The organism is Tsukamurella sp. PLM1 (assembly GCF_023168325.1).
Classification (GTDB): domain Bacteria; phylum Actinomycetota; class Actinomycetes; order Mycobacteriales; family Mycobacteriaceae; genus Tsukamurella.
In genome coordinates this window covers 2,558,168-2,788,853 of record NZ_AP025688.1, presented here as the reverse complement: position 1 = coordinate 2,788,853, position 230,686 = coordinate 2,558,168, and the positions used below count along the sequence as shown (strand labels likewise).

The window sequence follows — 230,686 nt, the reverse complement described above, 5'->3', positions numbered from 1 at the left end:
ACGTGCAGGACGGCGCGGGCGGCGTCGTCGCGCGAGATCCACGACAGCCACTGGTGCCCGCTGCCGAGTCGTCCGCCCAGCCCCAGCCGGTACACCCGGCGCAGCACGGGGAGCAGTCCGCCGGCGTTCGAGAGCACGTGCGCGAACCGCAGGTGCCCGACGGTGACCCCGGCCGCGCGCGCCGGAGCGGCCGCGGCCTCCCACTCGACGCACAGGCTCGCGAGGAAGCCGGAACCGGGACGGGAGGTCTCGAGGCACTCGGCCTCGCCGGCGTCGCCGTAAACGCCGATCGCGCTCGCGCCCAGGAACACCGGCACGCCATCGCGCGCGGCCGCCTCGGCGAGCGCCGCGGTCGCCTCGATGCGGGAGTCGCGCAACTCCTGCTTGACGGCTCCCGTCCAGCGGCGGCCCGAGATGGGCGCGCCGTTCAGCGTGATCACCGCGTCGAAGCCGGCGAGATCGGGGACCTCGCCGCGCGCTGGGTCCCATGCGCGCCCGCGCGCGGAATCGCCCCGAACGAGGGGAACGACGGTGTCGCCCCGCCGCGTCAGCGCTCGCGACACCGCAGTGCCGATGAGCCCCGACGATCCGGCGAGGGCGACCCGTCGTTCCATGAGATCGGGTGGTTCCGAGAGCTACAGGCCCAGATCCGCCTCGAACGCGCCCTCCTCGAGACGGTGCTTGACCGTGGTGAGGAAGCGGCCCGCGTCGGCACCGTCGATGAGGCGGTGGTCGTAGGTGAGCGGGAGGAAGGCCATCGGGTGGATGCCGATGGACTCGGTGCCCGCCGCGTCCTTGACCACGACCGGACGCTTGACGATCGCGCCGGTGCCCAGCATCGCCGCCTGCGGCGGAACCAGGATCGGGGTGTCGAAGAGCGCGCCCTCGCTGCCGATGTTGGTGATGGTGAACGTGCCGCCGGAGATCTCGTCGGGCTTGAGGTTGTTGTTCCGCGTGCGCTCCGCGAGGTCCACGATCGCGCGGGCCAGGCCGGCCAGCGACAGGTCGTCGGCGTTCTTGATGACCGGCGAGAGCAGGCCCTGCGGGGTGTCGACGGCGATGCCCAGGTTCACCACACCGTGGTAGGTGATCTCCTTGAAGTCGTCGCTGATCGACGCGTTGACGTTCGGGTGCACCTTGAGCGCCTCGATGACCGCCTTCGCGATGAACGGCAGGTACGTGAGGTTGACGCCCTCGTTCGCCTTGAACGCGGCCTTCGCCTGCGCGCGCAGCGCCACGATCCGGCTGAAGTCGACCTCGAAGACCTGGGTGAGCTGCGCGGAACCCTGCAGCGACTCCCGGGTGACCTTCGCGGTGATCTGGCGGATGCGGTTGGTCTTCTGCGAGGTGCCGCGGAGCGCCGCCAGCTCGGGACGGGCACCCTTCGGGGCCGACGGTGCCGCGGGCGCGGCGGCCGCGGGCGCGGCGGCAGCGGCCGGAGCCGCAGCGGGGCCTTCGCGGCCTCGGCCGCGGCGAGCACGTCCTGCTTGCGGATGCGGCCGCCGACGCCGGTGCCCTTGACCGAGTTCAGGTCCACGTTGTTCTCCGCGGCCAGCTTGCGCACCAGCGGGGTGACGTACGGCGTCGACTCCGAGGACGACGCGGCCGGAGCCGCGGGGGCAGCCGGGGCCGCGGGCGTAGCCGGGGCGGCAGCGGCCGGCGCCGGGGTCGGCTCAGGGTCGGCGCGGGAGCCGGGGCGGCGGGGGCGGCCGGAGCCGGGGTGGGCTCGGGAGCCGGTGCCGGTGCGGCGGGCGCGGCGGGTGCCGCGGGGGCGCCGGAGCCGACGATCGCGAGCACGCCGCCGACGGCGATCACGTCGTCCTCGTTCGCCTTGATCTCCAGCAGCGTGCCGGCGACGGGCGACGGGATCTCCGTGTCGACCTTGTCGGTGGAGACCTCGAGCAGCGGCTCGTCGACGGCGATCTCGTCGCCGACGCTCTTGAGCCAGCGCGTGACGGTGCCCTCGGTCACGGACTCGCCCAGCTCGGGCATCGTCACCTCGGTGCCCGAGGCGGGAGCGGCGGGAGCAGCCGCGGCCGCGGGCTCCGCCGGAGCGGCCGGAGCCGCCGCCGCGGGGGTGGGTTCGGGCTCGGCGGCGGGCGCCGGCGCGGCGTCGGCGGGCGCGGACTCGCCGGCCTCACCGATGGTGGCGAGGTCGCCGCCGACCTCGACGACGTCGTCCTCCTGCGCCAGGATCTTCAGCAGCACACCCGAAGCCGGGGCCGGGATCTCGGTGTCGACCTTGTCGGTCGAGACCTCGAGCAGGGGCTCGTCGACGGTGACGGTGTCGCCCTCCTGCTTGAGCCACCGGGTGACGGTGCCTTCGGTGACGCTCTCGCCGAGTGCCGGCATCTGGACGGAGAAGGCCATTTCCTCTGACTCCTCAGGTTCGGTTATCTGCTGTGATACGAGCTGAACGCGGGTTTCGGCTGGTGGCCTCCACCGACACCTGACCCTACCCTCAGGGTCGGGTCCGTGCGGCGGTTGGGGGCTTACTAGTCGGTAACTCCCAGGGGCGGGACGTCACCCGCGCTGCGCGATGTCGCGGAGCACCGCGAGCATCGTGCGAACCGGTACGCCCGTACCACCCTTGGTGATGTAGCCGAATGGGCCGCCCGTGTGGAACGCCGGGCCCGCGACGTCGATGTGCGCCCACTGCACCCCGTCGGCCACGAACTCCTTGAGGTACACGCCGGCGGTCAGCATGCCGCCCCACCGGTTCGGGCTCACGTTCGCGAGATCCGCGACGCGCGAGTCGAGGTCGGCGCGCAGCTCTTCGGGGAAGGGCATCGCCCAGCCGTTCTCGCCGACGGAGCGGGACAGCTCCGCGACGCGGTCCCGGAAGTCGCCCGTGCCCATCACGCCGGGGGTGCGCGTGCCGAGCGCGACCATCTGCGCGCCGGTCAGGGTCGCGGTGTCGATGAGGTAGTCGGGCTCGTCCTCGCAGGCGCGGACCATCGCGTCGGCGAGGATGAGCCGGCCCTCGGCGTCGGTGTTGATGACCTCGACGGTGATGCCGCCCTTCCCGGCGCCGGGGTACTGGGTGAGCACGTCGCCGGGACGCTGCGCGGTGTGCGAGGGCATGTTCTCGGCCATCGGCACCGTGGCGGTCACGTCGACCGGCAGGCCGAGCTGCGCCGCCAGGATCACCGTGGCGATCACCGCCGCGGCGCCGCCCATGTCCGAGGTCATCTGCTCCATGCCCGCGGCGGGCTTGATGGAGATCCCGCCCGTGTCGAAGGTGATGCCCTTGCCGACCAGCGCGACGCGGCGGGCACCGTCGACGCCCGAGACGTGCCGCAGGCGCACCAGCCGCGGAGGGCGCGAGCTTCCTTACCGACCCCGACGATGCCGCCGTAGCCGTTCGCCGCCAGGTACTGCTCGTCGAAGACCTCCACCTCGAGCCCTGCGTCGGCGCCCAGGCGCTGCGCGCGATCGGCGAACTCGCCGGGGAGAGGACGTTCGGCGGGGTGTTGACGAAGTCCCGGGCCAGCGCGACCGCTGCGGCAGTCAGCCGGGCCTGCTCGACGGTGCCGCGCGCCTCCTCGGCGAGCGCCTCCGACGCGGGCGTCGCGACCACGGCGAGCGCACCGAGCGTCGCCTTCTTCGGCGCGGAGGTGGTGCGGAACTCGGCGAACCGGTACGCGCCGAGGATCGCGCCCTCGACGGTGGCCGCGAGGTCGATCGACGCGAGCGTGGTGGCGGCTGCCGCGACGCCCTCCAGCGCGCGAGCGGCGACGCCCGCGGCGCGGCGCACCGTCTCCGGGGTGACCTTCGCCTCCGCGCCGAGGCCCACGCCCAGCACCGTCGCCGCGCCCAGACCGGTCCCGGCCGGGGTGGCGATCCGGACGGCCTCGCCGGCCTTGCCCTCGGCGCCGAGGAGCGAAAGCGCCGCCGCAACCGGACCGCGCGCGGCCTCCGGGACGCCGGCGTCGAGCGTGATCGGTCCGTCGCCCTCCGCGGAGTACACGCCCACGACGAGCGCGTCGGTCGCCGCCGCGACATCGTCGATCAGCGTGATGGCGGGTCCGGTGAACGGCGTGCTCAAGGGGTTTCCTCTCGTCGGGGCGGCGGGTGTGCTTGCCTGTACGGATGTTACGCCTGGGACTGTGGGGCGCGCCGCCGCCCGGGGCGGCCGGCTACGCGGCCGCGATGCCCGCGCCCGTCGTCGCCCACCTGATGGAGGCGCTGGCACGGGAAGGGCTCCCGGTGGCGGCGTGGGCTACGCGCGCCGGGATCCGCCGGACCGATCCGGCGGTCGACCTCGAGCTCGCCCACCCACAGGTCGTGCGGTTCCTGACCGAGGTGGTGCACGCGCTGCCCGATCGCCCCTCGGGTTCGAGGCGGGCGCCCGCCCGCTGCTGCAGTCCTTCGGCATGCTCGGCGTGGCGATGCAGACCGCCGATGACTTCGAGGGCGCCGTCGCCGTCGGCCTGCAGTACCACCAGGCGGCGGGCAGCCTGGTCGACTTCGACGTGGACGCCGACGGCGGCGCCCTCCGCCTCACGGTGGTCCCGCGCTCCGCGGACCCGGACCTGTTGCCCTTTCTCTGCGAGGAGACACTGCTCAGCGTCACGACGCTGCTGCGCTCCGCACTCGGCGACGAGCACTGGTCGCCGGAGGCGATCGAGCTGCCGTACCCGGCCCCTCCGTACGGCCCGGAGTACACCGCGCATTTCGGCTGTCCGGTCCGGTTCGACGCCCCGTTCGGCCGGATGACGGTGCCGCGGCGTCTCCTGGGCACTCCGCTGCCCCGGCGCGAGCCCGCGGTGCATGCCGCCGCGCTGGCGGCCTGCCGCGCGCTCACCGGGACGAGCGCGGAGGCGCGCGACCTCGACCACGTATGGGCGGTCGAGCACCTGCTCCGCTCCGACCTGCGCCGCCCGTTCACGATGGCCGGCGTCGCCCGACAGTTGAACACCACCGAGCGGACGCTGCGCCGGAACCTCACCGAGGCGGGCGAGTCCTTCCGGTCGATCCACACCCGGGTCCGGCGCGAGCGGGCCGAGACGCTGCTGCGGACCACCGATCTGACGATGCGGGCGGTCGCCGAGGCCGTCGGTTTCGCCGATGCCCGGGACTTCCGGCGCGCCTTCGCGCAGTGGACCGGGAGCACTCCCGCCCAGGTCCGGGCCGCCGGGGAGATCCGGACGGGCGAGGGGGGATCTGCGGTCACGCCGAGCTGAGGTGGCACCCGCGCCCGTACGATCGGTGCTCATGACGGGAAACGGCACGGGTGAGACCACGACCGGAGCTGGCGCACTGGACCTGGCGGCGGCACCGTCGTCGCTCGACCGGGACTGGGAGATCGACCCGGCCACGTACTGGGCCACCATCGACGCCGCCACCCACGGTCTCGACGCGCCGATCCTCGCCGCAGACCTGGACGCCCTGCGCTACAACGTGGCAGACATGCTGCGGCGCGCGGCCGGCAAGCCGATCCGCGTGGCGTCGAAGTCGATCCGCTCACGCCCCGTGCTCGACGCGCTGCTCCGCGTCCCCGGCTACGCGGGCGTCCTGGCGTACGACGTCGCGGAGGCCCACTGGCTGGCAGCCGACGGCGTCGATCACGACGGCGCCGCCCGCCCCGGCTGCACGGACGTCCTCGTCGCGTACCCCAGCGCCGACCTCGCCGCGATCGCAGCGCTGGCAGCGGATCCCGCCGCCGCGATGCGCGTGACCCTGATGATCGACGCCGCCGACCAGCTGGACCTCATCGACGCCGCGGTGCCGCCGAGCCGCCGCCCCGAACTACGGGTCTGCATCGACGTCGACGCGTCGTACCACGCGCCCGCGCTGGGCGCGATCGGCGCGCGCCGATCGCCGGTCCGCACCCGCGGCGAGGCCTCGGTCCTCGCGGCGACGGTCGCGGGACGCAAGGGATTCCGGCTCGTCGGCGTGATGACCTACGACGCGCAGATCGCCGGGGTCGGCGACCTCAGCATCCGTCGCCCCGGCGCCGGGACGCTGTTGCGGACCATGCAGCGGGCGTCCTGGGACGAGCTGGTGACGCGCCGCCGGGAGATCCTCACCGACCTGCGCCGGATCGCCGACCTCGAGTTCGTCAACGGCGGCGGTACCGGCTCCCTCGAGCGCAACGCGGAGGATCCCAACGTCACCGACATCGCCGCGGGCAGCGGCCTGTACGGGCCGCACCTCTTCGACGGCTACTCCCACTTCCGCCCGGCGCCCGCCATGGGATTCGGGCTCGCGGTGGTGCGCCGCCCCGCGCCGGACGCCGTGACCTGCCACGGCGGCGGCTGGATCGCCTCCGGCGCTGCGGGCTCGGACCGCCTGCCGCGCCCTGTGTGGCCCGAGGGGCTGAAGCTGACCGGCCGCGAAGGGGCCGGCGAGGTGCAGACGCCGCTGACCGGCGAGCGCGCTGAGCGGATCTCGCTCGGCGACCGGATCTGGTTCCGGCACACCAAGGCCGGGGAGCCGGCCGAGCACTCCGACGACCTGGTGATCGTCTCCGACGGTGCCGTGCACACCACGGTCCCGACCTACCGCGGCGAGGGGAAGTGCTTCCTGTGAACAAGTGGATTCCGGGCCTGGACCAGCTGACCGGCAGGGTCGGCGAGTGGCGCAACTGGGGGCGCACCGCGTCCGCGTTCCCCTCGTACGTTTCGCGCCCGGCGACGATCGAGGACGTGGTCCGGACGGTCGAACGGGCGCGTGAGCGGGGCGGCACCGTCAAACCGCTCGGGGCCGGGCACTCGTTCACCCCGATCTCGGCGCCGCGCGACGTGGCGCTCGCCCCTGACCACCAGGGCGGACTGGTGACGGTGGACGTCGACCGCAAGCGGGTCACCCTGCGCGCGGGGACTCGACTGTACGACGTGCCCGCGCTGCTGGAGCCCTACGGGCTGGCGATGGCCAACCTGGGCGACATCGACGAACAGACCCTGGCGGGGGCGATCTCGACCGGGACCCACGGCACCGGCCTGGGTTTCGGCGGCATCGCGACCCAGGTGGTCGGGGCGACCCTCGTCTCCGGGACCGGGGAGGTGCTCACCGTCGGCGAGCACGACCCGCGGCTGAAGGCCGTGGCCCTCGGGCTCGGCGCGCTGGGGATCCTGGTCGAGGTCACCCTGCAATGCGTGGACCGGTTCGTGCTCGAGGCCACCGAGGCGCCGATGTCGCTGGCGGAGACGGTCGAGGGCTTCGGCGAGCGGGTGCGCGGTGTGGACCACTTCGAGTTCTTCTGGTTCCCGGGGACCGACGGCACGCTGACCAAATCGCAGATCCGCCGGCCCGGCGATCACAAGCGCAAGCCGATCGGCGGGGTGCGGCGGTTCGTCGACGACAAGGTCGTCGGCACCGGCGCGCTGATGGCCGTGTGCGAGGTGGGGCGCGTGGTCCCGGCGCTGACGCCCCGGCTGGTCACGCTCGCCACGTCGATGCTGTCCGAGCACACCGAGATCGACTACTCCACCAACGTGCTCACGACCGACCGCTCCGTGCGGTTCCGCGAGACGGAATGGGCAGTGCCCCTGGAGAACACGATGCCGGCGTTCGAAGCGCTGCGTGCCACGATCGCCGCGCGGGACTGGAATCTCACCTTCCCCGTGGAGGTGCGTGTCGCCGCCGCCGACGACCTCATGCTCTCGACCGCGTCGGGCAGGCGGTCCGGGTACATCGCCGCGCATCGCTACGTCCGGGACAAGCCGAGCGACTACTTCGCCGAGGTCGAGCGGATCATGATCGAGCACGGTGGCCGCCCGCACTGGGGCAAGATGCACACGCGCACCGCCGAGTTCTTCCACGGCGCATACCCCCGGTTCGACGAGTTCCTGGCCGTGCGCGACGAGCTCGACCCGGACCGGGTGTTCGCCAACGACCACCTGGATGCGGTGCTCGGCCGCTGATCGAGCATGATTCCGCGGCATGACGACTTCTCTGTGGACGCCGGTCGCGGACGGCGCCGGTGTGGTGGGCCCCGGTGAGCGGCTGAGCTGGCCCAAGACGCTGGGCATCGGCGTGCAGCACGTGGTGGCGATGTTCGGCTCCACGTTCCTGGTGCCGGTGCTCACCGGGTTCCCGCCCGCCACCACACTGCTGTTCTCGGGCGTGGGCACCCTGCTGTTCCTGCTGATCACCGGGAATCGGCTGCCCAGCTACCTGGGCTCGAGCTTCGCGGTGATCGCGCCGATCACCGCGGCCACCGCCTCGCACGGCGCTGGGAGCGCGCTGGGCGGGATCGTCGCGGTGGGCGTGCTGCTGATCCTGGTGGGCGGCGTGGTGCACCTCGTGGGCACCGCGTGGATCGAGAAGTTGATGCCGCCCGTCGTGACGGGCGCGATCGTCGCGCTGATCGGCCTCAACCTGGCGCCCGCGGCGAAGGCGAACTACGAGAAGGCCGCCGTGACGGCCACGATCACGCTGGTCTGCCTCATCCTGTCCCTCGCCCTGTTCAAGGGCATGCTCGGGCGGCTCGCGATCTTCACCTCGGTGCTGATCGGCTACGCGGTCGCCGCGGTGCGCGGCGAAGTCGACACCGCGGCGATCTCGGCCGCGTCCTGGGTGGGCTTACCGGAGTTCTCGGCACCGTCGTTCTCGTGGGCCGTGCTGCCGATGTTCCTGCCCGTGGTGCTCGTGCTGGTGGCCGAGAACGTGGGTCACGTGCGGTCGGTCGCCCAGATGACGGGGGAGGACTACGACCCGGTGATGGGCCGCGCGCTCGCCTCGGACGGGTTGGCGACGGTGCTGGCCGGCGCGGGCGGCGGCTCGGCCACCACGACGTACGCGGAGAACATCGGCGTGATGGCGGCGACGCGCGTGTACTCGACGGCCGCGTACTGGGTGGCCGGTATCGCGGCGATCCTGCTCGGCATGTCGCCGAAGGTGGGCGCCGCGATCGCGTCCATCCCGCCGGGCGTGTTGGGCGGGATCACGACGGCGCTGTACGGCCTCGTCGGCATCTTGGGCGTGCGGATCTGGGTGCAGGCGCGGGTGGACTTCAGCCTGCCGATCAACCAGCTGACCGCCGCTGTGCCGCTGATCATCGGCATCGCCGACTTCACCTGGTCGCTGGGGCAGGTCACGTTCACCGGCATCGCGCTCGGCTCCGTCGCCGCGATCGTGATCTACCAGGGGATGCGGCTGCTGGGCCGATCCGGCAGTGCGGCCCTGGACTAGAGTGCCGGGCATGAGTGAGACGCTGATCGAGGGCCCCCTGAATGCCGTGCACACCGAGCTGGGAGCGGCGTTCGCGCCGTTCGGCGGCTGGTCGATGCCCGTCAAGTACGCGGGCACCGTCGGCGAGCACACCGCCGTGCGCGAGGCCGTGGGGATCTTCGACGTCAGCCACCTCGGCAAGGCCACCGTCGCCGGGCCGGGCGCCAAGGACTTCGTCAATCGCGTGCTCACCGCCGACCTCGGCAAGATCCATCCCGGCAAGGCCCAGTACACCCTGTGCACCAACGAATCCGGCGGCGTGATCGACGATCTCATCGTCTACTACGTCTCCGACGACGAGCTCTTCCTCGTGCCCAACGCCGCGAACACCGCCGCGGTGGTCGCGCACCTGCGCGAGCGCGCGCCGGAGGGCATCACCGTGACCGACCAGCACCGTGACTACGCCGTGCTCGCCGTGCAGGGCCCGAAGTCGGCCGAGGTGCTGCGGGCCGTGGGGCTGCCCACCGACATGGAGTACATGGCCTACGAGGACGCGTCGCTCAACGGGACCGCCGTGCGCGTGTGCCGCACCGGCTACACCGGCGAGCACGGCTACGAGCTGATCCCCGCGTGGGGCGACGCCGAGACCGTCTTCCGGGCGCTGCTGCCCGAGATCACCTCGCGCGGCGGCCAGCCCGGGCCTCGGCGCCCGCGATACGCTGCGCACCGAGATGGGTTATCCGCTGCACGGGCACGAGCTGACCGTCGACATCACGCCCGTCCAGGCGCGGGCGGGCTGGGCCGTCGGCTGGAAGAAGCCCGAGTTCGTGGGCCGCGAGGCCCTGGTGGCGGAGAAGGAGGCCGGCCCGGCCCGGCGCCTGTGGGGCCTGCGCGCCACCGGCAAGGGCGTGCTGCGCGCCGACCTGTCGGTGCTCTCCGCCGACGGTGCCCCGATCGGCACCACCACGTCGGGCACGTTCAGCCCCACGCTGAAGGTGGGAATCGCCTTGGCGCTCATCGATTCCGCGGCGGGCGTGGAGAAGGGCACCGTCGTCAGCGTCGACGTGCGCGGCCGTGCCATCGAGTGCGAGGTGGTGCTCCCGCCGTTCGTCGAGGCGAACACCAAGTAGCAGTCGGACGGCCCCGGAAAAAATACTCGGGGTTCCTACCGATTGGTATGGCCTTCGGCGGGGCGCCGGGGTCGTAGAATCTTCTTTCATGACTACGAGCACGGCCTTCGCCCTCACCCGCAACGACCACCCACGCTCTGCGGATGCGCGCGCCGAGATCCTGGCGAACCCGGGATTCGGCAGGTTCTTCACCGACCACATGGTGTCCCTCCGCTGGAACGAGGAGAAGGGCTGGCACGACGCCGCGGTGCTGCCGTACGGCCCCATCCCGATGGAGCCGTCGGCGTCGGTGCTGCACTACGCGCAGGAGATCTTCGAGGGGCTCAAGGCCTACCGCCAGCCCGACGGTTCCGTGGCCACGTTCCGGCCGGAGGCCAACGCCGCGCGCTTCCAGCGCTCCGCCGAGCGCCTGGCGATCCCGCCGCTGCCCGAGGACGTGTTCGTCGAGGCGCTGCGCCAGCTGGTGGCCGTGGACGGCGAGTGGGTCCCCGCGGCCGGCGGTGAGGAGGCCCTGTACTTCCGGCCCTTCATCTTCGCCGACGAGGAGACCCTCGGCGTCAAGCCGTCGAACAGCTACCGGTTCCTGGTGATCGCCTCGCCCGCCGGCGCGTACTTCCCCGGCGGGGTGAAGCCCGTGTCCGTGTGGCTCTCGCGCGAGTACGTGCGCGCGGCGCCCGGCGGCACCGGCTTCGCCAAGTGCGGCGGCAACTACGCCGCGTCGCTGGTGGCGCAGGCCCAGGCCGCGCAGCAGGGCTGCGATCAGGTGGTGTGGCTCGACGCCATCGAGCACGAGGCGATCGAGGAGATGGGCGGGATGAACCTGTTCTTCGTCCTCGGTTCCGGCGCGAACGCCCGCATCGTGACGCCGGAGCTGTCGGGCTCGCTGCTCCCCGGCGTGACCCGCAGCTCGCTGCTGCAGCTCGCCCGCGACGCCGGTTTCGAGACCGAGGAGCGGCGCATCACCGTGGCCGAGCTCAAGGAGGGCGTCTCCTCCGGCGCCATCACCGAGGTCTTCGCCTGCGGCACCGCCGCCGTGATCACGCCCGTCGGCCGCGTGAAGGGCGCCGAGGAGGACTTCACCATCGGCGACGGCGAGCCCGGCGAGATCACCATGGCCCTGCGCGCCACCCTCACCGGCATCCAGCGCGGCACCGTCCCCGACACCCACGGCTGGATGACCACGCTGAGCTGACGCTCACCCCGACCCAGGCGGCCCGCACCGTTTCGGTGCGGGCCGTTCGCGTTCGGCGGGGCGTTGCGGCGCGCTGTCACACCGCCTGTCGAGGGACCACGCGGAGGTGACCCAACTGGGGTCGGACGCGCGGAGTTCCCGCATCACGGTGATCGTGTCGATGACCTCGCGCGCTGTCATCAGGTCCTGGTTGTAGATCAGGCTGCCCGCCGTGACTGGCGCGCCGGCGGGACTGGGGCCACGCCAGGCGAGGAAGTCGCGATAGAGCCGGGGGAGTGGCAGGCCGAAGATCCGCTCGAGTTCGTCGAGATCCTCCTGGGACGAGCCGGGGCCGAGGGCGGCGTGGAACTCGGGGTAGTTCGCCGCGAGTGCCGCGTCCAGCCTTTCGATCAGCGGATGCATGATGGCACTGTACTGAAGAATTGATCGTCGGCTGATCCCGGCCGCACCATCTTTCGAAGCGTTCTGCGACGGTTTCGGCCCGATCGGTCGCAGAACGCTTCGAAAGATGTCGAGAGGCTGCGGATCGGTGGACCCAGCCGCTACCGGCGCGACTTCCAGCGCGTAGAGGGCGTCGATGGCGGGCGCGACGGCGTCGTACAGCTGCCAGGTGTCGGCGGCGGCGTACGTGGAGGAGTGCCGGGCGACCTCCGGCACCCTCGCGTACGCATCCAGGTACGCGGAGTACGTCGCGTCGACGAACGCGTTCCCCTCCTCGGTGAAGGCCCCGGTGTCGAACTGGCCCACCATGTGCTGGATCAGGTACGCGCCCGGCGTGATCCGGCGGTCGTCGAGCAGGTTCAGGTGCGGGTCCGGAACCGGCTCGGCACCCCGTGCCACAGCGTGGTGCCGCTCGCGAGGCCGTGCGCTCGCATCCACGCGTAGAAGATCCCGATGTGCGTGGCCGCGTTCGCCTCGGGCAGGCCGAGTTCGTCGACGGTCTCCTGGTGCCATTCGGCATCGTCGTAGGTCATGATGTGAGGATCCCGCGCGGCGGTTGGCGGTGGCTTGCCGTCCGGTTGATCACGCGGTGACGTGCTGGGCGGAATGGCCGATGGCTGCCTCCTCGTTCAGCATGCGCATGAACTTCGCCTGGCTCCGGTCGCCGCGGCGGGCGGCGCGTTCGCGACCGCCGGGAAGCTGGTTGATCGCGGATTCGACGAGGTGGAACGGGATCCGCAGCGCCGGGTACCAGGGGATCGCCGACGGTACGCCGAGCTCCCGCATCGCCGCCCGCCCCAGGTACGCCGTGGCGATCGACAGGTGCTGGGATCGGGCGATCCGCCGGCGGATACCGGACAGGTGCGCATAGTGCCAGACCAGGGGGTCGTCGGCCATCGGCTGTGCCAGCGCCCGGCTGGTCTCGTCCGGCGTGGACAGGGCGCGTGAGGTCTGGAACAGGATCCGCAGGCTGTCGCGGAAGCTGTGCGGCAGGAAGTCGTCGTGCACGCCCATCAGCCGGCCGACGTACCGCGTGAGGTGCGCCGCGGCCTCGTACTCCCGGGGATGCGAGAGCATGCCCAGCCCGGTCCCGGTGGCGACCGGCGCGATGAGCGCGCCCACCAGCGTGGCCGCCATGTCGGTCTGGTTGATCGGCAGGCCGTACGCCGCGAAGTCCCAGTCCGGCAGCGACATCACGTGCCGGCGCACCATCGAGTGGATGAACCGGACGTGCAGCGTCGACCGGTAGCCGACACCGCCGGGGCGCAGCCCGTCGGGCACGATCACGTCCAGGGCCCACTGCGAGGTCTCCGCGAACCGCTTGTTGGACCCCTTCTCCAGCGCCCCGGTCCGCAGCAGCGTCTGGTTGAAGCCGGAGAACAGGTAGCCGCCCATCAGGGCCACGTCACGCGCCACGGAGAAGCCGTCGGCGCCGCCGCTGCGCATGAGCTGCCCGCCGACCAGGATCTTGTCCCAGTCGGCCCAGTCGGGGATGGATTCGATGTCCTCGAAGAACGTGCGCAGCTCCGACGGTGCCTCGGGCACCGTCGCGATGCCGTCCGCCAGTGCCCGGTCGAAGAGCGGCTTGCGGACGGACTTGTCCTGGCAGATCCAGTCGACCAGCTCGTCCATCGGCGGGTCGCCCACCGTGAGTAGCTCTCCGAACCGCCGGAACTCCGCCTCGGTGGGCTCGGAGAGCCGGAGGAACCGGCTGACCATCGCGATGCCGGGCGGCACGCGGCGAGGTGACTCGGGGTGTCGCGCGGGGACCTTCACGGGCGTCGTAGCAGTCATCTCCACCTCACCGATCTCTACTGACAACGTGTGTTGTCAGGTTATGCCTGTGGATGGACGCCGTCAACCACATGTCGAATTCGGCCGGCGCCGTTCGACGTGTGAGCGGACCGTGCTGTGATCGCAGGACGGCAGGACGAAGGAGACGAACAATGACCGGGGAACCGACACGGCAGCCGAAGGTCCGGGTGGACCTGCTCACCACTTCGCTCGACGGTTACAGCGCGGGCGGACACATCACCGTCGACGAGCCCATCGGCGGCGCCGGCGAGTTGTTCGGCAACTTCGACGGCCGGACCATCGCGGGCGTCCACCGCGCCGACGTGCCCGTGACCGCCGACCGCCTGCTCAACAGCATGTGGGGCCAGGGCGTGGGCGCGGAGATCATGGGCCGCGGCAAGTTCGGCCCGCAGCAGGGCCCGTGGCCCGACGACGGCTGGCGCGGCTGGTGGGGCGACGAGCCGCCGTTCCGCACGCCGGTGATCGTGCTCAGCCACCACGCGCACCCGCCGATCGAGTTCGACAACGGCACCGTCTTCCACTTCCGCGATGCGTCCCCGGCCGACGCGCTCGCGGAGGCGCTCGACCTCGCGGACGGCGCCGACGTCCGGATCGGCGGTGGCCCCTCGACGGTGCGGGACTTCCTCCGCGACGACCTGATCGACGTGCTCCACCTGTCGATCCAGCCCATCGTGCTCGGTTCGGGGGTGTCGCTATGGGACGGCCTGCCCGGCGTGCACCGCCGCTTCGACATCGAGTCCGTCACGACCCCGGACGGTGTCGTACACCAGTTCTGGAACCGCCGGCCCGGCGAGGTCAGCTGACGCAGCAGCCGATCAGCGCGACCGCGGTCGCGATCTCGATCCCGAAACCGAGGACGTCGCCGCTCATCCCGCCGAACCGCCGGACGCAGTGCCGCATCGCGAGAGTGGCGAGGCCCAACGCTACGGCCACGGCGAGCGGGCCCTGCCAGGGGTGCCGGGCACCGTCGGGGCGGCGGCCGCGAGGGCGAGGACGCACCAGAACACCTGCGCGAGGACGCCTTGGGTTCCGGCCGTCAGTGCGCCGAAGCCGTCCGGGTTCGACGGTGCCCACCCGCGCCGGCAGCCGAGCACCGCGGCCACCCGCGCCGCGCCGACGGCGACGCCGATGGCGAGCCACTGTCCGCGTCCCGCGAGCGCCCCCACGGCCGCGGCCTCACCGAGCAGCAGCAGCACCAGCGCGGCGGCGCCGAACGGCCCCACCGTGCCCTGGCGCATGATCTCGCGCGCCCGCTCGGGGGAGCCGTAGCTGCCGAGACCGTCGACGCAGTCGGCGAATCCGTCCAGGTGCATGCCCCGGGTGAACAGGGCGGCCCCGCCGATCGCCAGCGCGCCCACAAGCACCGCCGGTAGGCCCGCGGCGTGCGCCACCCACGCGAGCGCGGCGACCGCGGCGCCCACGACGGCGCCCGTGATCGGTACCAAGCGGATGATGCGGGCACCGTCGGCGCGCGTGAACTCCCGCGGGCTCCCCGGGGTGGGCAGCACCGTCATCCAGGAGAGCGCGACGAACAGCACGTCAGCCCCGGAGACCCCGGCCGCATCGAACGTGGCCATGTCGCGGAGCGCGGCCACGGCCGACCGCACGAGCGGGAGCGCCAGCGCGGCACCGCTGCCCTCGCCGAGGCGGAGCCCCAGGTCGAGCAGGGGCTCGAGATCGAGCCGGCGCAGCGCGAGCGCGTGCGCGGGCTCGGGGCTCAGATGCCCTGCCACCCACCAGTTCACGGCGCCCGGCGCGAGATCGTTCGCGACCAGCGCGGCGGCGGTGACCACCACGCCGTCGAGGATCACGGGCGTGCGCCGCACGGCGGCCTGCGCGAGGAACCCCGCCATCGCGGCGATGTCCGCACCGGCGGCGGTGCGCAGCAACGCCTTCGGGTTGCCCGTGTGCGGGCGGGCGCGGTACATGCCGTCGCGGACCGCGGCGGCCTTGCGCATCCACGCGTTGTCGTCGATGCCCGTGCCGCGGCCCACCACCAGCACGGGCTCGGTCTCGGTGAGCGCGCCGATCAGCACCGCCGCGGGAGTGGTGTTGCCGATCCCCATGTCGCCCGCGATCAGCAGGTCGGCGCCGGAATCGACCTCCTCGTCGGCGATGCGGCGGCCAGCGGCGATCGCGGCGATCGTCTCCTCATCCGTCAGGGCGTCGGTCACCGCGATGTCGCCCGACGAGCGGCGGATCTTGTTGGGGGCCGGGCCCGTATCGCCGAGGACCGCGATGTCCTCGACCCGCACCGACGCCCCGGACTGGTCTGCGAGCACGTTGATCGCGGCGCCGCCGGCGGCGAAGTTCCCGACCATCTGCGCGGTGACCTCCGGCGGGTACGCCGAGACCCCGCCGGCCGCCACGCCGTGATCGCCCGCGAACACCACGATCCGCGCGCGCTCGAACTGCGCCGGCGGACATGCGCCCTGGCAGGCCGCGATCCACTCACCCAGCTGCTCCAGCCGGCCCAGGAGCCGGCCGGCTTGGTCAGTTGCTGTTGCCTGTCCCGGGCCCGGTGCGCGGCTGCCGCATCGGGTGGGGTGAGCCGCCCGAACGCGAGCGGGTCGCTGCCCGGCTCGAACGGGGGCAGCTCGACCGGCGGCAGGTCGGGGTCCGCCGGTGCCGAACCCGTCTGCGCGGCAACGGCAGCCGCGGCGGCCGGCTTCGCGGGGGACGGGGCGGACTGCGGCAGGGGCGCACCGTCGAGCGGCACGACCAGGCCGGCGACGACGAGCTCGACCCGGTCCGCGATCGCCGCGAGCCGCGCGTTGAGTGCGCCCAGCAGGTCCTGGAAGACGCGGCCGGAATGCGTTGCGGGCACGATCGACAGGCCCACCTCGGGGCTGACCAACACCAGATCGCCGGCGTACGCGGCGGATGCGGCGACCAGCGCGTCGAGCTCGCTCCCGGCGTTCTCGGGCGTCTCCCACCCGGTCCGGTCGAGGCGCGCGGCGAGCCAGCCGCCGAGGTCGTCGACGAGGGTGGGCGCGTTGCCCTCGGCCAGCACGGCCGTCACGTCCTGGGTCTCGACGGTCGACCACGACTGCGGCCGGCGGGAGCGGTGGGCGGCCACCCGCGCGGCGAGGTCGGGGTCACCGTCGGGGCGCGGCGCCGTGGCGACGTACCGGACCGGACCGGAACCGATCAACTGCTCGGCGCGGGCGGACTTGCCCGACCGGACCCCGCCCAGGACCAGGGTGAGCGCCACGGGCTAGACCGCGTCGCCCGGGTTGACCCGGGGCCGGGGATGCGCATGCGCCGCAGCTGGGTGGTGCGCATGAACGCGTACCAGCCGAGGCGGAAGCCCGTTTCGGTGGTGTCCGGCCAGCGCTCGCGGACGCGGGTGTTGACGCGGCGTCCGGTGAGGACGCCCTCGATGGCCATGACCGCCACCATCACCAGCAGGAGCAGCATCGGGATGCCGGCGAGCTGCGGCATGTTCACCGTGACGAACATGAACACCATGACCGCGACGGCGAGCGGGATGAACAGGGTGGAGACGTGGCGCTTCGCGTCCACCAGGTCGCGCACGTACGCCTTGACGGGGCCCTTGTCGCGGACGGGCAGGTAGCGCTCGTCGCCCTGCATCATCAGCTCGCGGCGCTCGTTCGCCTGCGTGCGGCGTTCCGAGGCGGCGGCCTTGCGCTCCTCCTTGGTCATCGAGTTGCGCAGTTCCTTCTTGCGGGCGCGCGCCTCGGCCCTCGTCATCGGAGCCGGGGCGACGGGGCCGCGCTTGCGGCCCTGCGCCTCGCGCCGGCTGGGCGTGGGGCGGCCCTTGCCGGCCGTCTGCGCGGGCTTGGCGGACGGAGCCTCGGCCTCGTGGGCGTCCACGATCTCCGGCGCCGTGGAGGTCGAGTCGTCGGCCTTCTGCCAGGGGAGTTTCACACCGTCCAGACTATCGGTCGTTCTGGGAATGCAGGGAAGGGGAGTACCGTTGAACGAGACACCGACGCGTGTGTGAGGAGAACCTATGACTACTGCTGAGAGCGAAACCACCGGTGTGGTCCTGACCGAGGCTGCGGCTTCCAAGGCGAAGGCGCTGCTGGATCAGGAAGGTCGCGACGATCTCGCGCTGCGCATCGAGGTGCAGCCGGGTGGATGTGCCGGTCTTCGGTACCAGTTGTACTTCGACGACCGGACGCTCGATGGCGACGTGGTGTCGGAGTTCGGCGGCGTGAACCTGTCGGTGGACCGGATGAGCGTTCCGTTCCTGATCGGCGCGAAAATCGACTTCGTCGACACGATCGAGAAGCAGGGTTTCACCATCGATAACCCGAATGCGACCGGGTCCTGCGCCTGCGGCGACTCGTTCAACTGATCCGCGACTGACGCCCGCAAGGCGTCCGGAACCCTCTCGCGGTTAGGCTCACCGGATACGTCCGTTTGCCGACCACGGGAGGGTTCCGTCGTGTCGATCGCCGTTTCCGGCTCGATAGCCACCGATCATCTGATGCGTTTCGAGGGGAAGTTCTCCGAGCAGCTGCTCGCCGAGCATCTCGCGCACGTGTCCCTGAGTTTCCTCGTCGAGGAGCTCGTGCTGCAGCGCGGAGGGGTCGGCGCGAACATCAGCTTCGGCATGGGGCGCCTCGGCCGCCGCCCCGTGCTCGTGGGTGCCGTGGGGAAGGACTTCGACGAGGGCTACCGCAGCTGGCTCGAGGGCGCCGGCGTCGATACCCGCGCCGTCCGGGTCTCGGAGACTGCGCACACCGCCCGGTTCATGTGCACCACCGATCTGGAGATGGCGCAGGTCGCCTCGTTCTACTCGGGCGCGATGGCCGAGTCGCGCGAGATCGCGATCGCCGACGTCGCGGCCACCGTCGGGGGGCTGGACCTCGTGGTCGTCGGCGCGAACGATCCGGCGGCCATGACGCTGCATTCGGCGCAGTGCCGCGAGGCCGGGATCCCGTTCGCCGCGGACCCGTCGCAGCAACTCGCCCGCCTCAACGGCGAAGAGGCGCGCGACCTGGTGGAGGGCGCGAAGTTCCTGTTCACCAACGAGTACGAGTGGGGTCTGCTGCAGCAGAAGACGGGCCTGAGCGCGGACCGTCTGACCGCGATGGTCGAGGTGCGGGTCACGACGCTCGCCGAGAAGGGCGCCGACATCGTCGTCACCGGCGACGACGCGGCGATCATCCACGTGGACGTCGTGCCCGACCGCGGCCGCGTCGACCCGACCGGCGTCGGCGACGCCTTCCGGGCCGGCTTCCTCGTCGGCCTCGACGCGGGGCTGTCGTACGAGAGGTCGGCTCAGCTGGGCTCCTACGTGGCGGTGAAGGTGCTGGAGACGGTGGGGCCGCAGGCCTGGAACTACGACGCCGACGACGCCCGCGAGCGGTTGACCGAGGCCTACGGCGCCGACGTCGCGACGGAGATCCTCGCCGCGCTGTAGGTCACACATCCGGTTACCGCTGAGTAACCTACGGTATCGTAGGTTGCATGACGACGGCAGAGGTCCCACCGGTCAAACCGCGGCTGCGGGGGTGATCCACCAGTTCGGGGCTGCTGGCGCCGTACTGTTGGGGATCCCGCTGGTGATCGCGGGGTTCCGCGAATCGGCCGCCGCCGGTGTCGCGCTGCTCGTGTACGCGATCACCGTGTTCGGGGTGTTCGGAGTGAGCGCCGCGTACCACCGCGGGCGGTGGACCGATGCGCAGCGGATCTGGATGAAGCGTGCTGATCACTGCATGATCTTCGTGTTCATCGCCGGCAGCTACACGCCGATCGCAGCGCTTGCGCTGCCGTCCGGGGTGGCCCGCTGGGTGCTCGCGGTCGTGTGGGGCGGTGCCCTGGCCGGCGTCGCGCTCAAGCTGCTGTGGCCGCACGCGCCCCGCTGGGTGGGCGTGCCGCTGTACATCGCGCTCGGCTGGGTGGTCGTCGCGGTCGCGGGCGACCTGGTGCGCGGCGCCGGCTGGACCGCGTCGATCCTGCTCGCCGTCGGTGGGGTGCTCTACAGCGGGGGAGCAGTGCTCTACGCCACCCGCTGGCCGAACCCGTGGCCCGGCGTGTTCGGGCACCACGAGTTCTTCCACGCCGCCACCGTGATCGCGGCGATGTGCCACTACGTGGCGATGTGGATCGCGCTGCTGCGCTGATCCGCGACGCTTGACCTTGTCGCAGCGTCACGGTGTGTACTGCTTCCATCACCAGATGGAGGTCCCATGAGAATCGGAGACATCGCCCGCATCGCCGGCGTATCGACACGCGCGATCAGGCACTACCACCGCATCGGGCTCGTACCCGAGCCCGCCCGCGAGTCCAACGGCTACCGCTCGTACTCGCTCGACGAGGTCGTTCTGCTGCTGCGGATCCGGCGGCTCGTCGAACTGGGGATGTCGCTCGACGAGATCGGCGACGTGCTCGACGACGGTGAGCGGGCCCGTGACCTCGACGAGGTGCTCGCCGAGCTCGACGCCGACCTCGCGCGGCAGGAGGAGGCGATCCGCGAGCGGCGCCGACAGCTCATCGAACTGCGGAGCAGCGCCGCCGTCCGCGCGCCGGTGCCCGGCCGGGTGGGCGACATCGCCGACCGGATCGCCGAGGTGTACGCGGGCAGTGACGCCGCCGCGCGCATGGAGCTCGCCGTCATGGAGGTGCTCACCGGTGTCCTCCCCGGCGCTGTCGAGGTGTACGAGGCCGCGCTCGACGATCCGGCCGTGACCGCGCTGTCCGGCGAGATCGCCGCCGAGTTCGACGCCCTGCAGACCGCCGCGCCGGACGATCCGCGGGTCACCGCGCTCGCCGACCGGATCGTCGCCGCGGCGGGCGGGCTGGAGCTCCCCGAGACGGCGTCCGCGGGCTCACCGCGGATCGCGGTCGGCGACGTGACGGGATGGTTCGACGCGGCGGACTGGATGTCCGACGCCCAGCGACGCTGTATCGCCCTCATGGTGCAGCGGCTCACGGGGGATGCGCGATGAGCGGCGAGTTCCGGCGCACCGAGGCGTTCCTCGGCCGGGTGCTGCCGGCGCGACTGGTGACCCTGCTGCTCGCCGAACCGCGGGGCTTCGTCGCCGTCGCCCGGTGGATACGGGGCGGGCGCCCGGAGGGGCGGGTCTTCTCGCACCACCGCGAGGTGGCGATCATCCTGTGGGTCGTGGTCGTGTCATTGGTAGTCGAGGGCGTCATCGTCGATGTCCTGCTGCGGGCGATCCTGGGCCCGTCGCACTGGGTCTGGATCGCGCTGGGGCTGCACGTGTACGCCGTGTTCATGATCGTCGCGGTGTTCGCGGGAATGGTCACCCGCCCGCACTCGCTCGACGGTGCCGTGCTCCGCCTGCGCACCGGGCTCGGCTTCGAGGTGCAAGTCCCCGTCAGCGCGATCGAGGCCGCGGACACCGGCCGGTTCCCCGGGTTCGACAGGTCCGGGTGGAAGGTCGATGCCGACGGGATCGCGACGATGGCAGTGAGTGCGGCGAACATGCGGATCGTCCTGGCGTCGGGCGCCACCGTCGTCGTGAACGGTGTTGCGCGGAACGGAATCCGAGCCGTTCACGTCACCGTCGACGAACCCCGTCGCCTTGCTGCGGCGGTCGCCGACGTGCGGACGTCCGCCGCGGCGGGTCAGGGCACTGAGCCTGAGACCCTCACGGCCGCAGAGGTGGCCGACCAGGCGGGTGCTCGTCGGATGCGCGAAGACATCGGTCGGCGAGAGGTCGTCGAGGCCGAACGTCGAGCGCAGTGACTCCACCAATCGCACGACGTGGATCGACGTGCCGCCCGCTTCGAAGAACGATTCGTCGGGAGCCGGGCGCCTGCCCAGTACGGCCTCCCAGTGGCTGTCGATGGCGTCGCGGATCGCCGCGCGGTCCGGGCCCGTCGAGCGGACCTCCCGTGCGTCCGCAGCGCGGCGGGCGAGAAGGCGGCGATCGGTCTTGCCGCTCGGCCCGGTCGGAATCTCCGCGACCGCGATGATGCGGCTCGGGCGGAGGTGCGAGGGCAGGCGTTCGCCCAGCCGGTCCGCGATCGCGGCGGTGTCTCGTCCAGGGTCGTCGAGAGTGACGAAGGCGACGAGCCGGCGGTCGAGCCCGTCGCCCACCGCGACGACCGCGGCGCCTGTGACGCCGGGATCCTCGACGAGCGCGGCCTCGGCGTCGCCGGGCTCGACGCGGTGGCCGCGCACCTGGACCTGGTCGTCCGCACGGCCGGCGTACACCAGGGATCCGTCCCGGCGCTGATACACCAGGTCCCCGGTGCGGTATCCGCGATGCTCACGGCCGTCCCGGACGACCGTGACGAACCGGGACCGGTCGGCGGCGGCGTGCCCGAGGTAGCCGGCGGTCACGTGCGGCCCGTACACGAGCAGTTCGCCCGTCACTCCGGGCGGGAGCACGCGCGTCGATCGGTCGACGACCGCAGCGCCGGTGTGCGGCAGGGGTTCCCCGATCACCGAATCGTCGTCCGGATCGCCCTCAGGCCGTCCGGCGTCCGGGGCGACGCGGGCCAGAGTGGTGAGGACCGTCGCCTCCGTGGGGCCGTACAGGTTGAACACCCGCGTCCCCGGGCAGGTCCGCAGCAGCCGGTTCACGGCGCCGGGCCGGAGTCGTTCGCCGCCGAGGAACACGGTGCGCGGGGAGATCGCGCGCCAGTCGTCGTCCGTCGCCGCCGCGTCGAGCATCGTGAGGCCGCTGGGGGTGAGGCACACGACGTCGGCGCGCCGGTCGCGCAACCACGCGAGGTATCCGGCGGGGTCGCGGCGCACCTCGTGCGGCGGGATCAACACCGTGCCTCCGCCCAGCAGTGCGCCGAAGATCTCCCAGACACTGAAATCGAAGGCGGGGGAGTGGAAGAGCGGCCATCTCCCGACCGGGCCACGGACGTCGGACGTCGCGTCCAGCAAGGCCGTCACCGCGCCGTGGGTGACCGGTACCGCCTTCGGGTGGCCCGTCGAACCCGACGTGAAGATGACGTACGCGGTGTCTCCCGGCACCGGGACCGGTGCCGGGAGCTCGGACGGCGCGCCGCCGGCCGCCAGATCGGCGAGGGCGTGCGCCCGGAGCCCGGGGACATCCGGCCACGGGTCGGCGCCGTCGGTGATCACATCGAGCCCTCCCAGATCGGCGACCATCGCCGCCACCCGTGCGGACGGCGCATCGGCGTCGATCGGCACGTACGCCCGTCCCGCGAACAGGATCCCGAGGATCACGACGATCAGGTCCTCCGACGGCGCCATCGCCACGCCGACCGGCCGGCGCTCCGTGCGTCCGGCGATGCCGCGCGCTGCGGCGAGCGCCCTCCGCTCCAGTTCGCGGTGGTCGACGGTGGCGGTCGGGGACTGCACGGCCGTCGCGCCGGGATCGCGGCGAACAACGCTCCGGAACCGGTCGACGATCGTGGCCGGTTCGGGCGCGACCCGCGGCGGACGGTCCGCCGGAGGCGGTCCCGGTGCGCCGGGGTGCGACCATGCGATCGCGGCGAGCGGGACATCGGGGTCGTCTGTGGCGCACCGTAGGACGGACGCGTACAGCGCGCCGGAATCGACGTCGCCCAACGCGTCGCACTGTTCGACCAGCACCGTCAGTTCGGCGTCCGCGCGCTCGACGACGACCGACAGCGGGAACTGCACGTGCCGGCGCCGGAGCCTGTGTGTGACCCCGTCCTCTCGCCGATCCGCGGCGCGAGGGGCCGCGGATACATGGTGAACGAGGTCGGCGCGTCGGCAGCAGCGGCCGCGCCGGGGATGCGATCGGCGTGCCGGAGCAGGTCGAACGACTCGAATCCGATCAGTTCGTCGACCTGCCGGTCGACGTCCCGTGCCAGGTCGGCGAACGATCGACCCTCGGCGGCGACGTCCACGCTGACCGGTAGCGAATTCACCAGCACACCACGGTGGTTCGCCGCGTCGGGGCCGGACCGGCGGTTCGACAGGGGCACCGCCACCGTCGCCACGGGGCCGACGCCGAGGCACCCCGCGGTGACGGCGTGCGCGGCGAGGAGGAAGGAGAACGGGCGCACGCCGAGGGCGCGGCTCGCGGCGATGGCACGAGTACCGTCGACGGTGGTCGAACGTCCGCTCCCGCGGAGCGGGGCCGCGCCCGCGCGGCGAGCCCAGTGCGGGAGCGGCGCGGCCTCGGGGAGGACGGCGCGGAAGTGCGCCACCGCGGCCTCGGGGTCCGCCGCGCTCGCCGGTACGGCGTGCGGCGCGACCGACGGCGGGGGCGACCAGGCCGCCCCGTCGCGGTAGGCGGCGGCGATGTCGAGCACCGTGAGGTACCACCCGAACACGTCGGTGACCAGGTGGGACGTCACGAACACGGCGAAGGTGCGGCTCCCGCAGACCGCGACCTCGAGGTGGTATTGGGGCCACACGCCGGGCGGGAACACGCGGTCGTAGACGTCCTCGGCCGCGGCGAGAACTGCCGCAGCGTCCGGGTATTCGACCACCGGCACGTGGGGCCGCGGCGGGTGCGGACCCGCGCCAGCGCGTCGCCCACGACGGTGAGCGTGTCGTTGACGGTCGCCGTCGCGGTGGCCACCGCCGCGATCGCCGCTGCGAGTCGCTCCGGATCCAGGCCGCCGAACTCGATCACCGCGCCGATGTTCGTGCTCGGGTCGCCGGGTCGCGCGAGCTGCGTGGCGGCGAGCCGGGCCTGCGCGGGCCCCGGCGGCATCAGGTTGTCCGGCCGCTCCGCGGGGAGCGCGTCGCGCCAGGCGCGGAGCAGGCTCGCGCGGTGAGCCTCGTCCGCCAGCATCGAGTAGTGGTCACCGGGAACGTCCACGACGGTGACCGGGCTCGAGGTGTAACCGGACCAGTCGTGCACGGGGTCGACGCCGAGCATCGCGAACACCCCGGACCGCTCCGGCTCCGCGGCGCGGAGCAGGGTGACGGGCGCCGAGATCCGGCCGGCCGGCACGTACTCGGCGAGCGCACCGTGGTGCCGCCGCCAGCGCTCGGCGAAGCCCGGAACGTCGGCTTCGCCGAAGCCGGCGAAACGATCGAGGACGCGCGCCGCGGCGCGGGCGTAGTCCTCGGGATCGTCGGGCGGCGGCCCGTAGGACTCCGGTGCGAGGGCGTCCAGCAGGACGACGTGCGCGACGGTGTGCCCGGCGCGCTCCAGTTGCAGCGCCGTCTCGACCGCCGCGCTGCCGCCGAACGAGTAGCCGCCCAGCCATAGCGGCCCGCCCACGTCGGGCGGCAGCGCCGCGATCGCCGCTGCGGCGATCTCGGGAATGGTCTGCAGGCCCGCGGGCTGCAGGCCCGCGGGCGAGGTGAACACGCCGATCGGCGCGTCGCCCAGCTCCTGCGCCAGCCGCCGGTACGCGAGCGTCGTGCCGCCGGCCGGGGGATGCAGGAGCCAGCGCGGGCCCGGGCGGGTCCAGTCGCCGTAGCGCACGAGCATCACGGGCTCCGGCGCCGATGCGTTGTCGATCTGCGCGGCCAGGAGATCGATCAGCTCGCCGACACTGCCCGCTGCGTCCAGCGCGCCGAAGTCGATCGCGCAGCCGTATCGCCCTTCCAGCTCCGCGACCAGTTCGACGAGCATCACCGACTCGCCGCCCGCCTCGAAGAAATCCGCGCCCAGCAGGTCCCCGTCGTCGTCGGCGCCCAGCGCGACCACGAACGCCGCGCGGATCTCCTCCCGCGCCGGGGTCCGGGCGGGAGGCGCAGGTGAGTCCGGGGCACCGGCCAGAGGAAGGTCGACGTGCGTCTCGTCGAACGGGGTCGGTGGTAGGCGCACGAAGCGGCCGGGAGGCGGCGCCCCGGAATCGGTCGTGGCACCGTACGTGTCGCCGTGCATCTCGTCCGCGAGCTCCCGGACCAGCTCGGGGATGGTCGCCGCGCGGATCGCGACTGTGTGGTCGCCGGATTCGGCCCGCTCGGCCATTGTGCGCGCGACGTCAGCGACGACGAGGTCCCGGCGTCCTCGGATCGCGTCGGCCAAGCGCCGGCGGTAGGCGCTGAGCACGGGTGCCGACGGTGCCCGCACCACGACCGTCGCCGTACCGGGTCGCGGCGCCGGCGGGGCGGGGCGGCGATCAGCACCGCGGACGCGTTGCTGCCGCCCATGCCGAACGAGCTGACCGTGACGGCGGCACCGTCGGGCAGCGAGGTCGTGGCGTCGGCGATGCGGAACCGCGTGCGGTCGAGGCCGAGGGCCGGGTTGGGAGCACCGAAACCCGGCTGCGCCGGGACGACGCCGTGGTTGACCACCAGTGCCGCCTTGAGCAGCCCGGTGATCCCGGCCGCGGCGTCCAAGTGGCCGACGTTGGCCTTGACGCCGCCGAGGAGGCACTCGGGTCCGTCGCCGTGCGCCTGGTGCAGGCCGCGGATCTCGATCGGGTCGCCCAGCGCAGTCGCCGTGCCGTGCGCCTCGACGTACCGGACCTGCTCCGGACTGATCCCGGCGTCCGCCATCGCTGCGCGCAGCACCGTCGCCTGGCCCTCCGGATGCGGGTGGGTGAACGATCCCGCCGCTGCCCCGTCGTTGCCGGCGGCCGTGCCGGCGACGACGGCGAGGACGTCCGATCCCCGTGCGAGGGCGTCGGTCATGCGCGTCAAGACGACAGCCGCCCCGCCCTGGCCGGGAACCACCCCGTCAGCGGCGGCGTCGAACGGCGAGCAGCGCCCCGACGGCGAGAGCACGTCGCCGGCGGAGGCGATGTACCCGGACGGGTGCGGGGTCGCCAGTGAGCCGGCCACCACGATCGCTGCGTCGATCGAACCCGCGGCCAGCGCGATCGCGGCCTGGTGCACCGCCATCAGCGACGACGAACAGGCGCTCTGCACGGCCAGCGCCGGTCCGGTGAGGCCCAGCTTCCGCGCGACGCGGGCGGCGGCGAAGGCCGGATCGGTCCCGAGCAGCGCGGGATAGGGATCGCGGCCCCTCCCGGCCGCATCCGGGGCACCACGCGGTTCACGAAGTAAGAGGACATGGACACCGAGCTGAAGGTGCCGACCACGGACCGGGCCGGATCCACTCCCGAATTCTGGAGGGCTTCGGCGGCGAGCTTGAGGACCAGGCGATGCTGTGGATCGATCAGCTCGGCCTCGCCTCGGGTGAGCCGGAAGTACTCGAGATCCACCGAACCCGCATCCGCGATCCGAGATCCGACCGGCACGTACCTCGGGTCGTCGAGATCGGCGGCCGCGACGCCGCCGGCGAGCGCCTCGTGTCTCGGGATCGGCGCCGGAGCGACCCATCCCGCACCGAGCGATCGCCAGAACTCCTCGACGGTGCTGCAATCCGAAAGTCGTACTGCCGCACCGATGATCGCGAAGCTCATCGCGAGAATTCTACAGGCGCGCGGCGGAAACCAGGCGCCTACGGGTGAACCGGCCGGGTCGGACCGGGCGGGCGCGACGGCGACGGCCTAGAGGCGGACGGGGTAATCCGGCTCCTCGATGAGCGGGTGGATGCGGTCCTCGACGAAGATGCCGTGCCACACCATGAACACCAGCACGGTCCAGAGTCGGCGGGAGTGGTCGGTGCCGCCGGGCCAGCCCTCGGCGCCTTGGCCCGGTGCTCGTCGAGCATGGCTAGCACGGCACGCCGGTCGATCCACTCGTCGGTCTGCGACTGCTCGATGGTCGTGCGCGCCCAGTCGTAGAGCTCCGGGCCGGCCAGCCAGTGCCGCAGCGGCACGGGGAAGCCGAGCTTCTTCCGGTGCAGCACATGCGGCGGGATGATCTCCTCGAGCGCGCGGCGTAGCGCGTACTTCGACGTGCCGCCGGCCAGCTTGAGGTCGGCCGGCAGAGTCTCGGCGACGCGGAAGACCTCCTTGTCCAGGAAGGGCACGCGCAGCTCGAGCGAGTTGGCCATCGTCATCTTGTCGGCCTTGACCAGGATGTCGCCGCGGAGCCAGGTGAACTGGTCCAGGTGCTGCATCCGCTCGACGGGGCCCCAGCCGCGCGTCTTCGCGTAGATCGGGGCGGTCACGTCAGTGTGCGTCCAGTCCTCGCGGAAGCCGGGCAGGACGGAACGCAGCTGCGCGTCGTTGAACGAGCGCGCGTTGCCGTAGTACCGCTCCTCGAGCTCCAGCGAGCCGCGCTGCAGGAGCGATTTGCCGCGCTTGCCCTCGGGCATCCGGTCGCCGATCCGGCCCGCGGTGCGGCGCGCCCACGCCGGGAGACGGTCGAACGGCGCGAGCGAGAGCGGCTCCTTGTAGATGGTGTAGCCGCCGAACAGCTCGTCGGCGCCCTCGCCGGAGAGGACCACCTTGACGTGCTTGCGGGCCTCCTTGGCCAAGTAGTAGAGGGGCACCAGGGACGGATCGGCCACCGGATCGTCGAGGTACCAGACGATGGCCGGGATCGCGTCGCGGAACTCCTCGGGGGAGACCGTCTTGATCACGTGCCGCGCGCCGATGGCCTCGGCCGACTCGGCGGCCACGTCGACCTCGCTGTAGCCCTCGCGCTGGAAGCCCGTGGTGATGGTGATGAGGTCGGGGTTGTGCTGGATGGCCAGCGCGGCGACCGCGGTTGAGTCGATGCCACCCGAGAGGAACGACCCGACGGTCACGTCCGCGCGCATGTGCATCTTCACCGAGTCGCGCAGCGCGTCGGCGATGTCCCGGTAGATCGCCTTCGCCTCGGCGGACTGCAGGCCTCCCGTCACCGGCTTCACCGGGAAGCGGGGCTCGAAGTAGCGCTTGCCGGCGACTTCGCCGCCGGGGGAGACGGTGGCGTAGCAACCGGACTCGAGGCGCCGAATACCAAGGTGCAGGGACTCGGGCTCGGGGACGTACTGCAGCACGGTGTAGTGCTGCACGGCGCGGGCGTCGAGGCCCGGCTTCAGTCCGGCCTCGTCGGCCAGCGCGAGCACGGACTTCTTCTCCGAGGAGAAGACGGTGCCCTGCGTACCGGTGCCGACGTAGAGCGGCTTGATGCCGAACGGGTCACGCGCGAGGGTCAGCTCCCGCTTCTCCGTATCCCAGAGGGCGAAGGCGAACATCCCGCGCAGTTCGGCGAGGACACCGTTGATGCCCCAGTGGTGGAACCCGGCCACGATCGGCTCGCCGTCGCCCTCGGTCCGGAACTCGACGCCGAACTCGTCGATGAGGCGGCGCCGCAGTTCGAGGTAGTTGTAGATCTCTCCGTTGAACGTGAGCGCGTAGCGGTCGGGGTTCTCGGGCGGCCCCCAGCGCAGCGGCTGATGGGCGTGCTCGATGTCGATGAACGCCAGGCGGTTGAAGCTGAGCGCCAGGTCGGCGTCGTGCCACGACCCGCCGAACTCGTCCGGACCGCGGTGCCGCATGCACCGGCCGGCGGCGGTCACCGCGTCGACGACGTCGCCCGCGCGCTGATCGGCGGACAGGAATCCCAGGAGGCCACACACGATTGACCAGTATGCCGGAACGCCACTTTCCGCAGGAACGGCGCAGGCCACGATGGCCGGCAACGGAAACGACGCGCCATTTGCCGACCCCGCAGCGTGGACCGGCCCCCATTGGTCTACGCTGCGTAGTACAAGGGGAACGTGCAGCCCCGGCGCTGAGTTCCCACAGGGTGCTCGAGAGCCGGAACGCTCCCCTCAGCACTGACCGTGTTTCAGCAGGAAGGCGCGACATTGGCACCCGGTAGTAACGCCCACGGTGGGGCCGCGTCCTGGCGTAAGCGCCTGGTTCTGGCCGCCGGGCTGGTCGTTGGCATGTTCGCTCTGGCGGGCTGCTCGGCCGACGAGGTGATGCGTTTCGGTTGGCCCGAGGGTGTGACCCCCGAGGCCCGCTCGATGACCGAGCTCTGGAGCTGGTCCGTCGTGGCCGCTCTGATCATGGGCGTCCTGGTGTGGGCTCTGACGTTCTGGACCATCACGTTCCATCGCCGCAAGGCGGACTCGCCCGATTTCCCGCGGCAGACGGCGTACAACGTGCCGCTCGAGCTGCTGTACACGGCGGTTCCGTTCCTCATCATCGCGGTGCTCTTCTACTTCACCGTCGTCGTCCAGACCAAGGTCGAGAAGATCGAGGACAACCCGGGCGTGACGGTGGACGTGACCGCGTTCCAGTGGAACTGGCGGTTCGCGTACCGCGAGGTCACGATCGACGGCAAGAAGATCACGCTCGAGCGGGAGAACCCGTACGGCAAGCAGCCGGACATCGCCAAGCTGAACGAAGAGGCGGCGAAGCAGAAGGAACACGGCCACATCGAGGTGCAGCCGGAGCGCGGCCCGAACCACGGCCGGTTCCAGGAGATCCGCGACTACCTGAAGTTCAGTGAGGTCGAGATCCAGGGCTCCACCGCCGAGATCCCGGTCCTGGTCCTGCCGACCAACACGCGCATCCAGTTCGATCTGGCCTCGGCCGACGTGGTCCATTCGTTCTACGTGCCGCAGTTCGCCTTCAAGCGCGACGTGATGCCGAACCCCAAGCAGAACCACACGCAGAACAAGTTCCAGGTCAGCGAGATCGAGCGAACCGGCTCGTTCGTCGGGCGCTGCGCCGAGATGTGCGGTGACTACCACTCGATGATGAACTTCGAGATCCGCGCCGTGTCGCCGGAGAACTTCTCGAAGTACATCGCCGCGCGGCAGTCCGGCCAGGACAACGCGACCGCGCTGGAGGCGATCGGCGAGCCCGGCGTCTCGACCAGCACGTTCCCGTTCGATACCCGTCGCACCGGTCGCACCGCGTCGCCCGTCAACGCCGAAGGAGCGAACTGACCCATGAAGGTCGAAGCGAAACTCTTCGAGTTCCTGACCGCGTTCTTCTTCCTCGCGGGGATCATCTACACGATCGTCACCTACCTGTGGGGCCCGGGCTACGGCTACGGAGCCGTGGAGTGGGTCGGTGTGACCGCGATGTTCCTCACCGGCGGCCTGACCCTGATCATCGGTACGTACTTCCGGTTCGTGTCGAACCGCGTCGACACCCGTCCCGAGGACTACGAGGACGCCGAGGTGTCCGACGGTGCCGGCGAGCTCGGCTTCTTCAGCCCCCACTCGTGGTGGCCGATCCTGCTCTCGGCCTCGGTGGCCGTGGTGGGCATCTCGGTCGCGCTGCAGCTGTACTGGCTGTGGATCGCCGGCGGCGTGCTCGTGGTCGGCGCTGCGTGGGGCCTCGTCTTCGAGTACCACAAGGGCCCTGAGAAGCACTGATCTTCACTTCTTCAGCGGCGCCCGTCCCGGAATTCACCGGGGCGGGCGCCGCTCTTCGTGTTCGTTCACTCGGAGGTCGCCGGGCCGGACGAGCATGCAACCCATGACGCAGGCGAAGCCGGGGCTGTCCGTGCGCAAGCTCACCGCCGACGAGATGCGGGGCCGGGGCGGCGCCGTCGTCCCGAAGGCGAAACTGGACTTCGTCGCCGAAGAGCCGAACGGCTACGGCGCGGGGGAGTACGGCACCGTCGGGCACATCGGCGTGATTGAGGCGCCTGAACGCACGTACCTGGCCGTCTCGACCGTGGGCAGCCCCCGACCTCGGAGGACTACCGCGAGGCCGCAGAGGCGCTGTACGCGGCCGCATACGGCGTGAAGGTGCGCAACAAGTTCCTGGCCCGCCGTGGCACCCCGGGCGCCGACGAGGCGGAGCGCAGCGACTTCAGCATGCCACCGCTGGAGCGCCTGCGCGGCGACGTCACGGCCCACAGCACCGACGGTGCGCGGTGGACGCTCCTGCTGCGCCGTCCCGACTGGATCGACGACGCGGAGGTCGGCGACGTCCTGGACAGGCTCGAGGGCGACAAGGGACACAAGAACCTAGCCCGCGTGCGGTGCCTCGACCTGCCGGCCGCGTCGTACCTGCAGACCCGCGTCGACGGCCGCTGGTCCGTGGCTCTCACGCCCACCGCGAAGGCCTTCGACGTCCAGCTCCGCGAGCGGGGCCTGACCGCCGTCGACGGTGCCTGGCACGAGGTCTGCCTGGGGGAGCCGGGCGCACCGGTCGGGCAGAGCAGCTACCTGCTGCGTCGTCGCCTGGCCTGAATCACTCGCGGGCCCAGGTCACCTCGTCGCGTCCGCGGCGCTCCCGGGACACCCCGGCGACGGTGCCAGGAGCGTGCGCCGCCCGGAAACGACTGCGGCCCCTCCCGGGGTAGGGGAGGGGCCGCAGTGGCGTTCAGGCGGATCTAGTCGACGTCGATCTTGCCGCCGTTGTCCTGGACCTTCTGCAGGGCCTCGAGCGCCTTGAGCTCGTTCGCGTGATCGCGCTCGGCGTTCTCGCGCTGCTCGTCGGCCGGGTCGGCCCGCAGGAACGAACCCGTACCGGGCTGGCCGGCGGCGCCGAGCTGGTTGGCCTTGCTCGGCACCGTCGCACCCTGGTAGGCGAGCGGGACCGCGTGGCCGTGCTCGTCGACCGGTCCGAGCGGCTGGTGGAGCTCGATGAACTCGCCGTTCGGGCGGCGGACGATGACGCCGGTCTCGATGCCGTGCTCCAGCACCGCGCGGTCGGCGCGCTGCAGGCCGATGCAGAACCGGTAGGTCAGCCAGTACGCGATCGGGGGCAGGACCACGAGGCCGATGCGGCCGATCCAGGTCATCGCGTTGAGGGACAGATGGAACTTCAGCGCGATGATGTCGTTGATGCACGACAGAGTGAGCACGATGTAGAACGCGAGCGCCATGGCGCCGATCGCGGTGCGCACCGGCACGTCACGGGGACGCTGCAGGATGTTGTGGTGCGCGTCGTCGCCCGTGAGCTTCTTCTCGATCCAGGGGTACGCGAACATCAGGCCGACGATCACGCCGATGATGATGGCCACGAACGCGGCACCCGGAACCGTGTGGCCCCAGAAGTACAGCTCCCAGGCCGGCCACAGACGGGCCAGACCATCGGTCCACATCATGTAGATGTCGGGCTGGACGCCCGCGGACACCTTCGCCGGGTCGTACGGGCCGATGTTCCACACGGGGTTGATCGTGAAGATGCCCGCCATGAGGCCGATGATGCCGAAGGTGGCGGCGAAGTACGCGCCGGTCTTGACGGCGAAGACGGGGAGGATGCGGACACCCACCACGTTCTCCTCGGTGCGGCCGGGGCCGGCGAACTGCGTGTGCTTCTGGTACCAGACCAGGGCGAGGTGGCCCGCGATGAGGGCCAGGATGATGCCCGGGAACAGCAGGATGTGCAGCACGTACAGGCGCGGGATCAGCAGGTCGCCGGGGAAGTCCCCACCGAACAGGGCCCAGTGGACCCAGGTGCCGATGACCGGCAGGCCGACCACGATGCCCGACATGGCGGCGCGCACGCCCGTGCCCGAGAGCAGGTCGTCCGGGATCGAGTAGCCGAAGAAGCCCTCGAACATCGCCAGCAGCAGTAGGGCGCAGCCGATGACCCAGTTCGCCTCGCGCGGGCGGCGGAACGCACCGGTGAAGAAGATGCGGGCCATGTGGATGATGATCGACGCCGCGAACATCAGGGCGGCCCAGTGATGGATCTGGCGGATGAACAGGCCGCCGCGCACCTCGAACGAGATGTCCAGGGTGGTGGCGTAGGCGCGCGACATCGCGACGCCGTGCAGCGGCTCGTAGGCGCCCTCGTAGTGCACCTCGGCCATCGACGGATCGAAGAACAGGGTGAGGTAGACACCCGACAGCAGCAGGATCACGAAGCTGTACAGCGCGATCTCACCCAGCATGAAGGACCAGTGCGTGGGGAAGACCTTATTGATCTGGCGACGGATGCCGGGCGCGAAGTGATAACGCGAATCCAGATCGTTGGCCTGGTGGCCGAGGCGATCTCCGAACGTGCTCATCAGTGCGTCGCCTCCCAGAAGGCCGGTCCGACCTGTTCGATGAAGTCGCCGTTGGCGACCATGTAGCCCTGCTCGTTCACCGAGATCGGCAGCTGCGCCAGTGCACGTGCCGCCGGGCCGAAGACCGGCTTGCCGTACTCGAGGGCGTTGAACTGCGACTGGTGGCACGGGCAGAGGATGCGGTTCGTCTGCTGCTCGTACAGCGAGGTGGGGCAACCGAAGTGGCTGCAGACCTTGGTGTAGGCCCAGTAATCGCCGTAGTTGAAGTCCTCCTGGCCCACGCGCTTGATCGCCCGGGCGCTGTCCTCGGGACGGAGGCGGATCAGCATGACGGGGTTACGGATCCCCTTGAGGCCGTGGAGCAGGCGCTCGCGGGACTCCGGCGTGTCGCCGAAACCGTCGGAGGCGCGCCACGGGAACACGGTCATCATGCCGCCGGCGTCGAGATCCTCCGCCTTGACCAGCTTGACCTTGTACGGGTCGCCCACGTCGTTGCGGAGGAACACGGGCTCGTGGTTGAGATCGCTGGAGAAGTCGTTGGTCAGCGAGTTCCAGTACGGCGACCAGCCGGTGTGCCACAGCGGCGAGGCCTCGCGCTTGGCCCACGGGTTCTTGATCAGACCGCCCAGGAACCCGGCCGCCGCGGCCAGTCCGAACACGCCCACGCCGAAACCGGCGGAGGCGATGAGCATCTTGCGGCGGGGGAGGGTGGAGGTCTCGAGCGCGTCCTTGAACAGGGCGGCCGTGGTGACCTTGTCGATCTTGTCCGAGCCGCCGGCGTCGTGCCGCTGCTGGACCGCGATCTCCTCGGGGATGAACTTCTTCGTGAACTGGACGGTGCCGGCGAACAGGCTCAGCAACGACAGTCCGAAGGTGATGCCCAGCATCGGCGTGTACAGCGTGTACCACCAGTAGTGGGTGTCATCGATGCCCTGGTACTTCCACGGCCAGAACAGGAACACGCCCAGGGTGCCCAGGGCGAACAGTCCGGCGAGGACGAACCACAGGGCGACGGTCCGCTCGGCGCGCTTCTCGGCGCGGGTCCCCGGGACGGGCCAGCGGGGCTCGCGGTAGACCAGCTCGACACCGTCGAGGTTGGTACCGAGCTTCACCAGCTCGTCGTGGGACAGGTTGTCCAATTCGTCGTCCGACGGGACGTTCTTCAACGGCTTGGCGGTCAATTCCTGCTCCCAACCCACATCGCGGCGCCGACGACGGCGATCATCCCGGTGAACCACATGACCATGCCCTCGGCGGCGGGACCGAACCCACCGATGCCCGAGCCGCCGGGGACTGCGTCTCGCTGGCGTTCTTGATGAACCCGATGATGTTCTTCTTCTCCTCCGGCGAGAGCGAACGGTCCGAGAACTTGGGCATGTTCTGCGGGCCCGTCAGCATCGCCGCGTAGATCTCCTGCTCGTTCGCCGGGTCGAGCGGCGGAGCGAACTTACCGCCGGACAGTGCGCCGCCGCGGCCGGTGAAGTTGTGGCACGAGGCGCAGTTGAGGCGGAACAGCTCGGCGCCGGCGCCGAGGTTCGTGCCGCGCAGCGACGCCTGGGCGATCACGCGGTCGCCGTTCTCGTTCCGCTTGATCGAGCCGTCCGCGTTGTACTCCCACACGATCGACGGTCCGCCGCCGATCGACTGGATGTATGCGCCCATGGCGTCGATCTGCTTCGCGTCGAACTTGGCGGGCTTGCGCACGATCTGCGCCGAGTTGACGGTGGCCGGCATGCGGCCCGAGTGCACCTGGAAGTACACCGCGGCGTCGCCCACACCCACGAGGCTCGGTCCGCGGTCCTTCACGCCCTCAAGGGCGGCGCCGTGGCAGCTGATGCACGAGGTCTCGTACAGCCGCTTGCCCTCCTGGATCTGCGCGGAGTCGAAATCGTCCGCGACCGCGACCTGGGGTGGGGCTGGCGACGGTGGCGATGCCGCCGGCGGCCAGCAGACCTCCCACCAGCAACGCCGCGCTGGTCACCTTGCGGCGCAGCTTGCGTTGCTTACGGGCCTTCTGCGCCGACGAGCGATCGGGCCCGGCACTTGAAGCGACGGTGCGCTCCGCGCTGCTGGGCTCGCCTCCCTCGCCGGCGGGGTCGAACTTGGCTGAACTCATCTGCAATCCCTCTGTGATGGCGACTGAGAAATACGTCTTTAGCGAATGATGTAGATGACGGCGAACAGGCCGATCCACACCACGTCGACGAAGTGCCAGTAGTAACTGACGACGATCGCCGAGGTCGCCTGGGCGGGCGTGAACTTCGAGGCGCGGCTGCGGGCCAGGATGAAGATGAAGGCCACGAGGCCGCCCATGACGTGCAGGCCGTGGAAGCCGGTCGCCATGTAGAAGACCGAGCCGTACACCGAGGAGCTCAGCGTCATGCCCTCGCCGACCAACGTGAGGTATTCGTTCAGCTGGCCCGCGATGAACGCGGCACCCATCAGGAACGAGACGAAGTACCACACGCGGAACTTGAAGACATCGCCCTTCTCAGCGGCGAAGACGCCCAGCTGGCAGGTGACCGACGACGCGATCAGCACGATGGTCGGCGGCAGCGCCGCGGCCAGGCTGATGTTGGTGTCGGCGGGGGGCCAGCCGTTCTCCCGCGCCTGCTCGCGCCACGAAGTACATGGCGAAGAGCCCGGCGAAGAACATGAGCTCGCTCGACAGCCAGACGATGGTCCCGACGCTGACCATGTTGGGCCGGTTGAGTGAGTGCACGCGCTGGGTGATGGCTGTAGCTGAGGTGGGTGCGGCGCTAGTCACTCCGCAAGTATGACCGGTCGTAGTATCGAATGCCTACCCGGGTCGCAGATTGGGCGCGTCGAATATTGCGGGCGGTCCGTAGGCCCTCCGCTCGCTCCCTTGAAACGCCACGTCAGCGACTTTCCGTCACCGGCAGATAAGGCATACCTTGCCCTACGATCTCAACGGCAGGCCCGAGCAGCGCACCCGTCTGGGTCGCCTCCTGGGCCGGCTGTCGCAGCGCACCGTCGAAGAGCTAACGCCCGGGCACCCCGGTTTGGTTCCCGTGGCCCAGTCCGCGGACGACGCGGCGGCGTCGTCGGCGGTCCTCGACGCGTCGCCGGGTTTCGTTCCGGAGGCGCAGAGCGTGCTGCTGCACGTACTCGAGCTTCCGTCCGGGGAGGTCGACGAGGTCCTGCGGCTCGTCGCGCAGGACCGGTACGAGCGGATGGCTCCCGACGGTGCGGCCACTCCCGGCCCGGAGGGCGTGGAGACCGTGGTCGTCGCGCGGGTGCAGAAGGTGGACGCGCTGCACGTCTCCCAGGAGCGTTCGCGGATGGCGGGCGTGACCGCGCGGCACCGCGGGCGGGCCGTGCTGTGGCAGGTGCTCCAGATTCCCGCTTGACCGCCCCGATTACAGTTGCGGCCATGGATTGGCCGACGGTTCTCACCGAGCTCACCGCCCAGCGCGACCTCGACGCGGAGCAGGCCCGGTGGGCGATGTCCGAGATCATGAGCGACGGGGCCACCCCGTCGCAGATCTCCGCGTTCGGCGTTGCGATGAAGATGAAGGGCCCGTCGCCCGTCGAGGTGCGGGCGCTGGCCGACGTGATGCTCTCGCTCACGACCCCTGTGCCGTTCGCGGGACGTGCCGTCGACATCGTCGGCACGGGCGGCGACCGCTCGCACTCGGTGAACATCTCGACGATGAGCTCGATCGTGGTGGCCGCGGCGGGTGTGCCGGTGCTCAAGCACGGCAACCGGGCCGCCTCGTCGAAGTCGGGCGGCGCGGACTGCCTGGAGGCCCTCGGGGTCGCGATCGGGCTGAACGCGGAGGGCGTCGCGCGCACGACCGCCGAGTTGGGGATCGGCTTCTGTCTCGCCTCCGTGTTCCACTCGGGGCTGCGCTTCGCCGGCGCCACCCGCAAGGAGATCGGGATCCCGACGGTGTTCAACGTCCTCGGGCCGCTGACCAACCCGGGTCGGCCCTCCGCCGGGCTCATCGGATGCGCGTTCGCCGACCTCGCGCCGGTCGTGGCGCAGGCGTTCGCGGATCGCGGCGGCAAGGACCACGTGATCGTCGTCCGCGGTGACGACGGCCTGGACGAGCTGACCACCACCGCGACGTCGACGGTGTGGCGCGTGCAGGAGGACGGCGTCGGCGTCGAATCCGTCGACCCGACCGCGCTGGGCCTGCCCCGCGTGACGATGGAGGACCTGCGCGGCGGCGACGCGACGGTGAACGCGCGGATCGCGCGCGAGTTCCTGGCGGGCCGGACGGGCCCGGTGCGGGACGCTGTACTGCTCAATTCCGCCGGCGCCGTCGCTGCGCACGAGGGGCTCACCGCGGGAGAGTCCGTGCAGGACGCGCTCGCCGCACATCTGCCGCGGGTCGCGGAGGCCGTCGACTCCGGGGCCGCGGCCGCCCTGCTGGACCGCTGGGTGGCGCTGTCGCAGGAGATCGCGGGCGCATGAGTGACTCGGGACTGGACCGGATGCGCGCGGACGCCGAGGCCCGGGGTCTGACGGTGGCCGTCCGCGAGCGCCCGGCGGCGCGGAGCCTGGAGGAGGCGGCGGCCCTCATGGACCTGCCGCCCGCGCGACTGGTCAAATCGCTCGTGGTGCGCCGCGGCGAGGGCGACTACCTGTTCGCCCTCGTGCCGGGCGACCGATCCATCGCGTGGCCGAAGCTGCGTGCCGTGGTCGGCGTCAACCGCTTGGCGATGCCGCCTGCCGACGAGGCGCTCGAGGCGACCGGCTACGAGCGCGGAACCATCACGCCGATCGGGGCCCGCGGGGGCTGGCCCGTGTACGTCGACGAGCGCGTCGCCGGCCCGACGGTGGCCCTCGGTGCGGGCGCGCACGGCCACAGTGCGATCGTCGACCCCGCGGCCCTGATCGCCGCGTACGACGCGACGGTCTCGGACATCTCCGAGTGAGCGCAATGAACACAATGCGCAAAAGATTCCATTCCGTGGAATTCGGCGTTCCACGCGCCTAACCTTGGCTGCGTGACCAAGCGCACCGTTTCCCCGCAGATCGCTCGTTCCTGGCTGCTCGTCCCGGCCTCGCATCCCGAACTTTTCGCCATCGCGCAGGCCAGCGAGGCCGACGCGGTGATCATCGACATGGAGGACGCGGTCGCCGCCAAGGACAAGAAGCAGGCGCGGCTCGACACCGTCGAGTGGCTCACCACCGGCCACCGCGCGTGGGTCCGGATCAACGACGCCGCCAGCGAGTTCTGGAGTGAGGACTGCGCCGCGCTCAAGCAGTGCGAGGGCCTCGAGGGCGTCATGCTGGCCAAGTCCGAGTCGGCCAGCCACCTCGACGACACCGCCGACCGGCTCGCCGACGGGACCCGCATCCTCGCCCTGGTCGAGACGGCGCGGGGGATGCAGAACGTGGCGCAGATCGCGTCCGCCCCGTCGACCTTCCGCATCGCCTTCGGCACCGGCGACTTCAAGCGCGACACCGCGGCCGGCGACGACCCGATCGCGCTGGTCTACGCCCGCTCGCAGCTCGTGATCGCCTCGCGTGCCGCGCGGCTGCCGGCCCCGATCGACGGGCCCACGCTGAACATCGCCCACCTGCCGACGGGCACCGCGCACGCCAAGGAGATGGGCATGTCCGGCAAGCTGTGCCTCACGCACGAGCACGCCGGGATCATCAACGCGGGTCTGAGCCCGAGCGACGCGGACGTCGCGTGGGCGCACGGGTTCATCGACGCCTTCGAGAAGTCCGGCGGCAAGATCACCGACGGTTCCGACCTCCCTCGCCTCGCGCGCGCGCAGAAGATCATCCAGCAGGCGGTCGACTTCGGTATCGAAGTCGAAGCCGCCGAGGTCAGTCACAGCGGCTACTGACCTCCGCTTCGGTCAGTTCCCGATGTCGAAGCCCGCGTCGACGTCCGCCGAGGCGTACTCGCGGAAGGCGATGTGGGTGGACGTGCTGACCACGCCGTCCAATCGGTTGATCTTCTCCGTGACCACGGTCGCGATCTGATCGTGCTCGCGCACCCGCACCTTCGCGATCAGGTCGATGTCGCCGGCGCAGGAGTACACCTCGGACACCCCCTCGATGTTCGCCACGGCCTGCGCCGTCTCGGGGATGCGGTGCACGTCTGCGTTGATGAGGACGATCGCGGTGATCACGTACGAGGCCTTCCGGTTGCGCTGGTGCTGCGTCACGCGGCGTGCGTGGCCTCCTCACTGTATTGCCTCCCGGAGGCGCGCGGGCCCGCCGCCGCGGCACGTGCGTCGCGGCCGGCCTCCGCGGCGCGCGCGGCCCACTCGACCCACGGCCCCGCGCCGCGCGCCGGCTCGCCCCACGTGCCCTGCACGTCGACGATGCGGGTGCCCGGGCGCAGCGCCCACCGCCGCAGCAGCGACGCCTCCTCGGGGCTCGCGCCGTGCAGCGCGTCGGCGGGGAACAGGGTGTCGGGCACGTCGGGCGCCGCGTCCGCCTCGTAGACCGATTCCGCCCCGGTGCGCAGCCGGTCGAACACCGGCATCGGCGGGACACCCCGCGGTGCGACGCCCGCAGCGGCCAGCCGCCCGTGCCGGACGATCGACAGCTCCCAACCGCCGCTGCCGTCCGGGTGGGCGAGCGACAGCTCCGGCACGTCGGCGAAGGCGGCGAGGGCGTGGGAGCGGGCGACCACGTCCACCAGCTGCGCGGTGCGGTCGCGCAGCCGCGCCGCGGACTCGAAGAACTCCCGGTCGGCCAGGGCGGCGAGCCGCTCCTGCAATCGATCGAACACCTCGGACGACCGGCCGGTGAGCGCCGCCGCGGCCCGCTCGACCCGCGGGCGGTACAGCGCCGCCGGTTCGGGCGACGCGACGGAGGCGTGGCATCCGCCGAGGGGGCGCGCACCGTCGGGCCCCAGGGCGCACGTGTGCGCCGCGCCGGCCAGGAGACGGGTGGTGCAGGTGCGCAGGCCGCAGGTCTCGGCGAGCAGTTCGGCGAGGTCCGCCGCGTCGGTTCGGGATCGGATCGGGCCGAGGCACGGAGTGCCGACGGTGGCGGAGCGCCGGACGGCCAGGCGCGGGAACGGCTCGGCGGTGAGCTGGATCCACCAGCCGCGCCGGGGATACTTCGAGCGGCGGTTGTACTGGGGAGTGTGCGCTGCGATCAGCCGCAGCTCGCGCGCTGCGGCCTCGAGGGCGTGCGCGCACTCGACGTGATCCACGCGCTCGGCCAGCCCGACCATCTCCTTGATCCGGCCGCGCGTCTCGCCCGAGGTGAAGTAGCTGCGCACCCGGCGCCGCAGGTCGCGCGAGGTGCCCACGTAGAGCACCTCGTCCCCCGGGCCGCGGAACAGGTAGACGCCCGGGCGTTCCGGCAGGTGGTCGGCCAGCACCCGCTTGGCCCGCTGCTGCGGCGTGACCGACGGCAGGTGACCACGCAGCTCTCCCAGCGTGTGGATGCCCAGGTTGCCGACGCGGCCGATCAGTCCGTGCAGCACCTCGACGGTGGCGCGCGCATCGTCGAGCGCGCGGTGGTTGGGGGTGGTCTCGGTGCGGAACAGGCGCGCGAGCTCGCTCAACTTGACCGACGGTGCCTCGTCCCGCGTGAGCACCCGGCGCGCGAGCTGGACGGTGCACAGCGACGCGGGCTTGGGCCACGGGGTTCCGGTGGCCGCCGCCGCGGCCTTGAGGAAGCCCAGGTCGAACCGGGCGTTGTGGGCGACCAGCACGGCGCCGTGCGCGAACTCCAGGAAGGCGGGCAGCACGGATTCGATGCGCGGGGCGCCGGTGACCATGGCGGTGGTGATGCCGGTGAGATGGGTGATGTGCGGCGCGATCCCGCGGCCGGGGTCGACGAGCGTGGCGAACTCGCCCAACACTTCACCGCCGCGCACCTTGACCGCGCCGATCTCGGTGATCGCGTCCCCTGCCTTGGGGGAGCCCCCGGTGGTCTCCAGATCCACCACGACGAACGTCACGTCCCGCAAGTCGGGATCCGTGATCCCGCTCTCGCAATCGTCGAGGCTGAGCTGCATGCCCAGACCGTAGAACGCCCCACCGACAAGTTCGCCCGGCCCGAACGCACGCGCGAAACCTGTCGGTGCCGGGGTCTAGCGTCTGCCGCGAACGACGACGATGGAAGAAGGGATGCCACGATGGCACTGCACGTCGACTGCGCCACCTGCCCGGCCAAGCCCCGCGCGTGCGGGGACTGCTCGGTGGGATTCCTGTTCCGTCCGGTGGCCATGGACCCGCCACCGGTCACGACGGAACCGGGTCTGGAGGACGCGATTGTGACGTTCGCGAACGCGGGAATGTTGCCCGGGCTCCGGGTGCTCCCTGAGCAGGGAAGACGGGCCGGATAGGGGTTGCTCAGGGGTGCCCACGGGGAGTCCCCCGGCGCGTCCGGCTAGACAGGCGCGTTTCCATTTCGTAATCTTTCTGAGACCTTGCGGAGGAACCCGGGGCGAAATCCGTCTCGTCTCCCGAGGTCACCGCCTAAGAAGCCGCGCGCTTCGCCGGGGACCCACACGCGTTATCCGGGGTGAATCGCCGGAGACTCTCGAAGTCTCCGGGGTAGGGCATCTTCCTCGCCCGAACCCGTCAGCTAACTCGGTCGGCGGTCGGGAAGAGACTTGAGGAGACCCCCTTCGTGGCGAAACACCGACTTCAGCCGCAGCCCAGCCGAGGTGCCACCGCCGCGCGCGGTGCACTCGCAGCCGGCGCAGTGACCCTCGGTACGCTCGCGGCCCCCGCGGCCACCGCTTTCGCGACCCCCGCGCCCGCGCCGGCGCCGGTCGCCCCTAAGGCCAAGCCGGCTCCCGCCGCGCCGCAGGCGCAGCCCGCCGCGGTCGCGCCCCAGGCGAAGGCCAAGCCCGCCGCAAAGCCTGCGCCCAAGGCCAAGCCCGCCGCGAAGCCTGCGTCCAAGGCCAAGCCCGCCGCGAAGCCTGCGCCCAAGGCCAAGCCCGTCGCCTCGCGCAGCACCGCCGCACGCCCGAACGTGGTGTCCGGTGTCGCGATCGCCCCTAAGCCGGGCGAGACCACCGTCGCCGGCGCGCAGCCGGGTGGCGCGAAGGCCAAGGTCGTGCAGGCGGCGCTGTCGCGCACGGGCCTGCCCTATTCGTACGGTTCCGCCGGCCCCACCTCGTTCGACTGCTCCGGTCTCGTCTACTGGTCGATGAAGCAGGCCGGGATCACGGTGCCTCGCGACAGCTACGGCCAGCTCGGCGGCGGCCGGTCCGTCGCGATCAAGGACCTGCAGCCGGGCGACATCGTGATCTACAACGGCGGCAGCCATGCCGCCCTATACATCGGCGAGGGCAAGGTCGTCCACTCGGTGAACTACGGCATTCCGGTCAAGGTGAGCCCGCTCAACGAGATGTCGGTCTACTCGGCCCGTCGGTACTGACGTACCCTGATGTGGTTGCGACGGCAACCACTCCTCGTGACGTGGGCGCGACCCGCGTGACGTCAGCTTTGGAAGGACCAGCTCCGCCCGTGCCCTCGATCCCCCAGCACAGTTCCCGCGTCCGGCGCGGCATCGCCGCGTCGGCGGTCATGGTCATGATCGCCGGGCTCACCGTGGTCGGCAGCGCGACGGCCGATCCGGACACCGCGGATGCGGCCCTGAAGCAGTACAAGGAACTGTCGGAGCAGGCGTCGGCCACGAACGAGGCCGCGAAGGCTGCGCAAGAGGACGCCGCCAAGGCCACCGCCGCGAAGCGCGCCGCCGATGCCACGCTGGTTGCGGCGCAGCGCGAGGTCGGCGCCGTGAAGGCGCGACAGGCGGCGCTGCAGCCGCAGATAGACGCGGTCGTGGTCGCGAACTACAAGGGCTCGCGCACCAACCGGACGTACGCCCTGCTCGTGAGCGATTCGCCGCAGCAGATGCTCGACCAGATGTCGACCCTGGACTTCATCAACCGCGACGTGATCGCCACCGTCGACGCCTACAAGAAGTCGAAGAGCGCGGCCGAGTCGGCGGCCAAGCGCGCGGACGACGCGGCCAAGGCGGCGGAGTCCACGCGGACCGACGCCGAGAAGAAGGCCTCGGACCTGCGGGAGAAGAAGTCGAAACTCGCCCGCGAGGTGGCCCGGATCAAGGCGATCTACGATCGCCTGACGGGCGCTCAGCGCGGCTCGCTGATCGGCCCGCCCACACCGTTCGACCCGAGCAAGGTACCGGCCGGAAGCACCGCCGAACTCGCCGCGGTGCGGGCCGCGCTGACCCGCGTCGGCATGCCGTACTCGTTCGGCGCCACCGGCCCAGGCCAGTTCGACTGCTCCGGGCTCATGGTGTGGGCCTACCAGCAGTCCGGCAAGTCGCTGCCTCGCACCTCGCAGGCACAGTTGGCGGGCGGCCAGCCGGTCTCCCGTGATCAGCTGCAGCCCGGCGACATCATCGTCTACTACGCTGCCGCGACCCACGTCGGGATGTACGTCGGCGACGGCAAGGTCGTGCACGCGTCGACCTACGGCGTGCCGGTGAAGGTCGTCCCGATCGATTCCGCGGGCCCGTACAAGTCGGCGGTTCGTTACTAGCGGGTAGCCTGTGGGCCATGTCCCGCATCCTGCTGAACCCGCACACCGCCGACTACGCGCAGTTCGACCCGGAGACCCGGCGCCTGCTGCGCGCCACGGTCGACTTCTTCGAGGGCTACGGCAAGGAGCGGCTGCTGCGCGCCGATCTCGAGGCGGAGTGGGTCACGGACTTCCTCGAGTTCGAGAAGCGGGAGAAGCTGTTCGCCACCTTCCTCACGCCCGCCGCCTACGCCGACGGTGACCCGAACCGGCGGTGGGACGCCGCCCGCAATGCCGCACTGAGCGAGATCTTCGGCTTCTACGGCCTCGCCTACTGGTACGCCGAGCAGGTCACGATCCTCGGCCTGGGGCCGATCTGGATGAGCGCCAACGAGGACGCGAAACGCCGAGCGGCGCAACAACTCCTGGACGGGGGCGTGATGGCGTTCGGCCTGTCCGAGCGGGAGCACGGCGCCGACGTGTACAGCACGGACATGATCCTCACGCCCACCGGCGACGGCGGCTTCACCGCGTCCGGCACCAAGTACTACATCGGCAACGGCAACGTCGCGGGCATGGTCTCCGTGTTCGGGCGCCGGGCCGACGTGGAAGGACCGGAGGGGTACGTCTTCTTCGCCGCCGACAGCGGCCACCCCGCGTACCGGCTCATCGACAACGTGGTGCACGGCCAGATGTTCGTCTCGACCTTCGAGCTCGTCGACTACCCGGTGACCGAGGCGGACGTCCTGCACACGGGGCCCGAGGCGTTCGCGGCGGCGCTCAACACCGTCAACATCGGCAAGTTCAACCTGTGCCACGGCTCGATCGGCATGTGCGAGCACGCCTTCCACGAGGCGATCACTCACTCGAACAACCGCATCCTGTACGGCAACCCGGTCACCGACTTCAGCCACGTGCGCGGCAACTTCGTCGACGCCTACGCGCGCCTCGTCGCGATGAAGCTGTTCAGTGACCGGTCCGTGGACTACTTCCGCAGTGCGAGCCGCGACGACCGCAGGTACCTGCTGTTCAACCCGATGACCAAGTCCAAGGTCACCTCCGAGGGCGAGAAGGTGCTCACCCTGCTGCTGGACGTGGTCGCCGCCAAGGGATACGAGAAGACCACCTACTTCCACCAGGCGAACCGGTTCATCGGATGGCTTCCGCGGCTCGAGGGCACGGTGCACGTCAACGTCGCGCAGATCCTCAAGTTCATGCCCAACTACCTGTTCAACCCGAAGGAGTACCCGGAGATCGGGACGCGCACGGACGCGGCCGACGAGGCGTTCTTCTTCGACCAGGGGCCGCTCGGCGGTGCCGGCAAGGTGCAGTTCGCGGACTGGACGAAGCCGTACAAGGCCGCCGCGGACGTGCCGAACGTCGCGACCTTCTACGAGCAGGCGCAGGCGCTGCGCACCCTGCTGCAGACCGCGCCGCCCAGCGCCGAGCAGGCCGAGGATCTCGACTTCGTCCTCGACATCGGGCACCTGTTCTCGCTGGTCGTCTACGGCCAGCTGATCCTCGAGCAGGCCGCTCTGACCGGCCTCGACCGGGACGTGCTCAGCCGCATCTTCGACGTGCTCGTCCGCGACTTCTCGGGCTACGCGATCGGCGTCTACGGCAAGCCCTCCGCCACGCCGGCGCAGCAGGACTGGGCGCTCGGCGCGGTCCGCCGCCCGACCGCCGATCAGGCCGCGTTCGATCGCGTGTGGCAGCAGGTCGCCGAGTACGACGGCGCCTACGAGATGCGTCCGTAGGGCCTGTCGGCGGGGCGTGTGCCCGACGGTGCCCGCCCCGCCAGTACGGTTGACCCCATGCCGCGCACGCTGCTGGTCACCAACGACTTCCCACCCCGCCCCGGCGGGATCCAGACGTACCTCCAGGCCTTCGTCCGGCAGCTGCCTGCCGACGAACTGGTGGTGTACGCGTCGCGCTGGCGCGGTAGTGAGGAGTACGACGCGGCGCAGCCGTTCGAGGTGGTCCGGCACCCCACCTCACTGCTCGTGCCCACGCCCGACGCGTTCTCCCGCGCCCGGGATCTGGTGCGCGGCCACGACATCGAGACCGTCTGGTTCGGTGCCGCCGCGCCGCTCGCGCTGCTCGGCGCCCCGCTGAAGGACGCGGGGGCGCTGCGGACCGTCGCGTCGACGCACGGGCACGAGGTGGGCTGGTCGATGTTGCCGCCCTCGCGGGCGTGCCTGCGCCGCATCGGCGACACCACCGACGTGACGACGTACGTCAGCAAGTACACGCGCGGCCGGTTCGCCGCGGCGTTCGGCCCGCGCGCCGCGCTCGAGCACCTTCCGCCCGGCGTGGACACGGACGTCTTCCGGCCCGACGATGCCGCCCGCTCGGCTCTGCGTGCGCGGTACGGGCTGGGGGAGGACGAGCCCGTGGTGCTGTGCCTGTCGCGGCTGGTGCCGCGCAAGGGGCAGGACATGCTGATCCGCGCGCTGCCGCGGATCCGGAAGCAGGTGTCCGGTGCGAAGCTGATGATCGTGGGTGGCGGCCCGTACGCGGAGACCCTGCGCAAACTGGTGCGCGAGGTGGGCGTCGAGGACCAAGTGATCTTCACGGGCGGGGTGCCGTTCGACGAGCTCGCCGCGCACCACACGGTGGGCGACGTGTTCGCGATGCCCTGCCGCACCCGTGGCGCCGGACTCGACGTGGAGGGGCTCGGCATCGTCTTCCTCGAGGCGTCCGCGACCGGGAAGCCCGTCGTCGCCGGAGATTCCGGTGGCGCCCCGGAGACGGTGTGGGAGGGGGAGTCCGGGCACGTGGTGCCCGGCCGCGACGTCGAGGCGATCGCCGACGCCGTTGCGGGCCTGCTCGCCGATCCCGACCGCGCCGCGGCGATGGGCGCGCGCGGCCGCGAGCTGGTGGCCGAACACTTCGACTGGCGCCGTCTCGGCCACCGGCTCCAGACCTTGCTCAACCCGTTCTGATCCGCAGTGATGTCGTGGTGGTTGCAACAACTTTCCCCCGAGTGGGCTGTGCGCCGTGGGTGTGACACCAACCCGTCGCTCATGGTCCCCGTCCTCACTCCGCGTCCGTCCGCTGCCGTATCGCCCGGAGCGGCTCCGACGTCGTGATGATCATCGGTGGGCCGAGTCACGCGGGGGCGAGCCGCGCCGCGCGCCGTCGGATGGGAGAACAGAACCGCCGCACCGGGAGCCGGTGCGGCGGTTCGTGGTTCGTCTGTGATCAGGCGTAGATGTCCGCGATGTCGTCGGCGTACTTCTGCGCCACGACGTTGCGCTTGACCTTCATGGTCGGGGTCATCTCGCCGGTCTCCTCGGAGAAGTCCTCCGGGAGGATACGGACCTTCTTGATGGCCTCGGCCTTGGACACGGTGTCGTTCGCGACGGCGACGGCCTTGTCGATCTCGGCCACCAGGTCGGGGTCGTTGCGCAGCTCCGCGACGGTGGCCGCCTCGGGCTTGCCGTTGGCCGCCTTCCACTGCGGGAACGCCTCGGGATCGATGGTGACGAGCGCGGCGATGAACGGCTGCGCGTCGCCGACGACCATCGCCTGGGAGATCAGCGGGTTGCCGCGCAGCGCGTCCTCGAGCCCGGCGGGCGAGACGTTCTTGCCGCCCGCGGTCACGATCAGTTCCTTCTTGCGGCCGGTGATCGACAGGTAGCCGTCGTCGTCGATCGAGCCCAGGTCGCCGGTGTGGAACCAGCCGTCCTCGACGGCGGCCGCAGTGGCCTCCTCGTTGTGCCAGTAGCCGCGGAAGACGACGGAGCCCTTGAGCAGGATCTCGCCGTCCTCGGCGATCTTCGCGGCCTGGCCGCCCAGCGGACGCCCGACGGTGCCGATCTTCTGCGCGCCCGCGACGTTGACCGTGATGGCCGCGGTGGTCTCGGTGAGGCCGTAGCCCTCCATCACCGTGACGCCCACGCCGCGGAAGAAGTGGCCGAGCCGAGCGCCCAGGGAGCGCCGCCGGAGATCGCGACCTTGCAGTTCCCGCCGAGCGCGGCCTTGAGCTTGCCGTACACCAGCTTGTCGAACAGGGTGTGCTTCGCCTTGAGCAACAGCCCGGCGCCGCCGGCGTCCTGCGCCTGGCTGTACTCGATCGCGGTCTGCACTGCGGCGTCGAAGATCTTGCCCTTGCCGCCGTCCACGGCGCTCTGCTGCGCGGAGGCGTACACCTTCTCGAACACCCGCGGCACCGACAGGATCAGCGTGGGCTTGAAGATGGAGAACTGCGGCACCAGGTTCTTGGTGTCGTTGAAGTGGCCCACCAATGCGCCGCCCTTGAAGCACGCGATGTTGACGGCACGGGCCAGAACGTGGGCCAGCGGCAGGAACATGACGTTGGAGCCGCCCCGGATGGCGTCGCCGAACGGCGATGCGAGGATCGCCTCGGCCTCGCTCATCAGGTTCGAGTGCGTGAGCTCGCAGCCCTTCGGGCGGCCAGTGGTGCCGGAGGTGTAGATCAAGGTGGCCAGGTCGTCGGCGGTCACCCCGGCGCGGCCCGCGTGGACCTTCTCCTCGGTGATCTCGGAGCCCTCGGCGGTGAGCGCGGCGACGGCACCCTGCTCGCCCTCGGCGGGATCGATCCGCAGCACCCGCTTGACGTTGTGCAGGTCCGTCAGTTCCGCGACCTCGGCGGCCTGCTTGGAGCCCTCGATGATCATCAGCACCGCGTCGGAGTCCTGGAGGATCCAGTCGATCTGACCAGCCGAGCTGGTCTCGTACACCGGCACGGTGACCGCGCCCACGGCCCAGATCGCGAAGTCGATCACGGGCCACTCGTAGCGGGTGGACGAGACCAGCGCCACCCGGTCTCCCGGCTGCACGCCCTGCGCGATCAGGCCCTTCGCGACGCCGAGGATCTCCTGCTCGTACTGCTTCGTGGTGACCGGCTGCCACTCGCCGCCCACGAGCCGCTTGACGCGGACGCTCTGTGGGGCGGTGCGGGCCGCGTCGAAGACCACGTCGACCGTGGAGGACGCGGGGTCGATGGTGTAGTTGGCGGGGACGCTGATCTCGCGCACGGATCCTCCGGGTCGCTTTCGGTGGTTTGTGGTGAACCTTACACCGCTGCAAATCCGATGTTCCGGCGCTGAGGGAGCCCGGCACCGTCGGGCGGGAGCGGTGCGACGAGCGCTCGAACGGACCCGGCACCGTCCGCCCCGGGAGCGGATGTGTGAAGCTTAAGGGGTGAGCACCATCCAAGTGGCCGACGTCGCGTTCGTCGCCGCCCACCCGAGCGCCGTGGCCGCCGCGATGGCGGGCGCGCAGCGGTGGCGCGGTTGGTTCCCGGACCTGCGCCTGTCCGTCACCGAGGACCGGGGGGAGCTCGGCCTCCGCTGGAAGGTCGACGGTCCGCTGACCGGCACCTCCGAGTTCTGGATCGAGCCGCACCTCGACGGGAGCCTGCTGCATTACTTCCTGCACGCCGAGCCGGCGACGCCGATGACCCCCGAGCAGATCGTGGCGCAGGTGCGCGAGCGCCGGGTGCGCGGGCACGACGTGATGTTCGACGTGAAGTTCGCCGCGGAGGACGGGCGCGTGCTGGGTGGCCCGGCGGCGGGAGAGGTCGACCGTGTCTGACGCCGAACGCACCCGCGAATCGATCGTGATCGACGCGGCGCCGGAGCGGATCATGGCCGCCATCTCGGCGTTCGACCGCTATCCCGAGTGGGTTTCGGCGGCTCGTGAGGTGACCGTCCTCGAGACCACCGGCGCCGGGCGGCCGCGCCGGGTGCGATTCGTGCTCGAGGAGGGCTTCCTGCGCGACACCTACGAGCTCGAGTACACCTGGGAGCCGGGCGGCCGCTCGGTCTCGTGGGAGCTGGCGGCCAGCACGCTGCAGAGCACGCAGCACGGCCGGTACGACCTGACGCCCACGACGGACGGCGCGACCACCGTCACGTACACGCTCGAGGTGACGCTGCAGATCCCCATGCTGGGGATGTTGCGCCGTAAGGCGGAGAAGGCGATCACCGACACCGCTCTCAAGGAGCTCAAGCGCCACGTCGAGGGCGAGCAGGCGGCGCAATCCTGATGTCCGAGAACGCAGCAGCGGCCGGGCCCGGGTGCTGCTGGTGGCCGGCGCCGGGGAGCGGGTAGGACGACGGTGGCGGTCGCGTTCGCCGCGCGCGCGGCGGCGCGCGGCCGGACCCTGCTGGTCACTGTCGGGCGGGTCCCCGATCCCCTGCTCGCGGACGGGACCGGCCCGTTCGATCACGTGCACCTCAATCCCGTCGAACTGCTCGCGCAGTGGTGGGAGTCGCTGGCCGCCACGGTGAAGGCGGGGCGCGGCCTCGTCGACGACGAGAAGTCGCCGGGTGGGCAGGGATTCGACCCGTTCGCGCTGGAGCCGCCGGAGCTCACCGGTCTCGCCGACGCCGAGCACGTGCTGGTGCTGCGCGCGATCCGCGGACACGCCGAGTCGGGGCGGTACGGCACCGTCGTCGTCGATGGACCGGGCTTCGACGGGCTCGTCTCCCTCCTGACGGCGCCCGCGTCGCTGGGCGCGTACCTCGAGCGCGTGTGGCCGCGGCACGTGCGGCTCTCCGGCCCGGGCTCGGGCGCCGCGACCGGCTCGCTCGCGGCGCTGCTGCTGGCCGAGCCGGTGGCCGGGCTGGCGGATCAGCTCGCCGCGTTCGTCGCCGACCGCTCAGCTCTCGAACTGCTCTACGTGTTCACCGGCGACGGGGGCCGGCCGCAGCGCGCCCGCGACGAGCTCGCCGCGCTGGAGGTACTGGGCCTGCGGCCCGTCGCGCTCGTGCTCAACCGCCTCTTCGCCCTCGACGACCGGTTCGCGCTCGACCTCCCGCATCCCGCGGTGCGGGTGGTGCGCGCGCGGGTGGCCGCGCAGGACGACGCCCGCGAGGTCGCCTCGGAGTTGTCGACGGTGCTGAACCGTCCGGTGCTCGAGGCCGCCGAGACCGCCGATCCGGTCCGCACGCCGGCGGACGCGGCCGCGCTCGACTTCGACCCGTCGACGGTGCTCGACGCCGCGCCCGCTTTGCCGCCCGCCCCCGAGGTGCACAGGCTGGACGACGGCGAGGACCCCCGTGGCCTGGACGCGCGCTACGAGTGGGTGCTGCCGCTGCCGCTGGTCGACCCGGCGACGATCGGGCTGGGGCGGGTCGAGGAGGACCTGCTGGTCGATGCGCAGGGTGTGCGCCGCCGGATGCGGCTACCGTCTGTGTTGCGCCGCTGTGTCGTGGCGGGTGCGACCTATGTGGAAGGGGAGTTGCGCGTGAGCTTCACCCCCGATCGCGAGGTCTGGCCCGGTGGCTGACTCGAAACCCGACCCGTCCGAGGAGTTCCTCGCGGCCGCGACCCGCCTGTTCGAGACGGCGCGGCCGTGGATCGCGGCGGGCCTGGCCGAGCACGCCGCTCACCCCGACGGTGACCCCGGCGCGTGCCGCCTGTGTGCGTTGGGCGGCGCGGTCGCCCGGCACATCGAGCCGTTCGCGACCGAGGCGTCGAAGTCGTTCGGGCAGTTCGCCGATGAGGTCCTCGCCGACCTGCTCGAGCTCGCCGAGGAGTTGCTCGGCAGCGCGCGGGTCACCTTCGCCGCGGTCGCGGCGGATTACCTGAGTACGGTGGGCCGCGCACCGTCGGAGCCCGAGAACCAGACGGGCGTGCCGGAACCGGCGCCCGGGCCGGCGCAGTCCTCGCAGACCACGGGGTACGAGCGGATCGTGATCGACCTGCCCGGCGACGGTGAACACGACGGGGATGGCGCATGACGCTCACGATCGGGATCGACATCGGCGGCACCTCGGTGCGGGCCGGGGTGGTGACGGAGGACGGCACCGTCATCGACACGGCGCGCGCCGAGACGCCGCGCAGTGCTCGTGCCCTCGAGCGCTGCCTGGACCGAGTGGTGCAGGAGTTGTGTGTGGAGCACGACGTCAAGGCCGTGGGGCTCGCCGTCGCGGGCTTCCTCGACCCCTCCCGCGAGACGGTGGCGTTCGCCCCGCACCTGCCGTGGCGCGACGCGAAGGTGCCGTCGGAGATGACCGCGCGCGTGGGCATTCCCGTGGTGATGGAGCACGACGCGAACGCCGCCGCCTGGGCCGAGCACGTCTACGGGCCGGCGCGGCAATCGCGCGTGACGTGCGTCGTCGCGCTCGGCACCGGCATCGGGGCGGGGCTGCTGATCGACGGTGCGCTGTACCGCGGGGCGTTCGGCGTCGCCCCGGAGCTCGGGCACCTGCAGGTGGTGCCCGAGGGAGGCCGTGCGACTGCGGCAAGTCCGGGTGCTGGGAGCGCTACTGCAGCGGCACCGCCCTGGTGGAGACGGCGATCGACCTCATGGGCGGGTCGGGCTCGCGGGGCGTGCTCCTGGCGCGCGAGCTGTCCGACGATCCCGGTTCCCTGACGGGCCGCAAGGTGGCGGCCGCCGCCGAGGCGGGCGACCCCGTGGCGCAGGAGGCGATGGGCGAGCTGGCGCGTTGGCTGGGCGTGGGCCTGGCGATGGTGAGCGATGTGTTCGACCCGGACCTGATCGTGCTCTCCGGCGGCGTGGGCGCCTCGTCGCGGCTGTTCCTCGACGATGCCCGCGAGCACTTCGCACAGCAGCTCACGGGCGCGAAGTACCGCCGCAAGCCCCGGATCCGGGCCACGGAGCTGGGCGAACGCGCCGGCATGCTCGGCGCCGCAGCCCTGGCGCGGGATGCCGTCGCCCGCTGATCGCGGGGCGGAGCGCCGCCACCGTCGGTAGAGTGAAGCCCGACACGTCGGGTGGTCGATGGAGAGCTGGGCGACATGTGGTGGATGGTCTTCAAGTGGGTGCTGATCGGGCCGGTGCTGCGACTGCTCGGCCGGCCGCGGGTGGTGGGGCTGGAGAACCTGCCGAAGGACGGCGCCGCGATCCTCGCCAGTAACCATCTGGCGGTGATGGATTCGTTCTTCCTGCCGCTCATGGTGCCGCGGCCCATCAAGTTCCTGGCCAAGAGCGAGTACTTCACGGGCAAGGGCCTCAAGGGCGCGTTCAAGAAGTGGTTCTTCTCGTCGGTCGGCTGCATCCCCATCGTGCGCGGCAGCGCGAGCGCGGCGCAGGACGCGCTCAATGCGGGCGTCGGCGCGCTCGAGAAGGGCCAGCTGCTGGGCCTGTACCCGGAGGGCACCCGCAGCCCCGACGGCCGGCTGTTCAAGGGCAAGACCGGCATGGCCCGCATGGCGCTCGAGACGGGCGCGCCGATCATCCCGGTGGCCATGGTCGACACCGAAAAGTTCAACCCGCCGGGCTCCACCCTGCCGCACCCCACCCGCGTGCAGGTCCGCATCGGCCGGCCATTGGACTTCTCCCGGTTCGAGGGCATGTCCGGCAACCGGTTCATCGAGCGCGCCATCACCGACGAGGTCATGTACGAGCTGATGAAGCTCTCCGGCCAACCGTACGTGGACGTGTACGCCCAGGACGTCAAAGACGGTGTCGTCGTGCCGGGCGAGGAGCGCGAGGCGGGCGCCGCGTAGCGTCGACCCCGTGAAGTACTTCTACGACCTCGAATTCATCGAGGACGGCCGGGTCATCGACCTGGTCTCGATCGGCATCGTCGGCGAGGACGGGCGCGAGTTCTACGCCGTCTCCACCGAGTTCGACCCCGAGCGCGCCGGGCCGTGGGTCCGCGCCAACGTGCTGCCCAAGTTGCCGCCGCCGGCCAGTAGGTCGTGGCAGTCGCGCGCGGCGATCCGCGACGGGGTGCTCGACTTCCTCACCGCCGGCCCCGGCGACGTCGAGCTGTGGGCGTGGGTGGCGGCCTACGACCACGTCGCGCTCTGCCAGCTCTGGGGTCCGATGACGGCGCTGCCGCGGTCGATGCCGCGGTTCACGCGCGAGCTCAAGCAGCTGTGGGACGAGCGCGGCCGGCCCCACCTGCCCCCGGCACCGTCGGACGCCCACGACGCGCTCGCCGACGCCCGGCACAACCTGGCGAAGTACCGGGCGATCATGACCGCGTAATCTTGCTCACGTGGCAGTGAACTGGACCGTCGACGTCCCCATCGATACCCTCCCCAAGCTTCCGGCTCTCCCGGGTGACCTGCGCGAGCGTCTCGACGCCGCGCTGGCCAAGCCCGCGCTGCAGCAGCCGAGCTGGCCGCGGGAGCAGGCGGACGCGATGCGCACCGTGTTGGAGTCGGTGCCGCCGATCACCGTGCCGCCGGAGATCCAGGCGCTGCAGGACCAGCTGGCCGAGGTCGCGCTGGGGCGCGCCTTCCTGCTGCAGGGCGGCGACTGCGCCGAGACGTTCGTCGACAACACCGAGCCGCACATCGCCGGCAACATCCGCACCCTGCTGCAGATGGCCGTCGCGCTCACCTACGGCGCGTCGATGCCGGTGGTAAAGGTCGCGCGGATCGCCGGCCAGTACGCCAAGCCGCGGTCCTCGGACACCGACGCGCTGGGACTGACCAGCTACCGCGGCGATATGGTCAACGGCTTCCCGCCCGAGGAGGCCGTCCGCAGGCATGACCCGTCGCGCTTGATCCGCGCGTACGCCAACGCCTCGGCTGCGATGAACCTGGTGCGCGCCGTCACCGGGTCCGGCATGGCCGACCTGCACAAGGTGCACGAGTGGAACCGCGAGTTCGTCGCGAACTCGCCGGCCGGGGCGCGGTACGAGGCCCTCGCCTCCGAGATCGACGGTGGCCTGCGGTTCATGGCCGCGTGCGGCGTCGAGGACCGCAACCTCAAGTCCGCCACCATCTTCTCCAGCCACGAGGCGCTGGTGCTGGACTACGAGCGCGGGCTGCTGCGCCTCGCGGACGACCCGGACGATCCGGCGGCCCAGCAGGTGCTCTACAACCTGTCGGCGCACTTCCTGTGGATCGGGGAGCGCACCCGCCGGCTCGACGGTGCCCACATCGCCTTCATGGAGCTGATCAACAACCCGATCGGCGTGAAGATCGGCCCCACGACCACCCCCGAGCAGGCGGTGGAGTACGTCGAGCGGCTCGACCCGAAGAACAAGCCGGGACGGCTCACCCTCGTCTCCCGGATGGGCAACGGCAACGTGCGCACCGCGCTGCCGCCGATCGTGGAGGCCGTCGAGGCGACGGGCCACAAGGTGATCTGGCAGTGCGACCCCATGCACGGCAACACCCACGAGTCGTCCACGGGGTACAAGACGCGCCACTTCGACCGCATCGTCGACGAGGTGCAGGGCTTCTTCGAGGTGCACCGCGCCATCGGATCGCACCCCGGTGGCGTGCACGTCGAGCTCACGGGCGAGAACGTCACCGAGTGCCTGGGCGGCGCGCAGGACATCTCCGACGCGGATCTCGCCGGCCGCTACGAGACCGCCTGCGACCCGCGCCTGAACACCCAGCAGAGCCTCGAACTGGCCTTCCTCGTCGCGGAGATGCTCCGCGGCTGATCACACGGTGTAGCGGAGCTCCCGGGCGGCGGATCCGCCGGCCGGGAGTCCGTCCTCGCCGCAGGGTAGCAACGTCAGGGCGTCGCCCCGCGCCACGCCCATCCGGATGTCGGACAGGTCCTGCTGCGACCACGGCTCGCGGCGGAGGAACATGTCGTCCAGGCCCTTGACGAACCAGGACGCCGAGAACGCCAGGATGCCGACGACCTCGGCCACCCAGAGCGGGCCGAGGTGGAGCGGCAGCGTCGCACGCGCCCGCGCCGCGAGCAGGCACAGCGCGCCGGCGGCCACGATCGTCACCGCGCACCCGAGGTGGAACCGCCACCCGGCGCGGTTCGACAGTTGCGCGAGGAGACGCCGCACCCACCCGCTCCCCGGCGGGGCGGCCGCCGGCCGCTGGAAGGTGTTGCTGCGGTCGTGTAGCGCCGTCGTGACGCACATGAGGACGAACAGCGCGAACACCACGAGCGCGGCTACCGCGTGCACCAGGGCCGTCCGGTCGGCACCGAACGCGAGTTGGAGGGGCGTCGCGACCGGCGGCCTCGCGCCCGCGCCGCACTCGCCCGCGGGGATCGCCCCGGGGAGCCGGGTGGGGAAGGCCGCGACGGCGATCGCCGCGATGCCGGCGACGGTGCTCAGTGCGTTCGCAGCCGATCGCCGATTGAGCTTGTACGAGAACAGCAGGAATCCGACGATGCCGAGGCCGATCACGAAGATGTCCCGTGCCCCGGAGTGGTAGTAGACGCTGAGTGAGTCCCGGACCCGGACGCAGTACTCGCCCGACGTGGCGAAGTCCACGACGATGAGCGCGACGGGGAGCAGCAGCCCCACCGCGCCGCCGTAGAACCTGATGATGAGCAGCGACCGCACGGAGTTCCACTCCTCGATCGCCCGCCGATCCTGCGTGGGCATGGTGTCCAGGGCGCACCTGCGGTGCGTCCCGTCGTTCGTCTCCGTCATCGCGACTCCCTCCGCCGTGCAGGCCCGCAGGTGCGGTCGCCCGGAGGCTAACCAGGTGCGGTCGCCCGGAGGCTAACAAGGCCCCGGGTCGGTCGCCCGGCTTCCCGATGAGGTGGGCCACAGATCGCCGGAATCACCCGCCGCGCCACTGGTCTCCTGGGACCATGCCCCCATGGGTGCCCACGCCGACGAATACCGCCGCAGCATGACCGATCCGGAGGGTTTCTGGGCCGAGCAGGCCGCCGCGATCGAATGGGCCGTGCCGCCGACGCGGGTGCTCGACGATGCCGGCGCCCCGCTGTACCGGTGGTTCCCGGACGCCGAGCTGAACACGTGCGTGAACGCGGTCGATCGGCATGTCGCGGCGGGGCGGGGCGATCAGCCCGCCGTGATCCATGATTCAGCGATCACGGGTGAGGTGCACACGCTCACGTACGCGCAGCTGCTGGAACGGGTCGCGAAGTTCGCGGGCGCGCTCGCGGAGCTCGGTGTGGCCAAGGGCGATCGGGTGGTGATCTACCTGCCGATGATCACCGAGGCGGTGGTCGCGATGCTGGCGTGCGCGCGGATCGGGGCGGTGCACTCAGTGGTGTTCGGGGGCTTCGCGGCGCCGGAGCTGGCGGCGCGGCTCGACGACGCGGAGCCGAAGGTGATCGTGACCGCGTCGTGCGGACTCGAGGGCAGCAAGGTGCTGCCGTACCTGCCGATCGTGCACGCCGCGATCGACCTGGCCACAGTGAAGCCGTCCGCGGTGCTGGTGTGGCAGCGGCCCCAGCTCACGGCGGAACTCGGTGCGCTGGATCACGATTGGGCGCGGGCAGAGGCGGCGGCGCAGCCCGCCGCCGCGGTCGCGGTGCGGGCGACGGACCCGCTGTACATCCTGTACACGTCGGGCACCACCGGTAAGCCGAAGGGCGTGGTGCGCGACAACGGCGGACACGCGGTGGCGCTAGCCTATTCGATGCGGGCGATCTACGACGCGCACCCGGGACAGGTGTGGTGGACGGCCTCCGATGTGGGTTGGGTCGTGGGCCACAGCTACATCGTGTACGCGCCGTTGCTGATCGGCGCCACGACGGTGGTGTACGAGGGCAAGCCGGTCGGCACGCCCGATGCGGGCGCGTTCTGGCGGGTGATCGAGCGGCACGGCGTGAGCAATCTGTTCACCGCACCGACGGCGCTGCGCGCGATCCGCAAGGAGGACCCGGAGGCGGACTTCGTTGCGAAGTCGGACATCTCGAGCCTGAGGACGCTGTTCATGGCGGGGGAGCGGCTGGATCCGGACACCTACGAGTGGGCGTCGGCGAAGCTGGGCGTGCCGGTGATCGACCACTGGTGGCAGACCGAGACGGGCTGGCCCATCGCCGCGAATCTGCGTGGCGTGGAGCCCATGCCGATCAAGCCGGGCAGTGCGACGGTGCCCGTCCCCGGCTTCGGGGTCCGCATCGTCGACGATGCCGGACAGGATGTCGCCGCCGGAGCCGAAGGTGCCGTGGTGATCTCGCTCCCGCTGCCGCCCGGCACGCTGCCGACGCTGTGGGGCGCGGACGACCGGTACGTCGACTCGTATCTCGCCACCTACCCGGGCAACTACCTGACCGGCGACGGCGGCTACCTCGACTCCGACGGCTACCTGTTCGTCATGGGCCGCACCGACGACGTGATCAACGTGGCGGGCCACCGGCTCTCGACCGGCGCGCTGGAGGCGGCGATCGCCCGCCACCCGGCCGTAGCCGAATGCGCGGTCATCGGTGTGGCGGATCAGCTCAAGGGGCAGATTCCGCGGGCGCTGGTGGCGCTCAAGGCCGGCGGCGACTGGGACCACGACACGGTGCGCTCCGAGATCGTGCAGCAGGTCCGCGAGAGCATCGGCGCGGTCGCCGCGCTCAAGGAGGTCGCGATCGTCGCGGCCTTGCCGAAGACCCGGTCCGGGAAGATCCTGCGGCGCAGCATGCGCGCCATCGCCGAGGGCCGCGACGAGGCGGTCCCGTCGACCATCGAGAACCCGGCAGTCCTCGACGACCTGCGCGGCGTGCTCCGCGGGTGAGGCCTCAGCGCTGCAGCAGCGGCGCGCTCCGGTAGCTCCACAGGCCGATGGTGCTCAGCGCGTCGCGGTAGATGCTGCGCAGTTCGTCCGCCGACGGAGTCGTCAGCTCGGCGAGCGGCTTGTCCACGGCCGCCACGGAACTCACGGTGAACGTGGCGGGCAGGTTCTCCCGCGCGGCCAGCACCAGGTCGACGGTGCCGCGCCGCACGTGGCTCGCGGAGCTCACCACGATCGCGTGCCCGACCCGCTTCGTGGCGAGCACGTACGAGCTGTAGAGCGCGTTCTCGACGGTGGTGCGGGCGAAGTTCTCGTCGGTGATCCGCGCGGCGTCGACGCCCCGCTCCACGAGCCAGTTCTTCATGAGCGCGCCCTCGGTGTTCCCGGCCTGCTCCACGCCGCCGGTCACCACGATCGGCGCGGCGGGCACGGCGCGCGCCACCTCCAGGGTCTTCTCCAGCCGCTGCAGGAGCGGCGCGTCCATCGTGCCGTCCTTCTTCAGCGCGTATCCGAGCACGACGATGCCCGTGTCCGGCGGCGCGCTCGCCGGGGCGGCGTCGGTGATCGGGGTGCGTACGGCACCGTCGATCGCGGCGAACAGCGCCTCGACCTCCGGGACGCGGTCCGGCGCGACCCGGCGCAACTGCTCGACCTCCGCGGCCGAGCCCGCGGCGTCGCCGAGGAAGCGGTTCCACACCGCGAGGTAGGTGTGCGCATCGTCGTCGTCCGGCGCGAAGGTCAGCACCGTGCGGTACAACTCCACGGCACCCTGGACGTTCTTCTGCGCGATCCGCGCCGACGCCGCGCTGAACAGCAGGTCCGCCCGGTAGGGCGCGAGCGCGGAGGCCTCCAGTAGCTTCTGCTCGACGACCGCCATGTTGTCGACGGTCTTGTCGGTGTTGCCCGCGGTGGAGGTGCGGGTGGGATTGTCGAAGGTCTCCTTCGCCTCGGCGAGCAGCGCCGCGACCTGGCTCGCGACCCCGCGGGCGGCGGCCGAGGTGGACGCCGCGGAGGACGCCGGCGCACCGTCGGACGAGTTGGACGTGCAGCCGGCGAGGGCGATCGCGCCGACCGCAGCGAGGGCGACCGCGCGGGTGAGGACGGAGGTCCGGTTCATGATGCCCACGCTAGCGGGCGGCTCGCGTCCCTGCCGGCGTTCCCGGGGGAGGCGAAGCCGGCGCGCGGGTGGCGGCTACGGAATCGCCGTGATCGTCACGGTGGACCCGGCTTTCACGCGCGAGCCGCCGCCCGGGTCCTGCCAGATCACCTGCGAGTTGTCCGAGGCGAAGATGCCGTTCACCTTCACCTGCAGGCCCGCGTCCCGCAGCGTCGACCGGGCCTGGCCCACGTTCATCCCCGTCACCGACGGCACCGTGACCCGGGCCGCGAGGGTGACCGTCACGCGGTTGTTCGACGGGTCGACGCGCGCGCCGGCGGAGGGGCTGGTGGACGTGACGACCGAGCCGGATCCGTTGTCGCCCGTCAGTTCCGCCGACAGGCCGGCGTTCGAGAGCATCTGCTGCGCCTCCGACGCGGACTTGCCGGTCACGTCGGGCACCGTCAGCGCGTTCGAGACGAGCAGCGTGACGCTGCCGCCCTTGTTCACCTGCCCCGACGGGTCGGTGCCGAACACCTTGCCCGCCTCGGTCGACGAGTCGAACTGCTGCTTGGTCTGTTTCACCGTCAGACCCGCCGAGCGCAGGATCGACGTGGCCTCGTCCGGCGTGCGGCCGCGGACGTCGGGGATGTTCACCGGTTGATTGCCCGCTGAGGCGACCACCGTCACCGTCGAACCGACGGCCACACGTGTGCCCGGCGTGGGCGAGAGGCCGATGACCCCGCCCTGCGGGATGTCGCGGCTGAACTGCGCTGGCCCGCGCTTGGGCACCAGGCCGCTCTCGCGCAGCAGCTTCTCGACGTTCTCGGGGCTGTCGCCGGCCTGGAACTGTGGCACCACGGGGCGGCCGCGCGAGTATTCGACGGTCACGGTGCCGAACCGGCTGATCCGGCTGCCGGCGGCGGGGTCGAGGCCGGTGACGGTGTTCTCGGTGATGTCGTTGCTGTACTTGCCGTCCAGCGCGACGTCGAGGCCCGCGTCCTTGATCGCCCGCTCGGCCGCCGCGCGGTCCATGCCCGTCACGGTGGGCACCGTCGTGAACTGGCCGGACGCGAACCACCAACCGCCGAACGCCAGCAGCAGCGCGACGAGCGCGATGATCGCGACCACGATCCACGACTTCGCGCGGCCGCGGCGCGGTGCGACCCGCTGCGGCGGCGCCGTCTCGGCCGGCAACGGCTCGTGCATCGTCTCGGCCCGCGTGTGGTGGACCGGGACGGGTGGTAGGGCGGCGGTCGGCGGCCCGACGGTGCGCGGTGCCGCGACGGGTGCCACGGGCGGGGGCGTGGCATCGGGCATCAGGGCGCCGGTGGGCTCGGCGGCGGCCGGGATGAGGGGCTGGCCGCGCTGCGCGTCGTACATCGCGGCGGCGGCCCGCTGCTCCGCGCTGGACCGCGGCGCGGGGACGGTGAACGGCGGCAGGTCCAACTCGTCCGCGATCGTGGTGAGGGCGTCGGCCATCGCGAAGCCGTCGGCGTACCGGCGCGACGGGTCGCGGTCGGTGGCGCGGGCGACGAACTCGTCGAACTCCGGCGGCACCCCGGCGATCGCGGCGCTGGGCGGCGGGACGTCGTTGTGCAGGCGCTGGTAGGCGAGCGAGATCGCCGTATCGCCGGTGAACGGCACCTGCCCGGTGAGCAGCTCGTAGACCAGGATGCCGCTCGAGTACACGTCCGAACGCGCGTCGGCGTTGCCGGACTCCACCTGCTCCGGCGAGAGGTAGGCGGCGGTGCCGAGGATCACCGACGAGCTCGTGACCGAGGCGGCCGCGATCGCGCGGACGAGGCCGAAGTCGGCGACCTTGACCTCGCCGCCGTCCGAGATGAGTACGTTCTCGGGCTTGACGTCGCGGTGCACCAGGCCGGCCCGGTGCGCGGTGCCGAGGGCGGTGAGCACGGGGCCCATCACCGCGGCCACGGCGTGCGGGGCATGGGCCCGCGCTCGCCCAGCAGCTCGCGCAGCGTGCCGCCGGTGACCAGCTCCATCACCAGGAAGGCCAGGTCACCGTCGACGCCCTGGTCGTACACGGCCACCAGGCCCGGGTCCTTGAGCTTGGCGACGGCGCGGGCCTCGAACTCGAACCGCGAGACGAACTGCGTGTCCGCCGCGTACTTCGGGTCCATCACCTTGATCGCGATCGGACGGTCGAGCCGCAGGTCGAGGCCCATGTAGACGGTGGACATGCCGCCGCGCGCGATCACCGCATCGATGCGGTAGCGGCCCTCGATGCGGGCACCGATCAGCCGGTCGCGGGGAGTGTTCACCTTCTCCTAGTCCTCTCGTGTGTCACGGTGTCGACAGTTCAGCCTAGCGACCCCGGGGTGAGAAGGTCCGAATCCACACGCTCGGTACAGTGTGACGGTGAGCTCGATCCCATTCGTCAGCGACGATCTGCTGCCCGAGGGCACCGACACCTACAACACGTCCACCGTGGCCAAGGGCCTCGGCGTCTCGCAGTCCAAGGTGCTCCAGCTGCTCCGCGATCACCAGCTGATCGCCGTGAAGCGCGGCGGCGACGTGCACATCCCCCGGTTGTTCTTCGGCGAGGTCGACGGGCGTTTCGCCATCGCCAAGCACTTCACGGGTCTGCTCAGCGTGCTCCGCGACGGCGGGTTCCGCGACGACGAGATCATGCGCTGGCTGTTCGAGCAGCAGGAGGACCTGGGCGACTGCCCCGCCGAGCTGTTGCACACCGATTCCGCGCGCGAGGTCATCCGCCGCGCGCAGTCGATGGCGTTCTAGCGGCGCCCGGATCCGACCGGCGCGGCACGGCGGGGCTCTGGGTTCGCCGGGGGCGGAGATCGAGCGTGCTTTCTCGCAAGGGGCTCGACCCGCCGACCCTGTGACCGCATTCGCACAGGAACGGCCTCGAACCCCTCGAGGCGCGGCCCCGTCACCAGGGCTACGGCGAGATCGGACTCGCCGGAGCGCAGCGCCGCGACCGGGTCATCCACGATGACGTACTCGATCTGCAGCTCGTGTTCTCGATTCCACCGCGTGACCTTGCCCTCCAGATGGTCGGGCAGGCCGATCTCCGCGGTGCGGGTGATCGTGACGGACTGCTTCGGGGTACCGCTCAGCGAGTCCAGTTCATCGAGTTCCGCCACGATCCGCTCGATGACGGCGAGTGCCTGCAAGCCGGTGGGGGCCGGTGAGGCGCCGCCGGGGCCGCGCTCGAACAGCGGGAATCCCAACCGACTCTCGGTCGTGGCGACATACCGGCACCGACAAGTCGGGGAGTGCGGGGAACGTTCGGCGCCCCGGCTATGCGGACTTCGCATGGCCGATCGTCCGGGCAGCGCCGTGACCTGCGCTTTCAAGGCATGCCGAAACCGCATAACAGATTTGACGAGACGCCGTCCCCATGGCGGGAGTCCCTGCGCCGCCGACTCGCGCAGCTCGTGTCTACACCGCGGGTGCCAGGCCGAGCTTCGGCCGCACCTGCAGCGGGTCCGGGCGCAGCAGCGACCAGCCGGCCAGGGCGCCCAGCGCGGCCGCCAGGGCCACGTTCCACAGCGAGTAGAGCCCGATCGACCCCGTGGGCATGAACACCGCCATGAGCCACACCGAGAGGCCGGCGATGATCGCCAGTGTGCGCCGCGACCAGGTGAACGCCCCGGCCACGGCCAGCGGCCAGGTGTAGTACCAGGGCAGCGACGCGGGAGAGCACGCACACCGCGAGCAGCCCCAGCAGGATGCCCATCACGTTGCGCCGCTCGTCCTGCCGGAACCGCCACCACAGCGCCACCAGCGTGATCGCCAGCGCGGCGATGCCCAGCGCGCGGGTCACGATGAGGATCGGCGCCAGGTGCAGGTCCGTGAACGGTGCCGCGGCGAACGCGAACAGCTGCGCGATCGCCGTCGGCAGGGTGATGTAGTTGATGATCTTGATCGACCCGGCGAGCGCCGTGGTCCAGCCCAGACCCACGCCGGCGATCAGCGAGAACGCCGCGAACAGGCCCACGAACAGCGCGATCGACGCGCCGATCGCCGCGCCGTACGAGCGAGCCACGCCCTCGTCGGGGCGGTCCCGGCGCCGGTGGTGGTACCAGATCCACACCACGAACGGCAGCGCGATCGCGGCGGTGCCCTTGACCGCCACGGCCGTCACGATCACGGCCACGCCGATGAGGTGCCGCCGGTCGAGCACCAGTGCAATACCCGCCACCATCAGGCCCACCATGAGCGCCTCGTTGTGCACGCCGCCCACCAGGTGCACGATCACCAGCGGGTTCAGCACCGCCAGCCACAGCGACACCGCGGGCTGCGTCCCGAAGTGCCGGGCGAGCTTCGCCACGCCCCACACCGACAGCGCGATCCCCGGCAGCATCACGAGCCGCAGCGCGATCACCCCGGCGAGCACGTTGTCGCCGAGCACGCCCGTGACCACGCGGGCGATCAGGATGAACAGCGGACCGTACGGCGCGGTGGTGGTGGTCCAGATCCCGCTCACGTCGTCCAGCAGGCCGTTCGGGTTCATCACGGGGCCGTCCACGTACGGGTCGTAGCCGTCGCGCAGCAGCGCGCCCTGCGCCAGATAGCTGTATGCGTCCCGCGAGTACAGGGGCACGGCCACGAGCAGCGGAACGATCCACAGGGCGACGGTGCCGGCCACCTGCCGGGCCTCGGCGCGCCCGGCGAGCGCGGCGCGCCCGAACCGGATCCACGCGATCATCAGGAGCGCGATGCCCGCCCAGAACAGCACCGAGCTGAGCACCAGACCGTGCCCGAACCGCAGCCACGACAGATGCGTCGCCTCCAGCTGGGTGTCGTGCACGCGCACCGCACCGGCGCCGAAGCTGCCCACCGTGGCGAGCACGGCGCCGAGCAGCCCGAGCAGGGCGGGGCGGCCCTCGGCCGACCGCAGGAACGCGCTGTAGCCGCGCAGCGCGGCCTGAAGTGATCCGGACATCCCCGCCAGTCTAGGCCGCGGCACCGTCAGGCCAGACCCGCGTACACGGCCACCGGGCCGCCCTGAAGGTGGTGCACGGCCACGGGGGTCTCGAAGATCTCCGTCAGCAGATCGGCCGTCATGATCTCCGACGGTGCGCCCGACGCCGCGATCGTGCCGTTCTTCAGCGCCACGATCCGGTCGGAGTACGCGGCCGCGAAGTTCAGGTCGTGCACCACCAGGATGATCGTCTTGCCCAGTTCGTCGGCGGCGCGGCGGAGGCGGCGCATCATGCTCACCTGGTGGCGCATGTCGAGGTTGTTGAGCGGCTCGTCGAGCAGGATCACGTCCGTGTCCTGTGCGAGCGTCATCGCCACGAACGCCCGCTGGCGCTGGCCGCCGGACAGTTCGTCGAGGAACCGGTCCTCCAGGTCGGTGAGGCCGAGGAAGCCCAGGGCCTCGTCGACGTGCCGTACGTCCTCGGCGGTCATGCGGCCGCGGCTGTGCGGGAACCGGCCGAACGCGACCAGATCGCGCACCGTCAGGCGGGCGTTGACGCCGTTCTCCTGCCGGAGGATCGCGAGCTTGCGCGCTACCGCGGTGGGCTTCATCGAGCGGATCTCGACGCCGTCGAGCAGCGCGGCGCCGGCGTCCGGCGTCAGCAGGCGGCCCAGGATGGTGAGGAGCGTCGACTTGCCCGCGCCGTTGGGCCCGACCAGTGCCGTGACGCCCCCGCGGGAGAACTCGCCGGAGACCGGGCCGAGCACCACCGTCTCGGCGTACTTCTTCGTGAGGTCGGTGAACGCGATCGCGGGGAGCGTGGCGATCGCGGAGTCGGTGTCCTTCACGGTGTCTTTCACATCGTCCCCCTTCGGCGGAACAGCATGGCGAGGAACAGGATGCCGCCGGCGAACTCGATGATCACGGTGAGCATCCCGTTGGCGTAGAACACGTTGTGCAGGATGAACTGGCCGGCCGCGAGCATGATCACGCCGATCAGGAAGGCCATCGGTAGCGTGGCGCGGTGTCGCCAGTCGCCCGCGAGCTGGTAGGCGAGCGTGGCGATGATGAAGCCGAAGAACATCATCGGCCCCACGAGCGCGGTGCTGATCGACACCAGCACGGCGATGAGCACCAGCGCCAGCGTGAGCTCGCGCTGGTGGTTCACGCCGAGGCCCATCGCCGGATCGCGGCCCAGCAGCAGCACGTCCAACACGCGGCGCCGCCGCCACACGACGACGCCGACCACGAGACAGGCGATCCCCGCGATCGGCAGTAGGTCGGCGTTCACCGCGCTGAGCCGGCCGTACAGCTTGATCGAGAGCGCGTCGAATTCGGTGGGGGAGAGCAGGCGCTGCAGGAATTCCGCGAACGCGCGGAACGCCAGCCCCAGCACGACACCCGCGAGGAGCAGCAGGAACAGGCTCGCGAACCGGCCCGAGAACAGCCAGCCGTAGAGCACCGCCGCGAACATCACCATCGCCGCGGTCTGCGCCACGAACTGCGGCACGGAGTCGCCGTTGTCGACGAACCGGCCGCCCACCAGGAACACGCCCACGGTCTGGATCAGCACGTACAGCGAGTCCAGGCCGATGATCGACGGGGTGAGGATCCGGTTGTGCGTCACGGTGTGGAAGAGCACCGTCGCGACCGCTCCGCAGAAGGCCGCGATCACGATCGCCGTCGCGGTCCGCACCCGCCGCTCGAACGAGAGCCCGAACTGGAAGTCCCAGCGCAGCACGTCGTCCGCGCCGGTGCGCATCAGCAGGTACACCGTCAGCGCCACCAGCGCGAGGGTCGCGGCGATCGCCATCCGGGTGCGCCAGCCCACCCGGCTCGCGCCCGCGCTGACCGACGGTCCCGCCGTTGCCTCAGAGAGCGACACGGTTCCTCCTCGACAGCACGATCACGAGGAACGTGGCCGCGCCGATCACGCCCATGATCACGGACACGGGGATCTCCATGGGCCGAACGACGACCCGTCCGATCAGGTCGCAGCCCACGATGAGCACGGTCGCGAGTATCGCCACCCAGGGCAGCCCGCTGCGCACGTCGTCGCCGCGCAGCGCGCTGATGATGTTCGGCACCACGAGGCCGAGGAACGGGATGAAGCCGACGACCACGCTGGTGACGCCCGACGCCAGCGCGACCATCGTGACCCCGACGCCCATCGTGAGTCCGTAGCGCAGGCCGAGCGACGTCGCGACGTCCTTGCCCAGTCCGGCGATGGTGAAGTAGTTGGCCAACAGGTAGGTGGCCACCGCGATGATCGCGACGGCCCACAGTGGCTCGTAGAAGCCGCGCACGATGTGTGCGAAACCGCCGGAGCGCCAACTCACGACGGCCTGCAGCAGATTCGCTCCGATAGCGAGGTACGTGGTGATGGCGCTGACCACCGCGCCCAGCATGAGGCCGACCAGCGGGACGATGGCGGACCGTCGGGCGCGGATCCGGGAGATGAAGCCCAGGAAGATCAGCGTGCCCAGGAACGCGGTCGCGGTGGCGACGATCATGCGCACCACGGGCGTCGCGCCGGGTAGGTACAGCATGCACAGCAGCACGCCCAGGCCCGCCCATTCGGCGGTGCCGGCGGTGGTGGGCTCGACGAAGCGGTTCTGCGTGAGGCGCTGCATGATCACGCCGGAGAAGCTCATCGCGAGGCCCGCGAACACCAGTGCGGCGGTGCGCGGGACACGGGAGATGAAGAACATGCGCCACATCTCATCGTCGCCGGCGAGCAGCCCCGCGAGGGTGATGTGGTACTCGCCGGTCATCAGCGACAGTGCCAGCAGCACCACGCACGCGACGGCGAGCGCGGGGAGCGCGACGCGCCCCAGGCGGGTCCCCTTCCGGGAACCCGCCTGGGGCGGTGCGTCGGTGGCGGTCGCCGTCACTTCTTGGCGGCCATGGCCTCAGCCAATGCGGCGTAGTTCTGGCCGTAGTCCTGGATGCCCTCACGGAGGTAGAAGTCGTTGTCCAGGTAGTAGATCCGGTCCTTCTGCTGGAACTCGACTCCTGCGAACGCCTGCTGCGCCTTGAAGGTCTCGGCGGCGGTCTGCGGCGTGCTGCCGTCGGTCGGCGGCACGGCGGCGTCGCGGTCCATCACGATGACCCACTGCGGGTTCGCTTGAGCGATGGCCTCGGGGGTCAGGCCCGAGTTCTGGTGGTGATCGCCGGCCTGGCCCGCGAACACGTCCTTGAGGTTGAGCGGCGCGATGAACGGCTGCATGCGCTTGGCACCGTTGTCGATCTTGCCGCCGTTGACGATGGACAGGAACACGCTCTGGCCTGTGGCCTGTGCCTTCGCGGCGTCGAGGCTCTTGTCGAAGTCGGCCACGATCTGCTTGGCCTGCTCGTCCTTGCCGAAGATCTTGCCCAGGGTGATGGTCGAATCGCGCATGGTCTCGACGCGGCCCTTGGGCGCGCCGTCCTCGGCGGCGATGTCGATGAAGGCGGCGCCGGTCTTCTCGGCGATCTTCTTGATGTCGCCCTCGGCCTTCGCGAAGCGGTAGCCGCCGATGATGAGGTCGGGCTTGACGTCCTCGATGACATCGAGCTTCGGCTCCGCGTGGGTGCCCGTGTCCTTGATGTCCGCGTTGGAGATCCAGTCGCCCAGCACGCTCTTGGCGAACAGGCCCTTGGGGATCGCGACCGGGGTCACGCCCATCGCCTTCACGGTCTCCGCGCTCGTGTTGTCGAGGACCACGACCCGCTTCGGGTTCTTGGGGACCTGCACCTCGCCCTTGTTGGTGCTGACGGTGATCTTCTCGCCGGCGGCGGGGGCCTCGTCCTCGGCGCTCGTGGTGGAGCAGCCGGCGAACACGAGGCTCGCGGCCATCAACGCGGCCGCGAACGGGGCGGCCTTGCGGGTGCGGGTGAACATGCGGTGGCGTCTCCTTTACCAACTGTTAGGTAAACGGAACCATACCCAGTGGTGGCTAGGTTTGCCTAACTCTGGATCGGAAGGTTACGCCGCCCGGTCCACCAGGACCGCGGCGAGCCGGGCCAGGACGGGCCGCGCACCGTCGTCGATCGGGGCCCGCACGATCGCGGACGTGGCGCGCGCGGTCAGCTCCTCGACCCGCGCCTGCATGGCCGACGGTGCCCCCGTCTCCCGCAGGGCGGCGCGGGCGCGTGCGACACCGTCGTCGTCGAGGTCGGTGCCCACGAGCGAGCGCAGTTCGGTCGCGGCGGCGCCGCCCGTCGCGAGGGCGTGCGCGAGCATCGGCGTGTGCTTGCCGGATCGCAGGTCGTCGCCCGACGGCTTGCCGGTGACCTCGGGGTCGCCGAACGCGCCGAGCAGGTCGTCGCGCAGTTGGAAGGCCACGCCCAGATCGACGCCGATCGCGCGCAGCGCGGCGATCGCCTCGTCCGACGCGCCCGCCAGCGCCGCGCCCACGTGCAGCGGGCGCTCCACGGTGTAGCCGGCGGTCTTGAACCGGACCACGCGCTCCGCGGCCGCCTCCGACTCGTCGCGCGCGGCCTCGCTCACGATGTCCAGCAGCTGGCCGCCGAGGACCTCGGTGCGCATCGCGGCCCATGCGCGGGCGGCGCGCAGGTAGCGCTCGGGTTCCAGGCCGGCGCCGAGGAACATGTCGTCCGCCCAGGCCAGCGCCAGGTCGCCGAGCAGGATCGCGGTCGCCTCGCCGAACCTGTCGGACGACCCCGACCAGCCGCGCTCGGCGTGCAGCTGCGCGAACTCCCGGTGCGTGGTGGGCCGGCCGCGGCGGGTGAACGAGGCGTCGATGATGTCGTCGTGGATCAGGGCGCACGCCTGGACGAACTCCAGCGACGCGCAGGCCCGCAACGCGGCCGCGGCCACGGCGCCGTCGGCCTCCCCGCCGCCCGCCAGCCACCCCGTCCAGGCGAAGGCCGGCCGAATACGCTTACCGCCGAGCAAAACGAACCGCTCCAACCCGGCGGTGGCTTCGGCGAACACCGGACCGACGGGTTCGACCAGGTCACGGCGCTCGGCGAGGAAGGTTTCGAGGGCCGGCTGCACGGCCGCCGCGATGTCGGCGAGGGCGGTATCGGGCGGGGCGACGGGCAGCGTCATACCGGCAAACCTATTCTGAGAAGCGTGACTGACCAAAGCCGGACCGTACTCGATCGCCTCGACGCCGTGCGCGCGAGCGGGCGAATGCCGTTCTCGGTGGAGTTCATGCCCCCGCGCGACGAAGCGGGCGAGGCCCGGCTGTGGCGCGCCGTGCGCACGTTCGAGCGGATGGACCCGGCGTTCGTGTCCATGACCTATGGCGCGGGCGGGTCCACCCGCGACCGCACGGTGCGCGTGACCGGCGAGATCGCCGAGACCACCACGCTGCTCCCGGTCGCGCACCTGACGGCCGTGAACCACAGCGTCGCCGAGCTGCGCGCGCTGATGGGCGCGTACGCCGACCGCGACGTGCGCAACGTGCTCGTGCTGCGCGGCGACCCGCCGGGCGACCCGCTGGGCGACTGGGTGCGCCACCCCGAGGGCGTCGAGTACGCCAGCGAGGTCGTCGAGCTGGTGCGCGAGCTGGGCGATTTCCACGTGGGCGTCGCGGCGTTCCCGGAGGGGCACCACCGCTCGCCGGACCTGGCGCACGACGTGCGGTACTTCGCGGACAAGCTGCGCTCGGGCGCCGATTACTCGATCACGCAGATGTTCTTCGACGTGGACGACTACCTGCGGCTGCGTGACGCCGTGATCGCGGAGGACCCCGAGCAGGGGGCGAAGCCGCTGATCCCGGGCATCATGCCGATCACGTCGCTGAAGTCGGTCTCGCGCATGGCCGAGCTGTCGAACGCGAAGATCCCGGATGCGATGCGCGCCGAGCTGCGCGCCGCCGCGGGCGACGGGCCCGAGGAGGACCGCGCCGCCGTGCGCGCCGTCGGCATCGAGATCGCCTCGCGGATGGGGGAGCGGCTCATCGCCGAGGGCGCGCCGGCCCTGCACTTCTGCACGCTCAACTTCGCCAAGGCCACCTCCGAGGTGCTCGAGAACCTCGGGATGCTGCCGGTCGGCGTCTAGCGGCCCAGCTTCTCCCGCAGCCACTGCGGGAGCTCGATGAGCGACTCGGGCTCGGCGGTTTCCTGGCCGGGCTTGGGGCTGCGGTCGCGGCGCACGTACGCGATCGACGCCACGACGCCGGCGGTGAGGAACGCGACCAGCGCCGTGATCCACGCCCAGCGGGTGAACGACGCGATCGACGGGTCCGCGTAGTCGGCCTCGGCGGTGAGCGCCGCGGAGGTGCCCGCGTTCAGCGTCCACGTCACCAGGTCGTCGCTCTCCTGCTGCCCGTTGGTCGCCGTGACCGGACCGGGGAACTGCAACGACACCACGATCAGCGCCGAGTTCGGCGCCAGCGGCGCGAGATCGGCCGTGCCCGAGAGGATCACCGTGCCGCCGGTGCGCTGCACCCGCATCTTGATCGACGCCGCCGACGTGTCGAACGCCTGCGAGACGACCTCGCCGAGCTGGTTGAACTGGCCGAACGTGATGGTGGTGAACACCATCTGCGTGCCGACCTTGCCGTTCGAGTCGTACGCCCGGACCTCCGCGAGCCCGCTCAACTCGCCGGGTGCCGCGATCTGCGGCCCCTTCGGGTCGGACGTGGGCGTCTGCGCGGCCACGATCTTGCCGGACATGCGGTCGCCGGGGCCGGGGCTCGCGCACGCCGCGAGCCCCGCCGTCAGCAGCAGGACCCCGAGCATCGCGAACATCCTTCGGAGAATCACAAGCGCCATCGTGCCAGGTGTCCCAGGTCGCGGGCGAGCAGCCGCGCCGCGATCCGCCCACTCGAGCCGTTCACGCCGCCGCCCGGATGCATCGAGGCGCCCGCCAGCGCGAGCCCGGGAGCGTCCGGGACCCGGCCGCCGGCCAGCTCCGGGAGCGGCCGGAACAGCAGCATGTCGTGCAGCGCCATCTCGACGTGCATCACGTTGCCGCCGAGCAGCCCGAGCTCCGACTCCAGGGTCGCCGGCGTCTGCACGTGCCGGTGCTCGACGGTCTCCGCGAAGCCCGGCGCCCACCGCCCCGTCTCCGCGACGATCCGGTCGGCCTCCGCTTCCGCGACGGCAGCCCAGTCGCGCCGCGCGCCCGCGCCGCCGAGCGCGTACGGGTACCACTGCGCCCACAGCGTGGTGTTGTGCCTGCCCGCCGGCGCGATCGACGGGTCCAGGCCCGAGAACGTCATGGCCAGGACCGCCGGCCGACGGGGCGCGTCCCCGGCAAGCATGTCGCCCCGCGCGCGGTGCAGGTGCCCGCGGTCGGCCACGAGCAGGCCGAGGCCGGCCTGGTCGGCGAGCGGGACGCCGTCGAACCGTGGCGGCTCCGTCGTGCCGAGCCGCAGCACCATGCCGACTCCGGGCCCGATCTGGATGGTGCGGCGCCACCGGCCGATCCGCGCGCCGTCGTAGCCGCCGCGCTCCAGCAGGCCGAGGGTGGTCAGGACGTGGCAGCCCGCGAGCACGGTCCGGGCGGTGACGGTGCGCGGACCGTCGGGCCCGGCGACGGTGACCTGCCAGGCCCGTCCGGACCGGCGGAGCTCGGTGACGGTGGTTCCGAGCTCGACCGTGCCGCCGTCGGCTCCGAGGCGGCCGAGCAGGGCGGTGGTGAGCGCGCCGCTGCCGCCGACCGCGCGTCCCGGCGGCAGGGTGTGCATCAGGGCGGCGAAGCCGACCATCGGTGCGGTCCCGGGCTCGCTCATCGCGGGACCGGACTGCGCGCCGAACCAGGCGAGTGCGGCCTTGAGCCGCTCGTCGTCGAAGTACTCGTCGAGCAGCTGATCGCCCGAGGCGAGGTACGTGCGGGAGAGCTGCGCGACGCTCGCCCGGCCCTTCGTGGGCCAGAATGCGCGGCCGAGCCGGGCCGGGCTGGGGGAGCCGCCGAACGCCGCCATGGTCGCCCGGGCGCGGGGCGCCCAGTCGCCGACGAACCGACGGTACGCGGTCGCCTCCCGCGCGCCGCACGCCGCGGCGATCGACGCGGCCGTGGCGTCGAGGTCGGCCCGGAAGACGATCGGGGGCGCGGTACCGCCCGGCGGGGTGGGGGCGAACGCCCACGGATCGCAGTCGAGGTAGCGCAGCCCGTGCGCGGCCAGGTCCAGCTCCTCGGCGATACCGGTGTGCCGGAACATCAGGTGCGCGGACGATCCGCGGTCCACGCGATACCCCGGGAACCGTTCGACGGTGCTGACCGCCCCGCCGGGCACGGTGTCGGCCTCGAAGACGGTGACCGAGCGGCCCTGCCGCGCCAGGTACGCGGCGCCGACCAGGGCGTTGTGGCCCGAGCCGACGACCGCGACGTCGACCGTCACAGCGGCAGGCCGCGGCCGAGGACGGCGAACGGGCGCGGGTCGCCCGAGAAGCGGAAATCGCGCAGCACGTCCGAGAACCCGCTGCGCCGGTACAGCTTCCAGGCGCGGTTGGCCTCGGCGGGGACCTCCGGGGTGGACAGCAGCACGCGCGGCTCGGGACGGTCGCGCAGGAGTGCGCCGAGCAGGGCGTGGCCGACGCCGCGGCCCTGGACCGTGGGGTGCACGTGCAGCTCGGTGAGCTCGAAGTAGTCGCCGGCCAGGTCGTCGATGCGGTGCTGGTCCAGGCCGCGCTGCCGCAGGCCGATGCGCAGCTGGCGGTTCCACCACTGGTCGCCGGAGCCGCTGTAGCCGTAGGCGATGCCCACCAGGTGATCGCGCAGCTCCCCGGTCGGCAGCGGCAGCGGCTGCACCGCGCCGAAGGCCGAGTATCCGGGCCGATTCAGGTGCTCTCGCCACATGGGCATGCGGTGCGACTCCGTGCCCGCGGGGTAGTCCATCGCGGCGACGTAGATCTGCAGCGCGGCGGGGAGCCAGAGCGTGGCGTCCTGAGGGGACAGGCGCTGGATCCGCGGTGCTGGTGCCGACGGCATGCGATGAACCCCCTTGACGTGTCGGTGACCCACGCTATATTAGAAGTGATCGAACAGTTATTCGATCACGGGTCATCGGATTGGCGCGCATGTTCTGGCGCCGGATCGTGGTTCGCCGTCCGGCCCGGTCCGGCGGGGCTGGCGCGAAACGAGGGAAGCGTTCCGTGTCAGTCCCGTCCGGTACAACACAGCGGTAGAAGCGGGAAGTCGCGTTGCGGAGGAGGAACGTCATGGTCGAGTCGAAGGCACGGATCGGTCACGTCGGCTCGGGCCGGCGGGTCGGGGAGTCGGGCGCGGCCCGCATCCTCGATCGTGCGGATCAGTTCCTCGCCCGGGCCGGCGGGTCACCCGCCCCGGCGGATCAGTACCGGGACATCTACCACGCCGCCCTGCGCGGCGCGGCCGCGCTGCTCGCGGAGCGTGAGACGGGCGTGCGGCGGCCCACGCGCAACGCGTGGCTGCGGCTCGCCAAGGCCGCGCCCGGCTACGCCGAGTGGGTCGCGTACTTCACCTCGGTCTCGGGTGTGGTCGCCGCACTGGAGACCACGGCGCGCACCGTGACCGCGGAGGACGTGGCGGTGCTGCACTCCCGCGTGCAGACCTTCCTCAATTCGGTCGAGTCGGACCTGAGCCGAGCCGCATAAATCTCACAGTGGGGGCTAATTGTCCGGCGGATGGTGGTCGCGGCGACGCAAGCCTCGTATCATGAAAGGCAGGAGTTGGACCCCACGAGTGCTGAAGGAGGGGAACGTGCCACTCTCCGAGCACGAACAGCGCATGCTCGACCAGATCGAGAGCGCGCTCTATGCGGAGGATCCGAAGTTCGCGTCGAACGTACGCGGAGGCCGGTTCGGCGGCGCTACGGGCAAGCGCCGCGTATTCGCCGCGATCGGCTTCGCGGTCGGATTGATGCTGCTCATTGCTGGAATGTTGCTGGGCAAGGTGGAGTACACCGTCATCGTGGGCATCGCGGGTTTCCTGCTGATGTTCGGGTCGGTCGTCTACGCGCTGTGGTCCGGGCCGAGTGCGAAGGGCCCGCGCGGCACCGTCGGGGACGACGGCGCCGTCCGCGCGTCGTCGGGGAAGAAGGGGGCGCCAAGGGCGCCCGCGCCTCGGGGCAGTCCTTCGTCTCCCGCATGGAGGAGCGCTTCCGCCGCCGCTTCCCGTGAGCTGATACCGCTCGAGAACGCGCATGAGCCGCCGGCCTGATGGTCGGCGGCTTTTTCGTGTCCGCCCTGCGTGAACACGTTGCCCGACGCGGGTTTCGGTCCGGCGAATTCCCCTCGGGGGTGTCCGCTGGCCGATGGCGATCGCGATGGCGATGGCATCGGTGTTCGGCCGGTGTCGCTACCTCCCCGCAGGTTTCGTCGCTCGCGACGGTGACCGCCGCTCGCCCCGGGGATTCGCGCGGCGCCCGGGCAGATCGGCGGGGGCTGGTGATTTCTGCGGGAAGCGGGATCGGCCGGCGGTGCGGACGCTCCGACTGCGTCCCCTGCGTCCCCTGCGTCCACGCTCACTTATCTCCGCGCCGGACTCCCACTTCTCCCACGCCTACCCCCACTTCTCCCCATACTTGATCCCCACTTCTCCCCACGGTCGGCCCGCAATGCGCCGACTCATGTCTCGTACACCTCATTCGTCACGACTGTCGCTGCACTGCGCGGGGGTGACGAAGTCCGCCACGCCGTGGTCGATCGCTTCCCCCACTTCTCTCCACGATGTTGACCTGCTCATATTCTGAGAATCCGCCGCGAAACGCCGCTCGGTGTGGTTGAAAGTGGCGGATGGTGGGGTAATGTGGGGCGCACTGGAGAAAGACGCGCTACGCTGAAGTCTCGATCCAGTGACAACCCCGACGGGGAGGCGGGAGGTGGCCGTGATGTTCACGGGTACCTACACGCCGAAGCTCGACGACAAGGGACGGCTCACCCTCCCCGCGAAGTACCGCGAGGAACTGGCGGGAGGGCTGACGATCACGAAAGGACAGGATCGAAGCCTCACGGTGTACCCGAAGGCGGAGTTCGAGCGCATCGCCGAGAAGGCGGATGCGATCGAGTGGACCGACCCCGCGGGACGCGCCTTCTACCGCAACTTCTTCGCCAGCAGCGACGATCAGCGGCCCGACTCCCAGGGCAGGATCTCGCTCTCGGCCGATCATCGCCGCTACGCGGGCCTCACCAAGGAATGCGTCGTCGTCGGATCGCGGAGGTTCCTGGAGATCTGGGATGCGGAGGCGTGGGACGCCTACCAGGCACAGCACGAAGACGACTACGCGCAGCCGCAGTCCGAATCGCTCAAGGCGATCTTCTAACCGCGCATCCCGCACGGACGAGGTGAACCGAGGCCTGCGCCCGAATCGGCCCTGACGTACTTCCCCAACGCCAGGTACGGGTCGGGCGGGGACCCCGCTTCATTTCCTCCAGAACCACCCACCGCACAAGCCGCACAGCATCGTCGTCATCGAAACGTGTCCTGGAGGAGCCATGCCCGACCCCGGTGAGGACTACGGACACGTCCCGGTCCTGGCGGCCCGGGTGCGCGACCTGCTCGCCCCCGCGCTCGAGCGCGACGGTGCCGTCTACGTCGACGCGACGCTGGGCGCCGGCGGCCATTCCGAGCTGATGCTCCGCAGCTTCCCGAGTGCCCGGGTCATCGGCCTGGACCGCGACCACGACGCCCATGCGATCGCGGGCGAACGGCTGGCGCAGTACGGCGACCGCTTCGTCCCCGTCCACACCCGCTACGACGGGATGGCGGACGCGCTCGACGAACTCGGCATCAGCCGCGCCCGCGGCGGCCGCGGCGCCGACGCGATCCTGTTCGACCTCGGCGTCTCGTCGATGCAGCTGGACCGTGCGGACCGCGGCTTCGCCTACGCGGTCGACGCGCCGCTGGACATGCGGATGAACTCCGACGACTCGCTGACCGCCGCCGACATCCTCAACACCTATTCCCACGGCGACCTCGCGCGGATCCTGCAGCGCTACGGCGACGAGCGGTTCGCAGGCAAGATCGCCTCGGCGGTCGTCAAGGAGCGCGAGAAGGAGCCGTTCACCACCAGCGGGCGGCTCGTCGAACTCCTCTATGCGACCATCCCCGCCCCGGCCCGCCGCACGGGCGGCCATCCGGCCAAGCGCACCTTCCAGGCGCTGCGCATCGAGGTGAACGCCGAACTCGCCTCGCTCGAGGCCGCCGTGCCGCAGGCCCTCGACGCGCTGGCCCCGGGCGGCCGCGTGGTCTTCCTCAGCTACCAGTCGCTGGAGGACCGCATCGTCAAGGCCGCGCTCGCCGAGCGCACCCGCTCGACCACCCCGCCGGGCTCCCGGTCGACCTACCCGGAACCGGCGCGACGTTCGAGTTGCTCACCCGCGGCGCGGAGCGCGCCACCGACGACGAGATCGCCGAGAACCAGCGGGCCGCTCCCGTGCGCATGCGGGCGGCCCGCCGACTCGACACGACCACCGAACCGAGCACGAGGAGCGCGCGATGACCGCACCGAACGCGACCCAGGCACCGTCGACCCCCGACAGCCGGACCCGCCGTGCCCCCGCGCGCCGTGACGACCGCGACACGTCGCGGCCGCGGTCGAGCTCGGCCCAGCGGGCGCTCGAACGCCGCCAGAAGCGGCTGGACCAGCAGCGGGCCGTGCTCGAAGCCGGCGGCACCCTGCGCGAGACCCCCGCCGAGCGAGCGCTGCGCCGGCACCGCGACGGCGCCGTCTCGGCGGGCCTCGTGGCCCGGCTGCCCAAGCCGCGCGCCCTGGTGCGCCGCGTGCCGTTCGTCCTGACTGTGCTGGCCATGGTCGGCGCCGGCCTGGGGCTGACGCTGTGGCTGTCCACCGGCAGCGCCGAGAACTCCTACGCGCTCAGCGAGCGCGAGGCCGTGAACGATTCGCTCGCCGAGAAGAAGGCGGCGCTCGAGCGCGACGTGAAGTCGGGCGAGAGCGCGCCGGGTCTCGCCGAGCGCGCCACCGAGCTGGGGATGGTCCCGGCGGGGACTCTGCCCGTGCTCGTCGGCCACCCCAACGGCAAGGTCACCGTCGTCGGCAAGCCCGGGCCGGCCACCGGGACTCCCAAGCCCGCGCTGAACCCGCCGGCACCGTCGGGTGATCCCAGCGGGGCGACCTCGAACGGATCCGGCACGCCGGTCGCAGGGAATTCCGGGCCCGCGCCGGCCGGCGGGGAACAATTGGTCACCATGAACCCCGGCTCCCCGACAGTCGCGAACGGGCCGACGACCGCGCCCTCGGCCACCCCGTCGTCCGCCGCAGGGCTGTCGTCGTCGCCGTCGCCCGCGGCCACCCCGGCCCCCGCGGCCACCCCGGCCGGCCAGGCGCCCGCCCAGGGGACGCCCCGGTGACCCGCGCCCAGCGCCCGTCCACCCGGTCCCGCCCGGCGGCTCGCGGGGGCACCCGCCCCGTGCAGACAAAGGCCGCGCCGAAGGCCAGGACCGTGCCGAAGGCCGGTCATCAGTCCGCCCGCGCGCGGGTCAAAGGCGGCCGCGTCACCGAGACGCCGGCCATGTTCCAGGGCCGCAGCCGCGTCGGCGGCTGGGTGATCGTCGCGATCTTCGCGGTGATCGCGGTGTGGCTGGGCGTGGTCCAGTTCGTGCAGGCGCCGAGCCTGTCGGCGAAGGCCGCGAGCCAGCGCGAGGTCAAGGAGGTCCTTCCGGCGGTCCGCGGGTCGATCACCGATCGCGCCGGGCAGCCGATCGCCTTCACCATGGAGGCCAAGTCGCTGACCTTCCAGCCGAAGATCGTGCGCAAGACCATCCAGGAGAAGTACGACAAGGACGTCGAGGCGAAGGCCGAGGGCGAGGACGTGACTCCGGTCCCCGTCGACGACCGGCTGCAGGCGATCGCGAAGAAGATCGTCTCCGTCCTCGGCGACGCCGTCTCCGAGGACAAGCTGCTCGAGCAGCTGCGCGGCGACGACTCGTTCGTCTACCTGGCCCGCGGCGTGGACCCGGCCAAGGCGTCCGCGATCACCGACGAGTTCTCCGAGGTCGGAGCCGAACGCCAGTCGATCCGCAACTACCCGGGCGGCTCGCTGGCCGCCAACATCGTCGGCACCACCGGCTGGGACGGCAAAGGCCTGATCGGTCTCGAGTCCTCGCTGGACGCGATCCTCGCGGGAACGGACGGGTCGCAGACCTACGACCGCGGGTCCGACGGGGCCGTCATCCCCGGCAGCACGCGCGACATCCATCCGGCGGTCGACGGTGCCCGAGTGGCCCTGACCCTGGACAACGACGTGCAGTTCTTCGTCCAGCAGGCCGTCTCGGTGGCCAAGCAGAAGTCGAACGCCAAGAGCGTGCAGGCCGTGGTCCTGGACGCCAAGACCGGGCAGGTGCTCGCGATGGGCGCCGACAACACGTTCAACCCGTCGATCGGCGTGTCCAAGAATCCGCCCTCGGCGCGCACCGGGAACCTGCCCGTGACCACCCCGTTCGAGCCCGGCTCGGTGAACAAGCTGATCACCGCCGTCGCCGCGATCGAGAACGCCAAGACGCGTCCCGACGAGGTGCTGCAGGTCCCCGGCCAGATCCGCATGTCCGGCGTCACGGTCAAGGATGCCTGGGCGCACGGCACCGAGCCCTACACCACGACCGGCGTGTTCGGTAAGTCCTCCAACGTGGGCACCCTGATGCTCGCACAGCGCGTCGGCGAGGACGCGTTCGCGGACTACGTCGATCGGTTCGGCCTCGGCCGGGCGACGGGCGTCGGCCTGCCCGGCGAGTCCGGCGGCGAGGTCCCGGCCCGCAACCAGTGGTCGGGCGGCACGTTCGCGAACCTGCCGATCGGGCAGGGCCTGTCGATGACGGTGCTGCAGATGGCGGGCATGTACCAGGCGCTCGCCAACGACGGGGTCCGGATCCCGCCGCGCATCATCAAGGAGGTCGACGGTGCCGCCAACCCCGCGCCCGGCGGCGAGCCGGTGCGGGTGATGAGCTCGGAGACCGCGCGCACGGTACTGGACATGTTCCGCGCCGCGCTGCAGCGCGACCCGATGGGCTATCAGCAGGGCACGGGCGCCCCCGGCGCGGTCGAGGGCTATCAGATCAGCGGGAAGACCGGCACGGCGCAGCAGGTCGATCCGGTGACCCACGCGTACTCGAACTCGCTGTACAACATCACCTTCGCGGGTGTCGCGCCCACGAACGACCCGCGGTTCGTCGTGGGGCTGATGATGGACGCGCCCACGCGCAGCTCGGACGGCTCCGGCGGCCAGTCGGCGGCGCCGCTGTTCCACGACATCTCGTCGTTCCTGCTGCAGAAGTACGGCATCCCGCTCTCGCCGCCCGCCAAGCCGCTGACGCTGGTGGCCGGGAAGTAGTTAACCAACGGGTAGGATTCATCGGTGCCCGAATCGACTCTTCACCGACCCGACCATCCCCGCGGCGCCACGGCGGCCGAGGTCGCCGCGCAGGTCCCGGGCGTTTCCGTCGGCGCGGCCGACGGTGCCGTCCGGCTGACGGGGGCGACGGTGCGGGCGCAGGACGCGCGCCCCGGCGACGTGTTCGTGGCCGCGCCCGGCGCCGCGACCCACGGCGCGAAGTTCGCGGGCGACGCGGTCGCCGCGGGCGCCGTCGCGGTCCTCACCGACGGCCCGGGCGCGGCACTGCTCGCCGACGCCGGCGTCGGCGTTCCCGTCCTGCTGCACGATGACCCGCGGACGGCGGGCGGGCCGGTCGCGGCGGTGGTGTACGGCGCACCGTCGGCGGCGATGACGCTGGTCGGTATCACCGGCACTTCCGGCAAGACCACCACGAGTTTCCTCGTCGAGGCCGCGCTCGCCGCCGCGGGCGGTCCGACGGGGCTGATCGGCACCGTCGGGACGCGGATCGGCGGCGTCGACGTGCCGACCTCGCTGACCACGCCCGAGGGGACCGCGCTGCAGGGGCTGTTCGCGTCGATGGTCGAGCGCGGCGTCACGGCGGCGGTGATGGAGGTCAGCTCCCACGCGCTCGCGCAGAACCGCGTCGGCGGCACCCGGTTCGCGGTGGGCGCGTTCACCAACCTGAGCCAGGACCACCTCGACTACCACCCGACCATGGAGGACTACTTCGCCGCGAAGGCACTCCTGTTCATCGGGCGCGACGCGTGCGAGCGCGCCGTGATCTGCGTGGACGACGAGTGGGGCGTGCGGATGGCGGACCTGCGCCGCGCCGCCGGGTTGCCGCTGGTCACCGTTGCCACCACCGGCCCCGCGGACTGGACCGCCGGCCAGGTCGCCGCGCACTCCGACGGCACCCAGCGCTTCACCCTCAGCGGCCCGGAGGGCCAGAGCTTCTCGGCCGTGGTCGGACTGCCGGGCGCCTACAACGTGGCGAACGCCGCGCTGGCCCTGGTCATCGCCCACGAGGCCGGCGTCCCGCTCGCGGACGCGGTCCGCGGGATCGGCGCGGTCGCGGTGCCCGGCCGCGTGCAGCGAATCGACCGCGGCCAGGACTTCCTGGCCGTCGTGGACTACGCCCACAAGCCCGCCGCGCTGGACGCCGTGATCGCCACGCTCCGGGGCCAGACCGCCGGCCGCATCGCGGTGGTGGTCGGCGCCGGCGGCGACCGGGACCGCGGGAAGCGGCCGCTCATGGGTGAGGCGGCCGCCCGCGCCGCCGAACTGGTGATCGTGACCGACGACAACCCGCGCACCGAGGACCCGGCGGCGATCCGCGCGGCCGTGCTGGCGGGTGCGCGGGCCGTGCCCGCGGGCGGTGAGGTGCGCGAGACCGGCGACCGGCGCGCCGCGATCGTCGAGGCGGTGAACTGGGCCCGCACCGGCGACGTCGTGCTGGTCGCCGGCAAGGGCCACGAGGCCGGCCAGGAGATCCACGGCGTCAAGCACCCGTTCGACGACCGTGACGAGGTCGCCGCCGCGCTGGACGCGCGGCTCGCGGGGGAGGCGCTGGCGTGATCGAACTGACTCTGCGCGAGGTCGCCGAGATCGTCGGCGGAACCCTGCACGACGTCCCCGACCCCGAGGTGAAGGTCACGGGCACCGTCGAATTCGACTCCCGGGACGTGGGCCCCGGCGGCCTGTTCCTCGCGCTGCCCGGCGCCCGCGTGGACGGCCACGAGTTCGCCGCGACCGCGGTTCGGAAGGGAGCCGTCGCCGTGCTCGGCGCACGTCCCGTGGGCGTCCCGGCGATCGTGGTGCCCGTGTCGGGGGAGACCGACAACCGCGTGATGGCGCTGGAGAACGACGCCGACGGCGCCGGGGCCGCGGTGCTGGGCGCCCTCGGCGCCCTCGCCGCGCACTGCACGAAGGCTCTGGCCGCCGGCGGGCTGACCGTCGTGGGCGTCACCGGCTCGGCCGGCAAGACGTCCACCAAGGACCTCATCGCCGCGGTGCTGCGCCCGCTCGGCGAGACCGTCGCGCCGCCCGGCTCGTTCAACAACGAGATCGGCCACCCCTGGACCGCGCTGCGCGCCACGCCGTCCACCCGTTTCCTGGTGCTCGAGATGTCGGCCCGGGGCGAGGGGCACATCGCGGCGCTGGCGAAGGTCGCGCCGCCGCGGATCGGTGTGGAGCTCAACGTCGGTACCGCGCACCTGGGTGAATTCGGTTCGCGCGAGGCCATCGCCCGGGCGAAGGGCGAGCTGGTCGAGGCGCTGCCCGCCGACGGCGTCGCGGTGCTCAACGCGGACGACGGTGCGGTGGCCGCGATGGCCTCGCGGACCGGCGCGCGGGTCGTGTTCTACGGCACCGGGGAAGCCGACGTCGCGGCGCGGGACGTGCGCATCGACGCGCACGCCCGCGCGTCGTTCACCCTGCGTACCCCGGCCGGCGACGCGCCCGTCGCGCTCCGGTGCACGGCGAGCACCAGGTGCACAACGCGCTGGCCGCCGCGGCCGTCGGCCTCGAGTGCGGCGCGACCGTCGCGCAGGTCGCCGACGCACTCTCGTCCGCGGGCGCCGCGTCGCCGCGCCGGATGGACGTGTTCACCACGGCCGACGGGATCACCGTCGTCAACGACACCTACAACGCCAATCCCGACGCGATGCGCGCAGCCCTGCGCAGCCTCGTGCTCATGTCCGAGCACGGCACCGACGGTGCGCGGCTGTCCGGCCGGGAGCGCCGCCGCACGTTCGCAGTGCTCGGTGAGATGGGCGAGCTCGGCGACGAATCGATCGTCGAGCACGACCGGCTCGGCCGGTTCCTGGTGCGCCTCGACATCAGCTCCACGATCTGTGTGGGCACTTCCCGCGCCGTCCACGCCCTGTGGCAGGGCGCCGTGATGGAGGGCTCGTGGGGCAGCGAGGCCGTCCGGGTGGACACCCGCGCCGAGGCCGTCGCGCTGCTCCGCGCCCAGCTGCGCCCGGGCGACCTGGTTTTGGTCAAGGCGTCGAAGTCCGAGAAGATGTGGGAGGTCGCCGAGCAACTCGGTCCGGCGCCTCATGTGGTTGATGATGACGAGAACGGGGAGTCACCGAAGTGATCCAGATCCTGTTCGCGGGCGGCATTTCGCTGGCCGTGGCGATCCTGCTCACGCCCGTGCTGATCCGGGTGTTCTCCCGCCAGGGCTTCGGCCAGGAGATCCGCGTCGAGGGGCCGCAGAGCCACCAGCGCAAGCGCGGCACCCCGTCGATGGGCGGCGTCGCGATCGTCGTGGCGCTGTGGGCGGGTTACCTCGGCGCGCACCTGTTGGGCCTGAACTCGGGTCCCGGCCCCAGCGCGACGGGCCTGCTGGTGCTGGGGCTGGCCACCTCGCTCAGCCTGGTCGGCTTCCTCGACGACTTCATCAAGGTGCGCAAGCAGCGCAACCTGGGCCTGAACAAGACGGCGAAGACGGTCGGCCAGACCATCGCCGCGCTCATCTTCGGCGTGCTCGCGCTCCAGTTCGTCAACGACAACGGCCTGCGCCCGGCGAGCGATCACCTCAGCTACACCCGCGACATCAACGCGATCACCATGGGCGGCATCGTGTTCGTGCTGTTCTGCTGGTTCGTGGTGGCCGCGTGGTCGAACGCCGTGAACTTCACCGACGGGCTCGACGGTCTGGCCGCCGGCTCGATGGCCATGGTCCTGGGCAGCTACGTGCTGATCACTTTCTGGCAGTTCCGCTACGCGTGCGCCACCAAGCCCGTCGCGGGGTGCTACGACGTGCGCGACCCGCTGGACCTGGCGCTGGTCGCCGTGGCCGGCGGTGGCGCGTGCCTCGGCTTCCTGTGGTGGAACGCCGCGCCGGCGAAGATCTTCATGGGCGACACCGGCTCGCTGATGCTCGGCGGCCTCCTCGCCGGCCTGTCGATCACCACCCGCACCGAGCTGCTCGCGATCGTCCTCGGCGCGCTGTTCGTGGCCGAGATGGTCTCCGTGGTCACCCAGATCGCGGTGTTCCGCTCCACCGGCCGCCGCGTGTTCCGGATGGCCCCGTTCCATCACCACTTCGAGCTGTCCGGGTGGGCGGAGACCACGGTGATCATCCGGTTCTGGCTGCTCACGGCCATCGCCTGCGGCCTGGGGCTCGTGCTGTTCTACGCCGAGTTCCTCGGCTCGGGCGCGGTCGGCTGATGCTCCCCGGCCCCGGCACCGATGTCCTCGTCGCCGGTGGCGGCGTCACCGGCCCCGCGGTGGCCCGCGCCCTGCTGCGGCTGGGCGCCACGGTCACCGTCGCCGACGGGAAGCCCGCGGCGCGGGACCGGGTGGCCGCCGAGGTGCCGGGGGTGCGGGTGGTGGATCTCGACGGGCACGACCCGTCGGGCTACGACCTGGTCGTGGTCGCGCCGGGGTTCCGGCCCACAGCGCCGGTCGTCGCGGCCGCCGAGGCCGCGGGGATCGAGGTGATCGGCGACGTCGAGCTGGCGTGGCGGATCGACCGTGCGGGCGCGTTCGGCACGCCCCGCGACTGGCTCGTGATCACCGGCACCAACGGCAAGACCACCACCACCCAGATGCTGGAGTCGATCCTGCTGCACGCCGGCGTGCGCGCCGTGGCCTGCGGCAACATCGGCCGCCCCGTGATCGACGCGCTCGGTGACGACGCCGACCCGCGCGTGCTCGCGGTTGAGCTGTCCTCCTTCCAGCTGCACTGGGCGCCGTCGGTGCGCCCCCGCGCGGGCGTCGTGCTCAACGTGGCCGAGGACCATCTCGACTGGCACGGTTCGATGGCCGCGTACACCGCGGACAAGGCGCGCGCCCTCTCCGGCGACCTGGCGGTCGTCGGCCTCGACGATCCCGTGGCCTCCGGGCTGCAGGGCCGGGTCACCGTCGGGTTCACGACGGGGAGCCGGGCCCGGGAGAGTACGGCGTGCGGGCCGGCGTCCTGGTCGACGGTGCCGGTTCCCCGATCGTGGCCGCCGCGCGCGTGTCGCCGCCCGGGCCGGCGGGCATCGCCGACGGCCTGGCGGCGACGGCCCTCGCGCAGGCCGTGGGCGTGTCGGCCGTGCAGGCCGGCGAGGCCCTCGCCGCGTTCCGGGTGGGGCGCACCGCGCCGAGCCCGTGGCGCAGGTGCGCGGGATCACGTACATCGACGACTCGAAGGCCACGAACCCGCACGCGGCGTTGAACTCGATCGAGGCGCACGAGCGCGTGGTGTGGATCGCGGGCGGCCAGCTCAAGGGCGCCGACGTCGGGCCGTTGATCGAACGCGTGGCCGACCGGCTCACCGGCGCGGTGCTGCTGGGCCTCGACGCGGCGGAGATCGCGGCGGCAATGGCGCGACACGCGCCGGATGTCCCCGTCGTTCGGGTGACTTCGAGCGACGATAGTGCTGTGTCTCCTGTGACTGAAGTTGTTCAAGTGTCCGGCGATGCTGATGCGGTCATGGCTTCCGTCGTCGGCGAGGCCGCGCGGATCGCCGAATCCGCTGCGCGCGACGGTTCCGGGCGCCCCGCGCCGGTCGTGCTGCTCGCGCCGGCAGCCGCCTCGCTCGACATGTTCTCCTCGTACGGACACCGCGGCGACGCCTTCGCCGCGTCCGCGCGCCCCTCGGGACCGCGTCGTGAGCCGCGCCGCGAAGGCCGGCGACGCCGACGCGGACCTCGCCCCCGGCGGGGTGAACGCACCCGAGAGCGCGGAGTTCGACGCGCAGCCACGGGCGCGGGCCGGTCTCACCGGGCTGACGTCGCGCGCACCGGCGCCTCGGTGGTGCGCGACGCCGCGGTCACCGTCGCGGCCGCGCTGCGCCGCCCGCTGGCCTCATTCCACCTGATCCTGGGCCTGACCGCAGTACTCACCGTGATGGGCCTGGTGATGGTGCTCTCGGCGTCGTCGGTGGAGGACATCAGCGCCACGGGCTCGCCGTACAGCAAGTTCACCAGCCAGCTCATCTACGTGTCGCTGGGCGTGGTCGCCTTCATCCTCGCGCTCTACCTGCGCCCCGCGGTGCTGCGCCGGGTGGCGCTCGGCAGTGTGCTGGTCTCGATCGCCCTGCTCATGGCGGTGCTGGTGCCGGGCATCGGGTCGAAGGTCGGCGGCGCGCGGCGCTGGATCGACGTGGGCGGCTTCACGCTGCAGCCGTCGGAGATCGCGAAGGTCGCGCTGATCGTCTGGGGTGCGCACCTGCTCGCCGACCGCGGCCGCAAGGGCAACCTCAAGGAGCTCCTGCTCCCTCTCGGCCCGGTCGTGGTCCTGATGGCGGCACTGGTGATCGCCGAGCCGAATCAGTCGACCGCCATGATCATCGCGGCCATCGGCGCGATGCTGTTGTTCTACTCGGGCCTGTCGTCGAAGCTGATCGCCTCGCTCGGCGTGGCAGTGCTCGTCGCGGGCGTGTTCCTGGCGCTCGCCGAGGGCTACCGGTCGGCGCGCGTCGCGGCCTGGCTGGGACGCACCGACGACGCGCTCGGCGCGAACTACCAGTCCAACCAGGCGCGGTACTCGCTCGCCGACGGCGGACTGTTCGGCGTGGGGCTCGGCAACTCCACCGCGAAGTGGAGCTACCTGCCGAACGCGCACAACGACTTCATCTTCGCCATCATCGGCGAGGAGCTCGGCTACCTCGGCGCGGGACTGGTCATCGTGATGTTCGCCGCGATCACCTGGGTCGGCATGCGCATCGCGTGCCGCGTGGCCGATCCGTTCCTGCGCCTCATGGCCGCCACGATCACCACGCTCATCGCGCTGCAGGCGATCATCAACATGGGCTACGTGGTGGGGCTGTTGCCGGTGACCGGCATCCAGCTGCCGCTGCTGTCAGCGGGCGGCAACTCCGTGATCCTCGTGCTGTTCATGATGGGGCTGCTGGCCAACGCCGCGCGGCACGAGCCGGAGGCCATCGCGGCCCTGGCCGGCGGCCGCGACGGCCGCGCCGGGCGGCTGCTCCGCCTGCCCAAGCCGCTGCCGTACATCCCGCCGCGCCCGGAGGTGCCGTCGGGCCGCCGCCCCGCGCCCCGGCCGGTCCCGCGCCCCGTCCCGCGGCAGGGCCGTGCGGCGCCCGCCCGACGTGGGCCTTCGCTTCCGGCCGCGCCGTCGCCGTACGATCGACTCCCGTACGGTGACGAACGGTTCGCGCGTCAGCGTCGGGAGCTCCCCGATGCGCCGCCAGGACCGGCCGGCGGATCCCTGGCGCGGTGAGCGGGCGGGGCGGACTCGAAAGGGCAGACAGGCGTGGTGAGTTCCTCGCGACCGGTTTCGGTGGTGGTCGCCGGCGGCGGCACCGCCGGTCACATCGAACCCGCATTGGCGGTGGCCGACGCCGTCCTTGCCCAGGCGCCCGGCGCGCGGGTCACCGCCCTCGGCACGCCGAAGGGGCTCGAGGGCCGGCTGGTCCCCGAGCGTGGTTACCCGCTCGCGATGATCCCGCCGGTGCCGCTGCCGCGCAAGCCCGGCAAAGCCTTGGCGAAGCTGCCGTTCGCGCTCGCCGGCGCGGTCCGGCGCACGCGGAAGGTGTTGCGCGACACGGAGGCCGATGTCGTCGTCGGCTTCGGCGGCTACGTCGCGCTGCCCGCGTACCTCGCGGCCCGCAGCATGCGGATCCCGATTGTGATCCACGAGGCGAACGCCAGCGCGGGCGTCGCCAACAAGGTGGGCGCGCGGTTGGCCACGAAGGTGTTCGCCGCCGTGCCCGGGTCGGGCATCGCCGCGGAGGTCGTCGGGATGCCCGTCCGTGGCGCCATCACCGGTCTCGACCGCGCGGCCCTGCGCGCCGAGGCCCGGGCCCACTTCGGGCTGCCGGCCGACGGTCCCGTCGTCCTCGTGTTCGGCGGGAGCCAAGGTGCCGTGCGCCTCAACGACGGTGTCGTGGCTGCCGCCAGTGACTTCGCCGCCGCCGGAATCGGGGTGCTGCACGCCTACGGCCCGAAGAACGCCGTGTCGGTGGACGCGCCGGGTTACGTCGCGGTGCCCTACCTCTCGCGCATGGACCTGGCCTACGCCGCCGCGGACCTGGCTGTGTGCAGGTCCGGGGCGATGACGGTGGCCGAGGTCGCCGCCGTCGGGTTGCCGGCGGTCTACGTGCCGCTCGCGCACGGCAACGGCGAGCAGGCGCTCAACGCCCGTCCCGTGGTGGCGGCCGACGGCGGACTGCTGGTCGACGACGCCGCGTTCACCGCGGAACTGGTGCGGGAGACGGTGATCCCGCTCGCGTCCGACGGCGCGCGGCTGGCCCGCATGGGCGCCGCGGCCGCCGACCTCGGGCACCGCGACGCGGCCGGTACCGTCGCCGCCGCGGCGATCGATCTGGCCCAGGAGGCGCAAGTGACGAACGGGCTTCCCGAGAAGCTGCAGCGGGTGCACATGGTGGGCATCGGCGGCGCCGGCATGTCCGGCATCGCCCGCATCCTGCTGGCCCGGGGCGGCCAGGTGTCCGGCTCCGACGCCAAGGAGTCGCGCGGCGTGGTCGCACTGCGCGCCCGCGGGGCCCAGGTCCAGGTGGGGCACAGCCCCGAGGCGCTCGACCTGCTGCCCGGCGGGCCGACGGTCGTGGTGACGACCCACGCCGCGATCCCCAAGGACAACCCCGAGCTGGTGGAGGCGCGCCGTCGGGGCATCCCCGTGATCCTGCGCCCCGAGGTCCTGGCCGACCTGATGGACGGCTACCGGACGCTGCTGGTGAGCGGGACGCACGGCAAGACGTCCACCACGTCGATGGCGGTGGTGGGCCTGCAGCACTGCGGCGCGAACCCGTCGTTCGCCGTCGGCGGCGAGCTCAACGAGTCCGGCACCAACGCCTTCCACGGCACCGGAGACGTGTTCGTCGCCGAGGCCGACGAGTCCGACGGGTCGCTGCTGCAGTACACCCCGGACGTGGTGGTGGTGACCAACGTCGAGGCCGATCACCTGGACTTCTTCGGATCCGAGGAGAAGTACACCGCCGTGTTCGACGCGTTCACCGAGCGGATCCGTCCGGGTGGCACCCTGGTGGCCTGCCTGGACGATCCCGGCTCGGCGGCGCTCGCGCAGCGCACCCACGCGGCCCTGCGTTCCCGCGGCGTGCGGGTGCTGGGCTACGGCGAGGGCCGCTGCCGGGACCTCGCGCCGGACGTGACGCTGATCGCGGAACTGCTCGACTACAAGCCGCGCGCCGAGGGCGGTCTGCTGAAGGTGCGCTTCTCGGACGAGAACCGTCAGCTCACCGAGCGGGCGATCCTACTGTCGGTGCCGGGGAAGCACATGGCGCTCAACGCGATCGCCGCGACCATCGCGGTGGTCAGCACGGGGCAGCCCACCGCCCGCGTGATCGAGGGCGTCGAGGGCTTCGGCGGGGTGCACCGCCGGTTCCAGCTGCGCGGTACCGAGAACGAGGTGCGGGTGTTCGACGATTACGCGCACCACCCGACGGAGGTGCGGGCCGTGCTCACCGCGGCGGCGGAGATGGTCGCCAAGCAGCCCGCCCCGGGCCGGGTGATCGTGGCGTTCCAGCCGCACCTGTACTCCCGCACCCAACAGTTCGCGGCCGAGTTCGCCGAGGCGCTCAGCCTCGCGGACGACGTGGTCGTGCTGGACGTGTACGGCGCCCGCGAGGCGCCGCTGCCCGGCGTGACGGGGGAGCGGATCGCCGAGAAGGTCACCACTCGGGTGCACTACGTCCCGCGCCAGGCCGACGTGGCCGGTGTCGTCGCCGGCCTAGCGACCCCCGGTGATGTCGTCATCACCATGGGCGCGGGCGACGTGACGATGCAGGCACCGTCGATCCTGGCCGCGCTCGCCGAGCGCGCCGTCGGGGCGGGCGCGTGAGTGCTCCCGCGACGCGGAGGCGGGTGCCGGGGATCCGGCGGCTGCTCCTGACGGTGCTCGCGCTGGCCGTGGTGGGCGGACTCGCTGCCGCGGCGTACTTCTCGCCGGTCCTCGCCGCTCGCGACGTGTCGGTGACGGGGGCGGAGCACGCGCCGGCGGACCGGGTGGCGGAGGTCGTCGCGCCGCTCAAGGGCAGGCCGCTGCTGCAGATCACGCCGGGCCAACGGGACGCGTACGCGGCGCAGGTGATCGCGGTGAGCCCGTGGATCGACAGCGCGACCGTCACTGTGTCGTACCCGTCGACCCTGGTTGTCCAGGTCCGGGAACGCCAGGTGGTCGCGTACGCACAACGGCCCGGCGGCACGGTGCTGGTGGACGCCAAGGGAGTGCCGTTCGTCAAGGTCGACGAGCCGCCGATCCTGACGCCCCGGCTCACCGTCGACGACCCGAAGTCCGACGACCCGGACACCCGCGCGGCGATCGCGGTGCTCGAAGCGCTGCCGCGCGACCTGCAGGGGCAGGTGGTCGAGATCGGCGCGAACTCGCCGGCGAACGTCCGGTTCGTCCTGCGGGACAAGCGCGTCGTCTACTGGGGCGACGATTCCCGGACCGACGCGAAGGTCGCTGCGCTGCGGATGGTGCTGACCCGGCCCGGGCGCGAGTTCACCGTGATCAATCCGGACGTGCCGACCACCCGCTGAGTGTGGTGTTCCGCTCACCGAGAACGTTTTTCCCGACACGCCCGCGCGGTTGCGCGCCTGTGGCCGCACCGCCCTCTACCTTGGTTTCAGACCAACTACTTGACATAACTTTAAGCCTTTTGTAGAGGTTTAGGGTTGTTTCGAAGACACAGACTTCAATCCCAGGGGAGAAGGCGAAACATGACCGCCGCGCACAACTACCTCGCCGTAATCAAGGTCGTCGGCATCGGCGGCGGCGGCGTCAACGCCGTGAACCGCATGATCGAGCAGGGACTCAAAGGCGTCGAGTTCATCGCGATCAACACCGACGCCCAGGCGCTGATCATGAGCGACGCCGACGTCAAGCTCGACGTGGGTCGCGAGTCCACCCGCGGTCTCGGTGCCGGCGCCGATCCCGAGGTCGGCCGGAAGGCCGCCGAGGACGCGAAGGACGAGATCGAGGAGCTCCTCAAGGGCGCCGACATGGTGTTCGTCACCGCGGGCGAGGGCGGCGGCACCGGCACCGGCGGCGCTCCCGTCGTCGCGAGCATCGCGCGCAAGCTCGGCGCGCTCACCGTCGGCGTCGTCACGCGTCCGTTCACGTTCGAGGGTGCGCGCCGCGGCAAGCAGGCCGAGACCGGTATCACCTCGCTGCGCGAGTCCTGCGACACGCTGATCGTCATCCCCAACGACCGGTTGCTGCAGCTCGGCGACGTCAACGTCTCCGCGCTCGACGCGTTCAAGAGCGCCGACGAGGTGCTCCTCAACGGTGTGCAGGGCATCACCGACCTGATCACCACGCCGGGTCTGATCAACGTCGACTTCGCGGACGTCAAGAGCGTGATGTCCGGCGCCGGCAGCGCCCTCATGGGCATCGGCTCCTCGCGGGGCGAGGGTCGGGCCCTCAAGGCCGCCGAGGCGGCGGTGAACTCGCCGCTGCTGGAGACCTCGATGGAGGGCGCGCACGGCGTCCTGATGTCGATCGCCGGCGGCAGCGACCTGGGCCTGTTCGAGATCAACGAGGCCGCGTCGCTGGTGCAGAGCGCCTCACACGAGGACGCGAACATCATCTTCGGCACCGTGATCGACGACAACCTCGGCGACGAGGTCCGGATCACCGTCATCGCCGCGGGCTTCGACGGCGGCTCGCCCGCGCGCCGGCCGATCACCCGCATCGGTGCGGCCGCCGGCCAGCACGCGGCCCCCGAACAGGAGGCTGTGGAGCCGGAGCCCAGCCGCGGCAACGTCTTCGCCCGCCCGCCGCGGACCGACGATCCGTTCCCGGCCCGCCCGTCCGCGCGTCCCGCCGCCTCCGGGGACGACTTCGACGATCTGGACGTGCCGACCTTCCTGCAGAACCGCCGATGACGGCGCGCGTCCGGCGGGTCACGACCACCCGCGCGGGCGGCGTCTCGCGGGCACCGTACGAGTCGTTCAATCTGGGCGACCACGTCGGCGACGACCCCGCAGCGGTGGCCGCGAACCGGCTGCGCCTCGAGCGCGAGATCGGCGTCGCGCCCGGCCACGTGGTCTGGATGGAGCAGATCCACAGCCGTACGGTCACAGTCGTCGACGGTCCGCGGTCCGAGCCCGTCGAGGCCACGGACGCCGTCGTGACGACGGTGCCGGGCCTCGCGCTCGCCGTTCTCACGGCCGATTGCGTGCCGATCCTGCTGTCCGACGACGAGGCGGGCGTGCTGGCCGCGGTGCACGCCGGGCGCGTGGGCGCACGGATCGGCATCGTGCCGAAGGTGATCGAGACGATGCTGAACCTGGGGGCCCGGCCCGATCGGATCGGCGCCTTCCTCGGCCCCGCCGCGAGCGGTGCCAAGTACGAGGTCCCGGCCGCGATGGCCGCCGATGTCGAGCAGCACCTGCCGGGCAGCCGGTGCCGCACCGACAAGGGCACGGACGGGCTCGACCTGCGCGCCGGGATCCGGCGCCAACTGCAGGAACTGGGGGTCGGGGCGGTCGCGCAGGATCCGCGCTGCACGATCAGCGACCCCACGCTCTTCTCGCATCGGCGCGGCGCTCCGACGGGTCGGCTGGCCTCGGTGATCTGGTGGGACGACGCGGAATGACATCGATGTGATTTCTCGGCGTGTGTGCGCGTGTCGGAACCGCGTTTCTCCGTCGAGCACACTAATCTCACTTCCATAACGACAGTCACAACCGTCACACCAGCCCATGCAGGCGCCGAGGAAGGGCAAAGATGAGCACTCTGCACAAGGTCAAGGCGTACTTCGGCATGGTTCCGCTGGACGCGTACGACGACGGCTACGTCGACGAGGGCACCCGCAGCCGCGCGGGCGTCGCAGCCTCGATGACGAGTTCGACGACTACCGCGCGGATTACCGCGGTGACCGCGGCTACGCCTTCGACGGCCGCCGCGCCGACGACTACGACTACGCGCCGGCGTACGACGACGGCTACGCCGCGCGGCGCGGCGCGGCGTACGACGACGGCTACGACCGCGGTTACCGCGAGCCCGCGCGCGCCGAGGCCCGCCTTCCCCGTCTCGAGCCGCTGCGTGACGCGCCCCGGTCCGTCGCCCCGTCGACCCGCGGCGCGCTCGCGATGGACACCCGTGCCGACGTGCTCAGCCAGGAGAACCCGATGTCCCGCATCACCACGCTGCGTCCCACCTCCTACGAGGAGGCCCGGACGATCGGTGAGCGCTTCCGCGAGGGCATCCCGGTGATCATGGACCTGACCGCCATGGACAACGCCGACGCCAAGCGTCTGGTCGACTTCGCCGCGGGCCTGACGTTCGCCCTTCACGGCTCGTTCGACCGGATCACGACCAAGGTGTTCATGCTGGCTACGGCCGATGTCGACGTCACCGCGGAGGACCGGGCGCGGATCGCGGAGACCGGCTTCTACAACCGCTGAGGGATTCGGGCAGACTGGTACCCGTGCAAGCATTCTGGCTGGTCGTCTACGTACTGCTCTCGATCTTCTGGTTCTTCCTGATCGTGCGGCTGATCGTCGAGGTGGTGAAGTCCTTCGCCCGCGAGTGGTTCCCCTCCGGAATCGTCGCGATCCTGCTCGAAGGGGTGTTCACCGTCACGGATCCGCCGATCAAGGCGCTCCGCAAGGTGCTCCCGTCGCCCACATTGGGACCGATCCGGGTCGATCTCTCGTTCATCGTCCTGTTTCTGCTGGTCGTGGTCGCGCAGTCGATTGTCGGAAGCCTGATGCGGTAGTGACGGAATCGTCCTCTATCGCGGGGAGGATTCGGACATTTCATCGCGTGATTTCCGTGTGATGAGGAACAAACGGGTCTGGTGTGACAGGATGTGCACCAGTTACAGTGTTGGCCCGAGTGACTTGAGATCTGTCGAGCAGCCGAATTGAGGGGAAACGACCTATGAAGCTGACACCCGCCGACGTGCGGAACGTCGCGTTCAGCAAGCCGCCGATCGGTAAGCGCGGCTACAACGAGGACGAGGTGGACCAGTTCCTCGACCTGGTCGAGACCGAGCTCGCTCGGCTCATCGACGAGAACAACGACCTGCAGCAGCGCAACGCCGAGCTCGAGCGCGAGCTCGGCGAGGCGCGCGCCGGTGGCGGCGCCCAGCCGTCGGCCGACAGCACCGTCGCCTTCGCCGCGACCGCGCCGGCCACGCCGAACACCCCGGCGGTCGCCGAGCCGGCCGCCGCCGCTGCGGGGACTCCGGCCACCACCGAGGAGGCGCACGTGCGTGCCGCCAAGGTGCTGGGTCTGGCGCAGGAGACCGCGGACCGCCTCACCAACAACTCGCGGTCCGAGGCCGAGAAGCTGGTCTCGGACGCCCGCGCCCAGTCGGAGGCGATGGTCGCCGACGCGCGGCAGAAGGCCGACGCCATGGTGGCCGACGCCCGTCAGCGCTCCGACGCGCTGCTGGCCGACGCCCAGACCCGGTCGGAGAACCAGCTGCGCCAGGCGCAGGAGCGGTCCGACTCGCTGCAGGCCGAGGCCGAGCAGAAGCACACCGAGATCATGACCACGATCAACCAGCAGCGCACGGTGCTGGAGGGCCGGATCGAGCAGCTCAAGACGTACGAGCGCGAGTACCGCACCCGCCTCAAGACGTACCTCGAGGGTCAGCTCGAGGAGCTGCAGTCGCTGCGCAGCGCCGCCCCGGTCGATCACGGCCAGGGTCGCGGTGGCGACTTCAACGATCCCGGCAACGCGGCCGGCGGCAACCAGCAGTACAAGTAGGTCGTCGAACCGGTAGAGGCGGAGCATACGGATGCTGATAGCCGCTCTGGGGGCGACGGTCATCGGGTTCATCCTGCTGATCGTCGCCCTGATCACGGCCAATCTCTGGCTCGCCATCGCCTGTGTGGTGGTGTCGGTCGTCGGTGTGCTCCTGCTCCTCGGTGACGTGCTCACGTACCGTCGGGGCGACCGGGACAAGGCCGACGGTGCGCGGTGGTCGCCCGGTCGGGACCGCTCCGCGGACGACGAGGCCGAGTCCGCGCCGGACAGCGACGCCGATGCGCCCGCCGAGGAATCCGGCACCGTCGAGGCCCGGGGCGATGAGCCCGAGCCCGACGAACCGGTCGACGACGCGACGCGAGAGGCGCGCACCGTCGGACATGAAGAGTTCGGTCACCACCCGGACTCGGACCCGGACGCGCCCATCACCGAGCAGTTCGCGCGGGGCCCGCTGGGCGGGCTCAGCGGGTGGGAGCACGAATCGCCGGCCGACACCGACGACGAAGCGACCCGCGGCCTGTTCGCGCCCGGGAAGTACGACCCGGACATGACCGATCAGATCCCGCAGATCCGGATCGATCAGGCCTGGGGCGCCGAGTGGACGCCCCGGAAGAACCCGATAAGAAATAGCGTTATCCTTGACGCGCGACGATCCGGCCATCACCGGGGAGCATCCGGAAGAACCGGCCGCCGTGGGGCGGCCGCAGTAGAACCGGACGGGTGGGCCCGTCACAGCCCGTTTCAAGAGGCGCCGCCCGTCGTGGGCGGCGCAAGCGGGGTGGTACCGCGGTTCTCGGCCGAAGGCCGGGCATCGTCCCCGTGCTGGTAGTAACGGCACGAGGAGTCACCGTGAGTGAGAAGCGCCCCTATCCGCTGGTCGACATGACCCGAGACGACGACGGACCCGCCCGCACGGGCGCACCGTCGTTCCCCGACCTCGAGGAACGCGTCCTCGCGTACTGGGCCGAGCACGACACCTTCCGCAAGTCGATCGCGAACCGGGACGGCGCCGGGAGCGGAGCGAGCGGGCCGAGTGGTGACCGCGATGAGGAGTTCGTGTTCTACGACGGTCCGCCGTTCGCCAACGGCCTGCCCCACTACGGGCACCTCCTGACCGGTTACGTCAAGGACCTGGTTCCCCGCTTCCAGACCATGCGCGGCAAGAAGGTCGACCGCCGGTTCGGCTGGGACACCCACGGCCTGCCCGCCGAGCTCGAGGCCGAGCGCCAGCTGGGGATCAAGGACAAGTCCGAGATCGAGACCATGGGCGTGGAGAAGTTCAACGACTACTGCCGCACCTCGGTGCTGCGGTACACCGAGGAGTGGCGCCAGTACGTCACCCGCCAGGCCCGCTGGGTCGACTTCGACAACGACTACAAGACGCTCGACCTGGACTTCATGGAGTCCGTCATGTGGGCGTTCAAGACCCTGCACGAGAAGGGCCTGATCTACCAGGGCTACCGCGTGCTGCCCTACTCCTGGTACGAGCAGACGCCGCTGTCGAACCAGGAGTCCAAGCTCGACGACGCCTACAAGATGCGGCAGGACCCGGCGGTCACCGTCGGGATGCCGCTGCGCACCAAGGGCACGAAGCTGGAGGAACTCGACGGCGTCGAGGCCCTGATCTGGACCACCACGCCCTGGACGCTGCCGTCGAACCTCGCGATCGCGGTGCACCCGGATCTCGACTACGTCGTCGTCACCGGGCTCGACGGGAAGGATTACCTGCTCGCCGACGCGCGGCTGGGGCAGTACGCCCGCGAGCTGGGGGAGTCGCCGGAGGTCAAGGGCACGTACAAGGGCCGCGACCTGGAGTTCGTCGCCTACGAGCCGCCCTTCGACTTCTTCGCCGGCCACCCCAAGGCGCACGTCACGCTGCTCGCCGACTACGTGACCACCGATTCCGGCACCGGAGTGGTGCACCTCGCGCCGGCCTTCGGTGAGGAGGACATGGACCTCGCGACCGGCAAGTACGGCATCGAGGTCGTGCAGCCGCTGGACGCGGGCGGCAAGTTCACCTCCGCGGTGCCGCCGTACGAGGGTCTGCAGGTGTTCGATGCGAACCCGGTGATCACCAAGGACCTCAAGGCCAAGGGCCGGTTGCTGCGGCACGAGACCATCGAGCACAGCTACCCGCACTCGTGGCGTTCGGGCCAGCCGCTGATCTACATGGCCGTGCCCTCGTGGTTCGTCGAGGTCACCAAGATCATCCCGCGCATGCTGGAGCTGAACCAGGACATCACCTGGAGCCCCGCGCATTTGCGCGACGGCCAGTTCGGCAAGTGGGTCGAGGGCGCGCGCGATTGGAACATCAGCCGCAACCGGTACTGGGGTGCTCCGATCCCGGTGTGGGTCTCGGACGATCCCGCGTACCCCCGCGTCGACGTCTACGGCTCGCTCGACGAGCTGGAGCGCGATTTCGGCGTGCGCCCGACGAACCTGCACCGCCCGTACATCGACGAGCTGACCCGGCCGAATCCCGATGACCCGACCGGGAAGTCGACGATGCGCCGGGTCCCCGAGGTGCTGGACTGCTGGTTCGAGTCGGGCTCGATGCCCTTCGCGCAGGTGCACTATCCGTTCGAGAACCAGGAGTGGTTCGACACGCACTTCCCGGGCGACTTCATCGTCGAGTACAACGGGCAGACCAAGGGTTGGTTCTACAACCTGCACGTGCTGGCGACGGCGCTGTTCGACTCCGCCGCCTTCCGCACGGTGGCGGCGCACGGCATCGTGCTGGGCCACGACGGCCTGAAGATGTCCAAGTCCAAGCGGAACTACCCGGACGTCAACGAGGTCTTCAACCGCGACGGGTCCGACGCCATGCGCTGGTTCCTCATGGCCTCGCCCATCCTGCGCGGCGGCAACCTCGTGGTCACCGAGCAGGGCATCCGCGACGGCGTGCGGCAGACGCTGCTGCCGCTGTGGAACGCCTACTCGTTCCTGCAGCTGTACGCGGAGCAGCCGGCCACGTGGCGCACCGATTCGCAGGACGTGCTGGACCGGTACATCCTGGCCAAGCTCGCCCAGACCCGCGACACCATGACCGAGGCGCTCGAGACGTACAACGTCGCCGACGCCTGCGAGGAGCTGCGGCTGTTCGTGGACGCGCTCACCAACTGGTACGTGCGGCGCTCCCGTGCCCGGTTCTGGGACGGCTCCGACCAGGGGTGCTTCGACACGCTGTACACCGTGCTGGAGACCGCCTGCCGGCTCGCGGCGCCGCTGCTCCCGATGGCCACCGAGGCCATGTGGCGCGGCCTCACGGGAGGAGTCGGTGCACCTGACGGACTGGCCCTCGGCGACCGACCTCCCGGCGGATCCGGACCTGGTCGCGGCGATGGACGAGGTCCGCGACGTCTGCTCTGTGGCCTCCTCGGTGCGCAAGGCGAACAAGCTGCGCGTGCGGCTGCCGCTGCACACGCTCACCGTCGCCGGCCCCGGCGCGGAGAAACTGGCGCCGTTCGCGTCGATCATCGCCGACGAGGTGAACGTGCGCGACGTGCAGGTCTCGCCCGACGCCGATCGGTACGGCCGGGTCGAGATCGCGGTCAACGCTCGCGCCGCCGGTCCGCGCCTGGGCAAGGACGTCCAGACGGTGATCAAGGCCGTGAAGTCCGGCGACTACACCGTCGCCGACGGCGTGGTGACCGCCGCGGGCATCGAGCTCCAGGACGGCGAGTTCACCCGCAAGCTGGTGGCCGCAGCGCCCGACTCCACCGCGGAGCTGCCCGACGGTGCCGGGCTCGTCGTGCTCGACCTCACGGTGGATGCGGAACTGGAGGCCGAGGGCTGGGCCAAGGACCGCATCCGCGAGCTGCAGGAGGCGCGCCGCGCGGCGGGGCTCGACGTGAGCGACCGGATCGCGCTGGTGCTGGATGTGCCCGTCGAGCACGCCGACGCCGCGCAGACGCACCGCGAGCTCATCGCGAGCGAGGTGCTCGCGACCTCTCTCGAGTTCGGCTCGCTCGACGGAGACGCCGACGCCGTGGATCTGGGTGACGGGGTGCGCGCGAAGCTGGTGCGGGCATGAGCGAGCCCGGATCGCAGGAGCGGGTCGAGTACGTTCTCGACGACGGTGTGGCGACGATCGAACTGGTCCGGCCCGGCGGGAACGCGTTGGACCTGCGGATGGGCGAGGCGTTCGAGCGCGCCGCCCGGACGCTGGTGGATGACGTGGAGGCGGGACGCGCCCGGGTCGCGGTCGTGCGGGCCCGCGGGCGGATGTTCAGCGCCGGAGGCGACCTCGCCGACATCGCGGCAGCACCCGACCGGGGCGAGCACGTGACGGCGATCGCGAACCTGGTGCACGCGGGGATCGCGCTGATCCGCGGGCTCTCGATCCCGGTGGTGTCCGTGATCCAGGGGACGACCGCGGGCGGCGGCCTCGGTGTCGCGCTCGCCGGCGATGTCGTGATCGCGGCGGACGAGGCGAAGCTGCTCTTCGCGTACACCGCCGCCGGTCTCACGCCCGACTGCGGCGCGAGCTGGATCCTGCCCGACCGCCTGTCGTGGCCGCGCGTGATGGACCTGGCGCTCACCAACCGCGCGATCACCGGCCGCGAGGCGGCGGAGTGGGGCCTGGTGAGCCGCGCGGTGCCGGCCGCGGAGCTCGACGATGCGGTGGCGTCCGTGGTCGACGGGCTGCGCGCCGGGCCCGCGAACGCGTTCGCCACGACCAAGCGGCTGATGCGGGAGTCCCGCGACCGGGGCCTGGTCGCGTCGATGAAGGTGGAGGCGGTGGAGATCGCCGCCGCCGTCGCCGGGGCCGAGGGCTCGGAGGGCGTCGACGCGTTCCTCGCAAAACGCCGCCCCGAGTTCCGGCGCGGGTGACCGGGTAGTCGCGTGAGCAGCGCGCGCTGGGTGCTGCACTTCGATATGGACGCGTTCTTCGCGTCCTGCGAGCAGCTGACCCGGCCCACCCTGCGCGGACGCCCCGTGCTGGTGGGCGGGCTGGGCGGCCGCGGCGTGGTCGCGGGCTGCTCGTACGAGGCCCGGGTGTACGGCGCGCGGTCCGCGATGCCGATGCACCAGGCGCGCCGGCTCGTGGGCGCGCCGGCCGTGGTGCTGCCGCCGCGCGGTGCGCTGTACGGGACGGTCAGCCGGCGCGTGTTCGCCACCGTGCGGGAGCTGATCCCCGTCGTGGAGACGCTGTCGTTCGACGAGGCCTTCGGCGAACCCGCCGAGCTGGCCGGGGCGGCACCGTCGGACGTGCGGGCGTTCGCCGAGGAGCTGCGGTCGCGGATCCGGGAGGCGACGGGGCTCGTGGCCTCCGTCGGGGCGGGGGCGGAAGCAGGCCGCCAAGATCGCGTCCGGGCTCGCGAAGCCCGACGGGGTGTTCGTGGTCCCGCCGGCGGAGCAGGACGCGTTGCTGCATCCGCTGCCCGTCCGCAAGCTGTGGGGGGTCGGTCCGGTGGCGGGGGAGCGGCTGGCGCGCTTGGGGATCGACACGATCGGCCAGTTCGCGGCGATGAGCGAGGTTGAGGTCGTATCGGTGCTGGGCGCGACCGTCGGGCCGGCGCTGCACCGGTTGGCACGGGGCGAGGACGATCGGCCGGTGGCGCTGAACGGCGAGGCGAAGTCGATCAGTGCAGAGCACACGCTCGAGACCGACGTGACCACGATGAACGCGCTGCGCCGGGAGATCGACCGCAGCGCCGAGCACGCCCTGCGGCGGCTGCGCCGGACGGGCGCGGCGCGCGTACCGTCGTGCTCAAGGTGAAGCGGTCGGACATGTCGATCCTCACGCGGTCCGCGACGCTGCCCGCCGCGACCACCGACGGTGCCGTGCTCACCGCGACCGCCCAGCGCCTCGCCCTCGGACCCCGTGGAGATCGGCGGTCTGCGGCTGGTGGGGGTCGGGTTCTCGGGGCTGAGCAGCGTGGAGCAGTTCACGTTGTTCGGGGAGGAGAGTGCCGGGGCCGCAGACGTTTCGGAGGCCGACGGTGCCGCCGTCCTGGAGCCCGACGTCGATGTCGCGCAGTCCGACGGCGCCGTCGCCTGGCGGCCCGGTATGGACGTGCGGCACCCGGAGTTCGGGCACGGGTGGGTGCAGGGCGCGGGCCACGGCGTGCTGAGTGTGCGGTTCGAGACCCGCACGTCCGGCCCGGGCCGCATGCGCAGTTTCCAGGCCGACGATCCCCAGCTCCGCGAGGCCGATCCGCTGGACTCCTGGACTGGCCCGCCGAGCACCTGCGCACCGACGAGCACGAGGACGCGGACGACTGAAGGCTCACGCGGCCTCAGCCGCCGGCGGGCAGTCGCGCCAGGCGTCGTCGGCGTCGTGCTCGGCGAGGAGGGCTTCGAGGATCGGCGGGCCGTTCGGGCCGTCGAGGATCGCGGAGATCTCCTGATCGATCGGGCCCACGAAGTGCTCGTACTGCACGCGCAGTTCCTCACTGCGCCACAGGTTCACGAACTCGGCGCGGTGGCGCTGCCACCGCTTGAGGGCTTCGCGGTACAACTCCTGGGCGTGGTGCTTGTGGTTCACCTGGTGTTGTTGTGACGTGTCGGCCGTGCGGCGCCAGCCGGTGCGGCCGGCGTACTCGCCGTGGCGGACGGTGACGGTCTCCCAACCGCGCGGGAACTCCGCCGTGTCGGGTGTGACCTTGCCGTGGTGTGCATCGCAGGCGAGGGTCAGGCAGACGATGTCCGTGGCGCCGCCGTCGGCCCATTCGGTGATGTGGTGCACCTGGCAGCGGGTGGCCGGCGCGTCGCATCCGGGTGCGGTGCAGCCCTTCTCGGAGCCGTACAGCGCGATCCGCTGGTCCGCGGAGGCCAGGCGCTTCTCGCGCCCGAGGAACAGCGGCCGGCTCTGCAGGTCCAGCACCAGGACGTACTTCGGGTTGGCGCCCATCATGCGCAGCGCGTCCTCGACGGGGAGCCTTCCGCCCGTGGCGGTGGTGGCGACGCCGGTCTCGGATTCGAGCTGATCGATCCCGAGGGTGATGATCGGGAAGCACGGCAGGCCGCGGTGCTGCCCGAGCTCGCCCGACGCGATCGCCATTCGTAGCGCGGTGACGAGAGCGTCGTGATCGCGCTGTGCGGTGGTGCGGTGATCGCGCTTCGCGGCCGCCCGCACCGCGTCCTGGTCGGTGGGATCGACGGGGGCGTCCGCATCGTCCGGATTGTTCACGCCGGGGCGGGACAGCTTCTCGAGCACGACATCGAGCAGCGCGCGCCCTCGGGGGAGAGGTCGCCGTCGAACGCGGACATGAGATCGTCGTCCTGCTTGCCCAGATGCAGGCCCGCGCCTTGGCGACGACGTCGGAGTTCGGCTCGGCCCCATCGGGATCCAGGTAGGCGAGCGCGCGGGCGCCGATGACGGCGAGGTCCTCGGGAGGGACGTCCGCCGCGGCGGTGACGAGCACGTCCTCCAGTATCGCGGCCTCATCGGGTTTGATGGTCTTGCGGCACTTCGCGAACACCGTCTCGATGGCGAGCGCGTGCCGATCGGAGATCGTTCCGTCCCGCTGCGCATCGGCGACGAGCGCGTACCGCGGCTCGGGGCTCACGCCGTGGCCGTGCTGGCGAGCGCGATCCCGCGCGCCGTGGATCCGGTCACGGGCCTCGCCGCCCGCGAGCCGCAGCCGCCGCACGAGCAGCTCCTTCATGCCGGTGTACCCCAACTGCGCCGGCAGTCCCTGCTCCACGGCGACTTGGGTCAGTGCGTGCTGGGCGTACGGAACCTTCCGCGCCGCGGTCTCGAGCCGCGACATCGACGTGAGCACGTCCTGCGAATCGAGCATCACGGGATCGGCCTGCGCCAGCTGTTCGGCCGCCTGTTCGAAGGTGGCGAGAGCATTGAGATACTCGACTCGTGTGCTGGTAGAAGTGCTCATCGCCGCCCCCTCTCACTCTCGATTCTACCTTGCTGATAGAGGGGCGGCAATGAAAGTCGAGAACATGTTCGAGAAGATCCCGAGGGGGTTCCCTGGTTAGGCGCTGCCGTCGGTCAGCAGGTCCCGCAGCCGTTCGAGGTCGGCGAGGACCGCCGCGCAGTCCCGGTCGAAATCCGCGTCGGCCGCACCCAGTCGCCGCACGGTGAACAGCACCTCGGCGCCATCGGGGTGCGGCAGCACGCGCAGGGGGTTGGTGACGACGGTGCCGTCGGGCAGCGTCACGTCGTGGTCGAGGACGCCGAACGCGTTGTCCGGCGCGAACCGCACGCGCACCTCGCCCATCGGTGAGTCCGTGATCAGGTCGTCGCCGTTGCGGCGCACCCCGGTCGCGAGGCCGGCCGCCCATGCGACGAGGTTCTCGGGATCGCGGGCGAACGCGTAGACGTCCGCCGCTGGGCGCTCGATCACAACGCTGATGTGTCGGGACTCCTCGGTCATCCCGCCACGCTACCGAGGGCGCGGTCGTACGCCGCGAACACGGCGCGCAACGCACCGAGTGCGGCCTCCTCCTCGCCCGGCTCCTCGTAGTAACCGTTCGCCACCTGCTCGGCGATCAGCGCCTCGGGTGTGAACTCCTCGCCGAATCGATAGTCGCCCAGGGCGTAGTCGTACCCGACGTCGTGACTGAAGGCGCCGTCCGCGAACAGGGCGATGTCGTGGGCGGCGCAGTACTCGACGAGGCCCTGCGCCACGTGCCATCGCGCACCGTCGAACCAGAACACGCCGCTCGCGTGCGGAAGTGTCCCGCCCTCGTCGTTCTCCGAGTTGAGGAACTCGTAGCTCTCCGGGCGATCGGCGACCATGGCGACGAGTTCGTCGGGGACGCCGCCGAACACGCTCAGTTGCGAGGCGTAGTCGTCGTAGAAGTTGAGCACGCTCTCGTGCTCGTACGTCAGCAGGAGTACGCGCCCGTCGTCGGCGAAGAACCAGCCGGCGGCCTGTCCGCCCCGTCGTTCCACGCGAACCGCACGCCACCGGGGACGTCGACGGGTTCGATGTCGTTCCACGTGTCCACGATCGCCGCGCGCCGCCGTACGTCGGCGATCGGCGTGCGCTGCAGGTCTTCCTAGATGCTCATGACACCACTATGTCACAAATCAGGGAACGTGAATCTGATCTGTGGTATGGTGCAGAAATGGGGAGTCGCTTCACTCACGGACGAGTGGGGATACGTCTACTTCACCCAGCAGGACGCCAAGGCCCTCGCCTATGCGGAGCCCTCCGTCCACCTCGGGTACGGAGCCTTCGGCCCGTCACCGTCGATCGACCCCGCCGAGCTCGCGAGCGCCCGGGCGACGACGAGCGGATGTCCGCGCTGTACGAGCGCACGTTCGACGACCTCGCCGCCGCGATCACCTCGGCCCTCGACGCGCAGGGGCTCCGCTACGAATGGGACGGCGATACCGGAACCCGGATCCGGGTCGTCGGGATGGACTGGCGCCGGCCACTTCCCGAGGACGACGGGGCGCGTTAGTTCACATCCGCGAACGCCTCGACGGCCTCGTTCCGCCCGGCCACGATGAGCACGTCGCCGTCCTGGACGATCGTGTCGTAATCGGCGTGCGTGAAGTCCTCACCCGGATGCTTGATCGCGACCACCGTGATCCCGTACTTGTGTCGCACCCCGGACTCCTTCAGTGCGAGCCCGACGATGCTCCGCGGCGCGTGCGCCTTGACCATGGCGTAGTCCTGCTCGAACTCCACGTAGTCGAGCATCTTCACGCCGGTCACGAGGTGCGCCACGCGCTCGCCCATCTCGTGCTCGGGGAGCACCACGTGGTGCGCGCCGACCCGCTCCAGGATCCGGCGGTGCTGGTGGCTCGTCGCCTTCGCCCAGATGTTGGGGATGCGGAACTCCGACAGCAGCGAGGTGGTCAGGATGCCGGCCTCCAGGTCGGATCCGATCGACACCACTGCGTGCGCGAAGTCGGGGACGCCGAGTTGCTTGAGGGCCTCCTCGTCCGTGGAATCGGCGACCGCGGCGTAGGTGAGGTCGTCCGAGAGGCGCTGCACGCTCCGCTCGTCCGCGTCGATCCCCAGCACCTCTGCCCCCTGTGCGATGAGCTCGCGCGCGACCGAGGCGCCGAACCGGCCCAGGCCGATGACGACGATCCGCATCCCGCTGCGTTTGAGTGATTTAGCCAACGATCGGACGCTCCTCCGGCAACTCGTAGCGGCGTTCGCGCTCGCGCAGGGCGAGCGCGGACGCCACAGTGACGGGGCCAGGCGCCCCGCGAACATCAGGACCACCAGCAGTATCCGCCCGGCGGTGGGCAGTTCGTCGGTGATCCCGGTACTCAGGCCCACCGTGGAGAACGCCGAGATCACCTCGAACAGCACCGCGTCGAGGTCGAAGTGGGTCAGTTGCAGCAGCGTCAGCGTTCCCACCATCACGGTGCCCACGCTCATCAGCGCCACCGTGATGGCCTGCCGCTGGACGCCGGCGGAGATCCGCCGGCCGAACGCGTGGACCGTCGGCTCTCCGCGGATCTCGGCCCAGATGACGAAGGCGAGGATCGCGAACGTGGTCACCTTGATCCCGCCCGCGACGCCGCCGCTGCCGCCGCCGATGAACATCAGCACGTCGGTCGTCAGCAGAGACGTCGGGTTCATCGCGCCCACGTCGATCGTGTTGAAACCCGCAGTGCGGGGCGATATTCCGGCGAACAGCCCCGAGAGGATCTTCCCGGGAACGTCCTTCGGCCCGAACGTGTCCGGGTTCGTCCACTCGAACGCCGTGATCATCACGACCCCGATGACCATCAGCGCGAAGTACGTGATCAGGGTGAGCTTGGTGTGCAGTGACCAGCGCAGCAGCGCGGTGTCCCGACCGATCCGGCGTCGCACGGCCTTCGTCACCTCGTAGATCACGGGGAAACCCAGGCCGCCGATCACGATCGCCGCCATGACCGGCACGAGGATCGCCGGATCGCCGGCGAACCGCGTCAGGCTGTCACCGTACAGCGCGATACCGGCGTTGTTGTACGCCGTGACCGCATGGAACACGGACAGGTACGCCGCGCGGCCCACGCTCACCTCGTACCCGGTCGCGAAGCGCGCGAACAGGAACAGCGCGACGATCGTCTCCACCGTGAGGCTCACTCGGACCACGCCGAACACGACCCGCTTGCTCTCGCCGAGGTCGAGCGACTTGTTCTCGGCCTGCGCCACGATCTGCATCCGCAGCCCGATCCGGCGGGCCACGAGGAGCCCGAGCAGCGACGCCAGCGAGATGATCCCCAGGCCGCCGACCTGGACGAGCACCATGATCACGACCTCGCCGAACGTCGACCAGTGCGCTTCGGTGTCCACCACGGCCAGGCCGTTCACGCACACCGCGGACGTCGCGGTGAACAGCGCGGTGCTCAGCCCGGGCCGCTGACCGTCCGTCGTCGCCACCGGTAGCGACAACAGGACGGTGCCGAGCACCGTCGCGAGCCCGAAACCGAGGACGATCAGGCGCGCCGGCCCCGTCGGGCCGGCCATAGCTCTGGCCATCAGGCGAACCTACCGCGATGCCGCACTACCGGCCCAGGTATGCGGCGATCCACCGCGGGCCCACGCCGGCGGCGAGTAGCGCCAGCAGCACGATCCGCGCCTGTCCCGGCCGCAGCCGTCGCGACAGCACCGCGCCGGCCGCCACCAGGTCGGCCGCGCCGCCGCCCCCGCCGTACGCGGCGTCGACGGGGCCGGACGCGATCCGCGTCGACACCACGACCACGACGCCCGCCGCCAGGGCGCGGCGGACCGCATCCGCGAGCGCCACCGTGGTGTTGCCGCTGCCGGTTCCCGCCAGCACGATGCCGCGCGCACCGGCGGACACCGCGGCGTCGACGAGGGCACCGTCGGCCCCCGGGTAGGAGGCGACGACGTCGACCCGGACCCCGGCGACCGGCGCCGCCTTGGTCAGCAGCCGGTGCGGTGCCGAGCCCTCGAGCTCTGCGACCGGGAGCCCGCCGGTGAACGGCTGCGGCGCGGTCGTCGACGCCTTGATCAGGCCGCGCACCGTCTGCACCTGCCCGGCGAACGACAGCAGCACCCCGAGTCCGCGGTAGCCGGGGTCGGCGGCGACGGCGATGGCCTCCGCGAGGTTCGCGGGGCCGTCCGCGGTGGGCGAATCGGCGGCGTGCTGCGCACCCGTGAACACCACCGGCCGCGGGTCGCCGTGCGACAGGTCGACCAGGAGTGAGGTCTCTTCCATGGTGTCGGTGCCGTGCGTCACCACCACCCCGGCGACGGACGGGGATTCGAGCGCGTCGGCGACCGCCGCACGGATCGCGTCCAGCTGGTCCAGGGTCAACGCCGACGAGTCGGAGGAGACCACGTCGCGCACCGTCACCGCCACGCCCGGCACGGCGCCCGCGGAACCGACGAGCGCGGCACCGTCGTCCGCGGGGACCGCCGCCCCGGACCCGTCGTGCCGGCTGGCGATGGTCCCGCCCGTGGCGAGCACGATCACTTCCACCATGTGAGCAGCATCGCACGCGGGGTACGGCACCGATCGGGCGCCGCGCCGTTTGGCATAGTGGAGGCGGCGAAGCAACGGCTGAACGGAGGTGGATCCCGATGCTCGTACGGGGCGCACTCACCCCTCTGATCGCCGTCGTCGCGCTGAGCTGCGCGGCGTGCGGAGGGGATGACCCCGCGGCGCGGAGCAGCGCGCCCTCGGCGGCCGCGCAGGTGACCGAGGCACCGTCGAACAGTGCGGACCGGGCGCCGTCCGCACAGCAGCTCGAGGAGATGCTCGCGCGCGCGGTGGACCCGAAGGTCCCGCTCGCCGACAAGGTGCACCTGGTGCAGGGCGCCACCGAGGCCGACGGTCCGTTGTTCGACGAGCTCGTCAAGCTCCGTCAGGACAACCCCGAGGTGAGCTGGCACATCGGCAAGCCCGTGCTGGAGCAGCCGGGGTTGGCCAAGGCGCAGTTCTCCATCCTCATGGGCGGCACCAACCAGTTGGCGTACGCGACGCTCGTATTCGACGGCGGCAGCTGGAAGCTGCAGCGGTCCTACACCTGCCAGATGATCGCGCAGGTGGGCCGGGATTCGCCGTCCTGCCACTGAGTCGGGGCGTCGCGCCGGGGCGTTACTTCGGGCCGAAGCGGTACACGCTGCCGGTCTTCTGGACCAGTTTGCGGCCCGGATCGTCGCCGAGGAGAGTCCGCCCGCCCTCGAGCTGCACCCCGCCCTGCCCGAAGGCCTTCGCGGGGTCGACCGCGATCGTCCCGGAGCCCTCCGACGTGAAGCTCTCGATGGTCAGCACCTGATCGCTGCCCGGCACCCGGAACACCGAGTCGTCGGGGGACTCCTCGACCTCGGCCTTCAGCTCGGGGGCGCCGACGGTGCCCGCGAGCGTCACCCGCATCGTCTGGGTCAGGGTGCTGTCCGCGCGGATGCCGCGCGTCGCGGTCCAGGTGGCGCCCGCGCCGACCGGCTCGGCGGGCAGCGGCACGAGCCGCAGGAACGTCTGCAGCAGTGCCTGTTCGAACGTGGCCTGGGCCTCCGCGGCGATGCCCGCGGGCGCCGCGATCGTGAACGAGCGCACCTCCCCGGACGGCGCGAGCCGGGCCCGCCCGACGGTGCCCGCCGCCGGCTCCAGCGCCTTCGTCATCGCGGTGTCGGTGGAACGCGGCGCCCCGAAGAACAGGTAGACGTCGAGGGGATCCGCGCAGGTGGGCTGCGCGGACATCGGCAGCGTGACGTCCCGGTTGCCGCCCGACGGCTGCTCACCCGCGACCTGGGACACCTGCAGCGTGTTGGTGAACAGCCCGTACTCGGCGACCGCAGTGGGGCGCACGGCGAGGGCCCGGCGCTCGCCGGTCCCCGGATCGCCGAGCACGACCGTCGCCTGCGGCACGTCGACGGTCACGGCGCCGGCCGGCAGCGCGGGTGGGTCCTGGGTGCAGCCGGCCGCCGGCGCGGGCGCGGCGACGGACGGGGGCGCGGAGCTCGCCACGGATTCACTGCCCGGCGCGCCACCGTCGCCGCACGCCCCCACGGCGACGCCCGCCGCCACGAGGACCGGAACCAGCCGCCACCGCCTGCCATGCACACTGCCACCGTAGTGGATGATGGAACGCATGGATTCCCCCGTGACCGCCCGGCCGAGCTGGTATCGGAACCCCCGCATACTCCTGCCGCTGGTCGCGCTCGCGGTGCTGCTGATCGACCTGGCCGCCAAGACGTGGGTCGTGCGGAACATGAGCTACGGCGAGAAGATCGAGGTGCTCGGCCCGTTCAGTCTGATCTTCGTGAAGAACCCGGGCGCGGCGTTCTCGATGGCCACGGGTTACACGTGGGTGCTCACGCTCGTCGCGGTGGGCGTGGTGATCTGGATCGTGCGGATGGGGAGCCGGCTCACCTCGATCCCGTGGGCCATCGGCCTGGGGCTGGTGCTGGGCGGAGCGCTCGGCAACCTCAGCGACCGGATCTTCCGGGCGCCCGGGGTGTTCCGCGGGCACGTGATCGACTTCTTCTCGGTCGGTGACTGGTTCCCGGTGTTCAACACGGCCGATAGCGCGATCAGCTGCGCCGCCGTGCTCCTCATCGGGCTCACGCTGCTCGGTAAGGACCCGTACGAGGGCTTCGGCCAGAAGAAGCAGGAGGCCACCACCGATGCGTGAGTCACGCACCATGCCCGTCCCCGACGGGCTCGACGGTCTGCGGGTCGACGCGGGCGTCGCGCGCCTGCTGGGCCTCTCGCGCACCGTCGTCTCCGAGCTCGCGGCCGAGGGCTCCGTGACGCTCGACGGTGTGCCGGTCGGCAAGTCCGACAAGCTGCACGCCGGCGCGCTGCTCGACGTGACGCTGCCGGAGCCCGCGCGGCCGCTCGAGATCGTCGCCGAACCGGTGGAGGGCATGGACGTCCTCTACTCCGACGACGACATCGTGGTCGTCGACAAGCCCGTGGGCGTCGCCGCGCACGCGTCCGTCGGCTGGACGGGTCCGACCGTGATCGGCGGACTCGCGGCCGCCGGCTTCCGGATCTCCACCTCGGGCGCGCCCGAACGGCAGGGCATCGTGCACCGGCTCGACGTGGGCACCTCCGGCGTCATGGCCGTCGCCGTCTCGGAGCGCGCCTACACGGTGCTCAAGCGGGCGTTCAAGCAGCGCACCGTCGACAAGCGGTACCACGCGCTCGTGCAGGGCCACCCCGACCCGATGTCCGGCACCATCGACGCGCCGATCGGCCGGCACCGCAGCTCCGACTGGAAGTTCGCGGTCACCAAGGACGGCAAGCCGTCGATCACGCACTACGACACGATCGAGGCCTTCCAGGCAGCGACGCTGCTGGACGTGCATCTCGAGACGGGCCGCACGCACCAGATCCGGGTGCACTTCGCCGCGCTGCACCACCCGTGCTGCGGCGACCAGACCTACGGCTCCGATCCGGTGCTCGCGAAGAAGCTGGGCCTGGACCGGCAGTGGCTGCACGCCCGGACGCTCGGCTTCACGCACCCCACGAATGGGGAGTACGTGGAGTTCACCTCGCCCTACCCCGACGACCTGCAGCACGCCCTGGACGTTCTGCGCGACGCGTGAGCCGCACGCTCGCGGGCTGGGGCGCGCTTCTCGTCGTCGCGCTGGGCCTGGCCTATTGGCTCGGCTCCGCGACCCCGTCCCCGACGATGCGTCCCACGGACGCGCGCCTCGGGCCCGAGTCCGGCCAGGCGGTGGCGGAGTACCCCGGCGAGGCCCGCGCGTCCCTGGCTGCCGCGCCCGCGGGGAGCGGCGCTGGGCCCTGGTCTCTCCGACCTCGGAGTGGACGCCCGACGAGGTGTGGGACCGCCTCGGGTCGCTGGACCGGATCGGCCGGGTCCTGGTCCGGGTGCGCATCCCCGGCGTCGCGACCCCCACCGCGACGGTGGCCCCCGGCCAGAGTCTCGAGGGCGTGCGCGCGGTGAACGAGCTGGCGGCGCTGGCGATGCCCGGCCTCGTGGCACCCGGTGCGCGGGGCGAGGCGATCGCCCGGGTGACCGCGTCGCGATTGCGCGCCGGCGTGCCGGCGGTGGTCGGCGTGGTGGTGTGGGGCTCGGGCGACGCGCTCCGCGCTGTGTCCGGTCGCCCCGGGGTGCGGTGCGTGCAGGTCATGCCGGACGACGGTGCCCGCTTCGGCGTGTCCGCCCTGCTCCCCGGCTACACCGATCGGGTCGCCCCCGGCTCCGACGACCGCCCCGTGCCGGCACGATAGCTGCGTCCGGACCGCTCTTCGACCGCCTCGTGGCCCGCCGGTTCGCCGCGGACGCCGATACGAGTCTGGCCCGGCTCGCGATGCTCGCCGGTCCGCCGCGCGTCGACGCGCCGCTCCACGTGGTCATTGCGGGCGGCACCACCGCGATCTGGAGCGACGCGGGGAGCGGTGGTGCACTGAGGACACCCCGCTGCCGGAGCATGGGCTGCCGCAGATGACGGGTGTTGCGCGGCCGTGGGAGGAGGCGGTCGCCGACGCCGAGACCGAACACCTCACGGTGCTGCGCACCTCGATCGTGCTCGACACGGACTCGCCCGCGATGGCCAAGATGGTCGGCGTCACCAGGACCTTCCTCGGCGGCAGCCTGGGCGACGGCAGGCAGTGGTTCAGCTGGATCCACCGCGACGACTGGCTCGCGGTCGTCCGCGCGGGCCTCGGCATCGAGCCCGGTGTCGAGGTGCCGGACGGCGTGGTCGTGGCCGCCGCGCCGAACCCCGTCCGCAACGCCGACCTGATGCGCGCGCTGCGCCGCCACCTGCATCGCCCGTTCGCGCCGCCGACGCCGGCGCGCGTGCTCGCACTCGGCGCGATCGGCATGCGGAGCGATCCCGCGCTCGGACTCACGGGCCGGCACGCCACCTCGACGGTGCTGCCGGCTGCGGGCCACCGGTTCGCCTATCCGGATCTCGACGGCGCGCTGGAGGATCTGCTCGGCTGATCGGCGCCGCGTCCGCAATCGCCCGATTCGCCGCGGGCGAACGGAAAACCAATTGTGAGTGGGCACTCACATCTGTAGTCTCACATTCGTGCCCGCGGCTAACGACACCCGATCCCGCGCGCCGCACCTGCCGCCCGACGAGCGGCGTGCGGCGCTGATCGCCGCCACGCGGGACGCGCTCCTCGACCACGGCACCGTCCCCACCACCAAGCAGATCGCCGCCGCCGCGGGCGTCGCGGAGGGCACGATCTTCCGGGTCTTCGACTCGAAGGAGGACCTGCTCGACGCGGTGATGACCGAGTCGTTCGACCCCGCGCCGCTCCTCGCCGAGATCGACGCCATCGACCCGGCGCAGCCGCTCCGTCAGCGCCTCTACCGGTTCACCGAGATCGTGCAGGCCCGGTTCCAGCGGATCTTCGGCCTCATGGACGCACTCGGCCTCGTCGCACCGCCGCACCGGCGCGATGGGGACGCGGACCGTCGGGCGAAGGAGGGCGGCCCCGCGCTCGTGTCCCGGCTCCGCGGCGTGATCGGCGACGACGCCGACCAGCTGTCCGTTCCACCGGAGGAGGCGATCCATCTGCTGCGCCTGCTCACGTTCTCCGGCAGCCACCCGCACATCAGCGATGGGCACGTCCTGTCGCCGCACCGCATCGTCGACGTCCTGCTCGACGGGATCTCAGCCCAGCCCAGCCGCCCACCGCGCGAAGGATCAGCCCCGTGAACCTCGTCAGACTCGTCGCCGCGCACCTGCGGCCCTACCGGCCGTGGCTGCTCGCGGTCGCGGTGTTCCAGTTGGTCAGCGTGATCGCGAACCTGGTGCTGCCCAGCATCAACGCCAAGATCATCGACCTCGGCATCACGCCGGGCGACACCGGCTACATCTGGCGGATGGGCGGGATCATGCTCGCGATCACGCTGGCCCAGGTGGTCGCGGCGGGCGGCGCCACCTACTTCGCCGCGCGGAGCGCGATGGCGTTCGGTCGCGACACGCGGCGCGCGCTGTTCGGCGCGGTCGGGAGGTTCTCGGGCCGCGAGGTCTCGACGTTCGGCGCGGCGTCGCTGATCACGCGCACCACCAACGACGTCCAGCAGGTGCAGCTGCTGGTGCTGATGACGCTGTCGATGATGATCCAGGCGCCGTTCATGGCCGTCGGCGGCGTCGTCATGGCCGTCCGCGAGGAGGCGGATCTGGCGTGGCTGATGGTGGTCGCGGTACCGGTGCTCGGCGCAGTCCTCGGCGTGGTGATCGCGCAGATGATCCCCGGCTTCCGGCTGGTCCAGACGCGGCTCGACGCCGTGAACCGCGTACTGCGCGAACAACTCACGGGCGTCAGGGTGATCCGGGCGTTCGTCCGGGAGCCCGTCGAACGCGAGCGGTTCGACGGTGCCAACACCGCGCTCACCGACGCCTCGGTGCGCGTCATGCGGCTGATGGCGATCATGTTCCCGTGGGTCATGCTGGTGCTCAACCTCTCCACGGTCGCCGTGTGGTGGTTCGGCTCTCACCTCATCGCCGACGGTTCCGCCCAGATCGGCTCGGTGACCGCCTACATGCAGTACATGATGCAGATCCTCATGTCGGTGATGATGGCGACCTTCATGGTGATGATGGTGCCGCGCGCCTCGGTCGCGGCGGACCGCATCTCCGACGTGCTCGCGACGACGCCCACCGTGGCGCCGGCGGAGCACCCGGCCGCCCTGCGCGCGATCACCGGCGCGGTCGAGCTCGACGGCGTCACGATGTGCTATCCCGTGCTGCGCAACCGGTACTCCGAAGCGTCGACCTCATCGCGCGGCCGGGGGAGACGGTCGCGATCATCGGGTCCACCGGCTCGGGGAAGACCACGCTGATCAACCTGCTGGCGCGGCTGTTCGACGCCACCGGCGGCGCGGTGCGCTACGACGGCGTCGACGTGCGCGACCTCCGCTCGGACGCCCTGTGGGGACACGTGGGCCTGGTGCCCCAGCGCGCATACCTGTTCAGCGGCACCGTCGCGAGTAACCTGCGGTTCGGCGACCCCGACGCGACCGACGAGGAACTCGCCGAGGCGCTGCGGATCGCGCAGGCGGAGGACTTCGTCACCGAGCTGGGCGGGCTCGACGCGCCGATCGCCCAGGGCGGGACGAACGTGTCCGGCGGGCAGCGGCAGCGGCTCGCCATCGCCCGGGCACTGGTCGCGAAGCCGGCGGTGTATCTGTTCGACGACAGCTTCTCGGCGCTCGACCTCGCGACCGACGCGAAGCTGCGCGCCGCGCTGCGGCCCCGCACCCGGGACGCCACCGTCTTCATCGTGGCGCAGCGCATCTCGACGATCGCGGGCGCCGACCAGATCCTCGTCCTCGAGGACGGCGAGGTGGTCGGCCACGGCATCCACGCCGAACTGCTCGAGACCTGTCCCACCTATCAGGAGATCGCCGGCAGCCAGGCGACGGCGGGGAGCGCGGCATGACCGGGCCGGGAGGACGCGCGGCCGCCGCCGCGACAGCGGGCTCGCCCACCCAGAAGCCGATGACCTTCTGGCCCTCGCTGCGGCGCCTGCTGGGGCGGCTGCGTGAGCAGCGCTCGGCGATGACGGCTGCGGTGCTGCTGTCGGTCGGTTCGGTCACCGCGGCCGTGCTGGCGCCGAAGGGGATCGGCAGCGCGGTCGACGCGATCTACGACGGCTTCCGATCGCAGCTGCAGCACGGCCCCGGCATCGACTTCGGCCGGGTCGGCACGATCCTCATCTGGGTGATCGCGCTGTTCGTCGCGAGTGGGGTGCTGCAGTACGCGCAGGGATACCTGCTCAACGGCGCCGTGCAGCGGGTCATGTACTCGCTGCGCTGCGAGGTCGAGGAGAAGCTCAACCGGTTGCCGCTGAGCTACTTCGACAAGCAACCCCGGGGCGAACTGCTCTCCCGCGTGACCAACGACATCGATAACCTCGGTCAATCGCTGACCCAGGCACTGAGCCAGCTCATCGTCTCGGCGTTCACGGTGATCGGCGTGCTGATCATGATGCTCGTGGTCTCGCCGCTGCTCACGGCCGTCGCCGTCGTCGTGATCCCGCTCATCGTCGTCTTCGCGGGCCAGATCATGAAGCGCAGCCAGAAGCACTTCGTCGCGCAGTGGAAGTCCACGGGCTCGCTCAACGCACAGGTCGAGGAGGCGTTCACCGGGCACGACCTGGTGACCGTCTACGGTCGCGGGGCCGCCCTCGAGGAGCGGTTCGGCGCGGAGAACGACGCGCTCATGGACGCGAGCTACAAGGCCCAGTTCCTCTCCGGCCTCGTGATGCCGATCAGCATGTTCGTGGGCAACCTGCAATACGTCGCGGTGTGCGTCGTCGGCGGCCTGCGCGTGGCGGCGGGCGGGATGAGCCTGGGCGACGTCATCGCCTTCATCCAGTACTCCCGGCAGTTCACCCAGCCGGTCACGCAGATGGCCTCGATGGTGAACATGCTGCAGTCGGGCGTCGCCTCCGCCGAGCGCGTGTTCGCGATCCTCGACGCGCAGGAGCAGGTCCCGGACCGGTCCGGGACGCTGCCCGAGCCGACGCGCGGCCGGGTGGCGTTCGAGGACGTCTCCTTCGGGTACAAGCCCGACGAGCCGCTGATCGAGGGCCTGAACCTCGTCGCCGAGCCAGGCCGCACTGTCGCCGTGGTGGGCCACACCGGCGCGGGCAAGACCACCCTGGTCAACCTCATCATGCGGTTCTACGAGCTCAGTGGCGGCCGGATCACGATCGACGGTGTCGACATCGCCGCGGTCGGCCGGGCGGACCTGCGCCGCCGGATCGGCATGGTGCTGCAGGACACGTGGCTGTTCGAGGGCACCATCATGGAGAACATCCGGTACGGGCGTCTCGATGCGACGGACGACGAGGTCTACGCGGCGGCGCGGGCCACGTTCGTGGACCGGTTCGCCCACTCGCTGCCCGACGGCTACGACACGGTGCTCGACGACGAGTCCGGCAGCGTCTCGGCGGGCGAGCGGCAGCTGATCACGATAGCGCGGGCCTTCCTCGCCGAGCCGGCCGTCCTCATCCTCGACGAGGCCACCAGTTCGGTGGACACCCGCACCGAGGTCCTGCTGCAGCGGGCGATGCACGCGCTGCGGGCCGACCGCACCAGTTTCGTGATCGCACACCGACTCTCGACGATCCGCGACGCGGACGTCATCGTCGTGATGGACCACGGGCGGATCGTCGAGCAGGGCTCGCACGATGAGTTGCTGGCGGCCGGCGGGCACTACGCCGGGCTCTACCGGGCGCAGTTCGAGGGCATCGAGATCTGACACCCGGACGCGCCGCCGGTCGTCGCCACGGCGACGGCACGCACCTGCGCGTTACGCTGGTGGCCGACGGATCGGACCATATCGGGCAGAAGCGGCGGAGATGAGTGACGAACTTGCACCCGGGACGGTGATCGGCGGCTACCGGATCGAGCGGCGCCTGGGTTCGGGCGGCATGGGTTCGGTCTACCTCGCCAAGCACCCCGAGCTGCCGCGGTACGACGCGCTCAAGGTGCTGGGCGCCTCGTACTCCGGCGACGACGGGTTCCGTCGCCGGTTCCTGCGAGAGGCCGAGTTGGCGGCGCGGCTCGACCACCCGAATGTGGTCACCATCTACAACCGCGGCACCGAGGGCAGCCGGTTGTGGATCGCGATGCAGTACGTGGAGGGCGACGACTGTTCGGTACTCCTCAAGCGCACCCCGTCCGGGCTCGATCCGGCGGTCGCGGTGCAGATCGTGGGGCAGATCGGGCGCGGCCTCGACAGCGCTCACAAGGCCGGGCTGTTGCACCGCGACATCAAGCCCGCCAACATCCTGGTCACGGCCGGCGACGACGACGGTGACGCGGAGGACCGCCGCGCCCTGCTCACCGACTTCGGCGTGGCGAAGGGCGGCGACGACGCGTCGGCGCTCACCGCGGTCGGCACCGTGCTCGCGACGCTCGCCTACGCCTCGCCGGAGCAGCTGTGCGGCGAGGAGCTGGATCCGCGCTCGGACCAGTACTCGCTGGCGGCGACGTTCTTCCACCTCGTCACCGGCAAGGTCCCGTACACGGGCGCCAGTACCGACGCGGTGATCGACGCGCACTTCAACGCCCCGCCGCCGCGGATCTCGCAGATCCGCAGCGGCGTCCCGCCGGCGGTCGACGCCGTCGTCGCGCGTGGCCTGGCGAAGACGCCGGGGGAGCGGTACGCCACGTGCAAGGAGTTCAGCAGCGCGCTGCGGACGGCGATGACGGCGCCCGTGGCGCGCCCGACGCCGCGGCCGATGCCCCGCCCGGCGGGTCCTCCCGCGTCACCCGCGCCGCACGCCCGGCCCGGATACGTGCCGGGCCCCGGACATCCGTCGGGTCCGCAGCAGCCCGCGTCCGCGGGACGGCCGTCCGTGCCCGTGCAGCGCACCGTCGCCCCCGGGATCCGGGGGCAGGCCGCCCGGCCCGGCTACCCGACGGTGCGCCCTCCCCAGCCGGCGTCCCAGCCCGTGCCGCAGCCCCTGTACGGCTCGGGTGCGCCCGCGCAACGGCCCGCGAAGGCGTCGTCCACGGGGTCGGTCTCGCCCGTCGTCCTGGTGCTCGTGGGAGTGGCGGTACTGGCGTTGCTGGTGTTGGTCCTGGCGATCGCGCTGGGCTGATCACCCGCCGGAAGTTGTCGGTGCGGAGGCCTACACTGCCTAATGACAGCGATGAGATTCTCCCGGAGGTGAGTAGCCCATGACGTCGGCCGCCGGCTCGTTCGTGCATCTGCACAACCACACCGAGTACTCGATGTTGGACGGTGCGGCCAAGGTCGATCCGTTGTTCGCGGAGGCGAAACGGCTGGGCATGACCGCGGTGGGCATGTCGGACCACGGGAACATGTTCGGTGCGTCGGACTTCTACAACACCGCGAAGAAGTACGACATCACGCCCATCATCGGGATCGAGGCGTACATCGCCCCGGAGTCTCGGTTCAACACCAAGCGGGTCAAGTGGGGCGATCCGTCGCAGAAGGGCGACGACGTCTCGGGTTCGGGTGCGTACACGCACATGACGATGGTGGCGGAGAACGCCACGGGGCTGCGGAACCTGTTCAAGCTGAGCTCGCTGGCCTCGATCGAGGGGCAGCTGGGCAAGTGGTCGCGAATGGACGCGGAGATCATCGCCGAGCACGCCGCGGGGATCATCGCGACCACGGGCTGCCCGTCGGGTGAGGTGCAGACGAGGCTGCGGCTGGGGCAGCCGGAGGAGGCGCTGGCGGCCGCGGCGAAGTGGCAGGAGATCTTCGGGAAGGAGAACTTCTACCTCGAGCTCATGGACCACGGCATCGATATCGAGCGCCGGGTCCGCGAGGGCCTGCTGGAGATCGGTCGCAAGCTGGGGATCAAGCCGCTGGCCACGAACGACTGCCACTACGTGACCAAGGACAAGGCGGATTCGCACGGGGCGCTGCTGTGCATCCAGACCGGCAAGACGATGTCGGATCCCACGCGGTTCAAGTTCGACGGTGACGGGTACTACCTCAAGTCCGCGGAGGAGATGCGGGCGCTGTGGGATTCGCAGGTGCCGGGTGCATGCGACTCGACGGTCGAGATCGGGGAGCGGGTCCAGTCCTACGCGGAGGTGTGGGAGCACAAGGACCGGATGCCTCGGTTCCCGGTGCCGACGGAGCACACGCAGGAGTCGTTCCTCGAGTCGGAGGTGCTGGCGGGCCTGCAGCGGCGGTTCCCGGAGTCGGGGCCGCCGGCCGACTACGTCGAGCGGGCGAAGTACGAGCTGGCGGTCATCAACGAGATGGGGTTCCCGGCCTACTTCCTCGTGGTCGGTGACCTGATCGCCCACGCGCACGAGGTCGGGATCCGCGTCGGCCCCGGCCGTGGTTCCGCAGCGGGGTCGCTCGTCGCGTGGGCGCTGGGCATCACCAACATCGACCCGATCCCGCACGGCCTGCTGTTCGAGCGGTTCCTCAACCCCGAGCGCGTGTCGATGCCCGATATCGATATCGACTTCGACGATCGCCGGCGCGGGGAGATGATCACCTACGCGTCGGAGAAGTGGGGCTCGGACAAGGTGGCGCAGGTCATCACGTTCGGAACCATCAAGACCAAGGCGGCGATCAAGGACTCGGCGCGCGTGCTGTACGGGCAGCCCGGGTACTCGATCGCGGACCGGATCACGAAGGCACTTCCGCCGCCGATCATGGCCAAGGACATCTCGGTCAAGGGCATCACGGACCCGGCGCACGAGCGGTACAAGGAGGCCGTCGAGGTCCGGCAGCTGATCGAGACGGATCCGGACGTCAAGAAGATCTACGACATGGCGCTCGGGCTCGAGGGCCTGATCCGCAACGCGGGTGTGCACGCCTGCGCGGTGATCATGTCCTGTGATCCCCTCACGGACGCGATCCCGGTGTGGAAGCGCGCCCAGGACGGCGCGATCATCACCGGCTGGGACTACCCGTCGTGCGAGGCCATCGGCCTGCTGAAGATGGACTTCCTGGGCCTGCGCAACCTCACCGTCATCGGTGACGCGCTGGACAACATCAAGCACAACCGCGGCATCGACCTGGACATGGACCAGCTGCCGCTCGACGACGAGACCACCTACGAACTACTGCAGCGCGGCAACACCCTCGGCGTCTTCCAGCTCGACGGCGGCCCGATGCGCGACCTGCTGCGCCGCATGCAGCCCACCAAGTTCGAGGACATCGTGGCCGTCGGCGCGCTGTACCGCCCCGGCCCGATGGGCATGAACGCGCACAACGACTACGCGGATCGCAAGAACGGCCGGCAGCAGGTCAAGCCCATCCACCCGGAGCTCGAGGAGCCGCTGAAGGACATCCTCGCGGACACGTTCGGCCTGATCGTGTTCCAGGAGCAGATCATGCAGATCGCGCAGAAGGTGGCCGGGTACAGCCTCGGACAGGCCGACATCCTGCGTCGCGCGATGGGCAAGAAGAAGAAGGAGGTCCTCGACGAGGCCTACGGCGGCTTCCAGCAGGGCATGCTCGACAACGGCTTCTCGCAGGCCGCGATCACCGCGCTGTGGGAGACCGTGCTGCCGTTCGCCGGCTACGCGTTCAACAAGTCGCACGCCGCCGCGTACGGCCTGGTCTCGTATTGGACGGCGTACCTCAAGGCGAACTACCCGGCCGAGTACATGGCCGCGCTGCTCACCTCCGTCGGTGACGACAAGGACAAGGCGGCGATCTACCTCGGCGACTGCCGCCGGCTCGGCATCACCGTCCTGCCGCCGGACGTCAACGAGTCCTTCCACGCGTTCACCTCGGTGGGCGAGGACATCCGGTTCGGCATGGGCTCGGTGCGCAACGTCGGCGAGGGCGTCGTCGCGTCCATCGTGAACACCCGCAAGGAGAAGGGGAACTTCACCTCGTTCTCCGACTACCTCGCCAAGATCGAGGTCGCGGCCTGCTCCAAGAAGGTCACCGAATCTCTTATCAAGGCGGGCGGATTCGACTCGCTCGACCATCCTCGCAAGGGGCTGCTGCTGGTGCACGCCGACGCGATCGAGTCGGTGCTGTCCACCAAGAAGGCCGAGGCCGTGGGCCAGTTCGACCTGTTCGGCTCCATGGGCGACGAGGACGGTGGCGCGGAACCGATCGACGACGTCTTCACCATCAAGGTGCCCGACGAGGAGTGGGACGGCAAGCACAAGCTCGCCCTCGAACGCGAGATGCTGGGGCTGTACGTGTCCGCGCACCCGCTGGACGGGGTCGAGCACGTCATCGCGGCGCAGACCGACACCCCCATTCCGGCGATCGTTGAAGGCGACGTCAAGGACGGCACCCAGGTCACCGTCGGCGGCATCCTGCAGTCGGTGAACCGGCGCGTGAACAAGAACGGCGCCCCGTTCGCGTCCGCGCAGATCGAGGACCTCTCGGGCGGTATCGAGGTGTTCTTCTTCCCGCAGGCCTACGCCGCGTACGGCGCGGAGGTCGTCGAGGACGCCGTGGTGTTGATCAAGGCGCGAGTCAACTTCCGCGACGACAAGGTGACGCTCATCGCGAACGACATCGCGCCGATCGACCTGTCGCAGATCGGCGTCGCGAAACCGCTGTCGCTCACGATGGCCACCCGGGTGTGCACGCAGGACAAGGTCTCGGCCCTCAAGCAGGTGCTGCAGCGCCACCCGGGCGTGTCCGACGTGCACGTCAAGCTCGTCACCGGCGACGGCGAGGGTCAGAGCACCACGCTCAGGCTGGCCGACACGTTGCGGGTGAACCCGTCGTCGTCGCTAATGGGCGACTTGAAGGCCCTGCTGGGCCCCAACTGTCTGACCTGATCGTTGCACGTGCCGCCTCACGGGCCGGTCGCGACGCCGAATATCCGCTGGAACAGATCCTCGCCGTGGCTGGTGGGCAGTGGCCGGCCGGGGAGGACCCGGAAGGTGCGGTCCCCCGTCGGGAGGCGCTCCGCGCGGAGGAAGGCGTGCCGCGGGTCGTCGGCTTCGGCGAGGCCGCGCGCGAGTTCGTACATGTGCGTCACGTAGACGACCGTGATCCCGCAGTCCCGCATGGTCTCGACGATCCGCCGTGCCAGTGCGGCTCCCTCGCGCTCGTTCGTGGACGCAAGCGATTCGTTGCACAGCAGGAGTGCTCCGGGGTGGATCACGTCCGCGATGGCGCTCATCCGGCCCAATTCCTCCTCCAGCCGGCCCGCGGTGTCGCCGCCGTCCGGCTCCTCGCCGCCGAAGTGGGTGAGTACCTGCGGGTGGACGGGGCCGCGGTACTCCCGTGCTGGTACCGGCATGCCGCATCGCAGCATGAGCTGCGCCGTCCCGATGCTCCGCAGCAGCGTCGTCTTCCCGCCGTGGTTCGCGCCCGTAATCATCGTGACCGTGGCGTCGGCGGTGTCGATGTCGTTGCCTACCAACGATTCCCGGGTCTCCAGGGCGAGCGTGGGGTGATAGAGGCAGCGGCAGGTCAGGCCTCGCGCGGACGGCTCCGGAAAACACCACGGCGCCCCGCGCTCGTCGAGTGCGGCCAGAAGGTTCATGACGGCGCGGTAGAAGCCCAGCTCGTCCGCGATGGTCTGGAAGTACACGGCCACGTGCTCCGCCGCCTGCGCGACGGCGTCCGCCGCGGTGCGGATTCCGCGGCCCGCGAGCACGGTGAGGGCCTCGGCGGCCGTGGGATCGTCGACGTCGAGGTCGATCGCCCCGTCGCGGCCGCGCAGGCGTCGCCATCCCGTGCGGTCCGGGCGGCGCAGCACATGATCCGTCCCGTGCGCCCCGGCGCCCAGCCGGACGCTGATGAGCTCGCCCTTCGCGAACCGGAGCCCCGCGAGGTGCTCCCGCACTGACGAGAGGTACGCGTCGTCGAGATCGGCTGCGATGCAGGAGAAGAAGGCCTCGAAGCCCGCCGACGAGAAGCTCCCGCGCCACCGGTCGCAGGCGGCGCGCAGCTCGACGAACGCGTCCAGGAACATGTCCAGCACGTCGAGCGACCGGTACAGCACCTTGTCGGGGGTGGCGCGCGTGAACAGCCCGAAGTAGTTGTGGCGCTCCCGCTCCACGGCGTTCGCCGCGATCCGCCGTAGCTCGTCGACCGCCTCCGGGTGGGCGAGGCAATCCGAGAGCACCTCGTGGCGGTAGCGGATGTCGTCGGCCGAGGCGACGTCGCCCAGCAGCATCGTCTCCGCGACCCGGTACAGCGCGTCGTCCCCGGCGGCCATCGCGGGGAGCAGACGATCGAGCCCGAGATTCCGCCGCAGTTCCTCGGCCCGCGGGGTGCCGGCGGGACCTTGTGCAGATCCCGGTCGCGGTACAGCAGGCGGGTTCTCACGATGCGATCCGCCGCCGCAGGGTGTCCGGGTCGAGGCCGTGCCGGTGGGCGAGTGCCGCCGCGTGGGCGAGGCCGTGGGGCCGGCCGCGGCGCACGCGGAAGGTGCGGGCGGACGGCTCGGCGGGCACGTCGGCCGTCATGCTCACCACCCCGTCGCCGAGCAGGGCGATCTCGTCGGCGAACGTGACGTAGGCGCACCGCACACCGCGCTCCACGAGCCTGCGGACGACCGCGGAGCCCAGGCGGATCCCGTCCTCCAGCGACGTCGACGCGAAGGTCTCGTTCATCACCACGACGGTGCGTCCCGTTGCGGCGGTGAGGATCTCGCGCATTCCCTCGATGTCTGCCTCCAGCCTGCCGCGTCGGTCGTCGGCGGATTCGGGGCGCTCGAACTGCGTGCACAGCGCGTCGAACAGCCCGATCTCCACGGCGGTGCCCGGCACGGGGAGGCCGAGCGCCGCCAGGTGGTGGATCTGGCCGAAGGCCCGGGCGAGCGCCGTCTTGCCGCCGTGGTTGGGGCCGGTGATCACCAGCACGCGCTCGTCGCGGCCGAGCCGCACGTCGTTGCCCACGACGGGTTCCCCGCGCCGCACCAGGTCCGTCGCCATCGCCAGGTCGACGGTGCCGTGCGCGTCCAGGACGGGATCGGGGGAGAGCGTCGGCAACGTGAACGGGACGCCCTCCGCCTCCAGGCGGGCGACGAAATCCAGGAACCCCAGGTACCAGCGGATCTCGAGGTCTGCGCGGGTCACCGCGGGGTCGCCGGCGCCGGCGTGCCGTTCCCGGAAGCGGGCGAGCGTGCGGAACGCGTCGGGAAACAGGGCCGCGACGTCGGTGAGGATGGCGGCCTCGACACCGTCGAGTCCGGGGCGCACCGGCACGTCCTCGGACCGGCGGGTGGTGTTGTCGATCCGGAAGCGTTCGAAGACGGCGGCGACCTCGGCTCCGTAGTCCGGTTCGCCGTGGTAGCGCCCCACGCGCACGTCGGACTTCTTGATCCGCACGGTGTACTCGACGGCGTCCATCAGCCCCGCCGCCGTTGCCGCGTCGTCCGCCAGCGACCGGTGCTCGTGCGACTCGGACAGCGCGTCGAGGTGGGCGCGCAGGTCGCGCAGTGCCGCGGGCGGGTCCGTCACGGCGGCGAGCACCGACCGTAACTCGGCGACGGCGGCGAGGTATCGGCGAGCTCCGTCGAGGAACCAGGCGTCGCGTTCGGGCGCGAGCCGCAGCCGCTCGGCGTTGGACCGGGCCTCGCGCGTCGCTGCCATCCCGGCACAGAACCGCCGCAACCCCGCCGTGAGGCCCGCGTCCCGCCGCAGGGCACCGCACAGGTCCTGCCGGTACTGCGCGACCGCTACCGTCGGGGCCGGCGCGCGGAACAGCGGAGCGATCTCGGGGTCGTGCGCCGCGGCCTCGGCGACGACGCGATCCATCCCCAGGTCGGCGAAGTGGGCGGGGTCGAGGGGTGGCGTACCGGCGGCGGGTGCGCCGAGGAGGGAGGGGGAGTCCACGACGCACCTCCGCTCTCGCCGTCTCATCACGGCCGGACCGGCGGGTGGCGTCGGCGGCGCCCACGGGGTTCGCCGGTCCCTCGACCGTACGTCCGGCCGGAAGGCGGCGGCAAGCCCCGGCGGACCGCCGCGTCAGGCCCCGGCCGTATCGGCCATCCCGGCGAGGGTGCGCCGCGTGGCGTCGTCGGCGGGCAGCATCGTCTCGACGGCGATCTCGTCGAGCGTGACATCGCGGGGCGCCCCGAAGACGGTCACGGTGTACAGCAGCGACAGCACGGCGGATTCGGTCGCCATGCGCAGCGGGACGGCGATGTCGTCCGCGGCCCGGCCGCCCCGGGCACGGGCTCCACGTCGGGGACCGGGTACGACTCCAACTCGAGGATCAGCGCGGCGAGCTCCTCGTCCGCGGTGCGATCGAGCTGTCGGCGGGCGCGCCGGAGTGCGTTCGCTCGCCAGCGGTCCGGGGAGATGAGGCATCCGGCGAGGCCGTCGGGGTGCAGGGTCGCGCGCAGCATGTTCAGCGGCGGTCCCGCGACCGCCCGCGGGACCAGGTCCAGGAATCGTCGCATCGCGGCGTTGGCCTCGACGACGTTCCAGCGCACGTCGATCGCCACTGCCGGGTAGGGCTCGTGCGCCCGGAGCAGGGCGGTGAGCGCCTCGGCCGCGGGTCCGAGGTCCCGCCACGCGCGCTCCGCATGCACGGGCGCGAAGCCGGCCGCGACGTAGAGGCCGTTGCGCTCGCGCAGCGGGATGTCGAGTTCGTCCGCGAGGCGCTCGATCATCGACCGGCTCGGCAGCGCGCGCCCGGTCTCGAGGCAGCTCAGGTGCCGCGTGGAGACCCCTGCGGCCAGCGCCACATCGAGCTGGGACCGGCGGCGCCGTTCCCGCCATCGCCGCAGCCTTGAACCGATGCTCGTCCCGGTGGCGTCCATGGGGCCAGGCTCGCACGGCCCGGGCGCCGAGTCCATGACCCCGGAGGTCATGGACGGCCGGCGGTCTACGGGGTCACGGTGGTCTCAGGGCCGCCGGCCGTGCGGCCGACGAAGAGGAAGCGAATCATGTTCCTGATCGAGATAGCCCACCCCGCCGACGCGTTCGACGACGCCGACCGTGATCTATTGGCCGACCGGATCCTGGAGCCGCTGCTCGGCGCGGGCCACGGGCCAGCGGAGACGCTGATGCGTGCGGCGCTCGCAACGCACGTCGCGTTCCGTGAGCTGCGCGGCTGGCGCACCGGGGACGGGCCGCCGCAGCCGGGCTTCGCCCCGCCCCTGATCGTCACCGTGACGGTGCCCGACGAATGGCGCGAGGACGGCGGCGCCCGCCACTTCATCGGCGTCGTGCGCGCCGCGGTCCGCCGCCTCGATCACGAGCGGGGCTGGGACCGCGACTTGGGATCGCTGTGGGTGCGGGTGGACGGCGTGCCGGACGGGTGCATCGGGCTCGACGGTAAGCCGGCCACGGCTGCGGACGTCCTGGACTTCCTCACCGAGGTGTACCGGGCGTCGGTCGCGGACGGCCGCGCGCCCGAGGTCCCGGACGGCAAGCTGCTCGATCCGACGTGCGGAATGTTCGTGACGGACGCACCCGGAGTGATCGCGCTCGAGCACGACGGCGTTCGCGTGGGCTTCTGTGCCCAGGGCTGCCGGGACGCGTACGCCCGCGAGCACGGACTACCTGTCTGACGCCTCCCGCAGGAGGGCCGGGCGATCCCGGTGATCGGGGATCGGCGCGAGGGGCGCCCGGGATCGGCTACACCCGGTCGTGGACGGTGCGCGCGGCCCACCAGACGACGGTGCCCGCACCCGCTGCCGTGAGGACGGCCGGGGTGAACGAGGGGACGCCGGTCGCCAACGTGAGGAGCAGGCCGAACGCCAGGACCAGTAGCGCCGCGATCAGTGCCTCCGCCTTGTAGCGGGGCCACCGCACGCCGAACACGTCGACGGTGCGCCGGTCCGCGCGGGCGCGGTCTGCGGAAGTCGAAGATGTGGCGATGGCGGTCATGAAGTTCACTCTAACCCCTGATTGCAATTTCGGCTACCCGAACTCACGCATCGGCGGGTCGGTCTGGGATGATGAACCACGTGTTGCGCTGGATCACCGCAGGAGAATCGCACGGCCCCGCCCTCGTGGCCCTCGTGGAGGGCATGGTCGCGGGCGTCGAGGTCACGTCGTCGGACATCGCCGCCCAGTTGGCGCGGCGGCGCCTCGGCTACGGCCGGGGTGCGCGCATGAAGTTCGAGGCCGACAAGGTCACCATCCTCGGTGGTGTCCGGCACGGTCGTACCCAGGCCGGCCCCGTCGCCATCGAGATCGGCAACACCGAGTGGCCCAAGTGGGAGCAGGTCATGTCGGCCGATCCTGTCGACCAGGAACTGCTCGACGGCATGGCCCGGAACGCGCCGCTCACCCGGCCGCGGCCCGGCCACGCCGACTACTCGGGGATGCTCAAGTACGGATTCGACGACGCCCGGCCCGTCCTGGAGCGCGCGAGCGCCGCGAGACGGCGGCCCGGGTCGCGGCCGGTACCGTCGCCCGCAACTTCCTGCGCCAGGCCTTCGGCGCCGAGGTGGTCAGCCATGTCATCTCCATCGGCGCGTCCGAGCCGTACGCCGGCCCGACCCCGTCGGGCTCCGATCTGGAGCGGATCGACGCATCGCCCGTCCGCGCCTTCGACGAGGCTGCGGAGCAGTCGATGATCGCCGAGATCGAGGCGGCCAAGAAGGACGGGGACACCCTCGGCGGCGTCGTCGAGGTCGTGGTCACGGGTCTGCCGGTGGGCATCGGCTCCGTCGCCTCCGGCGACAGCCGTCTCGACGCGCGCCTCGCCGCCGCGCTCATGGGCATCCAGGCGATCAAGGGGGTCGAGGTCGGCGACGGCTTCGAGACCGCCCGCCGCCGCGGCAGCGCCGCGCACGACGAGATGCTGCCCGACAAGGGCGGCGTGCTCCGCTCGACCAACCGCGCGGGCGGCGTGGAGGGCGGCATGACCAACGGTGAGGAGCTGCGCGTGCGCGCGGCCATGAAGCCGATCTCCACGGTCCCGCGGGCGCTGCGCACCATCGACATGCAGACCGGGACCGAGGCCGTCGCGATCCACCAGCGCAGCGACGTGTGCGCGGTGCCGGCCGCCGGCGTCGTGGCCGAGGCCATGGTGGCGCTGGTCGTCGCCCAGGCGGCGCTCGAGAAGTTCGGCGGCGACAGCCTTGCCGAGACTCGCAGCAACATCGAGCGGTACTCCGAGCAGGTGTCGGCGCGGTTGCAGCGGGTGACGCCCGAGGCGATCTGATGGCCCCCGCGCCGGCGCGCGAACCGGGGCCCGCCGCGATCCTGATCGGCCCGCCCGGCGCGGGGAAGACCACGATCGGTCGCCGCCTCGCGAAGGCCCTGCGCGTGGAGTTCCTCGACATCGACGAGGAGATCGAGCTGCGTGAAGGCCGGTCGATCCCGCAGATCTTCGCCGGCGACGGCGAGTCCGTGTTCCGCGCGATCGAGGAGGATGTGATCGCCGACGTCGTGGCCCACCACCGCGGGGTCGTCTCGCTGGGCGGCGGCGCCGTGCTGTCGGAGACCACCCGCACCCTGCTGCGCCTGCACCAGGTGGTCTACCTCGAACTCACCGAGGACGAGGGGATCCGCCGCACCGTCAACCCGTCCGCGACGGCCCGCCCGCTCCTGGGGGGCGACGACCCCGCCGCCGCGTACCGCGCGCTCATGGCCCGGCGCACCCCGATCTACCGTGAACTCGCGACGATCCGGGTGTCCACCGTGGGGCGCGCACCGTCGTCCGTGGTCCGACAGGTGCAGCGGCGCCTGAAGGACACCGCACCGGGCCGGGAGCGACGCGGCCCTGGCCGAAGCTGCCGGCCGTCCTCCGCACGTCCAGCAAGAACCGATCGGAGTAGTACATGAGCACCATTTCCGGCGAGCCCGTCAAGGTCCGCGTGAACGCGGCCGACCCCTACGACGTGCTGATCGGTCGCGGCCTGCTCGACGAGACCGTCGCCGCGGCCGGCGAGGCCACCAAGGCCGCGATCTTCTACCAGCCGACCCTCGCGGAGACCGCCGAGGTGCTGCGGGAGGCGCTCGCGGCCAAGGGGATCGACGCGCACCGCATCGAGCTGCCCGACGCCGAGGCCGGCAAGGACCTGCAGGTCGCCGGGTTCTGCTGGGAGGTGCTCGGCCGCATCGGCCTGAGCCGTCAGGACGTGGTCTACAGCCTGGGCGGCGGCGCCGCGACCGACGTCACCGGCTTCGTGGCCGCCACCTGGATGCGCGGCGTGCCCGTCGTGCACATTCCCACGACGCTGCTCGCGATGGTCGACGCGGCCGTGGGCGGCAAGACCGGGATCAACACCGACGCGGGCAAGAACCTGGTCGGTTCCTTCCATGAGCCGCGCACCGTGATCGTCGACCTCGCGACACTGGAGACGGTGCCGCGCAACGAGATCGTCGCCGGCATGGCCGAGGTCATCAAGACCGGTTTCATCGCGGACCCGGTGATCCTGGACCTCATCGAGAACGACGCGGAGGCGGCGCTCGATCCCACTGGCGAGGTCCTGCCCGAGCTGGTCCGCCGGTCGATCGAGGTGAAGGCGAAGGTCGTCTCGGCAGACCTCAAGGAGTCGTCGCTGCGCGAGATCCTCAACTACGGCCACACGTTGGCCCACGCGTTGGAGCGCCGTGAGCGCTACCGCTGGCGCCACGGCGCCGCGGTCTCGGTCGGCCTGATCTACGCGGCCGAGCTCGGCCGGCTCGCCGGCCGCCTCGACGACGAGACCGCCGACCGGCACCGTCGGGTACTGGAGTCCGTGGGCCTACCGACGAGCTACGACGCGGACGCCTTCGGACAGCTCCTCGAGTACATGGGCAAGGACAAGAAGAACCGCGCGGGGCTGCTCCGGTTCGTCGTGCTGGACGGGCTTGCGCGCCCGGGGCGGCTCGAGGGGCCGGACCCGTCGCTGCTCGTCGCGGCGTACTCCGCCGTCGCCAAGGAGGGCACCGCGGCCGACGGTTCCGTGCTGCTGTAACCCTCAGAGCCCCAACCGGTCCGCGGTCGCGTCGAGAAGGTACTCGAACAGCTCGTCCGCGGGCTCGAGGGTGTTCGCGAACTGCCCGAACACCTCGAAACTCACGGCCCCGAACAGCTGCGTCCACGCCAGCACCGCCAGCGCGAGCTGGGCGTGGTCGGCTCCGGGGTCACCGCGTCAGCCACGTCCGCCAGCTGCCGGTCCAGCACGCCCGACGGTGCCGCCGTCTCACCCCGGCCCGCGGCCGCGACGCGGGCGAAGGTGCCCGAGATCCTGATCGCCGCGTCGGTGGTCTGTTGCGGCGCACGGTATCCCGGCACGGGGGAGCCGTAGAGCAGCGCGTACTCGTGCGGGTGCGCCAGTGCCCAGGCCCTGACCGCGCGACCGGCCGCCTTCCAGTCCGCGCGCGTCCGCGCCGCCGACCACGGCGACCACCTCGTCGCCGAGCGCGGTGTAGGCCTCGGTGATGAGGGTGGTCAGCAGGGCGTCGCGACTCGGAAAGTACCTGTACACAGCCGACGACGCGAGTCCCAGGTCGCGGGCCACGGCCCGCAGTGACAGCGCCGCCGCGCCCACGTCGCGCAGTTGATCGCGCGCGCTGCGGGTGATCTCGGCGGTCAGTTCGGCGCGGGCGCGCTCGCGGGCGGTTCGTGCGGCGTTCACCCGGCCATCATCGCACCGATACGAAACGAGAGCACTGCTCTTGACAATGGGAGCCTCCGGCGGAGCATTGAATCGAAACGAGAGCAGTGCTCACTATTGGAGGATCTCATGACCGCAGCCGCCGCCGACCGCGTCCGTCCCGGCCGCACCGCCACCGCGTTCAACAACACCGTCGCCTGGCTCGCCCGGCGCGGCCTCTCCCTGTACGGCAGCAAGGAACTGGCGGTGCGCGGCCGGAAGTCGGGGCAGTGGCGCACCGTCCCCGTCAACGTCCTCGTGGTCGACGGTGCCGAGTACCTCGTCGCGGCGCGCGGCGTCACCCAGTGGGTGCGGAACATCCGCGTCGCCGGGGCGGGAGAGCTCCGGCTCGGGCGCACCGTCGAACCGTTCGCCGCCACCGAGGTCGTCGATCCGGCCGCCAAGGTGCCCGTGCTGCGCGCCTACCTGCACAAGTGGGCCTGGGAGGTCGGTGCGTTCTTCCCCGGACTCTCGGCGGAGAGCACGGACGGCGAGCTGGCGGCCGCCGCGGTGCGGTACCCGGTGTTCGTCGTCGACCGGTCCTGACGCGCACCCCGCCGGATCGGGTCCACCGCCGGTACAGTCGGATTCGTGAGCGAGACCCGGACCATCGATCAGTCCAGCGGCGTGCTGGAGGTGCACACCGGCGTGGCCGGCCGGTCGGCCCGGCTGGGGCATCGGCTGGTGCTCGCGCCGGGCGCGTGGCGCACGGTCGTCGAGCTCGACGGTGACCGTCCGGTCGCGCTCACCGTCACCGTCGAGGCGGCCTCGCTCGAGGTGGTCTCCGGGGAGGGTGGCCTGACCCCGCTCAGTGCGCCGGAGCGCGCGGTCGCGACCGCCAACGCGCACCGCTCGCTCAAGGTCAAGAAGTTCCCGTCTATCGAGTTCCGCGCCGCCGAGATCGAGCCGTCCGACAACGGGTTCCGGGTGTGCGGCGAGCTCACGGTGTGCGGCGCTGCCCGGCCGTGCGAGTTCGCCCTGCTGTACGAGGAGGGCGAGCCCGCGCCGACGCTCGCCGCTGCGATTCCGGTGCGCCAGAAGGACTTTGGGATCAAGCCCTTCTCTTTGATGATGGGCACGCTGCAGGTGGCGGACGAGGTCACGGTGATCGCGCGCGCCACGGTCTGAGTCCGTCGCCCCGCGCCCCACCGCCGGGGCGCGCTACCGTGGCGGGATGCCGCAGACCACGACCGACCACGCTCGGCGCCGCGACACCCTCCGCGCCGCCCTCGCGAGCCATGACCCCGCGCTCGACGCCCTGCTCGTCACCAACCTCGACAACGTCCGGTACCTCGCGGGCTTCACCGGCTCCAACGGCGCGGTGCTGATCGCCGCGGACCCGGCCCGCGACGCCATCGCCACCGACGGCCGCTACCTCACCCAGGTGGCCGAGCAGTCGGGCGACCTGCGGGCGGTCATCGAGCGGGACGTGGCGAAGGCCCTGCTCGCCGAGCCGGGCGTCGCGGGCACCGTCGGGTTCGAGGCGACCGCGGTGAGCTACGCCGACCACGCCCGGCTCGCGCCGGAGGCGCACCTGGTCCCGACCACGCGACTCGTCGAGACGCTCCGCGAGGTGAAGGACGCCGGCGAGATCGAGCTGCTCCGGCGCGCCTGCGCCATCAGCGACCAGGCGCTCGCGGCGCTCGTCGACGAGGGGGCGATCCGGCCCGGCGCGACGGAGACGCAGGTCGCGCGGCGCCTGGAGAACCTCATGTACGAGCTCGGAGCGGAGGCGGTCGCGTTCGAGACCATCGTCGCCGCGGGCGCGAACTCGGCGATCCCGCACCACCGGCCCACCGACGCGGTGCTCGCCGCCGGCGACTTCGTCAAGATCGACTTCGGCGCTCGCTTCGGCGGCTACCACGCCGACGAGACCCGCACCTTCGTCCTCGGCGAGCCGGCCGCCTGGCAGCGCGAGATCTACGACGTAGTGCGCGCCGCGCAGGCGGCGGGGCGGGAGGCGCTGGTGCCGGGCCGCGACGTCCGCGAGATCGACGGTGCCGCCCGCGCGGTGATCGAGGCCGCGGGGTACGGCGAGCAGTTCCTGCACGGCCTCGGGCACGGGGTCGGGGTCGAGATCCACGAAGCGCCGACGCTGGGCAAACTCGGCAGCGGTACACTGTCCGACGGTGCTGTGGTCACCGTGGAGCCGGGTGTGTACCTCCCGGGTCGTGGTGGAGTCCGCATCGAGGACACCCTCGTGGTCCATCGCGACGGGCCGGAACTGCTGACGCGCACCACCAAAGACTTGATCGCACTCTAGGAGAATCGACACAACGTGGCATCGACTGCTGATTTCAAGAACGGCCTGGTCCTCAACCAGGAGGGCCAGCTCTGGCAGATCATCGAGTTCCAGCACGTGAAGCCGGGCAAGGGCCCCGCCTTCGTGCGCACGAAGCTCAAGAACGTGGTCTCCGGCAAGACGGTCGACAAGACCTTCAACGCCGGCGTGAAGGTGGACGTCGCCACGGTCGACCGCCGCGATTTCAGCTACCTGTACCACGACGGCACGGACTACGTGTTCATGGACGGCGAGACCTACGACCAGATCAACCTGGACGAGGCGAAGGTCGGCGACGGCGCCCGGTTCCTGCTGGAGAACATGCAGGTCCAGGTCTCGATGCACGAGGGCGAGGCGCTGTTCGTCGAGCTCCCGATCTCGGCCGAGTACGTGGTCTCGCACACCGACCCGGGCCTGCAGGGCGACCGCTCCACCGGCGGCACCAAGCCCGCCACGCTGGAGACCGGCGCCGAGATCAACGTTCCGCTGTTCATCAACACCGGCGACAAGCTCAAGGTCGACACCCGTGACGGCAGCTACCTGGGGCGCGTGAACTCTAAAGTGCCCGATCAGCCTGAATCCCGGCGCCCGAAGAAGTCGGGCGCCCGCCACCGGGCGCGTAAGCGCGCCGTCGACCTGCTGTTCGAGGCGGAGGCGCGCGATGTCACCGATCTCGACGGCCTGCTCGCGGAGCGCCGTGCGCTCGCGGCGGAGGACGCGGCGGTCGCGCCGGTCTCCGAGTACACCGCGCAGCTCGTCACGGGCGTGGGCGTCGATCGTGAGCAGCTCGACTCGGTGATCACCTCGCACCTGACCGGCTGGACGCTGGCGCGCCTGCCGGCGGTGGACCGTGCGATCCTGCGGATCGCCGTCTGGGAGCTGTTCAATGCGGCCGACGTGCCGCCGGCCGTGGTGGTCGACGAGGCCGTCGAGCTCGCGAAGGAGCTCTCGACGGACGATTCGCCGACGTACCTCAACGGCGTCCTCGGCAAGGTCGCGACGCTGGCTCCCCAGGTGCGGTCCGCGGCGGCCGCCCAACCGGCCGACCGGCGCGAGTAGCCCTAGCCCTTCAACCGGGCGGCCAGCGCGCGGGCGTTCCGCAGCGCCAGGGCCTGGACGGTGCCGATCGGGTGGACCCCGCACGCCGTCGGCAGCATCGACGCGTCCGCGATCACCACGTTGGGGGCGTCCCACAGGGCGCTCTCGGGATCCGTGACGCCGCGCCGCTGGGACGCCGCCATCCGGGCGGTGCTCATCGGCTCCGACGAGCCCAGCGCGATCTCGCCGACCCCGTATCCGACGGCGTGCGACCGGTCGAGGAACCCCTCGACCGGTTGTTCGCCCGGCACGTAGTCACCGCCGCGCTGCTGGCCGGTGAAGATCCGCCGCGCCCCGGCGGCCTCGAGGATCCGCACCGCGGTGTCGACGCCCGTGCGCAGGTGCGCGCGGTCGGCCTCCGCGAGGTCGTACCGCACCGACGGTTCGCCGGAGGCGTCCATCACGACCTCGCCCGCGCCGCGGTCGCGGAGCATGACCCGCACCATCGACAGATGGGGGAACTGCCGCATTACGTTGAGGTGCTCCACCGAGTTGCGCCACGGCACGAAGCTGGCGGCCAGCGCGGGCGTCAAGGGGATCGTCTCGTACAGCGCGCCGAATCCGGCGCCGTCGAGGTCGGCGTGGGCGTCGCTGTACCGCGCCGAGGCCGTCCCCTCCCACGGATTCACTGCCTCGCCGAAGAGGCCCAACGCGGTCGCGGTCGGGTGGAGGTGCAGGTGCTTGCCCACGTGCGCGCCGCCGATGTCCGACCGGGCGAGCAGCGCGGGCGTCTCGAAGCCGCCGGCGGCGACGACGACGGCGCTGCAGCGCACCGTCAGCCACGAGCCGCCCGACGTCCGCGCGATGACGGTGCGCGCCCGCCCGCCCTGCACCTCGATGGATCGGGCCTGGGCCCCGGTGACGATGCGGGCGCCGCGCTTCTCGGCGTCGCGGAGCCACGTGCGGCCCGCGTCCTGCCTGCCGGCGATCCGGCTGGCGGGCCCCAGCGCCCTTCGCCCGCGGCCGCCTCGCCGTCGTCGGCGAGGCCCACCGCACGCACCGGCAGCCCCAGCTCGGCGCAGCCCTTCTCGAGCAGCTCGTCGCGCAGCGACAGTGCGGTCGCGGCCTCGGTGACGCCACTGCGGTGCCACACCTCGTCGAGCGCGGCGTCGAGCGACGGCCCCGTGTCGATGCCGCGGTCCGCCCAGTCGGCGCGCACCTTCTCCGACGGCCGGAAGTACCCGCCGTGGGAGACCACGGTGCCGCCGCCGAGGCACCGCGCCGAGAGCAGGTACGACTGCGCGTTCTCGGTCCAGAACGGGCCGGGCGCGTAGAGCTGGGTGAGGTTGTCGAAGTCGGACTCGCCGGCGTCGGTGGGGAGACGTAATCGCCGCGCTCGAGGACCACCACGTCGAGCCCGGCCTCAGCCAGCGCCGCGGCCGCGACCGCCCCGCCCGAGCCGGAACCGACGACCACCACGTCGCACGCCGTCGTCGCGTCGACCTGGTACCGCGTCGGCGTGAGCGGGCGCAGCGCCCGCATCGCCCGCGCCCGGGGCTTCTTCATCGCCGGCTGCCGCGGGTATCCGATCGCGGCCATCAGCTCCGCGCCCGCACCGTGCTCGCCGTCGGCACCGCCCGCCGCGTAGTACGACAGCATGGCGATGTTGCGCAGGCGCTTGAACAGCATCCGCTTCTGCACGAACCGGGAGCGCGCGAGATCGATCAGGACCCGCTCGCGCTCGGGCGCGGCCAGGTCCGCGAACCGCTGTCCGCGGGTGCCCAGAACGGTGGCGCAGAACACCCGGTTGTCGAACAGTGACAGCGACTGCGAGAGCGTCACCCCGTCGCTGTCGCGGGGGCTGCGGTCGGCATAGGAAACGGCCAGGTCACCGGCGCCGAGGGCGCTCGCAGAGGGAACGGCCACGCCGTCGCCCGGGGCGAACGCGTCGACGATCGCGGAGAGCGTCTCGCGCTGCCTGGTCGACAATTCCATGTCCTGAACGTACTGGTATGCTTCGTGTCGCATCAAGGCATCCTTTAAGTCCGTCCCGAGAGGCGGAGCGAGCCGTCCGGAGAGGCGGAGAAGGAGGTCCACATGGCTCGAGAGCTCATGTCCGCGGCAGATGTCACCAGGACGGTGGCACGGATCGCGCATCAGATCATCGAGAAGACGGCCCTGGACACGCCGGCCGCGGGCGAGGAGGCGAACCCGCCCGTCGTCATCTTCGGCATTCCCACGCGCGGTGCGGTTCTCGCCGCCCGGCTGGCCGCCGACATCGAGGAGTTCTCCGGCGTGGCAGTCCCCGTCGGCCACCTCGACATCACCCTCTACCGCGACGATCTGCGGCACAAGCCGCACCGTCCCCTCGAGCGCACCACAGTCCCGCCCCAGGGCGTCGACGGTGCCCTCGTCATCCTCGTCGACGACGTCCTGTTCTCCGGCCGAACGGTGCGCGCCGCGCTCGATTCGCTCCGTGACATCGGCCGCCCGGCCGCGGTCCAGTTGGCGGTGCTGGTGGACCGGGGGCACCGGCAGCTGCCGATCCGCGCCGACTACGTGGGCAAGAACATCCCCACCTCGCGGCAGGAGGACGTCCAGGTGCGGCTGCGGGAGAAGGACGGCGAGGACGCGGTGGTGATCTCGTGACCAGGCACCTGCTCTCGGCGGGCGACCTGCCCCGGGACGAGGCCGAGGAGATCCTCGACGAGGCCGACCGGCTGCAGCAGGCGCTGCTGGGCCGCGAGGTCAAGAAGCTGCCCACCCTGCGCGGTCGCACCGTGATGACGGTGTTCTACGAGAACTCCACCCGCACCCGCGTCTCGTTCGAGGTGGCGGGCAAGTGGATGAGCGCGGACGTGATCAACGTCTCCGCGTCGGGCAGTTCGGTGGCCAAGGGCGAGTCGCTGCGCGACACCGCCCTCACGCTGCACGCCGCCGGCGCCGACGCGCTGATCGTGCGGCACCCCGCCTCCGGTGCGGCGCAACAGATCGCGGCGTGGACCAACTCCGCAGCGGCCCTCGACGGGCTGCCCGGCCCCGTCGTCATCAACGCCGGCGACGGGATGCACGAGCACCCGACCCAGGCCCTGCTCGACGCGCTCACACTGCGCCAGCGCCTTGGTGGCCTCGACGGCCGCAGAGTGGTGATCGTCGGCGACGTGCTGCACAGCCGGGTCGCGCGATCGAACGCGCTGCTGCTGTCCACGCTCGGCGCGGAGGTCGTGTTGGTCGCGCCCCGCACGCTGCTGCCGGTCGGCGTCGAGACCTGGCCGGTCACGGTCGCCGACTCGCTGGAGGCGGAACTGCCCGGCGCCGACGCGGTGATGATGCTCCGCGTGCAGGCCGAGCGGATGAACGGCGGCTTCTTCCCCAGCGAGCGCGAGTACTCGGTGCGCTACGGACTCAACCCACAGCGCGCCGCCCTGCTGCCCGACCACGCGGTGGTGTTGCACCCAGGACCGATGCTGCGGGGCATGGAGATCGGCTACTCCGTCGCCGATTCCGCGCAGGCCGCGATCCTGCAGCAGGTCAACAACGGCGTGCACGTCCGCATGGCGGTGCTCTTCCATCTTCTGGCCAAGGAAGGGGTGCGGAATGACGACCGCTCATCCCGGCACTGCCCACTACTCGCGGGATGGAGGATCCCCGAATGAGCCTGCTGCTCACCAACGTCCGTCCCTACGGCGAGGGCGATCCGGTGGACGTCGCGATCGCCGGCGGCGAGATCACCGCCATCGGACCATCTCTCGCGCCGGCCGACGGCGCGGAGGTCGTCGACGGCGGCGGCAGGGTCCTGTTGCCCGGCTTCGTCGACCTGCACACCCATCTGCGCGAGCCCGGTCGGGAGGACACCGAGACCATCGAGTCCGGTTCCGCCGCCGCCGCACTCGGCGGTTACACCGCGGTGTTCGCCATGGCCAACACCAGCCCCGTCGCCGACTCGGCGGTGGTCACCGACCACGTCCACCGTCGCGGCCAGGAGGTCGGCCTCGTCGACGTGCACCCCGTGGGTGCCGTCACCGTCGGCCTGAAGGGCGAGAAGCTCGCCGAGATGGGCATGATGGCCACCTCCGCGGGCCGGGTGCGGGTGTTCTCCGACGACGGTGTGTGCGTGGCGGATCCGCTGCTCATGCGCCGCGCGCTGGAGTACTCGGCCTCGCTCGGCGTGGTCATCGCGCAGCACGCGGAGGAGCCGCGGCTGACGAAGGGCGCCGTCGCGCACGAGGGCCCCGAGGCCGCGCGCCTGGGCCTCACCGGCTGGCCCCGCGCCGCCGAGGAGGCGATCGTCGCCCGCGACGCCCTGCTCGCCCGCGATGCCGGCGCCCGCGTGCACATCTGCCACGCGTCCACCGCGGGCACCGTCGAGCTGCTGAAGTGGGCCAAGACCCAGGGCATCGACATCACCGCCGAGGTCACGCCGCACCACCTGCTGCTCGACGATTCGCGCCTGCAGACCTACGACGCCGTGAATCGGGTGAACCCGCCCCTGCGCGAGGCTTCCGACGCGGCTGCGCTGCGGGCGGCGCTGCGGGACGGCGTGATCGACTGCGTGGCGACCGATCACGCGCCGCACGCGGAGCAGGACAAGTGCTGCGAGTTCGCCGCCGCCCGCCCCGGCATGCTGGGCCTGGAGACGGCGCTCGCCATCGTCGCGCAGGTCTGTGTCGAGACCGGCGACCTGAGCTGGCGCGACGTGGCGCGGGTGATGAGCGAGAAGCCCGCCAGGATCGCGCGCCTCGACGACCACGGCCGGCCGATCGACGTGGGCGAGCCGGCGAACCTGACGCTGATCGACCCGGACTTGGGGTGGACAGTGCGCGCCGACGAGCTCGCGAGCCGCTCGCGGAACACCCCGTTCGCGGAGCTGAGCTTCAAGGCCAAGCCGGTGCTCACGGTGCTGCGCGGTCGGATCACCGCCCGCGACGGTGCGGCCGCCGAACCGGGGCCGAGGGAGCGGGCGTGAGCGTCAGCGACTTCGCCACGCTCCTGCTGGTGCTGGTGGTGCTCGCCGGACTGTTCTCCCTGATGGCCCTGGGCTGGCGCCGCCGCGGGCAGCGGCAGGCCGCGTCGGTGGGCGAGATCCCGAGCACCCCCGAGCAGCTCAGCGAACTGGTCTTCGGGCCGGTGTCCGGCGTCTACGTCGGAAGCACCGTGGCGCCCCACTGGCAGGATCGGGTCGCGGTGGGGGACTGGGGGTACCGGGCCACCGTGAACCTGAGCCGCTACGCCGACGGCTACCTGATGGAGCGCGGGCGCGGCAACCCGATGTGGATCGCGGACGAGTACCTGGTGGAGGTCCGCCGCGCCTCCAAGCTGGCCGGAAAGGTGATGCCCGGTGACGGCCTTCTGGTGTTGCGCTGGGAACTGCCCACCGGCACCGTCGTGGACACGGGCTTCCGCGCCGACGACAAGACGACGTATCGAAAACTGATGGACGTGAGGGAAAGTTAGATGGCTGCCGACAACAAAGCACTCCTGGTTCTCGAAGACGGGACCGTGCACCGCGGGGTCGAGTTCGGCGCCGTCGGGCAGACCCTCGGCGAGGCCGTCTTCTGCACCGCGATGACGGGTTACCAGGAGACGCTCACCGACCCGTCGTACGCGCGGCAGATCGTGGTGGCGACCGCCCCGCAGATCGGCAACACCGGCTGGAACCGTGAAGACGGGGAGAGTCGCGCAGCCGCCGGGAGTGGAGCGAGCGGGCCGAATCAGGACAGTGGCACGATCTGGGTCGCCGGCTACGCCGTGCGCAACCCCACGCGCCGGGTGAGCAACTGGCGCGCCAGCGGCTCGCTCGACGCCGAGCTGGTGGACCAGGTGGTCGGCATCGCCGGCATCGACACCCGAGCCCTGGTGCGCCGCCTGCGTGACCACGGCTCCATGCGCGCCGGGGTGTTCTCCGGCGACGCCCTTGCTCCCGACGCCGAGCTCCTCGACCGGGTGCGGGAGCAGCCGTCGATGAAGGGGCAGAACCTGATCGGCGAGGTCTCGACCACCGCGTCATACACGATCGAGCCCGAGGGCGAGGCTCGCTTCACCGTGGTCGCCGTCGACCTCGGCATCAAGACCAACACCCCGCGCATGTTCGCCGAGCGCGGCATGCGGGTGCACGTGGTGCCCTCGACGATCACGCTCGACGAGGTGCGCTCCTTCAACCCGGACGGCTTCTTCCTCTCGAACGGCCCCGGCGACCCCGCCACGGCCGCGCACGAGGTGGAGCTGACCCGCGGCGTGCTGGACGCCGGCCTGCCGCTGTTCGGCATCTGCCTGGGCAACCAGTTGCTCGGCCGGGCCTTCGGCCTGGACACCTACAAGATGAAGTTCGGACACCGCGGCATCAACATCCCGGTAGTCGAGGACTCGACGGGCAGGATCTCGATCACAGCGCAGAACCACGGGTTCGCGCTCGAGGGCGAGCGCGGGCAGGAGTTCGGCACCGACTTCGGTCGCGCCCGCGTCAGCCACGTCTGCGCGAACGACGGCACCGTCGAGGGCGTCGAACTGCTGAGCGGCCGCGCCTTCTCCGTCCAGTACCACCCGGAGGCCGCGGCGGGACCGCACGACGCCGCCTACCTCTTCGACAAGTTCGCAAGCATCATGAGCACCACGGGAGAGAAGTAATGCCGCGCCGCACAGACATCCAGCACGTCCTGGTGATCGGCTCGGGTCCGATCGTGATCGGCCAGGCCTGTGAGTTCGACTACTCGGGCACCCAGGCCTGCCGCGTCCTGCGCGCCGAGGGACTGCGCGTCTCGCTGGTGAACTCGAACCCGGCCACGATCATGACCGACCCCGAGTTCGCCGACGCGACCTACATCGAACCCATCACCCCGGAGTACATCGAGAAGGTCATCGTCGCCGAGCGCGACAAGGGCTTCCCGATCGACGCCGTGCTGGCCACCCTCGGCGGCCAGACGGCGCTCAACGCGGCCGTCGGCCTGCACGAGCAGGGCATCCTCGACAAGTACGGCGTCCGCCTGATCGGCGCCGATTTCGACGCCATCCAGCGCGGCGAGGACCGTCAGATGTTCAAGGACATCGTCGCCAAGGTCGGCGGCGAGTCCGCCCGGTCCAAGGTCTGCTTCACCCTCGACGAGTGCAAGGAGACGGTCGCCGACCTCGGCTACCCCGTCGTCGTGCGGCCGTCGTTCACGATGGGCGGCCTCGGCTCCGGCATGGCCTACGACGAGGCCGACCTCGTCCGCATCGCGGGCGCCGGCCTGGCCGCCTCGCCGACCGCGAACGTGCTCATCGAGGAGTCGATCCTCGGCTGGAAGGAGTACGAGCTCGAGCTGATGCGCGACGGCCGCGACAACGTGGTGGTCGTCTGCTCGATCGAGAACGTCGACCCCGTCGGCGTGCACACCGGCGACTCGGTCACGGTGGCGCCGGCCATGACGCTCACCGACCGCGAGTACCAGATCATGCGCGACCAGTCGATCGCGATCCTCCGCGAGGTGGGCGTCGACACCGGCGGTTGCAACATCCAGTTCGCACAGGACCCGCGCGACGGCCGCCTGGTCACCATCGAGATGAACCCGCGCGTCTCGCGCTCCTCGGCGCTGGCGTCCAAGGCCACCGGCTTCCCGATCGCCAAGATCGCCGCGAAGCTCGCCGTGGGCTACACGCTCGACGAGATCCTCAACGACATCACGGGCGAGACCCCGGCGTGCTTCGAGCCGACGCTCGACTACGTCGTCGTCAAGGCCCCGCGGTTCGCCTTCGAGAAGTTCCCCGGCGCCGACGACACCCTCACCACCACCATGAAGTCGGTGGGCGAGGCCATGAGCCTGGGCCGCAGCTTCGCCGAGGCCTTCGGCAAGGTGATGCGCTCGCTGGAGACCAAGCGGCACGGTTTCTGGACCGGCGCGCCCGTTGAGGGGACCCTGGACGAACTCCTCGAGGAGATCAAGGTCCCCAAGGACGGCCGGTTCTACCTCATCGGCCGCGCCTTCGAGCTGGGCGCCACCGTCGAGCAGGTCTTCGACGCCACCGCGATCGATCCCTGGTTCCTCGAGGAGATCAAGGCCGTCGTCGACCTCGGCACGGACGTCCGCGACGCCGACCTGACCCCGGATCTGGTGCGGCTGGCCAAGACCCACGGCTTCTCCGACCTGCAGATCGCCGAGCTCCGGGGCGTGAGCGAGGACGAGATCCGCGCGTACCGGCACGAGCACGGCATCCGGCCCGTCTACAAGACGGTCGACACCTGCGCCGCCGAGTTCGAGGCGAAGACGCCGTACCACTACAGCAGCTACGAGGTCGACCCCGCGGCCACCAGCGAGGTGGCTCCGCAGACCGAGCGGCCCAAGGTGCTGATCCTGGGCTCGGGCCCGAACCGCATCGGCCAGGGCATCGAGTTCGACTACTCGTGCGTCCACGCCGCGCTGACGCTGAGCGAGGCCGGGTACGAGACCGTGATGATCAACTGCAATCCCGAGACGGTGTCCACCGACTACGACACCGCCGACCGGCTCTACTTCGAGCCGCTGACGTTCGAGGACGTCCTCGAGGTGTACCACTCGGAGCAGCGCTCCGGCGAGGGCGGCCCGGGCGTCGTCGGCGTCATCGTCCAGCTCGGCGGGCAGACGCCCCTCGGCCTCGCCGCGCGCCTCAAGGCGGCGGGCCTGCCCATCGTCGGCACCTCGCCCGAGGCGATCGACCTCGCCGAGGACCGCGGCGAGTTCGGCCGCGTGCTCACCGAGGCCGGCCTCCCGGCGCCCAAGTTCGGTACCGCCACCACGGCCGACGGTGCGCGGGACGTCGCGGCCGGCATCGGGTACCCGGTGCTCGTGCGCCCCTCGTACGTGCTCGGTGGCCGCGGCATGGAGATCGTCTACGACGAGCAGGCGCTCCTCGATTACATCTCCCGCGCCACGGAGCTCGCTCCGGACCGGCCGGTCCTCGTGGACCGGTTCCTGGAGGACGCCGTCGAGATCGATGTGGACGCGCTCTGCGACGCCACCGGCGAGGTGTTCATCGGCGGCATCATGGAGCACATCGAGGAGGCCGGGATCCACTCCGGCGACTCGGCCTGCACCCTGCCGCCCACCACCCTGGGGCGCGCCGACATCGACGCGGTGCGCGCCGCCACCGAGGCGCTGGCCCGCGGGATCGGCGTGCACGGCCTGATGAACGTGCAGTACGCGCTCAAGGACGACGTGCTCTACGTCCTCGAGGCCAACCCCCGCGCGTCGCGCACGGTGCCCTTCGTCTCGAAGGCCACCGCGGTCCAGCTGGCCAAGGCCTGTGCCCGGGTCATGCTCGGCCAGACCATCGCCGAGCTGCGGGAGCAGCAGATCCTGCCCGCCGAGGGCGACGGCTCGCGGATGCCGATCGACGCCCCGGTCTCGGTCAAGGAGGCGGTGCTGCCGTTCAACCGGTTCCGCCGCGCGGACGGCACCGGCGTCGATTCGCTGCTGTCGCCCGAGATGAAGTCCACCGGCGAGGTGATGGGCGTCGACCGCGACTTCGGTACCGCCTTCGCCAAGTCGCAGACCGCGATCAGCGGCTCGCTGCCGGCCACGGGCAACGTCTTCGTCTCCGTGGCGAACAAGGACAAGCGCGCTCTGATCTTCCCGGTCAAGCGGCTGGCGGACCTCGGCTTCACCATCCTCGCGACCGAGGGCACCGCGGACGTGCTGCGTCGCAACGGGGTCCAGGTGCAGACCGTGCTCAAGCACTCGGACGTCATCCCCGAGGGCGAGCAGTCGATCGTCGAGAAGATCAAGGCCGGCGAGGTGGGCCTGATCATCAACACGCCGTACGGCAACGCCGGACCCCGCGTGGACGGCTACGAGATCCGCACCGCCGCGGTGCAGGCCTCCGTGCCGTGCGTGACCACGGTGCAGGGCGCCTCCGCGGCCGTCCAGGGCATCGAGGCGGCGCTGCGCGGCGGCATCGGGGTCAAGAGCCTGCAGGACATGCACGCCGCCCTGGTGAACCTGTGACGTTCGCGCAGCGGGTCGCCGCGGCGGTGGCGGACCGCGGGCGGTTGGTGGTGGGGATCGACCCGCACCCGCCGCTGCTCGCGGCGTGGGGGCTGTCCGACGACGCCGCAGGCGTGCGCGAGTTCGGCCTGCGCTGCGCCGAGGCCTTCGCGGGCGAGGTCGGCTTCGTCAAGCCGCAGGTCGCCTTCTTCGAGCAGTTCGGCGCCGCCGGGATGCTCGCACTCGAGGAGGTGATCGCGGCGTGCCGGGAGGCCGGCACCGTCGTGATCGCCGACGCCAAGCGCGGCGACATCGGCTCCACCATGGCCGGTTACGCGCGGGCCTGGCTCGGCGACTCGCCCCTGGCGGCCGACGCCGTCACGCTCTCGCCGTACCTCGGCTACGGCTCCCTCGCACCCGCGGTCGACGCCGCCCGGGCGGCCGGCCGGGGCGTGTTCGTGCTCGCGCGCACGTCGAATCCCGAGGGCGCGCAGGTGCAGGCCGACGGTGTCGGGCAACGCATCGTCGACGCCGCGCGCGCCGACAACGCGGACGGGACGGGCACCGTCGGGCTGGTAGTGGGTGCCACCCGCGAACATGGTCTTGACCTGGACGGGCTGGGTGGGCCCGTCCTGGCGCCCGGCCTGGGCGCGCAGGGAGCGACGCCCGCGGACGTGGCGACGATCTTCGGCGCCGGGGGCACCGTGCTGCCCAGCTCGTCGCGGCAGGTGCTGTCGGCGGGCCCGACGGTGCCGTCCCTGCGCGCCGCCGCGCGCGCCGTCCGGGACGAGGTCGAGGGCGCCCTCGGCGGTCGTTGACCAGCGCGTCCGCCGCTGGCGACACGCCCGACACGCGCGGAGGCCCGTGTGACTTGCGACTATCGCCGCAGGTCACATGAGTTTCACCTGTCACACGCCGAGTGGCGCGAGAACTCGCAGGTGGGGGACTGAAACCGTTGTGGGGCAACATTTCTCGATTGCAAGCTGAGGCGGTGTGCAGGGGCTGGGCAGGGGCCTGCTCCGATACCTACATCACCGCCAAACCGCAGGTGAGAGGGGGTGGGGTTCCCACGAGGAGCGAAACGTGGGTACCGTCGCTTCAGTCGCAAGTTTGCGGCAGGACCAAGTACATCGAAGACGGAGGAATCGTGGCCCTTCCCCAGTTGACCGACGAGCAGCGCGCTGCTGCTCTGGAGAAGGCAGCTGCCGCTCGCCGCGCACGCGCCGAGCTGAAGAACCGGCTGAAGAGCGGCGGCACCACCCTGCAGCAGGTGCTGAAGGACGCGGAGACCGATGAGGTGCTCGGCAAGATGAAGGTCTCGGCTCTGCTCGAGGCCCTGCCCAAGGTGGGCAAGGTCAAGGCGCAGGAGCTCATGACCGAACTGGAGATCGCCCCACCCGCCGCGTGCGCGGCCTGGCGACCGGCAGCGCAAGGCGCTGCTCGAGAAGTTCTCCGCCTGACACACCACGTGTCCGGAGTAGTTCCCGCGGGCCGGAGGGGCCGACTGGTGGTACTGGTCGGCCCCTCCGCCGTTGGTAAGTCATCGGTGGTCGGCAGGCTCCGCAGCGAGGTGCCCGACCTGTTCTTCTCGGTCTCCGCCACGACGCGCGATCCGCGCCCCGGCGAGGTGGACGGCCGGGACTACCATTTCGTCGGCGATCAGGGCTTCGACCGCCTCATCGCCGACGGCGACCTGCTCGAGTGGGCGGAGATCCACGGCGGGCTACAGCGGTCGGGGACGCCCGCGCGGCCTGTGTACGAGGCGCTCGACGCCGGGCGGCCCGTGCTCGTCGAGGTGGACCTCGCCGGCGCGGCCAGCGTCAAGGCGGCACTGCCGGAGGCGTTGACGGTGTTCCTGAGCCCGCCCACCTGGGAGGAACTCGAACGCCGGCTGCGTGGTCGTGGCACCGAGAGTGCCGAGAAGATCGAGCGCAGGCTCGAGACCGCGCGAGCCGAAATGGCGACCCGGGACTCGTACGACGCGGTCGTCGTGAACGACGACTTGGACCGGGCCGTGGCCGAGTTGGTATCCTTACTGGTCGGCCCCGTCGCGCCACGCGCGTAGACTGGGTCGCACTAGCGAACTTTTGATGATCGTCTGACGTAGGAGACGCGTGAGCACCACCACCACTGAGGCCGTGTACGACCAGCCGCTCGGCATCACGAACCCGCCGATCGACGAACTGCTCGAGCGCACCTCGTCGAAGTACGCGCTCGTGATCTACGCGGCCAAGCGTGCCCGCCAGATCAACGACTACTACAACAGCCTGTCCGACGGCATCCTCGAGTACGTCGGCCCGCTCGTCGAGCCGGGCCTGCACGAGAAGCCGCTGTCGATCGCGATGCGCGAGATCCACGAGGATCTCCTGGAGCACACCGAGGGCGAGTGAGCTGACGCGCCCATGATCATCGTCGGTGTCGGCGGCGGCATCGCCGCCTACAAGGCGTGCGCCCTGGTCCGGCACTTCACCGAACGTGGGCACGAGGTGCGGGTGATCCCCACCGAATCGGCGCTCAAGTTCGTGGGTGCCGCCACCTTCGAGGCGCTGTCGGGAAACCCCGTCCAGACGGGGGTCTTCGAGTCGATCCCCGAGGTGCCGCACGTGCGCCTCGGTCAGTCGGCCGACCTCGTCGTGATCGCTCCGGCGACCGCCGACCTGATGGCCCGGGCCGCACAGGGCCGGGCGGATGACCTCCTGACCGGGACGCTGCTCACGGCGCGCTGCCCCGTGGTGTTCGCGCCGGCGATGCACACCGAGATGTGGGAGCACCCCGCCACCCGCGCCAACGTCGCGACGCTGCGTGAACGCGGCGCGGTGGTCATCGAGCCGGCGTCGGGCCGCCTCACCGGCAAGGACACGGGCGCGGGCCGCCTGCCGGAGCCCGATGAGATCGGCGCCCTCGCCGATCTGCTGCTGGAGCACCCGGGCGCCCTGAACCGCGACCTCGAGGGCCGCAAGGTCGTCGTCTCGGCGGGCGGCACCAAGGAGGCGCTCGACCCCGTCCGCTACCTCACCAACCGGAGCTCGGGGAAGCAGGGCTACGCCCTGGCCCGGATCGCCGCGCAGCGGGGCGCGCGGGTCACCCTGGTCGCCGGCAACACGGTCGGGTTGTCCGAGCCACCGGCGGTCGACGTGGTGCGCATCGCGTCCGCGCTCGACCTGCAGGCGGCGATGACCGAGCACGCGGCGGATGCTGACCTCGTGATCATGGCGGCGGCGGTCGCCGATTACCGTCCGGCCGAGGTCGCCGCGACGAAGCTCAAGAAGGGCGCCGACGGCACCAGTGCCGCGCTGGAGACGATCACGATGATCGAAAACCCCGATGTACTCGCCGGCCTGGTGGCGGCCCGCCGCGACGGCGGGCTGCGGCAGGGCTCGGTGATCGTCGGGTTCGCGGCCGAGACCGGCGACGCCGACGGTTCCGTGCTCGACTACGGCCGGGCCAAGCTGCGGCGCAAGGGCTGCGACCTCCTGGTGCTCAACGCGGTCGGCGACGGTCGTGCGTTCGAGGTCGACGAGAACTCGGGCTGGCTGCTCGGCGCGGACGGGAACGAGACCGCGCTGCCACTGGGTTCGAAGTCCGTCATGGCCGCGCGCATACTGGACGCGGCTGTCGCGCAGGTGCGCGCGGCCCGCTAGATTATTGAATCGCAAACGAAGTCGAGAGGACGTCCGAAACGTGGTTGCCGGATTCGCCAATTCCGCCCATCGCCTGTTCACCAGCGAGTCGGTCACCGAGGGACACCCCGATAAGATCTGCGACGCGATCTCCGACTCGGTGCTCGACGCGCTGCTCGCGGAGGATCCGACCTCGCGCGTCGCGGTCGAGACGCTCGTCACGACCGGCCAGGTGCACGTCGCGGGCGAGGTGACCACCTCGGCGTACGCCGACATCCCGCACATCGTGCGCGACAAGGTGCTGGAGATCGGCTACGACAGTTCCGCCAAGGGCTTCGACGGAAACTCCTGCGGCGTGAACATCGCGATCGGCGCGCAGAGCCCCGAGATCGCGCAGGGCGTGGACCGGGCCTACGAGCACCGAGTCGACGGCGGCGAGGACGAGATCGACGCCCAGGGTGCGGGCGACCAGGGCCTGATGTTCGGGTACGCCTGCTCGGACACCCCGGAGCTCATGCCGCTGCCGATCTCGCTGGCGCACCGGCTCTCCCGTCGGCTCACCGAGGTCCGCAAGAACGGCACGTTGCCGTACCTGCGCCCCGACGGCAAGACCCAGGTCACCATCGAGTACGCCGGTGAGCAGCCGGTCCGCCTGGACACGGTGGTCATCTCGAGCCAGCACGCGGCGGACATCGACATCGACGGCATGCTGACCCCGGACCTGCGCGAGCACGTGCTCGGCGCGGTGATCGCCGACCTGAACCTGCCCAGCCTGGACACGTCCGAGGTGCGGCTGCTCGTGAACCCCACCGGCAAGTTCGTGCTCGGCGGCCCGATGGGTGATGCGGGGCTGACCGGCCGCAAGATCATCGTCGACACCTACGGCGGCATGGCCCGCCACGGCGGCGGCGCCTTCTCCGGCAAGGACCCGTCGAAGGTGGACCGCTCCGCCGCCTACGCGATGCGCTGGGTCGCCAAGAACGCCGTCGCCGCGGAGCTGGCCGAGCGGATCGAGGTGCAGGTGGCGTACGCCATCGGCAAGGCCGCACCGGTCGGCCTGTTCGTGGAGACGTTCGGCACCGAGAAGATCGACCCCGCGAAGATCCAGCAGGCGATCACCGAGGTGTTCGACCTGCGGCCGCGCGCGATCATCAACGACCTGGACCTGCTGCGGCCGATCTACGCACCGACCGCCGCGTACGGTCACTTCGGTCGCACCGATATCGACCTGCCGTGGGAGCACACCGACCGGGTGGACGCGCTCCGCGCCGCGGCGGGCCTCTGACACCGGTCACCACCGGCGTGGCCGGTCCCGGCCCCGCCGAGGCGGCACAGGCCGCCGTCGAACTCCCGATCGCCCGGGTGCTGCCCCTGCTCCAGGTCAGCCACCTCGACCGGGAGTTCGACTATCTGGTGCCCCCGGACCTCGATGCGGCGGCGCAGCCCGGCGTGCGGGTGCGCATCCGGTTCTCGGGGCGGCTCGTCGACGGCTACCTCCTCGAACGGCTCCCGCGGACCGACCACGAGGGACGCCTCGCGCGGCTCGATCGGGTCGTCTCACCGCTACCCGTCCTGACGGGGCCCGTACTCGCGCTCGTGACGGAGGTCGCCGCACGGTATGCGGGCACCCGCGCCGACGTGCTCCGGCTGGCGATACCGCCCCGGCACGCCCGGGTCGAGAAGACGGTGCTCGAACAGGACCCGCCGGAACCGGCGCGCCCGGAGGCACCGTCGGACCCGCTGGGTGAGTACACGCACGGCCCCCAGTTCGCGGCGGCCGCGGTCGCGGGGCGCGCGCCCCGCGCCGCCTGGCAGGCGCTGCCGGGTGAGGACTGGGCGGCCCGACTCGCCGAGCTCGCCGCCACCGTCGTCGCGGCCGGCCGCACGGTGCTGCTCATCGTGCCGGACCAGGCGGACCTGGACCGCCTCGCGGCGGCCTGCGCGGACCTCGCCCCAGCGGTGCTCGCCGCGGGACTGGGGCCCTCGGCACGGTACCGGCGGTGGCTGCTCGCGCGCCTCGGCCGCGCGCGGGTCGTGATCGGCACGCGCAGCGCCGCGTTCGCGCCCTTGCCGGACCTGGGACTCGTCGCGCTGTGGGACGACGGCGACGAGTCGCTGGTCGAGCCGCGCGCGCCGTATCCGCACACGCGCGAGGTGCTGGCGCTGCGGGCGTACCAGGAGTCCGCGGCGCTCGTCATCGGCGGTTTCGCGCGGACGCCCGAGGCGCAGGCGCTCGTGGACGCGGGTTGGGTCGCGGAGATCGTGGCGCCCCGTGCGCTCGTGCGGCAGCGTTCGCCGCACATCGCCGGGGTGGCGGACTCCGACATCGCCCTCGCCCGGGACCCGCTGGCCCGATCGGCGCGGTTGCCGGCCGCCGCGTTCGCGGCCGCCCGCGCCGCGCTCGACGCCGACCGGCCGGTGCTGGTTCAGGTGCCGCGCCGGGGGTACGCCCCGGCGCTGTCGTGCGAGCGGTGCCGCACCCCGCGCGTTGCCGGCGGTGCCACGGGCCGCTCGAGCAGGCCGCCGGCGGGGTCCTGCGCTGCCGGTGGTGCGATCACGCCGACGGGGGTACCGCTGTCCCGCGTGCGGCGGGACCGCGATGCGCGCCGTGATCGTCGGGGCGAGCCGCACCGCGGAGGAGCTGGGGCGGGCGTTCCCGGGGGCGGCCGTCACGATGTCGGGGGGCGAGTCGGTGCTCGCGGAGGCGCCGGCCGGCAAGCGGCTGGTGGTGGCCACGCCCGGTGCGGAGCCGGTGGTGCCCGGCGGCTACGGCGCCGCGCTGCTGCTCGACGGCTGGCTGCTGCTCGGCCGCGCCGACCTGCGGGCGGGGGAGGAGACCCTGCGCCGCTGGATGAACGCGACGGCGCTCGTCGCGCCGGACGGCACAGTGGTGTGCGGCGCCGACGCGGGCATCCCCGCGGTGCAGGCGCTGATCCGCTGGGACGCGGCCGGATTCGCGGCCTCCGAGCTCGCCGAACGGGCCGAGGTCGGCTTCCCGCCCGCGACCCACCTCGCGGCGCTCGACGGTGCCGAGCGGGACATCGTCGCGGTCGCGGAGGCCGCGGAGCTGCCCGCCGGGGCGGAGGTGCTCGGCCCCGTCGACCTGCCGCCCGGCGTCCGGGTGCCGGGCGCGCCCGACGACGGTCCGCCGCCGCAGCGGCTGCTGGTGCGCGTCGCGCGGAGGGAGGGCCGGTCGCTCGCCCGCGCGCTGTTCGTGGCGCAGGTGGGGCGCAGCCTGCGCCGCGAGGGCGATCCCGTGCGGATCCAGATCGACCCGCTGCGGATCGGCTAGCCGCGGGGCAGCCGCGCCGACACGGCGTCGATCGACAGCCGGATCATGTACTCGAACTCGGCGTCGGCGTCGAACCGGGCGAGATCGCCGGCGACCGCCTCGACCGCGGGGAGGCCGCACCCCGCGAGAACCGTGCGCCGGCGCTCGATCGCCGCGGCGTCCGTGACGCCGAACGTGGGCGCCGCGTCCACCTCGCGCAGCAGGGTGCCGACGAGGGTGGACAGGAGGGACCGGAGCAGGTGGACCGCCTCGACCGGGGCGAAACCCGCCCCCAACAGCACGTCGAGGATCGACTGCGTCGGCCGCAGCGCCGCGAGGGACTGCACCTGGCGGGTGAGGACGAGCTCGGCGGCGCGCGGATGCGCGAGCGCCGCGTCACGGAACGCGTGCGCGATCGCCGTGAGATCGCCGGGCAGATCGCCGGTGGGCACGTGGACGACGATCGACGACAGGATCGCCTCAGCGATTGCGTCGAGCAGGTCCTCCTTGTCGCGCACGTGGTTGTACAGGCTCTTCGGGTCCACGCCGAGATGCTTGGCGACGGACCGCATGCTCACGTCCGAGATCCCGTGCTCGTCGATCTGCGCGAGGGCCGCAGTCACGATCGCGGCGCGCGTCAGCCGCGGCGCGCCCAGAGCGGGACGCCCGCGCCGGCGCGCCGGGGAGCTCATGAACCCCATTGTCCCCTATTTTCGACACCCCGAAATATCCACATCGTGGGTAAAATGGCGTCCATGAACAGCCTTCCCGCCCGTTTCGCGATGCCCTCCGAGTCCGTCCTGCGGGCGCGCGAGACGCTCGTGCTCGACCACTTCGCGGACGAGGTCCGGCAGGACTGGGACGCGACGCTCGCGACCTTCCCGCACCCGCGGTACGAGCTGATCGCGCAGATGACGGTGCACGACGGTGGCGCGGAGGTGCGCGGCTACTACGTCGACACCCGGGTCGCGTTCCCGGACCAGGATCACGAGCTGATCGCCCTGCGGCACTCCGCGGACGCCGTGATCGTCGAGTTCTGGCTTCGCGGGACGCATCGCGGCCCGCTCGGGCCCATCCCGCCCACGGGCTCGCGCCACCGTACGCGGATGACCGCGTACTTCGTCTTCGACGAGGCGGAGAACCTTGTGGCGGAGCGGATCTACTTCGACCAGCTGACGATCCTCCGGCAACTGATCGCCGGGCTGGACCTGCGGACCCCGTCGGGCCTGATCACTCTCGGCCGCGTGCTCATCGGGGCCCTGCGGATGTCCGGAGGCGGGCCCGATCCACGGCTGCACCGGACGCCGCCGCCGGACCTCGGCGACTGAACCGGGTCGCTACTACTCCGCTTCGGCTTCGTCCGGGGCCTCGGGCGGTTCGGCGACGGGATCCGGGCGCGGTTCGTCGGCGTCCTCGGGCTCGGCCGCGACCTCGATCGGGCCGCCGCCCGATTCGGCGGCCGCGCCGGATTCGATGGGGCCGGAACCGGAGTCGGTGGGCTCGCCGACCTCGCGCGGGGCGTTGCCGGATTCGATGGTGGCGGTGGGTGCGGCGGTCTCCTCGTCTTCGGCGGAGGCGACGGCGGTCCCGCCGAGACTGATGGCGAAGGCGACGAGAACGGTTGCGATCGTGCGCATATCGAGATCCTCGATGGTGGGCGGCGGAGGCAGCGACTCTTCCTTCATCGCGCCGCCCACGCTACGCCGGTCGCCGCCGCGGCGCAGGGGGCGAACTAGTCTCGACGCGTGAGCGAGACGGGATTCCGGGCGGGATGGGCGAAAGCGGACATCACGGGCGAGCCGTGGGGCGTCGGCCTGATGGGGTACGGGATGCCCGGCCAGCGCGGCCGGGGTCTGATGACCCGGCAGTGGGCGCGGGCATTCGTGTTCGCGGCCGGCGGCGAGCGAGTGGCGTTCGTGGTGGCCGACATCGGCATGTTCTTCCAGGCCTCGGTCGACGAGATCACCGACCGCCTCGCCGCCGCGACATCCGGACGGCTGTCGGCCGAGAACGTGGTGCTCACCGCGACCCACACGCACTGCGGGCCGGGCGGGCACGGCCGGCACCGCCTCTACAACATCACCACGCTGGGCCACCACCGCCGCACCTTCCACCGCCTGGTGGACGGGGTGGTGCGGGCGGTCCTCGAGGCCGAGGCGGCCGGCGCCCGCCGACCTGACGCTCGCCCGCGGCGAACTGCACGACGCCTCGGTCAACCGCAGCCCGAGCTCGTTCGACCGCAACCCCGACGCCGCACGCCTACCAGGACGGATCGACCCGGCCGTCACCCTGCTGCGGATCGAGCGGGACGGGCGGCTCCGCGCGGCCGTCGACTGGTTCGCGGTCCACTGCACCTCCATGACCAACGCCAACCGGCTGATCAGCTCGGACAACAAGGGCTGGGCGGCCGCTGCGTGGGAGCGCGAGCGGCGCCCCGCCGACCCGGGGTTCGTGGCGGCCTTCGCGCAGAGCAACTCCGGCGACATGTCGCCCAACCTGGGCGGAAGCGCCGGTCACGGGCCGACGGACGACGAGCGCGAGAACACCGTGGAGATCGGTAGGCGGCAGCTCGTTGCGGCGCAGCGGCTGGCGACGGGACCGGGCGACCCGCTCGAGGCGGTGATCGGCCACCGCCTCACGCGCGTCGACTTCGGCACCGCCGCGACCGCCGCCGGACCCACGGGCCGGGCTGTTCTCGGGGCCGCCTTCGCCGCCGGTACCAGCGACGGCCTGGGGTCCCCGTTGTTCGCGCAGGGCCTCGGCAACCGCATCGGGGCGCTCTCCCGCCTGCTCTACCGGCGGTCGCCGCGCTGGCGGCCCGGCAGGCCCCCAAGGAGATGCTGCTCCCGGTCGGCGCACTCGGCTGGGTCCAGGAGCGACTCCCGGTGCAGGTGATCCGGCTGGGCCGGCTGCACCTGGTGTGCCTGCCGGTGGAGGTCACCGTGACCGCGGGCGCGCGCCTGCGGGAGGCCGTCGCCGAGGCCGCCGGGATCGCCGCTGCCGACGTCCTGATCCAGGGCTACGCCAACGGCTACGCGCACTACCTGACCACGCCGGAGGAGTACGACGCGCAGCGCTACGAGGCCGGGAGCACGATCTTCGGCCGCAACCAGCTGGCCGCGTTCACCGAGGCGGCGCAGGCGCTGGCCGCCGACCTGGCCGCCGGGCGCCCGAGCGCGCCCGGTACGCCGCCGCCGCGGCGCCGGGCCGGGCGGTTCGGCTCACCGTCGGGCTCGACGGTGCTGAGCCGACCCCGTGACGTGCGCGTCACGGCCGTGCGGACGCCGGACGCGAGCGGGCCGCTCACCGTCGAGTTCGCGTGCCCGCACCCCAACCGGGCCATCCCCGGCAGCTACGTCCGGGCGGAGGGGCCCGACGGTGACCTCGTCGCCGACGACGACTCCCCGTGGACCGAGCTCACCTGGGTCCGCCGCGGAGGGTTTCCGCGCCACCGTCGTGGTGCGCGGCCTGCCGCCCGGCCGGTACCGCGTCGGCTACGCACGTGAACGGCCCGGCCACTACGCGTGGACCGGGCCGCTCGACGTGCGGTGATGCGTTACACGACGCCCAGGGCGAGCATCGCGTTCGCCACCCGGATGAAGCCCGCGATGTTGGCGCCGGTCACGTAGTCGCCGGGGCTGCCGTACTCGTCGGCCGTCTCCAGGCAGCGGTCGTGGATGCCGCGCATGATGTCCGACAGGCGGTCCTGCGTGTAGTCGAACGACCAGGAGTCGCGCGAGGCGTTCTGTTGCATCTCGAGGGCGCTGGTCGCGACGCCGCCCGCGTTGGCGGCCTTGCCCGGCGCGAAAGCCACGCCCGCGTCCGAGAACAGCCGCACGGCGTCCGGGGTGCACGGCATGTTCGCGCCCTCGGCCACGTAGCTGGTTCCGTTCTTGATGAGGCGGTCCGCGGAGTCGGCGTCGAGCTCGTTCTGAGTGGCGCAGGGGAGCGCGATGTCGCACGGCACGTCCCAGACGGAGCCGCCGGGCACGAAGATCGCGCCCCGCTCCTCGGCGTAGACGTCGATGCGGGCGCGGCGGGTCTCCTTGACGTCCTTGAGCAGGGCGAGGTCGATGCCCTTCTCGTCGACGACGTAGCCCGACGAGTCGGAGCATGCGATGACGGTGCCGCCGAGCTGCTCGACCTTCTCCGTCGCGTACACGGCGACGTTGCCCGAGCCGGACACGACGACGCGCTTGCCGTCGAACGACTGACCGCGGGTCTTGAGCATCTCGTCGAGGAAGAACACGGCGCCGTAGCCGGTGGCCTCGGTGCGCACCTGCGAGCCGCCCCACGTGAGGCCCTTACCGGTGAGCACACCCGACTCGTAGCGGTTGGTGATCCGCTTGTACTGACCGAACAGGTAGCCGATCTCGCGGCCGCCCACGCCGATGTCGCCCGCGGGGACGTCGGTGTACTCACCGATGTGCCGGTACAGCTCCGTCATGAACGACTGGCAGAAGCGCATGATCTCGCCGTCGCTGCGACCCTTGGGATCGAAGTCCGAGCCGCCCTTGCCGCCGCCGATCGGCAGGCCGGTCAGGGAGTTCTTGAAGATCTGCTCGAAGCCGAGGAACTTGACGATGCCCAGGTACACCGAAGGGTGGAACCGCAGGCCGCCCTTGTACGGGCCGAGCGCGGAGTTGAACTCGACGCGGAAACCACGGTTGAGCTGTACGTTGCCGTTGTCGTCCTGCCACGGGACGCGGAAGATGATCTGGCGCTCCGGCTCGCACAGGCGGCGGATGACGGCAGCGTCGACGTACTCGGGGTGCTTGGTGACCACCGGGGCGAGGCTCTCGAGAACCTCTTTCGCGGCCTGGTGGAACTCGGTCTCACCTGGATTCCTCCGCAGCACTTCGCTGTACAGCGTGTCCAAGGTGGCTTCTGCGTGCGCCATCACACGTTCCCTTCTGTCCGGTCGTTCACTCCGCCTCACGGCGGAATCAGTTCCCCCGCGCGACCGGAACTCGTCGGTGTAGCCCAGGATCGCCTTCTGGACCACGGGCCAGTAGCGGTTCTGGGACTGCGAGGAGGTACACGTTGTGGCCGGCACCGGGCAGGAGCACGGCCTGGCCACGACCGCCCTTGGAGGACAGGGCGGCGATGAAACCCTCACATCCGGTCGGCCGGACGATGCGGTCCGCAGTGCCGTTGAAGCACGTCACGGGGACCTTCGGGTTGATGTTCTGGATCGGGTCCGCCACCGCGAACTGCTGCGGGAACTCCTCGGGCAGGCCCAGGAACAGGCGGGTGTTGACGTTGCCGTCCGCGACGGCGCGGCGCATGTCCAGGACGCCGCCCATGGAGACCACGGCCGCGGGGGTCACCGCTGGCACGCTGCCCATGGCGCCGGGCGTCAGCATCGACCGCGCCGACGCCCACGGCGAGCTGGCCGCCCGCTGAGTGTCCGGCGACGACCACGTCGTCCAGGTCCAGATTCGGTGCGTGCAGCGCCTTCACGGTCTGCAGGAAGTCGATGGCCGCTGCGGCGTCGGTGAGCGTCGTCGGGTAGCCGCCGCCGGCACCGATCCGGCGGTACTCGACGTTCCACACCGCGACGCCGTGCGAGACCAGTGAGCGCGCCATCTCGGCCATCGATCCGGCCGACGCGGGCGTGCGCCACCCGCCGCCGTGCAGCAGCACCACCACGGGGATCTGCGCGGGGAGCGTCGGGATCGAGGGGTGTGCGCCGAGCGGCCCGCCGGACGGGTTCTGCTCGATGGCGGGGTTCACCGGCCGGTACAGGTCGCCGTAGTTCTGCTCCGGGTCCGCGACGCCCCCGGGCACCGTGTAGACGATCCGCTGCGGTTGGGTCACCGGGAACTTCCCGACGATCGACGCGGCGTTGACCGGGGGTACGACGGTGCCGGGGATGCGGGTGCCGACGACGACGGAGCACCGGTTCCACCGTGGGTGGTGGCGGTGCAGGCCGTGCCGAAGAGCACGGACAGGCAAACGGCGGCGCCGACGAGCGGCCGCCGGGCGCGCGCAAGCAGCACGTCGACCCTCTCTCGCCCGGCGGGGCGGTCTGTGGCGTATCGCCGGAATTCTAAGGCAACCCTGTCTGTAACTCCTAGCGCGGGCGCGCCGCTGTGACCGGAGTCCTCGCTCGGCGGGCGGATCGGGCCTGGATAATGGGGGAATGAGCGTTCTTCCCATCCGCATCTACCCGGATCCCGTCCTCCGCACCCCCGCCGACGAGGTGACGGTGTTCGACGCCGACCTCGCCCGCCTGGTCGACGACATGATCGACACGATGCACCACCACAACGGGGCCGGCCTCGCGGCGCCGCAGGTGGGGGTGAGCAGGCGGGTGTTCGTCTACGGCTGCGGTGGGCAGGAGGGACACATCGTCAACCCCGTGTGGCGCGCGGTCGGCGAGGAACTGCAGGCCGGCCCCGAGGGGTGCTTGTCGATCCCGAGGTGCGGGGGCAGTGCACGCGATACCTCGAGGTGGTGGCCGACGGCGTGGACGTGACGGGCGCACCGATCACGGTGCGCGGCACCGAGATCCTTGCGCGCTGTATCCAGCACGAGACGGACCACCTCGACGGCGTCCTGTTCCTCAGCCGCCTCGATCCGGACGAGCGCAAGGCCGCGATGCGGGTGATCCGCAGCTCGCCGTGGTTCACCGATCCGGCCGCGACGCTCGGTGCCGGCGCGGCGGGCGGGCGCGCCTGATGCGGCTGCTGTTCGCCGGCACCCCGGAGCCGGCCGTGCCCGCGCTGCGCGCTCTGTTGGAGTCCGAGCACGAGGTCGTCGGGGTGCTGACCCGGCCCGACGCCCGTTCGGGTCGCGGCCGCGGCGTGCGGCGCTCGCCCGTCGGGCAGGTGGCCGACGAGGCCGGCATCCCGGTTCTGACTCCGGCCACGCTGCGCGACCCGCAGGCGCGGGCGGCGATCGTGGACCTGGCGCCGGATTGCGCCCCGGTGGTCGCGTACGGCGGGATGATCCCGCCCGACCTGCTGGACGTGCCCGTGCACGGCTGGATCAACCTGCACTTCTCGCTGCTGCCGGCCTGGCGCGGCGCGGCGCCGGTCCAGGCCGCGCTCGAGGCCGGCGACGAGGTCACCGGCGCCTCCACGTTCCGCATCGAGGCGGGCCTCGACACCGGGCCGGTCTTCGGCGTGCTCACCGAGCGGATCCGCCCCGACGACACGGCGACGGCGTTGCTCGCGCGCCTCGCCGAACACGGCGCGGAGCTGCTCACGCGGACCGTCGACGGCGTGGCCGCCGGGGCGCTGCAGGCGCAGCCGCAGTCGCCCGACGGTGTCTCGCACGCGCCGAAGGTCACCGTCGACGCCGCGCGGGTGCGATTCGACCGGCCCGCGGGCGCCGTGGACCGGCACATCCGTGCCATGACCGACGCGCCCGGCGCGTGGGTGTCCTTCGGCGAGGCGCGGCTCAAGCTCGGGCCGGTCACCGTCGAACCCGACGCCGAGGCCGCGGCCGAGCGCCGGCGCCTGGCGAGCTCCGGGTCACCAAGCGCGACGTGTTCGCCGGCACCGCGACCGCGCCGGTGCGGCTGGGCACCGTGCAGCCACCCGGCAAGAAGCCCATGCCCGCCGCCGACTGGGCGCGCGGTGCGCGGATCGAGACCGGCACGATCATCGGAGTGGACCAGTGACTTCTCGCCCGAGCCCAGCGGGGACCGACCCCGCCGGAGCGCCGCGCTGCAGACCCTTGCGGCGGTGCGGGAACGGGGCGCGTACGCGAACCTCGTGCTGCCGGGCCTGTTGCGCGAGAAGCGGATCAAGGGCGTGACGCGGCGTTCGCCACCGAGCTCACCTACGGCACGTGCCGCGCGCAGGGTTTGCTGGACGCGGTGATCGAGGACGCGTCCGGCCGCTCCGTCGCCGCGATCGACGGGCCCGTGCTCGACGCGCTGCGGCTCGGCGTCTACCAGCTGCTGCGCACCCGCGTGGGTGCGCACGCGGCCGTGTCCGAGACGGTCGACGCGGTGAAGGAGAGCTCCGGCAAGGGCGCCGCCGGCTTCGCGAACGCGGTGCTGCGCAAGGTGTCCCGCGACGACGAGGACACCTGGGTCGCGCGGGTCGCGCCCAGCGCCGCCGATGATCTGCTGGGCCACCTGGCGGTCCAGTACGCGCACCCGCGGTGGATCGCCGAGTCGTTCTGGGACTCGCTGCGCGCGAACGGGATCCGTTCGATGGGGCAGCTGCAGGCGCTGCTCGCCTCCGACGACTCCCGGCCGCCCGTGCACCTCGTCGCGCGACCGGGGAGATCTCCGCTGAGGAGCTGGCGCTCATCGTCGAGGGCGAGACGGGGAGACTGTCGCCCTACGCCGTGTACCTCCCGGGCGGTGACCCCGGCGCGCTGGAGCCCGTCCGCGACGGTCTCGCCGGCGTGCAGGACGAGGGTTCGCAACTGGTGGCCCGGGCGGCGGCGGTCGCGCCGCTCGAGGGGCCCGACGGTGGCCGCTGGCTCGACCTCTGCGCCGGGCCGGGCGGCAAGGCCGCGCTGCTCGGCTCGCTCGCCGCGATCGACGGTGCGCGGGTCGACGCCGTGGAGCCGGCCGAGCACCGCGCGGAGCTGGTCCGCAAGGCCGTTCGCGGACTGCCGGTGGAGGTGCACCTGGCCGACGGGCGGTCCTCCGGGCTCGAACCCGGTTACGACCGCGTTCTGGTCGACGCGCCGTGCTCGGGGATCGGCGCGCTGCGGCGCCGGCCCGAGGCCCGGTGGCGCAAGCAGCCTTCCGACGTCGCGGACCTGACGGTGCTGCAGCGCGAACTGCTCACCGCCGCCGCGGAACTCACCCGCCCGGGTGGCGTGGTGCTCTACGCGACCTGTTCGCCGCACGTGGCCGAGACGGTCGGCATCGTCGGGGACGACGAGCTGCTCGCGGCGGCCGGGCTGGAGCGGATCGACACCCGCCCCCTGGTCCCCGAGACCGACCTGCCCCTGGGCGACGGCCCGCACGTGCAACTCTGGCCCCACCTGCACGGCACCGACGGCATGTTCTTCCAAGCCCTCCGCAAGCACCACCCCTAGTCCGATTGAACGACGTTCTGGAGATTCTGACCTGCCTCGGGTCCAAGGGGCCAGCGCAACACCTGAGGTAGATGGGGTGTTGTCTGGTGGGAAGGCCGAAGAGTCCGGCGGAGCGGGAGCGTCCGTTCTGGGATCAGATCCGCAGCGGTAAGACTGTCGCGGGCGCGGCCGCTGCTGCGGCCGTGTCGGAGAGGCTGGCAAGCCGGTGGTTCAACGATCGTGGAGGAATGAAGCCCGCGATCAGAACCTGTGAGCCGTCGTACCGAAGGCTTGATTTTGCCGAGCGGGAGGAGATTGCCCTGCTCAGGGCCGATCGGCTGACGGTGCGTGCGATCGCTGACCGGTTGGGACGCTCGCCGAGCACGATCAGCCGGGAGCTGCGCCGTGCGGGAACGTTCATCCACGGTCGGACGGTCAACGGTCGGCGGTATGAGTATGAGCGGGAGCGGCGGTATCGGGCGAGCACAGCGCAGGCCGCGGCCGATGCCGCAGCCTGCAGGACGGCACCGGGGAAGTTGGCCTCGAACCCTCGGCTGCAGCAGGTGGTGCAACAGTGGCTCAAAGACGACTTCAGCCCGGAGCAGATCTCGAACCGGCTGCGGGTGGAGTTCCCCGACGACCCGGAGATGCGTGTGTCCGACGAGACGATCTACAAGGCCCTCTACGTTCAGGGGCGCGGCGAGCTGCGCCGCGAGCTGACCACGCATCTGCGCACCGGGAGGAAGCTTCGTAAGCCGCAGCGCAGCAACACCGTCCGGAATCGGATACCGAACATGGTCAACATCAGCGAACGCCCGAAAGACGTGGAGGACCGGGCGATCCCCGGCGACTGGGAAGGCGATCTGATCCTCGGATCGACCGCCTCCGGGTCCGCGATCGGCACCCTCGTCGAACGAGCGACCGGGTTCGTCATGCTGCTGCACCTGCCCGGCGACCACACCGCCGAATCGGTCGCTGCGGCGCTGATCGACAAGATCGGAGAACTACCCGAACAGCTTCAACGTTCCCTGACCTGGGATCAAGGCATCGAGATGACCAAGCACGAACTGGTCACCGCCGCGACCGGGATCGATATCTACTTCTGCGATCCACGCTCACCGTGGCAACGCGGCAGCAACGAGAACACCAACGGGCTTCTCCGTCAGTACTTCCCCAAAGGCACCGACCTGTCACAGTGGGGCCCGGGCTACCTCGACCTCGTCGCCGCCCAACTCAACCGCCGGCCCCGCAAGCGCCTCGACTGGCACACACCAGCCGAAGCACTCGACCGACTACTATCCGAACAAGCAGCGTAGAGCCGTGTTGCGCTAGCCCCTTGGATTCGCCTGCGGTTTCGCCCTCCGGAACGTCGTTCAATCGGTGGATCTTCGGGAGCTTCAGCGGCGGGGTCGTGGGCGACGGTCCGCTCCAGCCTCGCGTCCGCAGCTCACGAGCGACGCGGTCGAGGAACACTGCACGGCCGCCGAGGAGCATCGGTGAGGTGACGCGGATGATGATCCACTTCCGGTCGGTGATGGCGTTCCAGCGGGCGATGTCGATGCGCTGCTGCTCCGTCGAGCGGTGATAGTCGCCGTCGTACTCGATGGCGATTCGGTACTTCCTGGAACCGAGGTCGACGTGGAAGGGCGTACCGGGAACCGGTTGTTGGGGCCGGAAGAAGTCGAGCCCGGAGCGGTGCACGACGAGCCGTGAGTACGTCTCCCACGGAGAGTGCGCCCCAGTGCTCGCCTCGGCGATGACGTCGCGCACCCGATTCGCTCCGTACAGACCGGGATGGGTGTCGAGGTAGTCGAGTACGGCGGCCTTCGTGGTCAGGATCTGCCGAGCCGATCGACGCGGATGAACTGATCGAATCCCACGATCTTCTCATCGCCCTCGGCGAATCGGGCGACGTCGACGGCGGTGCGAACGATCGATGTGGCGACGCGTCCGGCCACGGTGACGACGTCCTCGGCCGGAAGGTGACCGCAGCGCATCACCACGCCGTGTCGCTTCCCCTGTGCGGGAAGCCAGATCTCCGGTGTGTGGCCGGCGGCGTACTCGACACCGTGCAGAGCCGCAGCGCTCCAGCCGACGAACACGAGATCGGGGTAGGCGGTCTCGAGTGCAACGAGAATGTCGTCGTCCGACGGCGTTGCAGCGCCGTCGTGGCGGATGCCGTGGATCACGGGGGTCGATTCCTGCCGGAGCGCATGCTCGGTCCGTCCGCCGAGGAGTTCCCGTCTTCGTCCCATCACATCAATTGGACGCACGAGCCCTGCGATCGGATCCCCACCCGACGATTGAACGACGTTCTGGAGAGTTCGACCTGCGGTTTTTACTCTCCAGAACGTCGTTCAATCGGGATCAGGAGCGTCAGCCCTTGAGGACGCCGCCCTTGGTGAACTCCTGGGAGCCGTTCTTGGCGTCGGCCTTGGGGTAGCCCATGCCGAAGGCGCCGCCGCCCTTCACCCACTGGTCCTTGATCTTGCCGGCGACCACGTGCGCGCCGTGTTCGGGCGACCACACGATCGAGCCGTGCTGGAAATCGTTGTAGGCACCGGCCACGGAACCGGGGTGGCGCCGCCGATGGAGAGCTCGCTCATGAGCGGGAAGCCGAGCTTGCCGGTGGGGCCGCCCTCCTTGAGGTACAGGTCGCGGATCGCGCCCGTCACGCCGGCGGCCTTGCCGCCGTTGACCTTCGGGCTCCAATAGATGGTTCCGTTCGTGAACTCCTGCGCCTTCGCCCCGCCGGCGATGTCCTTCTCGACGGCGAGCGGCTGGCCGTACTTCTTCTGGCCGCCGTCCTTGTCGAAGGCGTCCTTGATGGCGCCGGTGACGGCGAACTTGAGCGGTTCGTCCGGGGTAGTGGCCGCAGGCGTGGTGGCGGTGCTCGCCTGGCCCGCGAGCAGCTGGCCGAGCAGCTTCTGCGCGTTCGGGTCGCTGCCGAACATCTTGACCAGGGTCGCGACATCGGTGGTGGGGAGCTGTCCGGTGGCGAGGATCTGCTGGACGCCCGGGATCTTCGCCAGCTCGGCCAGGGCGGGCTGCGAGCTCGCCGGCACAGCGTTGGCGGTGGACACGAGCGGGGTGTTCGCCGCGGCCGGGGCTGCGGCGGCCGGGGCCGCGGCAGCGGGGGTTGCCGCAGCGGGAGCCGCGGCAGCGGAGCCGCCGCCGGCGCGGCGGGGGCGGCCGGTGCTACCGGAACCGCGGGGACGGCGGGGCTCGCCGGGTCGGCGAGCGCCGGGCCCGCGGCGAGACAGGTGGCCGCGGCGACGGCCACGAACGTGGTCAGGGTGGTGCGCGCGATCCGCATGGCGACCTCTCAACTCATCGACGGCACGGATGTTACCCGTGTGACTAATGATGCTGATGTTACTAAAGTGATCAATGAAGTTCAACGATCGACACGGTCCCACGTTGTGAGTCTGTGGCCGTGGGCGCTGGCGAAGCCGGAATCGGCCTCCTGTGCGCGCTGAACCGCGGATTCGCACCCGTAGAATCCGACGCATGAGTTCGCCGATGATCGCGCCGTCCATCCTGTCCGCCGATTTCGCCCGGCTCGGGGCCGAGATCGACGCCGTCGGCGGCACCGAGGGCGCCGACTGGGTGCACGTGGACGTCATGGACAATCACTTCGTCCCGAATCTCACGCTGGGACTCCCGGTGGTGCAGAGCCTGCTCGGGGCCACGACGATCCCGCTGGACTGCCACCTGATGATCGAAGACCCGGGCCGCTGGGCGCCGCCGTACGCCGAGGCGGGCGCCCACAACGTGACCTTCCACGCCGAGGCCACCGACGACCCGGTCGCCGTCGCCAAGGACATCCGCGCCGCCGGGGGCAAGGCCGGCCTCGCGATCAAGCCGGGGACCGCCTTCGAGCCCTACGTCGAGATCCTCAAGGAGTTCGACACGCTGCTGGTGATGAGCGTCGAGCCCGGCTTCGGCGGCCAGTCCTTCATCGCCGAGGTCCTCGACAAGGCCCGGGCCGCCCGCCGCCTCGTCGACTCCGGTGAGCTGCGCCTGCTCGTCGAGATCGACGGCGGCATCAACGCCGACACGATCGAGCAGGCCGCCGCCGCGGGCGTCGACTGCTTCGTCGCCGGCTCCGCCGTCTACAACGCCGCCGATCCGGCCGAGGCGGTGCGCAAGCTGCGCGCGCAGGCCGCCGCCGTCGCGCGACCCTGACTCGTGGACCTGCAGGCAGCGCTCGCGCTCGCCGTCGAGGAGTCGGTCGGAGCGCGGGGATCAGCACGCCCAATCCGCCGGTCGGCGCCGTGATCCTCGCGGCCGACGGCACCGTCGCCGGACGGGGCCGCACCGCCCCCGCGGGCGGGCCCCACGCCGAGGTCGTGGCCCTCGCACAGGCCGGGGAGGCCGCGCGCGGCGGCACCGCCGTCGTGACGCTCGAGCCGTGCGACCACACGGGCCGCACCGGGCCCTGCACGCAGGCCCTCATCGCCGCCGGGGTGGCGCGCGTCGCCTACGCCGCCGCCGACCCCAACCCGCTCGCCGCCGGGGAGCGCACACCCTGCGCGCGGCCGGCGTCGAGGTCGAGCACCTCGCTGTCGAACCGTGGCCGCTCACCGAGTGGCTGTTCCGGCAGCGGCACGGCCGGCCGATGGTCACCGTCAAGCTCGCGGCCACCGTCGACGGCCGCATCGCGGCCCCTGACGGCACGAGCCGCTGGATCACCGGGGAGCTCGCGCGCGAGCGCGCCCACGCCGAGCGCGCCCAATTGGACGCGATCGTGGTGGGGACCGGCACCGTCGCCGCCGACGATCCGGCCCTCACGGCCCGGCGTCCCGACGGTGCGCCGTACCCCCACCAGCCGGTGCGGATCGTGCTCGGCGAGCGGGAACTGCCGCCCGACGCGCGGGTGCTCACCGGGCCGGGCGAGGCGCGGCTGGTGCGCGGCCACGACCCCCGAGCCGCGCTCGCCGCCGCGGGGGACGCGGTGAACGTCCAGGTCGAGGGCGGTTCGACGGTGATCGGCGCGTTTCTGGATACCGGGCTGGTGGACCGGGTGCAGGCGTACATCGCGCCGGTGCTGCTGGGCGCCGGCCTGTCGGCGCTGACGGTGCCCGGCGTCGGCACTCTTGCGGACGCGCTGCGCCTGCGTCTGGAGTCGGTCGAGCGGCTGGGCGACGACGTGCTGCTCACGATGGTGCGGTAGGGATCGGTTCGCCGTGAGCCCAACACTTGGGGTAGCGGCCGGTGAGTGCTACCTTCGGAAGCGGAAGTTCTCAGGGCGGGGTGCGATTCCCCACCGGCGGTGATGGACTCCGGGCGATCCCGGCGTTCGAGCCCGCGAGCGCCCCACCGCGAGGCGGGGGTCAGCAGATTCCGGTGCGATCCCGGAGCCGACGGTCATAGTCCGGATGAAAGAGAACTACGCGGGCGTACCCCGCGTCGTCGTGCCGCCCTGAGGCCGAAGTGGCAGGAGCGGCGGATGTTCACCGGCATCGTCGAAGAGCTGGGCGTGATCACCGCCCGCGAGGACCTCCCGGATGCGGCCCGTTTCACGGTCCGGGGCGATCTCGTCACCTCCGATGCGAAACACGGCGATTCGATCGCGGTCAACGGCGTCTGCCTCACCGTCGTCACCGTCGAGGACGGCGCCTTCACCGCCGACGTCATGGAGGAATCGCTCCGCCGCAGCTCGCTCAGCAAGCTCGGCCCGGGCGACCGCGTCAACCTCGAGCGCGCCGCCGCCGTGAACTCCCGCCTCGGCGGCCACATCGTCCAGGCCACGTCGACGGCACCGGTCACGTCCTGAGCCTGAGCCCGTCCGAGCATTGGACCGTTGTGCGGCTCGCCCTCTCGGAGCAGCTGGCCCGCTATGTCGTCGAGAAGGGCTCCATCACCATCGACGGTGTCTCCCTGACTGTTTCGGCGCTCGGCCAGGGGGTGACCGGCGACGACGCGCAGCACTGGTTCGAGGTCTCGCTGATCCCCACCACCCTCGAGCTCACCAACCTCGGCGGGGCCGAGCCCGGCACCGTCGTCAACCTCGAAGTGGACATCGTCGCGAAGTACGTCGAGCGCCTGACCGGATTCGCCGGGCGCGAGGAGGAGAAGTAGCCATGACCAGGTTCGATTCGATCGAGCGCGCCATCGAGGACATCGCCGCCGGCAAGGCCGTCGTCGTGGTCGATGACGAGGACCGGGAGAACGAGGGCGATCTCATCTTCGCCGCCGAGAAGGCGACGCCCGAGCTGGTCGCGTTCATGGTGCGCTACACCTCCGGCTACCTGTGCGTGCCGCTCGACGGCGCCACCTGCGACAGGCTGGGCCTGCCGCCGATGTACGCCACCAACCAGGACAAGCACGGCACCGCGTACACCGTCACCGTCGACGCCAAGGAGGGCGTGGGCACCGGCATCTCCGCCGCGGACCGCGCCACCACGATGCTGAGGCTGGCGGACCCGACCTCGACGGTGGACGACTTCACCCGGCCCGGGCACGTCGTGCCGCTGCGCGCCAAGGACGGCGGCGTGCTGCGCCGCCCCGGCCATACCGAGGCCGCCGTCGACCTGGCCACCCTGGCCGGGCTCGCCCCCGCCGGTGTGATCTGCGAGATCGTCTCCGAGAAGGACCCGGGCGGCATGGCGAAGTCCGACGAGCTGCGCGTGTTCGCCGACGATCACGGCCTCGCGATGATCTCCATCGCCGACATGATCGCCTGGCGCCGCAAGCACGAGAAGCACGTGGTGCAGGTGGCCTCCGCCCGCATCCCCACCCGCTACGGCGACTTCCAGGCCGTGGGCTACACGTCGATCCACGACGACGTCGAGCACGTCGCGCTGGTCAAGGGCGACATCACCGCCGACGACGGGGCCGACGTGCTGGTGCGCGTGCACAGCGAGTGCCTCACCGGCGACGTCTTCGGCTCGCTGCGCTGCGATTGCGGCCCCCAGCTGGACGCCGCCATGGAGATGGTGGCGCAGGAGGGCCGTGGTGTGGTGCTCTACATGCGCGGGCACGAGGGCCGCGGCATCGGCCTGATGCACAAGCTGCAGGCCTACCAGCTGCAGGACGGGGAGCGGACACCGTCGATGCGAACCTGCAGCTCGGTCTGCCCGCGGACGCCCGCGACTACGGCCTCGGTGCGCAGATCCTCGTCGACCTCGGCATCACGTCGATGCGCCTGCTCACCAACAACCCGGCCAAGCGCGTCGGCCTCGACGGTTACGGCCTGCAGATCACTGAGCGGGTGGCGATGCCGTTGCGCGCCAACGCCGAGAACATCCACTACCTGCGCACCAAGCGCGACCGCATGGGGCACGACCTGCGCGACCTCGACCACTTCGACCAGGAGGTACCGCGTGAGCGGCGCTGGAATCCCCGACATCGCCCTCGACGGCGCGGCCGACCTGAAGCTGGCGATCGTCGCCTCGCGATGGCACGACACCGTCTGCGAGGCCCTGCTCGCCGGCGCGCTGCGGACCGCGGCGGCCGCGGGCGTGACGGACGTGACGGTGGAGCGCGTCGCGGGCGCCGTGGAGCTGCCCGTCGTGGCGCAGGAGCTGACGAAGACGCACGACGCCGTCGTGGCGCTCGGCGTGGTGATCCGCGGCGGCACACCGCATTTCGAGTACGTCTGCGACGCCCTCACCGCCGGGCTGCTGCGGGTCTCCCTCGACGCGGGCGTCCCCGTCGGCAACGGCGTCCTCACCACCAACACCGAGGCCGAGGCCCTCGACCGCGCGGGCCTGCCCGGCTCGGCCGAGGACAAGGGCGAGCAGGCCGCGTCGGCCGCGCTCGACACCGCGCTCACACTGCGCAGGCTGCGGTCGACACGATGAGCCGCATCGCGCTCGTCCAGGCCACGTGGCACCGGAACATCGTCGACCGGGCCCGTGACGGGTTCGTCGAGGAATGGGCACGGCTCGGGCACGACGGTGCCGACGTCGACGTCTTCGAGGTGCCCGGGGCGTACGAGATCCCGCTCACCGCGAAGCGGCTCGCCAACACCGGGCGCTACGCGGCAGTGGTCGCCGCCGGCCTCGTCGTGGACGGCGGTATCTACCGCCACGAGTTCGTCGCGTCCGCGGTCATCGACGGGCTGATGCGGGTGCAGCTCGACACCGACGTCCCCGTGTTCTCCGTGGTGCTCACCCCGCACCACTTCCACGAGCACGACGAGCACACCGCCTACTTCGAACGACACTTCGTGGGCAAGGGCGCGGAGGCCGCGCGCGCCGTGGACGCCACGCTCGCGGTGCACGCGAGCTTGCCCGGAGCGTGATCGTGTCCTTCAGGGGTGCGCATCGGCGTACGCCGCGAGCACCGCGGCCGGCACGCGCCCCTTGGAGCTGACCTCGATGCCGTTGGCGTTCGCCCAGGCGCGGACCATCGCCGGTTTCGGGGCGTCCGAGGGCGGCTTCGCCCCGCTCGTCTGCGGGCCGGACGGTGCGCCGTCGGCCGCGGCACCGTCGACGAGCGCGGCATGTGCCGCCGATGCGGCGAGGAACCGGTAGGTCCACTCCTCGGCCAGCTTGCGGGTCTCGCAGAAGGCGATTTGCACGGTGGGATACCGGACCTGCAGCTCGGCGAGCCCGTCCGCGACCTTCGCCGGCCGCATCCAGTTCTGCTTGAACACCTGCGAGTAGCGTTCCTCGACCACGACCGCCGCATGCGGCAGCGAGGCGAGGTCCGCGATCTGGAAGCCGAGCCTCCCGTTGCTGAGGGACGTGATCAGGTCCTCGAGCCCCTTGCGCTCCACGGCCGCCCGGATCGCACCGTCGTCGGCGAGAATCGCGTAGTCACCGGACGTGAGCGCGCGCTTCGTCACGACGACCTGCTGGGTCTTGAAGGTGTAGCCGTATCGCTCGCGCGAGTCGACGGCGATGGCCAGGTCGACGATGCCGGCGGCCCGGGCCGAGGGAACCGGTACGTTGGGCCGGGCCTTCTTCCGTGTGCGCGGCGCCTGCCAGAAGACCATCTGCCTGCCGCGAGCCCGGGTGAAGACGATCTGGGAGCGGTTCTCCCGCGCCCGTTCGGCGATCACGTCGATCGCGGCGCCCCGGCCGGCGCAGGATCGTAAGGGGATGCGTTCGACGACTTCCGGGTGGACCGGCCACTCCGAGCGGTCCACCGGAAAGCAGAACAGGGCTTTCGTCCGCGGCCATGTGTCGGAGGTGCGGAACACTCGACCGTCGCCGATCGGCACCCAGATCAGGTACTTCAACGACGAGTCGGGATCGGGGTTGATCGCGATCACCAGCTCCATAACCGCAGGCTACCGGTAGCGCGCAGAGGAGGCCGTCGCTCCATCGGTAGAATTCGGACTCGTGACCGCTGAATCCACCACGCAGCCCGTGCTCGAAGTGACCCCGCGCAAGATCAAGATCTACGCCTGGTGCTTCGCCGTGGTGCTGGTCGTGGGCCACGCCTTCGTCGCCTGGCTGCTCAAGGCCGGGGGCGATTCGGGGATCGCTTTCAAGACGGGCGATCAGGCGGGCATGGTGGGCATCGGACTCATCCTGGCCGGCGGGGCGCTGCTGTTCGCGCGCCCGCGGCTGCGCCTCGGACCCGACGGGGTCACCGTCCGCAACCTGCTGAACGAGAACACGTACCCGTGGGGGCTGGTCGACGGGTTCACCTTCCCCGAGGGGGCGCAGTTCGCGCACCTCGAACTCCCGCAGGACGAGTACGTGGCGATCTGGGCCATCCAGGCGCGCGACGGCGAGCACGCGGTGCAGTCGTTGGACCGCGCCCGCGAGCTCGCCGCGCACTATCGCGCCTGACGCTACCTCTCGATCGTGCCGCTGCGGCCGTGCAGCAGCGTCACGATCTGCACCAGCTGGCTCTCCTGCGCCGCCGTGCGGGCGAAGCTGGTGAGGTTGAGCAGCGGGGTGAACCGTTTGCGCGCGATGCCCTTCGCATAGGTGAACTCGCGCAGGCCGTCGGCCCCGTGGATCCGGCCGAAGCCGGATTCGCCCACGCCGCCGAACGGGATGTTCGGCACCCCGGCGAACGTGATGATGCCGTTCACCGCGGCCATGCCCGAGCGGATCCGGTCCGCTAGCTCCATGCCGCGCGCCTTGGAGAACACCGTGGCCGCGAGACCGTACTTCGTGGCGTTCGCCAGCTCCACGGCCTCGTCCATCGTGTCGACCTTCGCGACGGTGACCGTGGGCCCGAACGTCTCCTGGGTGACGGCGATCGAGTCCTCGGGGACGTCGACGAGCACCGTCGGCTTGACCCAGCGTTCGCCGACCGCGTCCGCGCCGCCGATCAACGCGCGGCCGCCCCGCGCGAGCGCGTCGTCGATGTGGGACTTGATGATCGGCAGCTGGCTCGGCATCGTGATCGGCCCGATCTTGGACTCCTCGGAGTCCTCGGCGGAGACCTCGCGGGCCTTGGCGACCAGCTTGTCCACGAACGGCTCGTACACGTCCTTGTGCACGTAGATCCGCTCGACGCCCACGCACGTCTGCCCGGCGTTGGCGAACGCGCCCCAGGCGGCGGCGTCGGCCGCGGCGTCCAGGTCGGCGTCGCGGTCCACCAGGAACGCGTCCTTGCCGCCGGCCTCGATGACCACGGGGGTCAGCGTCTCGGCGCAGGCCGCCATGACCTTCTTGCCGGTGTTCGTCGAGCCGGTGAAGGCGACCTTGTTCACGCCGGACGTGCACAGTGCGTTGCCGGTCTCACCGAGCCCGGTGACCGTCTGCAGGACGGGGCGGCCCACGGCCTCCTCGAAGGTGCGGGCCAGCCAGACCCCGACGCCGGGCGTGTACTCGGACGGCTTGAACACCACCGCGTTCCCCGCGGCGAGCGCGTACGCGATCGAGCCCATCGGCGTGAACACGGGGTAGTTCCACGGGCCGATGACGCCGACGACCCCGAGCGGGTGGTAGCGCACCGTCGCCGACTGGTTCGCCATGACCAGGCCCGACCCGACCCGCCGGGGGCCGAGGACCTTCTTGGCGTGCGAGGCCGCGTACCCCAGGTGGTCGATGCCGAGGGACGCCTCGAGCAGGGCGTCGCCGTGCGGCTTACCCGTTTCCTCGTGCATGATCTGCGCCAGCTGGTTGATCCGCCGGGTGATCACGCCCTTCCACTTGTTCAGCTCGCGCTTGCGGCCCTCGAAGCCCAGCTCCTGCCACCAGTCGGCCTGCTCGCGGGCGCGGGCCACCACGGCGTGCACGTGGTCGGGCGAGTGGATCGGGTACGAGTCGACCACCTCGCCGGTGCGCGGATTGAGGGAATCGAACGTCTTCGTCTCTGCTGCGGTCATGCTGACTTCCTGATCTCGTCGGCCGCCTTCTCGGCGATCATGATGGTGGGGGCGTTGGTGTTGCCGCGTGGCACCGTCGGCATCACGGAGGCGTCGACGACGCGGAGCCCCTCGACGCCGCGGACCCGGAGCTGAGGATCGACCACGGCGTCGTCGTCGGTGCCCATCCGGCAGGTGCCCACCGGATGGAAGAGGGTCTGCGTGTACTCCGCGATGAGGGTGCGGATCTGGTCCTCCGACGGGTTCTCGGCGATGTGCCAGGGCTTGCCCAGGTACTTCGCGAGCGGACCGTGCGCGGCGATCTCCATCGTGGCGCGGACACCGGCGACCATCGCGTCCAGATCCTCGGCCACGTCGTAGTAGTTCGGCTCGAGCTCGGGCTTGAAGTTCGGGTCGGCGGAGCGCAGGCGTAGCGTGCCACGGCTGGCCACCGACACCAGCGTCGGGCCCAGCATGATGCCGGGCCGGTGGGTCTCGTGCAGCAGATTGTCGTACACGCCCGCGGGCATCACGTGCATCTGCAGGTCGGGGTGCTCCAGATCGTTCCGCGAGCGCCAGAACGCGCCCGATTCGGCACCGTTGGACGCGAGCGGACCCGTTCCGGTGAGCTTCCAGCGCAACAGGTTTCCCAGGTCCTGCTTCTCCAGCAGGTCGTAGCTGCCGTGCACGTCGAAATCGACGGGGACCATGGGATGATCGTGCAGGTTCGCGCCCACGCCCGGCAGCGCCGCGCGCACGTCGATGCCGTGCTGGGCGAGGTGTTCCGCCGGGCCGATGCCCGAGAGCATCAGCAGCTGAGGCGAATTGATCGCGCCCCCGCACACGATCACCTCGCGGCGCGCGCGGACCGTCTGGTCCGCCGCGCCGGAGCGGACCACTACCCCGGAGGCGCGGTCACCGTCGAACTCGATGCGCCGGGCCGTGGACCGGATCGCGACGGTGAGGTTGGGCCGCCCGCGATTCGGCTCGATGAACGCCTTGTCGGTGGACCAGCGCCGGCCGCCCTTGCAGGTGACCTGGTACAGGCCCGCGCCGTCCTGGGTGGCGCCGTTGAAATCGTCGTTCGGCTTCAGTCCCCAGGCGACCGCGGCGTCGACGAACGCGCCGGTGAGCGGGTGGTTGAAGCGCCGGTCCTCGACGTTCAGCGGACCGTCGGTGCCGTGGAACGGGCCGGACTTGCCGGTGTTGCCCTCCGACTTGAGGAAGTAGGGGAGCACCTCGTCGAACGACCAGCCGGTGGCGCCCTGCGCGACCCAGCCGTCGTAGTCGGCGTGGTTGCCGCGGATGTAGATCATCGCGTTGAGCGACGAGCAGCCGCCGAGTGCCTTCATCCGTGGCCAGTAGGCCCGACGATCGGCCAGGTGTTTCTGCGGCGCTGTCGTGTAGTTCCAGTCCCACTTGGTCTTGAACATCGCCGAGAACGCGAGCGGGATGTGGATCTCGTCCGCGTCCGCCTCGCCGCCCGCCTCCAGGAGCAGGACGGACGTGCCGGGATCCTCGGACAACCGGGCGGCCATCACCGCCCCGGCGCTCCCCGCGCCCACCACGATGTAGTCGTACTCGTCTGACGGCACCCGTACTCCTCGCCTCGATGACACTCGTACCGTCGAAGCTACTCGGGGGTACGGAGCGCGGGAAGAGGTTCCGGCAGGTTCTCAGGCTCGACGGTGCGCCACCGCCGGCCGTTCTCAGACGGCCGGCGCGAGCCGCTTGATCATCGGCGTGAGCAGCACGACGGCCAGTCCGATCGCGATGGCGACGCCGCCCAGGACCAGGAAGTACGGGGCCTCGTTCTCCTGGTCGTAGAATGTGGCGAGGCGCCCGGCGAGGGCGGTGCCGAGGCTGATCGACAGATAGTTCAGGGCCACCATCTGCGCGGCGAACGCGCGGGGACCGAGCTTGGTGGACACGCTCAAGCCAACCGGCGAGATGCACAGCTCCGCGAGCGCGAAGATCAGCATGATCGCCAGCAACCCGATGAGCGGTGCGGTGTTCTTCCCGGCCGGCATCAGCAGGAAAGCGAGGAAGGCCACGCCGATCCCGCCGGTGCCGAGTGCGAACTTGATCGGGGTGCTCGGCTGACGCGTGCCGAGTTTCGTCCACAGCGCCGCGAACACCGGCGCGAAGATCAGGATGTAGACGGGATCGACGGACTGGATCCACGACGCGGGGAACTCCCACCCGAACACGGTACGGTCGAGCCGCTCGTCGGCGTACACGGCGACGAACGTGAACATCTGCTGGAACAACGCCCAGAACGCCGCCTGCGAGACGAACAGCGGGATGAAGGCCTTGACGCCGTCGCGTTCGGCACCGTCGACCCGGTTGCTGCGCAGGAGGAACACGAAGTAGGCCAGGGAGATGGCGGCGACGGCGACGATGACGGCGTCCACCAGGTTGTCGGCCGTGATCACCCCTGCGAGGACCAGCCCCGCGAACACGGCGACGGCGGCCCCCGCGCCGGCGGCGACGCGCTGGACCTCGGCGCGGGTGGCGGGATCGGGCACCGTTCGGCTGATGCGCGGCAGCATGTTCCGGGTGAGCGCGTACTGCAGCAGCCCCAGCGCCATGCCGACCGCGGCGAGGCCGAAGCCCCAGTGGAAGCCCTGGCTGGTCTGGAGGTAGCCGGTGAGCAGCGGTCCGACGAAAGCGCCGAGGTTGACGCCCATGTAATAGACCGAGAAGCCCGCGTCGCGGCGGGTGTCTCCGGCGGTGTAGAGATCGCCGACCACCTTGGTGGCGTTGCCCTTCACTCCACCCGAGCCGACGGCGACGAGCACCAGGCCGATCGCGACGCCTGCTGTACCGGGCACCACCGCCAGCGCGATGTGCCCCGCCATCACCAGGCATGCGGTGTAGAAGAGCGTGCGCTCCGCGCCGAGGATGCGGTCGGACACCCAGGCGCCCGCCACCGTCGACAGGTAGACGAAACCGCCGTAGGCGCCGACGATCCCGAGCGAGGTGGGCTGGTCGAATCCGAGGCCGCCCTCGGAGGCGGAGTAGTACAGGTAGTAGGCGAGGATCGCCTGCATCCCGTAGAACGAGAAGCGTTCCCACATCTCGACGCCGAAGAGGTTGACCAGCGGCAGGGGGTGCCCGAAGAAGCGGGTGTCGGGCTTGTAGCCCGCGGTGGACCGAGGGTTGCTCATCTGAGCATGAAACCACGGTGCCTCCGCATCGTGTGCTCAGCGCAGCAGGTTGGTGCGGGCAACCTGTTCGCGGAGGAAGTGGAACTGCGTGTCGAGGCTGGCCTGCAGGTCCCGGAGCTCGTCGGTGTGCTCCTGCAGTCGCCGAGCGTCGGCCTCGTTACCGACGGCGTCGCGGTACAGCTGGTCGAGTAGCTCGCGGTGCGCGCTGGTGTTGGCGCGGTCGAGGAGCGCCAGGTCGTTCAGGAGCCGTTCGACGGGGCGCAGCTCGCCCAGGTACTCCGCGAGCGCGGCCACGTGGTCGCGGAGCGCGGATTCGGCCATGCGCGCGGCGTGGGTGTACTCGTCGACGTGGTGCGCGAGGGCCGGGGCGACGGGCGACTCACCCGACGGTCGCGGTGTGTCGGTGCGCATGCGCCACACGCGGTACGCGCGGTGGCTGATGTCCTGCAGCGTGGCGTCGAGATTGATGCGCACGCGGTGCTGGTCGAGGAGCGGGTTGGTCCACGCGGGGGACCGGCGGATCTCCTCGGTGAGGAGCACCGCGAGCCCCGGAGGCGGGTCTCGACCCGGGTGCCGCCGGGCTCCGCCTCGGGGTTGTACGCGGGCATCCGGTCGGCCTGGAAGGGCCACGGGTTGGCGGCCAGACGGTCCTGCTCCCACGTGCGCTGGGCTTCGCGGTGCCGATTCAGGCGCCACGCCTGGACGCCCGCGAGCCCTGCGACCGCGAGCAGGAGGACGATGATCGCCCCCGCGCCGGACGTGACAGCGCTGGCCAGGATGAACACGCCGACCAGGATCACGAACCACTTGCCGCCCGAGACCCGCGGGCTGGGAGGGTGGTTCTGGAGGCTCGCGAGATACGCCGGGTTGTTGCTGGCGGTGTACCGGCGGTAGGCGTCGTCGATCGCCGCCGCGCGAAGGTTCCGCAGGTAGTGCGAGGCGTCCCGCGCGGCGACCTGTGCCTGCTCGCGTCCCACCAGTACCGCATCCGCGGCGCAGGTCACCCGCACCGCGATCTCGTTCTGCACCGAGTCCGCCATGGATCCTCCTCCCGCCTCCTTCGAATGTACCGCCGGATCAGCCGCGCGCCGCCGCGCGACCCCCATAACGCGATGAGCTCAGTGGACGTCCACGACGGCCACCGGGCGAGGCCGAGTGGCTGCTCCTGCGCGAACTCGGCGACGATCAGAGGGCCATCGATCCTCGAGTTGTCGTAGAACGTCGTAGTCGTCGACAGGAGGGTGGCCTCGGCGACCAAGGACCACAGTCGGCTGTGCCGGTCGCGAATCTTCTCCTCGGGGACGTCGTGGCCGCCCGCGGCGGCCCGATGCGCGACGCGGTGGACCGACAGCTCCACAGGGACCATCACGACGTGCAGGTGCACCTCGAATCCGTGCCTGAGCGCGGAGCGGATCAGATCGACCTTGGACGGGTGTGAGAAGACGGTCTCGGCGATGAAGGAGTCGCCCTGCTCCAAGAGTCGCTCGCGAGTGGCGCTCGCGATCCGCGCGGCGTCGTAGGAGTGCTCCTCGGCCGCCTCCGGCCAACGAGCCTTGGCGATGACGTCCGCGTTGACGAAGGGAAGGCGCCCCGAGCTCGGCGCGAGGACGAGTTCGACGAAGGTCGACTTGCCCGCGCCGTTCGGGCCCACAACCAGTTCGAGCCGGCTCATCGCGCAGGAGCCTCGGCGATGATCCGCTCGGAACCGTCGGGGTAGTACTCGACCATCCGTCCTGCGTCATCGAGTGCGACGGTGACGATTCCCCGCTGCGCGAGGGCGGATCCGAAGTCCACGTTCTGCAGTCGCTCGCGAATCCCGGCCCGGACCTCCGCGTCGTACACCCGGGATTCCGCCGCGTCGAGCTCATCCACGGCGAGCGTCCCTGCAAGGGCTGCTTCCACCCGGCTGCGGGCCGCGGTCTCGTGGATCGAGAATTCGCGGCCCAGCCGCGCCCAGTGATTGATCTGCTCGGCGGTCGATCGACCCTCCTGTGCGCTCACCGCCTGCGCGCTCTCGTACACGTCGTCGGCGATGCGGGTGGGATGCGGCATGACGGCTCCTCTGACGAAGGATCTGCTGTAGCACTATGCTACGCCTCACCCGGCGGTCCGGCCACCCGATGTGAGGGGTGGCCGGACGCACCGTCGGGCTACTTCAGCGCGACGTCGGCGCCGCCGGAGAACATCGAGTCGTGCAGCTCGATGGTGGCGGGCACAGCGCCCTCTGGCATGTCGAACACGACCTTGACCTGCACCGTGTTGCCCGGGTTGATGTTGTCCCAGACGGGCACGTCGGAATCGCCGAGCGCGATCTGCGCCATGGAATCCGACTCGAACGTGCGCCCCTGCGCGTCCTTGAGCTTCTGCGAGCTCGGGTCGAAGCTCTGCGGCTTGGTGCCGATGTTCTTGACCGTCATCGAGACGATCACGAACTGGCCCTGCGCCTTCTTCGCCAGGTACGGGTTGTCGCCCACCTCGGCGAGGCCGGCCTGCACGCCCGTGACGACGAACTCGAATTTCCCGTCGCGGACCGGGGTGTTGAGACCGGGCGCCTTCGGGTCGGCCGTCTGGGTGGTCGCGGCGCCGGTGGTGCCGGTCGCCGCGGTCTCGTTCTTGTCGCCGCCGCCGGTCGCGACGGTCACGACGAGGAGGAACGCGATCACGGCGAGCACGATCCAGGGCCACTTGCGCTTCTTCTTGGCTGGCGGCGGGACGGGAGCGCCGTACGGGTTGGGCTGGCCGGGCTGAGGCAGCGGGAAGGGCTGCTGAGACATGATGAATCCTCGATTCGTGGGATGGGGGAATCGCCGAGCGGCGGGAAGTGCCGCCCGGCGTGGACGGAGCCGCGAGGCTCCGAGTGGATCAGGTGATGACGGTGCGCCGACGGCGGCCGTCAGGATCGGTGACTGTTAGCTTCGATCAGAAGTGTTGTGCGTGCGGTCATTTCATCCTCCCCAGGACCTGATGGAGAGATGATGACACCGGGCACTGACAAGTTTCTTCGTCGTCAGGCGTTGCCGCCGCACAGCGCTTCGGGGCAGCCGTGCCACGTGTTCACCGATTCCACGATGGACGCGGCCGCGATCCGCGGCGCGTAGGCCTCGGCGACCTCCGTGAACCGGGCGATCGAGCGCTCGACGTGCAGGTCGAAGAACCGGCACGTCGCGAGCAGGCCGAGCTCCTCGGCGACGTACTTCAGCACGGTGACATGCGGGACGGGGTCGTCGCCGGGGAACCAACCGGCGGCCTCGTCGACGGTGAGCGCGCAGTCCGGATCGCCGCACCCGCACGGGTAGAGCGGCGGCGTCACCTCGATCACGGACGGTGCGGGCGAAAGAGTGGTCGTCATGGGAATCTCCTGACGCTGTAGGGCGCGGTGTGACCCGCGGCTGCGCCGGAATCCCGGTCAGCCCTATAGAATGGCGCTAGCCACTGACAATTTTCTCGCATTGACGTCACGCGAGCGGCTGCGCAAGGTCGTCGAGCAGCTCGGCGAGAACTGCCTCCTCCTCCACCTGGATTCCGATCGCGCGCATGGCCGGAGCGAGCTCGTTGTCCCATGATGCGGCGACGACACTTCCTCTGATCGCGTCTCCCGCATGGACGCGCGCCGCGCGGCGATAGTCTGCGGCGGAGAAGTGCCACGGCGTCCAATCATGATGCCGCCGAACGTGGTTGGCGATCGATACTCCGTACCAGTCGAAGTCGCCGTGGTAGCGGAGCGCTGCTCCCGTGGCGCGGAGTTGGTCGAGCAGCAGCATCACCGCCGCGCCGGGCTGGCCCGAGGTGCACACTAGTGGGCCGGTGGACGCCCCGAGTGAATCAGCGGCCGCCGCGACCACCGACGGGTTCTCGCAGACCGACACGACGGATCGCGTGAACCACCCCGGGGTATCCGCGCGCAGTTGACGCAGTGTCAGGACCGCGGGGTGACCGTTCGCGCTCAGATCGGTGACGGTGCGGCCGGTCGCAGTGGTTCGCGCGGCGGTCAAGCCGACCGTGAGGACAGTCGAGGTCAGCTGATCGCGGACGAGCCCCACCGATTCCCACACCAGCCGGCGCCAGCGTGCGCCGGTTCCCGCCGGCATCCCGGACATGGCGCGGGCAGCCCCGAACACAAGGGTCGCCACCGGCGTACCGTCGTCCAGCGTATGCGCGCCTCCGAGGATCGTCGTTGCGAACTCGCCGGCCGGAACAGGGGACTTCGTCGGCAGGGATTCGATAGCCCGGCACGCCTGTTCGACGGTGCGCGCGGCCGCTCCGGCCGTGCCGGTGAGCCGGCGCAGTAGTCCACCGCTGACCAACCCGTCGAGCCACGGCCGCAGCTCGGGCCGCTCTCCGGCGATGCGGACCAACGGCGCGAGGGCGCGCTCCCACGCCTCGTCCTCGGCCGACCTCGCCTCTGAACGCACTGTGACTGGGCCGGTCAGCGCGACTACGGCCGATGCCAGTCCCTCCGGCCACACCTGCGAGGTGCGCAGCAGTGAGTCCAGCGCGCCGAGCGGCACCGTCACACTGCGCCCCGTTCCGGCGCGCCGGCCGAGCAGGCGGTCGATCGCGCCCCGCTCCGCCGGGCTGGGGTCGGACAGGCTGATCGAGCCGCTCAGGTCCAGGCCGCGTGCCATGCGCTCGCGCAGGCGGGAGCGCAGGCGGGCTGTGTCCTCGCTACCGAGCACCCGCGACAGCCGCTCCAGATCTGGGCCGCTCATTCCCACAGGCCCTCCGGTCCGCCGCGAGCGTCGGCCCCGGGCTCGTCGGGCGGTGGCCCGATGGCGGCGTCGGGCCGGTCCACCTGCTCCCGGGCGAGGCCGTCCCACTCCCAGTGCGTGACAAGGACAGCGGGGACGCCCTCGGTGCGGGCCAGCTGCGCGATCGCGAGGCCCGGAACCTCCGGGTAACAGCCCCATTCGCGTTCGCTGGTCATCACGACGTCGAGGTCGAACGCCGCAAGCAGGCCGAGGTATTTGGCTCGCGCATCGTCGTCGACGCCGGCGAACGCCTCGTCGAGAGTGACGAGCCGCGGGGCGTGCGGATTGCCGGCGGAACCGTAGTGCGCGGCCGCCGCGGCGAACAGGGGTACGGTCGCCACGAGGGCACCCTCGCCGCCGGATGCGGGCCGGTGGCCGGCCGCCACTGCCCGTTCTGCTTACGCTCGATCGTGAACCGGTTCCAGCGCCGGTAGTCCAGCGCCTCGGTGAGGTGTTCGAGCCACGTCCCGCCGATGTCGGCCGCGCGAACCCGTTCGATCTGGTGCTGCAGGAACTCTCCCACGGCGGCGCGGTCGGCCTCGTTCCACACGTCGGCGGTGCGGCGCAGCTGGCGCAGGGCCTGCTGGGCGCCCGCGGGCGCGTCGGCGCTCAGCACCCAGTTGATCCGTAGCCGCATCCCGGTGCTGGTGGGGCGGGAGGCCAGCTCCGAGTTCATTCGCGCCACCTGCTGTTCGGCGGCGGTGATCAGGTCCTGCAAGCTGCTTGCAGCTTCGCTGACCAGGTGGTTCTCCAGGATCTCCCGTTCGCGCTCGGTCAGCAGCCGGCTGCGTTCGGTGACCTCGGATTCGAGGGTCCGCGCGACCTCTCCGACGGTGGCCGGACGCCCACGGAAGATCACGTCCACGACGATGACGCCGTCGCGGGGGAGCAGTCCCGTGCTGTTGCCCTGGCGGGAGAGCACGTCGGCGAGTGCCTTGTGCTCGTCTGTCACCCTGCGCTGCAGCCGGTCCCAGGTCTTATCGTCATCGTCAACGTCCAGCAGCTCCGCCTCGACGGTCCGCGCCAACCCGATGGCGGCGGTGGCCGCCCACGGCACCGTCGTATCGGGGATCTCCAGGCCGTCGGCCGCCACGCCGAGCAGTCCGGTCTCCGCGAACCGGCGGAACGCTTCGACCTCCGCGTCCCGTGCCCGGCCCGTCTCCTCGCGCTCGACGCGCAGCCGCCCCTGCTCACCTTCGGCCTTGCCGTACGCCTGCACGGCCGCCTCGTGCTTGGCCTCCGCTGCCCGGCGCGCGGCGGCGTTGGCGAGCTTGTCCTCGTCCACCTGCTTCAGCTGCGCCATGAGCTCAGCGACGTCGGCCCCGATGCTCGCCTCCAGGGTCTCGAACTCCGTGCGCGCGCCGAAGGAATCGCTCCGGCGCTGGTCCGCGTCCGCCGCCCGTTCGGCCTCCAGTTCGGCGGCGTCCTCGAGTTGGCGGCGCTCGTCCTCGAGCCGCGCGGCGGCGGCGCGGGCCGCATCGAGTCGCGACCACAGGACCGCGACGGCTTCGCGGTAGTCGCCGAGGGAGTCCCGGATCTCGTCGAGGGCGTCGCGTTCGGTGGGGAGTGCGGCATCGGCGGCGTCCCGGTCGAGCGCCGCGGCCGCGTCGCGGTGGGTGGCGGCGGTGCGGTCCACAGCGGCGGTGGCGGTCGCGTGCTCGTCCCGCAGCTGCAGCTCGCGGTGCTGGGCGGCCGCGACGCTCTGGTGGGCGGACCTGACGTCGTGTTCCGGCGGGAGCGCGGCGAGTTCGGCGTCCACGACGTGGCGGCGCTCGCGGAGCGCCTGCCGCCGGGCCGCGATCTCGTCGATGCGCAGGCCGGCGGCGGCGATCTCGTCCGCGAGTTCGGCGAGCCGGCGGCGGCGTGCCTGTTCGCGCGCGCCCGCGCCGACGTACTGGGCGTCGGGCTTGCGCCGGCGCCGGTGAGGGTGCCAACCCGGAACGTCCCGTCGGTCGCCATCCAGGTGTGATGCTTCGACTCCGGGCCCAGCGCGATCGCGCGCAGGACCGCCTCGACGGTTGCGGCGGGCACCGCGCTCGCGGCAGGGTCCTCGGGGTCGGCGGCGGCGCGCAGCACCGTCGCGAGGGTGCTGCCGGGAGCCGCTCGGCCCGCCGTCGCGATGACGTCGGAGCCGGCAAGGACCCCGTCAGCGCCGACGGTGGCGTCCAGCGCTCCCGAGGCCTCGAGCGCAGCCTCCAGCCCGGCGCGCTCCTCGTCGGAGAGGTCCGGCGCGAAGTCGACGAGCTGCCAGAGCCGCGCTCCGCGCCGGTCAGGGTCGACGGTGTGCCGCGGTGCCGGCGCTTCGACCTGCCCGGATTCCAGTCGTTCCCGTTCGGCGTCGAGCTCTGCCAGCGCGTCCCGCTCGGCTGTCTCGGCGGCTTCCGCTGTCGCGTCGGCGCGGGTGATCGCATCGCGGACGTCCGCCGCACACGCGGTGACGGCAACCGTGTACGGGTTTTCGCCGGACAGCGCTGCCGCCCATGGGGCCAGCTCGTCGAGCACCGCGTCGACGTCGTGGATCACGAGTTCTGCCGCGGAACGATGATGCTCGCGGGCGCCGGACACGAGCGCCGCCGCTGTCTCACGGACGCGGTCCTCGGCGGCCACACGAACCTCGGCGATCTCGCAAATCGAGGCGTCGAGTTCGCCTACCCGGGTGCGCGCGGCGGCCACTGCCGCGGCGTGACGGTCCACCTCCGTGCTCAGGGCGTTGACGTGCTTGATCGCCCGGCTCTGCATCGTCACCAGCTCGGCGGCGGTGCGCCGCAGTTCGCCGATGTCCGACGTGACGAGGACCGCATCGAGGGTGTCGTGGTGCTGCGCGTGCAGGGCTGCCCCCGCGGCTGCGTCGGTCGCGGCCTCGCGGGCGCGGGCCAGGCCCCAGTCGGCCTCCGCCAGACCGGCCCGCGCCCGGTCCACTCGGGCACGCCGGTCGGCGGTCGTGGCCGAGGCGGCCACGCGCGCCGCGTCGGCCTGGCGGGATGCGTCCGCCAGCATGTCCGCCCGTTGCCGGGCACCGTCGAGGAGCGTGGCCGCCTCCATCGCCTCGCTCCCGCGCAGCGCGGCCTCGTGCGCCGTCAGCCGGACGCGCTCGCGCTCGACCTCGTCCAACTCGGTCCGGCCCGCGTCGCGCTGGACAGCGGCCTCTGCGAGCCGGCGCTCGGACTCCGCGAGCTCCCGGCCGACGTGCTCGTACTTCGAGTGCGCGGCGCGGGGTTTCGCGGCGTACCGGCGGGAGGCGACGCCGGCGTACCGCCGGTAGTGGTCGAGGAACGCGGCCGCGGCGTCGTGCGCCTCGGACATGGCAGCGAGTTCGTCCCGGTCTTCCTCGAGGCTACGGAACGCCTCTGCCACGTCGGCGAGAACGGCCTGCCCGAGCGGAGGCAGCGATTCGGTCAGGGCCGCGGAGAGCGCCTTCTCGCTCGGCTTCTTCGACAGCTGCGGCTGCCGCAGCCGGATGAGCAGGTCGACCAGCGCGGCGTACCGCAGCTCGCCCAGGCCGAAGAGCGCCTCGTCGACGGCTGCCCGGTACTCCTTGGCGCGGTCGTACCTGCGCCCGCTCCCGGAGATCGCGTCGCCGAGCCGGTCCCGGGTGAGCGGGGTGCCGTTGTCGTCCGCCAGGTGCAGCCCCTCGCCGACGCGCTCGGGCGAGACGAAGAACCAGTGGGCGGCGATCCCCTTGCCGGTGACGGCCTTGAGCCCGCAACCGATGGTGCAATAGCGCGCCGCACCGGCCTCATCGATTCGGCCGAACTCGAGCCAGGTGTACCCGATGCGCTCCGGATGCGGATGCTCCCCGCCGAGGAGGAGGTTCCACTCCATGCGCTTCTTGGGGTCGGCGTCGGGCTCGACCCGGTAGGGAGCGAGGTCTCCGTCCAGCAGGAACGGCAGGGTGAGCGCCAGCACCTTGGATTTGCCGGCGCCGTTGTTGCCCCGCAGGAGCAACCGGCCGTCGCGGAACCAGAACTCCTGCGCGTCGTAGTAGAAGACGTCCAGCAGCCCTGCGCGGAGCGGCTTCCAGCGCGCGTCCTGGGGGACCGGGAGCACTGAGTCCGAGCCGGATGAGATCATCGATCCTGTTTCCTTCCAAGATCATTAGCGTCGCCACCGGACACGGTGGGCTCGGCGAGTGCGTACCGGGCGATCGCCGGTAGCGGACGGACCCATGCCGGGGGCTCGGTCCGGTGCGAGCGTTCGACGAGGCGCAGCGCTTCGAGTTTGCCGAGCGCGGTCTCGGTGAGCTCGACCTCGGCACCGGGCTCGCTCGCGGTCCGCTTCCACAGTCGTTGCTCGACGAACCGCGGCGCGAGGTCCGCGACCCATGCCTGCAGATTCGCCAGCGGCACCAGGGTGCCGATGGATCGTGCGAGTCGTTCCGCGATGAGGAGCGCCGCGTGCCCGTCCGTGCCGACCTCGGGCATGCGCACGTCGGTGAGGTCGTCGTACGGGTCGACCATCGCGATGCCCTCGGCTCGCACCTCCGGCACCAGCCCGGTGAACGAGGTGATCCGCTGGCAGATCGCGGCGCGCTGACCGGTGAGGTAGGCGGCCTCGGCGTCGCCGAGCCGGTCGTAGTAGAGGACCGGCTCGTCTACGAGGATCCGGGTGAGGTGGTGCCGGATGCGGCGATTGCGCAACTCGTCCGTGCTGGCCGGGAGTTCGTAGGTGACCTGCGCCAGCCGGTCCTCGAAGTCCTCCGCCTGTACCACCGACGGTCCGCGGGTCGTAGCGAGGAGGGACGAGGTCACCCTGCGCCGCACGTCGTACAGCACGTCGCCGGTGTTGTCGACGAACGCCTGTTCGTCGCCGGCGACGCGGGTGAGGGCACCGAGGCCGATCAGCATCCGCGCGACCGCGACGAGGTCGCTGCGTTCGTCGCGCCGCTCCAGGGCGAAATGCACACCGGCGCCGGTGCACCGGGTCGCCGGCGGCGAGGACCAGTTGCTCCGCGAGCCGGCCGAGGGTGATCTGCGCGTCCGCCCGCTCCAGCGCGGCGAGCGCCAGGCACAGCAGCACGTACCGGCGGCGGGTGAACGTGGCCTTGCGTGTCCTGTCGATGGCCGGGTGGGTGGGATCGGCGGTGCCCGCCGGGGTCTTGACCAGTCGTGCGACCTCCGTGTTGACCAGGAGGGACCACCCGGTCTCACGGTCGAACCACTCGCGGAGGTGGGTCTGGTTGCGGACCACCAGGACGAAGACGTCCGCGTCGGGCCCGTCCGCCCGGAGCAACGGAGTACGGAGCAGCGCCCGCGCCGCCCGGCGCTGCTCGGCGATCCGGGTGGAGGTGAGTGCATCGGTCAGCGTGCTCATCGTGCCGCCTCCACCGCGGGCTCCCGTGTCTCAGTCTCACCGGCGGCTGGGCGGCGGCCGCGGGTCTCGATCACGTGCACCAGGTGGTCCGGGCCGCGGAATACGCCCGCGTCGGTGCGGATCTCCGCGGTACCGGCACCGTCCACCTCGGTCAGCGTGATCGTCAGGGAACCGTCCGATGTGGTGGCCTCCACCTCGGACCGGCCCGGGGTCTTCGCCGCGAGCGCCGCTCCGAGCAGGCCGAGGAAGAGGCGGAAGGCGTGCGGGTCCAGCCGGCCCACGTCCGAGAGGTGGGCCCGCTGCCCGACCTTCGCGAGCAGTGCGTCGCGGGCCGTGGCGGTCTGTGCGGCCTCCCGGGCGGCGCGCTCCGCGAGGAATCGGCGCTGTTCGCTGCGGTCGATCACGCGGTTGGGCTTGCCGCGGCGCTCGTAGTGGCCGGTCTGGCGCAGGCGGGGGCTGATCTCGATGGGCGGCGCCGCGGTCCACGAGACGGACGCTGCCACGGGCGCGGCGTCCCGCGCTTCGAGGGTGTCCGCATCGACGGTGAGGTGCCGTGAGGACTGCAACCCGAACGCCGCCCGCCACAGGCGGTGTATCGCCTCCTCGTCCGGCGCCTCGGCGAACCAGACCGCGAGCGCGTGGAAATCGGCCGACCTGTCCGACCGGCCGGTGCGTCGGTCGTTGAGCACCGATACCACCCGCAGCAGCCGGGGAATCGCCGCCCGGGCCTGGGTGCGCAGCAGCGACGACTGGCTGGGATGGCCGGGGGAGTTGAGGAACCAGTCGTGAAATCCGGCCCAGCGCTCGGCCCAGAGGAGCCGCTGGCGCGCGAACTCGCGCTCGGCGAAGTCCTCCGTCTCGTCCGGCGCGATGTCGCGGCCGGCGCGGTGGGCGACGTCGTCGAGGAGGCGGCCGACACCGGCCTCGTCGAGCTGCTGGATCAGGTTCGCGATCTCCGCGCCGGTGGACACCAGGTCCTTGATGAACTGCTCCAGGTAGTCGATCAGGCGGTCCTTGTAGGCCAGGAAGGCCTCGATCTCGGCATCGTGCAGGTCGATCGTGCGCTGCAGCGAGGCCATGAACGACTGAGCGTTGTCCGCGAGCTCATCAAACCGCGTGGCCAGCGACTCGAAGGTGAGGTAGGCGACCGCCTCGTCGGACTCGGCGGCCCGCGCGAGCGCGAGAAGGGACCGCAGCTGCGCCGCGATGTCGCTGAGTGCGACCCGCTGGAGGGCGCCTCGGCGGCCCAACGCCTCGTCGTAGGCGGTGAGCGCCGCCTCGGCTGCCGCCCCCTCGCGGGTCATCTGATACAGGTAGCGGGCCCGGTGGAAGTCCTCGACGGTCGTCACCCGGCTGGTATCCGGATCCGCCCGGAGGTTGCCCCACTCCTCGAGCTTGGTGAGGGCGTCTACCACCACCCCCTGGTCCGGCGGATCGTCCCCGGTCGCCGTGAGGTGATCGAGGACGTCCTCTGGCCGGAGATGAATGGTGAAGCGTCGTTTGGCGGTCGCGAACGCGCCCATCACCCGCCGGTAGAGGTGTGCGTTCGCGGCGTGGACGTGCGCGAACGGGCGAAGCGCCTGCTCCGCGGGCTCGCCGGCGCTGTCGAGCTCCTCTTCTGCCGTCACGCCTGCCATGGTCGCACGGGAGACCGACAAGTTCGGCCCGGTCGCCCTGGAGACGGACGGGGCGGATTCCTACAGGACGAACTTCTGCTGTATGCGTTCGTTCATCAGCAGCACGCCGAGCGCGTTGTCGCCGTCGATCCGCCGGTGTCTGTCGCACGTGCACGATCCCCAGACCTGGTCGTGCCAGGAGTTGCCCTCGATCAGCAGCGCGCCGCCGGTGTCGACGAGAAGCCGCGCGAGCTCGGCGTCGTCGAACTTGGCGGCGAGCACGTCGGCCATGACGTCGAACCGGATGCGGTCCCAGTCGTCGACCAGCGTGACCGAGCGGCCGATCCGTTTCGCCTCCGCAGGAGTGGGAGCGGTCCGGATGAGTTCGATGCTGCGTTCGTCCGTGGTCTTCGCTGACATGAAAGCGTGTTCGGCCGTGGGGAACTCGCGGCCTCGGAACAGGACGCGGGTTGGATAGAAGTTCGAGAGGAAGAGGTGATCCCCGCGGAACGAGTCGATGACTCGCATCGTGAAAGTCCTTCCCGGTCGTGGTGCTCTGTTGAGGCTTTCGTACGGATGGATCATCGCTCGGGCGCGTCCTCGTGCGCCACTGATCTTCAGTCCCGGAGGTTCGCCGACAAGCCGCCGAGCACTCTTCGCCTCACCGATACGTTTTGATCCCCGGCGACGGCGCTCGTCCGGCGAGGTAGTCTCGTCGGCAGCGGTTCGACGGAACTCCCGCTCAGGGCAGATCCCCTCCGCACGATCATTCGTGCTGCCCAGGGGGATTCTGGCGTGACGTTGTTGCGGGTCACCGCGAACCGGCTGCTCGAGGAGTACACCTCGGAGTCGCTCGTGGAGAAGCTGCTGGAGCGGATGCTGTTCGAACGCGGGATCACCGTCGGCGACGCGGAGCAGCGATCTTGGGGGAAGAGCCTTCCAGCATTCGCGGCGGACCTGCGCCACGGCGGCCTCGGCAACGTCGAGATGCTGATCGAGTACAAGCTCCCGCTCTCCTCGCGTCGCGCCGACGTGGTGCTCGCCGGTGTCCATCCCGCGACCGGGGCGCCGTCGTACGTGGTGGTGGAGCTCAAGCAGTGGTCCTCGGCCACGGCGTTCGAGGGGGACCCCGCGATGGTGACGGTGCCGCACCTGGGCGGCCCGCTGTTGCATCCGGTGGCGCAGGTGGCGGGATACTGCGAGTACCTCGGCGACTTCGCCCGCGCCCTGCGCGACCAACCCGATCCGCTGGCCGGCATCGCCTACCTGCACAACGTGCACGACCCCGGCGTGGTCGCGGACCTGGCGGAATACCCGGCGAGCCCCGCGGGACGGTTGTTCACCGGCGCCGATACCGACGCGATGCTCGACTACCTACGGACCCGGCTGAGGCCGGGGGCACCGTCGGGCTACGCGGCCGACGTCCTGCTGAACTCGCCCGCGGCGCCGTCGCAGCAGTTGCTGGCCGTCGCGGCCGAGGAGGTCCGGGAGCGACAAGTGTTCCACCTGCTCGGGAACCAACGGCTCGCGGTGGACCTAGTGCTGCACGACGTGGAGCGGGCCCGCGCGGCGGACGTCAAACGCGTCCTGGTGGTGACGGGCGGGCCCGGGAGCGGCAAGAGTGCGATCGCGCTCGCCCTGCTCGGTGACCTCGCCCGACGGGGCCGGACGGTGCTGCACGCCACGGGTTCCCGGTCGTTCACCACCACGCTGCGGCAGGTGGCGGGGCGCGGGCGCCGCGGGTCAAGGCCATGTTCAAGTACTTCAACCAGTTCGTCGCTGCAGACCGGAACGGGCTGGACGTGCTGATCCTCGATGAGGCGCACCGGATCCGGGAGACGTCCGCGAACCGGTACACCCGTGCCGCGGACCGGACCGGGCGACCACAGGTCGACGAATTGATCGCGGCCGCACGGGTTCCGCTGTTCCTGCTCGACGAGCATCAGGTGGTGCGCCCGGGAGAGCTCGGGTCGCTCGGGCAGATCCGCGCGTACGCGGCGTCGCTCGGGCTCGAGACGATGCACATCCCGCTCGACGACCAGTTCCGGTGCGGCGGAAGCGAACGGTACGTCGAGTGGGCGGTCGACCTGGTGGGGCTGGGCGAGCGCAAGCCGTGGCGATGGACCGGCGACGACGGCTTCGAGGTGCGCGTCGCCGAGACTCCGTGGGAGTTGGAGCGGATGCTGGACGAGCAGCGGGACAAGGGCTATTCGGCGCGGATGACAGCCGGCTACTGCTGGCCGTGGAGCGATCCGACACCGGAGCGGACCCTGGTGCCCGACGTGACGATCGGCGACTGGGCCCGGCCGTGGAACTCCAAGTCAGACAGGCGGATGGGCGACGTCCCGCCGTCGCAGCTGTGGGCCACTGAGGACGGCGGCTTCGGCCAGGTGGGCTGCGTGTACACCGCGCAGGGCTTCGAATACGACTGGAGCGGAGTGATCCTCGGCCCGGACCTGGTGTACCGGGACGGGCGGTTCGTGGTGCAGCGCGCCGAGAACCGGGATCCCAGCCTGAAATCGAAGAAGAACCTCACCGACGTACGGTTCGACCTGCTGATCCGCAACACCTACAAGGTGCTGCTGACCCGAGGCATGGTCGGCACCGTTCTGTACTCCACCGACGAAGAGACCCGCGAGGCGCTCCGGCGCCTCGTGCACCAGTAGAGACGAAACGAGCTCGGCCCGACAGGCTTCCGTGTAGGACACGCCTCCACCCGTTGCGAAACCCGAAAGGGCGCAAGGGCGATGACGGCGTGGCTGGTGACGATCAACGAAGAATATCCGCAGCATCTCCAATACGCCCTGGAGAAGGGGTTTGGGATTTCGCGAACAAGCGCTGGAAGGTTCCGATCAATCCGAACGACCGGATCGTATTCCGCAACGGGGGTGGCGGCTCGCTCGTCGGCATGTTCTGTGCCACTGCGGCGACCTTCGCTCTCCGAGATGGAGCTGGGAAGGTGCTGCACAACGACCGTGAGCCGTTCTGGGATACGCCTGAATCCTTCGAATACCACTATCGAGTCCTCATGGATCCGGTGAGTGTTACTCCTGTCCGTGAGGTGCTGCCAGCCGAGATCCGCGCTGCACTCGGGGCTGGATCAGCCAATTACATGTTTCAGTCTCCGACGCCGTTCGAGGGTGACGCCGAGAACCTACTCGCCGAGGCCTTCTACCTGCCTGCACTGGATCTCACGCCAGTGCTGGATGGCCCGCAGATCAGTGACGTTCTCACCCACGACGGCACCGAGGAAGCCAGGGCGAAGCGTCTGGCGTAGGTCGCCTCGCGGATGGGGCAGGACGAATTCCGCGATCGTCTGCTTGCATCGTACGGCGGTGAGTGTGCCCTCACCGGCACCGCCGCTGAGGAATCGCTTGAGGCTGCTCACATCATCGAATGGAGGTCCGGCGGTGTGAACGATACGTCGAACGGGATATTGCTCCGCGCCGATGTTCACCGCCTGTTCGATCGATCGCTGATCAGAATCGGATCTAGGAATCGCGTCGAGGTGGATCCCAAACTCGTCGGCACGGAGTACGAGAACCTGACCGAGCTGACGACTCCGAAGGCGAAGAAGGATCGACCTGCGCCGCAAGCACTTCGGTGGCGGTGGGCGAAGAAGAACGGGCGGCCACTCGCTGAATTCTGACGACCTTCCGGTGGGCACCGCGAACTTGTCAGTGGCGACGACCGGCGGGGCGAGACGACTGCCCCTACCCGGCCTTCGCCACCGCTCGCGGCGCGAAGGGATCGGCCGGCAGGTCGAGGTGCTCGCGCAGGGTGGTTCCGGCGTACTCGCGACGGAACAGCCCGCGGCGCCGCAGTTCGGGCACCACGAAGTCGACGAAGTCGTTGAACGTGCCGGGCGAGCTGGCCGCCGAGAGGATGTAGCCGTCGGCCTCGCCGCCGGTGAACCCCTCCTCGATCTGATCGGCGATGTCCGAGGCGGTGCCCACGAACTGGGGGAGCAGCACGCCCTCCGCGTACAGCTTGCCGATGTCGCGCAGCGTCAGGTTGTCGCGCTCGGACAAGCGTCGGGCCACGTCGAACAGCCCCTGCGTGCCGCTCACCGTCACGTCCGCGACGGGCTTGTCCAGGTCGTACTGCGAGAAGTCGTGATCGGTGTGCACGGACAGAGTGATGAGCCCGGAGATCGGGTCGGCCAACTCGTTGTGGAACGCCTGCTTCTCGCGCGCGATCGACTCCGTCTCGCCCACGAACGGGATGAACGAGGGGAAGATCTTCACGTGGTCGGGGTTCCGGCCGAAGTTCACGGCCCGCGACTTCACGTCGTCGTAGTAGGCCCGCCGGCCCTCGGGCGTCGGGTCGATCTCAAAGATCGCCTCGGCCCACTGCGCCGCGAAATCCTTGCCCCGGCTCGACGATCCGGCCTGGATCAGCACCGGCCGGCCCTGCGGCGACCGCGGCGTCGGCAGCGGACCGCGGGTGCGGAAATGCTCGGAATCGCGCGACACCGCGTGGATCCGGGCCGGATCCGCGAACACGCCGGACTCCTTGTCCTGCACCAGCGCCCCGGGCTCCCACGACGCCCACAGCTCCACGGCGGTCTCCACGAACTCCTGCGCCCGGACGTACCGCAGGTCGTGCTCCAGGTGCTCGTCGTGCCCGAAGTTGAGCGCCTCCGACTGGCTCAGCGAGGTCACGATGTTCCACGCGATCCTGCCGCGCGTGACATGGTCGAGGCTGGAGAGGATCCGCGCCAGCTCGAACGGGTGGAAGTACGTGGTGGACTTGGTGATCGCGATCCCCAGTCGCGAGGTCACCGCCCCGATCGACGCCGCCACGATGGACGGGTCCAGCGTGGCGGACGCCTGGGTTCCGCGGCGCAGCGATTCGTCGATGTCGTCGCCGAAGCGCGTGGGCACCGACAGCAGGTCCGCGAAGAACAGGAAGTCGAACGTGCCGCGCTCCAGGATCCGGCCGATCCGGTGGTAGTACTCGGGCGTCAGGAACGCCGGATCGGACGCGGGGTGCCGCCATGCGGCGTGCGAATGCGTGACGTGCGAGGCGATCTGGAATCCACCGAGGTGCAGCTGCCGGGCCATGACGTTCCTTCCGTCGGGTGCGTCCCTGCAGTCTCCGGCGGACGGACACCGTCGGGAACCCTTGCGCTCCGGCTGGGCGAAATCGCTACCGCGGGCCGCCGGGCCGGCCGCCGCCCGGCGGCGGGCCCGGCATCCCGCGGACCGTCGGGGTGGTCCGGGTGTCCACGCCCACCGGCAGTTTCACCGCGTAGCCCTTCGTGACGTCGCCGGTCACGGTGGCCAGCTGATGCGCCGCGCCATCCTCGCCGAAGACGTTGTCCGACGTCAGCGACACCCGGCCCAGCGTCTGCACCGACGCCTCGTACCCGGCGGTGGCGTAGACGGCGTCGCACACGTCCTTCGGCAGCGCCAGCTGTGAGGTGGCGATGGCCTTCGTGGCGTCGGTGATGTCCGCCCGGTCGCGGTACACCTCGAAATGGATGTGCGGCCACCGGCCGTCGTAACAGGCGGGGAACACACTCGTGAACCGCACGACCCCGGCGGAGTCGGCGATCTGCACGCCTCGCAGGTAGTTCTGGTCCGTCACGCCGTCGCTGTACAGGGAGTACCGGCCCTCGCGGTCACACTGCCACACGTACACCGCCGTCCCGGCGAACGGGACGCCGTCGTTCGCCAGGTCGCGCACCGTCAGCTCCAGGGTGATGGGGACGCCGTCGGCCGTACCCCGCATCTCCCCGAAACTGGTCCGGATGTCGCTGCGGACGACGCCGGCCTGCTCGAGGACGTCGGGGCCGTTCGACCCGTCGCCGGGATACGGGCCGGCCGTCTCGTCGGGGATCTCCGCGAGCGCCGGGGTCGTGCCCGCCGTCGCGGACCCCGACGGGGACGCAGACGCCGTCGAGGACGTCCCCGACGCCGTGGTCGCGTTCGTCCCGCACGCCGCCAACCCGAGCCCGACGGTGCCGAGCCCGAGCATCGTCAGCATCCTGCGGCGACTGGCGAGCGTGCCGAGGTCGAAGCCGAGCCCCTGGTCGACGATCTCTTCGTCGGGGCGGGGAGCGGGCGATCACGGAAGGTAGGGATCATGGGGACGAACGTAGCGAGCGCCGCCCGGCCGGTGGCTGGGATCGCGCTGTGAGGTCGCTGTACTTGTCAGTGCCGGGCGATACGGTGCGGGCGTCGTCGAAGGGAGACACCGTGACCGGTATCGAAGCCCTGCCCACGGCCCTGATCGTCCCGCCGGATCGCGCGCCGGCGTACCTGCGCGGGATCGGGATCGCGGTCGAGGACCTGTACGCGGCGGTGCGGGCGGGCGAGCGCGCCGCGGCGGGCGTGGACGCCTTCGCTCCCGTCATGGCCGCCGGCCTCCTGCGCTGGGTCGAGGTGGTCAGCACGCTCCGCCGGCGCCTGGTCGACACAGGGGAGTGGACGCTGGGCGATCGTCGCGGCCAGCCCATCTGCCGGCACCTCACGAGCGGCCGCACCCTCGCGGTGATGAGCGGCGACGTGGCCACCGGCAACCCGGAGCTCCCGGGCGGCCCGCACACCGTGCGCCGCAAGGGCGCCGCCACGGCCGATTCCTTCGCGCCGCACGAGATGCTGTTCTCCCTCGCGGAGCTCGGGTCGAGCCCCGGCCCGACGGTGCGCCGCCCAGCGCCTGGGTCTTCTTCTACCGCCGCGACGGCGCGAGGACGCACCTGGAGGTCTCGCAGCCCACCGGCTTCGATCGGGACACGGGGCAGTTGACCGGCTTCGCGGTCCGGGTGATCGTGGCCGGGTGGCGTCCGGGCGACCGCCGCGATCCTCAGCTCGCTCTGGGCCGCCTCGTGGACCTGCAGCTCGTCAGGTCCGTCGCATGAGCGGGACCGGCGAGCTCGGCCAAACCGGGCCGCGGACCGTCGGGCATGCGGTACGTATGGTCCATGCCCGAGCGGATCCTGCCCCTGACCTCCACCATGCAAGACGAGCACCTGTCGCTGGCGACGCTGCTCCGACACGCGACCACCTGGTACGCGGACTCCGCGGAGGTGGCCACCTGGACCCCCGAGAAGACCACCCGGATGAGCTTCCGCGAGCTGGGCCACGAGGCCGCGCGCCTCGCGAACGCGCTGAAGGCACTCGGCGTGGTCCCGGGCGACCGGGTGGGCACGTTCCAGTGGAACAACAACGAGCACATGACCGCGTACGTCGCGATCCCGGCGATGGGGAGCGTGCTGCACACGATCAACATCAGGTTGTTCCCGGAGCAGGTCACCTACATCGCGAACCATGCGGCGGACCGGGTGATCATCGCCGACGGCAGCCTGATCCCGCAGCTCAACGCCGCCATCGGCGGCATGACCACGATCGAGCACGTGATCGTGGTGGACGGCGACAAGTCTCAGGTCGAGGCGCCGTCGGGGGTTCAGCTGCACGACTACCGCGACCTGCTCGACGCGCAGTCCGACGACTACGCCTGGCCGGACATCGACGAGCGTGCCGCGGCGGCGGCCTGCTACACGTCGGGGACCACGGGTGATCCCAAGGGGGTGATGTACAGCCACCGCAGCATATGGCTGCATTCCACTGCGGTGTGTGCGAGCTACGGCCTCGGCATGGGCCCGAGCGACACGGTGCTGCCCATCGTGCCGATGTTCCACGCCATGAGCTGGGGCACGCCGTTCGGTGCCCTCATGTCGGGCGCGTCCCTGATCCTGCCCGACCGGTACCTGCAGCCCGAGCCCATGACGCGCCTGCTCGCCGAGGAGAAGCCGACGATCTCGGCCGCGGTACCGGCCGTGTGGATCGGCATCGTCAACCACCTCGCCACGCACCCGCAGGACATCAGCCACCTGCGGCACATCGCCTGCGGCGGGTCCGCGGTGCCGCTGAGCCTCGCGCAGGCGCTCGACCGGCACGGCGTGCAGGTAGTGCAGGCGTGGGGGATGACGGAGACCTCGCCGCTGGCCAGCATCGCATGGCCACCCCGGGCGTGACCGGCGACGATGCCTGGCGCTACCGGAACACGCAGGGCCGGTTCCTGCCCGGTGTGCAGGGACGGCTGGTCGACGATCTCGGCGAGGTGGTCCCCGCCGACGGCGAATCGCAGGGCGAGGTGCAGGTCCGAGGTCCTTGGATCACCGGCAGCTACTACAGCCCCGAGGGCGCCGATCCGGTCGGCGCGGACAAGTTCGAGGACGGTTGGCTCCGCACCGGCGACATCGGCAAGCTCACCGCCGACGGCTTCGTCACGCTGGTGGATCGGTCGAAGGACGTGATCAAGTCCGGCGGCGAGTGGATCAGCTCCGTCGAGCTCGAGAACGAGGTCATGGCCCACCCCGCGGTGCTCGAGGCCGTGGCGATCGGCGTCCCCGACCCGAAGTGGGACGAGCGCCCGCTCGTGGCGGTCGTCCTCCAACCGGGCTCGACGGTGACCGTCGCCGAGCTCCGCGAGCACCTCGCGGGGAAGTTCGCGAAGTGGCAGATCCCGGACAACTGGTCGTTCATCGCCGAGGTCCCGAAGACCTCGGTGGGGAAGTTCGACAAGAAGGTGTTGCGCGCGCAGCACGCTTCAGGAGATCTCTCCGTCGTCAGCGAATAGGTGCTCGGGTGACCGTCCGCGGCGCCCGCACCCGAACATGTCGGCCACCCGTCCTAATCTGGATGGGTGGCCGATCCGCAGAGTTACCGCCCGGCACCGGGCACCATCCCCACGCAGCCCGGCGTGTACAAGTTCCGGGACAAGCACGGCCGTGTCATCTACGTGGGCAAGGCGAAGTCGCTGCGCAGCCGCCTGAACTCGTACTTCGCGGACGTCTACGGGCTGCACCCGCGAACGCAGCAGATGGTCACCACCGCCGCCTCGGTCGAATGGACCGTGGTGAGCACCGAGGTCGAGGCTCTCCAGCTCGAGTACAACTGGATCAAGGAGTTCGACCCGCAGTTCAACGTCCGCTACCGGGACGACAAGACCTATCCGATGCTCGCGGTCACCCTGAACGAGGAGTTCCCGCGGCTCTACGTCTACCGCGGTCCGCGGCGCAAGGGCGTGCGGTACTTCGGCCCGTACAGCCACGCCTGGGCGATCCGCGAGACGCTCGACCTGCTGCTGCGCGTGTTCCCCGCCCGCACCTGCTCGGCCGGGGTCTTCAAGCGACACAATCAGATGGGCCGGCCCTGCCTGCTCGGCTACATCGACAAGTGCTCGGCGCCCTGCGTCGGACGGGTGACCGCCCCCGAACACCGGCAGATCGTCGAGGACTTCTGCGACTTCCTCGCCGGCAAGACCGACAACCTCATCCGTCAGCTGGAGAACGACATGCTCGGCGCCAGCGAGGAACTCGACTTCGAGCGCGCCGCCCGCCTCCGGGACGACGTGGCGGCCCTGCGCAAGGCCGTCGAGAAGCAGGCCGTGGTGCTCGGCGACGGCACCGACGCCGACGTGATCGCCTTCTCCGCCGACGAGCTCGAGGCGGCCGTGCAGATCTTCCACGTGCGCGGCGGCCGGGTCCGCGGCCAGCGCGGCTGGGTGGTGGAGAAGCCGGGTGACGCGGAGCAGAACGAGCACGCCGAACTGCTGGAGCAGTTCGTCACCCAGTTCTACGGTGAGGAGGCCGAGCGGGCTATGCAGTCGGGCGACGGTGCCCCCAACCCCGTGCCACGCGAGGTCCTCGTACCCGTGCTGCCGGACGACGTCGACGAACTGCAGGACTGGCTCACCGGATTGCGCGGCGCCCGGGTGTCGCTGCGCATCCCGCAGCGCGGCGACAAGCGCACCCTCATGGAGACGGTGGAGCGCAACGCGGTCGAGGCGCTGCACCAGCACAAGCTCAAGCGTTCCGGCGACCTCACGGCCCGCTCGGCGGCGCTCCAGGGCCTGCAGGACGCGCTGGACCTCGACGAGGCGCCGCTCCGCATCGAGTGCGTCGACATCAGCCACATCCAGGGCTCCGACGTGGTCGCCTCGCTCGTCGTCTTCGAGGACGGCCTGGCGAAGAAGTCCGACTACCGGCACTACGGGATCAAGGAGGCCGCGGGCGACGGCCACAGCGACGACGTCGCGTCGATCGCCGAGGTCACCCGCCGCCGCTTCCTGCGCCACCGCGCGGACACAAGACAGGCCGAGGACGCCGGTGGCGCCGAAGGGACCGGCGACAACGGGATCGGCCTCGCCGCTGCCGACAACGGGATCGGCCTCGCCGCTGCCGACAACGGGGGCGACCTCGCCCCGGAAGCCGCGATCGACCCGCAGACCGGACGTCCGCGCCGGTTCGCGTACCCGCCCAACCTCTTCGTGGTCGACGGTGGCGCTCCGCAGGCCGCCGCCGCCCAGGAGGTCCTGGACGAGCTGGGCGTCACCGACGTCGCGGTCGTCGGCCTCGCCAAGCGCCTCGAGGAGGTGTGGGTCCCCGGCGACGACGACCCCGTCATCCTGCCCCGCAGCTCGGATGCGCTGTTCCTGCTGCAGCGCGTGCGCGACGAGGCGCACCGGTTCGCGATCTCCTTCCACCGCAGCAAGCGCTCCAAGCGCATGACCGCGAGTGCGCTCGACGCGATCCCGGGGCTCGGTGAAACGCGGAAGGCTGCGCTGCTGCAGCACTTCGGTTCGGTGACCAAGCTCCGGGAGGCGAGCCTCGAGGAGATCGTGGAGGTCCCGGGTATCGGGCTCACCACCGCCCGCACGGTCCTCGACGGCCTGCGCGCCGACGCGTGAACGCCGGCGAGATCGTCGCGCAGGTCGCGCCGGTCCTGGTGTTCCTCCTCGCCATCACCGTCATCGCCGAGATCGCCCAGCTGGCAGGGGTGTTCGATGCCCTGGGTGTGTTCGCCGCGCGCCTCGGACGAGGCCGCGTCACGCTGATGTGGTTGTGGTTGGTCCTCGCCGCCTGCGCGGCGACGATCGTTCTGAGCTTGGACACCACTGCCGTGCTGCTCACTCCCGTGGTGCTCGCCGCGGCGTCGCGGCTCGGCCTGTCGCCCTTGCCGTTCGCGATGACCACGGTCTGGCTCGCCAACACAGCCTCGCTGCTGCTGCCGGTATCGAACCTCACCAACCTACTCGCCGTCTACCACCTCGAGGGCGGCGTCCGGGCGTACATCGCCCTCTCGTGGCGGCCCGCGCTGGCGGCGATTGCCCTCACCGTCGTCGTGCTGTGGCTGCTGCACCGCCGCGACCTGCGCGGCCGGTACGCGGTCCCCGACGTCGCGCCGCCCGCCGACCGGGTTCTGTTCGGCATCGCGGCGGCCGTCTGCGTGGCGTTGGGGCCGGCCTTCGCGCTCGGAGTCCCTCCGGCCGCGGCGTCGACGGTGGCCGCGCTCGCCCTGGTCGCGGCGCTCGCGGTCCGCGCCCCGCAGCGCCTCCGCGAGATCGTGGTGCCCTGGCGGATGGTGCTGATCCTCGCGGCGGTGTTCGCCGCAGTGCAGGCACTGCTGGCGGTCGGGTTGGAGGACCTGGTGCGCGGTGTGGCGGGGGAGGGGACGGCACCGTCGGACCTGCTGCGGTTGGCGGGCACCGGGGCCCTCGCCGCTAACGGCGTCAACAATCTGCCCGCCTACCTCGCGCTCGAGCCCGTTGCGGTCGGGGAACCGGTGCGCCTCATGGCGCTTCTCGTCGGCGTGGGGATCGCGCCCGTGGTCACGTTCTGGGCGTCGCTCGCGACGCTGCTGTGGCGGGAGCGGTGTGCCCGCGCGGGGTGCGGATCTCCGCCCGACGGTTCGCGATCCACGGCGTGGTCCTGGCCGTTCCGGCGACGATCGCCGCCGTTCTCGTTGTCTGACGCGTCCGGTAATCCATCGCGTTCCGCGCCGCGGACGCTTAGTGTAGCGTCGCCTTACTCTCGATCGTCGTGAGTCATCTCGTTGCTCAAGAAAAGGATTCGACGATGTCATTGCGCACACGCTCCACCCTGGCCGCCGCTCTGGTGGCGGTGGCCTCCCTCACGATCACGGCCTGCGGGTCGAGCGGCGACGGTGCGGCACCGTCGAGCTCGAGCTCCGCGGGCGGCGACCTGACGCTGTACAACGCCCAGCACGACACCCTCGCGAAGGAGTGGGTGGAGAAGTTCACGGCGGAGACGGGCATCAAGGTCACCATCCGGCAGGGCAAGGATTCCGAACTGGCGCAACAGATCATCGCCGAGGGCGACCGCTCGCCCGCCGACGTCTTCCTCACCGAGAACTCGCCCGCCATGACCCAGGTCGAGAACAAGGGCCTGTTCGCCGATGTCGACCCGGCGACGCTCGCGCAGGTCGGCAACGGCCTCAAGCCGTCCACGGGCAAGTGGACGGGCATCGCGGCCCGCTCGACGGTACTGGTCTACGACAAGCGCAAGGTGACGCCCGAGCAGTTGCCGAAGTCGATGGCCGACCTCGCGATGCCGGACTGGAAGGGGCGCTGGAGCGCGTCGCCCTCGGGCGCGGACTTCCAGGCGATCGTCTCGGCGTACCTGCAGCTCAAGGGCGAGCAGGCCACGAAGGACTGGCTGAAGGCGATGAAGGACAACGCCAAGGAGTACAAGGGCAACGGCGCCGCCATGAAGGCCGTCAACGCCGGTGAGGTCGACACCGCTCTGATCTACCACTACTACTTCTACGGCGACCAGGCCAAGACCGGCGAGAACTCCGGCAACGTGGGCACCCACTACTTCAAGAACCAGGACCCCGGCGCCTTCGTCTCGATCTCCGGCGGTGGCGTGCTGAAGTCGTCGAAGAAGCAGGCGCAGGCCCAGCAGCTGCTGAAGTTCATCACCTCCAAGGCCGGCCAGGAGGTGCTCGAGAAGGGCACGTCCTTCGAGTACCCGGTGGCCTCGGACGTCCCGGCCAACCCGAAGCTCGTCCCGATGGCGGACCTCCAGGCCCCGACGGTCGACCCGGCCAAGCTCAACGGCCCGCAGGTCGTGACCCTGATGACCGAGGCGGGCCTGCTCTGAGGCTGCTCGCCCTCGCGGCCGCCGCCATCGCGGCGGTCGCGGCGGTGCCGCTGGGCTTCGTCGTCTACACGACGATCGACACGGGCTGGGCGGAATCCGCTCGGCTCGTGTTCCGGCCCCGCGTCGCCGAGCTCCTCACCAACACCGTGCTACTCACGGTGATCGCGGTGCCGCTCAGCGTGATCGTCGGCGTCGGCGGCGCCTGGCTGGTCGAGCGGACCACGCTGTGGGGCCGCCGCGCCTGGTCGCTGCTCGGCGGCGCCCCTCGCCATCCCCGCGTTCGTCGGCAGTTACGGCTGGGTCTCCGCGATCCCGTCGCTGGGCGGGCTGTGGTCGGGCGTCCTCATCGCGGTCCTGTTCTACTATCCGCTCGTCTACATCCCCGTCGCGGCGGCGCTGAGCCGCCTCGACCCCGCGCTCGAGGAGTCCGCCGCCGCGCTTGGCCTCGGCCGGTGGGCGGTGTTCGCCCGGGTCGTGCTCCCGCAGTTGCGGCTCGCCGCCCTCGGTGGGGCCGTGCTCGTGGCGCTGCACCTGCTCGCCGAGTACGGGGCGTTCGCCATGATCCGGTTCGACACCTTCACCACCGCGATCATGGTCCAGTACCAGTCGACCTTCAACGGCACCGCCGGGTCGATGCTCGCCGGGGTGCTCGCGCTGCTGTGCCTGTTCCTGCTCCTCGCCGAGGTGGCCGCGCGCGGCCGGGCCCGCTACGCGCGGGTCGGCTCAGGCGCCGTTGCGACTCCGGAGCGGATTCCGTTGGGCGGCCACCAGGCCGGGGCGCAACTCGCGCTCCTGGCGCTGGTGGGCGCGGCTCTCGGGCTCCCGTTGTGGTTCGTCGTGCGGTGGACCGTGCGCGGCGCCGCGCAGATGGTGCCGGCCGACCTCCTCGAGGCGCTCGGCACGTCCCTCGGCTACGGTGCGGTCACCGCTGTGCTCACCGTCGTCGCAGCGTTTCCGCTCGCGTACCTCGCCGTCCGCCGCCCGAACCGGGTCACCCGGACGCTGGAGGCGTCGACGTACATCAGCAGCGCGATGCCGGGCATCGTCATCGGCCTGGCCCTGGTCACGGTCTCGATCCGGGTGGTGCCCGACCTGTACCAGAGCGCGACGGTGCTGATCCTCGCCTACGCCCTCCTGTTCCTGCCCCGCGCCGCCGTCGGCCTGCGCGCCGGTCTCGCGCAGGCGCCGGTCCCGCTCGAGGAGGCGGCCCGCGCCCTAGGCGCGCCGCCGCCGATCGCCTTCGCGCGCATCACCCTCCGCCTCACCGCGCCCGCGTCAGCGGCCGGCGCCGCCCTCGTCTTCCTCGCCGTGACGAACGAGCTGACGGCGACGCTGATCCTGGCGCCCAACGGAACCCGCACCCTGGCAACGGAGTTCTGGGCTCGGAGCAGCGAGATCGACTACGCGGGCGCGGCGCCCTATGCGCTGGCCATGGTGCTGCTCTCGCTGCCCACCACGTACCTGCTGTTCCGCCAGTCCCGCCGGGCCGCGGGACGCACCACCCGGACGAAAGGAGCCGCATGAGCGCCGAACTCGCCCTGCGCGGGCTCACCAAGCGGTACGGCGCCGACACCGTGCTGCGGGACGTCGACCTGACGGTGCCCGCGGGGTCCATCACCGCGGTGGTCGGGCCGTCCGGTTCGGGGAAGACCACGCTGCTGCGCCTCGTCGCGGGCTTCGCGCGGCCCGACGCCGGGAGTGTCCGCCTCGGCGACCGCTACCTCGCCTCGGACTCCGTCTGGGTCGCCGCACACCGGCGGGGCGTCGGCTATGTCGCGCAGGACGGTGCGCTGTTCCCGCACCTGTCGGTGGCGCGGAACATCGCCTTCGGCCTCGGTGCCTCGCTGCCCGTGCGGCGGCGCGCCGCGGCTGGACGGGTCGCGGAGTTGTTGGACACGGTTTCGCTGGATCTCGCTCTGGCGCGGCGCTATCCGCACGAGCTGTCCGGTGGGCAACAGCAGCGCGTCGCGCTCGCGCGGGCGCTGGCGGGGAGCCCCAGGATCATGCTGCTCGATGAGTCCTTCTCCGCGCTCGACGCGGGGCTGCGGGTGGCCACCCGCGCCGCCGTCGCCGACGTGCTCGGGACGGCGGGCATCACCACGGTGCTGGTCACGCACGACCAGTCGGAGGCACTGTCCTTCGCCGACCAGGTCGCCGTCCTCCGGAACGGCGCGCTGGAGCAGGTGGGCCCACCGGCGCAGGTCTATTCGCGTCCCGCTTCCGAAGCCGTAGCCCGGTTCCTCGGCGACGTCGTCGTGCTCGACGGTGCGCTCGACGGTGCCGTCGCCGAGACGGTGCTGGGGCGGATCCCCGTCGCCGGGGCCGACGGTGCCGCCCGGCCCGCCCCGGTGGCCCTGTTGCTGCGCCCCGAACAGATCCGGATCGCGGCGGAGGGCGTGCGCGCCACCGTGACCCGGGTCGAATTCTTCGGGCCGGACGCCACCGTCTGGCTGACGCTGACCGACGGGCCCGTCATCGAGATCCGGCACCCGAGCACGGAGCTGCCCGCGCCCGGCGACGAGGTGCGGCTATGCGTGACGGGCTCCGCCGTGATCCTCGATCCGGCTGCCGCTCAGCGGTAGGCGAGCAGCGGCACCGTCGCCACGTCGGAGGGATCAGCCACCGCCGAGCACGATCCCCTCGCGGCGCGGATCGGCGCCGCCCGCGAACACCGACCCCTGCTTGACGATCGCCGAGAGCCCGGAGACCTGGGGCGCCAGGTTGAGCTGATGCCCGAGGCCCGTGAGCGCCTCCACGACCTTCTTCCCCTCGTCGGTGCCGAGGACCGGGTGGGCGCTGTCCACGTTGGTCTTCGGCGTGTTCGCCGCGCCGAAGTTGGCCATGCCCACCGCCTGCTGCGGGTCCAGCTTCCAATCGGTCAGGCCGATGATCGTCTTGATCACGAACTGGATGATCACGGCGCCGCCGGGGAGCCGAGCGCCCCGATCGCGTCGCCCCGTGCCCCGTCGGAGCCCTTCGCGAACAGGATCGTGGGCGACATCGAACTGCGCGGTCGCTTGTTCGGCTGCACCCGGTTCGCCACCGGCTGCCCGGCGGAATCGGCGGGTTCGGCGGAGAAGTCGGTGAGCTGGTTGTTCAGCAGGAAGCCGTCGACCATGTGATACGAGCCGAACGCTGACTCGATGGTGGTGGTCATCGACGCGACGTTACCGAACTTGTCGAGCACCGTGATGTGGCTGGTGCCGTGCTCCGGTGTGGTCGTCACACCCGGTGTGGCGGTGGCGAACTCGCCGGGCTTCGCGGTGCCCATGGACTTGTTCCGGTCGATCAGCTTCGCGCGGCCGGCGAGGTACGCCGGATCCACCAGCGCGGCGGGCGATCCGCCCGGGAGCGGGATGAAATCGGGATCGGCGATGTACTTGTCGCGGTCGGCGTACGCGAGCCGCTCGGCCTCGGAGATCAGGTGGATCGCCTCGGCGGTGGGGATACCGCCGTCGGGGCCGGGATCGGCGCCGTGCACGGCAGCCGGCCCCAGCTTCGACAGGTCGAACGAGTTGAGGATGCCGAGCGCCTGCGCGACGGTGATCCCGCCCGACGACGGTGCGGGCATGCCGCACAGTTCCCGGTCGCGGTACGGGGTGCAGACCGCCTCGCGGGTCTTCACCTGGTAGTTCGCGAGGTCCTCGAGCGTCATGGTCCCGGCGGTGCGGCCGCCGGTGGTGTCCCGCACGGAATCGACGATGGCCTGGGCGATCGCCCCGGTGTAGAAAGCCTTCGGGCCCTCGGAGGCGATGGCGCCCAGGGTCTTCGCGTAGGCGGGGTTGGTCAACCGGACGCCGGCCTTCTTCGGCGCGCCGTCGGGCTCGAGGAAGTAGGCCTTGAGGTCGGCGTCGTCGGCGAAGTTCTCCGCCTCGTCGGCGAGCGCGCCGGCCAGGCGCGGGCTGATGTCGAAGCCGTCGTCGGCGAGCTTCGTCGCGGGGTCGAACAGTTCGCGCCAGGACTTCTGTCCGTGCTCGCCGTGGACGGCTTCGAGGAGCCGCAACGCGCCGGGCACGCCGATCGCGCGGCCGGAGGATCGGGCGTCGGGCTTCGGCGCGGTCCGGTCGTCCGGTGAGATCCAGCGCAGGTAGTTCTCGTCGGCGCTCGCCGGCGCGGTCTCACGACCGTCGTAGGCCTGCACCTTCTTCGACTTCGCGTCGTAGTACAGCAGGAACGCGCCTCCCGCGATGCCGGAGGACTGCGGTTCGACGAGGCCGAGCACCGTCTGCGCCGCGACCAGGGCGTCGGCCGCCGTGCCGCCCCCGGCCAGTACCTCGCACGCCGCCTTCGTGGCGATCGGGTTCGCGGTGGCGGCGGCGTAGTCCTTGGTGTGGGTGACCGGCAGGCCGGAGCGGTAGCCGGAGGCGCCCTCGGGGTTCACGCTGATGTCGCGGGCGCCGGTCGGCGACGCGGTGGACGACGGCCGGTACATCGTTCCCTCGGCGGCCGTGGCGTCGCAACCCCGGCGGCGACGGCCGGCGTCGCGGACGGCGTACCGTCGGACCCCGACGTGCCGCACCCCGCCAGCGCGAGGGGGATGACGAAGGCGACGGCGGCCGCTGACCTGAGACGGAACATGGCGTCCTCCAAGCGATCGGATCATCGCAACGTAACACCGGCCCGCGGGCCGCGCGGAGGGTTCGGGAGAGCGGCGAAGGAGTCGCGAGAGTCAGCGGTACGACGCGTCGGGCACCGTCGCGGGGCACGCTCCACCCGGGGACGTCGCCAGTTCGAAGTGCCACCACTCGTTGTCGAACGTGCGGCACAGGCCCCAGCGGTGGCCGTTCGCGTGGAGCCACGCGGCGCCCTCCCACGGCCCCACGTCCACGGCGTCGCCACTGACGTGCGTGGACTGGGCGGGCGGCAGGACCCACCGTCGCGCGGCTCCGGCTGAACCGTGGGTCGCCAGTCCGTTCTGCCACAGGGACTCCTGCTGCGCCCAGGAACGTTTGCCGGACGTGACGCTCAGCACGACCCCGGCGGAACCGGCCGCGCGGTACGCCGCCGAATACGCATCCGCGAGCGCGGGATTCAGGCCGGCGGTGCCGGGTGCCGTCTCGGCCCAGGCGGACGGTGCCACCAGCAGCGTTGTCGCGAGGGCAGCGGCCGTTGCGGGCACGCAGAGGGATCGAAGACCGGACACGGTTGATCACTGTAGCGCTGTCGCTCGGTCGGGGGCTCACGCTGGAGTCGGCGCGAGGGCCGTGCGGGATGGCTACGCTGGGTACGTATCCACGACGGGACAGGAGGGGACGTGCGTCCGACCGGGGATCAGGACTTCCGCGCCGGCGAGCGGGCCGAGGAGCGGACCGTCGGCGAACACCGCAGCGACGGCCCGATGGACGTCCTGCTCGTGACCGGACTGTCCGGCGCGGGGCGCGGCACCGCTGCCAAAGTGCTCGAGGATCTGGGCTGGTACGTGGCCGACAATCTGCCACCCGCACTGATCAGCAACATGGTGGACATCTCGCTGGCCGACGAGTCGCGGATCCACCGCCTGTGCATCGTCACCGATGTGCGTAGCCGCACGTTCACGGGTGACTTCGCGAACATCCGGAGGAACTGGCCGAGAAGGAGATCGAACCGCGGGTGCTGTTCCTCGACGCCTCGGACGAGGTGCTGATCCGGAGGTTCGAGCAGGTGCGGCGCAAACACCCGTTGCAGGGCAGCGGCACGCTCGCCGAGGGTATCGCGGCCGAGCGTCGCATCCTGCAGCCCATCCGCTCGACGGCGGACCTGGTGCTCGACACGTCGGCCCTGTCGGTCGCGCGGCTGCGCGAGACGATCGAGAATTCGTTCCGCACGCTGCGTTCCGGGACGATCACCGTCACCGTCGAATCGTTCGGCTTCAAGAACGGGATCCTATTGGACGCCGACATGGTGCTCGACGTTCGGTTCCTGCCCAACCCGTTCTGGGTGCCGGAGCTGCGCCCCCGCAACGGCCTCACCGCCGAGGTGTCCGGCTACGTGCTCGGCCAGCCCGGGGCGTCGGACTTCCTGGACACCTATGCGGCGCTGCTCGATCCGGTGCTCGCGGGGTATCGCCGAGAGGGCAAGTCCTACCTCACGGTGGGGATCGGGTGCACCGGCGGTAAGCATCGCAGCGTCGCGATGACCGAGGAACTGGTGCGTCGGTTGTCGGGACGCGAGGGCATCGAGGTGCGCGCCGCGCACCGGGATCTGGGGCTGGAATGACCGCGCTGAAGGTGGCGTCGCTGGGCGGTGGCCACGGCCTTTTCGCGACGTTGCGGGCGATGCGCGAGCTCGAGGCGGACATCACCGCGATCGTGACGGTCGCCGACGACGGCGGCTCGTCCGGACGGCTGCGCACCGAGTTGGGCATCATCCCGCCGGGGACCTGCGCATGGCGCTGGCCGCGCTGATGCCCGACGACGACCGCGGCGAGTTCTGGGCCGGGATCTTGCAACACCGGTTCGGCGGCGGAGGGGCGATGGCCGGGCATCCGGTGGGAAACCTGCTGCTGGCCGGGCTGTGCGAAGTCCTGGGCGACCCCGTCGAGGCGCTCGACGCGATCGCCGACCGGTTCGGCGTCGAGGGGCGGGTACTGCCCATGGTGCCGGGGCCGCTGCGGATCGAGGCCGACGTGACCGGGCTCGAGGACGACCCGCGCCTGTCGCGGGTGATCCGGGGGCAGGTGGCGGTCGCGGTGACGCCGGGCAAGGTCCGGCGGGTGCGGCTGCTGCCGGCGCACCCCGAGGCGTGCGTCGATGCCGTCGACGCGATCCTCGCCGCCGACGTGGTGACGCTCGGGCCGGGATCCTGGTTCAGTTCCGTCATCCCGCACGTCCTGGTCCCGGAGCAACTCGACGCGCTCCGCCGCACGGCCGCGCGGCGGGTGCTGATCCTGAATCTCGCGCCCGAACCCGAGGAGACGGGTGGCTATTCACCCGAGCGGCACCTCCACGTCCTCGCGGCGCACGCCGAGGGACTGCGGTTCGACGACGTCATCGTCGACGCGGGCACCGTCCCGCCCGGAACGGAGCGTGAGCATCTGATCCGCGCGACCGCTTTGCTGGGCGCGCGGCCACATTTCGTCGACGTCGGCGTGCCGGGCACCCATCAGCACGCCCCGAGTGCTCTGGCAGCCGCGATCCGAAAAGTGGCCTACAGTGAACGTCCGAGCCGAGAATAGTTAAGCTTTCGTGTTTCAAAACCGACGTAACCGAGAATCCTAGGAGGGGTCCCGCTGTGGCGCTGACATCCCAGGTCAAGGACGAGCTGAGCAGGCTGTCCATCACCCAGGTGAGCGCACGCCGCGCAGAAGTGGCGTCGCTGCTGCGTTTCGCGGGCGGGCTGCACATCCAGGGCGGACGGGTGATCGTCGAGGCCGAGGTGGACATGGGCATCACCGCGCGCCGCCTGCGCAAGGAGATCCTCGACCTGTACGGCTACAACTCCGACGTGCATGTGCTCGGCGCGGGCGGGCTCCGCAAGGCGGCGCGGTACATCGTGCGGGTGGTCAAGGACGGCGAAGCCCTCGCCCGGCAGACCGGTCTGCTCGATATGCGGGGCCGCCCCGTGATCGGGCTGCCGTCGCAGATCGTCGGCGGGTCGGTGCACGACTCCGAGGCGGCGTGGCGCGGCGCGTTCCTCGCGCACGGCTCACTGACCGAACCGGGCCGGTCGAGCGCGCTCGAGGTCTCGTGCCCCGGTCCGGAGGTCGCGCTGGCCCTCGTCGGCTGTGCCCGCCGGCTGGGTGTGACGGCCAAGGCGCGCGAGGTCCGCGGAGCGGACCGGGTGGTGGTGCGCGACGGCGAGGCGATCGGCGCGCTGCTCACGCGGATGGGCGCGAACGACACCCGGCTGGTGTGGGAGGAGCGCCGCATGCGGCGCGAGGTCCGGGCGACGGCGAACCGTCTGGCCAACTTCGACGATGCCAACCTCCGACGGTCCGCCCGGGCCGCCGTGGCGGCCGCGGCGCGCGTCGAGCGCGCGCTCGAGATCCTCGGCCCGGACGTGCCGGACCACCTCGCGCAGGCGGGATCGCTGCGCGTGCAGCATCGCCAGGCATCCTTGGAGGAGCTCGGGCAACTCGCCGACCCGCCCATGACCAAGGACGCCGTCGCCGGCCGGATCCGGCGGCTGCTGTCGATGGCGGACAAGCGCGCCGCCGCCGACGGCGTGCCGGACACCGAGTCCGCCGTCACCGCGGACATGCTCGACGAGGGCTGATCGACACAACGAATTTATGGTTCGCCCATGTGGATATGGTCGGTACATGGGTGATCCGGCGGAGGTTGTGATCGGACGTGGCCGGCGAGTGGTGCGCGTCCTGCGGTGGTTCGCGATCCTCGTGGTGCTGCTCGCGGCCTGCTATGCGCTGATCTTCGCGCCGGAGCTGCACGCCGCCGGGCGGCGCATCCACGGCGGCGGCATGTGGTTCGGCCGGGCGTGGCCGGCCTGGCTCGCGGCCGGAGTCTGGGTGGTCACGGGCGTGCTCGCGCTGGTTCAGTTGCTGTTCCTGGCGGTTCTGTACGGCTACGCGCTGATGGCGTCGGTGCGACGGCTCTACTGGTGTGCGCACCGGCGCCGGGCGGTACGGCGCTGGCGCCCCATCGCGGCCGCGGCGGGGATCGGGCCGGTGCGGCGCTGGCTCGCGCTGCGGGCCGGGACCAACGAGCCGACCAAGAAGTCGATCCGGCGACTGTGGACCGCCCGGACGCCGAGGTGGCTCGGCCGCGGCCTGTTCCTGCTCGGCGTCGTCGGCACGCTCGGGGCGTGGATCGGGATGGGGGCCGACCTGACGTCCATGCCCTCGGGCCTGTTCATCTTCGTCCTGGTGGCGCACGCGTATCTGTCGGACGAACGTGCGCCGAGCGTGTTCGTCTCGCGCACCGTCGGGCGGCACGCGAAAGCCGACTGAACGGGCACGTTCGGCACCATGCGCAGAACTGGTAATAACCAAGCGGGAGGGGTGATCCGGGGCTACCGTTGACGAGCAGGTATTCCTGACCCGAAGGAGCACGACGGTGACTGTTCGCGTAGGTGTCAACGGATTCGGCCGGATCGGCCGCAACTACTTCCGGGCGGTCGCCGCTCAGAAGGCCCTCGGTACCACCGACGTGGAGATCGTGGCGGTCAACGACCTGACCGACAACGCCACGCTGGCGCACCTGCTGAAGTTCGACTCGATCCTCGGCCGCCTGGCCGCGGAGGTGGCGGCCGACGGCGACACGATCCGGGTGGGCGATCAAGTGATCACCGCGCTCGAGGTCAGCGAGGGGCCCGCCGCCCTGCCGTGGGGCGACCTGGGTGTGGACGTGGTGATCGAGTCCACCGGCATCTTCACCGCTCGCGACAAGGCGCAGGGGCATCTGGACTCCGGCGCGAAGAAGGTGATCGTGTCGGCCCCCGCCGCCGGGGCCGACCTCACGGTGGTGATGGGTGTCAACGACGACAAGTACGACGGCAGCCAGAACGTGATCTCCAACGCCTCGTGCACCACCAACTGTCTCGGCCCGTTGGCGAAGGTCGTCAACGACGAGTTCGGCATCGTCACCGGCCTGATGACCACCGTCCACGCCTACACCGCCGATCAGAACCTGCAGGACGGCCCGCACCGCGACCTGCGCCGCGCACGGGCTGCGGCGCTCAACGTGGTGCCCACGTCCACCGGGGCGGCGAAGGCGATCGGCCTCGTGCTGCCGGAGCTCGCGGGCAAGCTCGACGGGTACGCGCTGCGCGTGCCGATCCCCACCGGCTCGGTCACCGACCTGACGGTGCAGTTGGAGAAGAAGGCGACGGTCGAGGAGATCAACGCCGCGATGAAGGCGGCCGCCGAGGGCGGGCTGAAGGGCATCCTCAAGTACTGTGACGCGCCGATCGTCTCCTCCGACATCGTGACCGACCCGCACAGCTCGATCTTCGACGCGGGACTGACCAAGGTGATCGACGATCAGGCTAAAGTCGTGTCCTGGTACGACAACGAATGGGGCTACAGCAACCGCCTCGTGGACCTGACTGATCTGGTAGGTAAATCGCTCTGATGACCGTTCCCACACTTTCCGACCTGCTGTCCGAGGGCGTAGAGGGCCGCACCGTGCTGGTCCGCAGCGACCTGAACGTGCCGCTCGACGACTCCGGGGTGATCACCGACGCCGGCCGCATCGTCGCGTCGGTGCCGACACTCAAGGCGCTCGCCGAGGCCGGCGCCAAGGTGATCGTGACCGCGCACCTCGGCCGCCCGAAGGGTGAGCCCGATCCGAAGTTCTCCCTCGCGCCCGTCGCGAAGGAGCTGGGCGAGCGGCTGGGCCGCAACGTCCAGCTCGCGGGCGACGTCGTGGGACAGGACGCGCTCGCGCGCGCCGAGGGGCTCACCGACGGTGACGTGCTCCTCCTCGAGAACGTCCGCTTCGACCCGCGCGAGACCAGCAAGGACGACGCCGAGCGCGAGGCGCTCGCCCGCGACCTCGCCGAGCTCGTCGACGTCTCCTCGCACGCCGGCGAGGGCGCCTTCGTCTCCGACGGCTTCGGCGTGGTGCACCGCAAGCAGGCTTCGGTCTTCGATGTGGCGAAGCTGCTCCCCGCGTACGCCGGCGGCCTCGTCGACGCCGAGGTGCGCGTCCTCGCGCAGCTGACCGAGAACCCGTCGCGGCCCTACGCCGTGGTGCTCGGCGGCTCCAAGGTCTCCGACAAGCTGGGCGTCATCCGCGCGCTGGCGCCGAAGGTCGACACCCTGGTGATCGGCGGCGGCATGGCCTTCACCTTCCTCGCCGCGCAGGGCTACTCCGTGGGCGCCTCGCTGCTCCAGGAGGACCAGATCGAGACCTGCACGCAGCTGCTGGAGGAGTTCGGCGATGTCCTGCACCTGCCCGTCGACGTCGTGATCGCCGACTCGTTCGCCGCCGACGCCGCATCGAAGACCGTCGCCGCCGACGCGATCGAGGACGGCTGGATGGGCCTCGACATCGGCCCCGAGTCCGCGCGGCGGTTCGGCGCCGTGCTCACCGAGGCCAAGACCGTGTTCTGGAACGGCCCCATGGGCGTCTTCGAGTTCCCGGCCTTCGCGGCCGGCACGAAGGCCGTCGCGGAGTCGGTCATCAAGGCCACGATGGGCGGCGCCTTCACCGTGGTGGGGGGCGGCGACTCGGCCGCCGCCGTGCGCACGCTGGGCCTCGACGAGGACGGTTTCAGCCACATCTCCACCGGTGGCGGCGCCTCGCTGGAATACCTCGAGGGCAAGGAACTCCCCGGCCTGAAGGTCCTGGAAGGAGGCGAATCATGAGCCGCAAGCCGCTCATCGCCGGCAATTGGAAGATGAACCTCAACCACCTCGAGGCGATCGCGGTGGTGCAGAAGTTGGCGTTCGCTCTGCCGGACAAGTACTTCGCGCACGTCGACGTGACGGTGATTCCGCCGTTCACCGACCTGCGTTCGGTGCAGACGGCCGTCGACGGCGACGATCTGAAGATCACCTACGGTGCGCAGGACCTCTCGCCCCACGACTCCGGCGCCTACACGGGTGACATCTCCGGCGCCTTCCTCGCCAAGCTGGGCTGCACGTACGTGGTGGTCGGGCACAGCGAGCGCCGCACGATCCACGGCGAGACGAACGAGCACGTCCTCGCCAAGACCAAGGCGGCGCTGCGGCACGGCCTCACGCCGATCGTGTGCATCGGGGAGGGCCTCGACATCCGCGAGCAGGGCACCCAGGTTGAGTACAACGTGGAGCAGCTCAAGGGCTCCCTCGCCGGGCTCAGTGCCGAGGAGCTGTCCAAGACCGTCATCGCGTACGAGCCCGTGTGGGCGATCGGTACCGGCAAGGTGGCCACCCCGCAGGACGCGCAGGAGGTGTGCGCCGCGGTGCGCGCGACCATCGCCGAGCTCGGCGGCGCCGAGGTGGCCGCAGGGATCCGCGTCCTGTACGGCGGTTCGGTGTCGAGCAAGAACGTGGGCGAGCTGGTCGCCCAGCCCGACGTCGACGGCGGCCTCGTGGGCGGGGCGTCGCTCAAGCCCGACGAGTTCGCCGCGCTGAGCGCGATCGCGGCCGGCGGGCCGCTCTGAGGTAGGCTGGATCCTCGTGGAAACTTTGCAGTTGGTGCTGAAGATCGCGATCGTCGCTCTGAGCCTGTTGCTGGTGGTGCTCGTACTGCTACACCGCGGCAAGGGCGGCGGTCTGTCGTCGCTGTTCGGCGGCGGCGTGCAGTCGTCGCTGTCGGGCTCGTCCGTGGTGGAGAAGAACCTCGACCGCGTGACGATCTTCGTGGGCATCATCTGGACGGTCTGCATCGTCGGCGTCACCCTGAGCATCAAGCTCAGTTCCTGACGCCTCCGGTAGAGCGACTCAGCGCCGCGGACCCGCCCGGGTCCGCGGCGCTGTCGCGTTTCCGGCGGTTGCACGCGGGCGGACGCACGCCCATATGGGCGCACGGCGGGACTACGGCGGTGCAACAGGGCATACTGCGTGCAATGACCACTGAGCCAGCGCGCGCCGCCACAGAACCACTCCGTGACGACATCCGCCTGCTGGGCGGGATCCTCGGCGACACCGTCCGCGAGCAGGCCGGCGACGCGATCTTCGAACTGGTGGAGCGGGCGAGGCGGGAGTCGTTCGCCGTGCGCCGCTCGGAGATCGACCGGGAGCAGCTCGCCGCGATGTTCGCTGACCTCCCCACCGGGGAGGCCGTCCCCGTGATCCGGGCGTTCTCGCACTTCGCGTTGCTCGCCAACCTCGCGGAGGATCTGCACCGCGAGCGACGCCGCGCCATTCACGTGCGGGCGGGCGCGCCGCCCCAGGCGTCCTCGCTCGCGCACACGTACGGGCTCCTCGCGGCCGCGGGGCTCGACGGCGCCGAGGTCACCTCGGCCCTCCGGCACGCGCTCGTCGTGCCCGTCATCACGGCGCACCCGACGGAGACCCGGCGCCGTACGATCTTCGACACGCAGCACCGGATCACCGAGCTCATGCGGTACCGCGACCGTACGCAGCTCGACGGCGCGGAGGAGGAGCAGGTGCAGCGCGCGCTGCGGCGCCAGATCCTCACGCTGTGGGACACCGCGCTCGTTCGCCTCGAGCGGCTACGGATCCAGGACGAGATCGAGAACGGGCTGCGGTACTTCGACGCCGCGTTCCTGGCCGTGATGCCACGGATCAACCGCGGTGCGCGGGAGCGGCTGCGCGAGCTGTACCCCGGCACGCAGCTGCTGGCCGAGCCGATCGTGCGGCCCGGGTCGTGGATCGGCGGCGACCGTGACGGTAACCCGTTCGTCACCGGCGAGGTCGTCACGATGGCGTCGCGCCGGGCCGCCGCGACGGCGCTCGCGCACTACCTGCGCGAGCTGCTGGCACTGGAACAGGAACTCGCCCTCAGCTCGCGGCTCACCAGCGTGTCCGACGAGTTGCTTGCGCTCGCGGCCTGGGACGACTCGCCCAAACGGGCGGACGAGCCGTACCGGCGCGCGCTGCACGGCATCCGCGGGCGCCTGTCCGCGACCGCTGACGCCCTGCTCGACGGTCCGCTCGACGAGCCGCTCGCCGATCGGGTCGACATCGGGGCGCAGCGGTACGGCGCACCGTCGGAACTCCTGGCGGACCTGGGCGTGGTGGACGCGTCCCTGCGCGCCGGCGGCGACGGGCTGATCGCGGACGACCGGCTTCAGGATCTGCGGGACGCCGTGCACACCTTCGGCTTCCATCTGTCGGGTCTGGATCAGCGGCAGAACTCCGACGTGCACGCCGACACCATCGCGGAGTTGTTCGCGTGGGCCGGCGTGCACCCGGACTACGCCTCGCTGGACGAGGACGCGCGGGTGGCGCTGTTGACCGACGAGCTGCGGCTGCGGCGCCCGCTCGTGGGGCCCGGCGCCGAGTTCTCCGAGCAGACCGCCAAGGAGTTGGGGGTGCTGCGCGCCGCGGCGCGGGCGGTCGAGATCCTGGGCGAGCGAGCGGTGCCGAACTACATCATCTCGATGTGCACCTCGGTGTCCGATCTCCTCGAAGCGGCCGTGCTGCTCAAGGAGGTGGGCCTGCTCCGGCCCGACACCGGGGGCGGCGCGGACTGCCCCGTCAACATCGTGCCGCTGTTCGAGACCATCGAGGATCTGCAGCAGGGCGCGGCGACGATGCGCGCCGTGCTCGAGGTACCCGTCTACCGGTCGCTCGTGGACGGCAAGGGCGGCCTCCAGGAGATCATGCTGGGCTACAGCGACTCCAACAAGGACGGCGGCTACCTCGCCGCGAACTGGGCGCTGTATCGGGCCGAGCTGGATCTGGTCGCCATGGCGCGGGACACCGGGATCACGCTGCGGCTGTTCCACGGCCGCGGCGGCACCGTCGGCCGCGGCGGCGGTCCGAGCTACGACGCCATCCTCGCCCAGCCGCCCGGCGCGGTCCGCGGCACGCTCCGCCTGACCGAGCAGGGCGAGATCATCGCCGCGAAGTACGCGGAACCGGCTCTCGCGGTGCGGAACCTGGAATCGCTGGTCGCGGCGACGCTCGAGTCGACGCTGCTCGACGTGGAGGGCCTCGGCGACGGCGCGGAGGAGGCGTACGAGGTCCTCGACGAGCTCGCGGCGCTGGCCCGCGAGGCCTACGGCGACCTCGTGCACCGGACCGACGGGTTCGTCGAGTACTTCACCACGTCCACGCCCGTGGAGGAGATCGGCTCGCTGAACATCGGCTCGCGCCCGAGCTCGCGCAAGCAGACCTCGCAGATCTCCGACCTGCGGGCCATCCCCTGGGTGATGGCGTGGTCGCTGTCGCGCGTGATGCTGCCCGGGTTCTACGGCACCGGGACGGCCTTCGAGACGTGGATCGGCGGAGATCCGGCCCGCCTCGAGCGCTTGCGGGAGCTGCACCGGCGGTGGCCGTTCTTCCGCTCCGTGTTGTCGAACATGGCGCAGGTGCTGGCGAAGTCCGATCTGGGGCTGGCCGCAAGATACGCCGAGTTGGTGCCCGATGCGGCGCTGCGCGAGCGCGTGTTCGGCAAGATCGCCGACGAGCACCGCCGAACCATCGAGATGTACTACGCGATCACCGAGACCGACGATCTCCTCGCCGACAACCCGGCGCTCAAGCGGTCGGTGTTCAACCGGTTCCCCTACCTCGAGCCCCTCAATCACCTGCAGGTGGAGCTGCTGCGCCGCTACCGCTCCGGCGACACAGATCCGCAGGTCCAGCGGGGGATCCTGCTGACGATGAACGGTCTGGCCACCGCGCTGCGGAACTCCGGATAGCGGTCTCCACCCCAGGGCGGACGACGGGGCCGCACCGCGACGGTACTGTCTGCCGCATGACTGACGTGGATCTGCGGAACGAACAGGCGACGGTATTGACCTTCCTCGCCGACATGGCGGACGGGCGGGCCGACGCGGCCATCGCCGCGTTCGACGAGCACGTGGTCTATACGAATGTGGGCCTGGCCACGCTGCGCGGGCGCGACCGCGCGGCGCGGGTGCTGCGGCTGCTCGCGAGGCCGGGGGTCGGGTTCGGGGTGGAGGTCACGTCCATCGCGTCCGACGGTGCCGTGGTCCTCACCGAGCGCATCGACGAACTGCGGGTGGGACCGCTGCGCGTGCGGTTCTGGGTGTGCGGGCGCTTCGACGTGCACGACGGGCGGATCGTGCTGTGGCGGGACTACTTCGACAACCTCGACATCGCCAAGGGCGTGCTGCGCGGAGTACTCGCTCTCGTGATTCCCGCGGCGCAGCGGCCCCTGCGGCCGCTGCAGCGTCAGTTGTAGGACGTGCTGCCGCTCACGGGGTGAGTATCCGAGATCAGCTTCGCGGCGCAGTGGTCGCGATCGAAACTCTGTTGCAGGCACCAGGCTTTCGCGGGTTCCGCGGAGTCCCAACTCAGTCCCGCGTAGATCGCGATCCAGTACTGGCGATCATGTGAGTACACCGACCAGTCGGCGCTCGAGAGCACCTTGACATCGCCGAAGCGCTGGTCGAAGTACCCGATCTCGCCCAGGATGTCGGCCTCGAACCAGGCCTTGCCCAGGTCGACGACACCGGCGTACTTCGACGACAACTGGGCGACCCAACGGTTGTTGAGCGTCGCGAACACCACCGGCCGGTCGGCCGCCGCGCGTGCCTGCAGCGCGGCGAGCGGATTCGGCGCAGCGGTGGTCGTCTCCGTGGTGGTCGCGGCCGGCGCCTCGGTGGTGGCCTGGCCTGGGGCGGTGACGGTGGCGGTCGCGGTGACGCCCGCGGTCTGCGCGGCCGGCCGGCTCTCGCGGTCGGACAGCGCGACATAGCCGAGCACCGCGGTGGCGCCCACCAGGACCGCCGCGACCACGGCGAGGATCGGCACGGCGCGACTGCGCGCCGGGGCCTGGGCCTGCTGGTACACGGGAGCCATCGGGTACGACGGCGCGGCCGGGTACGACGGCGCGGCCGGGTAAGACGGGGCCTGCGGGTACGATCCGCGCGGCGCCGGAGGATGGGACGGCTGCGAGACGACGGTGGGGTACGAGTCCGCCGGTGGTCCCGGCTGCGAGATCACCGTGGGATCCGACAGCGGCGCTGCGGGACGGATCAGCGTCTGGTCGTACGCGGGGGCGGGCAGCGGCACGTCCACACTGTGCCCGGCGAGCGCCTGCCGGGCGGCCGCGGCCAGCTCGCCGCAGGACGCGAACCGCGATCCGGGGTCCTTGGCCATGCCGCGGGCGATCACGGTGTCCATCGCCGCGGGGACCGGCGCCTCCTCGCTCGGCCGCGGGATCGGGGCGGTGACGTGCTGTTTGAGCATGGCGCCCAGGCTCTCCCCGCGGTACGGGGCGTGCCCGGTGAGGGTCTCGAACAGGACGCAGGCGAGCGAGTAGACGTCACCCGCGACGGTCGCGGAGTCACCGTCGAACCGCTCGGGTGCCGCGTACGCCTGCGAGCCCACGAACAATCCCGCCGAGGTCATCCGGGCCTGCGAATCCGCCACCGCGAGACCGAAATCGAGGAGGTACGGGAAGCCCGATTCGGTGAGCTCGATGTTCGCGGGCTTGACGTCCCGGTGCACGAGGCCCTTGCCGTGCGCGGCGTCGAGCGCGCCCGCCACCTGCTCGACGAGGGTGACGGCGCGGTCGGGGGACAGCGGACCGTCGTGCAGGACCTCCGCGAGATTGCGGCCCTCGACGAGCCGCATGTCGATGAACAGCACCCCGTCGATCTCGCCGAAATCGTGGATGGGGATCACGTGCGGATCCGCCAGGCGCGCCACCGTCTGCGATTCCCGGGAGAAGCGCTCGCGGAACTGCGGATCCTCCGCCGCCGAGGCGTGCAGCAGTTTGAGTGCGACTTCGCGGTCGCGCTGCGCATCGTGCGCGAGGTACACCTCGCCCATGCCGCCGCGCCCCAGCAGCCGGCCGATCTCGTACGGACCCAACGTGGTGCCGCTGCGCGTGCCCTCGCTCATGGATCCCCCTCCCGCTCGTTCTGCGCTGATCGTAGCGGGCGGAACCGACGGATTTCGGGCGTCACCGGTACCGGGTGGAGCCCTCGGAGCCCGCGGTGCTGGAGACCAGCTTCGCGAAGCAGTGATCGCGGTCGAAACCGTTGGCGGCACACCACCGATTGGCCTCGTCCGGGCCGGGGAAGGTGGCGGCCGCGACCGTGACCCACCAGCCCTTGTAGTTGAACACCGGCCACTCGTCGGAGTACAAGAGGCGCACGTCGGCGAACCGCAGGCGGAGGGCGAGGAATTCGTCGAGGATCGCTTTCTCGTCCCAGGTGCGGCCGTCGGCCACGAGCCCCACCCGCTTGCTGGACAGCTGCGCCACCCAGTGATCGTTCAGGCTGCCGAGGATGAACGCCTTGTCGCTGTCCGCCTGGATCCGCAGGGCGCTCAGGCCCGACTGGGGGTTCAGGCCCGACTGCGGCCCGGGCCCCGTCGAACCGATGGGTGGGGCCGACGGAGCCGGGACCCGCGCCCTGCCCGTTCCGGAATCGGGCTGCACGCAGTCGACGAGGTACTGGTGTCCGCCGGGGCCGCCCGCGCCGCTGGAGCCGTTGCCCGTATGCGCGGGCGGGAGAGTGTCGGGGGTGCGGAAGAACTGTCCGTGCCGGAACAGCAGATCGACGGTGGTGCCGGCCTTCTGCCCGTCGTCACCTTCCTCGGGCTTCGGGACGCCGATCGCGTTCGTCGCGAAGTCGAAGGTGCCGCTGGCGATCACGCCGGCGGAGTCGGAGATCGTGACCGCGGTGCCGGCCGAGGTCAGCGCGTCGCCGCCCGGGCAGGTGGCCGTGATCTTCATGGTGACCACGAGCCCGTCCGATTCCGTGCGGAACTTCTGCGGCGTGAACACCGGCTTGCTGCCGCAGCGCGTGTAGTACTCGTCCGAGCCGGAGCCCTCGGCCGGAGTGCCGGTGCTCGTACCGGGGGCGCGGGCCGCTCCGCCGGTCGCCTTGTAGCCGACCACGGCGTTCTTGCCCACGACGACGAGGGTGTCGCCCACCGCGAGGAGCGCGCCCACCTGCTCGCCCGACCCGAGCGGCGACGGGATCGACCATGCTCGTCGTCCGGTCGTCGTGTCGATCGCGACGAGTTCGGTGCCGGACGGGAAGATCAGGTATCGACCGTCGGTCAGGGCGCTGGTGCCGCCACTCGATCCCACCCGGCCGATGCCCGACTGGTCGCGCCAGAGCTCCCGTCCGGTCGCGGTGTCGATGCCGAGGTAGCCGGAGTCCGACTCGAGGACCGTGACGCGAGTGCTCACCAGTGGCGCTTCGACGACGCGATTGTTCGTGGAGGCGGAGACGGAGGCGGACCAGAGGGCGCTGCCGGCGGCGTCATGGAGGACGCCGTCGACGATCACGGCACCGGCCAGGCCGGGCGAGGCCACGGTGGGTACGCCGACGGTGCCGCGGCCGGGGTGCAGGACCTCGCCGGCGGGGGCGATCACGGTGATCGGTGCGTTCGTTCCCGATCCGGAGTCCGCGACCACCATCCCGCCGTTCGGCAGGATGCGCGCGCGATTGCCGGTGTACGTGTGTAGGACGGTGCCGTCGCCGGCCGACGCGACGTACGCGGCGCCGCCGTAGTAGAAGCTGACCAGCGACCTCGTCGCGAGTGCGGCGTGGAAGTCCCCGCCGGGCGACTCGGGCATGGTCACCGGCCGAGACCACTCGACGCCGCTCGCGGTGACCCGCATGATGCTGGTGTCGGAGGTGCGGAACGCGGCCTCGCCGTTGTAGGCGACCATGCCGAAGTGCTTGTCGGACGCGGGCACTCCCGCGCTCACCGTCCGTCCGGCGAGGTCGGCGATGAAGACGCGGGAGTCGTCCGATTGGCTCACGCGGCAGGCGGTGCGGCCGGCCACGACCTGATCCGCGCACGCCAACGACTGGTCGGGCACCCAGGCGCGGCCGGCGGCGTCGATGCCGACCACGGTGCTCCTGCCGTTCACCTCTGCGCCGGTGAGGACGAAGCGCCCATCGGTGGCGCCGCCGGGCGACCCGTACTGCGAGGCCGTGAAGTTGGTCGAGAAGAACGTCGACGCGCCGACGTCCGAGGGACGGACCGTCCACGCGACCGACGGGGCCGTCGGGAATTCGGCGGTGAGTTGCCCCGGGACGGGGCCGGAGTCACCGTCGGACGGGCGGGAGTGCCACCAGTAGATCCCGCCCGCCACCAGGACGACGACGCACACCACCGACACGCCGGCGAGGATCCAGGGAAGGGCGGACCGTCGGCGCGGCGCGGGCGGAGGGGCGTACCCGTACGGAGACCCGGGCTGTTGGGGCGGATACGGCTGCATCCGTCAACCCGATCAGATGCACCGACGCCCGGACAATCATCCGTTCAGATGATTGTCCGGGCGTTGTGTGTGGAGTCGTTGCGCGCGTGGAGATCAGAGCGTGCGCGCGATGATCTCCTTCATGATCTCGTTCGTACCGGCGTAGATCATCTGGACGCGGTTGTCGACCCAGAAGCGCGCCACGGGGTACTCGGCCATGTATCCGTAACCGCCGAACAGCTGCAGGCACTCGCTCGCGACCTCCTGCGCTCGGTCGGAGGTCCACCACTTGGCCATCGCCACCGTGGGGATGTCGAGCTCGCCCTTGATGTGCTTCTCGATGCAGTCGTCGACGAAGACGCGGGCGATGGTGGTCTCGGTGATCACCTCGGCGAGCTTGAACTTGGTGTTCTGGAAGCCGAAGATGGGGCGGCCGAAGGCCTCGCGCTCCTTGACGTAGCGCAGGGTCTCCTCGAACCCGACCTCCATGCCGGCGACGCAGGCCTGGCCGATGATCAGGCGCTCCTGCGGCAGCTGCTGCATCAGCTGGTAGAAGCCCGGCCCTCGTCGGTGCCGAGCAGGTTCGCGACGGGCACGCGGACGTCGTCGAAGAACAGCTCCGAGGTGTCCTGGCCCTTCTGGCCGATCTTGTTGAGGATCTTGCCGCGCCGGAAGCCCTCGCGGTCGCCCTCGACCAGGACCAGCGAGATGCCGGAGGCGCCCTCGTCCGGGTTGGTCTTGCAGACCACGATGATGATGTCGGCCTGGCTGCCGTTGGTGATGAAGGTCTTGCTGCCGTTGATCACGTACTCGTCGCCGGTCTTGATGGCGCGGGTCTTCACGTTCTGCAGGTCCGAGCCGGTGCCGGGCTCGGTCATGGCGATGGCGCCCACCGCCTCGCCGGAGGCCATCTTCGGCAGCCACTGCTGCTTCTGCTCCTCGGTGCCGTACGCGAGGATGTAATGCGCGACGATGCCGTTGTGCAGCGAGACGCCCCAGCTGGTGTCGAAGGCCTGGGCCTGCGCCGCGATCAGCACGGCCTCGTGGCGGAAGTCGCCGCCGCCCCCGCCGTACTCCTCCGGGATCGACAGGCACAGCAGGCCCAGCTCGCCGGCCTTGTTCCACAGGTCGCGGTCGACGTGGTGCTGTTCCATGTACTTCTCGATGTTCGGAGTGAGCTCCTTGGCGAGGAACTTGTCCGCGAGATCGCGGAGGGCGTCGAGCTCCTCGTTCATCCAGCTCGAGCGGCGGCGTGCGGCCATGAGATGACCACCTTTCTGCAGGGTGAAGCGGGCTTGTTGAGCACCACTTAATCAGAACCGCCGCGATCAAAACAAGCAGGGGTGCACGAATGTTGATTAACTTGTGTGTTACGGTGCGGCGCATGGCCGATTGACCTGCGGAAACACAATCTCGGAACCGATCGCCGAGTTGGTGCGTCTAATTGATGCGGAGGAAAAACCAACGAGATCGGGGGAACGAGTTGGCTGCCACACCGCAGGTCTGGTCCGATGCGGCACGAGCGGATGCCGTGGCGGATCAGGCGCACGAGGTCCGTGAGCGATTGGCCCAGATAGTGGGCACGGGGACGGCCGCACGGGGGATGTGCGGGTCACCGTCGGAATCGGGGGACGGCTCACGGGGGTGGTGATCGCGGGGCGCGCGATGGAGTACTCGGGGGAGGCTCTGAGCGCCGAGATCATGACAGCGGCCTCCCTGGCCGAGCGGGCAGCGGCCAGGGAGGTCCACTCGATCACGTCCCACTGGTATCCGGACCACGAGATGTGGAATCAGTACACGGGGGAGCGATGACGGACTTCGAGCTCACGGCGGAAACCGTCCAGGGGCACGCGCAGGCGCTCACGGACATCGCCGGGACGGTTCAGAACGCCGGCTCGGCAGGGCGGACGCGCGTCGGCGCGGGCGATTTCGGGGCGATGTTCGCGCCGCTGATGCTGGCCGTGAACGTCGCGCTCGAGCAGGTCGGCGGCGCGGTGAGCAGGCATGCGGCAGAGCTGGCCGCGCACCGTCGGGACTTCGAACGCACGGCCCGGGAACTCGTGGCCGCCGACGACTCGGGCGCGTCCGGGACGCCCCGATGACCGGGCTGATCGACGGCGTGCCGCTGGCCGAGTCGGTCCGCGACGCGGCGGAGGCCGTGGGCGAAGGTTCCTGGATCGGGTTCGGCGGCGCGGCCTACGGGGCGGTCAGCGCGGTCCGCGACGTCGTGGCCGACCCGATCGGGGCGATCGGCGCCGCCGGGTTCGGCTGGACGATCGAGCACAACCCGATCCTGCGCACGGCGCTCAACGCCGTCTCCGGGAACCCGGAGGCGATCGAGTCGGTGGTCACGACCTGGACGGATGAGGTCGCGACGCCGCTCACCGGGGTGGCCGGCGATGTCGCGCAGGCGGGTTCGAGCACGAGCGCGGGATTCCAGGGCGCCGCGGCCGACGCGTACCGGTCCGCGACGACCGAGTTGGCGGGGCACAGCGAGGCCCTCGGCACCGCGGCGCGGGCCGCGGGTGCGGGGCTGAGCGCCGCGGGAACCCTGGTCGTGGAGGTGCGCAACACCATCCGCGACGAGCTGTCGAGCTACCTCGGCTGGTTGGTGGCCGGCTACGCGATCGCGGCCGCGGCGTCCGCGCCCACGATGGGCGGCTCCCTCGCGACCTTCACGAACGGCGCGATCCTGCGCGGCGCACAGCTCGGACAGAAGTTCGCGGGCATGCTGCGGACGCTGAGCACCAAGCTGGAATCCTTCGCCGGCAGGCTCGGCAAGCTGGGCGAGGCGGCGCAGGCGTTGCAGCGGGCGGCGGCGAGGGTCGACGGTGCCGCGGTCCGCGCCGCAGACCTCGGGGCGTCGGGTGCCGGCTCGACGCGCGTGATGAACGGTCTGGTGAATCGCTGGTTCACCGCGGCTCCGACCACCCCGACCGGTAAGGACATCGCGGTCCAGGTGGGCACCGTCGGGATCAAGGCCGCCGGGGACGGGTGGAAGACGTGGTCCGGGACGGCGTCGCCCGGGGCGGATGGGGCAGGATGACGGGGTGACGGCACGCGACTTACTCGTCCTCGACGTTCCCGACGGTGCGCGGCCCGCGCACGCACGGCTGCTGGGGCGGAACCCGCCGCGCGGTACACGCTCGGCGGTGTCGACGTCGCCGTCGGCGCACCGCCGTGGGCGAGCGGCGCGGGCCTGCTCGTCGCGGCGGACGCCCCCGTCGTCGCGGCGAAGCTCTCCGAGCGCCGCGGCCTCGCGGTCGCCGAGGTCGACGGCGGATTCGCCGGCGCGGCGGACGGGCTCGTGCTCGGTATCGCGGGCCCGACGGTGCCCGGCACCCCGCCCGGGGCGGAGATCACCGGCGTCGACCACGTGGTGCTGACCTCACCGAACCGGGACCGCGTCATCGCGACCCTGTGTGGCCGGCTCGACTTCGACCTGCGGCTGGACCGCCTGCAGCCCTGGGGCGTGCACCAACTGTTCCTGCGACGCGGCGAACTGCTCGTCGAGGTGATCCTGCAGGACGCCGACCCGGCCGGGCCGGACGCGCTGTGGGGTCTCGCCTGGCGCACCGCCGACGCCGACGCGACGCACGCCCGCCTCACCGCGCAGGGGATCACGATGGGCGACGTGAAGCGCGGCGCGAAGCCGGGCACCCGAGTCGCGACCGTCAAGGACCGCGAACTGGGCGTCCCGACGATCGTGCTCGAGCAGTCCTAGGGCAGCTGAGCCGCCGCGGCCCCGTCGACGTACCAGACGGTCTCGTCGGAGCCGTGCGCGCCGGCGCATGGCCAGTCGTCGGGGGACGCACCGCCCACGCCGGCGGCGACGGCCTCCGCCTTCTCGGCGCCGGACACCAGCAGCCACACGCGGCGCGCGGCGGCCACGGCGGGCAGCGTCAGGGTGAGCCGCTTCGGCGGCGGCTTCGGCGAGTCCGTCACCGACACCACCGGCAGGTCCCGCTCGCGCACCGCGTCGGTGTGCGGGAACAGCGAATTGACGTGGCCCTCGCCGCCCATGCCCAGTAGGTGCACGTCGAACCTCGGGACCAGCGAACCACCCACGACCACGCCGTTGCCGCGGGCGGCGGCGTTGTCCGCCAACCGCTTCGCGTACACGCGGGCGGCCAGCGCGCCGTCGCCGCTGAACTCGTCGGCGGCGGGGAACCGGTACACGTTCTCGTCGGGCACCGGCACGTGGTTCAGCAGGGCGTCTTCGGCCTGCAGCACGTTGCGGTCGGGGTGGTCGCCCGCCACGAAGCGCTCGTCGCCGAAGAAGACGTCGACCCGCGACCAATCGATCGCCCGCTCGCGCAACGCCGCCGACAGGGCGTTGCCGTTGGTGCCGCCCGTGAGGACGATCGAGGCGAAGCCGCGCTCGGCCTGCGCCCGCGCGATCACGGCCACGAGGTCGTCGGCGGCGGCGGCGACGAGGTCGGCGGCATCGTCGAACCGGCGGACGGCGGGCGCGCTGGGTGCGGTCATCAGGGCATCTCCGATCGGTCGACGCCGGGCACGCCGCCCAGCGCGGTGTAGTAGACGGCGTCGTCGTCGAGCCGGCGCAGCTCCTCCGCGAGGCAGCCGGCCACGTCCCGTCGGCGGATGGCGACGCGACCGTCGGGCTGGCCCGGGCGCACCAGGACGGCCGTCGAGTTCTGGTCGAACTCCAGGGTGAGCGGGCCGCCCTCCCGATCGAGCCGGACCTCGAAACTGCCGGCGCGCCGGCGTACCGGGACCCGCAGTTGCGCGTGCAGCCAGCCCGCGAGCAGGTCGACACCCGCGCTGTCCGCGGGCCCGGTCACCACCGCTGCCGTGATCGGCTCGAAAGGCGGCTGATCGAGCGCCGAGGTCAGCAGCGCCCGCCACGGCGTGATGCGCGACCACGCGAGGTCGGTGTCGCCCGGGGTGTAGCCCACGCGGCGCAGGTCCAGGGCTTGAACCGGGTCGGGGAGGTCATCGAGTCGGTGATCCGGCGCGACGCGAGCCGGCCCACCTTGTCGGCGGCCGGCTCCACGGGCGCGGCGCCCGGCCACCAGGCGACAACGGGCGTGTCCGGCAGCAGGAACGGTACGACCACCGACGCGCCGTGGTCGGCGAGTTCGCCGTACAGCCGCAGCACCACCACTTCGGAGGCGCCGGCGTCGCCGCCCACCCGGATCTGCGCATCGAGCCGGGTCGGCTCGGCCCGCGAACCGCGGGCGAGGACGATGACGCGGCACGGGTGCTCGCGCGACGCGGCGTTCGTCGCCTCGATCGCGCTCTCCGTGGGCTCGCCCTCGTCGGCGGAGACGATCAGTGTGAGGACGCGGCCGAGCGTGACGGCGCCGCCGGTCTCGCGGAGCCGGACCAATTGCTTGGACACGTCCTGGGTCGAGGTGTCCGGGAGATCGAGAATCATGGTCGGCGCCACGTCCTTCCGGTGCGGGCCAGCATCGCGTCCGCGGACGCCGGGCCCCAGGTGCCGGACTCGTACTCCTCGGGCGCGCCGCCCGCGGCCCACAGTGCGAGCACGGGATCGAGGATCCGCCACGACAGCTCGACCTCGGCGTTCACCGGGAACAGGGACGGTTCGCCGAGCAGCACGTCGAGGATCAGCCGCTCGTACGCCTCGGGGGAGCTGACGGTGAACGCCTCGCCGTAGGTGAAGTCCATGTTGACGTCGCGGACCTCCATGGAGCTGCCCGGCACCTTCGAGCCGAACCGGAGAGTCACGCCCTCGTCGGGCTGCACCCGGATGACGAGCGCGTTCTGGCCCAGTTCCTCGGTCATCGTGTCGTCGAACGGCAGGTGCGGGGCGCGCTTGAAGATCAGCGCGATCTCGGTGACGCGGCGGCCCAGGCGCTTGCCGGTGCGGAGGTAGAACGGCACGCCCGCCCACCGCCGCGACGCGATCTCGACGGTGATCGCCGCGTACGTCTCCGTGGTCGAGGTGGCGCTGAAGCCCTCCTCCTGGAGCAGGCCGACGACCTTGTCGCTGCCCTGCCAGCCCGGGCCGTACTGGCCCCGCGCCGACGTCTCGTCCAGCGGCTGCACCGGGGACGCCGCCGAGAGCACTTTGATCTTCTCCGCCTGCAGCTCCGACGGATGGAAGCTCGTGGGCTCCTCCATCGCGACCAGGGCCATGAGCTGCAACAGATGGTTCTGGATCACATCACGTGCCGCCCCGATGCCGTCGTAGTAGCCGGCGCGGCCGCCGAGACCGATGTCCTCGGCCATGGTGATCTGGACGCTGTCCACGTAGTGGCTGTTCCACGTCGGCTCGAACAGCTGGTTCGCGAAGCGCAGCGCCAGGATGTTCTGGACCGTCTCCTTGCCCAGGTAGTGGTCGATGCGGAACACCGACTGCTCCGGGAAGACATCGCCCAGCACCGCGTTGAGCTTCTTGGCCGACTCCAGGTCGTGCCCGAACGGCTTCTCGATGACGACGCGGCGCCAGCCCTGCGACTGATCCGCCAGGCCCGAGCGTTTGAGCTGCTCGCACACCGTGGGGAAGGCGTCGGGCGGGATCGACAGGTAGAACGCGGTGTTGCCGCCCGTGCCACGCGTCCGGTCCAGGTCGGTCAGGGTCACCGACAGCCGGTCGAATGCGGCGTCGTCGTCGAACGCGCCCTGCACGAATCGGATACCCTCGGCGAGCCGGTCCCACACGTCGTCGCGGAACTCCGTGCGGGAGTGCTTCTTCGCCGCCTCCCGGACCGTCGCGGCGAAGTCCTCGTCGGACCACGCGCGCCGGCCGAAGCCCACGAGTGAGAACCCGGGCGGGAGCAGGCCGCGGTTGGCCAGGTCGTACACCGCGGGCATCAGCTTGCGGCGCGACAGATCGCCGGTGACACCGAAGATCACCAGGGACGACGGCCCCGCGATCCGGGAAGCCTGCGGTCCCGCGGATCGCGGAGTTCGTTCGTCCAGGTCATCGAGGTGTCAGGCCTCGGCCTTGAGCTGCTCGGCCGTCGCATCGAGCAGGGTGCCCCACGCCTGCTCGAACTTGTCCACGCCCTCGGTCTCGAGCTGGTCGAACACCGACGACAGGTCGACGCCTGCGCCCTCGAGGTCGGCGAAGACCTGCGCGGAATCCTCGGCGCGGCCGAGGATCGTGCCATCGGTGACGGTGCCGTGGTCGGCGAAGGCCGCCATCGTCGCGCCGGGCATGGTGTTGACGGTGTTCGGCGCGATCAGCTCGGCCACGTACAGCGTGTCGGGGTAGGCGGGGTTCTTCACGCCCGTCGACGCCCACAGCGGGCGCTGCACGTTCGCGCCCTCGATCGCGGCGAACCGCGCCGCGCCGAAGACCTCCTCGTACGCCGCGTACGCCAGGCGCGCGTTCGCCAGGCCGGCCTTGCCGCGCAGCGCGAGCGCCGCGTCGGTGCCCAGGGCGTCGAGCCGCTTGTCGATCTCGGTGTCCACGCGGGAGACGAAGAACGAGGCGACCGAGTAGATGTCGGCCACGCTCCGGCCCGCCGCGGCCGCGGCCTCGATGCCGTCCAGGTACGCGTCCATGACCTGACGGTGCCGCTCCACCGAGAAGATCAGGGTCACGTTCACCGAGATGCCCTCGGCGATGACGCGGCTGATCGCGGGCAGGCCCGCGAGCGTGGCCGGGATCTTGATGAGCACGTTGGGCCGGTCGACGATCTTGTGCAGCTCGATCGCCTGGGCGACGGTGCCCTCGGTGTCGTGGGCCAGGCGCGGGTCGACCTCGATCGACACGCGGCCGTCGAGGCCGCCCGTCTTCTCGAAGACGGGCGCCAGCACGTCGCAGGCCGCGCGCACGTCGTCGGTGGTGACGGTGCGGATCGTCTGGTCCACGTCGGCGCCGCGGGCGGCGAGCTCGGCGACCTGCGCCGCGTACTCGGTGCCCTTGGACAGTGCGGCCTGGAAGATCGCCGGGTTGGTGGTCACGCCGGTGACCGAATCGGTCTCGGTGAGCTCGAAGAGCTTGCCGGACTCGATCAGGCTGCGCGACAGGTCGTCGAGCCAGACGGAGACGCCCGCCTCGTACAGTGCGGCCAGGTTCGGGTTCTGAGCCATGGTTATCAGCTATCCCTTCGTGTTGGCGATGGACTTCTCGGCCTTCTGGGCCACGACGTCGCCGGTGAATCCGTACTTCGCGAACAGGACCTTGTCGGACGCCGACTCGCCGAAGTGCTCGAGCGAGACGATCTCGCCGAAGCCGCCGACGATGGGCCACCACGACAGGGCGATGCCCGCCTCGACCGCGACACGCGCCTTCACTGCCGGCGGCAGCACACTGTCCTGGTACTCGCGGTCCTGGGCGTGGAACCACTCGATCGACGGCATCGACACCACGCGCGCGCGAACGCCCTTGGCGGCGAGGATCTCCGCGGCCTCCACGGCCAGCTGCACCTCGGAGCCCGTGCCGATGAGGATGACGTCCGGGGAGGCACCGTCGGGGTCGGAGAGGACGTAACCACCTCGCGCGACGCCCTCCGACGAGGTGCCGGCCAGAATCGGCACGCCCTGGCGGGTCAGGATGAGGCCGGTGGGGCCGTTACCGCCCGTGCGCTCGAGGGTCGCCTTCCACGCGGCGACGGTCTCGTTCGCGTCAGCCGGCCGGACGATGTTGAGGCCCGGGATGGCGCGCAGCGCGGTGAGGTGCTCGACGGGCTGGTGGGTGGGACCGTCCTCGCCGAGGCCGACGGAGTCGTGCGTCCAGACGTAGATCGGGTCGATGTCCATCAGCGCGGCGAGCCGGACGGCGGGGCGCATGTAGTCCGCGAACTGCAGGAACGTACCCGCGTAGGGGCGGGTGGGGCCGTGCAGCACGATCCCGTTGAGGATCGCGCCCATCGCGTGCTCGCGGATGCCGAAGTGCAGGGTCCGACCGTAGGGCTGCGCGCTCCAGTCCTCGGTGGAGATCGACGGGGGACCGAACGAGTCGGCGCCCTTGATCGTGGTGTTGTTCGAGCCGGCGAGGTCGGCGGAACCGCCCCACAGCTCGGGCAGGGTCTGGCCGGCGGCCGCGAGGAAGGCCCCCGACGCGGCGCGAGTCGCGATGGCCTTGTCGCCGACGGACCAGGTGGGAAGCTCGGCGTCCCAGCCGGCGGGCAGCGCGCGGGCCTCAAGACGATCGAGCAGCGCCTTGCGCTCGGGGTTCGCGGCGGCCCAGGCGTCGAAGCGCACGTTCCACGCCGTGTGCTCGGCCTGGCCGCGCTTCACCAGCTCGCGCGCGTGCGCGATGACCTCGGGCGCCACGTCGAAGCTCTTGGCGGGATCGAAGCCGAGGATCTCCTTCACCGCGGCCACCTCGTCGGCACCCAGGGCCGAACCGTGGACGCCGCCGGTGTTCATCTTGTTCGGGGCGGGGAACCCGATCACCGTGCGCACGATGATGATCGACGGCTTATCGGTGACGGCCTTGGCCGCCGCGGTGGCCTCCTCGATCGCGGTGACGTTCTCGCCGCCCTCCACGTACTGCACGTGCCAGCCGTACGCCTCGTACCGCTTCGCCACGTCCTCCGACAGCGCGATGTCGGTGTTGTGCTCGATCGAGATCTTGTTGTCGTCGTAGAACAGGATCAGGTTGCCGAGCTGCTGGGTGCCGGCCAGCGACGACGCCTCGGAGGTGACGCCCTCCTCGATGTCACCGTCGGAGGCGATGACGTAGACGAAGTGGTCGAACGGGCTGGTGCCCGGTGCGGCGTCCGGGTCGAACAGGCCGCGCTCGTAGCGCGAGGCCATCGCCATGCCCACCGCCGAGGCGAGGCCGGCCCAGGGGACCGGTGGTGATCTCGACGCCCTTGGTGTGCCCGTACTCGGGGTGACCGGGGTCAGCGAGCCCTCGGTGCGCAGCGCCTCCAGATCGCCGAGCTCCAAGCCGAAGCCGCCCAGGTACAGCTGCAGGTACAGCGTGAGGCTCGAGTGGCCGCAGGACAGCACGAATCGGTCCCGGCCGATCCAGTGCGTGTCCGACGGGTCGTGCACCATGACCTTCTGGAACAGCGTGTACGCCAGGAGCGAGGCTCATCGCGGTGCCGGGGTGGCCGTTGCCCACCTTCTGCACGGCGTCGGCCGCGAGCACCCGGGCGGTGTCCACCGCGCGCGTGTCCAGGTCGGTCCAGTCGGCGGGGTGGTGCGGCGTGGTGAGTGCGTGGATCTCGGCGGTGCTGGTCACGGCGGAAGGGCTCTCCTGGTCGTGTGGGGATGCGTGCTCAAGTGTGAACCCTACTCGGCGGCGGTGCACGGTCAGTGCGAACTGTCGGGTAGCGCGGTGGTGATCACCCGGCGTTTCGGTGCGGACCCGATCCCGATTCTTCCCGGGCGGGGTCGGAGGACTACCATGGGGCGTAGTAGATGGGGTCGGCGCCGGTCGCCGACCCGCGGTGGGGCGCCTGCCTCGCGGCGCGCCCGGTCAGCCCCGGACGCGATGAATAAGTGCCCGGTACAGCCCGGGCCCGTCAGGAGAGAGTGCGGCACACGATGGTTTTCAAGGGTGGGCACGGGACGAACACCCCTGACGCTCGCTCGGCGGCCGCGCCGATCCCCGCCTCGTTCGCCGGGCGCGCCTGGCACACCGTGCTGGCGTACATCGCGCTGACCAAGCCCAAGGTCATCGAGTTGCTGCTCGTCGCCACCATTCCCGTGATGCTGCTGGCGGACCGCGGGCACGTGGACCTGCCGCTCATCCTGTCCACGCTGTTCGGCGGCTGGCTGGGGGCCGCGTCCGCGAACACGCTCAACATGGTCGCCGACGCCGACATCGACCAGAAGATGAAGCGCACCGAGCGGCGCCCGCTCGCGCGGCATGCGGTGCCGGTGCGGCACGCGCTGATCTTCGGCCTGGTGCTCGCGGCCGCGTCGTTCGCGTGGCTGTCGATGATGGCGAACGTGCTCTCGGCGGTCCTGGTGCTCGTCACGATCGCGTTCTACCTGTTCGTGTACACGATGCTGCTCAAGCGCCGCACCTCGCAGAACGTGGTGTGGGGCGGCGCCGCCGGCTGCATGCCCACCCTGGTGGGCTGGGCGGCCGCGACCGGCACCATCGCCTGGCCCGCCGTGGTGTTGTTCCTGGTGATCTTCTTCTGGACGCCGCCGCACACCTGGGCGCTGGCCATGCGCTACCGCGAGGACTACAAGGCCGCCGGGGTGCCGATGCTGCCCGTCGTGGCGCCGGAGACCACCGTCGCGCGGCAGATGGTCTGGTACACGTGGGCCACCGTGATCACCACCCTGGTGCTGATCCCCGCCGCCGGCCTGGTGTACGCGGCCGCCGCCGTGCTGTGCGGCGGCTGGTTCCTGTACGCGGTGCACAAGCTGTACAAGCAGACCAAGGCGGGGCAGGAGATCAAGCCGCTCAAGGTGTTCCTGCAGTCGAACAACTACCTGGCCGTGCTGTTCTGCGCGCTGTCGGTGGACTCGATCCTCAACTACAGCACCGTCTGGCAGCTGCTCGGCACTGAGGTCCGCGGGGCGGCCCGCGGCCTCACGGCTGATGCCGCGCCGGATTCAGGCGCGGCCGCCCAGCGCCGCCGAGACCGTGGCACGGACCCGACGGTGCACTTCGGCCGGGTCCGTCGCGTCCAGCTTGCCGTCGAGGTGCAGGAACGCGAGCCCGTGCACCAGGGCCCACACGGCCGTCGCCGTGGCTTCCGCGTCGTCCGTCGGGAGGGTCCGGGCCACCAGCGCGTTCAGGTACCCGGTGATCATCACCACGGCCTCCGCGCGCGCGGGATCCGTGCCGCACGGCTCGGCGAACATCGCCCGGAACAGGCCCGTGCGTTGCAGCGCGAAGTCCACGTACGCCACGGCTATGTCGGCCAGGTCCTCGGGCGCCGACGGTGCCGGGCTCGCCTCCATCAGTGCGGCCGCCAGTTCGTGGTAGCCGACCGCCGCGACCGCCGAGATCAGCGCGTTCCGATCCGGGAAGTGTCGATAGGGTGCGGCCGTCGAGACACCGGCCCGCCGGGCGACGGCGCGCAGCGACAGATCCGTCGCTCCGCCTTCCTCGTCGAGGATCTCGACCGCGGCGCTGACCAGGGTGTCGGGGAGGTCGCCGTGATGGTACGTGGTGGACATGGCATCAATCTACCGCAGTGTTGACACCGCTTACATGACGCTCTAGTGTTAGCAGCGTTCACATGATGTGAGCGATGCTTACTTCGACGAGAGGCGTTCCCGTGTCCGACCTGTTCTCCCCGCTCACGCTGCGCTCCGGCGCGGTCCTGCCCAATCGCATCGCGAAGGCCGCCATGGAGGAGGGCCTCGCCGGGGCGGATCAGGCGCCCGACGGGCGCACCGTCGAGCTCTACCGGCGCTGGGGCGCCGGCGGAACCGGGCTGCTCATCACCGGCAACGTGATGGTGCACGCCGAGGCGCTCACCGGGCCGGGCGCGATCGTGCTCGACGCACTCTCGCCGATCGAGCCGTTCCGCGCGTGGGCCGCAGCCGCACATGCCGGCGGCGCGCGGATCTGGATGCAGATCAGCCACCCCGGCCGCCAGGTGCAGTCCGACATGCCCGGCGTCACCTGGGGCCCGTCGGCGAAGTCCGTCGACCTCGGCAGCGCCCTGTCGAAGCGGTTCGGCACCCCGACGGCGATGACGGAGGCGCAGATCCGCGCGACGATCGCCCGCTTCGCCACGACGGCGCGCCGGGCCGAAGAGGCGGGATTCGACGGTGTCGAGGTGCACGCCGCGCACGGGTACCTGCTCTCGCAGTTCCTTTCTCCGCTGGTCAACACGCGCGACGACCAGTGGGGCGGCGCGCTGGAGAACCGCGCGCGGCTGTTGCTGGAGACGGTCCGCGCGATCCGCGCCGAGGTCGCGCCGGGCTTCGCCGTCGCCGTGAAGCTGAACTCCGCGGACTTCCAGCGCGGCGGCTTCGACGCCACCGATGCCCAGGCCGTCATCGCGATGCTCGTCCCGCTCGGCGTCGACCTGATCGAGATCTCCGGCGGCAGCTACGAGAGCCCGGCGATGACCGGCCGCTCGACCGCGCCGGCCACGGACGGCCGCCCCGGCGACGCCCGCAGCGTCGCGCGTGAGGCCTACTTCCTCGAGCTCGCCGCCGACCTCGCGGTGACCAGTGAGGTCCCGCTCATGCTCACCGGCGGCATCACCCGTCGCGAGACCGCCGATGCCGTCCTCGCCGAGAACGTCGCGCTCGTCGGCATCGGCACCGCGCTGTCGCTCACCCCCGACCTGCCGTCCCGCTGGCGGGCCGGGCACGGCACCGTCGGGACGTTGCGGCCCGTGACCTGGAAGAACAAGCCGCTCGCCTCGATGACGTCGATGGCGCAGGTGCGGTACCAGTTGCGCCGGATGGCCGCCGGCCGCGATCCTCGCCCCGGCGTGCTCCCGGTGTTCGCGCTGGTGCGCGACCTGGTCGTCGTGCGCGGGGCGCTGGGCCGGTACCGCCGCTGGCTCGCGTCCCGTCCGTCCGACGGTGCCGCCGCCCTCGCCCCGTCAGGGCAGTAGCGCCACCGAGCCGGTGGTGCGCCGGGCCTGCAGGTCGATGTGGGCCCGCGCGGCGTCGGCCAGCGGGTACGTGACGCCCACGGTGAAGGTCAGCGAGCCGTCCCGCAGCCCGTCGAGAACGGCGCCGCTGCGCCGCGCGAAGTCCTCCGCGGTCGCGACGTGATGCGCCAGCGTCGGGCGCTGCACGAACAGCGAGCCCAGCGGGTTGAGGCGCTGCAGGTCGAAGGGCGGGACGGGCCCGGACGCGGCGCCGAACAGCACGACGACCCCCTTGTGCCGCGTCGCGAGCAGGGAGGCCTCGAAGGTGTCCTTGCCGACGCCGTCGTAGACCGCGGCGACGCCGGCCCCGTCCGTCAGCTCGCGCACGCGCGCCGCCACGTCCTCGTCGTAGCGCAGCACCTGCCATGCGCCCGCCGCGCGCGAGAGCCGCTCCTTCTCGTCGGTTGAGACCGTCGTGATAACGCGGGCGCCCAGGGCGGTCGCCATCTGGGTCACGAGCAGTCCGGTGCCGCCCGCGCCGGCGTGGACGAGCACGGTGTCACCGGGTTGCACGGGGTGCGAGTCGTGGGTCAGGTAGTGGGCGGTCATACCCTGCAGCAGGACGGACGCCGCGACT

178 protein-coding genes, 49 pseudogenes and 2 riboswitches (1 of these 229 only partly in view) are annotated in these 230,686 nt (G+C 71.3%); of the genes and pseudogenes, 134 read left to right on the top strand and 93 right to left on the bottom strand.

Annotated elements, in window-relative coordinates:
* Positions 1–11: 11 nt before the first annotated feature.
* The 3 pseudogenes from MTP03_RS14320 to MTP03_RS14310 form a co-directional block, all read right to left on the bottom strand.
* Positions 12–614: pseudogene (locus MTP03_RS14320) on the bottom strand (NAD-dependent epimerase/dehydratase family protein); the annotation flags it as partial.
* 21 nt (positions 615–635) lie between these two features.
* Positions 636–2,370: pseudogene (sucB, locus tag MTP03_RS14315) on the bottom strand (2-oxoglutarate dehydrogenase, E2 component, dihydrolipoamide succinyltransferase).
* A gap of 153 nt (positions 2,371–2,523) precedes the next feature.
* A pseudogene (locus MTP03_RS14310) lies at positions 2,524–4,048 on the bottom strand (leucyl aminopeptidase).
* A 328-nt stretch (positions 4,049–4,376) separates the two neighbouring features.
* Here MTP03_RS14310 and MTP03_RS14305 point away from each other — a divergent pair.
* The 6 genes and pseudogenes from MTP03_RS14305 (at position 4,377) to MTP03_RS14280 (ending at position 11,439) form a co-directional block, all read left to right on the top strand.
* The gene (locus tag MTP03_RS14305; protein ID WP_248488840.1) at positions 4,377–5,186 is read left to right on the top strand and encodes an AraC family transcriptional regulator; all 810 of its coding nucleotides are present in this window, start codon (positions 4,377–4,379) and stop codon (positions 5,184–5,186) included.
* 31 nt (positions 5,187–5,217) lie between these two features.
* The gene (locus MTP03_RS14300; protein ID WP_248488839.1) at positions 5,218–6,534 is read left to right on the top strand and encodes an alanine racemase; all 1,317 of its coding nucleotides are present in this window, start codon (positions 5,218–5,220) and stop codon (positions 6,532–6,534) included.
* Complete coding sequence (locus tag MTP03_RS14295) at positions 6,531–7,868, top strand: D-arabinono-1,4-lactone oxidase (protein WP_248488838.1); 1,338 nt, start codon at positions 6,531–6,533, stop codon at positions 7,866–7,868. The genes MTP03_RS14300 and MTP03_RS14295 overlap by 4 nt, the downstream gene beginning before the upstream one ends.
* A 19-nt stretch (positions 7,869–7,887) precedes the next feature.
* On the top strand, positions 7,888–9,138 hold the full coding sequence (locus MTP03_RS14290; protein ID WP_248488837.1) for a uracil-xanthine permease family protein: 1,251 nt from the start codon (positions 7,888–7,890) through the stop codon (positions 9,136–9,138).
* Positions 9,139–9,148: 10 nt separating this feature from the next.
* Positions 9,149–10,247 (top strand): annotated as a pseudogene (gene gcvT / locus MTP03_RS14285) (glycine cleavage system aminomethyltransferase GcvT).
* A gap of 88 nt (positions 10,248–10,335) precedes the next feature.
* Positions 10,336–11,439, top strand: coding sequence for a branched-chain amino acid aminotransferase (locus MTP03_RS14280; protein WP_248488836.1), 1,104 nt, complete (start codon positions 10,336–10,338; stop codon positions 11,437–11,439).
* A gap of 3 nt (positions 11,440–11,442) precedes the next feature.
* Here MTP03_RS14280 and MTP03_RS14275 read toward each other — a convergent pair whose 3' ends face one another.
* From MTP03_RS14275 to MTP03_RS14265, 3 genes are read right to left on the bottom strand one after another with little or no spacing between them, the layout of a single operon-like run.
* Positions 11,443–12,279 (bottom strand): hypothetical protein, encoded by an 837-nt coding sequence (locus tag MTP03_RS14275; protein WP_248488835.1) that lies wholly within the window; start codon positions 12,277–12,279, stop codon positions 11,443–11,445.
* Positions 12,240–12,413 (bottom strand): hypothetical protein, encoded by a 174-nt coding sequence (locus MTP03_RS14270; RefSeq protein WP_248488834.1) that lies wholly within the window; start codon positions 12,411–12,413, stop codon positions 12,240–12,242. Before MTP03_RS14270 ends, MTP03_RS14275 begins: the two co-directional genes overlap by 40 nt.
* Positions 12,414–12,462: 49 nt before the next feature.
* Positions 12,463–13,674 carry an oxygenase MpaB family protein gene (locus MTP03_RS14265; RefSeq protein ID WP_248488833.1) on the bottom strand — a complete coding sequence of 404 codons (1,212 nt, stop codon included), beginning with the start codon at positions 13,672–13,674 and terminating at the stop codon, positions 12,463–12,465.
* Positions 13,675–13,826: 152 nt separating this feature from the next.
* Between MTP03_RS14265 and MTP03_RS14260 the strand changes: the two genes are divergently transcribed.
* A complete protein-coding gene (locus MTP03_RS14260; protein ID WP_248488832.1) occupies positions 13,827–14,498 on the top strand; it encodes a dihydrofolate reductase family protein in 672 nt (223 codons plus the stop codon).
* Here MTP03_RS14260 and MTP03_RS22870 read toward each other — a convergent pair.
* The 5 genes and pseudogenes from MTP03_RS22870 to MTP03_RS14245 all read right to left on the bottom strand — a co-directional run bounded on the left by MTP03_RS22870 (position 14,491) and on the right by MTP03_RS14245 (position 17,586).
* Positions 14,491–14,628, bottom strand: a complete 138-nt coding sequence (locus MTP03_RS22870) for an adenosylcobinamide-GDP ribazoletransferase (RefSeq protein ID WP_256465155.1) — start codon at positions 14,626–14,628, stop codon at positions 14,491–14,493. The two genes, MTP03_RS14260 and MTP03_RS22870, sit on opposite strands and share 8 nt — an antisense overlap.
* Positions 14,619–15,209 carry an adenosylcobinamide-GDP ribazoletransferase gene (locus MTP03_RS14255; RefSeq protein ID WP_256465287.1) on the bottom strand — a complete coding sequence of 197 codons (591 nt, stop codon included), beginning with the start codon at positions 15,207–15,209 and terminating at the stop codon, positions 14,619–14,621. Before MTP03_RS14255 ends, MTP03_RS22870 begins: the two co-directional genes overlap by 10 nt.
* A 24-nt stretch (positions 15,210–15,233) precedes the next feature.
* A pseudogene (gene cobT / locus MTP03_RS23845) lies at positions 15,234–16,291 on the bottom strand (nicotinate-nucleotide--dimethylbenzimidazole phosphoribosyltransferase); the annotation flags it as partial.
* Between the two features lie 177 nt (positions 16,292–16,468).
* Positions 16,469–16,909, bottom strand: a pseudogene (locus MTP03_RS23840) (bifunctional adenosylcobinamide kinase/adenosylcobinamide-phosphate guanylyltransferase); the annotation flags it as partial.
* Positions 16,846–17,586: a DUF3043 domain-containing protein gene (locus MTP03_RS14245; RefSeq protein ID WP_248488831.1), complete on the bottom strand. Its 741-nt coding sequence runs from the start codon at positions 17,584–17,586 to the stop codon at positions 16,846–16,848. The pseudogene MTP03_RS23840 and the gene MTP03_RS14245, both read right to left, overlap by 64 nt.
* Positions 17,587–17,671: 85 nt before the next feature.
* Between MTP03_RS14245 and MTP03_RS14240 the strand changes: the two genes are divergently transcribed.
* From MTP03_RS14240 to MTP03_RS14225, 4 genes and pseudogenes are all read left to right on the top strand, one after another.
* Positions 17,672–18,019, top strand: a complete 348-nt coding sequence (locus tag MTP03_RS14240; protein ID WP_248488830.1) for an iron-sulfur cluster assembly accessory protein — start codon at positions 17,672–17,674, stop codon at positions 18,017–18,019.
* Positions 18,020–18,109: 90 nt separating this feature from the next.
* The gene (locus MTP03_RS14235; protein WP_248488829.1) at positions 18,110–19,090 is read left to right on the top strand and encodes a carbohydrate kinase family protein; all 981 of its coding nucleotides are present in this window, start codon (positions 18,110–18,112) and stop codon (positions 19,088–19,090) included.
* Between the two features lie 47 nt (positions 19,091–19,137).
* A pseudogene (locus MTP03_RS14230) lies at positions 19,138–19,793 on the top strand (hemolysin III family protein).
* A 66-nt stretch (positions 19,794–19,859) separates the two neighbouring features.
* Entirely contained in the window at positions 19,860–20,618 is a 759-nt protein-coding gene (locus MTP03_RS14225) for a MerR family transcriptional regulator (protein WP_248488828.1), read from the top strand.
* Between the two features lie 185 nt (positions 20,619–20,803).
* Here the strand turns inward: MTP03_RS14225 and MTP03_RS14220 are convergent, their stop codons facing one another.
* The 6 genes and pseudogenes from MTP03_RS14220 to asnB form a co-directional block, all read right to left on the bottom strand.
* Positions 20,804–23,263: an amino acid adenylation domain-containing protein gene (locus MTP03_RS14220; RefSeq protein ID WP_248488827.1), complete on the bottom strand. Its 2,460-nt coding sequence runs from the start codon at positions 23,261–23,263 to the stop codon at positions 20,804–20,806.
* Positions 23,215–23,946 (bottom strand): hypothetical protein, encoded by a 732-nt coding sequence (locus MTP03_RS14215; RefSeq protein WP_248492366.1) that lies wholly within the window; start codon positions 23,944–23,946, stop codon positions 23,215–23,217. Before MTP03_RS14215 ends, MTP03_RS14220 begins: the two co-directional genes overlap by 49 nt.
* Positions 23,943–25,256, bottom strand: a complete 1,314-nt coding sequence (locus MTP03_RS14210; RefSeq protein WP_248488826.1) for a thioesterase domain-containing protein — start codon at positions 25,254–25,256, stop codon at positions 23,943–23,945. The genes MTP03_RS14215 and MTP03_RS14210 overlap by 4 nt, the downstream gene beginning before the upstream one ends.
* Positions 25,181–26,500: a polyketide synthase gene (locus tag MTP03_RS14205; protein WP_256465286.1), complete on the bottom strand. Its 1,320-nt coding sequence runs from the start codon at positions 26,498–26,500 to the stop codon at positions 25,181–25,183. The genes MTP03_RS14210 and MTP03_RS14205 overlap by 76 nt, the downstream gene beginning before the upstream one ends.
* Positions 26,398–26,922 carry a beta-ketoacyl synthase N-terminal-like domain-containing protein gene (locus tag MTP03_RS14200; protein ID WP_256465154.1) on the bottom strand — a complete coding sequence of 175 codons (525 nt, stop codon included), beginning with the start codon at positions 26,920–26,922 and terminating at the stop codon, positions 26,398–26,400. Before MTP03_RS14200 ends, MTP03_RS14205 begins: the two co-directional genes overlap by 103 nt.
* 87 nt (positions 26,923–27,009) lie before the next feature.
* Positions 27,010–28,973: pseudogene (asnB, locus tag MTP03_RS14195) on the bottom strand (asparagine synthase (glutamine-hydrolyzing)).
* A 312-nt stretch (positions 28,974–29,285) separates the two neighbouring features.
* Here asnB and MTP03_RS14190 point away from each other — a divergent pair.
* The 4 genes from MTP03_RS14190 to MTP03_RS14175 all read left to right on the top strand — a co-directional run bounded on the left by MTP03_RS14190 (position 29,286) and on the right by MTP03_RS14175 (position 31,556).
* Positions 29,286–30,296 carry a cytochrome c oxidase subunit II gene (locus MTP03_RS14190; protein ID WP_248488825.1) on the top strand — a complete coding sequence of 337 codons (1,011 nt, stop codon included), beginning with the start codon at positions 29,286–29,288 and terminating at the stop codon, positions 30,294–30,296.
* Between the two features lie 3 nt (positions 30,297–30,299).
* A complete protein-coding gene (locus tag MTP03_RS14185) occupies positions 30,300–30,731 on the top strand; it encodes a cytochrome c oxidase subunit 4 (RefSeq protein ID WP_248488824.1) in 432 nt (143 codons plus the stop codon).
* Between the two features lie 103 nt (positions 30,732–30,834).
* Complete coding sequence (locus MTP03_RS14180) at positions 30,835–31,107, top strand: hypothetical protein (protein WP_248488823.1); 273 nt, start codon at positions 30,835–30,837, stop codon at positions 31,105–31,107.
* A 2-nt stretch (positions 31,108–31,109) separates the two neighbouring features.
* Positions 31,110–31,556 carry a hypothetical protein gene (locus MTP03_RS14175; RefSeq protein WP_248488822.1) on the top strand — a complete coding sequence of 149 codons (447 nt, stop codon included), beginning with the start codon at positions 31,110–31,112 and terminating at the stop codon, positions 31,554–31,556.
* 143 nt (positions 31,557–31,699) lie between these two features.
* Here the strand turns inward: MTP03_RS14175 and MTP03_RS14170 are convergent, their stop codons facing one another.
* The 4 genes and pseudogenes from MTP03_RS14170 to MTP03_RS14155 all read right to left on the bottom strand — a co-directional run bounded on the left by MTP03_RS14170 (position 31,700) and on the right by MTP03_RS14155 (position 36,092).
* Positions 31,700–33,325, bottom strand: coding sequence for a cytochrome bc complex cytochrome b subunit (locus MTP03_RS14170; protein ID WP_248488821.1), 1,626 nt, complete (start codon positions 33,323–33,325; stop codon positions 31,700–31,702).
* On the bottom strand, positions 33,325–34,506 hold the full coding sequence (locus MTP03_RS14165; protein WP_248488820.1) for a ubiquinol-cytochrome c reductase iron-sulfur subunit: 1,182 nt from the start codon (positions 34,504–34,506) through the stop codon (positions 33,325–33,327). The genes MTP03_RS14170 and MTP03_RS14165 overlap by 1 nt, the downstream gene beginning before the upstream one ends.
* A pseudogene (locus MTP03_RS14160) lies at positions 34,503–35,441 on the bottom strand (c-type cytochrome). Before MTP03_RS14160 ends, MTP03_RS14165 begins: the two are co-directional and overlap by 4 nt.
* A gap of 38 nt (positions 35,442–35,479) precedes the next feature.
* Positions 35,480–36,092: pseudogene (locus MTP03_RS14155) on the bottom strand (heme-copper oxidase subunit III).
* A 148-nt stretch (positions 36,093–36,240) separates the two neighbouring features.
* On the opposite strand from MTP03_RS14155, the gene MTP03_RS14150 reads away from it, so the two are divergent.
* The 4 genes from MTP03_RS14150 (at position 36,241) to MTP03_RS14135 (ending at position 39,154) form a co-directional block, all read left to right on the top strand.
* Complete coding sequence (locus MTP03_RS14150) at positions 36,241–36,696, top strand: hypothetical protein (protein WP_248488819.1); 456 nt, start codon at positions 36,241–36,243, stop codon at positions 36,694–36,696.
* A 23-nt stretch (positions 36,697–36,719) separates the two neighbouring features.
* Positions 36,720–37,766 (top strand): anthranilate phosphoribosyltransferase, encoded by a 1,047-nt coding sequence (gene trpD, locus MTP03_RS14145; RefSeq protein ID WP_248488818.1) that lies wholly within the window; start codon positions 36,720–36,722, stop codon positions 37,764–37,766.
* Positions 37,763–38,230 carry an aminoacyl-tRNA deacylase gene (locus MTP03_RS14140; protein ID WP_248488817.1) on the top strand — a complete coding sequence of 156 codons (468 nt, stop codon included), beginning with the start codon at positions 37,763–37,765 and terminating at the stop codon, positions 38,228–38,230. The genes trpD and MTP03_RS14140 overlap by 4 nt, the downstream gene beginning before the upstream one ends.
* Positions 38,231–38,302: 72 nt before the next feature.
* The gene (locus tag MTP03_RS14135; protein ID WP_248488816.1) at positions 38,303–39,154 is read left to right on the top strand and encodes a CoA ester lyase; all 852 of its coding nucleotides are present in this window, start codon (positions 38,303–38,305) and stop codon (positions 39,152–39,154) included.
* Between the two features lie 12 nt (positions 39,155–39,166).
* Here MTP03_RS14135 and MTP03_RS14130 read toward each other — a convergent pair whose 3' ends face one another.
* Both MTP03_RS14130 and MTP03_RS14125 read right to left on the bottom strand, forming a co-directional pair.
* Positions 39,167–39,442, bottom strand: a complete 276-nt coding sequence (locus MTP03_RS14130; protein ID WP_248492191.1) for an Lrp/AsnC family transcriptional regulator — start codon at positions 39,440–39,442, stop codon at positions 39,167–39,169.
* A gap of 32 nt (positions 39,443–39,474) precedes the next feature.
* Positions 39,475–41,292: a DEDD exonuclease domain-containing protein gene (locus MTP03_RS14125; RefSeq protein ID WP_248488815.1), complete on the bottom strand. Its 1,818-nt coding sequence runs from the start codon at positions 41,290–41,292 to the stop codon at positions 39,475–39,477.
* A gap of 450 nt (positions 41,293–41,742) precedes the next feature.
* Positions 41,743–41,894, top strand: a riboswitch (cyclic di-AMP (ydaO/yuaA leader).
* Between the two features lie 90 nt (positions 41,895–41,984).
* Here MTP03_RS14125 and MTP03_RS14120 point away from each other — a divergent pair.
* From MTP03_RS14120 to MTP03_RS14105, 4 genes are all read left to right on the top strand, one after another.
* Positions 41,985–42,665 carry a C40 family peptidase gene (locus MTP03_RS14120; RefSeq protein ID WP_371820768.1) on the top strand — a complete coding sequence of 227 codons (681 nt, stop codon included), beginning with the start codon at positions 41,985–41,987 and terminating at the stop codon, positions 42,663–42,665.
* Positions 42,666–42,754: 89 nt separating this feature from the next.
* Positions 42,755–43,798 (top strand): C40 family peptidase, encoded by a 1,044-nt coding sequence (locus tag MTP03_RS14115; protein WP_248488813.1) that lies wholly within the window; start codon positions 42,755–42,757, stop codon positions 43,796–43,798.
* A 17-nt stretch (positions 43,799–43,815) separates the two neighbouring features.
* A complete protein-coding gene (locus MTP03_RS14110) occupies positions 43,816–45,534 on the top strand; it encodes an acyl-CoA dehydrogenase family protein (RefSeq protein ID WP_248488812.1) in 1,719 nt (572 codons plus the stop codon).
* A gap of 57 nt (positions 45,535–45,591) precedes the next feature.
* A complete protein-coding gene (locus tag MTP03_RS14105) occupies positions 45,592–46,722 on the top strand; it encodes a glycosyltransferase family 4 protein (protein WP_248488811.1) in 1,131 nt (376 codons plus the stop codon).
* A 259-nt stretch (positions 46,723–46,981) separates the two neighbouring features.
* Here MTP03_RS14105 and MTP03_RS14100 read toward each other — a convergent pair.
* Positions 46,982–48,780, bottom strand: a pseudogene (locus tag MTP03_RS14100) (long-chain fatty acid--CoA ligase).
* 166 nt (positions 48,781–48,946) lie between these two features.
* Here MTP03_RS14100 and MTP03_RS14095 point away from each other — a divergent pair.
* The 8 genes and pseudogenes from MTP03_RS14095 to MTP03_RS14060 all read left to right on the top strand — a co-directional run bounded on the left by MTP03_RS14095 (position 48,947) and on the right by MTP03_RS14060 (position 55,125).
* Positions 48,947–49,339: a hypothetical protein gene (locus MTP03_RS14095; protein WP_248488810.1), complete on the top strand. Its 393-nt coding sequence runs from the start codon at positions 48,947–48,949 to the stop codon at positions 49,337–49,339.
* Positions 49,332–49,793: an SRPBCC family protein gene (locus tag MTP03_RS14090; RefSeq protein WP_248488809.1), complete on the top strand. Its 462-nt coding sequence runs from the start codon at positions 49,332–49,334 to the stop codon at positions 49,791–49,793. Before MTP03_RS14095 ends, MTP03_RS14090 begins: the two co-directional genes overlap by 8 nt.
* A 72-nt stretch (positions 49,794–49,865) precedes the next feature.
* Complete coding sequence (locus MTP03_RS14085) at positions 49,866–51,038, top strand: hypothetical protein (protein WP_248488808.1); 1,173 nt, start codon at positions 49,866–49,868, stop codon at positions 51,036–51,038.
* On the top strand, positions 51,031–51,492 hold the full coding sequence (locus MTP03_RS14080) for a hypothetical protein (RefSeq protein ID WP_248488807.1): 462 nt from the start codon (positions 51,031–51,033) through the stop codon (positions 51,490–51,492). Before MTP03_RS14085 ends, MTP03_RS14080 begins: the two co-directional genes overlap by 8 nt.
* Positions 51,489–52,438, top strand: a pseudogene (locus MTP03_RS14075) (ROK family protein). Before MTP03_RS14080 ends, MTP03_RS14075 begins: the two are co-directional and overlap by 4 nt.
* 75 nt (positions 52,439–52,513) lie before the next feature.
* On the top strand, positions 52,514–53,224 hold the full coding sequence (locus MTP03_RS14070; protein ID WP_248492190.1) for a 1-acyl-sn-glycerol-3-phosphate acyltransferase: 711 nt from the start codon (positions 52,514–52,516) through the stop codon (positions 53,222–53,224).
* Between the two features lie 10 nt (positions 53,225–53,234).
* Positions 53,235–53,711 (top strand): polyadenylate-specific 3'-exoribonuclease AS, encoded by a 477-nt coding sequence (locus MTP03_RS14065; RefSeq protein ID WP_248488806.1) that lies wholly within the window; start codon positions 53,235–53,237, stop codon positions 53,709–53,711.
* A 16-nt stretch (positions 53,712–53,727) separates the two neighbouring features.
* Entirely contained in the window at positions 53,728–55,125 is a 1,398-nt protein-coding gene (locus MTP03_RS14060) for a class II 3-deoxy-7-phosphoheptulonate synthase (RefSeq protein ID WP_248492189.1), read from the top strand.
* Here the strand turns inward: MTP03_RS14060 and MTP03_RS14055 are convergent, their stop codons facing one another.
* The gene (locus MTP03_RS14055; RefSeq protein WP_248488805.1) at positions 55,126–56,085 is read right to left on the bottom strand and encodes a DUF998 domain-containing protein; all 960 of its coding nucleotides are present in this window, start codon (positions 56,083–56,085) and stop codon (positions 55,126–55,128) included.
* A gap of 172 nt (positions 56,086–56,257) precedes the next feature.
* On the opposite strand from MTP03_RS14055, the gene MTP03_RS14050 reads away from it, so the two are divergent.
* On the top strand, positions 56,258–58,132 hold the full coding sequence (locus MTP03_RS14050; RefSeq protein WP_248488804.1) for an acetate--CoA ligase: 1,875 nt from the start codon (positions 56,258–56,260) through the stop codon (positions 58,130–58,132).
* 4 nt (positions 58,133–58,136) lie between these two features.
* Here the strand turns inward: MTP03_RS14050 and MTP03_RS14045 are convergent, their stop codons facing one another.
* Positions 58,137–59,246, bottom strand: coding sequence for a YdcF family protein (locus MTP03_RS14045; RefSeq protein ID WP_248488803.1), 1,110 nt, complete (start codon positions 59,244–59,246; stop codon positions 58,137–58,139).
* 75 nt (positions 59,247–59,321) lie between these two features.
* Positions 59,322–61,510, bottom strand: a pseudogene (gene pknB, locus MTP03_RS14040) (Stk1 family PASTA domain-containing Ser/Thr kinase).
* Positions 61,511–61,607: 97 nt separating this feature from the next.
* On the opposite strand from pknB, the gene MTP03_RS14035 reads away from it, so the two are divergent.
* The gene (locus MTP03_RS14035) at positions 61,608–61,988 is read left to right on the top strand and encodes an Rv2175c family DNA-binding protein (RefSeq protein WP_248488802.1); all 381 of its coding nucleotides are present in this window, start codon (positions 61,608–61,610) and stop codon (positions 61,986–61,988) included.
* Here the strand turns inward: MTP03_RS14035 and MTP03_RS14030 are convergent.
* The 7 genes from MTP03_RS14030 to MTP03_RS14000 all read right to left on the bottom strand — a co-directional run bounded on the left by MTP03_RS14030 (position 61,985) and on the right by MTP03_RS14000 (position 69,193).
* Positions 61,985–62,440 carry a hypothetical protein gene (locus MTP03_RS14030; RefSeq protein WP_248488801.1) on the bottom strand — a complete coding sequence of 152 codons (456 nt, stop codon included), beginning with the start codon at positions 62,438–62,440 and terminating at the stop codon, positions 61,985–61,987. The genes MTP03_RS14035 and MTP03_RS14030 overlap by 4 nt on opposite strands.
* Before the next feature lie 122 nt (positions 62,441–62,562).
* On the bottom strand, positions 62,563–64,158 hold the full coding sequence (locus tag MTP03_RS14025) for an alpha-(1->6)-mannopyranosyltransferase A (RefSeq protein ID WP_248488800.1): 1,596 nt from the start codon (positions 64,156–64,158) through the stop codon (positions 62,563–62,565).
* Positions 64,159–64,184: 26 nt separating this feature from the next.
* Entirely contained in the window at positions 64,185–64,997 is an 813-nt protein-coding gene (locus tag MTP03_RS14020) for an ABC transporter ATP-binding protein (RefSeq protein ID WP_371820767.1), read from the bottom strand.
* Positions 64,994–66,022 (bottom strand): iron chelate uptake ABC transporter family permease subunit, encoded by a 1,029-nt coding sequence (locus MTP03_RS14015; RefSeq protein WP_248488799.1) that lies wholly within the window; start codon positions 66,020–66,022, stop codon positions 64,994–64,996. Before MTP03_RS14015 ends, MTP03_RS14020 begins: the two co-directional genes overlap by 4 nt.
* The gene (locus tag MTP03_RS14010; RefSeq protein ID WP_371820766.1) at positions 66,009–67,031 is read right to left on the bottom strand and encodes an ABC transporter permease; all 1,023 of its coding nucleotides are present in this window, start codon (positions 67,029–67,031) and stop codon (positions 66,009–66,011) included. Before MTP03_RS14010 ends, MTP03_RS14015 begins: the two co-directional genes overlap by 14 nt.
* The gene (locus tag MTP03_RS14005; protein WP_248488798.1) at positions 67,028–68,020 is read right to left on the bottom strand and encodes an ABC transporter substrate-binding protein; all 993 of its coding nucleotides are present in this window, start codon (positions 68,018–68,020) and stop codon (positions 67,028–67,030) included. Before MTP03_RS14005 ends, MTP03_RS14010 begins: the two co-directional genes overlap by 4 nt.
* Before the next feature lie 84 nt (positions 68,021–68,104).
* On the bottom strand, positions 68,105–69,193 hold the full coding sequence (locus tag MTP03_RS14000) for a polyprenyl synthetase family protein (protein ID WP_248488797.1): 1,089 nt from the start codon (positions 69,191–69,193) through the stop codon (positions 68,105–68,107).
* An 84-nt stretch (positions 69,194–69,277) separates the two neighbouring features.
* Here MTP03_RS14000 and MTP03_RS13995 point away from each other — a divergent pair, with 84 nt between their 5' ends.
* Positions 69,278–70,150, top strand: coding sequence for a methylenetetrahydrofolate reductase (locus MTP03_RS13995; RefSeq protein ID WP_248492181.1), 873 nt, complete (start codon positions 69,278–69,280; stop codon positions 70,148–70,150).
* Here MTP03_RS13995 and MTP03_RS13990 read toward each other — a convergent pair.
* From MTP03_RS13990 to MTP03_RS13980, 3 genes are read right to left on the bottom strand one after another with little or no spacing between them, the layout of a single operon-like run.
* On the bottom strand, positions 70,147–70,833 hold the full coding sequence (locus MTP03_RS13990) for a hypothetical protein (protein ID WP_248488796.1): 687 nt from the start codon (positions 70,831–70,833) through the stop codon (positions 70,147–70,149). The two genes, MTP03_RS13995 and MTP03_RS13990, sit on opposite strands and share 4 nt — an antisense overlap.
* A 20-nt stretch (positions 70,834–70,853) precedes the next feature.
* Positions 70,854–72,437 (bottom strand): NAD(P)/FAD-dependent oxidoreductase, encoded by a 1,584-nt coding sequence (locus tag MTP03_RS13985; protein ID WP_248488795.1) that lies wholly within the window; start codon positions 72,435–72,437, stop codon positions 70,854–70,856.
* On the bottom strand, positions 72,434–73,027 hold the full coding sequence (locus MTP03_RS13980; protein ID WP_248488794.1) for an N-acetyltransferase: 594 nt from the start codon (positions 73,025–73,027) through the stop codon (positions 72,434–72,436). Before MTP03_RS13980 ends, MTP03_RS13985 begins: the two co-directional genes overlap by 4 nt.
* 230 nt (positions 73,028–73,257) lie before the next feature.
* Here MTP03_RS13980 and MTP03_RS13975 point away from each other — a divergent pair, with 230 nt between their 5' ends.
* From MTP03_RS13975 to MTP03_RS13865, 23 genes and pseudogenes are all read left to right on the top strand, one after another.
* Positions 73,258–73,671 (top strand): SAV_6107 family HEPN domain-containing protein, encoded by a 414-nt coding sequence (locus tag MTP03_RS13975; protein WP_248488793.1) that lies wholly within the window; start codon positions 73,258–73,260, stop codon positions 73,669–73,671.
* A gap of 106 nt (positions 73,672–73,777) precedes the next feature.
* Positions 73,778–74,196: pseudogene (locus MTP03_RS13970) on the top strand (DUF3040 domain-containing protein).
* Between the two features lie 710 nt (positions 74,197–74,906).
* The gene (gene mraZ, locus MTP03_RS13965; protein ID WP_126197196.1) at positions 74,907–75,338 is read left to right on the top strand and encodes a division/cell wall cluster transcriptional repressor MraZ; all 432 of its coding nucleotides are present in this window, start codon (positions 74,907–74,909) and stop codon (positions 75,336–75,338) included.
* A 172-nt stretch (positions 75,339–75,510) separates the two neighbouring features.
* Positions 75,511–76,517, top strand: a pseudogene (gene rsmH / locus MTP03_RS13960) (16S rRNA (cytosine(1402)-N(4))-methyltransferase RsmH).
* The gene (locus tag MTP03_RS13955; protein ID WP_248488791.1) at positions 76,514–77,386 is read left to right on the top strand and encodes a hypothetical protein; all 873 of its coding nucleotides are present in this window, start codon (positions 76,514–76,516) and stop codon (positions 77,384–77,386) included. Before rsmH ends, MTP03_RS13955 begins: the two are co-directional and overlap by 4 nt.
* A gap of 161 nt (positions 77,387–77,547) precedes the next feature.
* Positions 77,548–79,362, top strand: a complete 1,815-nt coding sequence (locus MTP03_RS13950) for a penicillin-binding protein 2 (protein WP_248492180.1) — start codon at positions 77,548–77,550, stop codon at positions 79,360–79,362.
* A gap of 24 nt (positions 79,363–79,386) precedes the next feature.
* A complete protein-coding gene (locus MTP03_RS13945) occupies positions 79,387–80,940 on the top strand; it encodes a UDP-N-acetylmuramoyl-L-alanyl-D-glutamate--2,6-diaminopimelate ligase (RefSeq protein ID WP_248488790.1) in 1,554 nt (517 codons plus the stop codon).
* A pseudogene (murF, locus tag MTP03_RS13940) lies at positions 80,937–82,465 on the top strand (UDP-N-acetylmuramoyl-tripeptide--D-alanyl-D-alanine ligase). Before MTP03_RS13945 ends, murF begins: the two are co-directional and overlap by 4 nt.
* A complete protein-coding gene (gene mraY, locus MTP03_RS13935) occupies positions 82,462–83,541 on the top strand; it encodes a phospho-N-acetylmuramoyl-pentapeptide-transferase (protein WP_248488789.1) in 1,080 nt (359 codons plus the stop codon). Before murF ends, mraY begins: the two are co-directional and overlap by 4 nt.
* Positions 83,541–84,954 (top strand): annotated as a pseudogene (murD, locus tag MTP03_RS13930) (UDP-N-acetylmuramoyl-L-alanine--D-glutamate ligase); the annotation flags it as partial. The gene mraY and the pseudogene murD, both read left to right, overlap by 1 nt.
* Before the next feature lie 255 nt (positions 84,955–85,209).
* Entirely contained in the window at positions 85,210–86,544 is a 1,335-nt protein-coding gene (gene ftsW / locus MTP03_RS13925) for a putative lipid II flippase FtsW (RefSeq protein WP_371820974.1), read from the top strand.
* A 33-nt stretch (positions 86,545–86,577) separates the two neighbouring features.
* Positions 86,578–87,579: pseudogene (murG, locus tag MTP03_RS13920) on the top strand (undecaprenyldiphospho-muramoylpentapeptide beta-N-acetylglucosaminyltransferase); the annotation flags it as partial.
* A 126-nt stretch (positions 87,580–87,705) separates the two neighbouring features.
* Positions 87,706–89,145, top strand: a complete 1,440-nt coding sequence (murC, locus tag MTP03_RS13915) for a UDP-N-acetylmuramate--L-alanine ligase (RefSeq protein ID WP_248492178.1) — start codon at positions 87,706–87,708, stop codon at positions 89,143–89,145.
* Positions 89,142–89,846 carry a cell division protein FtsQ/DivIB gene (locus tag MTP03_RS13910; RefSeq protein WP_248488788.1) on the top strand — a complete coding sequence of 235 codons (705 nt, stop codon included), beginning with the start codon at positions 89,142–89,144 and terminating at the stop codon, positions 89,844–89,846. Before murC ends, MTP03_RS13910 begins: the two co-directional genes overlap by 4 nt.
* A 180-nt stretch (positions 89,847–90,026) precedes the next feature.
* Positions 90,027–91,023 (top strand): annotated as a pseudogene (ftsZ, locus tag MTP03_RS13905) (cell division protein FtsZ); the annotation flags it as partial.
* Between the two features lie 166 nt (positions 91,024–91,189).
* Complete coding sequence (pgeF, locus tag MTP03_RS13900) at positions 91,190–91,906, top strand: peptidoglycan editing factor PgeF (RefSeq protein ID WP_248488786.1); 717 nt, start codon at positions 91,190–91,192, stop codon at positions 91,904–91,906.
* 131 nt (positions 91,907–92,037) lie between these two features.
* A pseudogene (locus tag MTP03_RS13895) lies at positions 92,038–92,717 on the top strand (cell division protein SepF).
* A gap of 23 nt (positions 92,718–92,740) precedes the next feature.
* Positions 92,741–93,031, top strand: coding sequence for a YggT family protein (locus MTP03_RS13890; protein WP_248488785.1), 291 nt, complete (start codon positions 92,741–92,743; stop codon positions 93,029–93,031).
* A 164-nt stretch (positions 93,032–93,195) separates the two neighbouring features.
* The gene (locus tag MTP03_RS13885) at positions 93,196–94,029 is read left to right on the top strand and encodes a DivIVA domain-containing protein (RefSeq protein ID WP_248488784.1); all 834 of its coding nucleotides are present in this window, start codon (positions 93,196–93,198) and stop codon (positions 94,027–94,029) included.
* A 31-nt stretch (positions 94,030–94,060) separates the two neighbouring features.
* A complete protein-coding gene (locus tag MTP03_RS13880) occupies positions 94,061–94,858 on the top strand; it encodes a hypothetical protein (protein ID WP_248488783.1) in 798 nt (265 codons plus the stop codon).
* Between the two features lie 53 nt (positions 94,859–94,911).
* Positions 94,912–98,062 (top strand): annotated as a pseudogene (gene ileS / locus MTP03_RS13875) (isoleucine--tRNA ligase).
* The gene (locus MTP03_RS13870; protein ID WP_248488782.1) at positions 98,059–98,862 is read left to right on the top strand and encodes an enoyl-CoA hydratase-related protein; all 804 of its coding nucleotides are present in this window, start codon (positions 98,059–98,061) and stop codon (positions 98,860–98,862) included. Before ileS ends, MTP03_RS13870 begins: the two are co-directional and overlap by 4 nt.
* A gap of 45 nt (positions 98,863–98,907) precedes the next feature.
* A pseudogene (locus MTP03_RS13865) lies at positions 98,908–100,213 on the top strand (DNA polymerase IV); the annotation flags it as partial.
* 48 nt (positions 100,214–100,261) lie between these two features.
* Here MTP03_RS13865 and MTP03_RS23835 read toward each other — a convergent pair.
* The 3 genes and pseudogenes from MTP03_RS23835 to MTP03_RS13850 all read right to left on the bottom strand — a co-directional run bounded on the left by MTP03_RS23835 (position 100,262) and on the right by MTP03_RS13850 (position 102,889).
* Positions 100,262–101,747 (bottom strand): annotated as a pseudogene (locus MTP03_RS23835) (DUF222 domain-containing protein).
* Between the two features lie 219 nt (positions 101,748–101,966).
* Positions 101,967–102,368: an SRPBCC family protein gene (locus tag MTP03_RS13855; RefSeq protein ID WP_248488781.1), complete on the bottom strand. Its 402-nt coding sequence runs from the start codon at positions 102,366–102,368 to the stop codon at positions 101,967–101,969.
* The gene (locus tag MTP03_RS13850) at positions 102,365–102,889 is read right to left on the bottom strand and encodes a hypothetical protein (protein ID WP_248488780.1); all 525 of its coding nucleotides are present in this window, start codon (positions 102,887–102,889) and stop codon (positions 102,365–102,367) included. Before MTP03_RS13850 ends, MTP03_RS13855 begins: the two co-directional genes overlap by 4 nt.
* A 347-nt stretch (positions 102,890–103,236) precedes the next feature.
* Between MTP03_RS13850 and MTP03_RS13845 the strand changes: the two genes are divergently transcribed.
* Entirely contained in the window at positions 103,237–103,404 is a 168-nt protein-coding gene (locus MTP03_RS13845; protein ID WP_248488779.1) for a hypothetical protein, read from the top strand.
* Here MTP03_RS13845 and MTP03_RS13835 read toward each other — a convergent pair.
* Both MTP03_RS13835 and MTP03_RS13830 read right to left on the bottom strand, forming a co-directional pair.
* Positions 103,401–105,428 carry a potassium transporter TrkG gene (locus MTP03_RS13835; RefSeq protein WP_371820765.1) on the bottom strand — a complete coding sequence of 676 codons (2,028 nt, stop codon included), beginning with the start codon at positions 105,426–105,428 and terminating at the stop codon, positions 103,401–103,403. The genes MTP03_RS13845 and MTP03_RS13835 overlap by 4 nt on opposite strands.
* Before the next feature lie 25 nt (positions 105,429–105,453).
* Positions 105,454–106,398 (bottom strand): asparaginase, encoded by a 945-nt coding sequence (locus MTP03_RS13830; RefSeq protein WP_248488778.1) that lies wholly within the window; start codon positions 106,396–106,398, stop codon positions 105,454–105,456.
* A gap of 98 nt (positions 106,399–106,496) precedes the next feature.
* On the opposite strand from MTP03_RS13830, the gene MTP03_RS13825 reads away from it, so the two are divergent.
* A complete protein-coding gene (locus MTP03_RS13825; RefSeq protein WP_248488777.1) occupies positions 106,497–106,991 on the top strand; it encodes a hypothetical protein in 495 nt (164 codons plus the stop codon).
* 22 nt (positions 106,992–107,013) lie between these two features.
* On the opposite strand, the gene MTP03_RS13820 is transcribed toward MTP03_RS13825, so the two are convergent.
* A complete protein-coding gene (locus MTP03_RS13820) occupies positions 107,014–108,009 on the bottom strand; it encodes a hypothetical protein (protein WP_248488776.1) in 996 nt (331 codons plus the stop codon).
* Between MTP03_RS13820 and lspA the strand changes: the two genes are divergently transcribed.
* From lspA to dnaE, 9 genes and pseudogenes are all read left to right on the top strand, one after another.
* Positions 108,008–108,550: a signal peptidase II gene (gene lspA / locus MTP03_RS13815; RefSeq protein ID WP_248488775.1), complete on the top strand. Its 543-nt coding sequence runs from the start codon at positions 108,008–108,010 to the stop codon at positions 108,548–108,550. The genes MTP03_RS13820 and lspA overlap by 2 nt on opposite strands.
* Positions 108,543–109,469 (top strand): RluA family pseudouridine synthase, encoded by a 927-nt coding sequence (locus MTP03_RS13810; RefSeq protein WP_248488774.1) that lies wholly within the window; start codon positions 108,543–108,545, stop codon positions 109,467–109,469. Before lspA ends, MTP03_RS13810 begins: the two co-directional genes overlap by 8 nt.
* A gap of 235 nt (positions 109,470–109,704) precedes the next feature.
* Positions 109,705–110,118 (top strand): hypothetical protein, encoded by a 414-nt coding sequence (locus MTP03_RS13805; protein WP_248488773.1) that lies wholly within the window; start codon positions 109,705–109,707, stop codon positions 110,116–110,118.
* Positions 110,119–110,332: 214 nt separating this feature from the next.
* Positions 110,333–110,836 carry a DUF1731 domain-containing protein gene (locus tag MTP03_RS13800; RefSeq protein WP_248488772.1) on the top strand — a complete coding sequence of 168 codons (504 nt, stop codon included), beginning with the start codon at positions 110,333–110,335 and terminating at the stop codon, positions 110,834–110,836.
* An 88-nt stretch (positions 110,837–110,924) separates the two neighbouring features.
* Positions 110,925–111,560 (top strand): TetR/AcrR family transcriptional regulator, encoded by a 636-nt coding sequence (locus MTP03_RS13795; RefSeq protein WP_248488771.1) that lies wholly within the window; start codon positions 110,925–110,927, stop codon positions 111,558–111,560.
* A pseudogene (locus MTP03_RS13790) lies at positions 111,557–113,289 on the top strand (ABC transporter ATP-binding protein). Before MTP03_RS13795 ends, MTP03_RS13790 begins: the two are co-directional and overlap by 4 nt.
* Entirely contained in the window at positions 113,286–115,115 is a 1,830-nt protein-coding gene (locus MTP03_RS13785) for an ABC transporter ATP-binding protein (RefSeq protein ID WP_248488770.1), read from the top strand. The pseudogene MTP03_RS13790 and the gene MTP03_RS13785 overlap by 4 nt, the downstream one beginning before the upstream one ends.
* A 100-nt stretch (positions 115,116–115,215) precedes the next feature.
* On the top strand, positions 115,216–116,463 hold the full coding sequence (locus tag MTP03_RS13780) for a serine/threonine-protein kinase (protein ID WP_248488769.1): 1,248 nt from the start codon (positions 115,216–115,218) through the stop codon (positions 116,461–116,463).
* A 79-nt stretch (positions 116,464–116,542) separates the two neighbouring features.
* Positions 116,543–120,109 carry a DNA polymerase III subunit alpha gene (gene dnaE, locus MTP03_RS13775; RefSeq protein WP_248488768.1) on the top strand — a complete coding sequence of 1,189 codons (3,567 nt, stop codon included), beginning with the start codon at positions 116,543–116,545 and terminating at the stop codon, positions 120,107–120,109.
* A gap of 17 nt (positions 120,110–120,126) precedes the next feature.
* On the opposite strand, the gene MTP03_RS13770 is transcribed toward dnaE, so the two are convergent.
* The 4 genes from MTP03_RS13770 to MTP03_RS13755 all read right to left on the bottom strand — a co-directional run bounded on the left by MTP03_RS13770 (position 120,127) and on the right by MTP03_RS13755 (position 124,053).
* Entirely contained in the window at positions 120,127–121,500 is a 1,374-nt protein-coding gene (locus tag MTP03_RS13770; RefSeq protein ID WP_248488767.1) for a DNA mismatch repair protein, read from the bottom strand.
* A gap of 106 nt (positions 121,501–121,606) precedes the next feature.
* The gene (locus tag MTP03_RS13765; protein ID WP_248488766.1) at positions 121,607–123,121 is read right to left on the bottom strand and encodes a hypothetical protein; all 1,515 of its coding nucleotides are present in this window, start codon (positions 123,119–123,121) and stop codon (positions 121,607–121,609) included.
* A 132-nt stretch (positions 123,122–123,253) separates the two neighbouring features.
* On the bottom strand, positions 123,254–123,397 hold the full coding sequence (locus MTP03_RS13760) for a hypothetical protein (RefSeq protein ID WP_248488765.1): 144 nt from the start codon (positions 123,395–123,397) through the stop codon (positions 123,254–123,256).
* Complete coding sequence (locus MTP03_RS13755; protein WP_248488764.1) at positions 123,373–124,053, bottom strand: helix-turn-helix domain-containing protein; 681 nt, start codon at positions 124,051–124,053, stop codon at positions 123,373–123,375. The genes MTP03_RS13760 and MTP03_RS13755 overlap by 25 nt, the downstream gene beginning before the upstream one ends.
* A gap of 126 nt (positions 124,054–124,179) precedes the next feature.
* Between MTP03_RS13755 and MTP03_RS13750 the strand changes: the two genes are divergently transcribed.
* Positions 124,180–124,806, top strand: a complete 627-nt coding sequence (locus tag MTP03_RS13750; protein WP_248488763.1) for a hypothetical protein — start codon at positions 124,180–124,182, stop codon at positions 124,804–124,806.
* A gap of 67 nt (positions 124,807–124,873) precedes the next feature.
* On the opposite strand, the gene MTP03_RS13745 is transcribed toward MTP03_RS13750, so the two are convergent.
* Positions 124,874–125,125, bottom strand: a complete 252-nt coding sequence (locus tag MTP03_RS13745; protein ID WP_248488762.1) for a hypothetical protein — start codon at positions 125,123–125,125, stop codon at positions 124,874–124,876.
* Between the two features lie 71 nt (positions 125,126–125,196).
* Between MTP03_RS13745 and aroC the strand changes: the two are divergent.
* From aroC to aroB, 3 genes and pseudogenes are all read left to right on the top strand, one after another.
* Positions 125,197–126,410 (top strand): annotated as a pseudogene (aroC, locus tag MTP03_RS13740) (chorismate synthase).
* Positions 126,410–127,033 (top strand): shikimate kinase, encoded by a 624-nt coding sequence (locus tag MTP03_RS13735; protein ID WP_248488761.1) that lies wholly within the window; start codon positions 126,410–126,412, stop codon positions 127,031–127,033. The pseudogene aroC and the gene MTP03_RS13735 overlap by 1 nt, the downstream one beginning before the upstream one ends.
* Positions 127,030–128,151 carry a 3-dehydroquinate synthase gene (gene aroB, locus MTP03_RS13730; RefSeq protein ID WP_248488760.1) on the top strand — a complete coding sequence of 374 codons (1,122 nt, stop codon included), beginning with the start codon at positions 127,030–127,032 and terminating at the stop codon, positions 128,149–128,151. The genes MTP03_RS13735 and aroB overlap by 4 nt, the downstream gene beginning before the upstream one ends.
* Positions 128,152–128,154: 3 nt before the next feature.
* Here the strand turns inward: aroB and MTP03_RS22855 are convergent, their stop codons facing one another.
* The 3 genes from MTP03_RS22855 to MTP03_RS13720 are packed head-to-tail and all read right to left on the bottom strand — an operon-like array spanning position 128,155 to position 128,814.
* Positions 128,155–128,286 (bottom strand): TetR-like C-terminal domain-containing protein, encoded by a 132-nt coding sequence (locus tag MTP03_RS22855; protein ID WP_256465152.1) that lies wholly within the window; start codon positions 128,284–128,286, stop codon positions 128,155–128,157.
* Positions 128,253–128,489 (bottom strand): hypothetical protein, encoded by a 237-nt coding sequence (locus MTP03_RS13725; protein WP_256465284.1) that lies wholly within the window; start codon positions 128,487–128,489, stop codon positions 128,253–128,255. Before MTP03_RS13725 ends, MTP03_RS22855 begins: the two co-directional genes overlap by 34 nt.
* The gene (locus MTP03_RS13720) at positions 128,380–128,814 is read right to left on the bottom strand and encodes a TetR/AcrR family transcriptional regulator (protein WP_248488759.1); all 435 of its coding nucleotides are present in this window, start codon (positions 128,812–128,814) and stop codon (positions 128,380–128,382) included. The genes MTP03_RS13725 and MTP03_RS13720 overlap by 110 nt, the downstream gene beginning before the upstream one ends.
* A 108-nt stretch (positions 128,815–128,922) precedes the next feature.
* On the opposite strand from MTP03_RS13720, the gene MTP03_RS13715 reads away from it, so the two are divergent.
* The 5 genes and pseudogenes from MTP03_RS13715 (at position 128,923) to nusB (ending at position 132,172) form a co-directional block, all read left to right on the top strand.
* Positions 128,923–129,378 carry a nitroreductase/quinone reductase family protein gene (locus MTP03_RS13715; RefSeq protein WP_248488758.1) on the top strand — a complete coding sequence of 152 codons (456 nt, stop codon included), beginning with the start codon at positions 128,923–128,925 and terminating at the stop codon, positions 129,376–129,378.
* A gap of 45 nt (positions 129,379–129,423) precedes the next feature.
* A complete protein-coding gene (locus tag MTP03_RS13710) occupies positions 129,424–129,960 on the top strand; it encodes a YceI family protein (protein ID WP_248488757.1) in 537 nt (178 codons plus the stop codon).
* A gap of 46 nt (positions 129,961–130,006) precedes the next feature.
* Positions 130,007–131,095 (top strand): Xaa-Pro peptidase family protein, encoded by a 1,089-nt coding sequence (locus tag MTP03_RS13705; protein WP_248488756.1) that lies wholly within the window; start codon positions 130,007–130,009, stop codon positions 131,093–131,095.
* Positions 131,096–131,110: 15 nt separating this feature from the next.
* Positions 131,111–131,671: pseudogene (gene efp, locus MTP03_RS13700) on the top strand (elongation factor P); the annotation flags it as partial.
* The gene (gene nusB, locus MTP03_RS13695) at positions 131,663–132,172 is read left to right on the top strand and encodes a transcription antitermination factor NusB (protein WP_248492175.1); all 510 of its coding nucleotides are present in this window, start codon (positions 131,663–131,665) and stop codon (positions 132,170–132,172) included. The pseudogene efp and the gene nusB, both read left to right, overlap by 9 nt.
* A 2-nt stretch (positions 132,173–132,174) precedes the next feature.
* Here the strand turns inward: nusB and MTP03_RS22850 are convergent, their stop codons facing one another.
* The 3 genes and pseudogenes from MTP03_RS22850 to MTP03_RS13680 form a co-directional block, all read right to left on the bottom strand.
* On the bottom strand, positions 132,175–133,140 hold the full coding sequence (locus MTP03_RS22850; protein ID WP_371820973.1) for a GMC oxidoreductase: 966 nt from the start codon (positions 133,138–133,140) through the stop codon (positions 132,175–132,177).
* 20 nt (positions 133,141–133,160) lie between these two features.
* Positions 133,161–133,454 (bottom strand): annotated as a pseudogene (locus MTP03_RS22845) (GMC family oxidoreductase N-terminal domain-containing protein); the annotation flags it as partial.
* Between the two features lie 119 nt (positions 133,455–133,573).
* A pseudogene (locus tag MTP03_RS13680) lies at positions 133,574–133,693 on the bottom strand (hypothetical protein); the annotation flags it as partial.
* On the opposite strand from MTP03_RS13680, the gene MTP03_RS22840 reads away from it, so the two are divergent.
* The 15 genes and pseudogenes from MTP03_RS22840 (at position 133,671) to MTP03_RS13610 (ending at position 148,995) form a co-directional block, all read left to right on the top strand.
* Positions 133,671–133,799, top strand: a complete 129-nt coding sequence (locus MTP03_RS22840; RefSeq protein ID WP_256465150.1) for a hypothetical protein — start codon at positions 133,671–133,673, stop codon at positions 133,797–133,799. The pseudogene MTP03_RS13680 and the gene MTP03_RS22840 sit on opposite strands and share 23 nt — an antisense overlap.
* Positions 133,769–133,972: a hypothetical protein gene (locus MTP03_RS13675; RefSeq protein WP_248492365.1), complete on the top strand. Its 204-nt coding sequence runs from the start codon at positions 133,769–133,771 to the stop codon at positions 133,970–133,972. The genes MTP03_RS22840 and MTP03_RS13675 overlap by 31 nt, the downstream gene beginning before the upstream one ends.
* Before the next feature lie 276 nt (positions 133,973–134,248).
* Positions 134,249–134,800, top strand: a complete 552-nt coding sequence (gene pyrR, locus MTP03_RS13670; protein ID WP_248488755.1) for a bifunctional pyr operon transcriptional regulator/uracil phosphoribosyltransferase PyrR — start codon at positions 134,249–134,251, stop codon at positions 134,798–134,800.
* Positions 134,797–135,807: an aspartate carbamoyltransferase catalytic subunit gene (locus MTP03_RS13665; RefSeq protein WP_248488754.1), complete on the top strand. Its 1,011-nt coding sequence runs from the start codon at positions 134,797–134,799 to the stop codon at positions 135,805–135,807. Before pyrR ends, MTP03_RS13665 begins: the two co-directional genes overlap by 4 nt.
* Positions 135,804–137,117, top strand: coding sequence for a dihydroorotase (locus MTP03_RS13660; protein WP_248488753.1), 1,314 nt, complete (start codon positions 135,804–135,806; stop codon positions 137,115–137,117). Before MTP03_RS13665 ends, MTP03_RS13660 begins: the two co-directional genes overlap by 4 nt.
* A complete protein-coding gene (locus tag MTP03_RS13655; protein WP_248488752.1) occupies positions 137,114–137,605 on the top strand; it encodes a transporter in 492 nt (163 codons plus the stop codon). Before MTP03_RS13660 ends, MTP03_RS13655 begins: the two co-directional genes overlap by 4 nt.
* Positions 137,606–138,775, top strand: coding sequence for a glutamine-hydrolyzing carbamoyl-phosphate synthase small subunit (gene carA, locus MTP03_RS13650; protein ID WP_248488751.1), 1,170 nt, complete (start codon positions 137,606–137,608; stop codon positions 138,773–138,775).
* A complete protein-coding gene (gene carB, locus MTP03_RS13645) occupies positions 138,775–142,104 on the top strand; it encodes a carbamoyl-phosphate synthase large subunit (protein ID WP_248488750.1) in 3,330 nt (1,109 codons plus the stop codon). Before carA ends, carB begins: the two co-directional genes overlap by 1 nt.
* Positions 142,101–142,901 carry an orotidine-5'-phosphate decarboxylase gene (gene pyrF / locus MTP03_RS13640; RefSeq protein ID WP_248488749.1) on the top strand — a complete coding sequence of 267 codons (801 nt, stop codon included), beginning with the start codon at positions 142,101–142,103 and terminating at the stop codon, positions 142,899–142,901. The genes carB and pyrF overlap by 4 nt, the downstream gene beginning before the upstream one ends.
* Before the next feature lie 329 nt (positions 142,902–143,230).
* Positions 143,231–143,543, top strand: a pseudogene (mihF, locus tag MTP03_RS13635) (integration host factor, actinobacterial type).
* A gap of 47 nt (positions 143,544–143,590) precedes the next feature.
* Complete coding sequence (gene gmk, locus MTP03_RS13630) at positions 143,591–144,148, top strand: guanylate kinase (protein ID WP_248488748.1); 558 nt, start codon at positions 143,591–143,593, stop codon at positions 144,146–144,148.
* A gap of 49 nt (positions 144,149–144,197) precedes the next feature.
* Positions 144,198–144,473 (top strand): DNA-directed RNA polymerase subunit omega, encoded by a 276-nt coding sequence (rpoZ, locus tag MTP03_RS13625; protein ID WP_248488747.1) that lies wholly within the window; start codon positions 144,198–144,200, stop codon positions 144,471–144,473.
* Between the two features lie 12 nt (positions 144,474–144,485).
* A complete protein-coding gene (coaBC, locus tag MTP03_RS13620; RefSeq protein ID WP_248488746.1) occupies positions 144,486–145,724 on the top strand; it encodes a bifunctional phosphopantothenoylcysteine decarboxylase/phosphopantothenate--cysteine ligase CoaBC in 1,239 nt (412 codons plus the stop codon).
* Positions 145,725–145,764: 40 nt separating this feature from the next.
* Positions 145,765–146,988, top strand: coding sequence for a methionine adenosyltransferase (gene metK, locus MTP03_RS13615; protein ID WP_248488745.1), 1,224 nt, complete (start codon positions 145,765–145,767; stop codon positions 146,986–146,988).
* A gap of 17 nt (positions 146,989–147,005) precedes the next feature.
* Positions 147,006–148,995, top strand: a pseudogene (locus MTP03_RS13610) (primosomal protein N').
* On the opposite strand, the gene MTP03_RS13605 reads toward MTP03_RS13610, so the two are convergent.
* Positions 148,992–149,666: a TetR/AcrR family transcriptional regulator gene (locus MTP03_RS13605; protein WP_248488744.1), complete on the bottom strand. Its 675-nt coding sequence runs from the start codon at positions 149,664–149,666 to the stop codon at positions 148,992–148,994. The pseudogene MTP03_RS13610 and the gene MTP03_RS13605 sit on opposite strands and share 4 nt — an antisense overlap.
* A 63-nt stretch (positions 149,667–149,729) precedes the next feature.
* Between MTP03_RS13605 and MTP03_RS13600 the strand changes: the two genes are divergently transcribed.
* The gene (locus tag MTP03_RS13600; RefSeq protein ID WP_248488743.1) at positions 149,730–150,302 is read left to right on the top strand and encodes an ester cyclase; all 573 of its coding nucleotides are present in this window, start codon (positions 149,730–149,732) and stop codon (positions 150,300–150,302) included.
* 12 nt (positions 150,303–150,314) lie between these two features.
* Here MTP03_RS13600 and MTP03_RS13595 read toward each other — a convergent pair whose 3' ends face one another.
* A complete protein-coding gene (locus MTP03_RS13595) occupies positions 150,315–150,611 on the bottom strand; it encodes a hypothetical protein (protein WP_248488742.1) in 297 nt (98 codons plus the stop codon).
* A gap of 180 nt (positions 150,612–150,791) precedes the next feature.
* Here MTP03_RS13595 and MTP03_RS22835 point away from each other — a divergent pair.
* The 3 genes and pseudogenes from MTP03_RS22835 to MTP03_RS22825 all read left to right on the top strand — a co-directional run.
* A pseudogene (locus MTP03_RS22835) lies at positions 150,792–151,073 on the top strand (neutral/alkaline non-lysosomal ceramidase N-terminal domain-containing protein); the annotation flags it as partial.
* A gap of 76 nt (positions 151,074–151,149) precedes the next feature.
* On the top strand, positions 151,150–151,869 hold the full coding sequence (locus tag MTP03_RS22830; protein ID WP_371820972.1) for a neutral/alkaline non-lysosomal ceramidase N-terminal domain-containing protein: 720 nt from the start codon (positions 151,150–151,152) through the stop codon (positions 151,867–151,869).
* Complete coding sequence (locus tag MTP03_RS22825) at positions 151,812–152,480, top strand: neutral/alkaline non-lysosomal ceramidase N-terminal domain-containing protein (protein WP_256465149.1); 669 nt, start codon at positions 151,812–151,814, stop codon at positions 152,478–152,480. Before MTP03_RS22830 ends, MTP03_RS22825 begins: the two co-directional genes overlap by 58 nt.
* Before the next feature lie 50 nt (positions 152,481–152,530).
* Here the strand turns inward: MTP03_RS22825 and gdhA are convergent, their stop codons facing one another.
* Both gdhA and MTP03_RS23830 read right to left on the bottom strand, forming a co-directional pair.
* A complete protein-coding gene (gene gdhA, locus MTP03_RS13585; protein ID WP_248488741.1) occupies positions 152,531–153,874 on the bottom strand; it encodes an NADP-specific glutamate dehydrogenase in 1,344 nt (447 codons plus the stop codon).
* Positions 153,875–154,089: 215 nt separating this feature from the next.
* The gene (locus MTP03_RS23830; RefSeq protein ID WP_371820764.1) at positions 154,090–155,136 is read right to left on the bottom strand and encodes an alpha/beta hydrolase; all 1,047 of its coding nucleotides are present in this window, start codon (positions 155,134–155,136) and stop codon (positions 154,090–154,092) included.
* Here MTP03_RS23830 and def point away from each other — a divergent pair.
* The 4 genes and pseudogenes from def (at position 155,120) to MTP03_RS13560 (ending at position 159,281) form a co-directional block, all read left to right on the top strand.
* Positions 155,120–155,658: pseudogene (def, locus tag MTP03_RS13575) on the top strand (peptide deformylase). The gene MTP03_RS23830 and the pseudogene def sit on opposite strands and share 17 nt — an antisense overlap.
* A pseudogene (locus MTP03_RS13570) lies at positions 155,658–156,604 on the top strand (methionyl-tRNA formyltransferase). The pseudogenes def and MTP03_RS13570 overlap by 1 nt, the downstream one beginning before the upstream one ends.
* Positions 156,605–156,650: 46 nt before the next feature.
* Positions 156,651–157,986 (top strand): annotated as a pseudogene (locus MTP03_RS13565) (RsmB/NOP family class I SAM-dependent RNA methyltransferase).
* Positions 157,987–158,057: 71 nt separating this feature from the next.
* Positions 158,058–159,281, top strand: a complete 1,224-nt coding sequence (locus MTP03_RS13560; RefSeq protein WP_248488739.1) for an IS30 family transposase — start codon at positions 158,058–158,060, stop codon at positions 159,279–159,281.
* Here MTP03_RS13560 and MTP03_RS13555 read toward each other — a convergent pair.
* From MTP03_RS13555 to MTP03_RS13545, 4 genes are all read right to left on the bottom strand, one after another.
* Positions 159,199–159,735: an endonuclease domain-containing protein gene (locus MTP03_RS13555; RefSeq protein ID WP_248488738.1), complete on the bottom strand. Its 537-nt coding sequence runs from the start codon at positions 159,733–159,735 to the stop codon at positions 159,199–159,201. The two genes, MTP03_RS13560 and MTP03_RS13555, sit on opposite strands and share 83 nt — an antisense overlap.
* Before the next feature lie 62 nt (positions 159,736–159,797).
* Positions 159,798–160,220 carry a hypothetical protein gene (locus MTP03_RS13550; protein WP_248488737.1) on the bottom strand — a complete coding sequence of 141 codons (423 nt, stop codon included), beginning with the start codon at positions 160,218–160,220 and terminating at the stop codon, positions 159,798–159,800.
* A 121-nt stretch (positions 160,221–160,341) separates the two neighbouring features.
* Positions 160,342–160,494, bottom strand: coding sequence for a hypothetical protein (locus tag MTP03_RS22820; protein ID WP_371820763.1), 153 nt, complete (start codon positions 160,492–160,494; stop codon positions 160,342–160,344).
* Positions 160,434–161,048, bottom strand: coding sequence for an LGFP repeat-containing protein (locus tag MTP03_RS13545; protein ID WP_248488736.1), 615 nt, complete (start codon positions 161,046–161,048; stop codon positions 160,434–160,436). Before MTP03_RS13545 ends, MTP03_RS22820 begins: the two co-directional genes overlap by 61 nt.
* Before the next feature lie 427 nt (positions 161,049–161,475).
* On the opposite strand from MTP03_RS13545, the gene rpe reads away from it, so the two are divergent.
* The 6 genes and pseudogenes from rpe (at position 161,476) to MTP03_RS13515 (ending at position 166,216) form a co-directional block, all read left to right on the top strand.
* On the top strand, positions 161,476–162,153 hold the full coding sequence (gene rpe, locus MTP03_RS13540; protein WP_248488735.1) for a ribulose-phosphate 3-epimerase: 678 nt from the start codon (positions 161,476–161,478) through the stop codon (positions 162,151–162,153).
* A 3-nt stretch (positions 162,154–162,156) separates the two neighbouring features.
* Positions 162,157–163,141 (top strand): annotated as a pseudogene (gene ribD, locus MTP03_RS13535) (bifunctional diaminohydroxyphosphoribosylaminopyrimidine deaminase/5-amino-6-(5-phosphoribosylamino)uracil reductase RibD).
* 62 nt (positions 163,142–163,203) lie between these two features.
* Positions 163,204–163,362, top strand: a riboswitch (FMN riboswitch).
* 55 nt (positions 163,363–163,417) lie between these two features.
* Positions 163,418–164,049 (top strand): annotated as a pseudogene (locus MTP03_RS13530) (riboflavin synthase).
* A gap of 2 nt (positions 164,050–164,051) precedes the next feature.
* Positions 164,052–165,280, top strand: a pseudogene (locus MTP03_RS13525) (bifunctional 3,4-dihydroxy-2-butanone-4-phosphate synthase/GTP cyclohydrolase II); the annotation flags it as partial.
* Positions 165,281–165,293: 13 nt separating this feature from the next.
* The gene (gene ribH, locus MTP03_RS13520) at positions 165,294–165,773 is read left to right on the top strand and encodes a 6,7-dimethyl-8-ribityllumazine synthase (RefSeq protein WP_248492172.1); all 480 of its coding nucleotides are present in this window, start codon (positions 165,294–165,296) and stop codon (positions 165,771–165,773) included.
* Positions 165,770–166,216 carry a 6,7-dimethyl-8-ribityllumazine synthase gene (locus MTP03_RS13515; RefSeq protein WP_248492168.1) on the top strand — a complete coding sequence of 149 codons (447 nt, stop codon included), beginning with the start codon at positions 165,770–165,772 and terminating at the stop codon, positions 166,214–166,216. The genes ribH and MTP03_RS13515 overlap by 4 nt, the downstream gene beginning before the upstream one ends.
* 9 nt (positions 166,217–166,225) lie before the next feature.
* Here the strand turns inward: MTP03_RS13515 and MTP03_RS13510 are convergent, their stop codons facing one another.
* Positions 166,226–167,200 (bottom strand): histone-like nucleoid-structuring protein Lsr2, encoded by a 975-nt coding sequence (locus MTP03_RS13510; protein ID WP_248488734.1) that lies wholly within the window; start codon positions 167,198–167,200, stop codon positions 166,226–166,228.
* A gap of 61 nt (positions 167,201–167,261) precedes the next feature.
* Here MTP03_RS13510 and MTP03_RS13505 point away from each other — a divergent pair, with 61 nt between their 5' ends.
* Entirely contained in the window at positions 167,262–167,717 is a 456-nt protein-coding gene (locus MTP03_RS13505) for a PH domain-containing protein (protein WP_248488733.1), read from the top strand.
* A 2-nt stretch (positions 167,718–167,719) separates the two neighbouring features.
* Here MTP03_RS13505 and MTP03_RS13500 read toward each other — a convergent pair whose 3' ends face one another.
* The 16 genes and pseudogenes from MTP03_RS13500 to MTP03_RS13430 form a co-directional block, all read right to left on the bottom strand.
* On the bottom strand, positions 167,720–169,210 hold the full coding sequence (locus MTP03_RS13500) for an aldehyde dehydrogenase family protein (protein ID WP_248488732.1): 1,491 nt from the start codon (positions 169,208–169,210) through the stop codon (positions 167,720–167,722).
* Positions 169,207–170,784 (bottom strand): GMC family oxidoreductase, encoded by a 1,578-nt coding sequence (locus MTP03_RS13495; RefSeq protein WP_248488731.1) that lies wholly within the window; start codon positions 170,782–170,784, stop codon positions 169,207–169,209. Before MTP03_RS13495 ends, MTP03_RS13500 begins: the two co-directional genes overlap by 4 nt.
* A 114-nt stretch (positions 170,785–170,898) precedes the next feature.
* Positions 170,899–172,359 carry a peptide MFS transporter gene (locus MTP03_RS13490; RefSeq protein WP_248488730.1) on the bottom strand — a complete coding sequence of 487 codons (1,461 nt, stop codon included), beginning with the start codon at positions 172,357–172,359 and terminating at the stop codon, positions 170,899–170,901.
* A 36-nt stretch (positions 172,360–172,395) separates the two neighbouring features.
* Positions 172,396–172,899: a hypothetical protein gene (locus MTP03_RS13485; RefSeq protein WP_248488729.1), complete on the bottom strand. Its 504-nt coding sequence runs from the start codon at positions 172,897–172,899 to the stop codon at positions 172,396–172,398.
* A 460-nt stretch (positions 172,900–173,359) separates the two neighbouring features.
* Complete coding sequence (locus tag MTP03_RS13480; protein ID WP_248488728.1) at positions 173,360–174,031, bottom strand: AAA family ATPase; 672 nt, start codon at positions 174,029–174,031, stop codon at positions 173,360–173,362.
* Complete coding sequence (locus MTP03_RS13475) at positions 174,028–174,411, bottom strand: ParD-like family protein (RefSeq protein ID WP_248488727.1); 384 nt, start codon at positions 174,409–174,411, stop codon at positions 174,028–174,030. Before MTP03_RS13475 ends, MTP03_RS13480 begins: the two co-directional genes overlap by 4 nt.
* 98 nt (positions 174,412–174,509) lie before the next feature.
* Positions 174,510–175,133, bottom strand: coding sequence for a DUF4352 domain-containing protein (locus MTP03_RS13470; RefSeq protein WP_248488726.1), 624 nt, complete (start codon positions 175,131–175,133; stop codon positions 174,510–174,512).
* A 233-nt stretch (positions 175,134–175,366) separates the two neighbouring features.
* A complete protein-coding gene (locus MTP03_RS13465; RefSeq protein WP_248488725.1) occupies positions 175,367–175,708 on the bottom strand; it encodes a hypothetical protein in 342 nt (113 codons plus the stop codon).
* Between the two features lie 106 nt (positions 175,709–175,814).
* Positions 175,815–177,068 (bottom strand): TIGR02679 family protein, encoded by a 1,254-nt coding sequence (locus MTP03_RS13460; protein WP_248488724.1) that lies wholly within the window; start codon positions 177,066–177,068, stop codon positions 175,815–175,817.
* Positions 177,065–177,283: a hypothetical protein gene (locus MTP03_RS13455; protein WP_248488723.1), complete on the bottom strand. Its 219-nt coding sequence runs from the start codon at positions 177,281–177,283 to the stop codon at positions 177,065–177,067. Before MTP03_RS13455 ends, MTP03_RS13460 begins: the two co-directional genes overlap by 4 nt.
* Positions 177,284–177,364: 81 nt before the next feature.
* Positions 177,365–177,448 (bottom strand): annotated as a pseudogene (locus MTP03_RS23825) (hypothetical protein); the annotation flags it as partial.
* Positions 177,449–178,397: 949 nt separating this feature from the next.
* On the bottom strand, positions 178,398–181,178 hold the full coding sequence (locus MTP03_RS13445) for a TIGR02680 family protein (protein ID WP_248488721.1): 2,781 nt from the start codon (positions 181,176–181,178) through the stop codon (positions 178,398–178,400).
* Positions 181,175–182,008, bottom strand: coding sequence for a TIGR02678 family protein (locus MTP03_RS13440; protein WP_256465147.1), 834 nt, complete (start codon positions 182,006–182,008; stop codon positions 181,175–181,177). The genes MTP03_RS13445 and MTP03_RS13440 overlap by 4 nt, the downstream gene beginning before the upstream one ends.
* Before the next feature lie 85 nt (positions 182,009–182,093).
* A pseudogene (locus tag MTP03_RS23820) lies at positions 182,094–182,417 on the bottom strand (DUF2398 family protein); the annotation flags it as partial.
* Entirely contained in the window at positions 182,414–184,045 is a 1,632-nt protein-coding gene (locus MTP03_RS13435; protein WP_248488720.1) for a TIGR02677 family protein, read from the bottom strand. The pseudogene MTP03_RS23820 and the gene MTP03_RS13435, both read right to left, overlap by 4 nt.
* Positions 184,046–184,114: 69 nt before the next feature.
* Entirely contained in the window at positions 184,115–184,561 is a 447-nt protein-coding gene (locus tag MTP03_RS13430; protein WP_248488719.1) for an NADAR family protein, read from the bottom strand.
* 267 nt (positions 184,562–184,828) lie between these two features.
* On the opposite strand from MTP03_RS13430, the gene MTP03_RS23815 reads away from it, so the two are divergent.
* The 4 genes from MTP03_RS23815 (at position 184,829) to MTP03_RS13415 (ending at position 187,682) form a co-directional block, all read left to right on the top strand.
* Entirely contained in the window at positions 184,829–185,842 is a 1,014-nt protein-coding gene (locus tag MTP03_RS23815; RefSeq protein WP_371820762.1) for a DNA/RNA helicase domain-containing protein, read from the top strand.
* Positions 185,785–186,699, top strand: coding sequence for a DNA/RNA helicase domain-containing protein (locus tag MTP03_RS13425; RefSeq protein ID WP_371820761.1), 915 nt, complete (start codon positions 185,785–185,787; stop codon positions 186,697–186,699). Before MTP03_RS23815 ends, MTP03_RS13425 begins: the two co-directional genes overlap by 58 nt.
* Positions 186,700–186,788: 89 nt before the next feature.
* The gene (locus tag MTP03_RS13420) at positions 186,789–187,310 is read left to right on the top strand and encodes a hypothetical protein (protein ID WP_248488718.1); all 522 of its coding nucleotides are present in this window, start codon (positions 186,789–186,791) and stop codon (positions 187,308–187,310) included.
* Between the two features lie 12 nt (positions 187,311–187,322).
* Positions 187,323–187,682 carry an HNH endonuclease gene (locus MTP03_RS13415; protein WP_248488717.1) on the top strand — a complete coding sequence of 120 codons (360 nt, stop codon included), beginning with the start codon at positions 187,323–187,325 and terminating at the stop codon, positions 187,680–187,682.
* A 64-nt stretch (positions 187,683–187,746) separates the two neighbouring features.
* Here MTP03_RS13415 and MTP03_RS13410 read toward each other — a convergent pair whose 3' ends face one another.
* Positions 187,747–189,099, bottom strand: a complete 1,353-nt coding sequence (locus MTP03_RS13410; protein WP_248488716.1) for an LLM class flavin-dependent oxidoreductase — start codon at positions 189,097–189,099, stop codon at positions 187,747–187,749.
* An 85-nt stretch (positions 189,100–189,184) separates the two neighbouring features.
* Positions 189,185–190,015, bottom strand: a complete 831-nt coding sequence (locus MTP03_RS13405; RefSeq protein ID WP_248488715.1) for an intradiol ring-cleavage dioxygenase — start codon at positions 190,013–190,015, stop codon at positions 189,185–189,187.
* A gap of 221 nt (positions 190,016–190,236) precedes the next feature.
* Between MTP03_RS13405 and MTP03_RS13400 the strand changes: the two genes are divergently transcribed.
* The 7 genes and pseudogenes from MTP03_RS13400 (at position 190,237) to MTP03_RS13370 (ending at position 199,528) form a co-directional block, all read left to right on the top strand.
* Positions 190,237–190,785, top strand: coding sequence for a hypothetical protein (locus tag MTP03_RS13400; RefSeq protein WP_248488714.1), 549 nt, complete (start codon positions 190,237–190,239; stop codon positions 190,783–190,785).
* Between the two features lie 176 nt (positions 190,786–190,961).
* Positions 190,962–192,619, top strand: a pseudogene (locus tag MTP03_RS13395) (long-chain fatty acid--CoA ligase).
* A 66-nt stretch (positions 192,620–192,685) separates the two neighbouring features.
* Complete coding sequence (gene uvrC / locus MTP03_RS13390; protein ID WP_248488713.1) at positions 192,686–194,731, top strand: excinuclease ABC subunit UvrC; 2,046 nt, start codon at positions 192,686–192,688, stop codon at positions 194,729–194,731.
* Positions 194,728–195,867 (top strand): SLC13 family permease, encoded by a 1,140-nt coding sequence (locus MTP03_RS13385; RefSeq protein ID WP_248488711.1) that lies wholly within the window; start codon positions 194,728–194,730, stop codon positions 195,865–195,867. The genes uvrC and MTP03_RS13385 overlap by 4 nt, the downstream gene beginning before the upstream one ends.
* Before the next feature lie 38 nt (positions 195,868–195,905).
* On the top strand, positions 195,906–196,946 hold the full coding sequence (locus MTP03_RS13380; protein ID WP_248492167.1) for an iron ABC transporter substrate-binding protein: 1,041 nt from the start codon (positions 195,906–195,908) through the stop codon (positions 196,944–196,946).
* Positions 196,943–198,470 (top strand): annotated as a pseudogene (locus MTP03_RS13375) (ABC transporter permease). Before MTP03_RS13380 ends, MTP03_RS13375 begins: the two are co-directional and overlap by 4 nt.
* On the top strand, positions 198,467–199,528 hold the full coding sequence (locus tag MTP03_RS13370; RefSeq protein ID WP_248488710.1) for an ABC transporter ATP-binding protein: 1,062 nt from the start codon (positions 198,467–198,469) through the stop codon (positions 199,526–199,528). The pseudogene MTP03_RS13375 and the gene MTP03_RS13370 overlap by 4 nt, the downstream one beginning before the upstream one ends.
* 33 nt (positions 199,529–199,561) lie before the next feature.
* Here MTP03_RS13370 and ggt read toward each other — a convergent pair.
* Positions 199,562–201,524 (bottom strand): annotated as a pseudogene (gene ggt / locus MTP03_RS13365) (gamma-glutamyltransferase).
* 91 nt (positions 201,525–201,615) lie between these two features.
* Complete coding sequence (locus tag MTP03_RS13360) at positions 201,616–202,065, bottom strand: M15 family metallopeptidase (RefSeq protein WP_248488708.1); 450 nt, start codon at positions 202,063–202,065, stop codon at positions 201,616–201,618.
* A 219-nt stretch (positions 202,066–202,284) separates the two neighbouring features.
* Here MTP03_RS13360 and rapZ point away from each other — a divergent pair.
* From rapZ to MTP03_RS13310, 10 genes and pseudogenes are all read left to right on the top strand, one after another.
* A pseudogene (gene rapZ / locus MTP03_RS13355) lies at positions 202,285–203,141 on the top strand (RNase adapter RapZ).
* Positions 203,138–204,099 (top strand): annotated as a pseudogene (yvcK, locus tag MTP03_RS13350) (uridine diphosphate-N-acetylglucosamine-binding protein YvcK). Before rapZ ends, yvcK begins: the two co-directional pseudogenes overlap by 4 nt.
* A gap of 56 nt (positions 204,100–204,155) precedes the next feature.
* Positions 204,156–205,139 (top strand): DNA-binding protein WhiA, encoded by a 984-nt coding sequence (gene whiA / locus MTP03_RS13345; protein ID WP_248488707.1) that lies wholly within the window; start codon positions 204,156–204,158, stop codon positions 205,137–205,139.
* 46 nt (positions 205,140–205,185) lie between these two features.
* Positions 205,186–205,830, top strand: coding sequence for a hypothetical protein (locus MTP03_RS13340; protein WP_248488706.1), 645 nt, complete (start codon positions 205,186–205,188; stop codon positions 205,828–205,830).
* A 106-nt stretch (positions 205,831–205,936) separates the two neighbouring features.
* Positions 205,937–206,953 carry a type I glyceraldehyde-3-phosphate dehydrogenase gene (gene gap / locus MTP03_RS13335; protein WP_248488704.1) on the top strand — a complete coding sequence of 339 codons (1,017 nt, stop codon included), beginning with the start codon at positions 205,937–205,939 and terminating at the stop codon, positions 206,951–206,953.
* Positions 206,953–208,191 (top strand): phosphoglycerate kinase, encoded by a 1,239-nt coding sequence (gene pgk, locus MTP03_RS13330; RefSeq protein ID WP_248488702.1) that lies wholly within the window; start codon positions 206,953–206,955, stop codon positions 208,189–208,191. The genes gap and pgk overlap by 1 nt, the downstream gene beginning before the upstream one ends.
* The gene (gene tpiA, locus MTP03_RS13325; protein WP_248488701.1) at positions 208,188–208,970 is read left to right on the top strand and encodes a triose-phosphate isomerase; all 783 of its coding nucleotides are present in this window, start codon (positions 208,188–208,190) and stop codon (positions 208,968–208,970) included. The genes pgk and tpiA overlap by 4 nt, the downstream gene beginning before the upstream one ends.
* A 25-nt stretch (positions 208,971–208,995) precedes the next feature.
* On the top strand, positions 208,996–209,232 hold the full coding sequence (gene secG, locus MTP03_RS13320; RefSeq protein ID WP_248492159.1) for a preprotein translocase subunit SecG: 237 nt from the start codon (positions 208,996–208,998) through the stop codon (positions 209,230–209,232).
* A 143-nt stretch (positions 209,233–209,375) separates the two neighbouring features.
* Positions 209,376–212,141, top strand: a complete 2,766-nt coding sequence (gene ppc, locus MTP03_RS13315) for a phosphoenolpyruvate carboxylase (RefSeq protein ID WP_248488700.1) — start codon at positions 209,376–209,378, stop codon at positions 212,139–212,141.
* A 56-nt stretch (positions 212,142–212,197) separates the two neighbouring features.
* On the top strand, positions 212,198–212,647 hold the full coding sequence (locus tag MTP03_RS13310; protein ID WP_248488699.1) for a limonene-1,2-epoxide hydrolase family protein: 450 nt from the start codon (positions 212,198–212,200) through the stop codon (positions 212,645–212,647).
* On the opposite strand, the gene MTP03_RS13305 is transcribed toward MTP03_RS13310, so the two are convergent.
* The 3 genes and pseudogenes from MTP03_RS13305 to MTP03_RS13295 form a co-directional block, all read right to left on the bottom strand.
* Positions 212,638–214,314, bottom strand: a complete 1,677-nt coding sequence (locus tag MTP03_RS13305; protein ID WP_248488698.1) for a serine/threonine-protein kinase — start codon at positions 214,312–214,314, stop codon at positions 212,638–212,640. The two genes, MTP03_RS13310 and MTP03_RS13305, sit on opposite strands and share 10 nt — an antisense overlap.
* Positions 214,315–214,375: 61 nt before the next feature.
* Positions 214,376–216,556, bottom strand: coding sequence for a PQQ-binding-like beta-propeller repeat protein (locus MTP03_RS13300; protein ID WP_248488697.1), 2,181 nt, complete (start codon positions 216,554–216,556; stop codon positions 214,376–214,378).
* Positions 216,557–216,748: 192 nt separating this feature from the next.
* Positions 216,749–217,896, bottom strand: a pseudogene (locus tag MTP03_RS13295) (acyl-CoA dehydrogenase family protein).
* 343 nt (positions 217,897–218,239) lie between these two features.
* Between MTP03_RS13295 and MTP03_RS13290 the strand changes: the two are divergent.
* The 4 genes from MTP03_RS13290 (at position 218,240) to MTP03_RS13275 (ending at position 220,358) form a co-directional block, all read left to right on the top strand.
* Positions 218,240–218,446, top strand: coding sequence for a hypothetical protein (locus MTP03_RS13290; RefSeq protein ID WP_248488696.1), 207 nt, complete (start codon positions 218,240–218,242; stop codon positions 218,444–218,446).
* On the top strand, positions 218,443–218,736 hold the full coding sequence (locus MTP03_RS13285; RefSeq protein ID WP_248488695.1) for a hypothetical protein: 294 nt from the start codon (positions 218,443–218,445) through the stop codon (positions 218,734–218,736). Before MTP03_RS13290 ends, MTP03_RS13285 begins: the two co-directional genes overlap by 4 nt.
* Positions 218,733–219,680 (top strand): hypothetical protein, encoded by a 948-nt coding sequence (locus MTP03_RS13280; RefSeq protein ID WP_248488694.1) that lies wholly within the window; start codon positions 218,733–218,735, stop codon positions 219,678–219,680. The genes MTP03_RS13285 and MTP03_RS13280 overlap by 4 nt, the downstream gene beginning before the upstream one ends.
* Positions 219,681–219,941: 261 nt before the next feature.
* The gene (locus MTP03_RS13275) at positions 219,942–220,358 is read left to right on the top strand and encodes a VOC family protein (RefSeq protein WP_248488693.1); all 417 of its coding nucleotides are present in this window, start codon (positions 219,942–219,944) and stop codon (positions 220,356–220,358) included.
* Here MTP03_RS13275 and pgl read toward each other — a convergent pair.
* The 5 genes and pseudogenes from pgl to tkt form a co-directional block, all read right to left on the bottom strand.
* A complete protein-coding gene (pgl, locus tag MTP03_RS13270) occupies positions 220,355–221,122 on the bottom strand; it encodes a 6-phosphogluconolactonase (protein ID WP_248488692.1) in 768 nt (255 codons plus the stop codon). The genes MTP03_RS13275 and pgl overlap by 4 nt on opposite strands.
* Positions 221,122–222,035, bottom strand: a pseudogene (gene opcA, locus MTP03_RS13265) (glucose-6-phosphate dehydrogenase assembly protein OpcA). The gene pgl and the pseudogene opcA overlap by 1 nt, the downstream one beginning before the upstream one ends.
* Positions 222,032–223,551: pseudogene (zwf, locus tag MTP03_RS13260) on the bottom strand (glucose-6-phosphate dehydrogenase). Before zwf ends, opcA begins: the two co-directional pseudogenes overlap by 4 nt.
* 7 nt (positions 223,552–223,558) lie before the next feature.
* On the bottom strand, positions 223,559–224,665 hold the full coding sequence (gene tal / locus MTP03_RS13255) for a transaldolase (protein ID WP_248488691.1): 1,107 nt from the start codon (positions 224,663–224,665) through the stop codon (positions 223,559–223,561).
* Between the two features lie 9 nt (positions 224,666–224,674).
* Positions 224,675–226,649, bottom strand: a pseudogene (gene tkt, locus MTP03_RS13250) (transketolase).
* 425 nt (positions 226,650–227,074) lie between these two features.
* On the opposite strand from tkt, the pseudogene MTP03_RS13245 reads away from it, so the two are divergent.
* Positions 227,075–228,043 (top strand): annotated as a pseudogene (locus MTP03_RS13245) (heme o synthase); the annotation flags it as partial.
* A 57-nt stretch (positions 228,044–228,100) separates the two neighbouring features.
* Here MTP03_RS13245 and MTP03_RS13240 read toward each other — a convergent pair.
* Complete coding sequence (locus MTP03_RS13240; RefSeq protein WP_248492157.1) at positions 228,101–228,670, bottom strand: TetR/AcrR family transcriptional regulator; 570 nt, start codon at positions 228,668–228,670, stop codon at positions 228,101–228,103.
* A gap of 101 nt (positions 228,671–228,771) precedes the next feature.
* On the opposite strand from MTP03_RS13240, the gene MTP03_RS13235 reads away from it, so the two are divergent.
* Positions 228,772–230,070: an NADH:flavin oxidoreductase/NADH oxidase family protein gene (locus MTP03_RS13235; protein WP_371820760.1), complete on the top strand. Its 1,299-nt coding sequence runs from the start codon at positions 228,772–228,774 to the stop codon at positions 230,068–230,070.
* On the opposite strand, the gene MTP03_RS13230 is transcribed toward MTP03_RS13235, so the two are convergent.
* Positions 230,059–230,686 carry the 3' portion of a quinone oxidoreductase gene (locus MTP03_RS13230; RefSeq protein WP_248488689.1) on the bottom strand. The gene runs 338 nt beyond the window's last position, so only the last 628 of its 966 coding nucleotides appear in the window; its start codon lies beyond the right edge, outside the window; its stop codon occupies positions 230,059–230,061. The genes MTP03_RS13235 and MTP03_RS13230 overlap by 12 nt on opposite strands.

What these genes read in the sequence shown, in the direction of transcription:
- MTP03_RS13240 (WP_248492157.1), bottom strand. Translation starts at nt 228,670, where the DNA reads ATGTCCACCACGTACCATCACGGCGACCTCCCCGACACCCTGGTCAGC.
- MTP03_RS13780 (WP_248488769.1), top strand. Translation starts at nt 115,216, where the DNA reads ATGAGTGACGAACTTGCACCCGGGACGGTGATCGGCGGCTACCGGATC.
- MTP03_RS14005 (WP_248488798.1), bottom strand. Translation starts at nt 68,020, where the DNA reads ATGTTCACCCGCACCCGCAAGGCCGCCCCGTTCGCGGCCGCGTTGATG.
- pyrR (WP_248488755.1), top strand. Translation starts at nt 134,249, where the DNA reads ATGGCTCGAGAGCTCATGTCCGCGGCAGATGTCACCAGGACGGTGGCA.
- MTP03_RS13855 (WP_248488781.1), bottom strand. Translation starts at nt 102,368, where the DNA reads ATGACCGAGGAGTCCCGACACATCAGCGTTGTGATCGAGCGCCCAGCG.
- MTP03_RS13285 (WP_248488695.1), top strand. Translation starts at nt 218,443, where the DNA reads ATGACGGACTTCGAGCTCACGGCGGAAACCGTCCAGGGGCACGCGCAG.
- carA (WP_248488751.1), top strand. Translation starts at nt 137,606, where the DNA reads ATGGCTGCCGACAACAAAGCACTCCTGGTTCTCGAAGACGGGACCGTG.
- MTP03_RS13845 (WP_248488779.1), top strand. Translation starts at nt 103,237, where the DNA reads ATGTCCGCGCTGTACGAGCGCACGTTCGACGACCTCGCCGCCGCGATC.
- MTP03_RS13770 (WP_248488767.1), bottom strand. Translation starts at nt 121,500, where the DNA reads ATGGCCGCCGGGGACGACGCGCTGTACCGGGTCGCGGAGACGATGCTG.
- tal (WP_248488691.1), bottom strand. Translation starts at nt 224,665, where the DNA reads ATGGCTCAGAACCCGAACCTGGCCGCACTGTACGAGGCGGGCGTCTCC.
- MTP03_RS13370 (WP_248488710.1), top strand. Translation starts at nt 198,467, where the DNA reads ATGAGCGCCGAACTCGCCCTGCGCGGGCTCACCAAGCGGTACGGCGCC.
- MTP03_RS13305 (WP_248488698.1), bottom strand. Translation starts at nt 214,314, where the DNA reads ATGAGCGAGGGCACGCGCAGCGGCACCACGTTGGGTCCGTACGAGATC.
- MTP03_RS13425 (WP_371820761.1), top strand. Translation starts at nt 185,785, where the DNA reads ATGTTCAAGTACTTCAACCAGTTCGTCGCTGCAGACCGGAACGGGCTG.
- MTP03_RS14170 (WP_248488821.1), bottom strand. Translation starts at nt 33,325, where the DNA reads ATGAGCACGTTCGGAGATCGCCTCGGCCACCAGGCCAACGATCTGGAT.
- MTP03_RS13415 (WP_248488717.1), top strand. Translation starts at nt 187,323, where the DNA reads ATGGGGCAGGACGAATTCCGCGATCGTCTGCTTGCATCGTACGGCGGT.
- MTP03_RS13715 (WP_248488758.1), top strand. Translation starts at nt 128,923, where the DNA reads ATGACCGCAGCCGCCGCCGACCGCGTCCGTCCCGGCCGCACCGCCACC.
- MTP03_RS13975 (WP_248488793.1), top strand. Translation starts at nt 73,258, where the DNA reads ATGGTCGAGTCGAAGGCACGGATCGGTCACGTCGGCTCGGGCCGGCGG.
- carB (WP_248488750.1), top strand. Translation starts at nt 138,775, where the DNA reads ATGCCGCGCCGCACAGACATCCAGCACGTCCTGGTGATCGGCTCGGGT.
- MTP03_RS13750 (WP_248488763.1), top strand. Translation starts at nt 124,180, where the DNA reads ATGTTCCTGATCGAGATAGCCCACCCCGCCGACGCGTTCGACGACGCC.
- ftsW (WP_371820974.1), top strand. Translation starts at nt 85,210, where the DNA reads ATGGGCCTGGTGATGGTGCTCTCGGCGTCGTCGGTGGAGGACATCAGC.
- MTP03_RS13510 (WP_248488734.1), bottom strand. Translation starts at nt 167,200, where the DNA reads ATGGAGCTGGTGATCGCGATCAACCCCGATCCCGACTCGTCGTTGAAG.
- MTP03_RS13755 (WP_248488764.1), bottom strand. Translation starts at nt 124,053, where the DNA reads ATGGACGCCACCGGGACGAGCATCGGTTCAAGGCTGCGGCGATGGCGG.
- MTP03_RS13430 (WP_248488719.1), bottom strand. Translation starts at nt 184,561, where the DNA reads ATGCGAGTCATCGACTCGTTCCGCGGGGATCACCTCTTCCTCTCGAAC.
- pgk (WP_248488702.1), top strand. Translation starts at nt 206,953, where the DNA reads ATGACCGTTCCCACACTTTCCGACCTGCTGTCCGAGGGCGTAGAGGGC.
- MTP03_RS13550 (WP_248488737.1), bottom strand. Translation starts at nt 160,220, where the DNA reads ATGGGACGAAGACGGGAACTCCTCGGCGGACGGACCGAGCATGCGCTC.
- MTP03_RS22825 (WP_256465149.1), top strand. Translation starts at nt 151,812, where the DNA reads ATGCTGCTCCCGGTCGGCGCACTCGGCTGGGTCCAGGAGCGACTCCCG.
- MTP03_RS13280 (WP_248488694.1), top strand. Translation starts at nt 218,733, where the DNA reads ATGACCGGGCTGATCGACGGCGTGCCGCTGGCCGAGTCGGTCCGCGAC.
- MTP03_RS13955 (WP_248488791.1), top strand. Translation starts at nt 76,514, where the DNA reads ATGACCGCACCGAACGCGACCCAGGCACCGTCGACCCCCGACAGCCGG.
- MTP03_RS13785 (WP_248488770.1), top strand. Translation starts at nt 113,286, where the DNA reads ATGACCGGGCCGGGAGGACGCGCGGCCGCCGCCGCGACAGCGGGCTCG.
- MTP03_RS14270 (WP_248488834.1), bottom strand. Translation starts at nt 12,413, where the DNA reads ATGACCTACGACGATGCCGAATGGCACCAGGAGACCGTCGACGAACTC.
- MTP03_RS13980 (WP_248488794.1), bottom strand. Translation starts at nt 73,027, where the DNA reads ATGCCGTCGGCACCAGCACCGCGGATCCAGCGCCTGTCCCCTCAGGAC.
- rpe (WP_248488735.1), top strand. Translation starts at nt 161,476, where the DNA reads ATGAGTTCGCCGATGATCGCGCCGTCCATCCTGTCCGCCGATTTCGCC.
- MTP03_RS14000 (WP_248488797.1), bottom strand. Translation starts at nt 69,193, where the DNA reads ATGACGCTGCCCGTCGCCCCGCCCGATACCGCCCTCGCCGACATCGCG.
- tpiA (WP_248488701.1), top strand. Translation starts at nt 208,188, where the DNA reads ATGAGCCGCAAGCCGCTCATCGCCGGCAATTGGAAGATGAACCTCAAC.
- MTP03_RS13480 (WP_248488728.1), bottom strand. Translation starts at nt 174,031, where the DNA reads ATGAGCCGGCTCGAACTGGTTGTGGGCCCGAACGGCGCGGGCAAGTCG.
- MTP03_RS13995 (WP_248492181.1), top strand. Translation starts at nt 69,278, where the DNA reads ATGCCGTTCTCGGTGGAGTTCATGCCCCCGCGCGACGAAGCGGGCGAG.
- ppc (WP_248488700.1), top strand. Translation starts at nt 209,376, where the DNA reads ATGACCACTGAGCCAGCGCGCGCCGCCACAGAACCACTCCGTGACGAC.
- MTP03_RS13595 (WP_248488742.1), bottom strand. Translation starts at nt 150,611, where the DNA reads ATGCGCACGATCGCAACCGTTCTCGTCGCCTTCGCCATCAGTCTCGGC.
- MTP03_RS14185 (WP_248488824.1), top strand. Translation starts at nt 30,300, where the DNA reads ATGAAGGTCGAAGCGAAACTCTTCGAGTTCCTGACCGCGTTCTTCTTC.
- trpD (WP_248488818.1), top strand. Translation starts at nt 36,720, where the DNA reads ATGGATTGGCCGACGGTTCTCACCGAGCTCACCGCCCAGCGCGACCTC.
- MTP03_RS13660 (WP_248488753.1), top strand. Translation starts at nt 135,804, where the DNA reads ATGAGCCTGCTGCTCACCAACGTCCGTCCCTACGGCGAGGGCGATCCG.
- MTP03_RS14105 (WP_248488811.1), top strand. Translation starts at nt 45,592, where the DNA reads ATGCCGCGCACGCTGCTGGTCACCAACGACTTCCCACCCCGCCCCGGC.
- MTP03_RS13735 (WP_248488761.1), top strand. Translation starts at nt 126,410, where the DNA reads ATGGCCCCCGCGCCGGCGCGCGAACCGGGGCCCGCCGCGATCCTGATC.
- MTP03_RS13705 (WP_248488756.1), top strand. Translation starts at nt 130,007, where the DNA reads ATGCCGCAGACCACGACCGACCACGCTCGGCGCCGCGACACCCTCCGC.
- murC (WP_248492178.1), top strand. Translation starts at nt 87,706, where the DNA reads ATGGTGGGCATCGGCGGCGCCGGCATGTCCGGCATCGCCCGCATCCTG.
- MTP03_RS14070 (WP_248492190.1), top strand. Translation starts at nt 52,514, where the DNA reads ATGTGGTGGATGGTCTTCAAGTGGGTGCTGATCGGGCCGGTGCTGCGA.
- MTP03_RS14280 (WP_248488836.1), top strand. Translation starts at nt 10,336, where the DNA reads ATGACTACGAGCACGGCCTTCGCCCTCACCCGCAACGACCACCCACGC.
- MTP03_RS14045 (WP_248488803.1), bottom strand. Translation starts at nt 59,246, where the DNA reads ATGAACCGGACCTCCGTCCTCACCCGCGCGGTCGCCCTCGCTGCGGTC.
- MTP03_RS13605 (WP_248488744.1), bottom strand. Translation starts at nt 149,666, where the DNA reads ATGAGCTCCCCGGCGCGCCGGCGCGGGCGTCCCGCTCTGGGCGCGCCG.
- pgeF (WP_248488786.1), top strand. Translation starts at nt 91,190, where the DNA reads ATGACGGCGCGCGTCCGGCGGGTCACGACCACCCGCGCGGGCGGCGTC.
- MTP03_RS13835 (WP_371820765.1), bottom strand. Translation starts at nt 105,428, where the DNA reads ATGGCCAGAGCTATGGCCGGCCCGACGGGGCCGGCGCGCCTGATCGTC.
- MTP03_RS13410 (WP_248488716.1), bottom strand. Translation starts at nt 189,099, where the DNA reads ATGGCCCGGCAGCTGCACCTCGGTGGATTCCAGATCGCCTCGCACGTC.
- MTP03_RS13470 (WP_248488726.1), bottom strand. Translation starts at nt 175,133, where the DNA reads ATGTCTCAGCAGCCCTTCCCGCTGCCTCAGCCCGGCCAGCCCAACCCG.
- MTP03_RS13560 (WP_248488739.1), top strand. Translation starts at nt 158,058, where the DNA reads ATGGGGTGTTGTCTGGTGGGAAGGCCGAAGAGTCCGGCGGAGCGGGAG.
- MTP03_RS14255 (WP_256465287.1), bottom strand. Translation starts at nt 15,209, where the DNA reads ATGACGGTGCTGCCCACCCCGGGGAGCCCGCGGGAGTTCACGCGCGCC.
- MTP03_RS14125 (WP_248488815.1), bottom strand. Translation starts at nt 41,292, where the DNA reads ATGCAGCTCAGCCTCGACGATTGCGAGAGCGGGATCACGGATCCCGAC.
- MTP03_RS13950 (WP_248492180.1), top strand. Translation starts at nt 77,548, where the DNA reads ATGTTCCAGGGCCGCAGCCGCGTCGGCGGCTGGGTGATCGTCGCGATC.
- MTP03_RS13870 (WP_248488782.1), top strand. Translation starts at nt 98,059, where the DNA reads ATGAGCGAGCCCGGATCGCAGGAGCGGGTCGAGTACGTTCTCGACGAC.
- MTP03_RS14055 (WP_248488805.1), bottom strand. Translation starts at nt 56,085, where the DNA reads ATGACGGAGACGAACGACGGGACGCACCGCAGGTGCGCCCTGGACACC.
- MTP03_RS14190 (WP_248488825.1), top strand. Translation starts at nt 29,286, where the DNA reads ATGTTCGCTCTGGCGGGCTGCTCGGCCGACGAGGTGATGCGTTTCGGT.
- MTP03_RS13830 (WP_248488778.1), bottom strand. Translation starts at nt 106,398, where the DNA reads ATGGTGGAAGTGATCGTGCTCGCCACGGGCGGGACCATCGCCAGCCGG.
- MTP03_RS13465 (WP_248488725.1), bottom strand. Translation starts at nt 175,708, where the DNA reads ATGACGACCACTCTTTCGCCCGCACCGTCCGTGATCGAGGTGACGCCG.
- coaBC (WP_248488746.1), top strand. Translation starts at nt 144,486, where the DNA reads ATGATCATCGTCGGTGTCGGCGGCGGCATCGCCGCCTACAAGGCGTGC.
- pgl (WP_248488692.1), bottom strand. Translation starts at nt 221,122, where the DNA reads ATGACCGCACCCAGCGCGCCCGCCGTCCGCCGGTTCGACGATGCCGCC.
- MTP03_RS13800 (WP_248488772.1), top strand. Translation starts at nt 110,333, where the DNA reads ATGACGGGTGTTGCGCGGCCGTGGGAGGAGGCGGTCGCCGACGCCGAG.
- MTP03_RS13340 (WP_248488706.1), top strand. Translation starts at nt 205,186, where the DNA reads ATGGGTGATCCGGCGGAGGTTGTGATCGGACGTGGCCGGCGAGTGGTG.
- MTP03_RS14300 (WP_248488839.1), top strand. Translation starts at nt 5,218, where the DNA reads ATGACGGGAAACGGCACGGGTGAGACCACGACCGGAGCTGGCGCACTG.
- MTP03_RS13990 (WP_248488796.1), bottom strand. Translation starts at nt 70,833, where the DNA reads ATGCTCGGGGTCCTGCTGCTGACGGCGGGGCTCGCGGCGTGCGCGAGC.
- MTP03_RS13880 (WP_248488783.1), top strand. Translation starts at nt 94,061, where the DNA reads ATGCTGATAGCCGCTCTGGGGGCGACGGTCATCGGGTTCATCCTGCTG.
- MTP03_RS14180 (WP_248488823.1), top strand. Translation starts at nt 30,835, where the DNA reads ATGACGCAGGCGAAGCCGGGGCTGTCCGTGCGCAAGCTCACCGCCGAC.
- dnaE (WP_248488768.1), top strand. Translation starts at nt 116,543, where the DNA reads ATGACGTCGGCCGCCGGCTCGTTCGTGCATCTGCACAACCACACCGAG.
- MTP03_RS14260 (WP_248488832.1), top strand. Translation starts at nt 13,827, where the DNA reads ATGACCGGGGAACCGACACGGCAGCCGAAGGTCCGGGTGGACCTGCTC.
- MTP03_RS13475 (WP_248488727.1), bottom strand. Translation starts at nt 174,411, where the DNA reads ATGCCGCATCCCACCCGCATCGCCGACGACGTGTACGAGAGCGCGCAG.
- MTP03_RS14290 (WP_248488837.1), top strand. Translation starts at nt 7,888, where the DNA reads ATGACGACTTCTCTGTGGACGCCGGTCGCGGACGGCGCCGGTGTGGTG.
- MTP03_RS13820 (WP_248488776.1), bottom strand. Translation starts at nt 108,009, where the DNA reads ATGCGTTCCATCATCCACTACGGTGGCAGTGTGCATGGCAGGCGGTGG.
- MTP03_RS13445 (WP_248488721.1), bottom strand. Translation starts at nt 181,178, where the DNA reads ATGATCTCATCCGGCTCGGACTCAGTGCTCCCGGTCCCCCAGGACGCG.
- MTP03_RS13455 (WP_248488723.1), bottom strand. Translation starts at nt 177,283, where the DNA reads ATGACCAGCGAACGCGAATGGGGCTGTTACCCGGAGGTTCCGGGCCTC.
- MTP03_RS13500 (WP_248488732.1), bottom strand. Translation starts at nt 169,210, where the DNA reads ATGACCGCAGCAGAGACGAAGACGTTCGATTCCCTCAATCCGCGCACC.
- MTP03_RS14050 (WP_248488804.1), top strand. Translation starts at nt 56,258, where the DNA reads ATGGGTGCCCACGCCGACGAATACCGCCGCAGCATGACCGATCCGGAG.
- MTP03_RS14305 (WP_248488840.1), top strand. Translation starts at nt 4,377, where the DNA reads ATGCTCGGCGTGGCGATGCAGACCGCCGATGACTTCGAGGGCGCCGTC.
- MTP03_RS13810 (WP_248488774.1), top strand. Translation starts at nt 108,543, where the DNA reads ATGCGTGAGTCACGCACCATGCCCGTCCCCGACGGGCTCGACGGTCTG.
- MTP03_RS13515 (WP_248492168.1), top strand. Translation starts at nt 165,770, where the DNA reads ATGAGCCGCATCGCGCTCGTCCAGGCCACGTGGCACCGGAACATCGTC.
- MTP03_RS23830 (WP_371820764.1), bottom strand. Translation starts at nt 155,136, where the DNA reads ATGGGAAGAACGCTCATTCCCCCATTATCCAGGCCCGATCCGCCCGCC.
- lspA (WP_248488775.1), top strand. Translation starts at nt 108,008, where the DNA reads ATGGATTCCCCCGTGACCGCCCGGCCGAGCTGGTATCGGAACCCCCGC.
- MTP03_RS14240 (WP_248488830.1), top strand. Translation starts at nt 17,672, where the DNA reads ATGACTACTGCTGAGAGCGAAACCACCGGTGTGGTCCTGACCGAGGCT.
- aroB (WP_248488760.1), top strand. Translation starts at nt 127,030, where the DNA reads ATGAGCACCATTTCCGGCGAGCCCGTCAAGGTCCGCGTGAACGCGGCC.
- MTP03_RS14140 (WP_248488817.1), top strand. Translation starts at nt 37,763, where the DNA reads ATGAGTGACTCGGGACTGGACCGGATGCGCGCGGACGCCGAGGCCCGG.
- MTP03_RS13745 (WP_248488762.1), bottom strand. Translation starts at nt 125,125, where the DNA reads ATGACCGCCATCGCCACATCTTCGACTTCCGCAGACCGCGCCCGCGCG.
- MTP03_RS13825 (WP_248488777.1), top strand. Translation starts at nt 106,497, where the DNA reads ATGCTCGTACGGGGCGCACTCACCCCTCTGATCGCCGTCGTCGCGCTG.
- MTP03_RS13885 (WP_248488784.1), top strand. Translation starts at nt 93,196, where the DNA reads ATGAAGCTGACACCCGCCGACGTGCGGAACGTCGCGTTCAGCAAGCCG.
- MTP03_RS14265 (WP_248488833.1), bottom strand. Translation starts at nt 13,674, where the DNA reads ATGACTGCTACGACGCCCGTGAAGGTCCCCGCGCGACACCCCGAGTCA.
- mraZ (WP_126197196.1), top strand. Translation starts at nt 74,907, where the DNA reads ATGTTCACGGGTACCTACACGCCGAAGCTCGACGACAAGGGACGGCTC.
- MTP03_RS14025 (WP_248488800.1), bottom strand. Translation starts at nt 64,158, where the DNA reads ATGTCCGGATCACTTCAGGCCGCGCTGCGCGGCTACAGCGCGTTCCTG.
- MTP03_RS13490 (WP_248488730.1), bottom strand. Translation starts at nt 172,359, where the DNA reads ATGAGCAACCCTCGGTCCACCGCGGGCTACAAGCCCGACACCCGCTTC.
- MTP03_RS14200 (WP_256465154.1), bottom strand. Translation starts at nt 26,922, where the DNA reads ATGAGCTTCGCGATCATCGGTGCGGCAGTACGACTTTCGGATTGCAGC.
- MTP03_RS13460 (WP_248488724.1), bottom strand. Translation starts at nt 177,068, where the DNA reads ATGAGCGGCCCAGATCTGGAGCGGCTGTCGCGGGTGCTCGGTAGCGAG.
- MTP03_RS13405 (WP_248488715.1), bottom strand. Translation starts at nt 190,015, where the DNA reads ATGCTCGGGCTCGGCACCGTCGGGCTCGGGTTGGCGGCGTGCGGGACG.
- MTP03_RS14225 (WP_248488828.1), top strand. Translation starts at nt 19,860, where the DNA reads ATGAGAATCGGAGACATCGCCCGCATCGCCGGCGTATCGACACGCGCG.
- MTP03_RS13600 (WP_248488743.1), top strand. Translation starts at nt 149,730, where the DNA reads ATGAACAGCCTTCCCGCCCGTTTCGCGATGCCCTCCGAGTCCGTCCTG.
- gdhA (WP_248488741.1), bottom strand. Translation starts at nt 153,874, where the DNA reads ATGGCGCACGCAGAAGCCACCTTGGACACGCTGTACAGCGAAGTGCTG.
- MTP03_RS13310 (WP_248488699.1), top strand. Translation starts at nt 212,198, where the DNA reads ATGACTGACGTGGATCTGCGGAACGAACAGGCGACGGTATTGACCTTC.
- MTP03_RS14110 (WP_248488812.1), top strand. Translation starts at nt 43,816, where the DNA reads ATGTCCCGCATCCTGCTGAACCCGCACACCGCCGACTACGCGCAGTTC.